Source organism: Aequorivita vladivostokensis (assembly GCF_000952855.1).
GTDB classification, from domain to species: domain Bacteria; phylum Bacteroidota; class Bacteroidia; order Flavobacteriales; family Flavobacteriaceae; genus Aequorivita; species Aequorivita vladivostokensis.
Map to the genome: position 1 here is coordinate 1 of NZ_JSVU01000004.1, position 230,686 is coordinate 230,686.

At 41.7% G+C, this 230,686-nt stretch carries 209 protein-coding genes, 3 tRNA genes and 1 pseudogene (1 of these 213 cut by a window edge); 99 read left to right on the forward strand and 114 right to left on the reverse strand.

Annotated elements, in window-relative coordinates:
* Positions 1-171 precede the first annotated feature (171 nt).
* On the forward strand, positions 172-939 hold the full coding sequence (locus tag MB09_RS06985) for an SOS response-associated peptidase (protein WP_045080198.1): 768 nt from the start codon (positions 172-174) through the stop codon (positions 937-939).
* A gap of 35 nt (positions 940-974) precedes the next feature.
* On the opposite strand, the gene MB09_RS16505 is transcribed toward MB09_RS06985, so the two are convergent.
* Positions 975-1,901 (reverse strand): DUF3471 domain-containing protein, encoded by a 927-nt coding sequence (locus MB09_RS16505; protein ID WP_262987122.1) that lies wholly within the window; start codon positions 1,899-1,901, stop codon positions 975-977.
* Positions 1,829-2,539, reverse strand: a complete 711-nt coding sequence (locus tag MB09_RS16510; RefSeq protein ID WP_262987123.1) for a serine hydrolase domain-containing protein — start codon at positions 2,537-2,539, stop codon at positions 1,829-1,831. The genes MB09_RS16505 and MB09_RS16510 overlap by 73 nt, the downstream gene beginning before the upstream one ends.
* A 184-nt stretch (positions 2,540-2,723) precedes the next feature.
* Here MB09_RS16510 and MB09_RS06995 point away from each other — a divergent pair, with 184 nt between their 5' ends.
* The 9 genes from MB09_RS06995 (at position 2,724) to MB09_RS07035 (ending at position 13,934) form a co-directional block, all read left to right on the forward strand.
* A complete protein-coding gene (locus MB09_RS06995; RefSeq protein WP_045080199.1) occupies positions 2,724-3,509 on the forward strand; it encodes a cation:proton antiporter regulatory subunit in 786 nt (261 codons plus the stop codon).
* Positions 3,510-3,675: 166 nt separating this feature from the next.
* The gene (locus MB09_RS07000; protein ID WP_084709053.1) at positions 3,676-4,173 is read left to right on the forward strand and encodes an META domain-containing protein; all 498 of its coding nucleotides are present in this window, start codon (positions 3,676-3,678) and stop codon (positions 4,171-4,173) included.
* A gap of 59 nt (positions 4,174-4,232) precedes the next feature.
* On the forward strand, positions 4,233-4,649 hold the full coding sequence (locus MB09_RS07005) for a DUF2141 domain-containing protein (RefSeq protein ID WP_052671313.1): 417 nt from the start codon (positions 4,233-4,235) through the stop codon (positions 4,647-4,649).
* A 152-nt stretch (positions 4,650-4,801) separates the two neighbouring features.
* The gene (locus MB09_RS07010) at positions 4,802-5,701 is read left to right on the forward strand and encodes a DMT family transporter (protein WP_045080200.1); all 900 of its coding nucleotides are present in this window, start codon (positions 4,802-4,804) and stop codon (positions 5,699-5,701) included.
* Between the two features lie 31 nt (positions 5,702-5,732).
* Positions 5,733-6,866, forward strand: a complete 1,134-nt coding sequence (locus MB09_RS07015; protein ID WP_045080201.1) for a mechanosensitive ion channel family protein — start codon at positions 5,733-5,735, stop codon at positions 6,864-6,866.
* On the forward strand, positions 6,863-7,804 hold the full coding sequence (locus MB09_RS07020) for a YeiH family protein (protein ID WP_045080202.1): 942 nt from the start codon (positions 6,863-6,865) through the stop codon (positions 7,802-7,804). Before MB09_RS07015 ends, MB09_RS07020 begins: the two co-directional genes overlap by 4 nt.
* Positions 7,805-8,020: 216 nt before the next feature.
* Positions 8,021-8,572 carry a peptidase associated/transthyretin-like domain-containing protein gene (locus tag MB09_RS07025; protein WP_045080203.1) on the forward strand — a complete coding sequence of 184 codons (552 nt, stop codon included), beginning with the start codon at positions 8,021-8,023 and terminating at the stop codon, positions 8,570-8,572.
* Positions 8,573-8,592: 20 nt separating this feature from the next.
* The gene (locus tag MB09_RS07030; RefSeq protein ID WP_205618093.1) at positions 8,593-9,099 is read left to right on the forward strand and encodes a phage tail protein; all 507 of its coding nucleotides are present in this window, start codon (positions 8,593-8,595) and stop codon (positions 9,097-9,099) included.
* A 50-nt stretch (positions 9,100-9,149) separates the two neighbouring features.
* Positions 9,150-13,934 carry an HYR domain-containing protein gene (locus MB09_RS07035; RefSeq protein ID WP_045080205.1) on the forward strand — a complete coding sequence of 1,595 codons (4,785 nt, stop codon included), beginning with the start codon at positions 9,150-9,152 and terminating at the stop codon, positions 13,932-13,934.
* A 165-nt stretch (positions 13,935-14,099) separates the two neighbouring features.
* On the opposite strand, the gene MB09_RS07040 is transcribed toward MB09_RS07035, so the two are convergent.
* The 5 genes from MB09_RS07040 to MB09_RS07060 form a co-directional block, all read right to left on the reverse strand.
* Positions 14,100-14,633 carry a lipid-binding SYLF domain-containing protein gene (locus MB09_RS07040; RefSeq protein ID WP_045080206.1) on the reverse strand — a complete coding sequence of 178 codons (534 nt, stop codon included), beginning with the start codon at positions 14,631-14,633 and terminating at the stop codon, positions 14,100-14,102.
* A 144-nt stretch (positions 14,634-14,777) separates the two neighbouring features.
* Complete coding sequence (locus MB09_RS07045) at positions 14,778-15,131, reverse strand: hypothetical protein (RefSeq protein ID WP_045080207.1); 354 nt, start codon at positions 15,129-15,131, stop codon at positions 14,778-14,780.
* A gap of 126 nt (positions 15,132-15,257) precedes the next feature.
* The gene (locus tag MB09_RS07050) at positions 15,258-16,181 is read right to left on the reverse strand and encodes a DUF6268 family outer membrane beta-barrel protein (protein ID WP_045080208.1); all 924 of its coding nucleotides are present in this window, start codon (positions 16,179-16,181) and stop codon (positions 15,258-15,260) included.
* Between the two features lie 15 nt (positions 16,182-16,196).
* Positions 16,197-17,687, reverse strand: a complete 1,491-nt coding sequence (locus MB09_RS07055; RefSeq protein WP_045080209.1) for an aminotransferase class V-fold PLP-dependent enzyme — start codon at positions 17,685-17,687, stop codon at positions 16,197-16,199.
* A gap of 63 nt (positions 17,688-17,750) precedes the next feature.
* Positions 17,751-19,817: a protein-disulfide reductase DsbD family protein gene (locus tag MB09_RS07060; protein ID WP_045080210.1), complete on the reverse strand. Its 2,067-nt coding sequence runs from the start codon at positions 19,815-19,817 to the stop codon at positions 17,751-17,753.
* Between the two features lie 301 nt (positions 19,818-20,118).
* Here MB09_RS07060 and MB09_RS07065 point away from each other — a divergent pair, with 301 nt between their 5' ends.
* The 5 genes from MB09_RS07065 to MB09_RS07085 all read left to right on the forward strand — a co-directional run bounded on the left by MB09_RS07065 (position 20,119) and on the right by MB09_RS07085 (position 26,095).
* Complete coding sequence (locus MB09_RS07065; RefSeq protein ID WP_045080211.1) at positions 20,119-20,631, forward strand: hypothetical protein; 513 nt, start codon at positions 20,119-20,121, stop codon at positions 20,629-20,631.
* Between the two features lie 254 nt (positions 20,632-20,885).
* Positions 20,886-24,290, forward strand: coding sequence for an isoleucine--tRNA ligase (gene ileS / locus MB09_RS07070; RefSeq protein ID WP_045080212.1), 3,405 nt, complete (start codon positions 20,886-20,888; stop codon positions 24,288-24,290).
* A 3-nt stretch (positions 24,291-24,293) separates the two neighbouring features.
* Positions 24,294-24,677, forward strand: a complete 384-nt coding sequence (locus tag MB09_RS07075; RefSeq protein WP_045080213.1) for a TraR/DksA family transcriptional regulator — start codon at positions 24,294-24,296, stop codon at positions 24,675-24,677.
* Between the two features lie 143 nt (positions 24,678-24,820).
* Positions 24,821-25,450: a DUF4097 family beta strand repeat-containing protein gene (locus MB09_RS07080; protein WP_045080214.1), complete on the forward strand. Its 630-nt coding sequence runs from the start codon at positions 24,821-24,823 to the stop codon at positions 25,448-25,450.
* A gap of 36 nt (positions 25,451-25,486) precedes the next feature.
* Positions 25,487-26,095: a lipoprotein signal peptidase gene (locus MB09_RS07085; RefSeq protein ID WP_045080215.1), complete on the forward strand. Its 609-nt coding sequence runs from the start codon at positions 25,487-25,489 to the stop codon at positions 26,093-26,095.
* A 94-nt stretch (positions 26,096-26,189) separates the two neighbouring features.
* On the opposite strand, the gene MB09_RS07090 is transcribed toward MB09_RS07085, so the two are convergent.
* The 7 genes from MB09_RS07090 to MB09_RS07120 all read right to left on the reverse strand — a co-directional run bounded on the left by MB09_RS07090 (position 26,190) and on the right by MB09_RS07120 (position 33,048).
* Complete coding sequence (locus MB09_RS07090; RefSeq protein WP_045080534.1) at positions 26,190-26,765, reverse strand: 5-formyltetrahydrofolate cyclo-ligase; 576 nt, start codon at positions 26,763-26,765, stop codon at positions 26,190-26,192.
* A 162-nt stretch (positions 26,766-26,927) separates the two neighbouring features.
* Positions 26,928-27,929, reverse strand: coding sequence for a succinylglutamate desuccinylase/aspartoacylase family protein (locus tag MB09_RS07095; protein WP_045080216.1), 1,002 nt, complete (start codon positions 27,927-27,929; stop codon positions 26,928-26,930).
* A 2-nt stretch (positions 27,930-27,931) separates the two neighbouring features.
* A complete protein-coding gene (gene rimK, locus MB09_RS07100) occupies positions 27,932-28,804 on the reverse strand; it encodes a 30S ribosomal protein S6--L-glutamate ligase (RefSeq protein WP_045080217.1) in 873 nt (290 codons plus the stop codon).
* A complete protein-coding gene (locus MB09_RS07105; RefSeq protein ID WP_045080218.1) occupies positions 28,801-29,226 on the reverse strand; it encodes an ATP-dependent zinc protease family protein in 426 nt (141 codons plus the stop codon). Before MB09_RS07105 ends, rimK begins: the two co-directional genes overlap by 4 nt.
* A 186-nt stretch (positions 29,227-29,412) precedes the next feature.
* Positions 29,413-30,285, reverse strand: coding sequence for an ATP-grasp domain-containing protein (locus MB09_RS07110; RefSeq protein ID WP_045080219.1), 873 nt, complete (start codon positions 30,283-30,285; stop codon positions 29,413-29,415).
* A 57-nt stretch (positions 30,286-30,342) separates the two neighbouring features.
* Positions 30,343-32,565, reverse strand: coding sequence for a TonB-dependent receptor (locus tag MB09_RS07115; protein WP_045080220.1), 2,223 nt, complete (start codon positions 32,563-32,565; stop codon positions 30,343-30,345).
* A gap of 66 nt (positions 32,566-32,631) precedes the next feature.
* The gene (locus tag MB09_RS07120; protein ID WP_045080221.1) at positions 32,632-33,048 is read right to left on the reverse strand and encodes a hypothetical protein; all 417 of its coding nucleotides are present in this window, start codon (positions 33,046-33,048) and stop codon (positions 32,632-32,634) included.
* A 137-nt stretch (positions 33,049-33,185) separates the two neighbouring features.
* On the opposite strand from MB09_RS07120, the gene uvrC reads away from it, so the two are divergent.
* The 9 genes from uvrC (at position 33,186) to MB09_RS07165 (ending at position 45,573) form a co-directional block, all read left to right on the forward strand.
* The gene (gene uvrC / locus MB09_RS07125) at positions 33,186-34,979 is read left to right on the forward strand and encodes an excinuclease ABC subunit UvrC (RefSeq protein ID WP_045080222.1); all 1,794 of its coding nucleotides are present in this window, start codon (positions 33,186-33,188) and stop codon (positions 34,977-34,979) included.
* Positions 34,980-35,022: 43 nt separating this feature from the next.
* Positions 35,023-37,257, forward strand: coding sequence for a patatin-like phospholipase family protein (locus tag MB09_RS07130; RefSeq protein ID WP_045080223.1), 2,235 nt, complete (start codon positions 35,023-35,025; stop codon positions 37,255-37,257).
* Positions 37,258-37,373: 116 nt separating this feature from the next.
* Positions 37,374-38,534: a homogentisate 1,2-dioxygenase gene (locus MB09_RS07135; RefSeq protein WP_045080224.1), complete on the forward strand. Its 1,161-nt coding sequence runs from the start codon at positions 37,374-37,376 to the stop codon at positions 38,532-38,534.
* Positions 38,535-38,616: 82 nt separating this feature from the next.
* Entirely contained in the window at positions 38,617-38,850 is a 234-nt protein-coding gene (locus MB09_RS07140; RefSeq protein ID WP_045080535.1) for a DUF2442 domain-containing protein, read from the forward strand.
* Positions 38,851-38,878: 28 nt separating this feature from the next.
* The gene (gene hppD / locus MB09_RS07145) at positions 38,879-40,039 is read left to right on the forward strand and encodes a 4-hydroxyphenylpyruvate dioxygenase (RefSeq protein WP_045080225.1); all 1,161 of its coding nucleotides are present in this window, start codon (positions 38,879-38,881) and stop codon (positions 40,037-40,039) included.
* A gap of 146 nt (positions 40,040-40,185) precedes the next feature.
* A complete protein-coding gene (locus MB09_RS07150) occupies positions 40,186-40,959 on the forward strand; it encodes a DUF3108 domain-containing protein (RefSeq protein WP_045080226.1) in 774 nt (257 codons plus the stop codon).
* A gap of 29 nt (positions 40,960-40,988) precedes the next feature.
* Positions 40,989-42,209, forward strand: a complete 1,221-nt coding sequence (locus MB09_RS07155) for a M23 family metallopeptidase (RefSeq protein ID WP_045080227.1) — start codon at positions 40,989-40,991, stop codon at positions 42,207-42,209.
* A gap of 186 nt (positions 42,210-42,395) precedes the next feature.
* A complete protein-coding gene (locus tag MB09_RS07160; protein WP_045080228.1) occupies positions 42,396-45,035 on the forward strand; it encodes a TonB-dependent receptor in 2,640 nt (879 codons plus the stop codon).
* 97 nt (positions 45,036-45,132) lie between these two features.
* On the forward strand, positions 45,133-45,573 hold the full coding sequence (locus tag MB09_RS07165) for a COX15/CtaA family protein (RefSeq protein WP_045080229.1): 441 nt from the start codon (positions 45,133-45,135) through the stop codon (positions 45,571-45,573).
* A 73-nt stretch (positions 45,574-45,646) separates the two neighbouring features.
* On the opposite strand, the gene MB09_RS07170 is transcribed toward MB09_RS07165, so the two are convergent.
* A complete protein-coding gene (locus MB09_RS07170) occupies positions 45,647-46,693 on the reverse strand; it encodes an endonuclease/exonuclease/phosphatase family protein (RefSeq protein WP_045080230.1) in 1,047 nt (348 codons plus the stop codon).
* 133 nt (positions 46,694-46,826) lie between these two features.
* Between MB09_RS07170 and MB09_RS07175 the strand changes: the two genes are divergently transcribed.
* Both MB09_RS07175 and MB09_RS07180 read left to right on the forward strand, forming a co-directional pair.
* Positions 46,827-49,613, forward strand: coding sequence for a TonB-dependent receptor (locus MB09_RS07175; protein WP_045080536.1), 2,787 nt, complete (start codon positions 46,827-46,829; stop codon positions 49,611-49,613).
* A gap of 31 nt (positions 49,614-49,644) precedes the next feature.
* Positions 49,645-51,042 carry a DUF5689 domain-containing protein gene (locus MB09_RS07180; RefSeq protein WP_045080231.1) on the forward strand — a complete coding sequence of 466 codons (1,398 nt, stop codon included), beginning with the start codon at positions 49,645-49,647 and terminating at the stop codon, positions 51,040-51,042.
* 539 nt (positions 51,043-51,581) lie between these two features.
* Here the strand turns inward: MB09_RS07180 and MB09_RS07185 are convergent.
* The 3 genes from MB09_RS07185 to MB09_RS07195 are packed head-to-tail and all read right to left on the reverse strand — an operon-like array spanning position 51,582 to position 56,943.
* Entirely contained in the window at positions 51,582-53,468 is a 1,887-nt protein-coding gene (locus MB09_RS07185; RefSeq protein WP_045080232.1) for an OmpA family protein, read from the reverse strand.
* A gap of 23 nt (positions 53,469-53,491) precedes the next feature.
* Entirely contained in the window at positions 53,492-54,409 is a 918-nt protein-coding gene (locus MB09_RS07190; protein ID WP_045080233.1) for a PorP/SprF family type IX secretion system membrane protein, read from the reverse strand.
* A gap of 38 nt (positions 54,410-54,447) precedes the next feature.
* Complete coding sequence (locus MB09_RS07195; protein ID WP_045080234.1) at positions 54,448-56,943, reverse strand: gliding motility-associated C-terminal domain-containing protein; 2,496 nt, start codon at positions 56,941-56,943, stop codon at positions 54,448-54,450.
* Positions 56,944-57,243: 300 nt separating this feature from the next.
* On the opposite strand from MB09_RS07195, the gene hflX reads away from it, so the two are divergent.
* The gene (gene hflX / locus MB09_RS07200) at positions 57,244-58,455 is read left to right on the forward strand and encodes a GTPase HflX (RefSeq protein WP_045080235.1); all 1,212 of its coding nucleotides are present in this window, start codon (positions 57,244-57,246) and stop codon (positions 58,453-58,455) included.
* Between the two features lie 94 nt (positions 58,456-58,549).
* Here the strand turns inward: hflX and MB09_RS07205 are convergent, their stop codons facing one another.
* The 16 genes from MB09_RS07205 to MB09_RS07280 all read right to left on the reverse strand — a co-directional run bounded on the left by MB09_RS07205 (position 58,550) and on the right by MB09_RS07280 (position 72,454).
* Positions 58,550-59,476 carry a DUF3078 domain-containing protein gene (locus tag MB09_RS07205; RefSeq protein ID WP_045080236.1) on the reverse strand — a complete coding sequence of 309 codons (927 nt, stop codon included), beginning with the start codon at positions 59,474-59,476 and terminating at the stop codon, positions 58,550-58,552.
* Between the two features lie 109 nt (positions 59,477-59,585).
* Positions 59,586-60,092 (reverse strand): DUF2480 family protein, encoded by a 507-nt coding sequence (locus MB09_RS07210; RefSeq protein WP_045080237.1) that lies wholly within the window; start codon positions 60,090-60,092, stop codon positions 59,586-59,588.
* Between the two features lie 60 nt (positions 60,093-60,152).
* Complete coding sequence (locus MB09_RS07215) at positions 60,153-60,476, reverse strand: SUF system Fe-S cluster assembly protein (RefSeq protein WP_045080537.1); 324 nt, start codon at positions 60,474-60,476, stop codon at positions 60,153-60,155.
* Between the two features lie 4 nt (positions 60,477-60,480).
* On the reverse strand, positions 60,481-60,906 hold the full coding sequence (locus tag MB09_RS07220; protein WP_045080238.1) for a SufE family protein: 426 nt from the start codon (positions 60,904-60,906) through the stop codon (positions 60,481-60,483).
* A gap of 11 nt (positions 60,907-60,917) precedes the next feature.
* Positions 60,918-61,355, reverse strand: a complete 438-nt coding sequence (locus MB09_RS07225; protein WP_045080239.1) for an META domain-containing protein — start codon at positions 61,353-61,355, stop codon at positions 60,918-60,920.
* A gap of 67 nt (positions 61,356-61,422) precedes the next feature.
* Positions 61,423-62,640: an aminotransferase class V-fold PLP-dependent enzyme gene (locus MB09_RS07230; protein ID WP_045080240.1), complete on the reverse strand. Its 1,218-nt coding sequence runs from the start codon at positions 62,638-62,640 to the stop codon at positions 61,423-61,425.
* Positions 62,641-62,734: 94 nt separating this feature from the next.
* Positions 62,735-64,048: a Fe-S cluster assembly protein SufD gene (gene sufD / locus MB09_RS07235; protein WP_045080241.1), complete on the reverse strand. Its 1,314-nt coding sequence runs from the start codon at positions 64,046-64,048 to the stop codon at positions 62,735-62,737.
* 38 nt (positions 64,049-64,086) lie between these two features.
* Positions 64,087-64,476, reverse strand: a complete 390-nt coding sequence (locus MB09_RS07240) for a four helix bundle protein (protein ID WP_045080242.1) — start codon at positions 64,474-64,476, stop codon at positions 64,087-64,089.
* Positions 64,477-64,532: 56 nt separating this feature from the next.
* Positions 64,533-65,282: a Fe-S cluster assembly ATPase SufC gene (sufC, locus tag MB09_RS07245; protein ID WP_045080243.1), complete on the reverse strand. Its 750-nt coding sequence runs from the start codon at positions 65,280-65,282 to the stop codon at positions 64,533-64,535.
* Position 65,283: 1 nt separating this feature from the next.
* On the reverse strand, positions 65,284-65,691 hold the full coding sequence (locus MB09_RS07250; RefSeq protein ID WP_045080244.1) for a hypothetical protein: 408 nt from the start codon (positions 65,689-65,691) through the stop codon (positions 65,284-65,286).
* 45 nt (positions 65,692-65,736) lie between these two features.
* Complete coding sequence (sufB, locus tag MB09_RS07255) at positions 65,737-67,185, reverse strand: Fe-S cluster assembly protein SufB (protein WP_045080245.1); 1,449 nt, start codon at positions 67,183-67,185, stop codon at positions 65,737-65,739.
* A 104-nt stretch (positions 67,186-67,289) separates the two neighbouring features.
* A complete protein-coding gene (locus MB09_RS07260; RefSeq protein WP_045080246.1) occupies positions 67,290-67,619 on the reverse strand; it encodes a HesB/IscA family protein in 330 nt (109 codons plus the stop codon).
* Between the two features lie 155 nt (positions 67,620-67,774).
* On the reverse strand, positions 67,775-68,863 hold the full coding sequence (locus MB09_RS07265; protein WP_084709054.1) for a cytochrome-c peroxidase: 1,089 nt from the start codon (positions 68,861-68,863) through the stop codon (positions 67,775-67,777).
* A gap of 20 nt (positions 68,864-68,883) precedes the next feature.
* A complete protein-coding gene (locus tag MB09_RS07270; protein ID WP_045080247.1) occupies positions 68,884-69,645 on the reverse strand; it encodes an MbnP family protein in 762 nt (253 codons plus the stop codon).
* Between the two features lie 27 nt (positions 69,646-69,672).
* Positions 69,673-71,025: a hypothetical protein gene (locus MB09_RS07275; RefSeq protein WP_045080248.1), complete on the reverse strand. Its 1,353-nt coding sequence runs from the start codon at positions 71,023-71,025 to the stop codon at positions 69,673-69,675.
* A gap of 19 nt (positions 71,026-71,044) precedes the next feature.
* A complete protein-coding gene (locus tag MB09_RS07280; RefSeq protein WP_045080249.1) occupies positions 71,045-72,454 on the reverse strand; it encodes a choice-of-anchor B family protein in 1,410 nt (469 codons plus the stop codon).
* A gap of 172 nt (positions 72,455-72,626) precedes the next feature.
* Between MB09_RS07280 and thiL the strand changes: the two genes are divergently transcribed.
* Positions 72,627-73,682, forward strand: coding sequence for a thiamine-phosphate kinase (gene thiL, locus MB09_RS07285; RefSeq protein WP_045080250.1), 1,056 nt, complete (start codon positions 72,627-72,629; stop codon positions 73,680-73,682).
* 380 nt (positions 73,683-74,062) lie between these two features.
* Here the strand turns inward: thiL and MB09_RS07295 are convergent, their stop codons facing one another.
* Positions 74,063-74,833 carry an alpha/beta fold hydrolase gene (locus MB09_RS07295; RefSeq protein WP_045080252.1) on the reverse strand — a complete coding sequence of 257 codons (771 nt, stop codon included), beginning with the start codon at positions 74,831-74,833 and terminating at the stop codon, positions 74,063-74,065.
* 136 nt (positions 74,834-74,969) lie between these two features.
* Positions 74,970-76,259 carry an aminopeptidase P family protein gene (locus MB09_RS07300; RefSeq protein ID WP_045080253.1) on the reverse strand — a complete coding sequence of 430 codons (1,290 nt, stop codon included), beginning with the start codon at positions 76,257-76,259 and terminating at the stop codon, positions 74,970-74,972.
* A gap of 222 nt (positions 76,260-76,481) precedes the next feature.
* Between MB09_RS07300 and MB09_RS07305 the strand changes: the two genes are divergently transcribed.
* The gene (locus MB09_RS07305; protein ID WP_045080254.1) at positions 76,482-78,755 is read left to right on the forward strand and encodes a T9SS type A sorting domain-containing protein; all 2,274 of its coding nucleotides are present in this window, start codon (positions 76,482-76,484) and stop codon (positions 78,753-78,755) included.
* Between the two features lie 115 nt (positions 78,756-78,870).
* Here the strand turns inward: MB09_RS07305 and MB09_RS07310 are convergent, their stop codons facing one another.
* Complete coding sequence (locus tag MB09_RS07310) at positions 78,871-79,518, reverse strand: hypothetical protein (protein WP_240484816.1); 648 nt, start codon at positions 79,516-79,518, stop codon at positions 78,871-78,873.
* A gap of 974 nt (positions 79,519-80,492) precedes the next feature.
* Here MB09_RS07310 and MB09_RS07315 point away from each other — a divergent pair.
* Both MB09_RS07315 and MB09_RS07320 read left to right on the forward strand, forming a co-directional pair.
* A complete protein-coding gene (locus MB09_RS07315) occupies positions 80,493-80,948 on the forward strand; it encodes a hypothetical protein (RefSeq protein WP_045080255.1) in 456 nt (151 codons plus the stop codon).
* Between the two features lie 21 nt (positions 80,949-80,969).
* Entirely contained in the window at positions 80,970-81,680 is a 711-nt protein-coding gene (locus MB09_RS07320; protein WP_045080256.1) for a TVP38/TMEM64 family protein, read from the forward strand.
* Between the two features lie 58 nt (positions 81,681-81,738).
* Here MB09_RS07320 and MB09_RS07325 read toward each other — a convergent pair whose 3' ends face one another.
* From MB09_RS07325 to MB09_RS07335, 3 genes are all read right to left on the reverse strand, one after another.
* On the reverse strand, positions 81,739-82,239 hold the full coding sequence (locus MB09_RS07325; protein WP_045080257.1) for a pyridoxamine 5'-phosphate oxidase family protein: 501 nt from the start codon (positions 82,237-82,239) through the stop codon (positions 81,739-81,741).
* A gap of 95 nt (positions 82,240-82,334) precedes the next feature.
* The gene (locus tag MB09_RS07330; protein ID WP_045080258.1) at positions 82,335-83,615 is read right to left on the reverse strand and encodes a PQQ-dependent sugar dehydrogenase; all 1,281 of its coding nucleotides are present in this window, start codon (positions 83,613-83,615) and stop codon (positions 82,335-82,337) included.
* Between the two features lie 24 nt (positions 83,616-83,639).
* The gene (locus MB09_RS07335; RefSeq protein WP_045080259.1) at positions 83,640-85,034 is read right to left on the reverse strand and encodes an NAD-dependent succinate-semialdehyde dehydrogenase; all 1,395 of its coding nucleotides are present in this window, start codon (positions 85,032-85,034) and stop codon (positions 83,640-83,642) included.
* A gap of 117 nt (positions 85,035-85,151) precedes the next feature.
* Here MB09_RS07335 and MB09_RS07340 point away from each other — a divergent pair, with 117 nt between their 5' ends.
* Positions 85,152-85,730 carry a GNAT family N-acetyltransferase gene (locus MB09_RS07340; RefSeq protein WP_045080260.1) on the forward strand — a complete coding sequence of 193 codons (579 nt, stop codon included), beginning with the start codon at positions 85,152-85,154 and terminating at the stop codon, positions 85,728-85,730.
* Between the two features lie 14 nt (positions 85,731-85,744).
* On the opposite strand, the gene recO is transcribed toward MB09_RS07340, so the two are convergent.
* From recO to gdhA, 3 genes are all read right to left on the reverse strand, one after another.
* Positions 85,745-86,464 carry a DNA repair protein RecO gene (recO, locus tag MB09_RS07345; RefSeq protein ID WP_045080261.1) on the reverse strand — a complete coding sequence of 240 codons (720 nt, stop codon included), beginning with the start codon at positions 86,462-86,464 and terminating at the stop codon, positions 85,745-85,747.
* Positions 86,464-88,776 (reverse strand): type IX secretion system anionic LPS delivery protein PorZ, encoded by a 2,313-nt coding sequence (porZ, locus tag MB09_RS07350; RefSeq protein ID WP_045080262.1) that lies wholly within the window; start codon positions 88,774-88,776, stop codon positions 86,464-86,466. Before porZ ends, recO begins: the two co-directional genes overlap by 1 nt.
* A 134-nt stretch (positions 88,777-88,910) precedes the next feature.
* Complete coding sequence (gdhA, locus tag MB09_RS07355; protein WP_045080263.1) at positions 88,911-90,254, reverse strand: NADP-specific glutamate dehydrogenase; 1,344 nt, start codon at positions 90,252-90,254, stop codon at positions 88,911-88,913.
* Between the two features lie 259 nt (positions 90,255-90,513).
* On the opposite strand from gdhA, the gene MB09_RS07360 reads away from it, so the two are divergent.
* On the forward strand, positions 90,514-91,314 hold the full coding sequence (locus MB09_RS07360) for a THC0290_0291 family protein (protein WP_045080539.1): 801 nt from the start codon (positions 90,514-90,516) through the stop codon (positions 91,312-91,314).
* 77 nt (positions 91,315-91,391) lie between these two features.
* Here the strand turns inward: MB09_RS07360 and MB09_RS07365 are convergent, their stop codons facing one another.
* Complete coding sequence (locus MB09_RS07365) at positions 91,392-92,534, reverse strand: cystathionine gamma-synthase (protein WP_045080264.1); 1,143 nt, start codon at positions 92,532-92,534, stop codon at positions 91,392-91,394.
* Between the two features lie 158 nt (positions 92,535-92,692).
* Here MB09_RS07365 and MB09_RS07370 point away from each other — a divergent pair, with 158 nt between their 5' ends.
* From MB09_RS07370 to MB09_RS07380, 3 genes are read left to right on the forward strand one after another with little or no spacing between them, the layout of a single operon-like run.
* Positions 92,693-93,451: a DUF3298 and DUF4163 domain-containing protein gene (locus MB09_RS07370; protein WP_052671315.1), complete on the forward strand. Its 759-nt coding sequence runs from the start codon at positions 92,693-92,695 to the stop codon at positions 93,449-93,451.
* A 9-nt stretch (positions 93,452-93,460) separates the two neighbouring features.
* Positions 93,461-93,817, forward strand: coding sequence for an arsenate reductase family protein (locus MB09_RS07375; RefSeq protein WP_045080265.1), 357 nt, complete (start codon positions 93,461-93,463; stop codon positions 93,815-93,817).
* Positions 93,814-94,716 (forward strand): DMT family transporter, encoded by a 903-nt coding sequence (locus tag MB09_RS07380; protein WP_045080266.1) that lies wholly within the window; start codon positions 93,814-93,816, stop codon positions 94,714-94,716. Before MB09_RS07375 ends, MB09_RS07380 begins: the two co-directional genes overlap by 4 nt.
* Here the strand turns inward: MB09_RS07380 and MB09_RS07385 are convergent.
* Positions 94,713-95,186, reverse strand: coding sequence for an acyl-CoA thioesterase (locus tag MB09_RS07385; RefSeq protein ID WP_045080267.1), 474 nt, complete (start codon positions 95,184-95,186; stop codon positions 94,713-94,715). The genes MB09_RS07380 and MB09_RS07385 overlap by 4 nt on opposite strands.
* A gap of 154 nt (positions 95,187-95,340) precedes the next feature.
* On the opposite strand from MB09_RS07385, the gene MB09_RS07390 reads away from it, so the two are divergent.
* From MB09_RS07390 to MB09_RS07410, 5 genes are all read left to right on the forward strand, one after another.
* Positions 95,341-96,297 carry a YheT family hydrolase gene (locus tag MB09_RS07390; protein WP_045080268.1) on the forward strand — a complete coding sequence of 319 codons (957 nt, stop codon included), beginning with the start codon at positions 95,341-95,343 and terminating at the stop codon, positions 96,295-96,297.
* Between the two features lie 81 nt (positions 96,298-96,378).
* Positions 96,379-97,236: a YicC/YloC family endoribonuclease gene (locus MB09_RS07395; RefSeq protein ID WP_045080269.1), complete on the forward strand. Its 858-nt coding sequence runs from the start codon at positions 96,379-96,381 to the stop codon at positions 97,234-97,236.
* The gene (gene gmk, locus MB09_RS07400; protein WP_045080270.1) at positions 97,237-97,809 is read left to right on the forward strand and encodes a guanylate kinase; all 573 of its coding nucleotides are present in this window, start codon (positions 97,237-97,239) and stop codon (positions 97,807-97,809) included.
* A 100-nt stretch (positions 97,810-97,909) separates the two neighbouring features.
* On the forward strand, positions 97,910-98,503 hold the full coding sequence (nadD, locus tag MB09_RS07405; RefSeq protein ID WP_045080271.1) for a nicotinate (nicotinamide) nucleotide adenylyltransferase: 594 nt from the start codon (positions 97,910-97,912) through the stop codon (positions 98,501-98,503).
* Positions 98,504-98,754: 251 nt separating this feature from the next.
* Positions 98,755-99,759 carry an NAD(P)H-dependent glycerol-3-phosphate dehydrogenase gene (locus MB09_RS07410; protein WP_045080272.1) on the forward strand — a complete coding sequence of 335 codons (1,005 nt, stop codon included), beginning with the start codon at positions 98,755-98,757 and terminating at the stop codon, positions 99,757-99,759.
* 33 nt (positions 99,760-99,792) lie between these two features.
* Here the strand turns inward: MB09_RS07410 and MB09_RS07415 are convergent, their stop codons facing one another.
* The 6 genes from MB09_RS07415 to MB09_RS07440 form a co-directional block, all read right to left on the reverse strand.
* Positions 99,793-101,955 (reverse strand): prolyl oligopeptidase family serine peptidase, encoded by a 2,163-nt coding sequence (locus MB09_RS07415; protein ID WP_045080273.1) that lies wholly within the window; start codon positions 101,953-101,955, stop codon positions 99,793-99,795.
* Between the two features lie 109 nt (positions 101,956-102,064).
* Positions 102,065-102,445 (reverse strand): DoxX family membrane protein, encoded by a 381-nt coding sequence (locus tag MB09_RS07420; RefSeq protein WP_045080274.1) that lies wholly within the window; start codon positions 102,443-102,445, stop codon positions 102,065-102,067.
* A 119-nt stretch (positions 102,446-102,564) separates the two neighbouring features.
* Positions 102,565-103,554, reverse strand: coding sequence for an aspartate-semialdehyde dehydrogenase (locus tag MB09_RS07425; protein WP_045080275.1), 990 nt, complete (start codon positions 103,552-103,554; stop codon positions 102,565-102,567).
* A 125-nt stretch (positions 103,555-103,679) separates the two neighbouring features.
* Positions 103,680-104,090: a large conductance mechanosensitive channel protein MscL gene (gene mscL / locus MB09_RS07430; RefSeq protein WP_045080276.1), complete on the reverse strand. Its 411-nt coding sequence runs from the start codon at positions 104,088-104,090 to the stop codon at positions 103,680-103,682.
* 78 nt (positions 104,091-104,168) lie between these two features.
* Positions 104,169-105,278 carry an alanine racemase gene (alr, locus tag MB09_RS07435; protein ID WP_045080277.1) on the reverse strand — a complete coding sequence of 370 codons (1,110 nt, stop codon included), beginning with the start codon at positions 105,276-105,278 and terminating at the stop codon, positions 104,169-104,171.
* A 1-nt stretch (position 105,279) separates the two neighbouring features.
* On the reverse strand, positions 105,280-105,957 hold the full coding sequence (locus MB09_RS07440) for a thymidine kinase (RefSeq protein ID WP_045080278.1): 678 nt from the start codon (positions 105,955-105,957) through the stop codon (positions 105,280-105,282).
* 185 nt (positions 105,958-106,142) lie between these two features.
* On the opposite strand from MB09_RS07440, the gene MB09_RS15450 reads away from it, so the two are divergent.
* The 3 genes from MB09_RS15450 to rsmI are packed head-to-tail and all read left to right on the forward strand — an operon-like array spanning position 106,143 to position 107,980.
* Positions 106,143-106,934: a hypothetical protein gene (locus tag MB09_RS15450; RefSeq protein WP_052671316.1), complete on the forward strand. Its 792-nt coding sequence runs from the start codon at positions 106,143-106,145 to the stop codon at positions 106,932-106,934.
* Positions 106,935-106,945: 11 nt separating this feature from the next.
* Complete coding sequence (locus MB09_RS07450) at positions 106,946-107,302, forward strand: DoxX family protein (RefSeq protein ID WP_045080279.1); 357 nt, start codon at positions 106,946-106,948, stop codon at positions 107,300-107,302.
* Positions 107,303-107,305: 3 nt separating this feature from the next.
* Positions 107,306-107,980, forward strand: a complete 675-nt coding sequence (gene rsmI, locus MB09_RS07455; RefSeq protein ID WP_045080280.1) for a 16S rRNA (cytidine(1402)-2'-O)-methyltransferase — start codon at positions 107,306-107,308, stop codon at positions 107,978-107,980.
* Positions 107,981-107,983: 3 nt separating this feature from the next.
* Here the strand turns inward: rsmI and MB09_RS16515 are convergent, their stop codons facing one another.
* From MB09_RS16515 to MB09_RS07470, 4 genes and pseudogenes are all read right to left on the reverse strand, one after another.
* Positions 107,984-108,118 (reverse strand): hypothetical protein, encoded by a 135-nt coding sequence (locus MB09_RS16515; RefSeq protein WP_262987124.1) that lies wholly within the window; start codon positions 108,116-108,118, stop codon positions 107,984-107,986.
* Between the two features lie 112 nt (positions 108,119-108,230).
* Positions 108,231-108,725, reverse strand: coding sequence for a toxin-antitoxin system YwqK family antitoxin (locus MB09_RS07460; protein WP_131459850.1), 495 nt, complete (start codon positions 108,723-108,725; stop codon positions 108,231-108,233).
* Between the two features lie 13 nt (positions 108,726-108,738).
* Positions 108,739-109,222, reverse strand: a pseudogene (locus MB09_RS07465) (carboxymuconolactone decarboxylase family protein).
* A gap of 85 nt (positions 109,223-109,307) precedes the next feature.
* Positions 109,308-110,795: a T9SS type A sorting domain-containing protein gene (locus tag MB09_RS07470; RefSeq protein WP_045080282.1), complete on the reverse strand. Its 1,488-nt coding sequence runs from the start codon at positions 110,793-110,795 to the stop codon at positions 109,308-109,310.
* A 181-nt stretch (positions 110,796-110,976) separates the two neighbouring features.
* Here MB09_RS07470 and recJ point away from each other — a divergent pair, with 181 nt between their 5' ends.
* Entirely contained in the window at positions 110,977-112,668 is a 1,692-nt protein-coding gene (recJ, locus tag MB09_RS07475; RefSeq protein ID WP_045080283.1) for a single-stranded-DNA-specific exonuclease RecJ, read from the forward strand.
* A gap of 67 nt (positions 112,669-112,735) precedes the next feature.
* Here recJ and MB09_RS07480 read toward each other — a convergent pair whose 3' ends face one another.
* Positions 112,736-113,497: a UDP-2,3-diacylglucosamine diphosphatase gene (locus MB09_RS07480; protein WP_045080284.1), complete on the reverse strand. Its 762-nt coding sequence runs from the start codon at positions 113,495-113,497 to the stop codon at positions 112,736-112,738.
* A 97-nt stretch (positions 113,498-113,594) separates the two neighbouring features.
* Here MB09_RS07480 and MB09_RS07485 point away from each other — a divergent pair, with 97 nt between their 5' ends.
* Positions 113,595-113,849, forward strand: a complete 255-nt coding sequence (locus MB09_RS07485) for an AbrB/MazE/SpoVT family DNA-binding domain-containing protein (protein ID WP_045080285.1) — start codon at positions 113,595-113,597, stop codon at positions 113,847-113,849.
* Positions 113,843-114,163 carry a type II toxin-antitoxin system PemK/MazF family toxin gene (locus tag MB09_RS07490; protein ID WP_045080286.1) on the forward strand — a complete coding sequence of 107 codons (321 nt, stop codon included), beginning with the start codon at positions 113,843-113,845 and terminating at the stop codon, positions 114,161-114,163. The genes MB09_RS07485 and MB09_RS07490 overlap by 7 nt, the downstream gene beginning before the upstream one ends.
* Before the next feature lie 3 nt (positions 114,164-114,166).
* Here MB09_RS07490 and MB09_RS07495 read toward each other — a convergent pair whose 3' ends face one another.
* Positions 114,167-114,616 carry a 6-pyruvoyl trahydropterin synthase family protein gene (locus MB09_RS07495; protein WP_045080542.1) on the reverse strand — a complete coding sequence of 150 codons (450 nt, stop codon included), beginning with the start codon at positions 114,614-114,616 and terminating at the stop codon, positions 114,167-114,169.
* A 214-nt stretch (positions 114,617-114,830) separates the two neighbouring features.
* Between MB09_RS07495 and MB09_RS07500 the strand changes: the two genes are divergently transcribed.
* A complete protein-coding gene (locus MB09_RS07500) occupies positions 114,831-115,466 on the forward strand; it encodes a 2OG-Fe(II) oxygenase (protein ID WP_045080287.1) in 636 nt (211 codons plus the stop codon).
* Positions 115,467-115,509: 43 nt separating this feature from the next.
* Here MB09_RS07500 and MB09_RS07505 read toward each other — a convergent pair whose 3' ends face one another.
* Together MB09_RS07505 and MB09_RS07510 are read right to left on the reverse strand one after the other, a co-directional pair.
* Complete coding sequence (locus MB09_RS07505; protein ID WP_131459852.1) at positions 115,510-115,821, reverse strand: hypothetical protein; 312 nt, start codon at positions 115,819-115,821, stop codon at positions 115,510-115,512.
* A gap of 238 nt (positions 115,822-116,059) precedes the next feature.
* A complete protein-coding gene (locus MB09_RS07510) occupies positions 116,060-117,394 on the reverse strand; it encodes an MATE family efflux transporter (protein ID WP_045080289.1) in 1,335 nt (444 codons plus the stop codon).
* 147 nt (positions 117,395-117,541) lie between these two features.
* On the opposite strand from MB09_RS07510, the gene MB09_RS07515 reads away from it, so the two are divergent.
* Positions 117,542-118,336 carry a universal stress protein gene (locus tag MB09_RS07515; RefSeq protein WP_045080290.1) on the forward strand — a complete coding sequence of 265 codons (795 nt, stop codon included), beginning with the start codon at positions 117,542-117,544 and terminating at the stop codon, positions 118,334-118,336.
* A gap of 50 nt (positions 118,337-118,386) precedes the next feature.
* Here the strand turns inward: MB09_RS07515 and MB09_RS07520 are convergent.
* From MB09_RS07520 to MB09_RS07545, 6 genes are all read right to left on the reverse strand, one after another.
* A tRNA-Ala gene (locus MB09_RS07520) sits at positions 118,387-118,460 on the reverse strand.
* A gap of 47 nt (positions 118,461-118,507) precedes the next feature.
* On the reverse strand, positions 118,508-119,347 hold the full coding sequence (locus tag MB09_RS07525; protein WP_045080291.1) for an alpha/beta hydrolase family protein: 840 nt from the start codon (positions 119,345-119,347) through the stop codon (positions 118,508-118,510).
* Positions 119,347-122,073: a PD-(D/E)XK nuclease family protein gene (locus tag MB09_RS07530; RefSeq protein WP_045080292.1), complete on the reverse strand. Its 2,727-nt coding sequence runs from the start codon at positions 122,071-122,073 to the stop codon at positions 119,347-119,349. The genes MB09_RS07525 and MB09_RS07530 overlap by 1 nt, the downstream gene beginning before the upstream one ends.
* A 73-nt stretch (positions 122,074-122,146) precedes the next feature.
* Entirely contained in the window at positions 122,147-123,529 is a 1,383-nt protein-coding gene (locus tag MB09_RS07535; protein ID WP_045080293.1) for an OmpA family protein, read from the reverse strand.
* A 125-nt stretch (positions 123,530-123,654) separates the two neighbouring features.
* On the reverse strand, positions 123,655-124,851 hold the full coding sequence (kbl, locus tag MB09_RS07540) for a glycine C-acetyltransferase (protein ID WP_045080294.1): 1,197 nt from the start codon (positions 124,849-124,851) through the stop codon (positions 123,655-123,657).
* Between the two features lie 25 nt (positions 124,852-124,876).
* Positions 124,877-128,038 carry a UvrD-helicase domain-containing protein gene (locus tag MB09_RS07545; RefSeq protein ID WP_045080295.1) on the reverse strand — a complete coding sequence of 1,054 codons (3,162 nt, stop codon included), beginning with the start codon at positions 128,036-128,038 and terminating at the stop codon, positions 124,877-124,879.
* 158 nt (positions 128,039-128,196) lie between these two features.
* Between MB09_RS07545 and MB09_RS07550 the strand changes: the two genes are divergently transcribed.
* On the forward strand, positions 128,197-128,805 hold the full coding sequence (locus MB09_RS07550) for a superoxide dismutase (protein ID WP_045080296.1): 609 nt from the start codon (positions 128,197-128,199) through the stop codon (positions 128,803-128,805).
* Between the two features lie 878 nt (positions 128,806-129,683).
* On the opposite strand, the gene MB09_RS07560 is transcribed toward MB09_RS07550, so the two are convergent.
* The 4 genes from MB09_RS07560 to purN form a co-directional block, all read right to left on the reverse strand.
* Positions 129,684-131,582 (reverse strand): amidophosphoribosyltransferase, encoded by a 1,899-nt coding sequence (locus tag MB09_RS07560; RefSeq protein WP_045080298.1) that lies wholly within the window; start codon positions 131,580-131,582, stop codon positions 129,684-129,686.
* A 112-nt stretch (positions 131,583-131,694) separates the two neighbouring features.
* Positions 131,695-132,618, reverse strand: coding sequence for a PfkB family carbohydrate kinase (locus MB09_RS07565; RefSeq protein WP_045080299.1), 924 nt, complete (start codon positions 132,616-132,618; stop codon positions 131,695-131,697).
* 90 nt (positions 132,619-132,708) lie between these two features.
* Complete coding sequence (locus tag MB09_RS07570; protein WP_045080300.1) at positions 132,709-133,341, reverse strand: ribonuclease H1 domain-containing protein; 633 nt, start codon at positions 133,339-133,341, stop codon at positions 132,709-132,711.
* Positions 133,334-133,906, reverse strand: a complete 573-nt coding sequence (purN, locus tag MB09_RS07575; RefSeq protein ID WP_045080301.1) for a phosphoribosylglycinamide formyltransferase — start codon at positions 133,904-133,906, stop codon at positions 133,334-133,336. Before purN ends, MB09_RS07570 begins: the two co-directional genes overlap by 8 nt.
* A gap of 312 nt (positions 133,907-134,218) precedes the next feature.
* On the opposite strand from purN, the gene MB09_RS07580 reads away from it, so the two are divergent.
* The 5 genes from MB09_RS07580 (at position 134,219) to pyk (ending at position 138,527) form a co-directional block, all read left to right on the forward strand.
* A complete protein-coding gene (locus tag MB09_RS07580; RefSeq protein ID WP_014781833.1) occupies positions 134,219-134,452 on the forward strand; it encodes an acyl carrier protein in 234 nt (77 codons plus the stop codon).
* A 10-nt stretch (positions 134,453-134,462) separates the two neighbouring features.
* Entirely contained in the window at positions 134,463-135,716 is a 1,254-nt protein-coding gene (gene fabF / locus MB09_RS07585; RefSeq protein WP_045080302.1) for a beta-ketoacyl-ACP synthase II, read from the forward strand.
* 8 nt (positions 135,717-135,724) lie between these two features.
* Positions 135,725-136,468 carry a ribonuclease III gene (gene rnc, locus MB09_RS07590; protein WP_045080303.1) on the forward strand — a complete coding sequence of 248 codons (744 nt, stop codon included), beginning with the start codon at positions 135,725-135,727 and terminating at the stop codon, positions 136,466-136,468.
* Between the two features lie 136 nt (positions 136,469-136,604).
* Positions 136,605-137,096 carry an IPExxxVDY family protein gene (locus MB09_RS07595; protein ID WP_045080304.1) on the forward strand — a complete coding sequence of 164 codons (492 nt, stop codon included), beginning with the start codon at positions 136,605-136,607 and terminating at the stop codon, positions 137,094-137,096.
* On the forward strand, positions 137,097-138,527 hold the full coding sequence (gene pyk / locus MB09_RS07600; protein WP_045080305.1) for a pyruvate kinase: 1,431 nt from the start codon (positions 137,097-137,099) through the stop codon (positions 138,525-138,527).
* An 81-nt stretch (positions 138,528-138,608) separates the two neighbouring features.
* Here pyk and MB09_RS07605 read toward each other — a convergent pair whose 3' ends face one another.
* Together MB09_RS07605 and MB09_RS07610 are read right to left on the reverse strand one after the other, a co-directional pair.
* Positions 138,609-139,832 (reverse strand): T9SS type A sorting domain-containing protein, encoded by a 1,224-nt coding sequence (locus MB09_RS07605; RefSeq protein ID WP_045080306.1) that lies wholly within the window; start codon positions 139,830-139,832, stop codon positions 138,609-138,611.
* 65 nt (positions 139,833-139,897) lie between these two features.
* Positions 139,898-140,380: a hypothetical protein gene (locus tag MB09_RS07610; RefSeq protein ID WP_131459854.1), complete on the reverse strand. Its 483-nt coding sequence runs from the start codon at positions 140,378-140,380 to the stop codon at positions 139,898-139,900.
* A 219-nt stretch (positions 140,381-140,599) separates the two neighbouring features.
* Between MB09_RS07610 and MB09_RS07615 the strand changes: the two genes are divergently transcribed.
* Together MB09_RS07615 and MB09_RS07625 are read left to right on the forward strand one after the other, a co-directional pair.
* Complete coding sequence (locus tag MB09_RS07615; RefSeq protein WP_131459856.1) at positions 140,600-141,250, forward strand: hypothetical protein; 651 nt, start codon at positions 140,600-140,602, stop codon at positions 141,248-141,250.
* Positions 141,251-141,476: 226 nt separating this feature from the next.
* Positions 141,477-141,851 carry a hypothetical protein gene (locus MB09_RS07625; protein WP_131459858.1) on the forward strand — a complete coding sequence of 125 codons (375 nt, stop codon included), beginning with the start codon at positions 141,477-141,479 and terminating at the stop codon, positions 141,849-141,851.
* Here the strand turns inward: MB09_RS07625 and MB09_RS07630 are convergent.
* A complete protein-coding gene (locus MB09_RS07630; RefSeq protein ID WP_045080311.1) occupies positions 141,848-142,609 on the reverse strand; it encodes an SH3 domain-containing protein in 762 nt (253 codons plus the stop codon). The genes MB09_RS07625 and MB09_RS07630 overlap by 4 nt on opposite strands.
* A gap of 132 nt (positions 142,610-142,741) precedes the next feature.
* Positions 142,742-143,845 carry a DNA polymerase IV gene (dinB, locus tag MB09_RS07635; RefSeq protein WP_045080312.1) on the reverse strand — a complete coding sequence of 368 codons (1,104 nt, stop codon included), beginning with the start codon at positions 143,843-143,845 and terminating at the stop codon, positions 142,742-142,744.
* A 73-nt stretch (positions 143,846-143,918) separates the two neighbouring features.
* Here dinB and MB09_RS07640 point away from each other — a divergent pair, with 73 nt between their 5' ends.
* From MB09_RS07640 to MB09_RS07650, 3 genes are read left to right on the forward strand one after another with little or no spacing between them, the layout of a single operon-like run.
* A complete protein-coding gene (locus MB09_RS07640; RefSeq protein ID WP_045080313.1) occupies positions 143,919-144,584 on the forward strand; it encodes an NAD(P)H-binding protein in 666 nt (221 codons plus the stop codon).
* Positions 144,565-145,044, forward strand: coding sequence for a CYTH domain-containing protein (locus tag MB09_RS07645; protein WP_045080314.1), 480 nt, complete (start codon positions 144,565-144,567; stop codon positions 145,042-145,044). Before MB09_RS07640 ends, MB09_RS07645 begins: the two co-directional genes overlap by 20 nt.
* On the forward strand, positions 145,034-145,528 hold the full coding sequence (locus MB09_RS07650) for a YciI family protein (protein WP_045080315.1): 495 nt from the start codon (positions 145,034-145,036) through the stop codon (positions 145,526-145,528). The genes MB09_RS07645 and MB09_RS07650 overlap by 11 nt, the downstream gene beginning before the upstream one ends.
* A 63-nt stretch (positions 145,529-145,591) precedes the next feature.
* Here the strand turns inward: MB09_RS07650 and MB09_RS07655 are convergent, their stop codons facing one another.
* The 8 genes from MB09_RS07655 to MB09_RS07690 all read right to left on the reverse strand — a co-directional run bounded on the left by MB09_RS07655 (position 145,592) and on the right by MB09_RS07690 (position 161,816).
* Positions 145,592-146,989 (reverse strand): efflux transporter outer membrane subunit, encoded by a 1,398-nt coding sequence (locus MB09_RS07655; RefSeq protein WP_045080316.1) that lies wholly within the window; start codon positions 146,987-146,989, stop codon positions 145,592-145,594.
* The gene (locus tag MB09_RS07660; RefSeq protein WP_045080317.1) at positions 146,979-150,140 is read right to left on the reverse strand and encodes an efflux RND transporter permease subunit; all 3,162 of its coding nucleotides are present in this window, start codon (positions 150,138-150,140) and stop codon (positions 146,979-146,981) included. The genes MB09_RS07655 and MB09_RS07660 overlap by 11 nt, the downstream gene beginning before the upstream one ends.
* A 20-nt stretch (positions 150,141-150,160) precedes the next feature.
* The gene (locus MB09_RS07665) at positions 150,161-151,297 is read right to left on the reverse strand and encodes an efflux RND transporter periplasmic adaptor subunit (protein ID WP_045080318.1); all 1,137 of its coding nucleotides are present in this window, start codon (positions 151,295-151,297) and stop codon (positions 150,161-150,163) included.
* 11 nt (positions 151,298-151,308) lie between these two features.
* Positions 151,309-151,797 (reverse strand): GbsR/MarR family transcriptional regulator, encoded by a 489-nt coding sequence (locus tag MB09_RS07670; RefSeq protein ID WP_045080319.1) that lies wholly within the window; start codon positions 151,795-151,797, stop codon positions 151,309-151,311.
* A gap of 91 nt (positions 151,798-151,888) precedes the next feature.
* Positions 151,889-154,255 carry a penicillin-binding protein 1C gene (gene pbpC / locus MB09_RS07675; protein WP_045080320.1) on the reverse strand — a complete coding sequence of 789 codons (2,367 nt, stop codon included), beginning with the start codon at positions 154,253-154,255 and terminating at the stop codon, positions 151,889-151,891.
* A 3-nt stretch (positions 154,256-154,258) separates the two neighbouring features.
* The gene (locus MB09_RS07680; RefSeq protein ID WP_045080321.1) at positions 154,259-154,828 is read right to left on the reverse strand and encodes a hypothetical protein; all 570 of its coding nucleotides are present in this window, start codon (positions 154,826-154,828) and stop codon (positions 154,259-154,261) included.
* A 210-nt stretch (positions 154,829-155,038) separates the two neighbouring features.
* Entirely contained in the window at positions 155,039-160,654 is a 5,616-nt protein-coding gene (locus MB09_RS07685; protein ID WP_045080322.1) for an alpha-2-macroglobulin family protein, read from the reverse strand.
* A gap of 94 nt (positions 160,655-160,748) precedes the next feature.
* A complete protein-coding gene (locus tag MB09_RS07690; RefSeq protein ID WP_045080323.1) occupies positions 160,749-161,816 on the reverse strand; it encodes an isoaspartyl peptidase/L-asparaginase family protein in 1,068 nt (355 codons plus the stop codon).
* Positions 161,817-162,018: 202 nt separating this feature from the next.
* On the opposite strand from MB09_RS07690, the gene MB09_RS07695 reads away from it, so the two are divergent.
* From MB09_RS07695 to amaB, 3 genes are all read left to right on the forward strand, one after another.
* Positions 162,019-162,528 carry a CAP domain-containing protein gene (locus tag MB09_RS07695; RefSeq protein WP_045080543.1) on the forward strand — a complete coding sequence of 170 codons (510 nt, stop codon included), beginning with the start codon at positions 162,019-162,021 and terminating at the stop codon, positions 162,526-162,528.
* Positions 162,529-162,593: 65 nt separating this feature from the next.
* A complete protein-coding gene (locus MB09_RS07700; protein ID WP_045080324.1) occupies positions 162,594-163,130 on the forward strand; it encodes a 3-hydroxyanthranilate 3,4-dioxygenase in 537 nt (178 codons plus the stop codon).
* 97 nt (positions 163,131-163,227) lie between these two features.
* Positions 163,228-164,781: an L-piperidine-6-carboxylate dehydrogenase gene (gene amaB, locus MB09_RS07705; RefSeq protein WP_045080325.1), complete on the forward strand. Its 1,554-nt coding sequence runs from the start codon at positions 163,228-163,230 to the stop codon at positions 164,779-164,781.
* Positions 164,782-164,834: 53 nt separating this feature from the next.
* Here amaB and MB09_RS07710 read toward each other — a convergent pair whose 3' ends face one another.
* The 7 genes from MB09_RS07710 to MB09_RS07740 form a co-directional block, all read right to left on the reverse strand.
* Positions 164,835-165,824, reverse strand: a complete 990-nt coding sequence (locus tag MB09_RS07710) for an acyl-ACP desaturase (RefSeq protein WP_045080326.1) — start codon at positions 165,822-165,824, stop codon at positions 164,835-164,837.
* Between the two features lie 63 nt (positions 165,825-165,887).
* The gene (locus MB09_RS07715; RefSeq protein ID WP_045080327.1) at positions 165,888-166,616 is read right to left on the reverse strand and encodes a metallophosphoesterase family protein; all 729 of its coding nucleotides are present in this window, start codon (positions 166,614-166,616) and stop codon (positions 165,888-165,890) included.
* Positions 166,613-167,701 carry a hypothetical protein gene (locus MB09_RS07720; protein ID WP_045080328.1) on the reverse strand — a complete coding sequence of 363 codons (1,089 nt, stop codon included), beginning with the start codon at positions 167,699-167,701 and terminating at the stop codon, positions 166,613-166,615. Before MB09_RS07720 ends, MB09_RS07715 begins: the two co-directional genes overlap by 4 nt.
* Before the next feature lie 52 nt (positions 167,702-167,753).
* Positions 167,754-168,890, reverse strand: coding sequence for an SPFH domain-containing protein (locus tag MB09_RS07725; protein ID WP_045080329.1), 1,137 nt, complete (start codon positions 168,888-168,890; stop codon positions 167,754-167,756).
* Between the two features lie 57 nt (positions 168,891-168,947).
* Positions 168,948-170,084 (reverse strand): ATP-binding protein, encoded by a 1,137-nt coding sequence (locus MB09_RS07730; protein ID WP_045080330.1) that lies wholly within the window; start codon positions 170,082-170,084, stop codon positions 168,948-168,950.
* A gap of 47 nt (positions 170,085-170,131) precedes the next feature.
* Positions 170,132-170,521, reverse strand: a complete 390-nt coding sequence (locus MB09_RS07735) for a four helix bundle protein (RefSeq protein WP_045080331.1) — start codon at positions 170,519-170,521, stop codon at positions 170,132-170,134.
* A 37-nt stretch (positions 170,522-170,558) separates the two neighbouring features.
* Positions 170,559-171,320, reverse strand: coding sequence for an SDR family NAD(P)-dependent oxidoreductase (locus tag MB09_RS07740; protein WP_045080332.1), 762 nt, complete (start codon positions 171,318-171,320; stop codon positions 170,559-170,561).
* A gap of 143 nt (positions 171,321-171,463) precedes the next feature.
* On the opposite strand from MB09_RS07740, the gene MB09_RS07745 reads away from it, so the two are divergent.
* The 11 genes from MB09_RS07745 to MB09_RS07800 all read left to right on the forward strand — a co-directional run bounded on the left by MB09_RS07745 (position 171,464) and on the right by MB09_RS07800 (position 184,609).
* Entirely contained in the window at positions 171,464-172,249 is a 786-nt protein-coding gene (locus MB09_RS07745) for a DUF4382 domain-containing protein (protein WP_045080333.1), read from the forward strand.
* A gap of 146 nt (positions 172,250-172,395) precedes the next feature.
* Entirely contained in the window at positions 172,396-173,400 is a 1,005-nt protein-coding gene (locus MB09_RS07750) for an AAA family ATPase (RefSeq protein WP_045080334.1), read from the forward strand.
* Between the two features lie 79 nt (positions 173,401-173,479).
* The gene (locus tag MB09_RS07755; RefSeq protein WP_045080335.1) at positions 173,480-174,343 is read left to right on the forward strand and encodes a DUF58 domain-containing protein; all 864 of its coding nucleotides are present in this window, start codon (positions 173,480-173,482) and stop codon (positions 174,341-174,343) included.
* A gap of 44 nt (positions 174,344-174,387) precedes the next feature.
* Positions 174,388-176,061, forward strand: coding sequence for a DUF4381 family protein (locus MB09_RS07760; protein WP_052671318.1), 1,674 nt, complete (start codon positions 174,388-174,390; stop codon positions 176,059-176,061).
* The gene (locus MB09_RS07765) at positions 176,051-177,055 is read left to right on the forward strand and encodes a vWA domain-containing protein (protein ID WP_045080336.1); all 1,005 of its coding nucleotides are present in this window, start codon (positions 176,051-176,053) and stop codon (positions 177,053-177,055) included. Before MB09_RS07760 ends, MB09_RS07765 begins: the two co-directional genes overlap by 11 nt.
* 2 nt (positions 177,056-177,057) lie before the next feature.
* Positions 177,058-178,107, forward strand: coding sequence for a VWA domain-containing protein (locus tag MB09_RS07770; RefSeq protein ID WP_045080337.1), 1,050 nt, complete (start codon positions 177,058-177,060; stop codon positions 178,105-178,107).
* The gene (locus MB09_RS07775) at positions 178,088-178,993 is read left to right on the forward strand and encodes a tetratricopeptide repeat protein (protein ID WP_240484817.1); all 906 of its coding nucleotides are present in this window, start codon (positions 178,088-178,090) and stop codon (positions 178,991-178,993) included. Before MB09_RS07770 ends, MB09_RS07775 begins: the two co-directional genes overlap by 20 nt.
* Positions 178,994-178,996: 3 nt before the next feature.
* Positions 178,997-180,769 (forward strand): BatD family protein, encoded by a 1,773-nt coding sequence (locus MB09_RS07780; RefSeq protein ID WP_045080338.1) that lies wholly within the window; start codon positions 178,997-178,999, stop codon positions 180,767-180,769.
* 12 nt (positions 180,770-180,781) lie between these two features.
* Positions 180,782-181,531, forward strand: a complete 750-nt coding sequence (locus tag MB09_RS07785) for a tetratricopeptide repeat protein (RefSeq protein ID WP_045080546.1) — start codon at positions 180,782-180,784, stop codon at positions 181,529-181,531.
* Positions 181,532-182,022: 491 nt separating this feature from the next.
* The gene (locus MB09_RS07795; protein ID WP_045080547.1) at positions 182,023-182,652 is read left to right on the forward strand and encodes a carbonic anhydrase family protein; all 630 of its coding nucleotides are present in this window, start codon (positions 182,023-182,025) and stop codon (positions 182,650-182,652) included.
* A 109-nt stretch (positions 182,653-182,761) separates the two neighbouring features.
* Positions 182,762-184,609: a SulP family inorganic anion transporter gene (locus MB09_RS07800; RefSeq protein ID WP_045080340.1), complete on the forward strand. Its 1,848-nt coding sequence runs from the start codon at positions 182,762-182,764 to the stop codon at positions 184,607-184,609.
* A 9-nt stretch (positions 184,610-184,618) separates the two neighbouring features.
* On the opposite strand, the gene MB09_RS07805 is transcribed toward MB09_RS07800, so the two are convergent.
* Positions 184,619-185,173, reverse strand: coding sequence for a CvpA family protein (locus MB09_RS07805; protein ID WP_045080548.1), 555 nt, complete (start codon positions 185,171-185,173; stop codon positions 184,619-184,621).
* Positions 185,174-185,353: 180 nt separating this feature from the next.
* On the opposite strand from MB09_RS07805, the gene MB09_RS07810 reads away from it, so the two are divergent.
* The 5 genes from MB09_RS07810 to MB09_RS07825 all read left to right on the forward strand — a co-directional run bounded on the left by MB09_RS07810 (position 185,354) and on the right by MB09_RS07825 (position 188,437).
* Positions 185,354-185,710, forward strand: coding sequence for a hypothetical protein (locus tag MB09_RS07810; RefSeq protein ID WP_045080341.1), 357 nt, complete (start codon positions 185,354-185,356; stop codon positions 185,708-185,710).
* 23 nt (positions 185,711-185,733) lie between these two features.
* A complete protein-coding gene (pheS, locus tag MB09_RS07815; RefSeq protein WP_045080342.1) occupies positions 185,734-186,753 on the forward strand; it encodes a phenylalanine--tRNA ligase subunit alpha in 1,020 nt (339 codons plus the stop codon).
* A 50-nt stretch (positions 186,754-186,803) separates the two neighbouring features.
* Positions 186,804-186,968, forward strand: a complete 165-nt coding sequence (locus MB09_RS16155; protein ID WP_165586686.1) for a hypothetical protein — start codon at positions 186,804-186,806, stop codon at positions 186,966-186,968.
* Positions 186,969-186,970: 2 nt separating this feature from the next.
* A complete protein-coding gene (locus MB09_RS07820; protein WP_045080343.1) occupies positions 186,971-187,366 on the forward strand; it encodes a hypothetical protein in 396 nt (131 codons plus the stop codon).
* Positions 187,367-187,483: 117 nt separating this feature from the next.
* Positions 187,484-188,437 carry an ABC transporter ATP-binding protein gene (locus MB09_RS07825; protein WP_045080344.1) on the forward strand — a complete coding sequence of 318 codons (954 nt, stop codon included), beginning with the start codon at positions 187,484-187,486 and terminating at the stop codon, positions 188,435-188,437.
* Here the strand turns inward: MB09_RS07825 and MB09_RS07830 are convergent.
* Positions 188,434-189,429, reverse strand: coding sequence for an NADP-dependent oxidoreductase (locus tag MB09_RS07830; RefSeq protein WP_045080345.1), 996 nt, complete (start codon positions 189,427-189,429; stop codon positions 188,434-188,436). The two genes, MB09_RS07825 and MB09_RS07830, sit on opposite strands and share 4 nt — an antisense overlap.
* A gap of 165 nt (positions 189,430-189,594) precedes the next feature.
* Between MB09_RS07830 and MB09_RS07835 the strand changes: the two genes are divergently transcribed.
* The gene (locus MB09_RS07835; RefSeq protein ID WP_045080346.1) at positions 189,595-191,829 is read left to right on the forward strand and encodes an FUSC family protein; all 2,235 of its coding nucleotides are present in this window, start codon (positions 189,595-189,597) and stop codon (positions 191,827-191,829) included.
* Positions 191,830-191,859: 30 nt separating this feature from the next.
* A complete protein-coding gene (locus tag MB09_RS07840; protein WP_045080347.1) occupies positions 191,860-192,357 on the forward strand; it encodes a hypothetical protein in 498 nt (165 codons plus the stop codon).
* Here the strand turns inward: MB09_RS07840 and MB09_RS07845 are convergent.
* The 9 genes from MB09_RS07845 to pdxA all read right to left on the reverse strand — a co-directional run bounded on the left by MB09_RS07845 (position 192,341) and on the right by pdxA (position 199,810).
* Positions 192,341-192,799, reverse strand: a complete 459-nt coding sequence (locus MB09_RS07845; RefSeq protein WP_045080348.1) for a hypothetical protein — start codon at positions 192,797-192,799, stop codon at positions 192,341-192,343. The two genes, MB09_RS07840 and MB09_RS07845, sit on opposite strands and share 17 nt — an antisense overlap.
* Positions 192,796-193,530 (reverse strand): monofunctional biosynthetic peptidoglycan transglycosylase, encoded by a 735-nt coding sequence (mtgA, locus tag MB09_RS07850; protein WP_045080349.1) that lies wholly within the window; start codon positions 193,528-193,530, stop codon positions 192,796-192,798. The genes MB09_RS07845 and mtgA overlap by 4 nt, the downstream gene beginning before the upstream one ends.
* A 53-nt stretch (positions 193,531-193,583) precedes the next feature.
* On the reverse strand, positions 193,584-194,702 hold the full coding sequence (locus MB09_RS07855) for an NAD(P)/FAD-dependent oxidoreductase (RefSeq protein WP_045080350.1): 1,119 nt from the start codon (positions 194,700-194,702) through the stop codon (positions 193,584-193,586).
* Between the two features lie 85 nt (positions 194,703-194,787).
* Positions 194,788-196,140 (reverse strand): acetyl-CoA carboxylase biotin carboxylase subunit, encoded by a 1,353-nt coding sequence (gene accC / locus MB09_RS07860; protein ID WP_045080351.1) that lies wholly within the window; start codon positions 196,138-196,140, stop codon positions 194,788-194,790.
* Positions 196,141-196,222: 82 nt separating this feature from the next.
* Positions 196,223-196,711: an acetyl-CoA carboxylase biotin carboxyl carrier protein gene (gene accB / locus MB09_RS07865; RefSeq protein ID WP_045080352.1), complete on the reverse strand. Its 489-nt coding sequence runs from the start codon at positions 196,709-196,711 to the stop codon at positions 196,223-196,225.
* A gap of 33 nt (positions 196,712-196,744) precedes the next feature.
* On the reverse strand, positions 196,745-197,743 hold the full coding sequence (locus tag MB09_RS07870) for a beta-ketoacyl-ACP synthase III (RefSeq protein ID WP_045080353.1): 999 nt from the start codon (positions 197,741-197,743) through the stop codon (positions 196,745-196,747).
* 171 nt (positions 197,744-197,914) lie between these two features.
* A complete protein-coding gene (gene rpmF / locus MB09_RS15730; RefSeq protein WP_062620449.1) occupies positions 197,915-198,112 on the reverse strand; it encodes a 50S ribosomal protein L32 in 198 nt (65 codons plus the stop codon).
* Between the two features lie 9 nt (positions 198,113-198,121).
* Positions 198,122-198,667 carry a YceD family protein gene (locus tag MB09_RS07875; protein WP_045080354.1) on the reverse strand — a complete coding sequence of 182 codons (546 nt, stop codon included), beginning with the start codon at positions 198,665-198,667 and terminating at the stop codon, positions 198,122-198,124.
* 81 nt (positions 198,668-198,748) lie between these two features.
* Complete coding sequence (gene pdxA, locus MB09_RS07880) at positions 198,749-199,810, reverse strand: 4-hydroxythreonine-4-phosphate dehydrogenase PdxA (RefSeq protein WP_045080355.1); 1,062 nt, start codon at positions 199,808-199,810, stop codon at positions 198,749-198,751.
* 56 nt (positions 199,811-199,866) lie between these two features.
* Between pdxA and MB09_RS07885 the strand changes: the two genes are divergently transcribed.
* The gene (locus tag MB09_RS07885; protein ID WP_045080356.1) at positions 199,867-200,454 is read left to right on the forward strand and encodes a riboflavin synthase; all 588 of its coding nucleotides are present in this window, start codon (positions 199,867-199,869) and stop codon (positions 200,452-200,454) included.
* Positions 200,455-200,801: 347 nt separating this feature from the next.
* Here MB09_RS07885 and MB09_RS07890 read toward each other — a convergent pair.
* Together MB09_RS07890 and mce are read right to left on the reverse strand one after the other, a co-directional pair.
* Positions 200,802-200,875: transfer RNA gene (locus MB09_RS07890), tRNA-Ile, on the reverse strand.
* 114 nt (positions 200,876-200,989) lie between these two features.
* Positions 200,990-201,397: a methylmalonyl-CoA epimerase gene (gene mce / locus MB09_RS07895; protein ID WP_045080357.1), complete on the reverse strand. Its 408-nt coding sequence runs from the start codon at positions 201,395-201,397 to the stop codon at positions 200,990-200,992.
* Positions 201,398-201,503: 106 nt separating this feature from the next.
* Here mce and rbfA point away from each other — a divergent pair, with 106 nt between their 5' ends.
* Both rbfA and MB09_RS07905 read left to right on the forward strand, forming a co-directional pair.
* A complete protein-coding gene (rbfA, locus tag MB09_RS07900) occupies positions 201,504-201,899 on the forward strand; it encodes a 30S ribosome-binding factor RbfA (protein ID WP_045080549.1) in 396 nt (131 codons plus the stop codon).
* A 1-nt stretch (position 201,900) separates the two neighbouring features.
* On the forward strand, positions 201,901-203,106 hold the full coding sequence (locus MB09_RS07905) for an ABC transporter permease (RefSeq protein WP_045080358.1): 1,206 nt from the start codon (positions 201,901-201,903) through the stop codon (positions 203,104-203,106).
* Positions 203,107-203,142: 36 nt separating this feature from the next.
* Here the strand turns inward: MB09_RS07905 and MB09_RS07910 are convergent, their stop codons facing one another.
* The 3 genes from MB09_RS07910 to MB09_RS07920 are packed head-to-tail and all read right to left on the reverse strand — an operon-like array spanning position 203,143 to position 207,328.
* Entirely contained in the window at positions 203,143-203,799 is a 657-nt protein-coding gene (locus tag MB09_RS07910; protein WP_045080359.1) for an FAD-binding oxidoreductase, read from the reverse strand.
* A gap of 58 nt (positions 203,800-203,857) precedes the next feature.
* On the reverse strand, positions 203,858-204,850 hold the full coding sequence (dusB, locus tag MB09_RS07915; protein WP_045080360.1) for a tRNA dihydrouridine synthase DusB: 993 nt from the start codon (positions 204,848-204,850) through the stop codon (positions 203,858-203,860).
* Positions 204,851-204,910: 60 nt separating this feature from the next.
* The gene (locus MB09_RS07920) at positions 204,911-207,328 is read right to left on the reverse strand and encodes an outer membrane beta-barrel family protein (protein WP_045080361.1); all 2,418 of its coding nucleotides are present in this window, start codon (positions 207,326-207,328) and stop codon (positions 204,911-204,913) included.
* A gap of 219 nt (positions 207,329-207,547) precedes the next feature.
* Between MB09_RS07920 and lepA the strand changes: the two genes are divergently transcribed.
* Positions 207,548-209,344: a translation elongation factor 4 gene (gene lepA / locus MB09_RS07925; RefSeq protein ID WP_045080362.1), complete on the forward strand. Its 1,797-nt coding sequence runs from the start codon at positions 207,548-207,550 to the stop codon at positions 209,342-209,344.
* A 47-nt stretch (positions 209,345-209,391) separates the two neighbouring features.
* Here lepA and MB09_RS07930 read toward each other — a convergent pair whose 3' ends face one another.
* The 3 genes from MB09_RS07930 to MB09_RS07940 all read right to left on the reverse strand — a co-directional run bounded on the left by MB09_RS07930 (position 209,392) and on the right by MB09_RS07940 (position 211,879).
* Positions 209,392-209,652, reverse strand: coding sequence for a hypothetical protein (locus MB09_RS07930; protein ID WP_045080363.1), 261 nt, complete (start codon positions 209,650-209,652; stop codon positions 209,392-209,394).
* A gap of 92 nt (positions 209,653-209,744) precedes the next feature.
* A complete protein-coding gene (locus tag MB09_RS07935) occupies positions 209,745-209,972 on the reverse strand; it encodes a hypothetical protein (protein WP_045080364.1) in 228 nt (75 codons plus the stop codon).
* A 38-nt stretch (positions 209,973-210,010) separates the two neighbouring features.
* Positions 210,011-211,879 carry a cation:proton antiporter gene (locus MB09_RS07940; RefSeq protein WP_045080365.1) on the reverse strand — a complete coding sequence of 623 codons (1,869 nt, stop codon included), beginning with the start codon at positions 211,877-211,879 and terminating at the stop codon, positions 210,011-210,013.
* A 138-nt stretch (positions 211,880-212,017) separates the two neighbouring features.
* On the opposite strand from MB09_RS07940, the gene MB09_RS07945 reads away from it, so the two are divergent.
* From MB09_RS07945 to MB09_RS07955, 3 genes are read left to right on the forward strand one after another with little or no spacing between them, the layout of a single operon-like run.
* On the forward strand, positions 212,018-212,878 hold the full coding sequence (locus MB09_RS07945; protein WP_045080366.1) for an MBL fold metallo-hydrolase: 861 nt from the start codon (positions 212,018-212,020) through the stop codon (positions 212,876-212,878).
* An 18-nt stretch (positions 212,879-212,896) separates the two neighbouring features.
* Positions 212,897-214,567: a S8 family peptidase gene (locus MB09_RS07950; RefSeq protein WP_045080367.1), complete on the forward strand. Its 1,671-nt coding sequence runs from the start codon at positions 212,897-212,899 to the stop codon at positions 214,565-214,567.
* On the forward strand, positions 214,564-216,399 hold the full coding sequence (locus MB09_RS07955; RefSeq protein ID WP_045080368.1) for a M1 family metallopeptidase: 1,836 nt from the start codon (positions 214,564-214,566) through the stop codon (positions 216,397-216,399). Before MB09_RS07950 ends, MB09_RS07955 begins: the two co-directional genes overlap by 4 nt.
* A gap of 41 nt (positions 216,400-216,440) precedes the next feature.
* Here MB09_RS07955 and MB09_RS07960 read toward each other — a convergent pair whose 3' ends face one another.
* Entirely contained in the window at positions 216,441-216,983 is a 543-nt protein-coding gene (locus tag MB09_RS07960; RefSeq protein WP_052671321.1) for a transposase, read from the reverse strand.
* Positions 216,984-217,116: 133 nt separating this feature from the next.
* Here MB09_RS07960 and rnpA point away from each other — a divergent pair, with 133 nt between their 5' ends.
* The 6 genes from rnpA (at position 217,117) to MB09_RS07990 (ending at position 221,733) form a co-directional block, all read left to right on the forward strand.
* Positions 217,117-217,482, forward strand: coding sequence for a ribonuclease P protein component (gene rnpA / locus MB09_RS07965; protein ID WP_045080370.1), 366 nt, complete (start codon positions 217,117-217,119; stop codon positions 217,480-217,482).
* Positions 217,469-218,284 (forward strand): DUF4349 domain-containing protein, encoded by an 816-nt coding sequence (locus MB09_RS07970; protein ID WP_045080371.1) that lies wholly within the window; start codon positions 217,469-217,471, stop codon positions 218,282-218,284. Before rnpA ends, MB09_RS07970 begins: the two co-directional genes overlap by 14 nt.
* Before the next feature lie 51 nt (positions 218,285-218,335).
* Entirely contained in the window at positions 218,336-219,958 is a 1,623-nt protein-coding gene (locus MB09_RS07975) for a S41 family peptidase (RefSeq protein ID WP_045080372.1), read from the forward strand.
* 10 nt (positions 219,959-219,968) lie between these two features.
* On the forward strand, positions 219,969-220,466 hold the full coding sequence (locus MB09_RS07980; RefSeq protein ID WP_045080373.1) for a hypothetical protein: 498 nt from the start codon (positions 219,969-219,971) through the stop codon (positions 220,464-220,466).
* 3 nt (positions 220,467-220,469) lie between these two features.
* The gene (locus MB09_RS07985) at positions 220,470-221,288 is read left to right on the forward strand and encodes a sterol desaturase family protein (RefSeq protein ID WP_045080374.1); all 819 of its coding nucleotides are present in this window, start codon (positions 220,470-220,472) and stop codon (positions 221,286-221,288) included.
* 73 nt (positions 221,289-221,361) lie between these two features.
* On the forward strand, positions 221,362-221,733 hold the full coding sequence (locus MB09_RS07990; RefSeq protein WP_045080375.1) for a hypothetical protein: 372 nt from the start codon (positions 221,362-221,364) through the stop codon (positions 221,731-221,733).
* 68 nt (positions 221,734-221,801) lie between these two features.
* On the opposite strand, the gene MB09_RS07995 is transcribed toward MB09_RS07990, so the two are convergent.
* From MB09_RS07995 to MB09_RS08010, 4 genes are all read right to left on the reverse strand, one after another.
* Positions 221,802-222,242, reverse strand: coding sequence for a GNAT family N-acetyltransferase (locus MB09_RS07995; RefSeq protein ID WP_045080376.1), 441 nt, complete (start codon positions 222,240-222,242; stop codon positions 221,802-221,804).
* A gap of 15 nt (positions 222,243-222,257) precedes the next feature.
* Positions 222,258-223,187: a cation diffusion facilitator family transporter gene (locus MB09_RS08000; RefSeq protein ID WP_045080377.1), complete on the reverse strand. Its 930-nt coding sequence runs from the start codon at positions 223,185-223,187 to the stop codon at positions 222,258-222,260.
* Positions 223,188-223,196: 9 nt separating this feature from the next.
* On the reverse strand, positions 223,197-223,628 hold the full coding sequence (rpiB, locus tag MB09_RS08005) for a ribose 5-phosphate isomerase B (RefSeq protein ID WP_045080378.1): 432 nt from the start codon (positions 223,626-223,628) through the stop codon (positions 223,197-223,199).
* A gap of 584 nt (positions 223,629-224,212) precedes the next feature.
* Entirely contained in the window at positions 224,213-224,452 is a 240-nt protein-coding gene (locus MB09_RS08010) for a hypothetical protein (RefSeq protein WP_045080379.1), read from the reverse strand.
* 223 nt (positions 224,453-224,675) lie between these two features.
* On the opposite strand from MB09_RS08010, the gene rnr reads away from it, so the two are divergent.
* Both rnr and MB09_RS08020 read left to right on the forward strand, forming a co-directional pair.
* Positions 224,676-226,883: a ribonuclease R gene (gene rnr / locus MB09_RS08015; protein WP_045080380.1), complete on the forward strand. Its 2,208-nt coding sequence runs from the start codon at positions 224,676-224,678 to the stop codon at positions 226,881-226,883.
* A 12-nt stretch (positions 226,884-226,895) separates the two neighbouring features.
* Positions 226,896-227,642, forward strand: coding sequence for a LysE family translocator (locus tag MB09_RS08020; protein WP_317619476.1), 747 nt, complete (start codon positions 226,896-226,898; stop codon positions 227,640-227,642).
* 115 nt (positions 227,643-227,757) lie between these two features.
* Here the strand turns inward: MB09_RS08020 and MB09_RS08025 are convergent.
* Together MB09_RS08025 and folB are read right to left on the reverse strand one after the other, a co-directional pair.
* Positions 227,758-227,828, reverse strand: a tRNA-Cys gene (locus MB09_RS08025).
* Between the two features lie 57 nt (positions 227,829-227,885).
* Entirely contained in the window at positions 227,886-228,242 is a 357-nt protein-coding gene (folB, locus tag MB09_RS08030) for a dihydroneopterin aldolase (protein WP_045080382.1), read from the reverse strand.
* 107 nt (positions 228,243-228,349) lie between these two features.
* Between folB and MB09_RS08035 the strand changes: the two genes are divergently transcribed.
* From MB09_RS08035 to MB09_RS08045, 3 genes are all read left to right on the forward strand, one after another.
* On the forward strand, positions 228,350-230,029 hold the full coding sequence (locus tag MB09_RS08035; RefSeq protein ID WP_045080383.1) for a glutamine--tRNA ligase/YqeY domain fusion protein: 1,680 nt from the start codon (positions 228,350-228,352) through the stop codon (positions 230,027-230,029).
* A 167-nt stretch (positions 230,030-230,196) separates the two neighbouring features.
* Complete coding sequence (locus tag MB09_RS08040) at positions 230,197-230,574, forward strand: YtxH domain-containing protein (RefSeq protein WP_045080384.1); 378 nt, start codon at positions 230,197-230,199, stop codon at positions 230,572-230,574.
* A 1-nt stretch (position 230,575) separates the two neighbouring features.
* Positions 230,576-230,686, forward strand: partial view of a phage holin family protein gene (locus MB09_RS08045; RefSeq protein ID WP_045080385.1) — the 5' end (the start) only. It continues 336 nt past the right edge of the window; the window shows 111 of its 447 coding nt (coding positions 1-111); it begins with the start codon at positions 230,576-230,578; the stop codon falls past the right edge of the window.

The following is a 230,686-nucleotide window of genomic DNA, read 5'->3' on the forward strand; positions in this document are numbered from 1 at the left end:
TCATGCAGGGCAATTTTTGTCGTATTTAAGAGCAATGAAAATTGATAGACCAAAATTATGGGATTAAAAAAAACGCTACAGCTAATGTGTGTGCTAAACCGAAAGTAAACGCTAATTTAACCGGTAATTGACGGTTACACGAGACCGTTTTATACCTTTAAAAATTAAATTTTGTGCTACGATATTAAAGCCAGTCTAGAAGCCCAACTGCACCGCGCAAGACGCCGTGCAGACGCGCAGGCCGTTGAAGAAATCATAGAAAAGCTCGCCCCCTTAACCGATTTGCCCATCTATCATACCTCTGGGTTCAGCCACCCAGACCTTTTAATCTATACAGACCGGTCCCCCCAATTTCCGGAGGTGGCCACTTGGGGCCTGGTTCCCCATTGGGTGCGGGACGAGGAGCAACTTAAAAAACAGTGGAACAACACCCTCAATGCCCGCGGGGAAACCATTTTTGAAAAACCTTCCTTTAGGACCGCGGCAAAAAACAACCGATGCATTGTGTATGTAGATGGTTTTTATGAACACCATCACTTTAATGGCAACACGTACCCATTTTTTGTATATCGGAAGGATGGCCAACCTATGGCCTTGGCAGGACTCTGGAGCGAATGGAGAAATCCCGAAAGCGGCGGGATACTCAACACGTTTTCGCTCGTAACAACCACCGGAAATGCGTTGATGGCAAAAATCCATAACAACCCGAAATTAAAAGGGCCCAGAATGCCGGTAATTCTACCCAGGGAATTGGAGGACAAATGGCTCGCTCCAATTGAGGATGAACTGGATATTAAGCAAATTCAAAACCTGATAAGGGAATATCCTCAAGACGAATTAACGGCCCATACGGTCGCAAAACTGAGAGGAAAGGAATATCCCGGAAACGTGGCAGAGATTTCAGACAAAGTAAATTACGAGGAACTCATGTTTGATTAACGGTACACAACTCCTAATTTGCAACCCTGCGACCTTCACTCCACCCGCACAAAGTCCAAATCCTGATAATCATAGCTAAAATCCGTTAAGGGCGAAATGGCGCTCATCGTAAAACCCTTGGCATTCCCCTCGGTATTTAGCCCAAAGTTCACAAAAGCATCTGCCTTCAGCGAGGCATCGTCCCAGCGCACCACATAGGTGGTCCCTTTATAAAAGGTAAGGGTTCCTATTAAATCCAATGATTTTTCAGCCTTAAACCGCAATTTTCCGTTTTGCTCGTTAATGGTTACTTTTCCAAACCACGGATCTTTATAAGTGCCGGTAACGGTTTCGGGCTTTGGTTTGGCATCCTTGCTCTTTAGCTGTTTTTCTATATCGGCCTCCACCTTTGCGGTAATGCTATCTTCAGCCCGTTCACCCGCCAAACGGCGCTCATTGTACTGCTGTATCCGGTCCTCGCCCTGTATGTTGAAATAGCCATCCTTTATGGAATTGGTAATGGCGTTAAAGGCGGCGCCACTCTGCTGATTGGTAAGCACGATAATACCAAGTTCAAGCTCGGGAATCAAGGTTACCTGGCTCACAATGCCCAGCAACCCGCCTGTATGAATTACCTGAAAATAGCCGTTTACATCGCTGAGAAACCAGCCCAGCCCATAGGCAGAAAAGTGGGTATTGTAGGGCCCGCGGCTTCGCAACAAGGTTTGGGGCGTCCACATTTCGCGGTGCATTTTTTTGCTGAAAAGACTATCCTGAAGTTTTTCGCCATACTTTCCCTTGTTCAATTGCGCCTGCACCCAAGTAGCCATATCGTTGATGGAGGCATAAATGCCCCCGGCAGGCGTGGCGAGCTGCGTAAAGGTATTGCCCGTAATTTCCAGTTTCCCGTTTACGGGCGCATGGCCGTCAATACGGTTGTTATCGGCCGTAATGGCCGGAAGGGAAAGCAGCGAACGGTCCATCCCAGAGGTTTGAAGAAATTGTCCGCAATATAATCGTCATAACTTTTGCCAGAAACCCGCGCCACGATTTCACCCGCCACAATATAGAGCAGGTTGTCATAATCAAACTGCGAGCGGAAGGACGACACAGGTTTTAGATAGCGCAGGTTGTGGATCATTTCAGCTTTGGTGGTAGTGTTGTTTGCCGGAAAAATCATTAAATCGCCTGCGCCAAGTCCCAAGCCGCTGCGGTGGGTTACCAAATCGCGGACGGTAAATTCCGCCGTTACATACGGATCGTATAGTTTAAATTCGGGAATAATATCGGTTACCTTGGTGTCCCAGCCCAACTTGCCCTGGTCAATCAACTGTGCCAGCGCCGCCGTGGTAAAGGCCTTGGTGTTTGAAGCCACGCCGAAAAGCGTATTTTCATCCACCGGCTCGTTGGTTTTTAGCGACCGTACCCCGTAGGTGTTTTTATGGTACACCTTGCCATCCTTCAAGACCGCCACCGCCATTCCGGGCACGTCAAAGGTTTTCATTGTTTTCTGCACCAGGCTGTCAATTTGCGAACTGCTCAAAACCTGCGCCTGTACGGAGAGGTTAAGAAATGAAAAAACAAGAATGAAGGATAGGGCTTTAAGTGAAATGGTTTTCATAAGAACAATTTTATTGGAAGAAGTATCGGCTTTTAATTTGAGACGTCAAGTTATAAATTTTTGCGATTGCAATTAATACCTAACCACAAAAACATTCCGTTTCAAAAGAATATTCAAAGGGAGACTTCATAAATTTTTAAAAACACGGCCCAGTCCCTTTCCGATTCTTAGTATTTTTGGGGAAATGATTGCAGCGATAACCTTATTTCTCGTGGTCTCCCTTTCGGCCCTGATCACAAAAATTGCCACCATCGCCTTGGTGCACACGGGGCTTTCTACCCAGAGCGCGCGTTTTCAGGCCCGGTCTGCATATACCGGCGCTGGTTTTACCACTTCCGAATCGGAAAAAATAATGAACCATCCCGTGCGGCGAAGAATTATCTTTACCCTCATGCTGGTTGGTAATGCCGGAATCGTAACGGTTATGTCGTCCCTCATCCTCACGTTCGTGCTGCCCGAGACCCTCGCTTCCAAACTTTATGGACTCTTGATTGTCATAGTGGGAATGACCTTGGTCTGGTTTGCCATTAAAAGCGAATGGCTGGATAAAATACTTTCAAAAATCATCAACAAAATGCTGAAGCGCTATACCGATCTGGATATTCAGGATTTTGCCGCGGTCCTACATTTTAAGGACAATTACAAGATAAGCGAACGAAAGATTGATGCGGAAAGCTGGATGGCCAATAAAACCCTCGAGGAATTGGATCTGCGGCACGAAGGCATAACCGTGCTGGGGATAGACAGGCAGGACTGTGAATACATTGGCTCGCCCACCGGCAGTTTTAAAATCCTGCCCAAGGATGTGATCACCATTTACGGCAAGGCTGAAGTAATCAAAAATCTATACAGTAGAAAGAAAGATTTTGTAGCTTCCCTCTCCCACCAGCAATATGTGGAAAAGGAAAAAGAACGCATTGAAAAACAGAAGGCAGATCGCGTTGACCAATCGGAGAATGGAGACAATTAAGTTTTTTATAATGTTATTTTCAAAAGAAACCGCACATTTCGCCGTATAATTTATGATTTCATTTCGTTTTATTTAGCGATTCCATAAGAGAAGGTTCTAAAATAGATATGTAGTTTGCACACAGGGAAACTTTAAACTTCCCAAAAAACCATTAAACCTCAAAATCATGATGAAATCTAAAGCATTGATCGTTCTATTTGCCGCCTTCGCAATGTATTCCTGCGGCACTACTAAAACCACTGACACAGCCGCAAAAACCACTCCGCCCACCGAAGAAGCCTTGGCAAACGGTTATTGGGAATTGGTAAGAATGGCTGGCGTGCCCGCCATAAAAACTCCCGCTGAGGGCGAACGTAAAATTGGCTTCGCTTTCAATTCCAACCAAAACCAAATCAACGGCTTTGCGGGCTGCAATAACTTTTTTGGCTCCTATGTTCGCAATGGTTCCGAGATTACCTTTTCGAAAATGGGCAGTACAAAAATGGCCTGCGTCCGCAATGTAATTAATGAACAGGAGTATTTCGAAAAATTTTCACAAGCCAATAAATTGAAGTTGGACGACAACCTCTTAACGCTACTCGATTCCACAAACAACGTGTTGGCAGTTTTTAAGCACGCTGCAAATGACGGCATGGCAAATGCCACTGAAACCACCGAGGAATAAGAAAGTTTCAAGCCTTTATATTAAGTGGGGTTATAATTTTTTAAAACTTTTAAACGCCTATGATCCATTGGATACTCTTTGCCTGGTTTGCAATAATGCCAGCGCAACCCGAAAATTTTACCCTTACCGTAACCGTTACCGATATTGAAACTCCCGAAGGCAGTTTGCGTATCGGTCTCTTTGACAAGGGCGATCGTTTTTTGGAGCGCGACCAGGCATTTCGCAGTGTGAACATTCCTGTGAAGTCTTCTTCGGAAACTTTCACTTTTAAAAATTTACCAAAGGGAAATTACGCCATCTCCCTCTACCACGACGTGAATGACAATGACACCTGCGACCGAAACATGTTCGGTATCCCGAAGGAGCCGTATGCCTTTTCCAACAATTTTAAACCCCTCTTTTCAGCTCCCGATTTTGAGGATTGCCGGTTTGAATTAAAAGATGATAAGCAGCTATCCATTAAACTGTTAAATTAAATGGAAGAAATTATTTTATGTTTTTAGCTTCAAATTAAATATCCCATTTATTGCTTTACACTTGCGGGTAGCGGGCGTTTGCAAAAAATAAAAACGAAAATTTTCACTAAAGAGCAATTGTCCCCACAATTGCTCTTTATCTTTGTGGCCGAATGGAAAGATTTTATGAAAACCGTTGGATTTTATTGTCGGTAATTGCCGTTACTTGGGGCAGTTCCTTCATTTTGATAAAAAAATCCCTATTCGTTTTTACTCCTTATGAAATTGGCGCCTTTAGGGTTGCGGTTTCAGGAATACTATTAGGCTATCTCGGCCTTTCCGCACTGAGGAAAATGGACAGAAAATCACTTTTTTGGGTAACCTTGACCGGGTTTTTCGGGAACTTTTTGCCGATGTATCTTTTCCCCATAGCACAAACGCGCGTTAGTAGTTCCATGGCGGGAATTTTAGATTCCCTGGTTCCGGTTTTCGTTTTAATCCTCGGCTATCTTTTCTTCGGAATTAAGAGTAAGGGCTTGCAATATTTTGGCGCGATCATCGGTTTTATGGGCGCCGTGTTGCTGATGTACTTTTCTGAAACTACTTCCCAGGAATCGCAATTGGGTTATGCCCTGCTGGTTGTTTTGGCCACCGCCTGTTACGGAATGTCCGGTTTGATTATTAAAGAAAAGCTATCGCATATTCCGTCGGTACAACTCTCGGGGGCGGTATTTGGAATTTGGATGGTGCCGTCGCTGTTCATTTTAATTTTTTCTGGATTCTTCGATCATAACTTTGCCAGTTCTGAAACTGTGGAGGCTCTGGGTTATTTGAGTATTTTAACCGTATTTGGAACAGCAATAGCGATGATTCTTTATTATAAATTGATACAAAAAACCTCGGCGGTCTTTGCGAGCACGGTTACTTATCTCTTGCCATTAGTGGCAGTCATTTGGGGCCTTTTGGATGGGGAGCGTTTCAGTCTTTGGTATGTGATTGGTGGATTGCTTATCTTGTGGGGAATTTATTTGATAAAGGAAAAGAGGATACGCATGCAAACTTCGGCCCCTTAAAATTAACTTTTAAAAAAAGTGACTGTTCACTATGACTGCATTTTTCGAAACTTATAAGGAGGATATTCTTTACGCTGCCATTATTATAGCGTCGGTATTTGTACTGCGGTTTTTGACCAATCTCTTGCATAAATGGCTATTAAAGCAGGAATTGAAGAAATATCCCGGCGAAAGCCCAAAAGCCGTAAACTGGGTAAAGCGGATATTGAATGCCCTGTGGCTGGTATTGGGAATAATTCTATTGGTTTCCCTATTTGTGGGCGAGGAAAGGGAGGACGCCCTGCAGCAGAATTTTAAGCTGATACTTTATCTGGCAGTGGTTGCCATCATTACCATAGTAGCGGCAGCTTCAACCAATATGTGGTTCCGAATGCGGATTAACTTAAAAATAGAAAACCGGGAAGATCCCACCAGTTTTAAATTTTTAAGATACGTTGCCATCATCGGTATTTATAGCGTCGGGGTCCTTTTTGCGCTCTTGGCCTTTCCGTCCTTAAAAGGCGTGGCGCAGACCGCCCTAGGTGGGGCGGGGGTTATTGCCCTTATTGCAGGTGTGGCCTCACAGGAGGCTTTGGCCAACCTTGTGGGCGGGGTCTTTATAATTTCCTTTAAACCATTCAGAATTGGCGATATTATCAAGGTTACCGATACCATGGTGGGAACGGTTACCGATATAACCCTTCGGCATACCGTAATCCGAAATTTCGAGAACAAAATGATTGTAATCCCAAACGCCATTATAAACAAGGAGAAGCTGATAAACTACGATCTGGGCGAACTTAAAATCTGCGACCGTATTGAAATAGGGATCTCCTATGATAGCGATATTGATCTGGCAAAAAAAATCATGCAGGAAGAATGCATGCGCCATCCGCTTATTCTTGACAATCGCTCGGAAATCGAAATACTGGACGGCCAGCCCATTGTGCGGGTGGCACTCACTTCGCTTAACGATTTCTCAGTTACTATAAGGGCTTGGGTTTGGGCCCGCGATTATTCCGATTCCTTTAACATGCGCTGTGATTTATTGGAAAGCATAAAAAAACGTTTTGACAGGGAGGGAATAGAAATACCCTTTCCCTATAGAACAGTGGTTTTTAAAAATACAGCCTCGGAGCCTGAGCGCACCGAAGATAATCCTGAAAAAAAAGAAACTGAAGCATGAAATCCTGGGCCCGGCAGAATGAAACACTCGTAAAGGTACTGTTTATAATCTGTATGGTACTTTGCATTTTAGGTTATGTGAGCAGCCCCGTGGCCTTGGTGGGCGGGTTTCTCTTTTCCTATTTCTTGGGCCACCCCTTTCTTACGCTTAACAGCAAAGCGGTAAACTGGCTGTTGAAGATAGCTGTGGTAGGTTTGGGTTTCGGAATGAACTTAAAGGAAACCTTGGCCGCCGGACAAGATGGTTTTTTGCTTACCGTTTTTTCAATCTCCGCAACTTTGATTCTGGGCTATTTTTTGGGAAGACTTCTAAAAATGAACAAAAAGAGCAGCCATCTCATCTCATCCGGAACGGCTATTTGTGGTGGGAGTGCAATTGCTGCCGTTTCTCCCGTTATCAATGCTTCGGAAAAGGATATTTCCATTTCGCTTGGGGTAATATTTCTTTTGAATTCCATAGCCTTGATCGTTTTTCCGCCGCTGGGACATCTGCTGGATTTGAACCAGCATCAATTTGGACTTTGGTGTGCCATTGCCATTCACGATACCAGCTCGGTAGTGGGCGCTGCCTATACTTTTGGCGAAGAAGCACTAAAAGTGGCAACCACCGTAAAATTGGCAAGGGCCCTGTGGATAATTCCCCTCTCCCTGCTTTCGGTATTTCTCTTTAAGGGAAAAGGGAAAAGCGTGAAGATTCCTTATTTTATCTTTCTTTTTATCTTGGCAATAATCCTGAACAGCTACTTGCCCATTCCCGAAATATTGACCACTGGCATCACGAGCATTTCCAAGTCATTACTGGTCCTCACGTTATTTTTGATAGGCGCGGGGCTATCGATGGATAAAATTAAATCTGCGGGCTGGAAGCCTATGATTCTTGGCTTCTCTTTATGGGTTTTTATTTCCGTAAGTGCTATTTTGGTAATCCTTGTGCTTTAAATTTTTCGAAATAAACAGTACCTAAGTTTGGATCCATAACTTCAATTATAACATACCTCAAAATTTAGAATTCAATTTACGTAGTACTACGTATAGTGATTAGAAAAAAAACCAATAACTTGCGTTAACAAATTTTTAAGGATTTAAAATTTATTCAACGGCCTTTAAGGTCTTGCTTTTTATGTGAATAACTCCTCAAAAACCAACTAATCACTTATGAAAAACACTACCTCGCGAAGACTTTTTCTGCGCAATTCTGCTTTTGCCATAACTGGGATAGCGGTTATTTCACCTACAATTACAACGGCCTTCAATAGTGATGCCAGTCCATATTTAGGCTATAATCCCTATGCTGAAAGAAAGACCGATTTACGCTCAGGTATTTTAAGTTTAAATCCGGTTACCGTTAGGGGAACCATTTATCAAAGCGATGGGGTCACACCTGTTACCAATGCGACCGTGGAGGTTTGGCATCTTTCCCCAAATTCTGCGAAATATCGGCATCGTGCAAAAATCATCGCTAATGAACAGGGCAATTATGAATTCATAACCGATTTTCCAAATAGGGAAAAAGGAAAAAATGCACGTATCTATTTTAAGATTTCAAGTACTGAAAAGACCAGTTTTACAGAATTGCTCCTTAATAATTCTGGAGCACATATAACCAGTGAACATTGGGAAAGAAACCAAAAATTGGGAACAAAACTATTTCCCGAGAGAACAGTTAGTATGGATCAAACACACATTCAATTCAATATTTCAATTTAACCAATTCAAAACTATCTATTATGGAACCATTTATCGGACAAATTCAAGCTTTCGGATTCAATTTTGCGCCAAGGGGCTGGGCCATGTGCAACGGCCAATTATTGGCAATATCCCAAAATACGGCACTATTTTCTTTGCTGGGCACCCAATTTGGCGGTGACGGCAGAACCACCTTTGGTCTTCCTGACCTTCGTGGAAGATTCCCTCTGCATATGGGCCAAGGGCCGGGGTTGCCGAACTATGTTATGGGTCAAACAGGAGGTACGGATAGCGTTACGCTTTTAAGCACAAACATGCCCTCCCATACGCACCCCCTTTTGGCAGCTGAGGAAGGAAGTTCCGATAATCCTTCGGGAACATTTATTGCCGGAGATGGGACAAATGCCTTTGCTTCTTCCCAAAATACATCCATGGCGCCCAACGCCATCGGATTAGCAGGTAACAATCAACCTTTTCCCGTAAAAAATCCATTCTTGTGTATTAATTACTGTATTGCTTTAGTGGGTATTTTTCCATCTAGAAATTAAAATTTTCCAAATTTAATGTTCCCCCAAATAAACTAGTAAAATTAAAAACCATGAAAAAAATTACCCTACTGCTTATTGCGTTATTGATATCCACCGTAGGTTTTAGCCAAACCGTTCTGACTGCAGGTGATATTGCTTTCGTAGGAAGTAATTCAGATGGAGCCACAAATGCCGATGATACTGTGGCTTTTGTTCTCCTAAAGGATATTGACGCCGCAACCACTATCATTTTTACTGATATGGGCTGGAATGACGGCACCGGCTTTTTTGCTGTTAATGGCGATGGTGAATTCACCTGGACCTCTGGTATAGCCAGAACTGCCGGCGAAGTTGTTACAATAGATATGAGCCCTCTATTTCCGGCTGCTTATAGCGCCATTGGCGATCAGCTTTTTGCTATCCAAGGCTCCACGGCAGCTCCGATATTTATTGCTGGATTACAGTATAATGATAGCTCTGGAGATGATGCAAACTGGGATGGTGCGGCAATCTCCAATTCAACATCGGCCCTTCCAAATGCTTTGGTGACCGGCGTAACCGCCGTTCGTTTGGTTCCCGAACAGGACAACTGGCAGTTCAGCTGTGTTGCCGCAGGAGGCCCCGTTGCGGGAACACCCGCACAAATTCGCGCAATTGTAAACAATCGTGCGAATTGGGGAAGCAATAACGATACACCTTATAATCCCGCACTCGAAAGCGGATGTACTTTTACGGTTAGCGGAGGTGGAGATACCACTCCTCCTGAAATATTTTGCGCGCCAACTCCTCCACCCATTACCGCTGGCGTAGATGGAATGGCTGCAATTCCAGATTTGGTAAGCGGAACCAGCGCCACAGATAATGTTTCGATACCAGCAAACATTACTATTACACAATCACCAACGGCCGGAACAATGGTGGGCGTTGGTGTTTTTTCTGTTGTGCTTACTGCTACGGACGAGGCAGGGAACAGTGCTTCCTGTACTATATCCGTGACCGTAAATGAACCGCCCTCAACAACATTGAACCCAGGGGATATCGCTTTCGTAGGGTTTAATCTTGACGGGAATGATTCATTTGCATTTATTATTTTAAAAGATATAATTGCAGGAACCAATATAAAATTTACTGATTGCGGGGTTTCAAATCCGAATACAATAACCTGTGTAGGAGGAGGGGATGGTAGTGCAACTTGGTATGCCTCCTCTGCAATGAGCGCGGGCGATATTGTAACCTTGCCGGGAAGTTTTATGACTGGAAGTATTTTATCCTCCATTGGCGATCAACTTTTCGCATATCAGGGTACAGCTGCTTCACCTACTTTTATTACAGGAATACATAGTAACGTAGATCCAGGCGGCACTACCGATGCCGATTGGGATGGCGATAATACGTCAAGCACAACATCGTCCTTGCCAGATCAATTGACAAATGGTGTAAATGCAATAAGACTTTATGTGGCCGGAACGCCAGACACCGAAGTCGATAATTGGCAATTTGATTGTACCTCAGTCCCGGGTGGTCTTCCGCTTACGGGAACCGCTGCTGAATTATCAGCAATTATTAATGACATTCAATACTGGACAAGTAACGATATAAATGAATTCGTGCCTACTGCAAAATCGGGTTGTAGTTATAATGTATTGCCTCCGGATACAACACCTCCGGTAGCCGTATGTACCGATGTAACCATACAATTGGACGGGACCGGTAATGTTACTCTCGCCGCGTCCGATGTAGATGGGGGCTCAAGTGATGATTCAGGCTCATTCACCTTAAGTGTTTCTCCAAATACCTTTACGTGTGCAAATGTGGGCGCCAATACTGTAACATTAACAGTAACAGACGCTGCGGGCAACAGTAGTACTTGCACGGCGACAGTTACAGTGGAAGACATTGTTGCACCCGTTGCCACTTGTCAAGCGTTTACCGCCCAGCTGGATGCTACTGGAAACGTAACAATTGCGGCCTCAGATATAGACAATGGATCAACCGATAATTGTGGAATTGCTTCATTAAGCGTTTCTCCAGCGGCTTTCACCTGTGCAAATATTGGTGCAAATACCGTAACCTTAACCGTAACCGATGTAAACGGGAATAGTTCAACTTGTACCTCAACCGTAACTGTGGAAGATAATATTGCGCCCACAGCTTCTTGCCAAGATATTACAATATTATTGGATGCTGCCGGTAACGCAAGTATTACTGCCGCTGATGTGGATAATGGTTCTACAGATAATTGTGCAGTTGCATCACTCTCGGTATCACCCAGCAGTTTCACCTGTGCAGATGTCGGGCCGAATACCGTTACACTTACAGTTACGGATACCAATGGAAATTCTTCTACCTGTACTTCAACGGTAACAGTTCAAGATAGTACTGCCCCTACTGCGGTATGTCAGGATACAACAATAGCATTGGATGCCTCTGGGAATGCAACCATAACTGCAGTTGATATAGATAATGGATCGATGGATGTCTGTGGAATTGCTTCCTTAAGTGTTTCCCCGACGGCATTTACGTGTTCAGATATTGGTCCAAATACCGTAACCTTGACCGTAACCGACGTGAACGGCAATAGTTCGACCTGTACTTCGATAGTTACCATTACCGATCCTTTAAGTGCTTGTAATCAACCTCCAGTAGCGGTATGCCAACCCGTAACAGTAAATGCTGATGGCAGCTGTCAAGGTAATGCAGTTGCTTCCGACTTTGATGGAGGCTCCAGCGATCCCGATGGCGACCCACTTACTTTTACTGTTAGCCCCGTTGGTCCGTATCCGCTTGGGATTACGAATGTAACCCTTACGGTAAGTGATGGAATGCTTACTGATACCTGTACTACTACTATTACTGTAGTTGATACAACACCGCCAGTAATTAGTTGTCCTGCAAATATCACCCAAGACAACGACTTAGGAATTTGTGGGGCTGTAGTAACATATACTGCTCCCGTAGGTACCGATAATTGCTCAGGAGCTACTACAGTACAAACGGCAGGTCTTCCCTCTGGGGCTACTTTCCCAGTTGGAACCACAACAAACACCTTTGTGGTAACCGACGGGGCAGGCACTACTACCACTTGTAGTTTTGACGTAATTATTAATGATATTGAAGCTCCAATAGCCAACTGTGCCGCTCCCTTTAGCATTCAATTAGATACAAATGGAGAAGCAACAATCGCGGTAGCCGACATTGAAAACGGCAGTACGGATAATTGTGGAATAGCAACTACAATGATAGATGTGACCAACTTTGACTGTACTGATGTAGGTCCAAATACGGTAACCCTAACGGTAACCGATGTAAATGGAAACACATCCACCTGCTCCACCGTAGTAACGGTTGAAGATAGCATTGCCCCTATTATAGTATGTCCCGCAGACCTTACTGCTAATACGGAGGCCGGCAATTGCTTTGCCACAGTAAGCTATCCAATGCCTATTGCCTTGGACAATTGTGGTGTGGACACGGTAGTGCAAACTGCTGGACTACCAAGTGGAAGCCAATTTCCAGTAGGAATAAGCACTGTAGAATTTACCGCTACCGATGTAAATGGAAATCTAAGTACTTGTAGTTTTAATATTACAGTAATTGACAATGAGGCTCCCGTAGCCGTATGCCAGAATATTACAATTCAACTTGATGCCAGCGGAAATGCGAGTATTGTCGCGGCAGATGTGGATGGAGGTAGTACAGACCAATGTGGAATTGCATCTACCACCATAAACATAAATTCCTTTGATTGCAGCAATGTTGGAAACAACGATGTAATATTGACGGTAACAGATGTAAACGGAAATGTAAGCACCTGCACGGCAATAGTAACTGTAGAAGACGTTAGCGCACCCATTGTGGCCTGTCAAGATATTACTGTAGAACTTGATCCTGTAACTGGTACTGTTACCATTGCTGGAACTGATATAGACAACGGCAGTTCCGATGCTTGCGGAATTGTAAGCTATGATCTTGATATCGATACCTTTAATTGCTCTAACATTGGAGCAAACCAAGTGATACTAACCGTAACCGATGTTAATGGAAATACCGCTACGTGCTCCGCTACGGTAACGGTAGAGGACAACACAAGTCCGATGCTCGTTTGTCAAGATTTTACTATTGAGATTGGCGCAAATGGCACCGCAACTCTGGATCCTTCCGATGTAATCGCCTCCAATGATGATGCCTGCGGGATATTTACTGTAGCCGTGGACATAACAGAATTCAGTTGTGCTGATATCGGTAATCCCATAACTGTTCAGGTTTTTAGCCAAGATAATAACGGCAACCTTTCCACCTGTACAGCTACGGTAACTGCAGTTGATGTTATGGCTCCTATTGTAACTTGTCCTGCAGACCAGACAGTAGATCCTGGAGCCGGAAATCTTTTCTATAGCGTTCCGGATTATTTTGCAACAGGAGAAGCCACAGCAATGGATAACTGTACCGATCCTGTAACAATAACCAGTCAAGATCCTGCAGCGGGCTCCTTATTGCCAGACGGTGTTTATACCATCACCTTAACTGCAACTGACGAATACGGAAACGTTGGCACCTGTGAATTTGAACTTACAGTAGAAAGTGTATTGGGCAATCCAAATAATAATCCAGAACTCGGAAGTGTTGCCCTATACCCTATTCCAGCCAAAAATGTGCTCAATCTAAGTAATCCACAGAGCAAGGAATTGGAGAGATTGGAGATTTACGACCTACGAGGTAGATTGGTGCTGGCCGAAGACCTTCGCGGAATGGGAGCTTCGAAAACAATCGATGTCCATCTACTTGCAGCGGCCTCGTACTACGTAAAGATAAAAGGCAAGGACGGAAATATAGTGAGACGTTTATTAAAAGAATAAATTTTCATAATTGTTGATTGTTAAATTGAAGTCGCCCGGAAAATTCCCGGGCGACTTTTTTAATTAATCTACCATTCAAAATAAAAAACCGTTTTAAGATAAAATTTCTTAAAACGGTTTTTAAAAGTCTATTTAGAAAGAGACCTTTTAATTCTGAAATTAGGTTTAATCGAAATCCTCAAAATCAAATTTTTGGCCACCCACAGACACTTCTGCCATTAATCCCTCTTTTGGTAAGGTAAATACGGCTACTCCGTCTGTATAAGTTATGTTTAGAGATGGTGGCGCTTGATTAGCGGCAATTGCGGAAACATTTGATCCAAAGCTGAAATCATCATCCATGAATTCCTGCACGGCTTTATCTGTTTTAAAGAATATAACCTCGCTATACGCTTTTCCACCTATTTGTGCCCCTACGTCAAGTTGCTTTAAATTTGCCATCCCTACTAGCACGCCCCGTTCGTAAACGGCGCCATTACCGGATGCCGCACCTACAATTAATGCACCCTTCCCCACATTTGGGAAAATGGCGTATGCCTTTGCATCATCAAAATAGCCTTGCAGTTTTGGGTTGGCCTCAAGAAAGGCAGCTTTTGCCTTTTGGGCATCGCTAATTACTTTTTTGTCGTCCGCATTTTGTGCGAATAGAGTAACGCCGAAAAACAGCATCACCATCATAAATAGATTTTTCGTTTTCATAATAAAGTAGTTTTTTTGTTTGAAGTTTAAAGATACCTTATATCCGAAATCGGGCTGGTTAAAAGAGTGTTACATTATATATAATGATTTGCCAAATCAAAACCCAGAGAGGGCTAAGCCGTTAATATTCTTAAAGTTTCGGAATTATTTAAGATCCTTTTTCACCAAAAGATAAAAATCATTATCAAGGGGAAGATAGCCTTGATCGTATAAATAATAATAAGTGGAACCTGTTTTTGTGGTATAAATGCTGGTGAAGTAATCAAAACTGAACCCCATTCGCAGCAATTTATCTTTGGTAGTTTTCGTCTTGTCATCGGTGTTCAGTTTCTCGAGAATGCGATAATTTTTCCGAAGGCGATTGTTTATGTTGCGGACCAGGTTTTTATTGTCCTTGTTGAGCTGATTGTTGTGGGCATTACGGCAGGAGTCGCTACAGAATTTTTTATCTGCGCGCCCCATGATTTTATGGCCACATTCCGGACAGGATCTTTCCATATTTTAAAGATAGAATTTTTTTGTGAATGAAAAAAGACGGAATATCGAAGCCGGATAATCCCAATTCAGGGAAATTAAAAACAATTTTTTTCCGTTGTGGGAATAGGGAATTTTATGTATTAAAGTTTATTTGGAATCTTCTTTTCGGGCTTTGGAATCGCTCTCTAAGTGAAACCGATAAATCGCTTCAAATTTCAGAAAAAAGCCGCCATTTAGTGAAGGATTCAACTGGGTGCGATCGTCGCCAAAACTGAAAGCCGAAATGCCCAAATCCATCTTTTCCTCTTCGGCATACATTTCATAGTTATTACTGGAATAGCCCAATTTTGCCCGTAATAGCACACTTTCTTCCAAAGCATTGAACTGGAGATAGCCCGCAAATTCCAACGAGCTGAGGTCGGCGTACAGGGTGGAGGAATTTTCGTAGTGCACGTTATAGCTTCGTCCGATGCCGAAATAATCCATCCCGACGGTCGTAATCCCCAATTTGTAACTTACATCTGCCGAAATGGGCAGGCTCATATCCATTTCAAACCGCTTATTGGGGCTTAAATAATACCAGCCCAAAATGGGGGTGGTAAATAGGCCGAAAGCCTCCTGCGAAGCATATACGCCGAAGCGATATTTCAAATTTTCATTCCGCTTTAATTTCAGCAGGGCGAAACCGCCAAAGAAAAAATCGTCGCCCGAAATGTTTTTATAATCGGAAGCAATCTTCGGAAGCAGCACCACGGTCGTACTCCATTTTTCCGACCAAGTGGAAGCCAATCCCAATTTCAGGTTCGTACTGTACAGGCTTGTATACTCGGCCTCGGGAAAAAGCTGAAGATTATTTCTGCTGAAATCCGCGCCGGTAATCAGGGCGTGATTTTCATTGATAACCAGAGGAAATGTAAACCCTGCATCAAAAAACTTGACATACGTACTGCTGTCAGTCCCTTCAAAATTATTGTTGAACGTTTGCCCATAACCCATTCGAAAAAGGTCAACATATTCCTGCGCGGAAAGGCCAAACGAAAAAAGAAAGGTAAAAAGTAGCAGTTTTTTCAAGTGTTTGAAAGGGTATTAAAAAGCGAACCACGCTTCCATCGTGTTGTTGGGCTTTTCGTTTTGGTAAAAAAATTCGTTGCTTTTGGAGTTGTATTTATAGTCCTGGCTCCACTCGTTAAAGTTTTCGGCCAGTTCCTTTATGGAATTACACACGTAATCCACTTCGGCGGTGGTGGTTGTGGGGTGCAGGGACATCCGTATCCAGCCAGGCTTGTGCGTTAAGTCGCCTTCGTCTATTTCGCAAGTAATGTTGTTTGAGGTTTCCTGATCTACGTGGAGCAAGTAATGCCCATAGGTTCCAGCGCAGGAACAGCCGCCGCGCGTTTGTATTCCGAAACGGTCGTTGAGCAATTTTACGCCTAAATTGAAATGCAATTCATCAATATAAAAACTGATTACGGCCAGCCTGTCGTGCGTTTGCGGCGCAAGTATCTTTAGGTTTGGAATATTGCCGAGTTTGTCGAAAACTATTTCCAAAAGCTCATGTTCACGCCGTAGGATATTTTCAACCCCCATTTTTTCCTTCAATTTAATGGAAAGCGCCGTGCGGATTGTTTGCAGAAATCCGGGCGTACCGCCGTCTTCACGGGTTTCAATATCGTCAATATATTTGTGGTTTCCCCACGGGTTAGTCCACGAAACGGTACCGCCTCCGGGATTATCGGGAATGGTATTTTTATAGAGATTATTGTTGAAAATAAGCACACCACTGGATCCCGGTCCGCCTAAAAATTTATGGGGCGAAAAGAAAATCGCGTCCAAATGCGCGCCTTCCTCCTCGGGGTGCATATCTATTGGAACATAGGGTGCGGAACAGGCAAAATCAACAAAGCACAGGCCGTCGTTTTGGTGCATCAGTTTGGCTATTTCGTGATAGGGCGTTCGGATACCCGTAACATTGGAGCAACTGGTTACGGCTGCAATTTTTATGGGATGGTCCTTATATTGTTCTACGGTTGCCGCAAAGGTTTCCAAGCATACCAAAACCTCATCGTTCGGGGGAACCACCACCACGTTCCCAATGGTCTCCAACCAAGAGGTCTGATTGCTGTGGTGCTCCATATGGGTAACAAATATAATGGGTCTAATTTCGTCCGGAATATTGGTATAGGGTTTAATATTCTCTGGAATTTTCAGGCCCAAAATGCGCTGGAACTTATTGATGGCACCCGTCATTCCGCTTTCGCAGGTAATGAGCACATCATTTTCATTTGCGTTTACATGTTTTTTTATGATTTTCCGCGCTATGTGGTAGGCCTTGGTCATCGCGGTTCCCGTCACCGAAGTTTCGGTGTGGGTATTCGCCACAAACGGGCCGAAATCCTTCAACATTTTTTCCTCAATGGGAGCGTACAATCGGCCACTGGCGGTCCAGTCGGTATAGATTATTTTTTTTCTTCCGAAGGGGGAATCAAACTCTTGGTCGATGCCCACGATGTTCTTCCGGAAAGGTTCAAAATACTTTTCCAGCGCTGTAATTCTTACTTTTTCTTCCGAAGAAATCATGATTCCGGGTTTTAAAAATTACTTAAAGTTAAGCAATACTACTTAAAACAAGCCATTACAGCTTTATTTTTTGAAAGCGTCCACCCCTTTTTGGAGCCACGCATAATATTCGTCAATATCGGGAGTGTAGCCTACGGGCTCAATAAGATTTTCCTCATTGTGATCCATTAAAACATAAAACGGTTGGGCGTTTGCCTCATAGCGTAATATCTGGAACTCGCTCCATTTTTGGCCGATGTAGCGAAGCTTTTTTCCCGATATTTCAGAAATTACCTCCTCGCCCTCGGGCAATGGCCGTTTATCGTCCACATAAAGCGAAATTAGAACTATGTCCTCCTTGAGCAGATTCAGTATTTTCGGTTCGCTCCACACGCGTTCCTCCATTTTACGGCAGTTTACGCAAGCGTGGCCTGTAAAATCAATCAGTACGGGCTTGCCTATTTTTTTGGCGTAGGCCAGACCGGTTTCGTAATCGTGAAACGAAATAATATCATGCGGCCCTAAGTAGGCGCCTTCGGGGAATTCATTTGCCGAAGCGCTTCCGCCACCGCCCAATTTTGTAAAGCCCACCCCGTATGGAGATTCGCTGTAATTCATCGCCGGAGGGAAACCGCTTATCAATTTCAAGGGTGCGCCCCAAAGCCCCGGAATCATATAAATCGTGAACGATAGGACCAAAAGACCAAGGCTCAATCTACCTACAGAAATATGCGTCAATGGCGAATCGTGCGGCAATTGGATTTTTCCGAAAAGATAAAGCGCCAAGGCACCAAAGATGGCAATCCAAATGGCGATGAAAACCTCTCTTTCCAACCAATGGAGTTGAAGCACGAGATCTGCGTTTGACAAAAATTTGAAAGCGAGCGCCAATTCCAAAAACCCTAAAAATACCTTTACGGTATTAAGCCATCCGCCAGATTTAGGCAGGGAATTCATCCATCCCGGAAAGGCGGCGAAAAGCGCAAAGGGCAATGCCAGGGCGAGTGAAAAACCGAACATTCCCACAAAGGGAGCGATTCCGCCCTTGGATGCTGCCTCTACCAAAAGATACCCGATAATAGGCCCAGTACAGGAGAACGATACAATGGCCAAGGCAAGGGCCATAAAAAAGATCCCTATCATTCCGCCACGGTCTGCCTGCTTATCTGCCTTGGTTGCCCACGAACTTGGAAGTGTAATTTCATAAGCTCCCAAAAACGAAAAGGCGAAAAACAAGATGAGCAGGAAGAATATTACATTAAACCAAACATTGGTTGAGAACGCATTGAGCGCGTCGGCGCCAAAAATACCGGTAACAATTGCACCCAGAAAAACGTAGATTACAATGATGGCAATGCCGTAAATTATGGCATTTTTTATACCCTTTGCCCGCGACTTGCTTTGTTTGGTAAAAAAGCTCACCGTCATAGGTATCATGGGGAATACACAGGGCGTAAGCAGCGCAGTAAAACCGAACAGGAAGGCAACGATAAAAATAGTCCAGAGCCCCTTTTTCTCCTGTTTCTTATTTTGCTCCAGGGCAGTTTTTGATGCATCCGATACACTTTGGACGGAGTCCTTTACCACCTCCGTAGTTTCGGTTAAAACAGTATCTGCTTTGGCAAGCCCAAGGGTTTCTTCCGTGATTTCGGTATTGTCGCCATTTTCAGGTGTTACGGCCGCTTCCGTTTTTTGGGGAGCGGGTATTTGGAAAACCAAATCTACGTAAGAAGGTGGCAAACAGCGCGTATCATCGCACACCATAAACTCAACCTCGCCTTTTACCGTGGTTCCTTTATCGCCAGTTAATTTAATTCGTTTTGTAAAAGTGGCGGTGTTAGCAAAAAAGGTAATCACCATATCAAACACAGGGTCGTGTTCCGTGATTCCCTGACTTTCCTGTACTTTACCTATTCCTTTGTATGCCGCATTTTCCTCAAAAGTGAAAAGCGTCGGCAACGGCCCATCCGGCGGAACCTCTTGCGAATAGAGGTGCCATTTATCTTCAATGGTGGCCTTGGCAATTAGATCGTATTCAGTTTCCGATATTTTTTTAACGCTCGTGGACCAGGTTACGGGATCAAGAATCTGCGCTTGGACGGAAGCAAGTGAAACCGTGGCGAGAAGCAGGAAAAGAAATATTTTTTTCATTAGTTCAATGGTATTATAGAGAAAGCCTTAATAAAGACATCAAATTTGGGGGAAAAATTGGAGTATACAAAATCATGACCCGCTTTTGGCAAAAAACCCTTAAAAAAAACATGAAATTTTAAAGCCTCGACATTTGTTTGCATCGACAATCCATTTGCCTAAGCTTCGGTGCTGGGCACATTTCACCCAAAATAATTGAGGGCGCTCACAAAATTCTCCATTCCACAAAATAAACACAAGCATTTGCTGTTAATATTTGAAATGATGCTATATTCGCCGAAAATTTAAAAATCTTTGAATTATGAAATTAAATAAATTAATGTTTCTTTTTGTTCTCGCTGCCGTGGCTATGGGGTGCAGTAAAGATGATGATGGTACACCGCCCTATAACTATAACAAAGAAAACCTTACCGGTACCTACAACCTCATATATCTGGAAAGTAAAGAAGTGGAAACGGTAAATGTAAATGGGTTTGATGTAGTTACAACCACGACCCAAGTTGGCGATACCTTTAACGTGCCTGTAGTGTTTGCATCAGACAATACGGTAACTGCCAATGGTACTTACAGGGTTACTGAGACCACCTCGCAGGGCAACCAGTCCAATACTGAAACCTATATAATAGATCTGGACAACGAGGTAAGCGGCTATTCGGTAAATACTGCAACCACGCAACTCACTATTGACGGCTCTACTTATATGGTCCATGATTTTAACCCCACAGGCTTTAGGATAACCTTATCCGAAACAACCACCGAGCCCAATGGCGACCATACCGTATATACCGAGGAAATGCGCTTTAGCAAGCAATAGTCAGGTATTTTGATATTTTTATTCGAGGCCGTCTTACTTATTAAGGCGGTCTTTTTAATTTCCAGCCTATTCCATTTGTTGCAATGGTTTTAAGCGGTTATTTTTTTTTGAAAATTGCATTTCACAGCAGCCATTCGTTTTTTTCAAAAAAACCTTACTTTTGCACACTTATTTCCAGAGATTACTCTCTAAGGAATTTTAATTAATAAAAAAAGTTCAACTTCCCACTTGCGGTTGTTGCGCGTACCCGAGATATGAGCAAAAAATTTAAAGAATACAAAGGGCTGGACCTCCCTAAACTGGCGGAAGAAGTACTCAATTTTTGGAAAGAAGAAAACATCTTTGAGCAGAGTATTTCCATTCGCGAGGGAGCGGAGCCATTTGTGTTTTTTGAAGGGCCGCCATCTGCCAACGGTCTTCCGGGAATCCATCACGTTATGGCGCGCGCCATAAAAGATATTTTCTGCCGTTACAAAACCCAAAAAGGCTTTAAAGTTGACCGGAAGGCAGGCTGGGACACGCACGGCTTGCCCATAGAATTGGGCGTTGAAAAAGAACTCGGCATCACCAAGGAAGACATCGGGACAAAGATTTCAGTGGAAGAATACAACGCAGCCTGCAAAAAAGCGGTAATGCGCTACACAGACGTTTGGAACAACCTTACCGAGCGCGCCGGGTATTGGGTTGATATGGAAGACCCCTACGTTACCTACGAGCCAAAATATATGGAAACCGTTTGGTGGCTCTTGAAAGAAATCTACAACAAAGACTTAATTTATAAAGGCTACACCATTCAGCCCTACTCCCCAAAAGCGGGAACGGGCTTGAGCTCGCACGAACTCAACCAGCCGGGAACCTATCAGGATATTACCGATACTACGGTGGTGGCCCAATTTAAGGCAATGGCCGAAACCTTGCCCGATTTCCTTGGCGAAGAGTCAAACAACATTTGGTTTTTGGCGTGGACTACCACACCGTGGACGCTTCCCAGCAATACCGCGTTGACCGTGGGTCCCAAGATTGATTATGTTTTGGTGAAAACTTTTAACCAATATACTTTCCAGCCCATAAATGTAATTCTCGCAAAGAATTTGGTCGCAAGCCAGTTTGCGAAGAATTATGAGGAAAAACCAAACGAGGAAATCCTCGAATCATACAAACAGGGCGATAAGGTAATCCCCTATTTTATTGCGAAAGAATTTAAAGGTGCCGATTTAGTCGGAATTCGATACGAACAGCTTTTGGATTATTCAAAGCCGCACGACAATCCTGAAAACGCTTTCAGGGTAATTGCGGGCGATTTCGTTACTACGGAAGACGGAACGGGAATCGTACACACCGCGCCAACCTTTGGCGCCGATGATGCCAAGGTTGCAAAAGAAGCGACGCCGGAAGTGCCGCCAATGCTGGTAAAAGACGAAAATGGAAATCTGGTTCCACTTGTGGATTTGCAAGGGAAATTCCGTCCCGAAATGAAGGAACTTGCAGGCAAATATGTAAAGAACGAATATTACGATGATGCCGAAGTGCCCGAAAAATCGGTTGATGTTGAAATCGCAATAAAACTGAAGACCGAAAACAAAGCCTTTAAAGTTGAAAAATATTTGCACAGCTATCCAAACTGCTGGCGTACCGATAAGCCTATTCTATATTATCCGCTGGATTCGTGGTTTATAAAAGTTACCGAGTTCCGCGATAGAATGTTCGAGCTGAACAAAAAAATAAACTGGAAGCCAAAAGCCACCGGCGAAGGCCGTTTTGGCAACTGGCTTGCAAACGCAAACGATTGGAACCTTTCCCGCTCCCGCTATTGGGGAATTCCGTTGCCCATTTGGCGAACGGAGGATGGCAAGGAAGAAATAATCATCGGTTCGGTGGAAGAATTAATGACGGAAATGGACAAATCCGTAGGCGCGGGATTGATGCCGAAAAACATTTTCGAAAATTTCAAGCCCGGCGATTTTTCCGAGGAAAACTATGCAAAGGTTGACCTACATAAAAATATTGTTGACGAAATAATCCTCGTTTCCCCAAGCGGAAAACCAATGAAGCGCGAAGCCGATTTGATAGATGTATGGTTCGACAGCGGAAGCATGCCCTATGCACAATGGCATTATCCTTTCGAAAATAAGGAAAAGGTTGAAAAAACATGGAGAAAAGCTGATTTTATTGCGGAAGGCGTGGACCAGACCCGTGGCTGGTTTTACACCCTGCATGCAATCGCGACCATGATTTTTGACGATGTTGCCTATAAAAACGTAGTTTCAAACGGACTTGTTTTGGATAAAAACGGCCAGAAAATGAGCAAGCGTCTGGGCAATGCCGTAGATCCTTTTGAAACCTTGGACGTTTTCGGTCCCGATGCCACGCGTTGGTATATGATCAGCAACGCAAATCCTTGGGACAACTTAAAGTTTGACCAGGACGGCATTTCGGAAGTGCGCAATAAATTCTTCGGAACACTTTACAATACGTACAGTTTCTTCAGTCTTTACGCCAATCTCGATAATTTTGAGTATATTGAAAAGGATCTTTCGCTGGAAAAACGCCCGGAGATTGACCGCTGGATACTATCAGAATTGCACACGCTCATCCAAAAAGTGGACGAGTATTACGCAGATTACGAGCCAACCAAGGCTACACGTGCCATTTCAGAATTTGTACAGGAAAACTTGAGCAACTGGTTTGTGCGATTGAGCCGAAGAAGATATTGGAAAGGCAGCTATAATGACGATAAAATTTCAGCCTACCAAACCCTTTACACCTGTTTGGAAACTGTTGCAAAATTGGGCGCTCCCGTGGCTCCCTTCTTTATGGATAGACTCTATAAGGATTTGAGGGTCGGCACTTCAAAAGAAGGTATGGAATCGGTACATTTAACCGACTTCCCAAAGGCAGACGCGTCATTCATTGATAAAAAGCTGGAGCACAAGATGCAGAAGGCGCAGACAATATCGTCGCTGGTGCTTTCGTTACGACAGAAAGAGAAAATAAAAGTACGCCAACCGCTCCAAAAAATAATGATTCCGGTTTTGGAAGATTCTGAAAAGGAAGAAATTTTAGCGGTTTCAGAATTGATTAAAAGCGAGGTAAACGTAAAGGAAATAGAACTGATAGACGAAGGTTCGGGCATGCTGGTGAAACAGATAAAGCCAGATTTTAAGGCTTTGGGGCCACGTTTTGGAAAAGACATGAAAGCCGTGGCGGCTGCCATTTCAGCCTTTGACCAACAGCAAATTGCAACTTTGGAAAAAGACGGGCAAATATCAGTTTTTATTAACGAAAAAAGTACTATTTTGGCGCTCGCTGACGTAATCATCAGTTCGCAGGATATTGAGGGCTGGTTGGTTGCAAACACAAACGGAGTTACTGTGGCACTGGATGTTACCATAACCCCCGAGTTGCGGAATGAAGGAATAGCCAGGGAATTGGTAAACAGAATTCAAAACCTCAGAAAAGACAGTGGTTTTGAAGTGACCGACAGAATTGAGGTCGCCCTTGAGGAGAACGAAAAACTAACGGATGCGGTAACCCAAAACCTGAAGTATATAAAAGAAGAGACATTAACCGAGGTTTTGCAATTTCAGCCTAAAATTGAAGAGGGAACGGAAATTGCATTTGACGATATTGAAACACGTATAAGCATTAAAAAACATTAGATTATGACAGAGACAGAAAGAACCAGATATTCAGATGCCGAACTGGAAGAATTTAGAGCAATTTTGAACGAAAAAATAAAGAAGGCAACGGAACAATTGGAGCTAATCCAAAGTTCCTACAAGAATGATAGTAACAATGGCACCGATGATACATCGCCCACGTTTAAGGCTTTCGACGAAGGCAGCGAGGTGATGAGCAAGGAAGCGAACTCCCAACTGGCCATCCGTCAGGAAAAGTTTATCCGCGACCTGAAGAACGCCTTGGTGCGTATTGAAAACAAAACTTACGGCGTTTGCCGCGTGACTGGCAAATTGATAAACAAAGAGCGCCTAAAGCTTGTACCGCACGCTACCTTGAGTATTGAGGCGAAGAATTTGCAGAAATAGGCCTAACTCTTCCCAAAGGGGAGCAAGTTGAGTCCGTAAAATTATAGCCCTGAATTTTTTCGGGGCTTTTTTATTGAAATATTTCCTTTGCGTCCCCTGCGAATCCCAATAGCTAACGGGATTGCGTACTTTGTAGTTAATTTATGCGCCAAATATTCTTCATTATCGCTCTAATCTGCTTCGGAATCAATTCGTCCGTGGCGCAAAAAACCATTCAAAAGGAATTTTCCTCGGAAGGAATAAAAACGCTTTCCATAAAAGACGACGCTATTTTTAAAATAACGGTACACGCTTCCGAAGAAAAATCCATCAAGCTCTCCGTGCATATTTCCGGAGAGCATTCCGAGAATGTGATTGTCGAGGAAAATATTACTGAAAATACGCTTTCCTTAAAAACCGACTTTTCTCCCTTCTTTTTGCCCGAAGACGATAAATTGGCCGCCCATAAAGTGATGGCCGTAGAAGTAGATTTGACTATTCCCCAAACCATTTCATTGGAAATTAAATCGAAGCTTGCCGCCGTTACTGCCGAAGGAAGGATTTATGAGCTTGCGGTATCCATAGAAAACGGCGCTTGCGTTTTAACCAATTTTATGGGAAATGCACATCTTAAAACTACCGACGGCAACATATGGGTAAGGGCTACCTCAACGGTTTCCGGCCAAGCAACTTCAACCCACGGAACGGTAGAGAACAAACTTTGGGGCAACGGAAAGTTTTTCGTTGAAGCCGAAAGTATTAACGGTGACATTTCGCTCCTACAAACCGAATAATATTGCTATTTTTGCCCGCGTTATCTATTTGCCTTTATGAGCCTAAAAAAAGCTACTTTTATTATTATCCTGATTTTGTTGATTGATCAGGTTTCAAAGTTTTACATAAAAACACATTTTGTTTTAGGCGAAGAAATCCGCGTGTTTGATTGGTTCCGGATTTTGTTTGTTGAGAATGAAGGCATGGCCTGGGGCGCAAAAATTCCCGGGGAATACGGCAAGCTGTTTTTAACGCTTTTTAGAATTGTTGCAATCGGCGGAATTGGCTATTGGCTTTGGGATTCGGTGAGAAAGAACATGCCCACCATTCTTATTTTCTGCGTGGCCTTGATTTTTGCGGGTGCTTTGGGCAATATTATCGATTCGGTTTTTTACGGAATTATCTTTAACGATAGCCATCACCAAGTGGCTACCTTGTTTCCCGAAGGCGGCGGCTACGGCACGCTTTTCCACGGAAAGGTGGTCGATATGCTCTACTTTCCCTTGTACGGCGGCACTTTGCCCGAATGGGTTCCCTTTTGGGGCGGGGAGTATTTTACCTTCTTCGACCCAGTTTTCAATGTGGCGGATTCCTCCATCAGCATTGGGGTTATTTTGTTGCTTCTTTTCAATAAAAAGGCATTTCCGAAGAAAGAAACTGAATAAAAGCTACTTGGGGTAAAAAGAAAATAATCGCACTTCCAAAATCTGTTTCCATAATTTTTTTTGATTCGGTTATCGCTGTCTTAACTTATGAAGATCATCGGCAATTTTGGAAATCAAATATCTCTTTTGGAATAACGCAAAAATTTAGGGGAACATCCAAAGCTTCAAAGAAAATCTCGGGTTCGGGGTCAAAAAAGGATAGCCCGACAAATATAGCTTCAGAATTGCACCGTTTTAAAAATCGATCGTAAAACCCTTTTCCGTAGCCGATGCGATGGCCTCTTTTATCGTATGCGAGCAAAGGAACGAAGACAACCTCAATCATTTCCGGGGAAATTTCTATACCCGAAACGGGCTCGGGAATTCCATATTCCGAAGTTTTTAAAACCGTGTTTTCCTGCAAAAGAAAATTTTTCATTTCCCCAGTATTAAAATCGGCCTTTGAAACAACGATACTCTTATCCTTTCCCTGTAAAATATGCAGCAGATATTCCGTATTCACTTCTTTTTTTGCCAAAATGGGAAGAAAAATATGGTAATACGTTTTATCCCAAATAGGAAGTTTCAAAGCCTGGTTGGCAATCTGAAGGCTCATTGCCTCAATGGATTCCTCGGAAAGCTCTTCCCGAAGTTTTTTATATTTCAAACGAAGTGTTTTTTTATCAGCCATAATAATATAGAAACTCCAAATTTTAAATCCCAAATCCCAAATCCCAAATTCCAAATCCCAATAGTGTCACCCTGAACGCTCCCGAGTTATCGGCACGAAGAGCCAAATCTAAAATCATCAATCGTTAATCGTAAATCGTAAATCGTCAATCCAAAATCCTTTTCAATCTTCCATTTCCTCGTCTTCCGTATTTGCGGTATTTACGGTTGAAATATGAAAAATGGCATCCCCTTGGTTTACAATCGGCGATTGGTTTACGTTAATTATATAGCCTTCATTGGGCGAAGTAACCTTAAACCGCATTTTTCCGTATGGGTCGGTGATCGTGGCTAAAAATTCGCCTTTTTCAACGTGTTTGTTGCAATCAATTTTTACGTGTAGCAAACCACTTCGGTATGCGCGTATCCATTTACTTTTTTCAATAATAACCGTTTTGGCATTTGGTTCGGGAGCTACGTGTCTTTTGCCCAACATGTCCAAATGAGCCAGTACCCGCAAGATGCCATCAACGCCTTCCTTTGCAATATGTTTGTTGCTTTCCCGGCTTTTTCCGCCTTCAAAAAGCAAAACTGGAATGCCCATCTTTTGACAGGTATTCCGATATGATTTTTCGATGGTATTTGAATAAACCGTAAAGGGAGCATTGAAAACCTTTGCGAGTTCCAATAATTTTTCATCACCCGGTTTTATGCGAATCTGTGCCGCGTTGAAACGGCTTGCGCCGCCGGTGTGAAAATCGAGACAATAATCGGCGTGCGGCAAAACCTTTTTGGTAAAATGATAAGCAACACGACTAGCCAACGAACCCGTTTTGGTTCCGGGAAAAACCCTGTTGAGGTCCCGCCCATCGGGGAAAGAACGGTCGCCATTCAAAAAACCAAAAACGTTCAGAATTGGGATGCAAATAATTGTACCGCGTTTGGGCTTGTTCAATTTTCTGGCAATGAGTTGGCGTACAATTTCCACACCATTTATTTCATCGCCGTGGATGGCGGCAGTTATCAAAACTGTGGGTCCGGGAATTTTCGAACGTTCAATAATAATAGGAATTTCAATTTTGGTGGAAGTGTAAAGTTTCGCAATGCTGAAATCCACGGTTCGACTTTCGCCCAGCGCAATCCGTTCGTTTAAAATTACAATATCACGTTCTTCCTTTTTGGCCATAGTTATACGTTGCGTTCTATATATTTTATGATTGAATTTGCAATATCCTTACCCGTGGCTTGCTCAATTCCTTCCAAACCGGGAGATGAATTTACTTCCAAAATCAATGGCCCACGTGCCGATTGCAACATATCAACCCCAGCAATTCCAAGGCCCATGGCTTTTGCTGCCTTCAGGGCGGCGGTTTCTTCCTCGTCGGTAAGTTTTATTACGGAAGCTGTTCCACCGCGGTGCAGATTGCTTCGGAATTCGCCTTCCTTTCCCTGCCGTTTCATTGCGCCAACTACCTGTCCGTCCACTATAAACGCACGTATGTCTGCACCTCCGGCCTCTTTTATAAATTCCTGAACGATAACCCGCGCCTGTAAATTGTTAAAAGCTTCAATTACAGATTCCGCGGCTTTTCTGGTTTCAACCAAAATAACACCAATGCCCTGTGTGCCTTCCAGCAACTTAATGATTACGGGTGCACCGCCGGCTTGGTTCACGATTTCTTTTACGTTTTTAGAATAATTGGTAAAAACGGTTTTCGGCAACCCCAATCCCGCGCGGGAAAGAATTTGAAGGCTTCTCAATTTATCACGGGAACGAACCAAGGCCTGGGATTCGGTGGTGGTAAAAACGCGCAGCATTTCAAACTGTCGCACTACCGCGGTTCCATAAAAAGTTACAGACGCCCCAATCCTTGGAATGATGGCATCGGTGTGGTCTAATTTGTGACCTTTGTAAATAATTACCGGATTTTTCTTTTCGATAACAATATCACACTTTGCGTGATTTATAACCTCTACGTCATGTTTTCTGGCTTTTGCCGCTTCCACAAGACGTTTGGTGGAATATAAATTTGCGTTTGCCGATAATATCTTTATGTTCATTTTTTGGTTTTTAGTTTGTAGGAAAGGTTGGTTTTGTTAATATCAACCATATATTTCTTGCTTAGGAAATTTCGCCCCAAAAGTACGGGAAAACGCATCTCTTCGCGGTCGCTCAATGTTAAATAAATGGGATGTGTCTTTCCAAAAAGAACAATTTCCGTTTTAATTCTATATCGCGCTTCAGACTGGCCGTTGCTGCTTCTTACCACTTTTACGTCATATTCGTCAAAAATGATTTCCTTTTCATGGTAGCTGGGGTGCTCTTCGTCCAAAAAGTTGCATTTCAGGTAGTTATCTTCAACTTTCATGTTTTTGCAATGTATGGAAGAAGTGTAGGCGCCCGTGTCAATTTTCACTTCAATATCATATAGATTCAGCAATGGAAAGTCTGCCTTGTCTATTCTGCCTATGTTTCTTTTCAATGTTATAGAAATTTTGTAATTGCAAGTTAACTAATATAAATTCCAATTGGCAAATAACAAATTCCAAATAAATCCCAAAAAACAAAAAAATTCAAAATTTTGAAGCCTGCAAACTGCGACTTTCTACTTTCCATTAAATTATTTGATTAAGATGCGCGCGATGAATCGCGCGCCTACTGGCTACTGCTACTTTTTATTCCGCTCAATAAACCCAATTACGCTTTTTGAAACATTCTTTCCCGAGGTATTTTCGATACCCTCCAATCCCGGCGTACTGTTGATTTCCAAAACCAAAGGCCCGTTTTTCGATTGCAGAATATCCACCCCACAAAACCCCAAATTCATTGCCTTTGCCGCTTTTATGGCAATTTTTTCCTCTGTGGAAGAGAGGGAAATCATTTCCGAAGTGCCGCCACGGTGCAGATTACTGCGGAAATCGCCAAGCTTACATTTGCGTTTCATCGCCGCAACCACAACGCCGTCCACCACTATGGCACGAACGTCGGCGCCATTCGCTTCTTCAATATATTCCTGTAGCAAAAATTTCACGCCGGCGGCATTTAAGGTTTCAATCGTTGCTAAGGCATTCTGCGGACTTTCGGTAAGAATAACACCTTCGCCGTGCGTGCCTTCCAAAAGTTTGATAATTATTGGCTTGCCGTTAAAGGTTTTTAGTTGTTCCTCAAATTCAAAAAACGAAGCGTAAACAGTTCGTGGCACGGGAATTTGATGTTTTGCCAAAATTTGAAAGCAGGTCCATTTGTCGCGGCTGTTTGTAATTCCTTCGGAAGAAACCACGCTAAACACGCCCATCGATTCAAAATGGCGGACCACGTTCGTACCAAAATAAGTATTTGAGGCACCAATTCTGGGAATTACCGCGTGCAGGTCATCCACCAATTCATTTTGAAAATAGAGGACGGCTTTTCCGTTTTCCACGGCGAGGTTGCAATAGGAAGGATCCAAAACCTCCATGGTGTGGTTGCGCGCTTCGCCAGCTTTTAAAAGACTTTGGGTGGAATAAAGCGCTTCCCCACGCGATAAAATGGCAATGTTCATAGTTGGTTATTGTGCGTGCAATTTAACCAAAAAGAACATTGCCCATAAAATCATTAGTTAAAAATTAACGGTTACCTTTCCCCTTAGGAAAAAAGGCGTGCCGGGCGTAAAATGTATTTCTTCCACAGCTTCCGGCTCGTCAAACAATCTGCTTTCGGTTGCAAACTGGGTTTCGTTCCATTCGGTATCGAAGAGATTTTCAACGGCAATCCCGAAAACAAAGTTTCTGAAAGTATAATTTATGTTGAAATCGGTCACAAAATAACCTTCGGCAATAATACTTTTGTCTTCGTTTGCGGCTCTATCCTTAATAAAACGATAATTCAATCCGCCCGAAAAGTTTGCGAGATTTTCAAATGCAATTCCACCGGTTAAGGTAAAATCCGGTGCCAACGGAATGTAATCCTCACCATTGGGTTCCTCGGTGCTTCGCGCGTAGGTATAGTTTGCATCGCCGTAAAAATACAGCCAGTCCAAGGCTTCGTAACGCAGGCCAAAATCAACGCCCAATCGGCGGGTTTTTCCGCTGGGCTCCACAATTCCGGCATCGCCCACGTACACAAACTCCTGTTCCAAAAAGAGCGCCCACAGGGCTGTATTAAAAATTAGATTGTCCGTCAGTTTGTAAATTCCGCCCAAATCTGCACCGTAAGCTGCGGGCAAAATATCCTCGCCGCCATTGGCAACAACTACTCGTGTATCGTTGGAATGGAACCCGATTCCCGTTTTCAAAAACAATTGGAAATCGCGGTTGGGGCTGTAAATGAAATTCAACTTGGGACTGGCGAAAACCTTGCTTTTACTTCGGTTATCGTAGGTTGGCGAAAGTTTGTTTTCGTAATCAAATTTGAAATAATCCAATCTCACGGCAGGGTTTATTTTGAAATCGCCCAAACCAAATTCCGTATTCAAAAACGCAAAACTGTTAATTTGATCCACATTTCCGAAGGCAATCCGATCCAAAATTTCATAACGGTTTTTGGTGTGCGAGAGTTCCACGTCGTTCACATCGTCGTAACGAACGCCAATTCCTGCGGTGTACTTAAAATCGAGTGTTTCAGAATTTATTTTATCTGAAAACTCGGTTTGGAAACCCAAAATATTTCGGTCTTCGCGTTGCGCAATTTGGTCGCCGTTTACTGGGTCTTTCAAAAAGAAAGTGAAGTTTGAAAACAGCTCAAAATCATAATGCGAATAATACGCACGGGTTTCCAACTTTTTGTTTTCTGAAAGCAATTTGGAATGGTTTATCAGCAAATTGGTGCGGCTGGTGTTTCCGCCTTCGGTATCGTCAATGGCGCCAAAACGACCGATGGAACCATCGTCAATGGCGCGCTGCGGAATTTGCCCCGAAGCATCCCACTTGCTTTGGAAATGCGAAGCGGTAAGTTGCAGTTTTTGGTTGTCGGGCAATTTCAGGTTGTATTTCGCCATCATATTAAAGCGGTTAAAATTCTGCGGCGAATCAAACGGACCGTTAAAGGTGTTGAGAGAGGCCGCCACATAAGCATTGCTGTTTTTGGTATCCAAAAGATTGAAAAGTCCAACGGTCCTAAAAGCGTCAAACTGCCCGTATTCCACGGAAACGGAGCTTTTGTCGAGTTTGTCCAAGGTTTTAAAGGCCACGTAACCCGCAGTGGCAAAATCGCCGTATTCCGCGTTGTACGGACCTTTTCCGAAGGAAATTTCACCAATCGTTTCGGGAATTACAAAGTGCAAATCACTGTACCCTTGCCCGTGCGCGTGCGACACCATATTTACGGGCATTCCGTCCACCGAAAGATTGATGTCCGTTCCGTGGTCAATGTCGAAACCGCGCAGAAATATTTGTTCCGCTTTTCCACCGCCGGCGTGCTGGCCGATAATCAATCCCGGAACTTTCCGAAGAATTTCCTGCGACGATTTTACGGGCGCGGTCTTTAAATCTACCGCCACAATTTGGCTAAGCGTGTTTACTTCGGGCGTGATGGTTACCTGTTCCAAAGAAACGGCGGCTTCGTTTAAAGTGATGTTTATGGGTTCCGCAAAACTTTCAGCGGTAACTGAATATTCATAGGTTGCGAAACCTAAAATGGAGAAGCTGATGATGTCGTTTTCCTCCACATTTTCAAGTGAAAATTTTCCCGAGGTATCGGTGTGGGTATGGTTGCCGGAGGTTCGGTCAAAAACCGCCACATTTTCCAGCGGGTTGTTATTTGGGCCTACCACTTTTCCTTTTAGCGATTGCGATTGCGCAATACCAAAGCATAGCATCAGCCCCATTAAGAGTATTCTTTTCATGGGTGATTGGTTTAAAAAATTTAAATAAATGAATAGTCTGAATCAAGATTTCATTCAGATAAAAAACTATGAAAAGAATGTTTCGGGAGGCGGGCTGGGGATGGTTTTTACGCTTTTCGGAATATGAAAAGCATAAAAGAAATTGTGTTTGGTACTAGTTTCATTTTTGAAATCGATTGGGGGATATTCCTGTGCAAAATGTTTATCCAACGTATAATTGAAATACACGCCTTCGTGATCACTGGTTTTTTCTTCCGAAGAAAATATTTTGGAGAAAAAAGTTATCAGTTTGTGTTCGTGCGTGTGCTCCCGACCCAATAAATGATCTTCTTCGTGATGCCCATAATCGGTATGCGTCATTACGTGCGAAAAAATGTGCATTCCCTCCGAAAGCTGTTTCTGCATCGGGTTGAGCAGATAAAAAATCGACAGGGAAAGCACAAAATACTTTTTAAAGGAAATATGTAATTTGCTTTTAAGCATTATTTTGGGTTGGTTGTAAATAGATACGCAAGATTGGGGAATTTGGATTTTGAATAAGCTTCATTTAACCGTTTCTTAACTATTTTTGATAGCGGAAAAATTCCTTAAAAAACAAAATAGCAAGTATCTTTGAGCCTATGGCCAATGCTTCGGTAACTCTTCAAATTGCAACCCTTCCCGATTCGCCCGGCGTTTATCAATATTACGATAAGGACGGGAAACTGCTGTATGTGGGCAAGGCAAAAAACCTGAAAAAACGCGTTTCGTCCTATTTCACAAAAAATTTTGACAATAATCGTACGCGGCTTTTGGTGAAGAAAATCGTGACCATTAAGCACATTGTCGTAAAGACCGAGACCGATGCGCTTTTGTTGGAAAACAATTTAATTAAAAACTATCAGCCGCGCTACAATGTGATGCTGAAGGACGACAAAAGCTATCCGTGGATTTGTATTAAAAACGAACGCTTTCCGCGGGTTTTCCCCACACGAAGAATGATAAAGGACGGCAGTGAATATTACGGGCCATATACGAGTATGAAAACCGTACACACGCTGCTTGATTTGATAAAAGGCCTGTATCCGTTGCGCACCTGCAACTACGACCTTTCCGAAGAAAAAATTAGGGCGGGCAAGTATAAAGTATGTCTGGAATATCACTTGGGAAACTGTTTGGGGCCTTGCGAGGGGCTTTATTCCGAAAAGGAATACCACGATAATATTGAGGCCATCCGGAATATTGTGAAGGGAAATTTTAAGGATTCGCTACATAAATTTAAAACCCAGATGAAAACCTTGGCGGCCGATCTGAAGTTTGAGCAGGCACAGCGGGTAAAGGAAAAGATTGATATTTTGGAGAATTACCAAAGCAAAAGCACGGTGGTAAATCCGAAGATTAATAACGTGGATGTGTTTTCGATAATTTCTGATGAAAGCTATGCCTACGTGAATTTTCTGCAGCTTTCGCACGGCGCGATTATCCGTTCGCATACGTTGGAAATAAAGAAGAAATTGGACGAGACGGATGAAGAATTGCTTCAGCTTGCGATTGTGGAAATCCGGCAACGGTTCAATTCGCTTTCAAAGGAAATTTACTTGCCTTTTGAGGTGGAACTGGGCGAGGACATAAAAACGCATGTTCCCAAACTGGGCGATAAAAAAGCAATCCTCGACCTTTCCGAAAGAAATGCGAAATATTACCGCATGGAGCGGTTTAAACAGGCAAAGATTGTGGACCCCGACCGTCATGAAAAGCGCATTATGGCGCAGATGAAAAAAGATTTAAGGTTAAGCGAGGAACCGCGACATATAGAGTGTTTTGACAACAGTAATATTCAGGGCACAAACCCCGTGGCGGCCTGTGTGGTTTTCAAAAACGGGAAACCGAGTAAAAAGGACTATCGCAAATTCAACATAAAAACCGTGGAGGGTCCCGATGATTTCGCCTCGATGGAAGAAGTGGTTTATCGCCGCTACAAAAGATTGCTGGAAGAAGAGCAACCCTTGCCACAACTCATCATCATAGATGGGGGAAAGGGCCAGTTGTCTTCTTCTCTAAAAAGTCTGGACAAACTGGGATTACGCGGGAAAATTGCTATTATAGGCATTGCAAAACGTTTGGAGGAATTGTTTTATCCCGATGATCCCATCCCGCTGTATTTAGACAAGAAGAGCGAGACTTTAAAAATAATACAACAATTGCGCAACGAAGCGCACCGTTTTGGCCTTACCTTTCACCGGAGCAAACGCAGCAAGCAGGCTTTAAATACTGAACTGGAAACCATTCCCGGCATTGGCGAAAAAACGGTCGTGGAATTGTTGAAACACTTTAAAAGCACGAAGCGGATTGCCTCGGCAAGTTTTGAGGAGCTTTCAAAAGTGATCGGTCCGAGCAGGGCGAAGAAGTTGGTAGAACATTTCAGCAATAAATAATAATAATAATAATAAAAAATAGCAATAAACTATAACCCCATTGATGAAGCACTTGCCCCTTATAATATTATTAATAATTTCATCCTTCTCCTTTTCACAAGAAAAAGCTGAGAAAGACCTAAAAGTAGGTCTGGTTTTGAGCGGTGGCGGGGCAAAAGGTTTGGCGCATATTGGCGCGCTGAAAGTTATTGAGGAGTCGGGCGTGCGGATAGACTACATTGGCGGCACGAGTATGGGCGCAATTATCGGGGCACTGTATGCTTCGGGATATTCGGCAACGCAACTTGACAGTATTTTTCGGGAAACGGATTTCAGCAGTTTGATACAGGACAATATTCCGCGGAGCGCAAAGACTTTTTACGAAAAGCAGGAGTCGGAAAAATATGCCTTGGTGCTGCCTTTTGATAAATTTAAGGTAGGTTTCCCTTCGGGACTATCAAAGGGGCAGAATGTGTATAACCTGCTTTCCAAATTAACGAACCATGTGAGCACCGTTTCAGATTTCAGCAAACTTCCCATCCCCTTTTTCTGTGTGGCTACCGATGTAGAAACGGGGAAAGAGGTAATCTTGGACCGTGGGTATCTTCCGCGCGCGGTAACTGCCAGTGGGGCGTTGCCGTCGCTTTTCAGTCCTGTGGTGATTGACGATAAGGTCTTGATTGATGGCGGGGTGGTGAACAACTATCCCGTGAAGGAGGTGCGCGCCAAAGGGATGGATATAATCATAGGGGTTGATGTACAGGATAGCTTAAAAAATAGGGACAATTTGAGATCTGCTTTTGATGTATTGGTCCAGATAAATAACTATCGAACCATTAACGAAATGATTAAGAAGCGTGAAAAAACAGATGTCTATATTCATCCGAACATTCAGGATTTCTCGGTAGTTTCTTTTGATGAGGGGAAAAATATTGTAGAATCTGGAATTGTTGCAGCAGAATCATATAGGGAGGAGCTTGAAAATATCGCTTCGAGGCAAAAGCCTGTAAACCGTGAAGAAGTAAAGTTCGATGCCAATGACTTTATTTATATAAAAGAAGTTAAAATAGAGGGGAACGAAAAATATACCCGAAGCTATGTTTTGGGGAAATTGAAATTGCGCACGCCCGATGAAATAACCTATGAAGATTTTAGTGAGGGGATAAACAACCTTTCGGCAACTGGGAATTTCCAGGACATTAATTATAGGTTGATTGAGGATGAAAACAATGAAAATACACTCCTGCTACAACTGCGCGAGAGCCGGTCTTCCATGATGCTGCGTTTTGCGGCACATTATGACGACCTTTTCCGAACGGCCGCATTGGTAAATATTACCAAAAAGCGGCTTCTTACCAATAACGATATTGCCTCGCTGGATTTAATTGCTGGCGACAACTTGCGGTACAATTTTGAATATTATATAGACAAGGGATTTTACTGGAGTGTGGGCTTCAATTCCAAGTATCATTTTTTTGAAACCGATGTGCCGTTGGATTTTATCAATCCCGATTTTGATGCGGAGATATCGGTGCCTGTCAATAAACTTTCCATTAAGTATAGCGATTTTACCAACCAGCTTTATTTTGAGACCCTTTTCCGCAGGACCTTGATTTTCGGTTTGGGAGGAGAGCATAAATACCTTCGTTATCTTTCGGAAACTATAGGTACAGATGAAAACAACCTTCCCCGAACGGTTTTTGAAAGCACCAATTATTACAGTGCGTTTGGTTTTTTGAAGTATGACACTTATGATAATAGTTTTTTTCCAAAAAAAGGAGCTTATTTTTCAGGTGATTTTCATTGGTATTTATTGGCCCACGGGCGAAACAAGAGTTTTGAGCCATTCTCTTTGGCAAAAGCAAAAATGGGTTATGCCCATACATTTTTTAACACAATTTCGGCTCATTTAACAACCGAGGGTGGTTTTAAATGGGGCGGTCCCGAAACCACTTCCTTGGATTTTGCATTGGGGGGCTATGGATTTAAGGAGATGAACAATATTATTCCGTTTATGGGTTACGAGGCCATCTCGCTCCGCGGAAATACCTATCTTAAGTCAACGCTTACTTTTGATTATGAAATTTTCAGAAAGAACCACGTCAATATTTCGGTGAATATTGCCAATGTGGGGAATGATCTTTTTGAAAACGGCCAGTGGATTGACGGGGTAGACTATTCGGGATTTTCAGCAGGGTATGGGCTGGAAACCGTTCTAGGACCGATGGAGATTAAATATTCCTATTCGCCTGAGCTTAATGAAAGCGAATGGTATGTGACATTGGGGTATCGGTTTTAGTAAAAACTTAGCGGCTTAGCTCTATTATTTTTCCGATATTTGTAGGAAGCTTGATTTTAACGTATCTTATTCTTCAGAATCAATAAAAAATAAAAATAAGTAATAAACAATAACAGATGCCTTTCTACCACAAACTGGGCAAAATACCGCCCAAACGCCATACGCAGTTCCGCAAACCGGACGGGAGCCTTTATTCTGAACAACTTTTCGGAACCGTGGGTTTTGATGGAATGTACAGCAATATTTATCACGAACACAGACCCACGCAGGTCAAGGAAATAAAAGCGCAATACAACGTAGCCCCGAAGATTGCACGTGCCAATAATTTGGAATCGCTTCGGCTAAAAGGTTTCGATGTAAAACCGGAAAAAGATTATCTCAACAGTCGTAAAACGGTACTCACCAATAGCGATTGTAGCATAATACTTGCCGCGCCGCAAGAATCGCAAAAAGATTATTTTTATAAAAACACTGACGCCGATGAGTTGATTTTCATCCACAAAGGCAGCGGAAAACTGCGAACTTTTTTAGGCAATCTCGATTTTAAATACGGCGATTATTTATTGATTCCCCGCGGAATTATCTATAAAATAGATTTCGACACCGAAGACAACCGACTTTTTATTGTTGAATCGCGCCGCCCCATTTACACCCCAAAAAGATATAGAAACTGGTTTGGCCAGTTGCTGGAGCATTCGCCCTATTGTGAACGCGACATCCGCAAGCCGCAAGAGTTGGAAACTCACGATGAAAAAGGTGAGTTTTTGGTAAAGGTGAAAAAACAGGACGATATTTTTGAAATGGTTTACGCCACACACCCTTTTGATGTTGTGGGTTATGACGGGTACAACTTTCCGTACGCCTTTTCAATCCACGATTTTGAACCTATCACCGGAAGAATCCACCAACCGCCGCCAGTGCACCAAACTTTTGAAACAGATGCCATGGTTATCTGTAGTTTTGTGCCTAGGCTATATGATTATCACCCGCTAAGTATTCCGGCGCCTTACAACCACAGCAATATAGATAGCGATGAGGTGTTATATTACGTAGATGGCGATTTTATGAGCCGAAACGATATTGAAGCAGGACAAATCACGCTTCACCCTGCCGGTATTGTCCATGGCCCACATCCCGGCGCCGCGGAAAGAAGTATTGGTAAAACGGAAACAGAAGAACTGGCCGTTATGGTAGATACTTTTAAACCGTTACAAGTTACCGAAGATGGTTTAAAACTCTCGGATGGTACCTATTACCAGAGTTGGTTGGAGGGATGAGTTGGCAGTCGCAGTTGCAGTAAGCAGTAGATTGTGGTCTTTGCGTTCTCTGCGCCTTTGCGGTTAATTGAAAATAAATGGAATGAGTATTTCAATAATTAAATCGAATAATGCCGTTAGCTTAAGCTTTGAAAACCACAAGATGAAGATATTTTTGGAAGATGGGAGGGAACTTTCAATTCCTATGGAATGGTTTCCGAAGTTAAGAGATGCTACGGAAAATGAATTGAACAACTGGCGCTTTATTGGAGATGGTGAAGGTATCCATTGGAAAGATTTGGATGAAGATATTCTAATTGAGAATCTTCTGAATTAAATTAATAAAATATTTGAAAACTTAAATTATGAGCAAAGAAGTAAAATCAGTCGATTACGGACTGGAAAAAATATTTGAGGGCGCAGAAGATTTTCTGCCCTTATTGGGCACCGATTATGTAGAATTCTACGTGGGCAATGCAAAACAGTCCGCACATTTCTATAAAACCGCCTTTGGTTTTCAATCATACGCCTATAAAGGTTTGGAAACCTTCTCGCGCGATTCGGTAAGTTATGTGCTAAAGCAGGATAAAATAAAGCTTGTTTTAACAACGCCCTTAAACAGCAAATCGCCAATAAACGACCATATAGTAAAACACGGCGATGGCGTTAAAGTAATTGCCCTTTGGGTGGACGATGCCACAAGTGCTTTTGAAGAAACCACCAAACGCGGCGCAAAACCCTATATGGAACCCACCGTTGAAAAAGACGAACACGGCGAAGTGGTGCGCAGCGGGATATACACCTACGGCGAAACAGTACATATGTTTGTGGAACGCAAAAACTACAAAGGAACATTTTTACCAGGTTTCCGCGAATGGAAAAGCGATTATAACCCAACCCCTACAGGCTTGAAATATATAGACCACATGGTAGGCAACGTAGGCTGGGGCCAAATGAACAAATGGGTAAAATGGTACGAGGATGTAATGGGCTTTGTAAATTTCCTTTCGTTTGACGATAAGCAGATCCACACAGAGTATTCGGCGCTGATGAGCAAGGTGATGAGCAATGGCAATGGGCGAATAAAATTTCCTATAAACGAACCTGCCAAAGGAATAAAGAAATCACAGATAGAGGAATATTTGGATTTTTATGAAGACTCCGGTGTACAGCATTTAGCAGTGGCTACGGATGATATCATTAAAACAGTTAGCCAGCTGAAGGAGCGCGGCGTAGAATTTTTACCACCCCCGCCCCAAGCTTACTACGATGATATTCCGCGCAGGTTGGGAGACCATATGAAAATGATGAAAGAAGACATTAATGAGCTGAAAAAACTTTCCATCATGATAGATGCCGATGAGGAGGGCTATCTGCTCCAAATATTTACCAAACCCGTGGAAGATAGGCCCACACTTTTCTTCGAAATCATACAGCGTATGGGCGCTAAAGGTTTTGGGGCCGGAAACTTTAAGGCACTCTTTGAATCTATCGAGCGCGAACAGGCCCAAAGAGGAACACTTTGAGAAGATAGAGGACAGTAGATGGTAGATGGATGGCAGCAGTTTAGACTTTCTGTCATCCGTTTTCTGTCATCCGTCAAAAACCCCCATTTGCTTTTTGGAACAATAGTTGTTATTTCCGAACCGTTAAAACCCCTAAGTCTGTATCTATGAAAAAGCTATTTGCGCTTTTAATTCTTTTTGGAAACATCCTTTTTCTCCCTGCACAAGAACGGGCTTACGGCGATGGCGAATATTTCAAATTCCGTGTCCATTACGGTTTTGTTACCGCAGGGTATGCAACTTTAAAAGTGAAAAGCGCCACGATAAAAGGCAAGGATGTCTTCCACGTACGGGGTTATGGCGAAACGGTCGGGGTCTCAAAATGGTTTTTTAAGGTTGAGGACGACTATCAATCCTACATTGACAAGGAGAAAGACATTCCCTACAAGTTTATTCGAAAAATTGACGAAGGCGGCTACACCAAGGATATTGAAATAGACTTTAACCACAACACCAAAAAAGCAACTGTAAACGATAAAAAACACAATGAAACCACGGTCTTTTCGTTCCCAGAAGATACGCAGGACATGATTTCTGCTTTTTATTACCTTCGGAACCAATTGGACACCGAAAATATAAAAACAGGCGACGTGGTAGAGATGAACATGTTCTTCGACAAAGAAAATTACAAATTCAGGTTAAAATTCCTTGGAAAAGAAGTTTTAGATACTAATTTTGGGCGCGTCCGAACTCTGATTTTTAGGCCTTATGTACAATCGGGCCGTGTTTTTAAGGAAAAGGAAAGCCTAACAGTCTGGATAAGTGATGATAACAACAAAATTCCACTGCTTGTGAAGGCAGATTTGGCGGTGGGGTCGCTTAAGGCAACCCTAACCGAATTCAAAGGACTGCAACATTCTTTTAAAATATTAGTTGACTAAGAATAAATAATACCGAAAATTCCCCAGCATTGAAGAAACTAATTTTAGCCGTATTCACCCTTACCCTGCTCACTACTGCCTGCGAAAAACCCAAAGATGAAATAACCGAACCCGAGACGGTAGCAGATCCAATAATCGAGCAATATGGTTACATTCTCAATGATTTTAACGTAATACGAGATACCATTCGAAAAGGCGATACTTTTGGCGACATACTTTTCGCCAATGGTGTATCACAGGAAAAAATCATGGAGGTGGCCACAAAATTCCGAGACAGTTTTGATGTTAGAAAAATCGTGGTGGGTAAACCTTATGTGCTGTTAAATTCAAAAGACTCTCTTAATCAAACCCAGGTTTTCATTTATGAAACCAATAAAGTGGATTATGCAGTTGTGGATTTTAGGGACACGCTTTCTATCTATAACAGCCAAAAACCCGTGCGCTATGAAGACCGTGAGGCCTCTGGGGTAATCACCAGTTCCCTTTCCGCAACCATGGAGGAACAGAACCTGAGTCCTTTTATGGCGGACCAACTCGCAAATATATATGCCTGGACCATCAATTTCTTTAAACTGCAACCTGGCGATCGCTTTAAAGTTATTTATACCGAAAAGTTTATAGACGATACCATTCCGGGTGGACTTAAGGAAATAAAGGCAGCTTATTTTGAGCACAGGGGCAAGCCATTGTACGCCTTTAAATTTTCATCAGATTCTCTGGGAAAGCTCTCAGGATATTATGACGAAAACGCAAACAATTTAAAACGTGCCTTTCTTAAAGCGCCGGTAAAATTCAGCAGAATATCGTCTAGGTATAATTTAAACCGAAGAATAAAGTATTACGGATTTAAACTACGCCCGCACCGGGGAACAGACTTTGCGGCAGCCATCGGCACACCCATTCTAGCTACTGCAGATGGTGTAGTTACTAAATCTGAGCGTCGCGGTGGTAACGGAAATTATGTAAAAATAAGGCATAACGGGACCTATGAAACCCAGTACCTGCATATGAAAGCCCGGAATGTAAAGGTTGGTCAGCACGTGAGCCAGGGCGACGTAATCGGCTGGATTGGCATGACCGGAAATACCAGCGGACCGCACGTATGCTACCGTTTTTGGAAAAACGGGAAAGAAGTTGACCCTTTCAAGGAGGATACACCATTTTCACAACCCCTTCCGAAAGAATTGCACGAGCAATATTTCGCCAATCTGCGGCCAATGAAGGAGGCATTGGATTGCATCGCATTTTAATTTTTCTTCCAAAATTATATGTTAATAAGATTGTTATTAACTAACTTTCAATTTATCAGGCTTTTAGGTTCAAAATTTTAACTTTATTCTTGGGTATTTTTCTTAATGATTTCTTAATCGTTTTTATTAGTTTGAAATTATATAAGATTGTACTTTTGCCGAAATTTTAAACCTAAATTCAAATTCATGAGAAAGTTTCTATTTCTTGTTTTTTTATTGGGCGGTTTCGCCGCTTTTGCACAAACTACGGTTACCGGTACGGTGATCGATTCTGAATCAAACGACCCCTTGGCAGGTGCCAATGTTGTTGAAACTGGCACTACAAATGGTGCCATTACCGACTTCGACGGAAATTTCACTTTGCAAACTTCCGCTACAACAGGTACATTGACCATCTCGTATATTGGCTACACTATTGAGAAAGTTCCCTTTAAAACCATAAATGGAACTGCAAACTTGGGCACTGTTAAAATTACAGTGGATTCTGATGCGCTAGAAGAGGTAGTAATTGTAGGAAGAGGTATTATAGATATGGCAAAGGACCGTCAAACGCCTATTGCCGTTTCCACTATTTCAGCTGCCGAAATTCAAGCTAAGGCAGTTGGTAACGTTGAGTTTCCAGAAGTGGTTAAGAGTACTCCAAGTGTTTACGTTTCCAACCAAGCCGGAGGTTTTGGCGACTCGCAAATGTTCTTGCGTGGTTTTGACCAAACAAATACTGCCTTCCTTTTGAATGGACAGCCTATCAATGGTATGGAAGACGGAAAAATGTACTGGTCTAACTGGTCTGGTATGTCTGATGTGGCTAATGCAGTTCAAGTTCAACGTGGTCTGGGTTCTTCAAAATTGGCCATCTCATCTGTTGGAGGAACTGTAAACATCGTGTCTCGTGCCGCTGGAAGAAAAGAAGGTGGCTTTGCACGTTTTATGACAGGTAACGATAGTTATTTCAAAGGAACATTAAGCTACGATTCTGGTCTAAAAGGCAAATGGGCGTATTCCTTTTTGTTTGACCACTGGCAAGCACATAGAAAATATTCTGATGGAACCGCGGGTCAGGGACAGAACTATTTCATTGGCATCGGTTATGTGCCAAATGACACCCACTCCTTCAATTTCTTGTTGACCGGTGCCCCACAATGGCACGACCAAAACTTCTCTGACTCTTTGGAGGATTATGAGCGCTACGGAAAACGATATAACAGCAACTCAGGCTTCTATAACGGTGAAAGATTTACCTTTAGAAGAAACTACTACCACAAACCTATCGTTAACCTTAACTGGGATTGGAACTTAAGCGAAAACACCAACCTATCTTCGGTGGCATACGCTTCCTTCGGTCGTGGTGGTGGAACAGGTCCTGCCGGTAGCTCACGTAACATTGATGCGGTGCGAAACAGCAATGGCGAAATAGATTTTGACCAACTCGAAGAAAACAACATCGCAAGTGCCGAAAACGGCATCGGCAGTTTCGGACAAGGTTCTGTTGTGCGAAGAATGTCTGTTAACAATCACAACTGGTTCGGTTTTCTTACAAACCTAAAAAGTGCCGTAAGTGATAATTTCACCTTTAATCTTGGTGTGGATACCCGTTTCTACAAAGGAAGCCACTGGTATCAAATGAACGATCTTTTGGGTCTTCAAGGCTATGCGGATAACCGTGGTTATGGTGATGCCAGAAACAGTGATTATGTAATAAGTGAAACTTTTGAGGCAAACCCTTGGGCAGCGTTGTTCAATTCTGCAGATGAAGCCCAGCGTTTTAACTATGACTATTCCGAAAATATAAACTATATAGGTGGTTTCGGTCAAGCCGAATACAAAGTCGATAATTTCTCAGCATTCGTTCAAGGAGCAGTTTCTACCCAAAGCTACCAGCGAGAAGGCCGTGCCGAAGGCAGGGAAGTTGAAGGCGTTAATGGTCTTGGTGAGTCTGAAAAAGTAAATAAGATGGGTTATAACATTAAAGGAGGTATGGGCTATACCTTTATTGAAAACAATACAATCTTTGCCAATGCGGGATACTATTCAAGACAGCCTTTCCTAGACAATATCTTCTCTGATATTAGAAACTCAAATTACATCCTTGAAGGTGATAAGGAAGTAGAAAATGAGGAAATTTTGGGTGTGGAAGCAGGATATAGGCTGCGTGCTGGAAATTTCAGCTTAGATTTAAACGGATACTATACTACTTGGGGTAACAGATACCTACAGGGCGGCATTATTGATGCAGATCCATCTGATCCAAATCCTACAAACCAAGTGGATCGCTACCAAAGATTTACCGATATTACCCAAGTTCATAAAGGTTTTGAATTTGAAGGGAAATATCGCTACTCTAGCACTTTTATGCTTAGAGCTTTCGGAAGCATCGGTAACTGGAAATATGACGGAACCACTCCTTTCCAAACGAGAGACAATGAGACCAACGTGATATTGGAAGAGGGAACAGTGGATTTGACCGGTACTAAAATCGGAAACGCTCCTCAAACTTCTTTTGGATTTGGTTTTAAATACAACATTTTTGGTGGTCTTAGTGTAGATGCAGATTACAATATCTATACAGACCTGTACGGTTTTGTGGATGCCGAAGATGTGGTAATAGCTGCCCAAAGAGGTGAAGTTTACCAAGCAGAGCGTCTTTCGCCCTACAGTGTACTAGATACCGGAATTACCTACAAGTTTGATTTCGGCGGTCAAGACATTACGCTTAGAGCAAATTGCTACAACGCTACAAACGAGATGTATTTGAGCCAAAAAGATTCCTTCGGTTACTATTACGGCAACGGAAGAACTTGGAACGCTAGCATCCGTTACGACTTCTAAGAAATAAGTAAATTATTATAAAAATGCCCCGAACTTTTGGGGCATTTTTTTATAGATAAAACCTTATATTTGGGACACTTCAAAAAAATAATGATCTATGTACACAACTATTCAATTTATTCATTCCTATTGGGCCTATTTAGTGCTGCTTATCGTGTTGCTCGCAACGTTCAATGCACTGGCGGGATTTTTCTCAAAAAGAGAATACGGGGCAAAGGATTTTAGAATTTCGCTTTTTGCACTTATCGTAACCCATATCCAATTGCTCATTGGGCTCGTGCTTTATTTTGTATCACCTTTAGGTTTACAGAATATCACCAACTCGGGAATGGGCGTTGTAATGAAAGATTCCACCGCACGTCTGTATGCCGTAGAACATCCATTGATTATGATTTTGACCGTGGTATTTATAACTATTGGCTATTCAAAACACAAAAAGAAGCTGCTCTCCAGCGGCAAGTTTAAAACCCTTGCAATTTTCTATACCATTGCTTTGGTTTTAATGCTAAGCAGAATACCGTGGAACGATTGGTTTTAAGAAAGACTTGTATTCGTAAATAAAAAAGGAGGCGCGCAATTAATTGCGCGCCTCCTTTTTTTGAAATGGCAGTCTATTTTTCTTTTATCAAATAAATAAACACCGGAAAGTGATCACTATAACCACCGGTGTATCCATTCACAAAACTTCGAAACGGATAGCCTTTGTACTGTCCACGTGGGGTGGCAAGATAGTTTTTATTGAAAATGCCTGCCTTGTAAAAACGATAGCTGGAGTACTCCTTTTTTGTCAGTTCGGTAGAGATAATAATTTGATCAAAAAGGTTCCAGCCATCCCTATACGCCAAGGTGCCCAATCCTTTTTTGAACATATCCTCCATAGGATTGTACAACTCTTTCAGTTTCATATCCTCACGTTCACTTTTGGCCTTTAAAATGTCCTTAACGCTTTGGTTTGTGGGGTCATCATTCAAATCGCCCATGGTAATTATTTTGGCGTACGGGTCCTCACTGAACAACGAATCCATGATATGCCTATTGAGTTCTGCAGCCTTTATGCGCTTTGGCCTGCTCCGGGCTTCGCCGCCACTGCGCGAAGGCCAGTGGTTCACGATTACATGTATCTTTTCGCCATCCAGCATGCCGCTTACCAAGAGTTGGTCTCTGGTATAAATTCGCTTGCTGCGATCCTCGTCATCATAAAGCAACAGCTCGTAGGCTTTATAATTGGTGGGAGTAAATAATTTTTTCTGATATAGTAGCGCCACATCGATCCCGCGGCGGTCGGGACTGTCAAAATGTACAATGCCGTAATCTTTGGATACCAAGGGGGCCTGGTTTAAAAGGTCCTCGAGCACACGGCGGTTTTCAATTTCGCTGAGGCCAATAATCGTAGGGGAAGTTCCAGTAACGTCCTCACCAATCTCTGAAATAACTTTGGCCATATTGGCCAATTTTGCTTCGTAAATTTCTTGGGTCCAATGATCCTTTCCCTCTGGGGTACGGTCATCGTCAAAAATTAGTGGATCGTCTTCGTAGTCAAAAAGGTTCTCAACGTTGTAAAAGGCTATTGTTGTTACTTTGTACTGCTTCTCGTTCTGGCCAAAAGAGACCGCACATATAAGCAGGGTAAAAGAGAAAAACCAATGGGGTAATTTCATAATGTTATTTAAAAGTTACGTGTTTATAAAGTTTTATTCATTAATAGGGCCAAAAGTAGTTATTTCATTTAAAAAATTTATTTTTGCACCCTATTTTAAAGCTATTCTTAATATTCAAACTTTAAATCTTAGAATGAACAAATTCATTTTTACTTTATTGGTTTTTTCAGGCTTTTCATTATTTGCCCAAGAAGCCGTAATTACTGGTAGTGTGCTCGACACCAATTCCAGCGAACCGATCCCGGACGTGCAGGTTAACCTCGTAAACAGTATTTTCAGCACCGCCACCAATGCTGAAGGAACTTTTTCTTTTTCGCAGAAAAATCTTCCACAGGGTGAGCAGGTCTTGGAGCTGTCTAAACCAGGCTACCTTACGCTAAGGATTCCTGTTACCATACAGAACACTGCTCCCGTAACCCTGGAGTCTATCTTGATGGAAGTTGATCTTACAGAGGTAGAAGCGCAAATAGGCGTAATCAGTCTTTCCGATGACCAATTGGACGAAGACGATGGCACCGCCTATAACGTTTCGGGCCTATTGCAAGCTTCTAAGGATGTTTTTCTTAATGCGGCGTCGTATGACTTTAGCGCTACTTTTTTCCGACCAAGAGGCTACGATTCCGAAGATGGAAAAGTACTTATCAACGGTCTGGAGATGAACAAACTCTACAACGGAAGACCACAATGGTCCAACTGGGGCGGTCTAAATGATGTGCAGCGAAACCAGATGTTCTCTATGGGTACTTCGGCAAACGAGTTCAACTTCGGGCATCTTGCTGGAACTACAAACATTATAATGAGAGCCTCCCAATATCGCAAAGGTGGGCGTCTTTCTTATGCCACCAGCAACCGAAGCTATCGCGGCCGGGTTATGGGCTCCTATAACAGTGGTTTGCTTCCCAGCGGATGGGCATATTCGGTTTTGCTGGCCAGACGTTTTGGGGAAGAAGGATATAACGACGGAAGTCTTTATGACGCCAATTCGTTTTTTGCCTCGGTTGAAAAAAAGCTTAACGATGCGCACAGTTTAAACCTTACCGCATTCTACACGCCTAACCGTAGAGGAAAATCATCACCCAATACGCAAGAAGTTTACGATTTAAAGGGAACACGCTACAATGCCTATTGGGGAGAGCAGGATGGTGAAATTCGCAACTCGCGTATTAAAGAGGTTGAAGAGCCCGTAATTATGCTAAACCATTTCTGGGATATTTCAGAAAAAACGCAGCTTAATACCAATGTAGGTTATCAATTCGGAAAAACAGGAAACAGCCGTTTGGGATATGACAATGCTCCTAACCCAGACCCTACTTACTATCAAAAACTGCCCAGTTTCTTTTTGGCAGATCCCAACGGACCAAATTACGGCGGGGCCTACCAAGCCTATTCAGAATTTGTGAATGATGGGCAAATAGACTGGCAGAATATTTATGAAACAAACATTTTCTATGGCGGTACATCGCGTTACTATTTATACGAAGATAGAAATGACGACAAGCAACTTTCCGCGAACACTATTTTGAATTCGCAGATTACTGACCATATAGATATTACCGCTTCCTTGAATTACCGAAACCTTAAATCCGACAATTTTGCAAATATGATTGATTTGTTGGGTGGTAACGGATACCTGGATGTGGATAGTTTTTCTCTTGGCGATGCGGCACAAAACGACTTGAACAACCCAAACCGTGTTGTGGGCGAGGACGATATGTTCAAATATCATTATGAATTGGATGCGAGTGACTATAGCGGTTTCGCCCAAGCCCAGTTTTCATATTCAAAAGTAGATTTTTATTTAGCAGGTAAAGTGGGCCAAACTTCTTATCAACGAAATGGTCTATACCGAAATGGTAATTTCCCGGATAATTCTTTCGGAGAAAGTGAGAAACTGGACTTTACAACCTACGGAGGTAAGGCAGGAGCTACGTACAAGTTAACAGGTAGACACGCTTTTGAGGTTAATACAGCATACTTTACCGATGCCCCTACCCTGCGCAATTCATTTTCAAACTCACGCCAGAACAACGCCACAGTTAACGATCTTAGCTTGGAAAGAGACATCCTAAACACTGAGAAGAATATAAGCGTGGACGGAAGCTATATTTTCCGCTCACCAATTGTTAAGGCACGTTTAACCGGATATTACACCTTAATGCAGGATGCTACTGAAATTTCCTTCTATTATTTAGATGGGGTTTACGCGCGTGGTGGTACTCAAAACGATGGAAGCGATAACGCATTCGTACAGGAAATACTCACTGGAATAGATAAGAAGAATATTGGTGCCGAATTGGGGATAGAAGCTCAAATTACTCCAACCATCAAGTTAAAGGGAGCCGCCGCTTATGGACAGAACACTTATGACAATAATCCGGAGCTGTATTTAACCTCAGACGATTTCAAAAGTGCTTATGAATACTACGGGCCATCGTCATTAAAGGATTATAAAATTGCCGGAGGTCCGCAACAGGCGTACCAGATAGGTTTTGAGTATCGCGATCCAGATTTCTGGTGGGTAGGCGCAACTACCAATTATTTTAACAATGCCTATATTGATATTTCGCCAATTACCCGAACTGCTAATTTCTACACAGACCCTAGTGATGGTATGCCCTTTAACGATTACGATCCGGCCGTAGCAAGGGAGTTGCTGAAACAAGAGAAATTCGATGACTATATGCTGGTAAACGTTGTAGGCGGGAAATCATGGAAAATTAAGGATTACTATGTAGGCTTCTTTGCAACGGTAAACAACATTTTGGACAAGCAGTATAAAACCGGCGGGTTTGAACAGGGTAGAAACGGAAACTTTAGGGCGCTTCGTGATGACGCACAAAATGACACTCCCGTATTTGGTTCAAAATACTGGTATGGCTATGGAACAACCTATTATTTAAACCTTTACGTTAGATTTTAATTAAGAAAAAAAGCATTAAATTTATATACAGATGAAAAATTTAAAGAACATAAAACTTTTACCATTCCTATTCTTCTTAGGAATAATTGCTACTTCCTGTGTGCAGGATGATGATTATAACATTCCTGAAATTAACCTGGAAGAACCCAACATAAACGTAAATTCAAGCATAGGCGCGGTTAAGGCTATCTACGGAGGCTTTGAGCCTAAGATTGTTGAAGCGGGCGATGGTTCACAGACAGAGATGTTTATTGAGGGCTATGTAGTTTCAAGCGATGAGTCTGGCAATTACTACAAGCAACTTATCATTCAGGATAAGCCGGAAAATCCCACTGCTGGAATTTCCATTTCTACCAACGCCACAGACCTTTATACCAAATATGAGCCAGGCCGTAAGATCTACTTCCGTGTAGATGGTTTGTACATTGGGCTATACGCAGGCTTGCCCACCTTGGGAACACAAAATGGTGACGAGATTGGCCGTATGGAAATTGAAGATTTTGAGTCGCGCATTTATCGTTCCCTTGAAAGCGTAGACTTAGTGCCTAAAGTTATCTCTATTACTGAAGCCCAGATTGCGCCAGATAATGATCCATACTTAAATCCATATTTGAGTACATTAATCCAGTTTCAGGATGTTCAATTCCCCAATGGCGTGGCCGGTGTGGAATCCTACGGAAATTTGAATAATACATTCGGGGTGAACAGAAATGTGGAGAACTGTGAAGGCAACTCAATCATTCTTAGAACAAGTGGATTTGCAGATTTCAAAAACCTTACCCTTCCCGAGGGCAATGGTAGCTTAACAGCTATTTTAAGTGTTTTCAACGACGATTTCCAAGTGTTTATCCGTGATACTAATGATGTGGATATGACCGGCGAACGTTGCGGCAATGGCGGGCCCATAGATGCACTTGAGCTTCCTTTTACCCAGGATTTTGAATCTCAAAATTCAGGTACTGGCGCCAGCGTTAATATTGCGGGATGGACTAACGTAAACGTAAATGGCGGAACCAGACAATGGGAAGTAAGAGCGTTCGACAACAATCAATACGCCCAGACTTCTGCCTACAACTCAAACGAGAATCCGTATGAAGTGTGGTTGGTTACCCCCGGGCTTATTTTGCCAAGTGGCTCTAGCCCAACCCTTTCTTTTGAAACCAACGACGGGTTTAACAACGGCGCGGCACTTACCGTAAAGGTCTCAACAGATTTTACCGGCGATGTTACCACCGCTACCTGGACCAACCTTAGCGCTACCATTTCCAGCGGAAACTCCAGTGGTTATGGCGACGAGTTTACCCCTTCAGGCGACGTGGACCTTTCGGCATACGCCGGCCAAGTGGTTTATATTGCTTACCAATATGAAGGCGCGTCCAACGGTACTACCACAACCTACCAAATAGATAATGTTTCTGTAGTGGAATAGGGATTAATAATAAAATTATATAGAGCTGCAAGTAAACTTTTACTTGCAGCTTTTTTTTGAGATATATTGGAACTGATTTATAAGCTATAATCCTCCCCTAGGACGGTCGTTAAAACTTGTATAACTATATCAGGATTTATTCTTTAACCTGTATAGTTATTTTAGGACGGGTCAAGGACGGGTCACAAAAATAACCAAGCCAAGGATACTCCATAGCAAAGCCATAGCAAAGCCATAGCAAAGTCATTAAAACGTAAGAAAATAGCCCTTTTTTCCTACAAAATTAATTCATTCGAATTTCGCCTATCAATCCGACCAAAAAATTTAAATAGTAGCAGCTCTGAAATCTCTAAAAAGGCATTTAATATTCAAGTTCTTCGCTATCGATCGATTGCCTCATTACACTGTTAAAGTAGAAATTTTACACAACTCACAGCTTTCAATTTACCCAAAAGAAAACCCCCGCCACATTCCATAACGGAAATGGCAGGGGCTCTTTTTCTGGTTGGCTACCAGTTAATATCAATATAAAGTTTTGTTTATTTCTTCACCACAATAAAGTCTGAACGTCTGTTCTGTTGATGTTGAGCTTCGGTACAGGTTGATCCGCAATCCGCAGCGGGACGGCTTTCGCCAAATCCTTGGCCGCTTATACGGTCCTTGGCAATTCCTTTGGAGATGACGTATTGTACCGTACTTTTGGCACGTCTATCTGAAAGGTCCATATTGTAGGCATCGCTACCACGGTTGTCGGTATGGCCCTCTACCTTAATTACCATATCCGGGTTTTTCTTCATTAATTCTACCAGCTTGTCAAGTTCAAAAGCAGCCTGTGGCTTGATGTTGTGCTTGTCAAAGTCGAAGAGGATCGGGTTCAGTTTTACCATTTCGCCTTCCACGATCTGGTCAATGGGTCGCAGGGCAATACGTACGTTTTTCTCGCCACTGCGCTGTGCAGCAATAGTTTCGGCATTGCTTTCATACCCATCCATAAAAGCCTGTAGTACGTGCGCTTGGTTGCAGGCCACTGCAATGGTGGCTTTTCCATTGGTATCGGTGGTTTGGCTTTTCAGCTTATTCTCCTTGCTGTCAAAAAGATCCACTCTGGCGCCAGAAAGCGCTGCGCCAGTCTCGGCATCGACTACCAGGGCTAGCAATTCGCAGGATTGCATTTTCTGTATTTTGTAGATATCGTCGCTACCCTTCCCCCCCTTTCTGTTAGATGATACGTAACCTTCCTCGGTTGCTGGATAATAAACAAATGCGAAATCGTCGTCGCTACTGTTTACGCCCAGACCCAAATTTCTTACTTCTCCAAAACCATCGCCGTTGGCCGCTGCGGCAAAAACGTCCAGTCCGCCCATACCCAAGTGCGCATCGCTACTAAAGTATAGGGTACCATTGGAATCTACAAAGGGGAAACCTTCCTTGCCTTCCGTGTTGATATTGTCACCAAGGTTTACGGGCGTGCCGAAAGTACCGTCTTTTGAAATGGATACTTTATAAATGTCTGCCTGGCCTTTGCCGCCGGGGCGGTCGCTTGTAAAGTAAAGCGTGCTGCCGTCTGGGCTAAGAGCCGGGTGGCTGGTGGAATATTCGCGGTCGTTAAATGGCACTGGCTTAACGTCCTTCCACTCGCCGTTAACGTTTTCGGCGTAGTAAATGTTCAGCTCGTTGATGCCCTCTTCGCTCTTTTTATACTTGCCGTTGTAGTAATCGTTTCGGTCAAAATACATGCGCTTACCGTCTGCGGTAATGGCTAGGGTACTCTCGTGGTATTTGGTGTTTACGTCTCCCTTCAAAAGCGATTCGCCTTTAACCGTTCCACCTACCACGGAAGCCATGTAAATATCCAAAAAAGGTTCTTCGTTCCAGCCGTACTTTTTGCGGGAAGTATTTCTCGCAGAAGTAAAATAGAAATCGCTGCCCACTACGGTACCCCCAAAATCGGAGTACTTTGAGTTAAGGGCGTCGAGGTTTGTGGCCGCATATTTCTGGGCGTTTTCGTCAATAATTTCCGGTAGATAGTCAGGGTTTTTCATAAACGCTACCGCTCTGGAATCGTTCGGTTTCATTTCGGCAAACTGCTTCATATAGGTATTGTAATCGGCAAACTTGCCGTTTGCCTTTAACGATTGGGCATAGTTATAAACCGTTTCGGCAGCTACATCTTTGCGTTTTACCACGCGTTTGTAATAGGTTTCGGCCTTTTTGGTATCGTTAATAAAGTAATAGCTGTTGCCCAGACGGGTAAACACGTAGGTGCTGCCCTCGCCCTTATTCAGCAATTTCTGATAGGCTTCAGCGGCATCGGTATATTGCAGGCGGTCGTAATACTGATCGGCCTTTTTTGTTTTACTGTTTTGTGCGAAAGCCATTGTGCTGCTTACCGCTATGAGTAAAAGGATTGTATATATCTTGTTCATCTTAAATGAAATTTGTTTGGTTATTAGAAGAATCTTGGTGAACGTAAAACGCGCGGCTTAAAGAACAGATCGAAGGTCAGCACCACTTCGTGTGAGGCCGGGCCTACTGTTTTAAGGTCGGAGGTTACGTGGTCATAAGCATAGCCTACGCGGATGTTTGGGGTAATCTGGAACCCAACCAAGCCGCTAAAGGAATCGTCCAATCTGTAGGATGCTCCAAGTTCAAATTTATCATAGAACAGCGCGTTCAGGTTTCCATCGTAGGAAACGGGAGCGTCAAAGGCAGATTTCACCATCACGGAAGGCTTCAACTTAAAGTTATCCGAAACTTGGAAGACATATCCTGCGGTGGCGAAGTAATGGTTGGTCTCGGAACCGTACTTGATTCCGTTTTCATCAAGATGAACGGATTTCAGCATATTAGGAACCGAAAATCCTACGTAAAACTTATCGCCGTACAGAAAAGCACCTGCCCCGATATTTGGGTAGGTGTTATTTATATCTTCTGAAAAGAAAGGGTCATTTGGATCCTGGAGTTCCAGACCGCTTAGGCCCACCTCGTGAAAGGTGGCCCCGGCTTTTAGACCCAAGGCAAGTTTTACGGTGCTGCCCAATTGCAGGGTGTAGGAGAAGTCTGCATATACATTCGTCTCACTTACGGGACCCAACTCGTCTTTTATGGCGGAAAGGCCCAGACCTATTTTATCGCTAATGGGCGAATGTGCCGAAAAGGTGAAGGTAACTGGGTTATCGTCCATTCCCGACCATTGGTTTCTGTAAAGTGCGGTGAGTGAAAGACTTTCCTTGGAGCCCGCATAGGCTGGGTTCACCACGTTCATATTGTACATGTACTGGGTGTATTGGGGGTCCTGCTGCGCTTGTGTTTTCTGAAAGAGCAACCCTGCCATCAATACAATTAGGATATATATATGTTTTTTCATTTTTATCTATTTGGTAGTTAAAAAGTATTTAATGGTTTTTAGTTAGCCTCTTGGTTAAGATAGATCCAGCCTGTGGCCTGTGAGCCATAAACCGCATCATTTCCGGCAAGGTCAATTACGTAGAAATACGTCCCGGTAGGAAGGTCTTCACCATCATTGGTTTGGCCTCTCCACTCGTTGGTATAATTGTTCTGTTCAAAAACCATAGTTCCCAATCTATTGAAGATTTGAAGTTTATTGATTCCCGATCTATCCTTAAGGAAGGTAAGGTCCAATGTGTCATTAAAACCATCGCCATTTGGAGAAAGTCCTTGACTAATTACGCAATTTCCGATTGGGTAGAGTGAAACGTCAACGGACTCGGTTCCGGAACAGCCGCCTACGGTTATCACTACGCTATATGTCTGTATTCCCATTGTTCCAGGCTCCAGATTAATTTCCAGTGTGTTTGCAGTTTCGTCAGTTAAAATAGAACCATTCAAGAACCATTGGAAGGAAGCTCCTTCCTCGGCCGTAGCGGCGGTAAGTATTCTTGGCTCATTAGCGCATATCTGGAAGTCTTCTTCCAAATTCACTTCAAGATCATCCCGGAAGGATACGGTAACTTCGTCTGTTGAGGAACAACTTCCTATTGAGACGGTTACGCTATAGGTTCCTATTTCAGTGATGGTTAAAGTAGCACTTTCTTCGGCCAAGATTGTGCCGTTCAAACTCCACTGATAGGTGGCATCTTCTGGATTGTAATTACTAGGAGATGCATCCAATATTACAGGCTGATCAAAGCAGGTTTGGAAATCGTCGCCAAGATCGATTGCAACATTGCCTAAGGACACAACTATAGTGTCTGTAGCCATACACTCTCCAATAAAAGCGGTAACCGTATAGGTTCCAGTTTCAGTAATGGTTAGCGTAGACTGTGTTTCTCCAGCAATTGTAGTTCCATTTAGAGCCCATTCGTATGTAGCTAAGGTAGGATCAAAATCAATAGCTTCGGAAACAAGAATTACTTCCTCGTTAAAACAACTCGTAAAGTCATCACCTAAAGTAATTTGTAAGGTTTGTGGCCCTACTACTACAGTATCGGTAGCTTCACAACCATTTTTGGATACCGTTACACTATAGGTGCCGTATTGTGTGACCGTAAGTGTTGCATTTGTTTCGTTTGTCAAAATGGTTCCATCAAGGCTCCAAATAAAAGTAACTTCGGTAGTGTCGTAGTTAGACGGACTAGCATCGAGAATTACAGGTTCAAAGAAACAGGTGGAAATATCTTGGCCCAAATCAATCAACGGTCGATCGTTAAAGTTTATGGTTACAGATTGGGTTACGGTACAACTACCAACAGTAACCTCCACGGTATAGGTTCCAGAGGCGCTAACGGTTATTGACTGGGTAGTCTCGCCCGTGTTCCAGAGGAAGGTTGCATCTGCAGGATCTGCACCAGTAAGTACGGCTGTAATCTCATAATTAGATTGCTCGCACAGTTCTTGGTCTTCACCAAGATCCACTAGAAATGAACCGATTGAGGTAACGGTTACCTCATCTATTTCCGTAATTACATCACCATTGCAATTGGTGTAAACTGCCTGGGCGGTGTAGGTTGTGGACGGGTCAGTAGGGCAAACGGTTATGGTTGGGTCGTTGCTTATAACAGTTCCTGTATCATCAAGCCACGAAAACACAACATTAGATGTGCCGTTTGGTGTGAAACGCCATGCTTCTTCTGTAGCGCTCCAATTGCCGGTGTTTCTATTTGGGGGAGTATATCCTTGGGTTCCATCCTGATTTTGAATTCCAATAACGGCATTTCCGTCGTTCCAATTAGAACAAGCATCTGTGCGCTCTTCAACATAAATTTCCACCACATTTGTGGTTTCATAAATTACTATTTGAGAAGTTAACTCATATTGATTGCAAGAACTGGAAAAATACGGAATTCCAGGAAAGTTAACCACCATAGTCCGGCAGGGAGCTTCCCCGAATACGGCCCAGTTTATCTGTCCGGAGCCACTTACGGATGGATCCACGTCCATATAGGGACCGAAAATAGCAGTAAAAAAGAGGTTGGGGTCTGGTACGGACTCATCAAAAGACCAACTGCAATAGCCGTTTGGCGGATTATTTACTAAGTCGAAGGAAACTACGGCGTTCGATCCAATAACCATTTCGGTATAGGTTTCTCCAAAAAAGCAGAAGTCAAAAGGCAACTGAATTGCTGGCGACCACACATCATCTGTATTTACGGAAACGGATGTTCCGCCCGTAAAAGGGAAAGGAGGATCGTAAGGTATTGACGATACATCATAACTAGTCGTCTCACCTGTATTCAAAAAACTTGCAGTAAGATCGGTACAAGGCGTGCCGCAATCCAGTTCCACATCTTCCCCCGCATATACGTTAGGGCAGCCTGGCCCCTGCGCAACGGCAGTAAAGGAAAGTGTTATGAAACTAATGAATAGGAGGGCATTTCGATTAAAGTTGACTCGAAAATAATGGCGGCAACTTTGTAAATAGAGAGGTAATTTTTTATTCATAAAGTTTTATATTGGTGGTTATTAAATACGTAATTATGGTTAACTTTTTTTAACAGCGAAATATATGAATTTTCTAAGGAATAACCTTTCCATTTTAATCGCGTTTTTTTTAATGGTGCATGAGAAGAAAATTGAATCTTAAATTGCTCATAAGGTACACAGAAGTCTAGCCTTGTGTTTTGTACCTTTGTGCTCAATCGGAAAAAGAAATTTCTGGCCCAAAATAAATTCAGTAATTCAGAATTTTCCTTTCGATTGCCAATTATCTAAACTATAAACTACGCAGACCAATAAAAATATATGATAGAACCAACGGACATATCTTATGAAAAAGCAGTATTGATCGGCCTGATAACTCAATTTCAGGACGAAGAAAAATCCAATGAATATTTGGACGAGCTCGAATTTCTGGCCTACACAGCCGGAGGCGAAGTATTAAAACGCTTCACCCAAAAAATGGAAGTGCCCAACCCTAAGACCTTTATAGGCACAGGAAAGCTGGAAGAGGTAAAAAACTTTGTGGACGAGCATGAAGTGGGCGTAGCTATTTTTGACGATGAACTTTCACCGGCTCAGCAAAAAAATATTGAAAAAATACTTCAGTGTAAAATTATAGATCGCACCAATTTAATCCTGGACATATTTGCCCAGCGTGCACAGACCAGTTATGCCCGCACCCAGGTAGAACTCGCCCAATATCAATATCTGCTACCCAGACTTGCCGGAATGTGGACCCACTTAGAGCGCCAGCGTGGAGGTATAGGAATGCGCGGGCCAGGGGAAACGGAAATTGAGACCGATAGAAGGATTGTGCGCGACCGTATTGCTCTGCTGAAGGATAAGTTGAAGAAAATTGACCGGCAGATGGAGGTACAGCGCGGCAACAGAGGCTCTCTTGTGCGGGTAGCGCTCATTGGCTATACGAATGTGGGAAAATCTACCTTGATGAACGTGATAAGCAAAAGCGATGTCTTTGCGGAAGACAAACTTTTTGCAACCCTCGACACCACTGTCAGGAAAGTGGTTATTGGCAATTTACCGTTCTTGCTTACGGACACCGTTGGGTTTATCAGAAAATTGCCCACCCAGCTCGTGGAATCCTTTAAAAGCACGTTGGACGAGGTTCGCGAAGCAGATTTACTGTTACACGTGGTAGATATAAGCCATCCCTCCTTTGAGCACCACATAGATTCCGTCGATAAAATTTTGGAAGAAATAGGCAGTGCAGACAAGCCTACGATTATGGTTTTCAATAAAATTGATGTCTATGATCCTGAGAAAATCCAGGAAGACGATTTAATGACCGAAAAGACCAAGGCCCATTACACCTTGGAGGAGTGGAAACAAACCTGGATGTCCAAGGTAAACGGCGATGCCATATTTATTTCGGCCCTTAATAAGGAAAACTTCGGCGAATTCCGAAAGCTGGTTTATGAAAAGGTAAAGGAAATCCACACCACCCGTTTTCCGTACAACAATTTTCTGTATGAAAAATATACCGAGGAAGATTAAAAATAGTTGAAGAAAGCAAAAAAAAAGCTGCCAAGCAAAAACTTGACAGCTTTTTTATTTTGACTACCGACTACCGACTACCGTCTATTGACTATTAAAATCCATAAGTCAGACCAACACCCAAAGCTTCGCGAATTTGAAAACCCTGTACGGCATTATCATCATAAATAGCTTGAAATGTCACGTTTGAAGAGATATATTTGTTCACCTTCATCACGAGATTTAGGGTATAGTCAATATCCACGTTCTGCGGATCCTCGAGGTAATTTGAATAAAGATTTAAAATATTTTCTGCGGAAACATTCGCCATAATATCAAATTTCGCATAAGCCGAAACAGACGCACCAAATTCAAAGCGGCTGCCTTCATTGGCATCCACGCCAAAATATTTGTTTTCATTATAGGCGTCCAAAGCTCCGGGAACCGACTCATCTACAGCAGTAAAATCTTTGTCAACCATAATAAGTTTGGCAGTGGCAGGTGAAATATTTACGTACAGATTATCACTTTTTTTCCAAAGCAAACCGGGCCCAAACTGAATGTAAGCCGGCGATAAAAAATGTGTAGTTTCGGTACGATACCCTTCATCTTCTGGATTGAGGTCGTTGTTAAACTCGTATCCTTTTGCAAATTGTGTCTTAAAATTTAAAAATAGGGAATAGTACCAATTGCTTTCCTTTATCTGCTGGCCCAATATAGAATTGAATTCCAAGCGGTCATTGGTCTTTCTGGAATATTTATCGTCCTTGTTTTTGGTAATCCCATATTCGCCAATAAAGCGGTTATTCCAGCTAAGTTTGTCGTGCTTATAGTTGAAATCGTATGTAAGCGAAAGGTTTCCCGAATAATTGGAAGTTCCCCCGCCGGTCCATTCGTGGTTAAAAGCCGCTTGGTTGAACAATAGCGAAAGGTTTCCCGCGCGTGTCCATCCGTTAGGGATAGTATCTTTTGGTTTTTCTTCTTGGGCTGTTATAGCGATGGGAGCAGCGAAGAGGACTGCAAGAAGTAAAAGTTTTTTCATTTTATTGATGTTATGTTTTGGCAAAAGTACTCACTCTTTTTAATAGTTAAAAAGAAATGGGCCAATTCAGTGAAGTTTTACAAAGTCAATCAATCAAAAAAAGAGAATATTATTTCCGCTTAAATAGTGGTACCGAAGAACAGGCCTCTCCATACATAATACTCTTTGCCACTGGTTGCAGTTTCTGCGCCAAGAGCACATAAGCATTCTGCGGGATGGGCTTGTGGGCGCAGCCTTTGATTATTAAGGGCTTATCTGTGTATTCTGAAACATCCAAATTTTGAAGCAATTCGGCAAAAAGAATGCTCTCCAATTCGTCCAAGCTTCCAACGGTGACTTTTTTTACAAAGGGAGCCAAATGCAGCGACAATAGCAAATACGCCCAACCCGGAACAATGGCATCGGTACTGCAGAAAAGAGCCACAAATTTATCTTGGTACCGGCTCCAATCGTGCTGTTTTGCCTGCTCCCGGAAATCACTTTCGCGCAACACAATACCTTCCAGCAACCATTGTGAAATATCAAAAGCGACCCTTTCGCCTTTTGGATAAATATCCTCAAGGTTGAAGGTTACAATCTTGCTGTTCGCTACACGGTTTATTATTTCTTCGGACAAAGGAAAAAAGTTATTGGGTTAATAAGTTACTTAATTGTCCCCTTTAGGGGATTTAGGGGGCTAAAGCATTCCGAGCTCCAGTTTTGCCTCATCGCTCATAAGCTCTTGCGACCACGGTGGGTCGAAGGTTATTTCTACTTCGGCATCCTTCACCATTTTCATGGATTTTACTTTTTCCTCCACTTCCATCGGTAGGCTTTCGGCTACGGGGCAGTTCGGGGTGGTGAGCGTCATCAGTATTTTTACCTCGCGATCTTCGTTTATAAAAACATCATAAATAAGTCCAAGTTCATAAATATCAACGGGTATTTCGGGATCGTAGATGGTTTTTATAACTGCTATTATTTTTTCGCCAAGTTCGGCCATGTTTATATCTGTTTCCATTGTATTAATTTTTAAGTTGTGTTTGGTATGCCAAGGCATACATTTTCATCTGTTTTATCATAGATACCAACCCATTTGCGCGGGTAGGTGAAAGATGTTCCTTTAAGCCTATTTCGTCAATAAAGTCGGTGTTCGCATCCAGAATTGCCTGTGGCTTTTGGTTTGAAAAAACCCGTACCAAAACCGCGATTATTCCCTTGGTGATGATGGCGTCGCTATCTGCGGTGAAAATTATTTTTCCATCCTTCATTTCTGAATTGAGCCACACCTTGCTCTGGCAGCCCTTTATCAGCTTGTCGTCGGTCTTTAAATTTTCGTCAATCAACGGAAGGGATTTGCCGAGTTCTATCATATATTCATAACGCTGCATCCAGTCTTCAAACATGGAAAACTCATCGATCAATTCTTCCTGTATTGCTTCAATCGTCATAGTTTGTTCAATTATTTTTCGTCCTTCTTAGCACTCAATAGTACGCTGCGGTCCGTTTTTGAATAAAGGGTAAGTATGCCATTCTCCAAGGCATACGAACCTGCATTGTTGAGCGCATCCAGAAAGTCGCGTTCTGTTTTCATAATTTCCTTCTCTGTACAAAATTTTTCGCTTACGGCCAGATCACCGAAGTTTATGGCATACAGGTCTATGGTATAATTGCCAAACACCGAATTGCAACCCGTTGTGCCACGGAAGGAATTGTCCAAAGCCGACATTGTAAAGGTAGGATTTGTGGTGTTTACCAATTTCTTTCCGTTAAGTGCGGTTACCGTATAACTGCCCGTAAGCTGGACACTTCCGGCAACGTCGATTACTTTTTTTGTTTCGTCGCAACCCGTAAAGATTACGGCAAACAGGATTAGTGATAATGTGGCGAGTGTTTTCATATTATTTTTGTTTCAAGTTTCAAGTTTCAAGTTTCACAAAAATCTGCAATCGGTACAGCATTGCCTATCAGCTCAACATCATTTTTGCCTTTTTCACGGCGTTTACCAAAGCGTCCACTTCTTCCAGTGTATTGTAAAATGCGAAGGAAGCGCGCACTGTTCCGGGTATTTTATAAAAATCCATAATGGGCTGCGCACAGTGGTGGCCGGTGCGCACGGCAATGCCCAATTTGTCTACAATCGTTCCAATATCGTACGGATGGATGCCTTCAATATTGAAAGAAACAACTGAGGTTTTATCAGGCCCCGTGCCGTAGATTTTTAAACCTTCAATTTCCAAGAGTTTCTCAGTGGCGTATTTCAAGAGCTCGGTTTCGTGGGCTTCGATCGCTTCGAAACCTATCCGGTTCAAATAATCTATTGCGGCTCCAAAAGCAATGCCGCCGCAGATATTGGGGGTTCCCGCCTCAAATTTATGCGGCAGCCCCGCATAGGTGGTTTTTTCAAAAGTAACTTCGGCAATCATCTCGCCGCCGCCTTGGTAGGGTGCGAGTTTGTTGCCCCATTCCTCTTTCATATAAAGAATCCCCACGCCCGTGGGTCCGCACATTTTGTGAGCCGAGGTTACGTAGAAATCCACATTGAGTTTTTGAAGATCGGGCTTTATATGCGAACAGGATTGTGCGCCGTCGATAAGTACGGAAGCTCCATATTCGTGCGCTTTTTCAATAATTATTTCGATGGGGTTGATGGTACCCAAGGCGTTGGAAATATGGTTTACGAAAACCAGTTTCGTTTTTTGGGAAAGCAATTTTTCATATTCCGAAAAAACCAAAACGCCTTCCTCGTTCATTGGAATCACTTTCAAAATGGCACCCGTTTTTTCGCAGAGCATTTGCCACGGCACGATATTGCTGTGGTGTTCCATTGCGGAAACGATTATTTCATCGCCTTTTTTTAGAATTTCAGAAAAACCATTTGCCACCAGATTTATTCCGTGGGTGGTACCCGCCGTAAAAATGATTTCGTAGGCTTCCTTCGCATTAAAATGGGTTTGTATTTTTTTCCGAGCCGCCTCATAGGCATCGGTAGCTTCCTGCGAAAGGGTGTGCACGCCGCGATGAATGTTTGCGTTGTAACGGCTGTAATAATCCACAATGGCATCAATTACCTGTTGCGGCTTTTGCGAGGTGGCCGCATTGTCCAAATACACCAGCGGATAGCCGTTTACCTTTCGGGAAAGGATGGGGAAATCATTGCGGATTTTCTGAAGGTTGAAGGACATTTAGTTATTTATAAATTTGAAATTTTAGGAAGCGGTTTTACCACGAATAAACGAACAGTTAAGTTTAATTTTTCGTGCATTCGTGGTGATACTTTTACAACTCAAACCCCAAACTAACTCCAATTTTGTTGGCGATGAGTTTGTTAATTCGGCTTTTCAACTCTGGAATTTTTACGCTTTCCAAAACGGTGTTGGCAAAGGCGTACATCAATAATGCACGTGATTCTTTTAACCCAATGCCGCGGCTCCGCAAGTAAAATAAGGCGTCCTCATCAAACTGGCCAATGGTGCACCCGTGCGAGCATTTTACGTCGTCGGCAAAAATTTCCAATTGCGGCTTGGCATTTATCGTGGCTTTGTCGTCAATCAATATGTTGTTGTTCTGCTGAAAGGCGTCAATCTTTTGGGCATCTTTTTCAACGATGATTTTTCCGTTAAAAACCCCTGTGGACGATTCGGCGAAGAGCCCTTTGTAATCCTGGTGGCTTTCGCAGTTTGGCGCAATGTGGTGGACGAGGGTGTTATGGTCTGCGTGTTGTTTTCCTTCCAAAATGGTAATTCCCTTTAATGTGGAATCACAATTTTCTCCTTTTTGGTAAAAGTTGAGGTTGTTGCGGACCAAATTGCCGCCAAAGGCAAATGTATGCACGCGGCAAACCGTATCACGCTGTTGCGAAATATAGGTATTGTCAATCAGCGAAGCGGTAATTTCGTCATTCTGAATTTTATAATAATCCACATAAGCGCGCTTTTCAGCAAAAATCTCCGTAACCGAATTGGTAAGCACCTGGTTGCTGGAAAGACTTTGGTGGCGCTCGATAATTTGGACATGTGCATTTTCACCAACCACAATTAAATTTCTTGGTTGCAGGAAAATGGCAGCTTCATTTCCAGTGGAAAAATTGATGATTTCAATAGGTTTCTCCACCTCTTTATGCGCCGGAATATGAATATATGCGCCTTCCTTCGTGAAAGCCGTATTGAGCGCAGTCAGGCTGTCGCTTTTTGCGGCCTTATTGAAGTAGGCTTCAATCACGGGCTTGTATTTGCCCTTGTTCAGCGCTGCCGACATCAAGCAGACATCCAATGAGTCGTGCGTGGTTTCCGAAAGGAAAGAGCTGTAAACGCCGTCTACAAAAACCAATTTATAGGTATCAATTTCGTGCAGAAAATACTTGCGTACATTTTTAAGCTCTACGTTCCGTTCTTTATGTGAATAGACGCTATAATCAGGTTTCAACAGTGAATTGAGGGAGGTATATTTCCAAGCCTCTTCTTTTTTTGTTGGGAATCCTTTTTCCTCAAAGATTTTAATGGCGCTATTCCGCACATCGTGCAATGGCGAATCAAACTCCAAATAATCTTCGAGGGCGATGTATGATGATAATAATTTGTCTTTAAAACTCATGAAAATATTGTTTCAAGTTTCTTGTTTCAGGTTTCAAGTTATTTGAACTTGTTGCCCTTAAATTCATTTTTGTTCAGATATATGATAAAGTTCGCTATTCGTTTACTTAAGTTCAAATATCTATTAACCAGAGAAGATAATTCTTCTTCTGAAATATATTCAGAATCATAAATCCTATATAATTGCGAGCGAGATTCTCCCGCGGAACCTTTTGCAATTGATAGAAATTGTCTGAATTCTAAATTTCCGTCTCTTTCAAACCCTTCGGCTATATTGTCCATTACGGAGCCAGATGCGTTTTTTATCTGGTCTCTTAGTTTGTAATCGGTTTTCAGTTCAGTATTTTTTGATAACTGGATTATTTCTTTGGAAAGAAGTCTTGCTTCTTTCCAAATATCTAAATCTTCGAACCGTTCAATTGTGGCCATAAATTTTTAGTTTTTTTATCCAACCAGAAACTTGAAACCAGAAACCAGAAACTATTTTAAACCAATTCCTCCTTAATCCAATCGTATCCTTTTTCCTCAAGCTCGTAAGCCAGTTCCTTGGTGCCGGATTTTACAATTCTTCCGTTCATTAAAACGTGTACGAAATCTGGAACTATATAGTCCAAAAGCCGCTGATAGTGTGTAATTACAACTACAGCGTTGTCTTTGCTCTTCAATTTGTTAACGCCGTTGGCCACAACCTTCAAGGCGTCGATATCCAAGCCGGAATCGGTTTCGTCGAGGATGGCCAGTTTGGGCTCCAGCATTGCCATTTGGAAAATTTCGTTCCGTTTCTTTTCACCTCCGGAGAAGCCCTCGTTCAATGAACGGGAAAGGAATTTGCGGTCAATTTCCAGCATGTCTGCCTTTTCCTTAATCATTTTTAGCATTTCGGATGCGGGCATATCGTCCATCTTTTTCGACTTGCGGGTTTCGTTGATGGCCGTTTTTATAAAATTGGTCACCGAAACCCCAGGAATTTCCACAGGATATTGGAACGAAAGAAAGATGCCCTTGTGTGCTCTTTCCTCGGGATCCAATTCTGAAATATCCTCATTCTCAAAAGTGATGTACCCGCGGCTTACCTCATATTCTTCCTTGCCGGCCACCACCGAGGCCAAGGTACTTTTTCCTGAGCCGTTGGGGCCCATTATGGCGTGAACTTCACCGGCTTTTACTTCAAGGTTGATGCCTTGTAGTATGTCTTTTCCTTCAAATCCGGCGTATAAATCTTTTATTTTTAACATATTAATTATTCTTTGCTGATTCTTCAAATTTTATATCTGCTTCTGAAGGTTTATCGTTAACCCTCATAATTTCGGTTATTGTTATCACTTCATCCCACTCGCTGTCGCTATCGGTATTTTTTGAAATAGTTCCTCTTACCACTACGCCCACCATGTCGAAATCATTCTTTTTCACCTTGGCTACCTGTTGCGAGAGTTGGTTGGCCCTATCGTTGCGTTTTACGCCGTAAATAAAATTCGTTCCCATAAGTACCAAGGCACCATCGGAGTCAATAAAATCTCCTTTATAGGCTTTGATATTTTCAGGGGTTTCGGCAGCTATCTCAGTAGTTTCGGTGGTTTTTTCTTCGGAATTTTTACAGGAAAATACCACTGTGGTAAGCATTAACAACAAAACGATTTTTTTCATAGGTTGTCTTATTTAGTTTTACTTGGTTCTTCAGATAATTAGGATTTAACCCACAGAACCTTCGAGGCTGATTTCTAACAACTTTTGGGCCTCTACGGCAAATTCCATAGGCAGCTTGTTCAACACTTCCTTACTAAAACCATTTACGATCAGTGCAATGGCCTTTTCGGTATCAATTCCCCGCTGGTTGCAATAGAAAATTTGGTCTTCGCCAATTTTACTGGTCGTGGCCTCGTGTTCTATTTGGGCGGTTTTGTTTTTTGCTTCAATATAGGGGAAGGTGTGCGCGCCACAACTGTTGCCCATCAACAAGGAATCGCACTGCGAAAAATTCCGCGCATTATCGGCATTGGGCATAATCTTTACCAGCCCGCGGTAACTGTTTTGTGATTTCCCTGCCGAGATTCCTTTGGAAATAATAGTGCTGCGCGTGTTTTTACCAATATGGATCATCTTTGTACCCGTATCTGCCTGCTGATAATCGTTGATCACGGCAATGGAGTAAAACTCGCCGATGGAATTGTCGCCTTTCAGAATACAACTTGGATATTTCCAGGTTACGGCACTTCCCGTTTCTACTTGGGTCCAGGAAATTTTTGCATTTTTCTCGCAAAGGCCTCTTTTGGTCACAAAATTGTAAACCCCGCCTTTTCCTTCCTTATCGCCAGGAAACCAGTTTTGGACCGTTGAGTATTTTATCTCGGCACCGTCCAGGGCAATAAGTTCCACCACGGCGGCGTGCAACTGGTTTTCGTCGCGGCTTGGGGCGGTACAGCCTTCCAAATAGCTTACGTAGCTGCCTTCATCGGCAATTACGAGGGTTCTTTCAAACTGTCCGGTTCCGGCCTGGTTAATTCTGAAATAGGTAGAAAGCTCCATCGGGCAGCGAACGCCTTTTGGGATGTAACAAAAGGAACCATCACTAAACACGGCACTGTTAAGGGCGGCGTAAAAATTATCGCGCTGCGGCACTACGGTTCCCAGATATTTTTTTACCAGTTCGGGATATTTACGAATGGCTTCGGAAATAGAACAGAAAATAATCCCCTTTTCCGCCAAGGTCTTTTGGAAGGTGGTTGCCACGGAAACGGAATCCATCACAATATCCACGGCAACCCCGGCAAGTTTTTTTTGTTCGTCCAGCGAAATGCCAAGCCGTTTGAAGGTGTCCAAAAGTTCGGGATCTACTTCGTCTATACTGTCGTATTTCGGCTTTTTATTTGGGGCGGAATAGTAGGAAATATTTTGAAAATCCGGCTTTTCATAGTGCACATTGGCCCAATCGGGTTCAATCATTTGCTTCCAATGGCGGAACGATTCCAATCGCCATTCGGTCATCCATTCCGGCTCTTCCTTCTTTTTTGAAATGGCGCGCACAACGTCTTCATTGATGCCAACGGGAAAGGTATCGGACTCTATGTCGGTATAGAAACCATATTCGTATTCCTTGGTTTCCAGTTCTTTTTTTAAATCGTCTTCAGTGTATTTAGTCATCAGTTTTCAGTGTTCAGTGTTCAGTAAATCAGTTGTCGACTTTTTTTCAGTCGTTAGTAAAAAGCACGTCTGAGTTCCCCCTTGGGGGGATAGGGGGCTTTTTTTTAAAGTGAAAAAGATTCTCCACAGCCACAAGTTCTATTTGCATTGGGATTGTTGAAAACAAAACCCTTTCCGTTTAGCCCGCCACTGTATTCCAGCGTGGTGCCTACCAAGTATAAAAAGCTTTTTTTATCTACGGCTATTTTTACGTCTTCTTCTTCAAAAAGTTTATCGTTTTCGCCCAGACTGTGGTCAAATTTCAATTCATAGCTCAAGCCCGAACATCCGCCGCTTTTAACCCCAACACGCACAAAATCATTTGCAATGTTGAAGCCTTCCTCGGCCATCAACTGGGCAATCTTGGTTTTAGCGCTTTCACTTACCTTAATCATATATAGATTAATTCTAAATTAGACGGCAAATATACATCAATTCGCACTTTTAACCATACGGAAGTGGGATTTTAAAACTATAGAGCCATAGTTTTAAACAATAATTAACACCCCAAGTTTTTTGGGATTTTAGAAATTGAAAATTACTTCAGGAATCAATTGGGATCCTGAAAATCGGGATTATTGATAAATGAAGAATCGGAAAGTGAAAGTAGAAATGCCTTTAGGTCTGCTTTGTCAGATTCCGTTAAATGCACTCCGCCGCGGGAAACGGCTTTCATAAGCGGATCAATGGTCCTTGAATACACAAGCCCCTCGCTGTAATGGTTTATCACCTCATCCAAGGTTGCGAAACGGCCATCGTGCATATAGGGTGCGGTAAAAGCAAGGTTGCGCAGCGATGGCGATTTAAAAAGCCCATCGTGATTGGGGTCTCCCGTCACCTCTCCCAAGCCTTTATCGGTAATTATCGCGTCCAGGCCATTATTGTGAAAAGCGTTATCGGTCCACAGGGGGCTATTGTCGTTGCCATGGCAATGGAAACAGTCGCCTCGGGACTCGTCCATAAATATTTGGAAGCCGTTCAATTCCTGGGGTGTAAGACTGCCTTCACCCAACAGATATTTGTCAAAAGGTGAGTTGGCAGAAATGAGCGTCCTCTCAAACTGGGCAATTGCCTTGGCGGTCAATTCTTTGGTAATATTGCTGGTGCCAAAGGCTTTGTTGAACATTTCTGGATAGGCCGCATGGCTTTGTAAACTGGCGACTGCATTTTCCCAGGTGTTGTGCATTTCAACTGGGTTTTCCACGGGTCCGAGGGCTTGCTCCTCAATACTGTTGGCGCGTCCATCCCAGAAAAACTTATCTGTGGTGCTCCAGGCCATATTGTAGATGGGCATAGAATTTCGGGTGCCCTCCAGACCGTCTATTCCAACGCTGAAACGATTGGTATCGGAAAATGAATTACTTGGTTGGTGGCAGGAGGCACAAGCCTGTGTGCCATCGCCCGAAAGTATCGGGTCGAAGAAAAGTTTTCGGCCTAAGGCCACTCCCTCGACGGTTTGGGGATTGTCCGCAGGAATATTGGGTGGCGGCAAAAGGCGTTTAAAAATAGGGGGAACGGCCAGGGGTTTTGGTGTTGGCACGTAATCTTCGTTGGGATCTATGGGATCCGGATCGCTGGATGAACAAGCGATAAATAGGCTTAAGATTAACACGCCGAAGAAATATTTAAGAATTTTCATGGCAGTTCCTTCATTTTAAATTATTGTGAAATAGCACCAATGCTAAAAACGCTTGCACCGTTATCGTGCATATATTTTTGTGCTGCATAGTTCATCATTAGATCGGTATCATATACGTTTAAATCCCAAGTATAGGGGTTTTTGTACCATTCTGAAACATCCATTTTAATCTCGATGGAAGTATCGCCAGAAATAGTGACGTTTCTCTCGAAATCAAAACTCAAATAGTTCTGTTCAAAAACGCCTTCGCTCACACGGGCGGTTCCGTGATGGTAGGCATAGGACTGTAACGCACCATTGGCATCTTCATACTTCCCTTCCATTTGCATAAAATGGTATCCCCCGCCCAGCATGTCGGGCCAGTTCCAACTTGCGGCATTCAGGTCTGGATAGGCGCCGCTCACGTTATCGGCTTCATTAAAACCATAGATAAAGGAAATTCCAGTATACTCGCCCGTGGGCACCCTTAAAGTTGGATTAAGTTTCAGGGAATTTACGTCCGTAACATCTATTAATTGATAATCATCAAACTTAATGGTTGAACCGTCTGCCTTATGAAGTTCAATACCGGAGATAAGATATCGCAATTTGGAAATGGTCAAGGTAGTGCCGAGGGCATTTGTGTATGAAGATGCTCCATTGAAATTGGATGCGGTAACAGGATCACCATCCCAATTCTGGGTAAATTCAAAGGTAACGGCGGCATCTACGGCTACATCATCGTCGTTGTTACAACCAATTATGGCAAAAGCCAGGGCAAATAGGAAAGCAATTTTTTTCATAAAGATATGAGATGTGGTTTATATGGTTTACTTTATTTTAATCACTAAAAAATCTTTCGAGCCTTTGTTTGAAGGAATGTCCAAATCATCGCTCTCGCTATTGCCTACAACCAAAATTTTATTGTCGGTCGTTTCAATTGCTTCTGAAGCAAAATCAAGGCTCGAGCCACCTATGGTGTTTTGGAATTTTAAGTTTCCGCTTTGGTCTATAACAAAAACCCACACATCGTTTACACCGTTGTTAGTTTTCAGATCGCCATCAGAACTACGGCTGTGTCCCGAAAGAATGTAATCTCCATTGCTGCGCTGTACGATGCTGTGTGCGGTATCAAACTGGGAACCGCCAAAGGATTTTTGCCAAATTTTACTTCCGTTGTCATCAAATTTTACCAACCAAGCATCTGCGTTGCCGCGTGGTGCGGTTACATCTTGATCAGCACTTCTGGAATCGCCAACCATAATATAGTTGCCATCTTGGGTTTTAATGCTGGCGTATGAATTATCGATCTCATCTCCACCAAAGGATTTGGTCCACAGCAAATCGCCATTGGCTTTAAGGCGTACTGCCCAATAATCGTAGCTTCCTTTTGGGTCGGTTTTATCGAAATCCTCACTTTCGGAGGTGCCAGTCATCAAAAAGCCGCCGTCATCGGTTTCCAAGGCGTCGTAGCTTCGGTCATTATTGGTTCCGCCAAAATAACGTCTCCATTGGATAGTGCCAGTTGCATTCAACTTAATTCCCCAAAATTCACCAACCCCGTGCAGTACCCCCTTTTGTAAATCATTCCCGGCACCCCCACTGGCAGATACATCAAAATACCCAGTGACGAAATAGCCGCCATCTGAGGTTTGAAAAGCTTTAAAAGCCTGATCGCTACCGGAAAATCCAAATGTTTTTTCCCAAAGGATGGTACCACCGTTATCTACTTTAACCACCCAATAATCCTGGAATCCTGCATTTTCATAAATATCGCCATCGCTGCTAGTGGTGTAACCGGTCAATAAATAACCCCCGTCATTGGTTTTAGTTATTCTGGAGGCGTTTTCGTCATCGCTTCCGCCATAGGTCTTGCTCCAGATGATTTCTCCGGTTTTCGAAAGTTTCAATAACCAAAAATCGCTATCGTTTCCGGCTCTGTCCGTAATATCGCCATCGGAACTTCGGGTGGTACCCAGAACCATATAATTACCGTCCCCAGTTTCAACTACGGAAACTGCTTCGTCAATGCCGCTTCCACCATAGGTTTTTATCAGCTCTATTTCACCATTTATCTCGGATTCGGGTCCTGGGCCATCATCCTTTCCGCAGGAAAATAATACTAGCGCTATTGCAAGCAAAAGTGGAACGGCTTTGTAATTGGGGCTTTTAGTAATTAGCATAATGGGGATATCTGGATTTTTAGTCTATTAATAATCCTTTTGTCGTAGTTGAATTTATCTTCATTACATACATTCCCGATTGAAGGTTAGAAATATTGATCTTTTCCGAAAGACTGTCGCCAAAGTTAAGAGCCATTACCTTTTGGCCCAAGACGTTGAAGATTTCAATGGTTGAAATTGGGTCCACTTTTGAAAACACCTCCACTACATCCGTTGCCGGATTTGGAGTGATGGCAAAGTTTGAAATTGTGTTTTCATTTACACCCAAAAGCGGATCCCTAACTATAAATAGACCGCTATTGATATCGCTTATCACGATATTACCACTGGCAAAGAATGGATAAACGCTCCAGGCGCCATCAAAGCGGGCAGAGTTACTAGAAGGATAGGTGTCAAAAAATTTGGTCTCCACCATGTTTTCCCCTTCTACATCACTAATATCAAAAACTCTTAGGCCGGCACGATAACTGGCAAGATAGAATTCATTTCCTTTTACGTAGCCATTATGGTCAATGGCGGCAACAGTTGCTTCGTATTCAAAATGGACCACAGGATTGTCAAGGTCGGTTACGTCAAAAATGATGGTACGCGTATTAAAACCGGAGTTGGCCTCGTCCAGTTCGTCGCCAATAATAAAGTAGCGCTTGTCCTCGGTTAACCAACCTTGGTGCGTATAATCAACACTTCCGTAAAAACCGTTTGAGATACCTATTGGGTTGTTTTTGTCGGTTACGTCAACAATTGAAATTCTATCCTCATTGCTTCCGAAAAAGATCTCACGGCCCGTGTAATCTGAATCGGGACCATCGTAAATAACCACCTGTGCATCGTGGCAGTAATAATCATTGCTGAAACCCCCTTCACCCACTGGGTTTATAGGGTCTTGGATATTTACAAAATGCGGCCCGCCATTGAAAGACACCGTTCCCACGGCATAGGCATATCCAGTCTCTTCGTTTATCACAATGTTGTGGGCATTACCAAAACCGTTATAGTGGGCATCTTCGGTAAAAGTTTCTGGCGCATTGGATACACTTCGCAAGCGCGTTAAATCGAATACCTGCATGCCATGTCCTCCAGCTTCACTAACAATAAAGGCATGGTCATTGTAAACTTTTATGTCTCTCCAAGAACTAGGATCGGTATGGGTAGGAAGTTTACCCAGATACACAGGGTTTACTGGGTCTGTAATATCCACGAAGGCTGTACCGTTGCCCAGACCCATCAAAGCGTATTCCTTTCCATCCAAAGGGTCTGTCCACCCCCAGGAATCATTGCCCCTGTCTGAGCCGAAAGTGCCCAGGCTGATTCGCGATAATAAATCTAAGCCACTGCAGGGATATTGACCCGCCATTCCATTAACACAAGGTGTCTGTGCGAAGGAAAAAGTTGCTAAAAAAAGTGCTAAAACTGGTAATATTTTTTTCATTTATTGATATTATATGGTTTAAAAAACGGCTAAATGTAAACATATTATAACCTCTTCTACAAACGCAAAAGGTTAAATATTAGTATTGTGATTTTTTAAGCAATGTTTTATTTGACTTTTATATTGGTTTTCGAAGATGTACTTTTGCCAAAATTCCTAAGAAATCTGAACCATGTTTGAAAATAAGGACAGCTCCCATACAAGTATTGAAAATTTAGGTGAATTTGGCCTGATTGATCATTTAACCAAAAATTTCAAAATAAAACAAAAATCGACTGTTAAGGGAATAGGCGATGATGCTGCCGTTATAGCCTGCGACCCTAAGGAGGAATTGGTAATAACAACCGATTTATTGGTGGAAGGCGTCCATTTTGATTTGAGTTACGTACCATTGAAGCATTTGGGATATAAGGCAGTGATCGTTAATCTATCCGATGTGTACGCCATGAATGCTGAACCCACCCAAATTACGGTAAGCGTGGCCGTATCAAACAGATTTCCAGTGGAAGCTTTGGAAGAACTATATGCTGGCATCCAGGCCGCGGCCCAATTGTACAATGTGGATGTAGTAGGAGGCGACACCACCTCATCCACCACAGGCTTGTTAATAAGCATTACTGCCTTGGGAACCGTAAAGAAAGGTGCCGCCGTATATAGAAGTGGCGCTAAGGAAAACGATCTGCTTGTTGTAACTGGGGATCTTGGTGCGGCATATATGGGACTTCAGGTTTTGGAGCGCGAAAAGGAGGTTTTTAAAGTGAACCCAAATTCACAGCCCGATCTGGAACCGTATTCGTATTTGGTGGAAAGACAATTGAAACCCGAGGCCCGTAAGGATATTACTAATTTATTAAAAGAATTGGAGGTGAGACCAACAGCGATGATTGACATTAGCGATGGCCTGTCTTCCGAAATTATCCATATCTGCAAAAATTCCGAAGTGGGTTGTAATTTATATGAAGATAAAATCCCGCTGGATCCGCAGGTTATTGCTACCTGTGAGGAGTTTAATTTGGATAGCACCACCATCGCCTTAAGTGGTGGTGAGGATTATGAGTTGCTTTTCACCATTAGTACCGAAGATTTCCCAAAAATAAAGGGTAATCCCCATTTAACGGTCATTGGTCATATAACCGACGAAAAAGAAGGTGTGCATTTAATAAGCCGTGCGGGAACTAAAATACCTCTGATTGCACGCGGGTGGAATGCGCTGAAGAATGAGGAATAACCTTTTTACAAGGCAATACAAATCTGCTTTCCTTTGAAAGGAAACAGAATTATCAAAAATAGTGTGGGCTTTTTAATGAATTGAAAGCTTTTTCTTTTTCATAAAAAACGTAGAAAGGCATTCATTTATCTCACGTTGCCTGCGGGTAAGCAGTTCAAATTTACCTGAATAACTGTTTGAGACTTCCTTGCCGCAACAAGCACATTTATATTCATTAATGTGATCGGTAATTTTACGGGTAACAATGTAATCATGGCCAAACGCACTGCATACAAGGCTCAAGATTGGAGGTCGGCTTTGGGGCGTAACTTTATCCATCTTAACAAATAATTTGGGGTTAATGATTCAATATTAACGTTTTTTTAGATAAAGTGCAAATTTTATCCGATTAAATGCAAATATTCCGCAACGGTTTCTTCATTTTCTATCATGCTCATATGGCCGCCCTCAATTATTTTTACTGAAGCATCGCATTGGTCGAATATCCGTTTTGTATCCCAAACCGGTAAAATGGGATCTTCCTTTGCCAATATCGCGTTTTTTGGTTTAGTGAAATTTTTTAAAACTGCCGATCTGTCCTTTCGGTCCCGCATACCTTTAATGGCGGCGGTTACTCCTTCTACGGGGAATGCGAATGCTTCCTTTTTTAAAATTGCGATCCTCTTGTCAAATCTTTCGCGAGAGGATTCGGCAAACAGATTGCCAATGGCCATGCTGATATAGGCTTGCGGATTTTGGCGGATAACCTTTAAGGCGCGATTGCGGTTTTCCCTTCGCTCCTCGGAATCGGCTTCGGGTGTTGAATTAAGAAGTATTAATTTTTCAACTTTTTCTGAAAACATTTCAGCATAAGCCAAAGCAACATAACCACCCATAGAATGGCCGATGAACGTTGCTGACGAAATTTTCAATTGTTGAAGTAATTCTTGCACTACTTCGGCCATAAGCTCCATAGTATGTATTTCTGCAATAACCCCGCTTTTCCCGTGGCCGGGAAAATCCATCGTTATTAAGGTATTCTTTTTTGAAAACTCTGGGATTAGGGGATTCCACATATTGGAACTTTCCAAAAACCCGTGGAGAAGAACCTTTGCTGGCCCTTTTCCGAAGGTTTCAAAATGAATTGGAGTATTTTTGAATTGAAACATCATATTTTGCAAAAGACCCCAAAGATCTTAAAAGAACTGTGGGGTCTGAACTTTTTATTATTTCTTCAAATGAAGTTTATATTATTAATTTCACCTTCGTACCTGCCTGCTGTAGACACGTCGGTAGGGTTAGAAGGGCTTAATTCATCAAGTCCTCTATTTCCTCTGCCTCAATAGGAATGTTACGCATCAAATTAAATGGCTCGCCCTTTTTTTGGATAACTACATCGTCTTCCAATCGGATGCCGAAACCTTCCTCCGGAATATAGATTCCCGGCTCAACGGTGAAAACCATATCTTCGGTCATCTTTTCCCACAGGATACCATAGTCGTGCGTATCCAGCCCAATGTGGTGGCTGGTGCCGTGCATAAAGTATTTTTTGTAGGCAGGCCAGTTTGGATCTTCGTTTTTCACATCAGCCTTGTCCAAAAGTTTTAAATCCAAAAGGGCTTTCGTCATTAGTTTGCCCACTTCTTCGTGATATTCCTTCCAATAATTTCCGGGAACGAGCATTTTTGTAGCATTGTCTTTTACCTTTTTTACGGCATCGTACACCTCGCGCTGCCGCTTGCTGAATTTTCCGCTTACGGGAATGGTGCGCGTCATATCGCTGGAATAGTTGGCATACTCAGCACCTACATCCAAAAGAAGCAAATCACCTTTCTTACATTGTTGGTTATTCTCTATATAGTGTAGCACGTTCGCGTTATTTCCACTGGCAATGATGGGGGTATAGGCAAAACCACGGGAACGGTTTCTTAAAAATTCATGCATGAATTCAGCTTCGATCTCGTATTCCCAAACGCCGGGTTCTACGAAATTAAGGATTCTTCTGAACCCTTTTTCCGTGATATCACAGGCTTGCTGTAGGATGTCTATTTCAATTTTATCCTTTACGCTACGCAGGCGTTGCAAGATAGGATTGCTTCGCTCCCAACTGTGCGCCGGAAATTTTTCCTTTGTTTTCTGGATAAAGCGATCTTCGCGGGTTTCGGTTTCCACACTTTGGCGATAATGCTCATTGGTGTTGAAATAAATACGCTCTGCCTGCGTCATTACTTCAAAGAAAATTTTATCAAATTCCTTTAGCCAATAAATAGATTTAATGCCGCTTACCTCGGTAGCCTTTTCCTTAGTGAGTTTTTCGCCTTCCCAAACGGCAATGTGGTCGTTGGTCTCGCGCACGAACAGCATTTCGCGGTGTTCCTTGTTTGGTGCATCGGGAAAAAGAACCAGAATGGTTTCTTCTTGGTCGGCACCGGTTAGGTAAAAAATATCGCGTGCCTGCTGGAATGGCATGGTGCTATCTGCGCCAATGGGATAAATATCATTACTGTTAAAGACCGCCACACTCTTTGGCTTCATTTGGGCCATAAAGTTTTTGCGGTTTTTTATAAAGAGTTTGCTGGGTATTTGATCGTATTTCATAATGTAGTTTTCTGAATTTTTTCAAAATTAATTATTATAAAGTTATCCTGTAGCGAGAATGGGTTAAAAGTGTGCCAATGTATTTTTAAATGTTGTTTATTTCATTAAAATTCAATACTTTACATAGTATTTTTGAAAGAATGGAGATTTATTGCACGCAATACGCAAAAGTTTAGGTAGGGTTTTTCTCGATAGTCTTGTTTAAATAAAAAACCAAAAGTCATGAAAATAAAGCTACTCATCAATTTGATTTTAATTTCTCTTAGTGCGCAACTGTTCGCCCAAGATCCCAACTGGAGCTACATCCGTAGGGAAAATACGGGTATTGGTGGAGCACTTCATTTTGTTGTGCAAGGGGATGCCTTTGGAAATATCTGGACCGGGGGCTACGAGTCTTCCGACGAAGGCAGTTTGGTGCGCATTGCTACTACAGACACTGTTTATACCAATTGGTCCACCTATTCAGATGAATATTTACCGAATGGATTGATTTATGACATTGCCTTTGACAGTATAGGTATTATATGGGTCGGGTCTGAAGCCGGTATAACTACTTCCGGCGATGGACTCATTTGGACCCATTATGACACTAGCAACACACCTTTTTTAAGCACCAATGTTGAAGGTATAGCCATAGGCGCCGGCAATACCGTCTGGACCGTAAATACCGATACCGACCCGGACTTGGGTGGTGTGGGTTATTTTGACGGTACGGATTGGAGCTATTACACCTCCACAAATTCGGGCCTTCCCCCGGGAATCAATTTAAGGGATATAGCCATTGATGACAACGATGTAAAGTGGATAGCCTCAAACAATGGTCTTATATCTTATGATGGCACTACTTGGCAACATTATACCTCAGCAAATAGCGGCCTTTCGGCAGATAATGTTTGGGAAGTTGCCATTGATGACCAAAACAGGGTTTGGGCCTTGGTGGGCAGTGCGGTCGATATTTTTGATGGCACAGACTGGACGCAGATCAACGAGAGCGATTGGCCCATTACAAATGTGCAAGGACGTTCGCTAGCCCTTCACGGCGACCAGGTTATCATAGCCGAAGGTTCCAGCTCTCGCGTTTTATTGTTTGACGGCACTACTTGGACTTCCGAATATATGAATTTAAGCATGTTCGATTCATACATAGACAATGATGGCACATACTGGGTATCGGGTTACGGCGTGGTGGCAAAGAATGACGGTACGGGCTGGATTCAATATACAGCTTACAATACTGGACTGCCAACCAATTTCAACGAAGATATTTTTATTGATAGTCAAGGTCGCAGATGGTTTGCCAATGGCAACGGTGGGATCCAGGTTTTTGATTGCCCAAATTGGGAAGTATATGGCCCTGAGAACGGGGGTTTATTCCCAAATCCGCAGACATTATATTCCACTACCATCGGAACCTCAATTACTGAAGATGCCGATGGCGATATTTGGTTTTCATACACTGGCACCTCGGGCTATATCATTCATGTTCCGGACGGTAATTATTGGGACTATGCCGCCTGGACTACTTATGACAATACCAATTCCACCCCGGCACTTCAATTTATTGAAGAATTAAATGCCACAGATGACGGTAAATTGTTTGCTCTTACTGACAATAATGCTATTATGTTTGATAAGGTTGCCGACACTTGGACTGTCTGGAATATGTCTAACGGATTGTCCGGTCCTCCATATAGTCTGGGGTCTCGTGGTAATACCATGTATGTGGGTAGTTACCAAGGGATAGATGTATTTGAAAACGGATCGTGGACCAATATAGACTTATCTCCTCAAGGTATCGAGCACGTACTTCACGTTGCTTTTGATGCCAATGACCATATGTGGTTGGGTACCACCACGGGATTGTGGAAATATGACGGCACCATCTGGACCAATTGGAACGAAAGTAACAGCAACATAGCCGCAGACTATGTGACCGCCATCGATTTTGATGCAGACAACAATATTTACTTAAGTGCCCACAATACACAAATATTTCCCTATTACGGCGGAATCTCATATTTTGATGGCACGGGAAATACCTTTACTACATTGTTGGACGGAAGCTCCCCACTTGCGCACAAACAGGTGGAAGATATAGCCGTAGATTCCTTCGGAAATATTTGGACACTTACACAAAGCGAAGGTTTTAGTATTTATAATCCAAACGGGATTGATGGGTTTGATTGTATAGACCGAACCCTACAAAGAACCCTGGGCGTGAATGACGCGGATTTTAATGAACAAATGGATGGTTTAAATTACCCAAATCCTTTTTCTGAAACTACTACCATAGTTTTCTATTCAACGGATGCCAGTCCCGTTTCTATTGAGGTGTTTGATATAATGGGAAGAAATATAAAAACTTTGAATTTAAAACAGGTTTCCTTAGGAAAAAACAGCTTCTTGCTTGATTTGGCCTCACAGGCAAACGGTGTTTATTTTTGTAAAATTACATCTAACAAGAAAAGCCATACCATCAAGCTCTTAAAGAATTGATTGAAAATATTGGTCTTTTATTCGCTTTATAATTGTTTTTGTAGTTTCTATATCAACCCATTTTTCGAATTGCTTTCAACGGCTACTGAATGGTGCGTATCCCCCATAGTATATACTATACAGAATGTTGTAGGGAGCATTTCATTCTTTCACTAAATTTTTTAGGCTCGTCCACATGGAATCCAAGTATAATAAATTTCTTTTTGATGCCATAAAGACCCATTAATTCATTCTCCTTTTTCAAGTGAAGTATTACATTGTGACTTTCAAGTTCTCCAAGTGGCGAGAGTGTTTTGGTCAATTTGTCTTTTGCTAGTGATTTTTGGGAAAGTTCAATTTTGTCAACATCAGAAAAGGGGATTTCAACTTCATTTAAAATACCATATTTTAAAGTAATACTCTCTTGATTGATAGTAATAGGTCTTTGTGTCAGCGATTTCGCGAATCCAAAAACTTGGATAGCTGAGTAAATACTTAATGCTGTTAAAATCCAAGCGGCAATTAAACTCCAGCGTGTAAGTAAAAAATGAATAGCAATTGTCTCGATACCAATAATTAGAATGAAGGCATAAAAAAGAGCTGGTGTTCCACTTCTTTTGTGATAAGAAAATTCATTATCATTAAGTTTTTTGGTTTTCCAATTTATGAAACCATAATAGAAAACCGCAACTTCAGTTGCAAAAGGCAATACAAGTTTTTTTGGAAGAATATCATAACAAGTACTTTTAAGGGCGTTAAAGAAGTCCGGTGTAGAACCTTGCAATCTTTATTACGAAAGTCAATATTGAAATTTCAATTATTGGCAAGGCCCAAGTTTTGAAAATTGACAAATAGGTTTGACTTTCTGGGGGCAGAAAATATGAACCAATTATAAGCCCGATTATCATCACAGGAATAACCGTAGTATTCGGAATTTTGGATTTTCGTATTAGCAGAAAGTAAACAAGTGGAACTGTCAAAAGTAAGTCAGTCGTTATTGCAAAGCTTAAAGTATCATTCCCGTTTAGAAAGGAAGATTTCATTAGCAAAATTAGCGTCCCTAAAAGAACAAGCGGAACACCAAATTTGATAAGATTCCGATTGATATTTATTGTTCTGATCATCTCGGTTTTTTTAATGAGAAAAAACCATAAGATGATTTTTCCCATAATACAGTTATACTGTTTATCTTCAAATATAATACAAAACCCTTATTTACAGATAGCCGCCTGCAACGTTTCCACCTTGGTTTGCAGTATTTTATTCTCCTCTTCCATCGCGGCTCCAGTGGGTCTTTGGCGTTGGTGTAACTTCGTTTTCATCTGTATGGTTTTTTATTAGATCGTTATGCTATTTAATTAGTCTGTTGTGGCGTTTAATTAGTCAAACTAATAATTTTATTAGTCAAACTGATAATTTTATTAGTTAAACAGATAATTTTATTAGTCAAACGTATACTTTAATTAGTCTTATATACCATTTAATTAGTCTGTTATGGCATTTAATTAGTCTTCCGTATAATTTTATTAGACTGTTATAGTGTTTTATTAGTCCGTTATACTATTTTATTAAACAACAGTGATATTAGACGAAAAATAGACTCTTTTAAAAAAGTTCTGGAAGCAGATATCGGTTTCTAAAAAATAGTCGCTTCGGAAATAGGACGGTATGTTTCCATTTCGCTAAAAATTTCAAAAAAAGGGAGGCGTTCTTCTCAGGTTTTAGTAATTTCATAGGAAGTAAAAAAAATCAGTTCCCATGAAAACTTCAAAAAGACTGGACCAGGCCCTTCAAAAACTTTATACCGCTTTTCATAACAACACCTTAAACCCCGAGTGCTGCAAGCAATGCGCCGTGGGCAATATTTGTGACGGTACCGATAGCTGGAAGCACCTGAGCAATGGGCACGGGATGTTTCAACTCAGTTATGTGGGGCGCGTGCACCAAAGCCTGGGACGGCGGTTCAACGGATATACGCCCTTGGAACTTCTAAACATAGAGGCCGAATTTTTAAAAGGCTGCGGCTACACCTTGCCCCTGCACCACAAAAATGCCAAGCCCAAAAACCCCACCGACAAGGAAACACTTTTTGGAGGGCTCGCCGCAGCCATTGCCTACCTGTGTAAGCTGGAAGGCATCTCCAACGTAATGGATCCCGCCGATTTGCTGCGCAAGGCGAAAGCGGTAAACCCACAAGTGGAGGCCGAAGTCTAAAAAACAAATTCCCACCCCTGTATGCAGCAAAAAGACGTTGCGGATCTTTCCGTAAAAAAGAGCAAGGCGCCCTTATATGCCTCCGTGGCGATTCTTGCCGTCTTGTTGTTTTCCTATTTTGCGATTCCGCAGGTAAACCAGTTTCTTAATGAAGCGTGGCAAGTGCTTACCAGCAACGATGAAACCCGCATAAAAAATTGGGTGAGCGATTTTGGGTGGATGGGCCCGGTGGTAATTATCCTCGCGATGATTGTCCAAATGTTTCTCTTGGTAATCCCCTCCGTCCTGCTCATGATAGTTTCCATCTTGGCCTACGGACCGGTTTGGGGGAGTGTTATCATTCTTATTGCGGTGTTTTGCGCCTCGTCCGTTGGATATTTTATAGGAAAATTTTTGAGTGCCGAATTGACCGCGCGCCTTTTGGGGAAAGGAACCACCGAAAAAATGACCGATTTCCTGAACAACTATGGCTTTTGGGCAGTTTTTATCACACGCCTAAACCCGTTCCTCTCCAACGATGCCATCAGTTTTGTGGGCGGCTTGTTGCGCATGCGATATTGGAAATTTATTTCGGCAACGCTATTGGGCATTGCGCCCCTCACCTTCCTAATAGCGATAACGGGCCAAAACACCGAATCCCTAAAATCCGGCCTGCTGTGGGGGTCGCTGGCCAGTCTGGTATTATTTGGAATTTACATTTGGTGGGACAAAAAACAGAAGAAGAAAAACTAAAAAATCCCTCCAAAGACAAAACCACCTTTGGAGGGATATAATTAGGAAGGAAGTATAATTATACTTTTAAATCGCCCTGTACGCCTAAGTCTGGCTCGTTGCCGGTAACGGCGCCCTTTGCCATTTTTAATAGGGAAAGTACTTTTCCATTTTTGGTGTCCCAATAATGGGCGTCTTCGGGCACCACCTTAATTGCCGTAATCATAGGGTCATCCTCGCCATCAAACCATGCATCGTCACCACTACCGTATAATTCCTTAATTCTGTTGCGGTCCGTACTTATGTGTGCACGACCGTAAATACTCAGAAACTCAAAGTTGCCCTTATCGGCATAGATAAGTTGGGTCTTGTTTTCCTTTTCAAGGTTCTGGTTGTGCTCACTGGTTTTATTGCTTAAAAACCAAATGTTGCCTTCGTCATCCACTTCTTTCGTGCTCATAGGGATAACGTGGAACGGCTGATTTTTTAAGTTGGTAGCCATCATAGTAAAATCTATGGACTCGGCCATTTCCTTAATTTTCTTTTTGGCTTCGGTACTGTAAAGATTTTTTGTGCTCATAGTTTTTTATTTTGAAGATACTAAACAATGTGGGGACAGCCTTTTAAGGAAATCATAAAGTTTAGATTTTTTGGAAAAAGAATAAACAAAATGAATTATTCAGCAGTATATGCAATACGCCAAATATGGTTGGTAGTATCATCGGTAATCAACATGGACCCATCGGGAAGCAGCGCTGCCCCTACCGGCCTGCCACGCACCTCGTCCTTTTGTGGGTCAACTATAAACCCAGTAAGAAAATCTTCTGGTTTACCGGCAGGTTCCCCATTTTTGAACGGAACGTACACTACTTTGTAACCAGAAAGAATATCCCTATTCCAAGAGCCGTGCTGTACCACAAATGCCCCATTTCTATATTTCTGCGGAAAAGCGTCTGCCGTGTAAAATAGCAATCCTAAGGAAGCGGTATGCGAGCCGAGATCAACCTCGGGCACAATGGGCTGCTGTAATTTTATATTGGGTGGAATAGGCACTCGAGGATCTAGATGATTTCCCCAATACATATAAGGCCATCCATAGAAACCACCTTCCTGCACGGAGGTTAAGTAATCGGGCACTAGATTATCGCCCAGGCCGTCCCGTTCATTAACGGTAGTCCAGAGTATTTGTGTAGTTGGCTCCCAATCCATTCCCACTGGGTTTCTTAAGCCAGTGGCATATACTTTTAGGCCACTGCCATCGGGATCCATTACAAGAATGTTTGCTTTCAGTAGCTCGTGCTCCATTCCCTTTTCGCCTATATTATCACCGCTGCCCACGGCTATATAAATTTTGGAATTATCGGCATTGGCAAGTATGTTCCGCGTCCAGTGCTGGTTTACCTTTCCTGCGGGCAAATCTGCAATCTTTTTGCCCTTTGCCGTAATATTGGTCTGTCCCGGCACATATGGATAGCGCAAAATGGCATCGGTATTTGCTACATACAGCCAATTATCAATAACCAACATTCCAAAAGGTTGGTTGAGGCCATCCTCTTTAGTAAGCAAAGTTTGCCGTAAATCAGGCATACCATCATTATCGGTATCCCGAAGGAGCGTAATTACGTCAGCGCTTTTTGCGAGATTATTGGAGCCCCCTGCCCCTATTATTGTAGCACCAATTTGCTTCAGAATGCTGTAATTGCTATTACTTTCTGCAACCAGCACATCGCCATTGGGAGTTACGTACATCCACCTGGGGTTTTGAAAACCATCTGCGTATTTCGTAACGGTGAAACCCGCGGGAGCTTTAGGTGTTTGGCCATCTTCCCAACCTATAACATTGGAATAATTGGAAACGGGCTTGGTTGCATAAGGATCGGGCAATTTCTTTTGTGTTTCAACCTGTGAAAAAATTGAAAGCGGCAACAGCAACACAATTAAGAGAAACCTTTTCATACTTTGAATATTTATAATTAGTCATTAGTTTTTAAGACGCATTATGGCTTTCTCATTTACAAACTCCTTCATCCCGAAACCACCGTGCTCACGGCCATATCCAGAATTCTTCACGCCGCCAAAGGGCATATTTGGCTGTGCAAGGCCAAAGCTGTTGATAAAAACCATTCCTGTATCGAAATATTTACTGGCCAGGTCTATGGCTTTCTTCTCGTCTTTAGAGAATATTCCCCCGCCCAGACCATATCTGCTGTCGTTGGCAATGCGCATGGCATCATCCTCATCTTTAGCACGGATAAGCGACGCCACGGGACCAAATAGTTCATCATCATAGGCAGGCTGTCCCGGTTTTACATTATCGAGGATCGTAGCCGGATAAAAGAATCCGTTGCCTTTGGGCATTTCGCCACCACAAAGAATTTTGGCTCCTTTCTTCACACTCTTTTCCACTTGCTCATGAAGCGTCTCGCGAAGATCCTTCCGCGCCATCGGACCAATTTTTGAATCTTTGTCGGTTGGGTCGCCGTGAGTTATTTTTTTCATCTGCTCCACATAAGCATCGCGGAATTCATCATAAATTTTATCTACCACAACAAAACGTTTTGCGGCCACGCAAGTCTCACCGTTGTTATAAATTCTTCCTCTCACACACATCTTTACCGCCAGTTCCAGATCTGCATCTTCCAGAACAATATAGGCATCGTTACTGCCCAGTTCCATAACGGTCTTTTTTAGCGCGGCCCCAGCCTTTTTGGCAATGGTACGCCCTGCATCGGGACTTCCAGTAAGGGTAACACCCCGCACCAATTCATGCTTTATAATCTTATCGCTCTGATCGTGGGTTATTTTTAAAACTGTAAATAGGTGTTTGGGCAAGCCGGCATCTTCGTAAATTTTCTGAAGCATAAGGCTTGTACCGGTAACGTTTTCGGCATGTTTCAACAAAATACCGTTTCCGGCCATAAGGTTTGCTATGGAATATCGAATTACCTGATACACGGGAAAGTTCCACGGCTGGATGCCATAAATTACACCAATGGGAGAATAGGTAATCAACCCTTTGCCACCGTCGGGCAGTTCGCGCTCCTCATCCTTCAGGGTTTCAGGACCGTTGGCCGCCGTCCAGTCGCAGATACCTGCACAAAGCTCAACTTCTTGTTTGCTTTGTTTTAGGAGTTTCCCCATTTCGGTAGTCATCAATTCTGAGAGTTCCTCTGCATTTTCCTTTAGGCCCTTCCCGATGGCCTTTATTATCTTTCCACGCTCCTTGTGGGAAACTAAACGCCAATCCATAAAGGCGTCGTGGCATTTTTTCACCGCATCGTCCGCCTGCTTATCGGTCATCAAAGAATATTTCTTGATTGTCTTCCCTGTTGAGGGATTAATAGTTTTCAGGTCTTTTTGTTGTTCTTTTTCCATAATTTTTTTCTTTTTGATGAATATATTGTTTTGGGCAATAATTGTGTCTTAAGAAACTGTTATACTTTTGTTGCCCTTTGCTGAATTTCATTTTTTTACATTTTTACCAATGCCATTATGAAAAACCTCAACACAGAAGCTATCCGCCCAGCCAAAAAAACCGATTATACCCAAGTGGCGCCCTTAATCGTGCAGGCCATGGAGGATCTGGCCTGTACTTTTGCCAATACTGAAGAAGCTGCGGAAGCTATTCCTTTGTTTGAATATTTCTTTCAGAAAAAAGCCAACCAGTATAGCTTTGAACACACTTTGGTTTATGAGGAAGAGGGAGAAATCCTGGGATCGATCACCTTTTATGATGGTAAGTTATTGCCGGAATATCGCGCTCCATTTCTAAAATATATTGCTGAAGAGTACAACGCCACCAATATTACTATTGAAGACGAAACCATTCCCGGGGAGGTGTATATTGATACCGTGAGCGTCGCGCCAAACCATCAGGGAAAGGGGATTGGCAAGAAATTATTGGCTACCGCGATTGCCCAATCCAGAGTGGAAGGCCATGAAAAGATTGGTCTATTGGTAGATTTTAAAAATCCCAATGCCAAAAAATTATACCTCGCCCTAGGTTTTGAGGCCATTGGCCAAAAGCAACTGGGCAAAGAACGTTATGAGCACTTACAGCTTAAACTTTAGCACCTTCCATTAAGTTATGAAAATAATTGGTTGAGAACCGCCAGCGATTTCGGTTTTTGATAGCCCTGCACGTGAAAGCTGTAATATGCAAGCATAAGTTCAAGCAATTCCTTTCGCTCATGTTTGCTGATTTTAACGGTGCTTAGTGTCTCAAAGTCTATTTTGAAGAAATATTTAAAGTTTTCAACCCGCTCGCCATCTACACAATAATTGGAAGTATTTGTTTCCTGAAAATTTCCTTCCACAATATTGAAATAGTTTTTCTCAATAGCCGTGGCGTCTGGGTAAAAACCCAAATACATACTTAGTTGCAATAAAAAGAAAATATGGAAATTAGCGACCTCATCATGACCGTCCAGCCACTGGAACGCATTTTCCAAAAAAACAAAGAGTTCATTATTGGTTTCTTCCTCACGGATACAGTTTTTCAGCATTTCAGCCAAGAACATAACCAATCCTGATTTTACAATATCGGTATGCAGGGTTTTATATGGAAAGGAAATTTTGGCTTCCTTAATATATTCCAAAGTGCCTTTGTTTTTGTGCTCGGCGATAAGTTCCAACTGGGTGAGCGGCTGAAAGAAGGATGCCTTCAGTTTGCCTTTCCTGGTCTTCATTATATTGCGGAGCAAATAGCTCTTAATACCCGCCGTTTCCGTAAAACAACTTACAATAAGATGTGCTTCGGAATACTTAATTGCTGAAAAAACAATGGCTTTGGTGGCAACGACCATTAACGGATTATCATTATTTTTGAAACCTTCGTTTCAACGTTATCTTCAGTGGTAACGAGCACCAGATACACGCCCGATCGCACTTTATATCTTCCAAAAGCAGTGGTGTCCCAAAGCACGCTTCCGCCTTGAGAGGTTTCCTCAAAAACCAGGCTACCGGTGATGTCGGTAATTTTAACATTGGCCTGCGCCGTGAGGCCGTCAATAGTTACGTTTCCATTAAATCCGGGCCGTACAGGGTTGGGAAAAGCGTGAACGTTCTCCAAATTGTCTCCGGGTGCGGTAGCGGTTCCCCGATAGGCCACCAAGCCTTGCGTGGTCGCAAAATATACTACCCCGGTAAATGGATCTATCGCTATATCCTGTACGTTATTGGTAGGTAAGGGCGAATTATCTTTTGTAAAGCGCAGCAAGGTTTCCTGTCCGTTTGGCGATAGATAGAAGGCACCCGAGGTGGCTGTTGCAATCCACTTATTGTTTGACCCATCTACTTCAATATCGGTAATTGATTGTTCAAAAAGTAGTTCTTGTGGCACTCCATCTTCCAATATAATAATTGATTGTGAATCTGGAGTGGTGCCCTCATCAAAAAAACTTCCGGGACTATACAACACCCGTAATCCTTTCAGGGTGCCGATCCATAATCTGTTCTGCGCATCAAAAGCTAGGGCCCTGACGTTATTTGTAGGCAAATTACCCGCCCCGGGATTATCGGAAATCTTATTGAACTTGTTGAGCGTTGGGCTATAACCAATTAACCCGTTGCTGTATGTGCCAATAAAAATGTTTCCTTCCCTACTTATCGCCAACTTATTTAAAGCGAGCTCTGAAAGGGGACTGGGCAAGATATCCGTGATATCGGTTTTCTGGAATTGTCCATTTGGCGTTAACTTAATAATGCCTTCATCGGCTTTGGTCTGAACAAACCAGAGATTGCCCTGACGATCGAATTCGGAACCAAATATTCTTATACCATTGTCAATATTGCCGTTCGGGGCGGTTACAATAATTCTATCAAGTGGACTATTGGTTTCGTTGTAAAGTATGGTGGGCTCTTCATTTACAATTTTAAGGAGTCCTTTTTCAAATGAACTTATAAAAACTTCCTCGGGTTTTTCGGGGTTGATAGTAACCTTCACCAGATCGGTAGGCTCTCCACCTACCGCAGCACTCAGTTCCTCATAACGTATGTTGTTCCAAAGTGTATCCTTTAAATGACTTATACCAAATCTAGAAAGTGGATACGGATTGAAATCTATGTCCACCTCGCCGAAAGCGACCCAAAGTTGACCGGGTGATGCATCCAAAGCATAAGGCCTATTTCTAATAGGCCCATTGGGAAGAATTTGGGTAGCCTGCATACCTCCAAAAGGCACTATTAAAAGCCCATCCTCCTTGGTGCCGATGTAAAAATTGTTACCAAAACCATAACCGGAAAGTAAATCGAGGTCGAAGTCCAGAACGGTACTTGCCGCCGCCTCCTGTACAAAACCATCAGAATAAGCCTGAATGGAGGATTTTGTAGTAATGGTCAATAAATTATCTGCTAATCGAAATTTAAGTACTTCAGAATTGAAATTCTGGACTGCGCTGGTAATTCCATCTGGCGTAAAGCGCAAAATGGTGTTTGATCTATTGGAAGCGAAAAGCTCGTTTCCTAATTTTTCCGCAGCCCTAAATCCGCCGCCTATTATGGTAGTCCAGTTTTGATAATCTATCAAATTATCATCGGCCACAAGAGCCCTGCGCATTCCACTGGTAGAACTGGCAGCAAAAATATAAGGTTCCTGCACGACAGTCTGGACAATATCAATTTGGCTACCGCCGTCGCCGATAAAATAGGTATCACCAAATTCAAGTCGGGCCAAATCAAAAACCGATATTCCGTACTGGGTGGCAATGTAAACCTTATCGTTGTATTCGGTAAAGTTGTTGATGCGTTTTTTATCTGGGGGAATGGTTTGTTTTTCTAAAATATCAACTACTTTTAAAACGTTTTCTTCACCTTCTTTAATAATCTCCATCAGCCCATTTTCGTAGCCGATTACCAATAAATTGAAAGTATCGCTATAGTGTATGGTTGTAATGGCATTACCAGAAAGCCCATTAATGGTTGAGTACGTTTTTATCTGCTGCGTGGCAAGATCGTAGGTGAATACGGCATTTTCAGCCCCCACAAAAATTTTATTGTCACCTTGTGAAATATCTTTTATGGAAACATAGGAGAAATGACCCGTCCAGCGGTCCTCAAAATTCTGGGCGCCTGCCAGAAAGGGAAGTATAATTAGCAAAGCAATTGCCCACTGCTTCATAATATATATGGTTTTGAATATTAACACGCTAAAATACTATTTATTGCGGTACTGGAATGAAAAAGCCTTTCCATATCTTTTATTGCTAAAAAAGATCAACGGAAAGGCTTTATCCTTATTTTGATTTGTGATATTTAAACTACTCCTTGGGCGAGCATGGCATCGGCAACTTTTACGAAACCGGCAATGTTTGCGCCTTTTACGTAATCTACATATCCATCCCCATCTTTTCCATACTGTACGCAGGCTGCGTGTATATCGTTCATTATGCCGTGAAGTTTTTCGTCCACTTCCTCTGCAGTCCAGCTTAAACGCAAGGAATTCTGCGACATTTCCAGACCAGAGGTTGCCACTCCCCCTGCATTGGATGCTTTACCGGGCGAAAACAGAATTTTCGCTTTTTGGAAGGCTTCAATCGCCTCTGGGGTACAGGGCATATTGGCGCCTTCGCCCACGCAGATACAACCGTTGTCCAAAAGCACTTTAGCTTCTTCGCCGTTCAATTCGTTTTGGGTGGCACAGGGAAGGGCAATATCGCATTTTACCTCCCACGGGCGCTTTCCTTCTACAAAATTGGCTCCTGTGTATTTATTTGTGTATTCGGAAATTCGGCCGCGTTTTTCGTTTTTCAACTCCATAACGAAAGCTAACTTTTCCTCATCGATACCTTCGGGATCGTAAATATACCCCGCAGAATCTGAAAAGGTGACCACTTTTCCACCAAACTGGATCGCTTTTTCGGCGGCATATTGGGCAACATTCCCCGAACCGGAAATAACCACCGTTTTACCTTTAAAACTCTCTCCTCGTGTGGCTAGCATATCTTTGGCAAAATATACGTTGCCATACCCCGTGGCTTCGGGACGGATGAGCGAACCTCCATAAGAGCGCCCCTTTCCGGTGAGTACACCTGTAAATTCGTTGCGAATACGCTTGTATTGACCGAACATATATCCTATTTCACGTCCGCCCACGCCTATGTCGCCTGCGGGAACGTCGGTATCCGGGCCAATATGACGGAACAGTTCTGTCATAAAACTTTGGCAGAACCGCATAATTTCGGCATCGCTTTTTCCTTTCGGATCAAAGTTTGAGCCTCCTTTTCCGCCGCCCATAGGCAAGGTAGTCAAGCTATTTTTAAACGTTTGCTCAAACCCCAGGAATTTGAGAATACTAAGGTTGACCGAAGGGTGAAAACGCAAACCGCCCTTATATGGGCCGATTGCCGAGTTAAACTCAACTCTGTACCCTTTGTTTACGTGTATTTTGCCATCATCATCCGTCCAAGGCACTCGAAAAAGAATAGTGCGCTCCGGCTCTACCATGCGCTCCAGCAATTGCCTGTTTGCATATTTTTCATTTTCTTCAATAAAGGGGATTACTGTTTCAGCGACTTCGGTCACTGCCTGAAGAAATTCAGGTTCATTGGGATTGAGTTTTTCAACTTCAGAAATGAAATCTCTTATACTTTGCTTCATTGGTTAAAATTTTATTTTACTTTTAGCGAATTTCCGTCGGCAATGGTTTGTAACAATGGGTTTTATCTAAAATAGCGATTAGGAATTTGAAGAAAAACGTACTTTAAAAAACCATTTACATAAGGAAGGAGCAAATATAAGCGTTATGATAAAAACTGGGCGCCAAATTTTTACAAATTAGCTAAATAGCTTCATTAAATTTCCCTGTTAAATATGTTTTTATATATTTGTTGTGTCTCAATCTAAACCTATATATATGATGAATACCAGATTTTTGCTATTGGTATTTTTCTTGTTGGTTTTTTCTAAACAAGAAGCTTACAGCCAGTTTGGCTTTTCACACGAAGTGGGTTTAATTACAGGACCTGTAGTTTTTTATTCAGATTTTGGCCAACGGAACAATTTTGAGACTAATGCAAAGAATACTGGGTTCGGGGTAGGACTTATCCATTACCTCAACTTCTCTTACCGCGCCGATTGTAACTGCTATACCCGGGATACGTATTTTAACGATCATTTTAAAATACGCAATGAAATTGATTACCACAAAACAAATTTGGAGCATTTTGGGCGGTGGGTAGAGCCGGACCAAACATCACTCTTTGCAGATCAGCTACGTGCAATGAGCGGTTCAGTTACCGTTATTGAGGTGGGTTCGCAACTTGAATATTTTCCTTTAAGCATTCGTGATTTTGCAGCAGGAGGCTACAAGATTGCACCATTTATCAGCTTGGGGGTTCATTGGGTAAATTTTGATCCTGAAATTAAATCTTCTCTCGGGCCATTAAACAGCCCCATCTCCACCCCTGATAAATATTTCAACGCGTTCCAGCAAGATCCGGCTTCAACTTGGGCAGTAGTAGGGAGTGTGGGAATCAGATATAAACTTACGGATTTGAGCGACCTAATGCTTGACGGCCGTTGGCATTATTACTTCTCTGATTGGGTAGACGGTCTTAACCCGACTTTTGAAAATAACGGAACTACGCCAGTTCCCGAAAACAAAGCCAATGAATGGATCTATTGGTTAAATGTGGGCTATATCTATTACATAAATTAAATTATTTCAAATTATATTAAAAAGGCTCGGATTAATAACTCCGAGCCTTTTTCTTTATTTAATATTTAAGGGAATCGTTACCCGATTGCCTGCTTTAAATCTGCAATCAAATCTTCAACGTCCTCAATGCCTACGGAAAGACGTATCAACGAATCAACTACACCAATTTTTTCGCGCTCTTCCTTCGGGATGCTGGCGTGCGTCATACTTGCGGGATGTCCCGCAAGGCTTTCCACGCCGCCAAGACTTTCCGCCAAGGTGAAAATCTTCAACTTTTCAACTATTTTGATGGCTTCTTCGTAATTATTCCCTTTAGTAACGAAGGAAATCATTCCGCCGAAATCCTTCATCTGTGCCTTTGGGATGGCGTGGTTCGGATGGTTTTCAAAACCGGGCCAATATACTTTTTCGATTTTAGGGTGGTTCGCCAAAAATTCAGCCACTGCTTTTCCATTCTCGCAATGGCGCTGCATTCGGATGTGAAGCGTTTTCAACCCTCGCAAAACCAAAAAACAATCCTGTGGCCCGCAAATGGCGCCACTGGCGTTTTGGATAAAGTATAACCTTTCCGCAAGTGTTTTGTCCTTTACTACCAGAGCGCCCATAACCACATCGCTATGGCCGCCGAGGTATTTTGTGGCACTGTGCATCACAATATCGGCACCCATATCCAATGGCTGTTGTAAATAGGGCGTAGCAAAAGTGTTGTCCACGGCAAGCAAAACATTGTGCTTTTTTGCAATGGAAGCCGCTTTTTTAATATCGATTATGTTCATCATCGGGTTGGTTGGTGTTTCTACCCAAATGAGTTTTGTTTTATCATTTACATATTCCTCAATTTTATCGGCGTTTTCCATTCCTACAAAGTGAAACTTTATGCCAAAGCCTTCAAAAATCTTGGTAAACAACCGATAGCTTCCGCCATAAAGATCATTCGTAGAAATTACCTCATCGCCGGGTTTTAATAGTTTCATCACCGCATCAATTGCTGCAAGACCGCTTCCAAAAGCTAGGCCAAACTCTCCGTTTTCAATACTTGCAACAGCACGTTCCAAAGCCGCACGCGTGGGGTTTCCGCTGCGCGAATATTGAAATCCCTTGTGCCCACCAGGCGTAGTCTGTGAATAGGTGGAAGTTTGATAAATGGGCGGCATAACCGAACCATAGGCCGGATCTACATTGTGCTGCCCGCCGTGTATTGTTTTTGTGTTGAATTTCATAAGAAAATGGTCTTTTTTAAAGTAAGAATCCCAAACGCCAAAACTATATTTCAGGTTTTAATATAACTTTTGCAATCGCTGATTTTAAAGTTATTACTTTTGAATAGCAAATGTAAGGGTTTCGTTTGCTAAAGCTAACCATCTATTCCTTTTAACGTATGAACAGCAAAATTACGGTTGTGGCATTGATTGCACTAATTGTCGTGGGATGCGACCGAGAGAAAAATATTGAGATCTCTTCTGAAAGTTTTACGGAAAAGGAACTTGCAATATGCAAAAACAGCAAATGTCCCGAAGTTACCATAAACTATGTGGAGGTTTTTGGCGATGATGAAATTTCCGAAAGAATTAATACGAAAATAAAAAACTTTATCTTTTCGTCTTTATTGATGGGGGAAGACACCATTCCCACAGCCAAAACCATTCAAGAAGCGGCAACAAATTTTATTGAAACCTATAATGCTGATAAAGCCCAGTTTCCAGATATGGCCGGGGAATATTTTGCGGAAATCTCGGTCAATGAAATTTATTCCTCAAAAAAACATATCTGTTTCGAAATGCGCCAATACCTTTTTACCGGCGGGGCCCACGGCTATGGCACCACTTCATTTTTGAACATTGACCCAAAAACCGGAGAGGAGCTTACTTCAGAAGAGCTTTTTAAAAACAACAAGGAATTTACGGCTTTCGCAGAAAAGAAGTTTCGCGAAGAACAAAAAATAGCAAAAGACCAATCCATTAATGAAAACGGCTTCTGGTTTGAAAATGATGAATTTTATCTACCGGAAAGTGTCGGTTTTACGCAGGATAGCTTAATATTCGTTTACAATCAATACGACATTGCAAGTTATGCAGACGGCCCCATTGAATTGAAAATTGCGATGAAAGAAGCCGAACCTTTCCTCAGTATTGATTAATTTTGAACTATGCAAAAAGTATATTATTTATCAAGTTGTGATACCTGCAAAAGGGTAATGGACGAAATAAAAATTCCCTCGTCATTTATAAAACAGGACATCAAAGTGCAGGGCATCACCGAGGAAGAATTGGACGAACTTTTTAATCTTACCGATAGTTATGAGGAGCTATTCAGCCGAAGGGCGAAATTGTACCAAGAGCGCAATTTAAAAGAAGAGAATTTGCTCGAGGAAGATTACAAAGGGCTTATTTTGGAACATTACACTTTTCTGAAACGCCCGGTAATCGTAAACAATGATGAAATCTTCATAGGCAGCAGCCCAAAAACTGTTGCAGCCGCAAAAAAATCTATTCATAACAATTGACCAACCCACGCATTTTTGCACTTTTGGCCGCAACCACGGCGAGTACCATCTATGGTATAAACCACACTATCGCCAAAGGATTGATGCCAGATGTAATCCAGCCCTTTGGATTTATTTTGTTGCGGGTTTCGGGCGCAGCATTAGTCTTTTGGGTCATTAGCCTTTTCTTCCCTTCGGAAAAAGTTGAGCGCCGCGATTGGTTTCGTTTTATAATCTGCGCTTTCTTCGGAATGGTTTTGAATATGCTCGCCTTCTTTAAAGGATTGAGTCTTTCCACGCCCATCAACAGTTCGGTAATAATCACAATTTCCCCAGTTTTGCTATTGGTGCTTTCCGCTTTTATTTTAAGGGAAAGAATTACTTGGGTAAAAAGCCTCGGGATATTTTTGGGACTTGGCGGGGCTTTGGTTTTAATTCTTTTTGGGTTGAAAGCGCAGCCGAACGCTCCAAATATCCCGCTCGGCAATTTGCTTTTTATCATAAACGCTACTTCCTATTCCGTTTATTTGATTTTGGTGAAACCATTGGTTCCAAAGTACAGTTCCATTACTTTGATGAAATTTCTATTTCTCTTTGCGTTTTTAATAAACCTGCCAATCGGCATTTCAGAATTCTCGGAAGTAAATTGGACCAACCTGCCTTTTGAAGCTATTTGGAAACTTGCTTTTGTGGTTATCTGCACCACGGTTATGACCTATCTTTTGAATATTTACGCCCTAAAACAATTGAGCCCTTCCACCATTGGCGCGTTTATTTATTTGCAACCTGTAATAGCGGTACTTTTCGCAGTAATAGTTGGCGCCGATAGTCTAACCGCTTTGCGAATAGGCGCCGCAGCATTAATCTTTTTGGGCGTTTATCTTTCCACTATAAAGCGCGCCCGTAAAATTTCCGACTAAAGATCCTTTGGCCGCTGGCTGTACTTTCGGGTGTTTTCTTTGGTAAGAATTCTGAAATCGTCTGTCTTTTCCAACGCATTGAATATTTCGTAAAATTTCTTCGGAAGACCTACCAGTTTTCTTTCCGTAAGATCAATCCAAGCTCCCATCATTTCGCAACGGGCATAGTTTTTACCGTTTTCATCATAAAAATTGTGCAGGAATTCAAAATACATTCCATCTTCCGAAAGACCTTTCAACTGCAATGAAACCGTAACAGGCTTCCCGGGAAAAAACTCTCGGAAATAATACATATGCTCATAAAATGCCACGGGGCCCAAGTTGTATTCGGCCAAATGCCGCTGATCCATGCCTCTCTCCAGCATAAAGCTCATCCGGGTGTGGCTCATGTAGTCTATATAGGCACTGTTGCGCAGGTGGCGGTTGGCATCCACATCGCTCCAGCGTATTTCAAATTGTTTTGTGTACATCTTCAAACTTTTATGCAAATTTAAAGTACTTTTGTTATGCAAGCATAGTAAATATGTTTAGTTTCTGTTAAATGTTTTAAAGCGACACTTTGGATTCTGTAGTTGCTATTGATGCTATTGTTTTTGGTATTTTGCTTGTAATTTTTAAATAACTATGCCTTTAGTTTCCAGTAAGTTTGAGCCTCCCATAATTTTTAGAAACGCACACTTCGCTACAATTTATTCCGCGAAGCTCCGTCCGTCGCCAAATTTGATGCAACAGCGCGAACGCCTGCAATTGCCCGATGTCGATTTTATGGATATCGATTGGTCTTTTTCCGAAGAAAATTCACGGAAAGTTGCAATCCTGCTCCACGGTTTGGAAGGAAACGCCCAGCGAACCTATATGAAAGGGCAGGCAAAAATCCTGAACCAAAACGGGTGGGACGTTGCGGCCATAAATTTTCGCGGTTGCAGTGGGGAGGCCAATCTTTCGTATCAATCGTACAACGCAGGAAAAACGGACGATTTGGAAGTCGTCATCAATTCTATTTTGATAAAAGATACATACAGTGAAATAGCGCTCGTAGGTTTCAGTTTGGGCGGGAATCTGCTTTTGAAATATTTAGGCGAGCGGGAATCTTTTCCGAAGGAAATAAAAAAAGCCGTCGCCATTTCCACGCCCTTGAGTTTAAAAGGTTCTTTGGAATCTTTGAATGAATTCTCAAACTGGGTTTACCGCAACTCCTTTTTGACAAATCTTCGGAAAAAGTACAAAACGAAAATGAAGGAGTTCCCCGAAAAAATGACGGCTTCAGATTACAAAAAAATCACCTCCCTTTTGGAATTTGACAACGTTTATACGGCGCCGGCTCACGGTTTTAAGGATGCGTTTGATTATTACGAAAAGAACAGTAGCTTGCAATTTCTTCCGAAAATTCAAATTCCGGTCCTTGTTTTAAATGCCGAAAATGATAGCTTTCTTTCTTCGGAATGCTACCCCAAAGATTTGGCTTCAAAAATGAAAAACCTTTTTCTCGAAACGCCAAAATACGGCGGGCACGTAGGTTTTCACCAAACCAATAAATTGTATTACAGTGAAAAACGCACCATGCAATTCTTGAATGAATAATTGGGTTTGAAAACCCTCACCCCTGAGACCCACAACCTACCACCTAATTTTATTACCTTTGCCCTTCATTAAAACAGGAATATGATCCAATCCATGACGGGCTACGGCAAAGAAGTTGTTCAGTTGCCTTCCAAAACCATTACCATTGAAATCAAATCTTTAAACAGCAAGGGGCTCGACCTCAACACGCGTGTACCTTCGGCTTACCGGGAAAAGGAGCTTGAAATCCGCGATTTGCTCGCAAGATCATTACAACGTGGAAAAGTGGATTTTTCACTTTATATTGAAGTGACGGGTGAGGAGGTAACCACGCAGCTGAATGAAGGCGTTGTAAAGCAATATATAAAGCAATTGGCAAACGTGGTAAACGGTGATCCCGTTGAACTTTTAAAAATGGCAGTGCGCATGCCCGATGCCTTAAAAACCGAACGCGAGGAAATTGACGAGAAGGAATATAAAGCTATTTTAAAAGGAATTGACAAAGCGCTGGAAGCCATAAACGAATACAGGACCGATGAAGGTTTGGTTTTGGAAAACGACTTTTTTGAGCGTTCCAAAACTATTTCAAAATTGTTGGAAGAAGTGATTGCTTTGGATCCCGAAAGAATTGACGGCGTAAAGGAAAGATTGCGCAAGGCGGTTGCGGATTTAAAGGAAAAAGTGGACGAAAACCGCTTTGAGCAGGAATTGATCTACTACCTTGAAAAATACGACATCACCGAGGAAAAGGTTCGCCTTAAAAACCATTTGGAATATTTTGAGGAATCCTTAAAATCGCACGATTCCAACGGAAAAAAATTGGGTTTCATTACACAGGAAATTGGCCGTGAAATCAACACCATTGGCAGCAAGGCAAATTATGCGCCTATGCAGCAAGTAGTGGTGCAGATGAAGGACGAACTTGAAAAAATTAAGGAACAATCGCTAAACGTTTTATAGATGGAAGGAGGGAAATTGATTGTTTTTTCGGCCCCTTCCGGCAGTGGGAAAACCACTATCGTACAACATTTGCTGAAACAGGAGGACCTCAACTTGGAATTTTCGGTTTCGTGTACAAGTCGCGAGCCCCGTGGCGATGAAAAGCACGGCGAGAACTATTATTTCATCTCGTTGAAGGAATTTAAGCAGCACATTAAAAATGGCGATTTTTTGGAGTGGGAAGAAGTGTACCGTGACAATTTTTACGGGACGCTGAAAAGTGAAGTGGAACGCATTTGGAGCCACGGAAAAAATGTGATTTTTGATATTGACGTTGCTGGCGGACTTCGGATTAAGAAGAAATATCCGGAAAAAACGCTGGCAGTTTTCGTAAAACCGCCCAGTATCGACGAGCTGAAAATTCGACTTAAAAAACGCAAAACCGAGAGCGATGAACGCATCAATATGCGTATTGCAAAGGCTTCGGTGGAATTGGCGACCGCGCCGCAATTCGACAAAATCATTAAAAACCACGATTTGGAAACGGCCTTCAAGGAAGCGCATGATTTGGTGGAAGATTTTATAAAATCATAAAAATAATCCCGTACAGACGCGCGGCCGTGCGTCTCAGATGCGGGAACGTATCCCAAATATAAACGTGCAGACGCACGGCGGTGCGTCTCTACAGATAAAAATGGCAAAAAAAACAGGACTCTACTTCGGCACTTTCAACCCCATTCACGTGGGGCATTTGATCATTGCCAACCACATGGTGGAGTTCAGTGATTTGGATGAGGTTTGGTTTGTGGTTACGCCACACAATCCACATAAAAAGAAAAAAACGCTTTTGGAAGACCATCATCGGTTAGCGATGGTGCGGATTGCCGTGGAGGAGTATCCGAAGCTACAGGCCAGCAATGTGGAGTTTGACCTGCCACAGCCCAATTATACAGTGAATACTTTGGTGCATTTGGAAGAAAAATATCCCGAAAAAAATTTCAGTTTGATTATGGGCGAAGACAATCTGAAAAGTCTTCACAAGTGGAAAAATTATGAGGTAATTTTAGAACGCTATTCAATTTATGTTTATCCGAGAATTTCGGAAGGAAACACCCCCCTGCACCCCTCAAGGGGGGAAAAACTCCCGCAAATTAAAATAGTTGATGCGCCAATAATTGAGCTTTCTTCAACATTTATTCGCAAGGGCATAAAAGCTGGGAAAAATATTCGGCCTATGCTTCCGGCGGAAGTTTGGACGTATTTGGATGAGATGAATTTTTATAAATAATTCCGTTTTACTTTTAAAAATCCAGTTTTACGGAAATGAAAAACCGCCCCACCAAACTAACACTTGTGGGGCGGCCTCAACTAAATAACCAACCAAAATCATTGAAACTACTTTCGAAATGATTTGAAGTTTCATCTCAATAATCAAAAGCCATAACGCCGACTACCTTGAAAACATTGTGCCGCCAATCTTAAGCTACTGTTAAATGTTTTGGAACTATTTGTGTACTTTTGAAATAAGAAATTAAATCAATGTCAGAAAAACTAAAATTTGCAGTCTTTGGCGGTGGAAGTTGGGCCACAGCCATCGTGAAAATGCTTTGTGAAAACCTTGAGGAGGTTTGTTGGTATATGCGGAGTAAGGAAGCTGTAGATTTCATAAAGAAGCATCGCCATAACCCCAATTATTTAAGCTCTGTTGAATTCAATCTAAGTCAACTTAAGTTGAGCAATGATATTAATGAAACCGTGCGGTGTGCCGATTGCCTGATCTTTGTTATTCCATCCGCCTTCCTTCATAAGGAATTGGAAAAGCTAACCGTTTCCTTGGAAGACAAAATTGTATTTTCAGCCATAAAAGGAATTGTTCCAGAAACCAGCCTTATTGTGGGCGATCATTTCAATACGCATTTTAAAGTTCCGTTCAATAATATTGGGGTCATCTCTGGACCCTGCCATGCCGAGGAAGTAGCATTGGAAAGATTGTCCTATTTAACCATTGCCAGTGCGGATGATGAAAAGGCTAAGCTGGTGGCCAATGTACTGGGTAGCGATTACATAAAATGCACTACCAGTGACGATGTATTGGGGATAGAATATGCCGCAATGCTCAAAAATATTTACGCGGTGGCAGCTGGAATTGCACACGGGCTCGGGTATGGTGACAACTTTCAAAGTGTATTGATGAGCAATGCCATCCGCGAGATGAAAAAATACGTGAAAAAGGTTCACAAAATGAAGCGTGACATCAACGATTCTGCTTATTTAGGCGATTTATTGGTTACCGGATATTCTGTTTTTAGCCGAAACCGTTTATTCGGAACAATGATTGGGAAAGGCTATACCGTTAAAAGCGCACAATTGGAGATGAGTATGATTGCCGAAGGGTATTATGCTACCAAGAGCGCCTATAAACTGAACCAACAAAAAGGCAAGAAAAAAGCCAAGACCCCCATAATAAATGCAGTTTACGAAGTGCTCTACGAAAATAAAGACCCTAGAAAAACATTTAATAAACTAACTGAAAAGCTAGATTAAAAAAAGAGCTCCTCAAATTGAGGAGCTTTTCTTTTATTGCTTTATTTCCTTATTGATATTTTCAGGCAATTCTTCATAACCCATATTAAACAGGGTAAATCCAAATATATCCGCATACTGCTCGATAGTCTTGCTCACGGGTGTTCCCGCTCCGTGACCGGCATCGGTTTCAATTCTAATTAAAACGGGGTTACTGCCCGTTTGTTTAGACTGAAGTTCTGCAGCAAATTTAAAACTGTGCGCTGGCACTACCCTATCATCGTGATCGCCAGTAGTAATTAAAGTTGCGGGGTATTCCACACCTTCCTTTACATTATGCAATGGCGAATAGCCTTTTAAATATTCAAACATTTCTTTGCTGTCTTCCGCGGTTCCGTAGTCGTACGCCCAACCTGCACCTGCGGTGAAGGTGTGGTAACGAAGCATATCCAATACACCCACTGCCGGAAGAGCCACTTTCATCAATTCGGGGCGTTGCGTCATGATAGCGCCCACAAGCAAGCCTCCATTTGAGCCGCCACGAACCGCGAGATAATCACTGGAAGTATAATTGTTTTCTATTAAATATTCAGCGGCAGCTATAAAATCGTCAAACACGTTTTGCTTTTTCATCTTAGTGCCGGCATCGTGCCATTTTTTTCCATATTCCCCGCCTCCGCGAAGGTTGGGTACGGCATAAATACCGCCCTGCTCCATCCAAACCGCGTTTGCTATGCTGAAACTTGGCGTCAAACTTATGTTGAAACCACCGTAGCCATATAGAATAGTTGGATTTTTGCCGTCCATTTTCAATCCTTTTTTGTGAGTAATGATCATCGGGATTTTGGTACCATCTTTTGAATTATAAAAAACTTGGTGGCTTTCAAAATTTTCAGGGTTGAAGTCAATTTCAGGTTTTATGAACAACTCAGAATTTCCGCTTGCAATATCATATTTATAGATGCTGCCGGGAGTAACATAATTTGTGAAGGAATAGTACAGTTCCTTTTCTTCCTTCTTTGTATCAAAACCACCTGCCGAACCAACGCCAGGAAGTTTTACCTCTCGGATCAATTTTCCATCATAGTCATATTGTAATACCTTTGAAACGGCATCTACCATGTAATTTGCAAAGATGTTTCCACCTCCGGTACTAGGCGAAAGTACATTTTCTGTTTCAGGAATAAAATCTACCCAATTATCTGGAGTAGGATTATTGGCATCTACGGTAACTATCTTCCTATTTGGTGCATTTCTATTGGTAACTATATATAATTTTGAACCTACGTTTTCCAAAATAGAGGTATCAGAGTCGGTATCATCCAAAATAGTTACGAACGCAGCGCCGGGCTTTGTTAGATCCTTTATAAATAGTTTATTCCCCGAAGTTGAAGTACTTGCTCTAATTATAAGATAATTGTTGTCCTCGGTAACACTCGCATTTATGTACCGGTGCTTTTCCTCTGGGGTGGCACCAAAAATTACCTTATCCTCGCTTTGAGGTGTTCCCATTTTGTGATAATACACTTTATGCTGATCTGTTTTTGCGGAAAGCTCACTACCTTTTGGCTTGTCATAACTGGAATAGTAGAATCCATCCTCACCCTTCCACGAAAGGCCACTGAACTTGATATCCTTTAGCGTATCGCCTACCAATTCCTTGGTTTCGGTATTCATTACAAGTACCTTTCGCCAATCGCTTCCACCTTCGGAAATGCTATAGGCCAGTTTGCTACCGTCTTTGGAAAAACTTGTTTCGCCCAATGAAATGGTGCCATCTTCCTTAAAAGTATTGGGATCTAAGAATACTTCGGCAGTACTTGGGTCTTCCCCAGTTTTGTAGCGATATAGCACATATTGGTTCTGAAGACCGTCATTTTTGTAGAAATAAGTATAGTCGCCTTCTTTAAACGGGGGCCCCACTTTTTCATAGTTCCATAAATCGGAAAGCCGTTCCTTTAATTCTTCCCGAAACGGAATTTTATTCAAATAATCAAAAGTCACCTCGTTTTCGGCCTTTACCCATTCAGCGGTCTCGGCACTTCGGTCGTCTTCCAACCAACGATAGGGATCCTTTACTTCTTCACCGAAGTAGGTATCAACGGTATCAACTTTTTTTGTTTGAGGATAGGTCACGGAAATAACTTCTTTTTTTGGTTCTTCCTTACAGCCCACAAAGGCAAGTACAAGGATTGCTGGAACAATTGTAAATTTCATATTATTGATTTTTTCGAAATGTAAATGTAATGTTTTTACTTAAAAGGAAATATTGCAATATGTAAAAGGCTTCCGCAAAGAAGCCCTTAAATACTGCGTACAGTTGAATTTAATGAAATAAGGGTTTATAAACTTTCCAATGCTTATAAATCAAAATAACATTCAATATAGTTATTACCAAGGCCACAAGAAGACCTGGTGTATCCAAAAATAAATGAAATAATAAGATATTAACCGTAATGGGGGCCAACAAAAGCAATGCAAACGAAACCCACTTGTTAATAAGCAAAAGCAAACCGATAAAGATTTCCAAAATTCCAATGACTTTTAGAATGTAGCCTGTGCTGCTAAGCGAATCGATAAAAATTGCCGCATCTCCCGTATAAATATGTGTAGGCATAATGTGAAGATTAATCAATTTGCTTAGTCCAAAAAAAAGTAATCCCAAGCCTAAAATGATTCTCAGGATTTTAGTAAATGTTGAATTCATAGGCTTTACGTTTAAGGGTTAATCCTTTAAAGGTACTGAAAAATAAAAAACGCACCTTTAAATAAAGTTCGTTTTTTTAACAAATTTTTAAAAAAATTCTTAGTTTTTCTCTTAAATGCTTAAACGAGCTTATTGTTTACCAAGTATTCTGCAATTTGAACGGCATTGGTAGCAGCGCCTTTCCGAAGGTTATCGCTCACAATCCACATATTCAACGTATTGGGTTGTGACTCGTCCCGACGAATTCTTCCCACAAACACTTCGTCTTTGTCGTGCGCGTACATAGGCATCGGGTAAGTGTTGGTATCTGGATTGTCCTGAACGGTTATGCCCGGAGTTTCGTGCAATATTTTTCGAACATCGCCCAATTCAAAATCGTTTTCAAACTGCACGTTTACCGCTTCGCTGTGGCCACCGGCCGTAGGAATTCTCACCGCCGTGGCAGTAACTGAAAATGTACGGTCATCCAATATTTTTTGGGGTTCGCGGGCCAGTTTCATTTCTTCCTTTGTGTAACCATTTGCTTCAAAAACATCACAATGCGGAAGCGCGTTTTTATGGATTGGGTACGGATAGGCCATTTCACCTTTTACTCCCGCCATTTCATTCTCCATTTGCTGTACAGCCTTTAGGCCCGTTCCCGAAACAGATTGATAGGTAGAAACCACCACCCTTTTCATTTTATACTTTTTATGAAGTGGCGCCAAAGCCATCACCAGCTGTATGGTGGAGCAATTGGGGTTCGCGATTATTTTATCTTCTTTTGTAAGTAAGTGGGCATTGATCTCCGGAACGATAAGCTTTTTATCGGCTTCCATGCGCCACGCTGAAGAGTTATCTATTACGGTAGTGCCAACCTCAGCAAATTTGGGTGCCCATTCCAAGGAAGTGTTTCCGCCAGCCGAAAATAGGGCGATATTGGGTCTTGCCGCAACAGCCTCCTCTAAACCGATTACTTTATGGTTTTTTCTTTTAAAGGAAATTTCCTTTCCTACAGATTTTTCCGAAGCTACCAAAAGCAGTTCATCAATGGGGAAATTGCGTTCGTCCAACACTTTCATCATTACTTCGCCAACCATCCCGGTGGCACCTACCAAAGCTAATTTCATTGTTTTATAATTTTAGGCAAAAGTAATTTATAGTAAGCTATTATTTCTGAATAAAAAGCAAAAAAAACCCTCTCCATTTTGAAGAGGGGTTAGGTTAGAATATGTAATGCAGCGGTGGCTGTAAATTATTTTTTTCTGAGTTCGTCGCGAATCTGCATCAGTAAATCCTTTTCAGAGGGCCCTGGATCTGGCGCAGGAGCTTCTTCTTTTTTCTTGCGTACTTTTCCGTAGGCTTTCACTATCAAGAACAATACAAAACCAACGATAATTAAATTGATGATAGAGTTTATCCATTTTCCGTACATAATGGCATTCTCCGGCTTGGTAATCTCTCCATCGGGAGCAACCACGGCCTCTGAAAGCACTACTTTTAAATCGGCGAAGTCAACACCTCCGGTAAAATTACCTACTATGGGCATCATCACATCATTGGTGAAACTTGATACAACAGTGCCTACTGCAGCGGCAAGTAGAACAGCTACGGCAAGGTCTACCACATTGCCGGTCATAATAAAATCCCTAAATTCTTTTAGCATGTTGATTGGTTTTAGAAGTTAATAGCCACTAATTTACTTAAAAAGAATTCATTTTCTCAAATAATTTCCCAAAAGGGATTAATTCCTACAAACAACCCGTTTCACTCTTTGTGAAACTGCGGTAATCAATTCATAGGAAATAGAATTTATCGCGGCCGATAATTCCTCAGCAGTGGAAGAAGGTCCAAATACAATGGCCTCATCACCTTCCTGACATTCAATACCGGTAACATCAACCATAATCATATCCATGCAAACATTGCCGAGAATATGGGCTTTTTTCTCATGTATAGTTACCCATCCCTTGCCTTTTCCGTAGGAACGCGGAATTCCGTCCGCATGCCCAATGGGAAGCGTTGCCGAACGCGTAGTTTTCCCTGCAACAAAGCCACGGTTGTAGCCTACGCTTTCATCCTTCTGCACGGTATGTATTTGCGAAATAACCGTTTTCAGCGTGCCTACGGGTTTTAAATGTTTGTTTTCCGCCGGGTCATTGCCATAGCCATAAAGACCTATTCCCGTGCGTACCATATCAAAATGGGCTTGGGGATAGTTGATGATGCCCGAAGTGTTTGCGCAATGCAACAAAGGTTTATATCCCAATTTTGCGATAATTTCTTCTGAAATTTTTCTGAAATCGTCAATCTGCCCCGTTGTAAATTCCTTCAGCTTTAAATCTTCACTTGCAGCAAGATGCGAAAAGACCGATTTCACCTTCACACTTTGAGATTTTGAAAGTGTTTCCACGATAAAATCCAAATCCTTTTCCACGAAACCCAAGCGGTTCAAGCCCGTATTGAATTTTAAGTGAATTGGATACTCCTTCTGCTTTTTTCCTTCCGCGAAAGCGATAAATTCCTCCAGCATTTTTCTGGAATAGATACTGGGTTCCAAACAGCGGTCCACAATGATTTCAAAATTTACCGGAAGCGGGTGCAACACCAAAATGGGGGTTTCAATGGAAGCATTCCGTAGCGTTTCGCCCTCATTGGCATAGGCCACGGCAAAATAATCAGCGCCCAAAGCGGCAAGTTCCTTGGCAATTACAACGGAGTCACTTCCGTAGCCAAACGCCTTTACAACTGCCAAAACTTTGGTTTCGGGCTTTAATTTTGAAGTAAGATATTTATAGTTATTGTCGAGCGCATTGAGGTCAATCTCCAACAAGGTTTCGGTGGCTTTGGGCATATTAGGCTTGTTTACCGGTTTCTTCGGCCTGTCCGTCGTGGCGGGAAGCTTTGTTATCAATAATTTGCTGGGCATCCTTCACTTCCAGTTTTACCACTTTGTCGCGCAGTTGTGCCTTATAAAATGCGGCGCGGCTCAAAGGTTCATATTCCTCTGTTTCACCGAGCAGGACTAGGGCCTCGCTCTTTGCCTTTCGGTAGCTGTAATGGGCAAGATTTCCCGTTCGGGTACAGATGGCGTGTACTTTGGTAACATATTCGGCCGTTGCCATTAAGGCGGGCATGGGACCAAAGGGATTGCCTTTATAATCCATATCCAAGCCTGCGACTATCACGCGCACGCCGCGATTGGCGAGGTCGTTACAAACTTTTACGATTTCGTCATCAAAAAACTGGGCCTCGTCAATGCCCACCACATCGCAGTTATCTGCCAAGATTGGAATGTTTGCGGCAGCGGGAACGGGCGTGGAGCGAATTTGGTTACTGTCGTGGCTGGTCACCGCATCCTCGGCATAGCGCGTGTCTATGGAAGGGGTAAAAATCTCTACCTTTTGGCGGGCAAACTGGGCGCGTTTCAGCCTTCGGATAAGCTCTTCGGTCTTTCCTGAAAACATGGAACCGCAGATTACCTCAATCCAGCCAAATTGTTCTTTCTGATTTACGGTATTTTCAAGAAACATAGTTTAATTTTACGCGAAACATTGGGTACTAATTAAATTTCCAAACGATTTGTCCAACTTGAAGATTGTTTGAAATCTCCATAAAATGGTAGATTTGAACAAGAAAACAAAAATAGTTGACGTTTACATAAAGGATGCGTAAATTTATAAAAACAAAATAGAAATTCCGGTTAATTTAAAAAGATATGAAGAAGAAACTCCGCGAGCAAATATCAGGTCTCGCAAAGCAACTTATTGAGGAAGAGAAAACATTTAATGCCGCTTCGGTAAAGGGATTGGTGATCGAGCTGCATGAAAAATTGGCCGTTTTGGAATATCTTGAAAATCAAATTGGGGAACCTTCAGAAGAACCGCTTGCCGAATCGCTCGATTCCAAAAGTTTCCGGGAAGAAAACTGGTTTACCGAGCCCGAGCCCGTGCCACAGCCAGAGCACAAAGAAGACCTCATTGAGCCTTTGATGGAAAAAATAAAGGACATCGTAGCCCAGATGCCCGAGGAAAGCGAGCGCATTGATGAGCTTTTGGATGAAATGCTTCCGAAAAATCACGAACATTCAACTGCCGAAGTAAGGGCAAAGCCATCTGTAAAATACACTAAGAACGATTTGGAGGAATTTGCTTCAAATTATCAGCAGATGCCGGAATTTGAAAGAAAAGCACCCGAGCTTTTTCCAAAATCAGTTGAAGGAACCCCGGCGAGTAAAACCATGACCGAATCGCGCGCAAAATCGCTCAATGACACCATAAACAAAGGATTGAATATTGGCTTGAACGACCGTTTGGCATTTATAAAGCACCTTTTTGAAGGCCAGTCCGAGGATTATACCCGCGTGCTTTCCCAGATAAATACGATGGAGAGTTTTGAGGAAGCGCAAAATTTCATTAATGAAAAAGTGCGGCCCGATTACAACCATTGGCTCAATAAAGATGAATATTCCGAAAGATTTTTGAATATCATTGAAAAGCGTTTCAACTAAATTTTCAAAATATGACAGCCCAAAAAACCATCTACTGGATAGCCACAGGGCTGCTCAGTGCACTTTTTCTCTATTCGGCATTTCTATTTTTAACAGACACGCTCGTCATTCAAGGCCATTATCAGGATTATCAATACCCTTCCTACTTGGTGGTGCCTATGGCCATTGCAAAAATTTTCGCAATTTTGGTTATTCTTTTCCGAAAGCCAAAATGGGTTATGGAATGGGCGTATGCCGGTCTGTTCTTCGACCTTGTATTGGCCTCCTTTGCGCATTATCGCTTGGGCGATCCAAACCTTACGTTAACGCTGTTGGGGATTTTATTTTTATTGATTTCCTATTTCTTCGGAAAAATTGTACGTCCATAAATTATGTCGGGAAAACTTTACTTAGTGCCCACGCCCATTGGCAATTTAAAGGATATGACCTTGCGCGCCATTGAAGTGCTGAAGGAAGTAGATTTAATTCTTGCAGAAGATACTCGCAACAGTGGAAAACTGCTGAAACATTTTGAAATCGACACCCAGATGCACTCCCACCACATGCACAACGAGCACAAAACGGTGGAAGGCATTGTAAAGCGAATTCAAGGTGGTGAAAACATCGCGCTCATTAGCGATGCGGGCACCCCGGCCATTAGCGACCCCGGATTTTTATTGACCCGAGCCTGCGTGGAAGCTGGCATTGAAGTGGATTGTCTGCCCGGTGCCACCGCTTTCGTTCCGGCGCTTGTAAATAGCGGTTTCCCGAACGATCGATTTGTTTTTGAAGGTTTCCTTCCGGTGAAAAAAGGAAGGCAAACCCGGCTCGAACTTTTAGCCGAAGAGACCCGAACCATCATTTTTTACGAATCACCGCACAAGCTGCTGAAAACGCTTGCACAGTTTGTGGAATATTTCGGCGCCGAAAGACAAGTTTCCGTTTCACGCGAACTCACGAAACTGCACGAAGAAACCGTTCGCGGCACTGCCGAAGAAGTTTTAAAACACTTTGAAAACAAGCCGCCTAGGGGGGAGATCGTGGTGGTAGTTTCGGGAAAAAAATAAAACCTATTCCATAACCAGACTAGTGGATTGCTGGATCAAATTTAAATAATAAGATGCTTTTTGTGGATCTATCGTCACGTCAACGGTATCGGAAAGTTCCATATTGGCATCAAAAACATAAAAAAATATTTTTCTCATTCGGATGATTGCGTTTTCCAAAGGAAAATTGGATATTTTCAAAAGCATCATAAAAAACCATCATTTCGAGTTCCTTTCCTTCCCAATTCTTTTTAAATTCGGCAATTGCCACCTATCCTTCTTTATAATAGCGTTTATATTCTACTCCGTTTTCCATTTTGAGTTTTGCCTTAACATCGCCAAACTTGTCATAAATTACTTTTTCACCAACCATTTTTCCCTTTTCGTAACCAACTTCAGAGAGTAATTCACCTGATTCATAAAACTCCCTTTGGATTCCATCCTGTCTGCCGTTTTTATAGTTGTATCCCTTGGTAAGTTGTCCATTTGCATTGTAGGAAGCATAAACGCCATTTAAGAAACCGCGCTTGGTTTGGAACTCTTCGGAAGGTTTTCCTTGATGAACCACAACAAAATGCCCAGTCATTAATTCCTTGTCATTATCATAATATAATTTTATATCATAGTTGTTGCGAACAGCCTCAAAATCATCGTAAGTTATTGTCTGTTTAGAATTCATCCGAACTTCATCAACAGCGTCTATCACTTTATTACAGGAAAATAGAAGTACTGAAAATGATGAAAATAGTATTAATTTTTTAACCATTTTTATGCTATTATTAAATATGTTTCCCTTTATTCCACCCATGCTTGCCAAGATACTGCTCCCCACTTTCCACAGCGCCCTCTTCAATAGCAGTTCCCATAGAGTCGTTCCAGCGGTTTAAATAACCAAAAAGCGAAATAACGCCAAGCATTTCCACAATTTCGCCTTCGTTCCAATATTTGTAAAGTCTTTCTTTAATTTCATCATTCACAGCATTTGGCACTTGGCTGGCAGCCAAAGAAAAGTCCAAAGCGGCACGTTCCGCTTCCGAAAAGGCGGGATGGGTTCTGTATTCCCAAATGTTGTCAAGCTGTTCCTGCTCCGCTCCGTAGCGTTCCGCAGCGCGGATGGCGTGCGCTTGGCAATAGCGGCAACCTGTGGCATTGCTGCTTATCCAAGCAATCATTCTTTTTAAAGCCGAGGGTTTCGTTGAAAAATTCAGCCAATTGTTTGGTTTCGGCGTCGTGGTTTGGGGAAAGCGGTGTTACTAATGGCATCGGTAATTTTTAGAATATTTTATCCGAAGATAGGAATTGCCGATGGCAAATTCCAAATCACAAACTCCAAATTTCAAAAAAGCGTTTAATTCTTCAGCAGTCTAAAAACGCCGTTCTGGGTTTTCAGAAAATAAACCCCACTTTGGGCGGAAGAAAGATTTATCAGTGATTTCTTTCCAGTCAATTCACCCGTTGTAATAATTTTTCCGGTTATATCTGTTATTTGATAAGCTGAATTTTCAGAAAAAGATTTCTGTTCAATATTGAAAATTCCGTTTGATGGATTTGGGTAAACATCTGTTATTTGGTTTTTAAACTCAGGGACAGACAAAGGATTGTTGTTGTGACGGAGCATTACAATGTCTTCTTCACCATTGTACCACAATGTATAACCAATAGTCACAATCTTTCCGTCTTCCTGCATCATACTTTTTGAGTTGTAAAATTCTACAGATGGTGATGCCCCGGTAAAAGAATTATCCAGGGTTCCTCCCGAAAAAAATCGTGATAGCACATAAACACCCCCTCCTTCAAAACAATCGGGAAGCCTGCCTCCAATGAGCATTCTTTGATTTTGCTGAACTATCAAGTCAGAAATATAAAGTCCTGAAATTGGAAGTAAAACCGTTCCATTGTTTCCAAAGTTAGTGTCTGGTGTACCATCATTTAAATATTTTAAAAAGAAAGGCTGCATAACTGGCTCGAAAAGATCTACACATGCCCCACAACTTCCGGCAATAATTATTTTATTATCATTTGTAAAATCAAGACTTGCCGTACTAAAATTCATGGGATTTAAAGCATCAATATTTTTAACTGTAACCCCAGCATTTCCAAAATTTGTGTCCAAATAGCCGTCTGGCAGCAATTTCATCAAAAAAACATCAGTATCTGCATTATTATCAAGAGTCCCTAAAACAAAAATATTTCCCTGATTATCCACTTTTGTTTCCCGAATTGTAAAACTTTCTCCAGTATAATCTGAGACCGCTGTACCGTTTACACCAAATAATAGATTTAACGTGCCATCGCTAAGATAATGTGAAATAGAAACTTCATCGTTAGCAGAAAATCGGAATAATAAAAAAGAATCATCCTCTAAGTGCATCATACTATAATTCCCTGGAATGGAAACCGTACCATTGGTGCCAAAACTATTGTCCAATTCACCACTATTCAAATATCTCGCAACAATAAAAACTGTATTTGATCCTTGATCTTGGTTTCCTGCGGCTACAATTTTATCTTGATTATCAACAAATAAAAAATCATATCCGTAAAAACCACTCCCAAAATTCGCTGAAACTATACCATCAATTCCAAAAGAAGAGTCGACAGAACCATCTTCCAGAAACCTAACAAGTATTTTGTCATTTACATTATTTATATTTTTGGATCCCGATAAGATTAATTTTCCATCGTTTTGTTCCACAATTGTATATGCAAGGTCTTGACTATTATCTAAGTCTATCACTATAACTCCCCCATCCCCAAAAGAAGTATCAAAACTCCCATCCTGCGCAAAAGATACAAGAGAAGCCATTCCAGCCAAAAAAAGTAAAAGTGTTTTCATAATTCCAAAATTTAAAGGTTAGTAGGGGAGAATATTCCCACAAGATAATAAATTATTGAATACAAAAAACTCTTAAACAGTTATCGTAATTTTGTAATTTTATAGCTCTCCCCTTTATTCTAAATACAGCATACGCAAGAGTTGGAATTTAGAATCTTTAAACTTGGAATTTACAAAGTATATGCGCTGGACCCTAAAACCAAAACCCGATCCCGAAAAAGTAAAGTCTCTTTCAAAAGCATTAAAGGTGGAGCCCATAATCGCTTCGCTTTTGGTACAGCGCGGCGTGGAAACTTTTGAGGAAGCCGAGAAATTTTTTCGTCCAAGTTTGGGAGATCTGCATGATCCTTTTCTGATGAAGGATATGTACAAAGCCGTTTCAAGAATTGAAAAAGCAATCGAAAACGAGGAAAACATTTTAATCTACGGCGATTACGATGTGGATGGAACAACAAGTGTTGCCTTGCTTTCGTCCTATTTAAAAAGCTATTACCCCAACGTTTCAACCTATATTCCCGATAGATATGACGAAGGTTACGGCATTTCGTATAAAGGAATTGACTTTGCCGAAGACAATGATTTTTCACTAATAATTGCTTTGGATTGCGGCATAAAAGCTATCGATAAAGTGGCGTATGCTTCTGAAAAATATATCGATTTTATAATCTGCGATCACCACCGTCCGGGGAAGGAAATTCCTAAAGCCGTTGCCGTGCTCGACCCAAAACGCGAGGATTGCGAATATCCTTACAAAGAACTCTGCGGATGCGGCGTTGGTTTTAAATTGATCCAGGCATTAGCCGCAAGGCGAGGCTTGCAAATTGACGATTTACTGCTGTATTTAGATTTGGTTGCGACCGCAATTGCGGCAGACATTGTACCAATCACTGGCGAAAACAGAATCCTCGCGCACTACGGACTTAAAGTAATAAACAGCAATCCGCGCACGGGAATGCAAGCAATTCTTAAACAAATAAAAAAACAAACTCTCACCATTACCGATGTGGTTTTCATAATCGCCCCACGCATAAACGCTGCAGGAAGAATGAAACACGGCAATCACGCCGTTACTTTACTCACTGAAACCGATTTAGAAAAAGCGGAAAATTATGCCGCCGAAATTGAAAGTTTTAATACAGATCGCAGGGATGCTGACAAACAAATTACCGAGGAAGCCCTTCAGCAAATAATCCAAAATAAGGAAGAAGAACGAAAAACCACGGTTGTGTATCAAGAAAATTGGCATAAAGGCGTTATTGGTATCGTGGCTTCCCGCTTGACGGAAACGTATTACCGGCCCACGTTAGTCTTTACCAAAAGTGGCGAAAAGCTCGCCGCCTCGGCCCGTTCTGTTAAAGGTTTTGACGTTTACAACGCTTTGGAAAGCTGTGCCGAACACATTGAACAGTTCGGCGGGCATATGTATGCCGCAGGTTTAACGCTGTTTGAAAAAGATTTTGAAAATTTTAAAAATGAATTTGAACGCGTGGTTTCAGAAACCATCGATCCGCATTTACTCACGCCCGAAATTAAAATAGATGCTGAAATAGATTTGGAAGACATCACCCCAAAATTCTATAGAATTTTAAAACAGTTCGCCCCTTTCGGTCCGGGAAATATGACACCAACATTTATGACCCAAAACCTAAAAGACACTGGCTGGGGAAAATGTGTGGGTGTAGACAAAACGCATCTTCGCGTTGTTGTGAAACAGGGAAATTCAAATCAATTTACGGGAATCGGTTTCGGGCTGGCAGATAAACAGGATATTGCCTGTAACGGAAAACCCTTTAACGCAGTCTATTGCATTGATGAAAATGAATGGCAGGGGAATGTTAGTCTGCAATTACGGTTAAAGGATATTCGGGAATAACATTTATTTCATTTTTGGTTGTTGTAGGGACAGAGCATGCCCGGTCCCTACAACCTAAACAATTTAATTATTTTGAATTGAATTGTTTTAATTCAAATTTTTCGCCATCAAAAACCCCGTAGGTATAATGGTTTATCCAATCGCCAAGATTATAATAGGTTGAATTTTCGCCTACCTTAATTTCCATCGGCAAATGGCGGTGGCCAAAAACAAAGTAATCAAAATGTTTGTTTTCCAGTTTTCGTTTTGAGTATTGGGCAAGCCATTCTTTTTCCTCGCCCAAAAATTCTTTGTCCTCATCACCAGAAATCAACTTGTTTTTTACTGAAAGATGCTGCGCCACGCGAACGCCAATATCTGGATGCAACCACCTAAAAAGCCATTTTGAAAACGGATTGATAAAAACTTTTTTCATCCGCTTGTACCCTTTGTCTCCCGGACCTTTTCCGTCGCCGTGGCCAATGAAGAAATGTTTATTATTGAAAATAAATTCTTTCGGGTCGTGATAAACGGGAATATTGAGTTCTTTTTCAAAATAATCGTGCATCCACAGATCGTGGTTTCCCACAAAAAAGTGAATTTGGATGCCGCTGTCGCGAAGCTCCGCCAATTTTCCCAAAACGCGTACAAAACCTTTTGGCACCACGGTCTTGTATTCAAACCAAAAATCGAAAAGATCGCCAAGTAGGAAGATTGCTTCGGCATCGTGTTTTATGGTGTCGAGCCATTTCACAAAAATCTTTTCGCGCGGCAAGCTTTCGGCCTGTGTGGGCGCGCCAAGATGGTTATCGCTAGAAAAGTATATTTTTTTGCCTTGCGGGATTTGCATGGAGCAAAGATAGTGAAAGTGAATTGTCGGAGTACTTTTTTATTAAGTTGTATGTTTTGTTATAACAATGTAGTAACTTTGTGTAAATTATTCAAAAATGGAAGCGAAAATAATAAAGGTTGGTAATTCAAAAGGAATCATTATACCAGCCAAATTTCTGAAGCTCATCGGCCTCGAGGAAAAAGTTGCCATCGAAATTGAAGATGACAAAATGATCATTACCGCAGCAAAATCAAAACCTCGTGAAGGATGGGAAGAAATGCTGGCAGAAGATGTGGCAAAATATGGGCAGCCCGAAAGATTGATGCCGGATTTTTTTGAGGAAGAAAATAATACGGATTGGGAATGGTAAAACAGTATGATATCTATTGGGCAAATCTGGATCCAACCTTGGGAAGCGAAATAAAGAAAAGTCGTCCGTGCGTTATCATTTCCCCCAATTTTTCAAATAATATTTTGAACACAGTTCTTGTAGCGCCCATCACATCTACCCTTAGAAATTTTCCGATGCGAATTGAGATTACTTTAAAAGGAAAAAGAGGGCAAATCGCATTAGATCAAATAAGATGCATAGATAAGTTGCGATTAGGCAACAACATGGATAGTTTAAACAAAAGATCCATCAAGGAATTAAAAGCAATTCTTTCGGAATATTTGATTGAATAATTGTTAATTATCCCCCGCAAACCACTCCGCATAACTGCTATCGGTTTCCTGTAGTCGTAAGGAGTGAAGCATTATATTTTTAGGAAGACGCTTTTTTATTTTTTCAGAAAAATCAATCACCATCATTTCGCTGGTGGGCTGATAATCTACCAAAAGCACGCTGTGGCCGCGGTCGCTCAGTTCCTTTGCCAATTCTACGTGGGGTGTATTTTTATTGAAAACGGTAGCGTGGTCAAAAACATCGACGATTTCTTCCTTTACAATTTTTTTTAGGTCGCCAAAATCGATTACCATCCCGAATTTTACGTTATCGTTATCAGAAATCGGGGTGCCGATAACAGTTACCGAAAGCTTATAACTATGCCCGTGCACATTTCTGCATTTGCCGTCGTAGCCGTAAAGCGCGTGGCCGGTTTCAAAAGAAAAAATCTTGGTAATGCGTATCTGTTTCATTGTATAAAGTTGGGGCAACAAAGATACAATTTTATACGCCCACGATTTAAAATGTAGCTTTTGAAAAAAGCAGGCGTTGTTTTCACTAAAACCACACGTGGTTTTGAGTAAAAGCACACGTGGTTTCTCCCTGGAGAAGCTTATCTTTATAATTAATGAAAAAACCAATCGGTTTCTGCACTATATTTGCCCACTTTTTTAAAGATATATAAAAATGACCGAAGAACTTTTTGAGCAACTGCAATTTGTTGAAAACCCGCTGTTTGAAACTATCATTGACGATCTTCTCCAGCAGCAATACAGCATTGTGAACGATTTTTTTTCTTCGGAAGAAGTGGAGATTTTGCGCGGTTCATTGCTCGCAAAATACGAAGCGGACCGTTTCAAAAAATCTGCCATCGGCAACCGAACCAATGAGGAAATCGACAAAAGCATCCGCGGCGATTTTATTCTTTGGATGGACGAAAAGAATGCCAACGAAGCCGAAATTCTCTTTTTCAAAAAAATAAACGAGTTGGTCAATTACCTAAACAAAACCTGCTTCTTGGGAATTCTGCACAAAGAGTTTCACTACGCGGTATATCCAACCGGCACTTTTTACAAGCGGCATTTGGACACGTTTCAAAACGACGACCGCCGAAAGCTTTCCATAGTTTGCTATCTGAACGAAGACAATTGGCTGCGCGAAAATGGTGGCGAGCTCACCATCTATACAGATAAGGAAGATCTGGATATTTTACCGCTTCCGGGGCGAGTGGTAATTTTTGAAAGCCAAGTTTTAGAACACGAAGTGAAGGTGGTAAAAGCTTCGGAACGTATGAGCATTACGGGCTGGCTAAAAACGCGGTAGTTTTTGGAATCTCACCCTGAAGTCTAAAAGCTTAAATCAATCATCAGAGATATATCTTATGTTCGCGGCAATAGTCCGCAATATAACTCTGTAGATTTTCTACCGCATTTTTAAAATTTACACGTTCACTTTCCCCAAAACGTTCCGCTTCCAAATCCCTTTTTAATTCCATCGAAATGCTTTCACGAATTTCGCGCACGAGAATTTTTAGGTATTTCTCTTTGCTCATTTCTGAAACCTGCTGCAGATCAATCAAGGCTTCGCAGACTTCTTCATATTCGGAAACCAGCTCTTTTACCGAATTATTTTCAAGTAATTCGGGATTGTTTCTAAATATTTCGGAAGGGGTTTTCAATTCAAAATAATTATTTATTTCTGATTTTTTTATAGACCACAGCTGCAATTACCAATACTGCCAATATCAAAAAGAGCCCAGGCCCGCCAAAGAATTTTAACCAATCCATTTTTTGTGATTCGTGTCCCGATAGTCATCGGGATGTGATTTGTTAATCGTTAATTGTTAATTCGAAATCCATCGCTTCCTATTTCCTGTTTCCTGTTTCTTGTTTCTTGTTTCTTGTTTCGTAAAAGTATTAATTTTCTATCAGCGGAATATATTTTCTTCGGAATTTAACCATCAAAGCAACCGCGCGGTATGCCACCCAAACAATAAGTGCCGTCCAAATACCTATCAGGCCCCAATCCATATATTTCGAAAAATAAAGCACAGGAATGAAGCCGAAAAGAGTTGCTCCCAAAAGTACATTTCGCAGGTAGCCCATTTCACCCAACCCCTTAAAGATAGAGTCGAGCGTAAACGCCATAGCATTGAATGGTAAACAGATGAGCACCATAAAAAACATACCGTAAAATATGGAAAGTACCTTTTCATCTTTGTTGAAGAGTAAGCCCAGTGGTTCGTAAAGCAGCAATCCAAATAATACTAGGCCAGCAGCTACGGCGAGGTTGTAGCCGTTCACTTTTTTAGTTAGCTTCCAAAGCGAACTGTAATTGCGTTCCCCCAACAATTTGCCGCTGAGAATATTACCCGCTGCGCCATACCCGTCAATGAAAAACGCAGTGAAAATCCAAATATTAAAAGCGATGGTGTGGGCGGCAATATATTCCTTCCCCAAGGCGGCGGCTTCACGGGTAGCCAAGATTAAGGCCGTATTTAATGCCACCGAGCGTAAAAAGAGGTTGAAGCTCATGCTCACCAATCGTTTTATTTCTGGATGCAGGGGAAATTTCAGCTTTAGGGAAATTTCGGTTTTCTTTAAAAGTAGCACAAAGGCAATGACCGCCATTACCGTTTGAGAGATGAGGCTGGCCCAGGCAGCGCCCTTTATGGCCATTGGCATTATAAATCCCTCAATGCCATAGACTAAGGCGAAATCCAACCCGATGTTCAGTACAGCGCCTATGGTGGCAATTATCATAGGCCAAAATGTATTCTGTAGCCCGCGAAACAATCCAAAGACCGCGAATGTAAAAAGCGTGAGCGGAAACCCCCAAACCCGAATGTTGTAATAATCAATACTAGAGGTGAGCACCAGCCCTTCGGCATTTAGGAGTTTAAAGATTTCTTCCACAAAAAAATAAGTAGAAAAAAGTACGATAACACTGAGGGCAATATTGAAATAAATAGCCTGCGCTGGAAAGTTGTGAAGTTCATTTAATTTGCCGGCGCCCAGATTTTGTGATACAATTGCAGAAATAGCGCTTCGGGTTTGCGCCAAAATCCAGATTAAAGCAGACAAAAACGAACCCACGATACCCACTGCGGCCAAGGATTCAATTCCAAACTCGTTAATATTTCCCACCACGGCAGCATCTGTTGCCGAGAGGACCGGCTCGGCGATTCCAGAAATGATTGCCGGAATGGCGAGTTCTTGGATACGTTTGAAGGAAATATCTGTTTGTAGCATCGTGAAACGGCAAAACTAAGCAAAATGAAAAAAGGCAATGGAAGGGTTTTGGGATAAAATATATAAATTTGGTTGAAATGTTAAAGCGTTATATATTCAATGGCAATTAATATTAATTTTACACTTAATTAAATCAAGTTTCAAAATATGAAAAATATCTTGGTGCCCGTAGGTTCTTCGGCAAACGCAATCAGCAACTTGCAGTATGCCATCGACTTGGCAGAATCAATACAAGCTAATGTGTATGTGGTTTCTGTTTTTCAGGAGCTTTCCAAGGTTGGTGGTCTTTCAAAAGTGAATACTATTTTAAAGGAAGAGTCGGAAAACCGTTTGGATGAAGTGGTTTCACAAGTAAATAAAAAAGGCGTACAAGTGATTGCACACCCCGTAAAAGGTGATGTGTTGGAAGGCATTGGGCGTATAAGCAAGCAAGTGCCCATTGATTTAATGGTGCTGTCTCCACGAAGCAATTCAATAAAGGAGGAAGTGTATTTGGGAAAAACTTCTGGCAAATTGCTAAAACAGACAAACATTCCAATCTTGGTAGTACCCGAAGGAGCAAAATTCCAACCGCCAAAGACGATGTTGATGGCTTTTAAAAATGGCACTTTTGAAAACGACAATCTATTGGAGGCCGTCCGACAGTTTAAACAGAGTTTTGGAACCGAAGTAAACGTACTTCACGTGGAAACGCCTGAAACTACTGAGGAAATGAAAAATGTAACTCCTAATTTAAAGACTATCCAAAATTCATATACACAGGTTGAGGCGGCAACTACCTTTCAGGCCGTAATAGAATACTTTCAGCAGTTTAACCCAGATATGCTCTGCGTAATACGCAGAAAACGTGGTTTCTTTAAGAAGCTTTGGGAAAAGAACGAAATCCATAAACGGGAGTTTCACACGAGCAAACCTTTGCTAGTACTGCCGGTACAGGATTAGGTAGAGGTTTTCACAATAAAAAAGCCACCGCGGAAACGGTGGCTTTTTTGTGGAGAATATCGGAGTCGAACCGATGACCTCTTGCATGCCATGCAAGCGCTCTAGCCAGCTGAGCTAATCCCCCAATTGCTGTTTAGGATGCCAAAAATAGTAATTTTTTTAATACAAGCTTCATTTTAAAAAAGCAATTGTAGTTTTAACTGCAGAATTTAATTCATTTGGCAACATCTCTTCTTGCCAAGGATGTTTTGAATTGAAAACATGGTCTGCCCCCTCAATTACGGCCAACTCACTTTGTGGATTCCAGGAATGTATTGCTTTTGCCTCCTTCGTCGAAACCGTGGGATCCTCACTCCCGTGGACAATAAGAAGTGGGACCTTTAACGATTTTACCGCTCTACGAATGGAAAACCGCTCCTCGTTCTCTTTAAAATCCCGATAGAATTGAAATTTATGTGGCAACATTTGTTTGGTCCGGCTGTTTTCTACATAGGTAACGCCAGTTTCTTTCCATTGTTTAAAAGACTCAGACTCTTCTTGAAATCGAGCTTTAAAATCGCTTACACTTGCCCAGGTAACCACTTTATTTATTCGGTCATCCGCTTCTGCTTTAATCAGCGCTATTCCGCCGCCACGGCTATGGCCAATTAGAGAAATTGATGAACTTTCACTTGGGATATCTTCGTTGCCTTTTTCAATATAATTTAGAACCCTGTCCAGATCTTCGAGTTCCAAACTGAAATTATTTGCAGCAAAAGCCTCCAAATCTGGAAAATCAATCGGGTTTTCCACGGTACCGCCGTTGTGCGAAAAATTGAATTTCACGAAGCAGAAACCTGCATCTACAAAGGCTTCAGCCACCAAATGCCAAGCGCCCCAATCCTTAAATCCTTTGTAACCGTGACAGAAAATTACCAATGGCTGTGGCTTTTCCGTTTTATTGTAATAAACATCGTAAAGGATTGGCTTTTTATTTTCTGAAGTGAGCACTCTGTTTTTTCTAATTATCATCAATCTATTTCTTTTTCAGTGAAAGGAAGTTGTGGATCACAAATTTCCAGAATAAGTTTTTTTAATTCAATAGTAAAAGTCTCTAAAGTTTCGGCCGTTATTTGTTGGTCCCGTTTGCTGTATGCGGATGTTTTGGTTCCAAATTTCAGAAATCCACTTGCCAGGTTCTTGAATGAAATTATTCCCGCTTCAGCCCCGTGAATCGGCAGGTCTTTGTTCATCATTAAAGCGTATGTCAGCACTTGAAAGGCCTTGCTGAATTTATAATCTTTGCTCAACTCTTCCCAATCCATTATTTCCACATCGCCTTGGTTTACCAGACCTGTTTTATAATCAATGATTCGCAATTGTCCGTTGTACTCGTCCACCCTATCAACCTTGCCGTGGATTTTTACGGGAAAATCCAACTCCGGGATTGGAATTTCCAAAGTTAAATCGGTTTCAATTTTACGTATTTTTATAGTGTTTCCCGCTTCCACCTCGGCAATTTCTCGATCTATAAAGTTTGAAATATAGCGCTTTGCAACTTCAAAAATGATGAGGTTTTTTCCTTTTGAGAACGTTCCTCCCCGAAATGTTTTTTTAAATTGTGCAGTTACTTCGTCGTGTACACGATTTTTCATCCCCACGAGATCGTCAACCGCAAGCAGTGAATTTTCCAGGGGTTGATAGAATTTTTCCAAAGTGTCGTGTATTATGGTTCCCAAGGTGTTGGCAGCCACGGTTTCTTCAACTTCTTCAAATTCACTCAACCTTAAAATCTTTTGAAAATAGAATTCCAATGGATTTCGGATATAGCTAGTAAGGGCAGAGGGCGAAAATCCCTTGGCGGCAATCTCGCGCAGCCTTTGCATTACACTTTCCGTTTTTTGGATCTGCTTTAGTGATTGCGGCGCTATTTGAACTTTTGGTGCCAGCACTTTCTTTTCGATGGTGTGGTTTGGATGCTTTTCTATTTCCAACTGCCGAATAAATCGGCTCTTTTCACCTGTATTTATTCCTTCGGAATGGTTGTTATACAGCAAGGTTATATTTTTTGCGCGATGCAGCAATCGATAGAAGTGATAGGTATAAATAGCATCTTTTTCGGGGAAAAGCGGCAGATTAAATTGTTGTTTCAGATCGTACGTGATGAAAGAGGCATTTGATTTACCAGAAGGAAAAATTCCTTCGTTTACCGAGGTGATTATAACATTTTCAAAATCGAGCACCCGCGTTTCCAAAACCCCCATTACTTGCAGTCCCCCATACGCGTCGCCCTCAAAATCTAACGATGTGGTTGCGGTTAGTTCTGAAAAAAGGGTGAGAACGCTCTTAACGGATTTCAGATGTGTATATTTTTGATTAAGCGCGTCAATTTTGCCAAAAATATCATAGAGATGATGTAGCACTATCCTATCAATGGAGGCCGTTTCGTATTTGTTTTGCAGTTTTTCGATAATTCGTAAGGAAGATTTTATTGCCATTTCACTCTTCTCTCTCCAATTATTAAAAAGTAGTTCTAACCCGTCGGCATTGGAAGGTTCTGACATTTCCAACAAATCCTGAAAGGAAATATGCGTAATGTTATTTTGAACTAATTTTTGAGCGAGCTCACCGGCATCGGGCAAAAGATTTCTACCGAGCGGATGATTAACAATTGAAAGAATATCTTTATAATACAGCGTTTCGGTATTGCGCTGATGAATTGCGAAAAGTCTTTCGAAAAATCCCACAGCAGGAAAATTGCCAACGGAAACGCCCATTGTAAGATTAAGGGCCTTTACATTTGAAGGCAGCGAATAAAGTAAGGGAACTAACAGATTTTCGTCACCTAACACAATGGCCGTCTTATTTATTTCTTCGGGAGAAAGCGTGGCTAGCACTTCACCCACATACTTAGCCTGTCCGATATTTTTCTGAACTTCTATAAATTTAAAGTGCTTTGCCTTTTCGAAGTTTTGGGCGACAATGATAGGGGCGTTGTCCTTAAAGAATTTCCAATTTTTTATATATTTTCTAATGAAATACGAAGCACTGTGTTTTGAATCTTCATAAAAAGTACGGTCTGCATCCCAATAAATCTTGGTGTGGCCAGTTTCCAATAGTTCTTGGATAATGTGCTGTTCCGCCGTGTTTAGTGCATTAAATCCAAGGAAGATATGTGGCTTTCTTCGATTGTGGTTAATATAATGTTCAATATTTGAAGAGGCCTCTCGATAAACCATTCCCTGATAACCTAAATGCTCCTTTAAAAGTAAGGATTGGATATTGCTATAGAAGAGTGGGAGACTTTCCCAAAACTGTATATAGTTATTAATAAGTTCGGTCTTTTCATCCTTTACACCCCATCTTTCCATGGTTTTAATGCTGGCCAAATAACTAAAAAAGGAGGCGGGTTCTACTAGGTGTCGATCAATCTCGTTGAAATCGTTTAACAGCGTTCCTGCCCAAGTGGAATAGGTTTCAAAATCGTCCTTTTCAGGAATGCTTTCCGTATTGAGATAGGCTTCATAACTCTTAAACAAAAGCTCTGTATTGTCTATAATTTCAAGATTTGACATTTCCGTAACGAATTCCTCTATGCTGCAGATTCTGGGCGCGAAGAAAGTTTTATGGGAATTCTTTTTCAATTCATTTAATAGAAACCCGCCTGCCCTTTTACTTGGCAATACAAAGGTTATTTCGGATATATCGGCAGAAGTAGATTGAATGTGGGCCAGGGCTTCTTGAAGAAATGTTATCATAGCCTAAAAATAAGAAACGCCCCCGAAATTCGGAGGCGTTTCCACATTATTTATTATAATCTATCTGTTGAAATTATTTTTCCAAAGAAATTTCAACACGACGGTTTTGTTGTCTTCCAGCTGCAGTGTTGTTAGTTGCAATTGGTCTTTCTTCACCAAAACCTTCAGATCTTAGACGATCATCATCCATTCCGATATTCACAAGATAATCGTGAACAGAAGCAGCTCTTTCTTTAGAAAGCTTCATGTTGTAGGCATCGCTACCACGGCTATCAGTGTGTCCTTCGATTAGGAACTTAGCGTTTGGATATTCTTTCATAATATCGGCTATGCTCTGAAGCGCAGAATAAGATTCTTTTCTGATGGTTGCTTTGTCATAGTCAAACAAGATAGTTTTAGAGTAGTCGTTCAATTGCTTGATAACTTCTACAGAAACTTCTGGACAACCTTTGTTGGCAACTGTACCAGGTACATCTGGACACTGATCATCTTTGTCAAGAACGCCATCGCCATCTCTATCTGGCCAAGGGCAACCGTTGTTAGCTTTTGGACCTGCTTCGTTAGGACAAGCATCGTCTTTATCAGCGATACCGTCACCGTCAGCATCAGGACATCCGTTAAGAGCAGCTAAACCAGCTACAGTAGGACATTCATCAAGATGATCTGGCACTCCGTCACCGTCAGTATCAGGACATCCGTTAAACTCAGCTAAACCAGGAGTGTTTGGACATTCATCAAGTCTATCTTCAATTCCGTCACCGTCAGTGTCAGGACATCCGTTAAATTCAGGAAGACCTGGAGTTTCTGGACATTCATCATCTTTGTCGTAGATACCATCACCGTCAGTATCTTTTCCACCAAATTGGAATACAATACCAGCAGAGTGCTGGAAGTGAGTGATTCCATAAGTATCTTCAAATGCGTGCTTATAAGTTGACTGCAAGTTAAGTGCTAGGTAATCGTTGAACCAGAATTTAACACCCGCAAGTGCATTACCAGTACCAAATCCGATATCATCTACCCAGGTATAACCACCACCAATACCGATAGATGGATCAAACCAGCCACCGCCAAAAGCGTTTCTGAAGCTGTATTTAATCTCCCCATCTGCTGAATAGTAGCTAAGATCAGCTGCAGGGGCATCTCCTATTTTATCAATACGGTTGATAGAACCCGCTGCTGTAAAAACAAAACCACCACCCATATAGCGGCTGATAGCAAGTCTTGATACTGAAGGCAGGATGTTCCAGTGATCGTTCGCATTAAAGTATTCATCAAAATAGTCTCCTCGTAGGGAAGGATCAATACGTCCTTTATCGCTTGTTCCGACTGGATAAACGTCAACAGCGTTTACACCAACCTCAACAGCCCAAGGATTGTTTTCGTCTTGTGCGTTCGCCACCCCGATTCCCATAAAAAGGACAGCAGCAACTAATAATCTGTTAAGATGTTTCATATTCGATTGTTTAATTTTTAAGTGTTAATTAAGAGCAAAAGTAAGTTGTTAAATATTATAAACAAAAGCAAATCTAATAAAATTTTCCTAAAGTCGTTGCTATTGATACGCAAATAAAGGATTTGCTAATCAATAACTCCCAATTTTTTTCCAATCTTGGTAAAGGCCGTTATTGCTTTGTCCAAATGCTCTTTCGTGTGCGCTGCCGAAAGCTGAACGCGGATTCGGGCTTTTCCTTTCGGAACCACAGGAAAGAAAAAACCAATTACATAAATACCTTCCTCCAAAAGCAAGTCGGCCATTTGCTGTGAAAGCTTGGCATCGTAGAGCATTACTGGCACAATTGCACTTTCACCATCTATTATATCAAATCCCGCAGCTTTCATTCCCTTTTTGAAGTAGGCGGTATTCTCCCAAAGTTTATCCCGTAGCGATGTATCGTTGGAAAGCAGATCAAATACCTTTATTGAGGCCCCAACGATTGCAGGAGCTAATGAATTTGAAAATAGATACGGCCGCGAACGCTGGCGAAGCATTTCAATAATTTCTTTCTTCCCAGTAGTATAACCACCCATAGCCCCACCCAAGGCTTTTCCAAGTGTTCCCGTAATTATATCTATACGGTCCATAACTCCTTTTTCTTCTAAGGTGCCTCGGCCCGTTTCCCCGATGAAGCCGGTAGCATGGCATTCGTCAATCATTACCAGGGCATCATATTTATCAGCAAGGTCGCATATCTTGTCTAATGGAGCTACCAAGCCATCCATTGAAAACACTCCGTCCGTAACAATAATTTTGAAGCGAGCCCCTTTTTCATTTGCAGCAATAAGTTGATTTTCCAAATCTTCCATATTGCTATTTTCATAACGATAGCGTGCTGCCTTGCAAAGACGAACTCCATCTATAATGGAGGCGTGGTTCAAAGAATCTGAGATAATGGCATCCTCTTCGCCAAGCAACGGCTCAAATACTCCTCCGTTAGCGTCGAAACAAGCCGCGTAAAGTATGGTATCTTCGGCGCCATAGAATTCTGCAATCTTTCGCTCCAACTCTTTATGGATGTCCTGTGTACCACAAATAAAACGAACGGATGACATTCCAAATCCATGGGTGTCCATCGCATCTTTTGCAGCTTGAATTACCGCCTTGTGGGAAGACAGTCCCAAATAATTATTGGCACAAAAATTTATAACCTTTTGGCCGGTTGAAATAGTTATTTCCGCATCTTGGGGTGATGTAATAATGCGTTCCCTTTTGAAAAGACCGTTCTCTTTAATTTCTTCTAATTCGTTCTGTAAGTGTTCCTTTATTTTTCCGTACATAATTGCGCTTTTTAATGTTTCAAAATTAAGCTTTATTTATTACTATTCCATCCGAGAGGCTATATATAAGCATTTTTTCTGAAACCGTGATTCCCATATCCTGTAAGGCATTGGCATAATCCCTCAATTGATCATTATGGTGAATTTTTGGGCTACCTGTTTTATAATCAATTAAAATTGCATTGTTTTCAGTGCTTATATTTATTCTATCCGGTCTCAAAACCAGACCTTCTTTGGTGATTATGCTGCGCTCGTTATGCACACTACCTGTGCCATCAAACAGGTTTTTAAGATCGGGATGTTGGACGATTTGACACACCGTATTTTGCAGATTTTCAAATGTCTCCTTCGGCACTATGGCTCGCTCTTTCAATTCCATTAAAACCCGTTCTGCATCTTCTTGGGTGAATATTTGCGCCATAGTTTCGTGAAGCAGATTTCCGGTAGTGATTGCAGCCATTGTATGTGTTTCCAAGGAAATTTCTTCCGAAGAAACCATTTTTAAACCATGATTCGCTGGACTGCTTGACAGATATAGTGGCTCAATTTGGGAAACAGTTTTTTTCTTCTTTGAAATTTTCTCAGAATCTTTTCCAAATTCATAGATCATTTGGTCGCCATTCCATCTATTTTTATGCTTCAAAAACTCCATGAAAAGATGGTTGTAGGTGGAAGGAACCCCATCCTTCGGCTCTTTGGGCATTTCAGCAAAAACATACAGTTTCTCAACCGCACGGGTTAAGGTCACGTAAAGTAAATTTATATTGTCAAGTTCCAGTTGGCTTCTGTGGCCAAGGTATAGTTGTTCCCCAATCGGGCCGTAGTTTGCTATTTCAGTTTTATAATTTATCTGTCCTTTTTTAAAACCAAAGTCATCATTTTGCAAAGGATACCAGAGCTTGTCATACTTACCATCAAACAACTGAATGTCCGCAAACGGAAAAATAACTACTGGAAATTCGAGCCCCTTGGCTTTGTGGATTGTCATCAATTGCACTGCATTGGTACCTTCCCCGGCAGGAATGGAAGCACTTTCCTTTTTCGTTTCCCAATAGTCCAAAAACGAAATTTTATCTGCTTGGGGCTGCTGCTCAAATTCATAAACCAAATCCATAAACCCAAAAAGATATGCGTCTGCAAGTTCGGCTATTTTGAACTTTTCTATGCAATACTCGAAAGCCTCGTAAAGCGAAACCGAACGCATTGCCGAAAAGTTAAAATCAATGCCATGCTCTTTTAACACTTCGGTAAATTTCTCTTCGGAAATGTTCAAAAATTTCATGAAAAAGGTATGTTTTTCAAGTCGCTCACCCGAAATAGCTTCAGCTAATTGCAAATGATCGTAAAGTAAATCAAGCAATTGAATTTTGGCCTCGTCATTACCAGGGTTTAAACAAAGCTGCAAGGCCGATACAAGCATTTGCACCAAAGTAGAGAACTGCAGGAGCAAGGTTTCCGACGATATTACTGGCACGCCCTGCTCCATTAAAAATGCGCCCAGTGCTATGCCCTCTGCCTTTCTTCTGGTTAAAATGCAAACATCGCCTTCCGTGAAACCTTTCTCCTTTACACTTTGGATGGTTTCTAAAACAAGATTTGCATAAGCAATTTCCTTTTCTGATTTATTCTGTTTCTCAATGAATTCAAACTTAACGTACCCGTCTTTTTTGTCGTTACATTGCTGTTGGTTTCCTTCTTTGTAAAGTTTACTGTGGCTTCCATCGGCAAAATAGGAAGATATAAAGGTGAAAAATTCATTATTGAAATTTATTATCTCGTCGCAGCTACGATAATTGGTTCCCAAAGAGAGCACCTCTTTCTGTCGCTGAAAGGGATTATCAGCGCCGTACAATCCTATAAATTGCTCGGGCAGACCGCCTCGCCACCTATAGATGGACTGCTTGGCATCGCCCACCAACAGGAGACTGCCAGCGCTCGGATTTAATTCCTGCGACAAGGCGTTGTCAATTAGCGGTATCAAATTTTCCCACTGAAGTTTTGAGGTATCCTGAAATTCATCGATAAAAAAATGGCGGTATTTCTCCCCCATCCGCTCATATATGAAGGGGGCCGGCTGGTTTTTAATTTCCTTATTTATAAGCGAATTGAATTCTGAAATTGGAAAAATATTGCGTTCCTGCTTTATCGCCTCTATTTCTTGGCTTACCAGATTTATTACCGAAAGAGGCGTGATATTTCTTAACAAATTTTCAATCAAAAGCATTTCAAATACTAATTCTTTCGTGTGCTGAAAGTTTGTAATGAAATGGGGCGTTAATTCATCAATAATGTCACCAATACCTTTCGAGACCCTTCCCGGATAAAGCGGCTTTTCGCCCATTGTTTCCTGCCACTTTGCACTGAAGTTCAAATCTAACCTTCCACTGGCAAGATTCTGAAAATGTTTGGGCAAATAGCTGCCGCTGAAATCGTCAAACTGCAAACCGCTCTCTTCAATGAGCTGAAGAGTTTGGGAAGCGATCCTTTCAATTTCCGAAATAAGTTTCTTCTTTTGAAGTACTAATTGCTTTTTGAATTGAAGAAAATCTTCCAACGATTTCTGCTTCAGAATCGAAACATGGTCTGAGTCATTCTCGCTGTAGAGCAATTTTGCGGCATTGGTGATATCGCGCGAAATGTCCCATGATTTATCGTCATCGGTTTTTTCCAAAGCAAAATCGAGCAACACCCTTGTAATTTCCTTGTTTTCGCCCGCCTTGCTCAGTAAAAGATCCACAGCTTCGGCCAATAGTTCGGCGGTATCAAGGGTTACCTCAAAGTTTGTGGCCAGTTTTAAATCGCGTGCAAAGGTGCGGATAAGGCGGTGGTTGAATCTATCTATAGTCTCCACACTCAAGGCGGCGTAATTATGGAGTAGATTTTTCAGGATACGTTTGGAGCGCACCTGTATCTCCTTTAGGTCCAGTGCCGTTTCTTCCGAAATATTCAGCATCATAGGCGATGGATCGTGAAGGCTATTTTCCTCTGAAAAATTCACTAAACTCTGCACTATACGCTGCTTCATTTCGGCAACGGCTTTATTGGTAAATGTAATGGCTAGCAAATGCTTGAAATAGTCATCACTATTGGCAGAAATTATCTGCTTAAGATATTCCTTAACGAGGGTAAAGGTTTTTCCGCTTCCGGCCGCGGCATCATAAATTAAAAAGGAGGGTTCGGTTTTCAATTAATTCACATTTTGCACTAAAATAGTGTTTTTGAAGCTTTCAAATCAAATTAATCTATGGTGAAATAGAAATCTTATAAAAGCTATAACACTTTCGGCCCACTATTATGTTTAAATTTGAGGGAATTTAGTAATAACCAATAAAAAACAATATAATTATGTCTTTTGAACTACCGAAATTACCGTATGCATTTGATGCCCTGGAACCGCACATAGACGCAAAAACCATGGAGATACACCACGACAAGCACCACCAAGGTTATACCGATAAATTGAACGATGCCATCAAGGGCACCGATAAGGAAGGAAAAACAATTGAAAATATTTTGACCAATCTGGATATGGATAATAAAGCCGTCCGTAATAATGGAGGCGGATTTTACAACCACAGCCTTTTTTGGAAGGTAATGTCGCCAAACGGCGGTGGCAAACCTTCTGGAGATCTGGCAAAAGCGATTGATGATGCTTTTGGAAGTTTCGATGCATTTAAAGAGAAATTTTCTGAAGCAGCAAAAACACAATTTGGTTCCGGTTGGGCCTGGCTTTGCGTACACAAGGGAGGTAAACTGGAAATCTGCTCTACACCAAACCAGGACAACCCATTAATGCCAGGCGTAGGCTGCGGCGGAACGCCAATCTTAGGATTGGATGTTTGGGAACACGCCTATTACCTAAAGTATCAAAATAAGCGTCCTGATTATGTTGGTGCGTTTTGGAATGTAATTAACTGGGAAGAAGTTTCTTCTAATTATGCGAAGAATAAGTAAATTCAAGTAATAAATTATATCGAATCCGCAGTTTCATTTTTGAACTGCGGATTTTTTTATGCGAAATAATTGACCTTGGGTAAAAAAGGAAACGAAGACCGCTCGACACAAGTTGAGATTTGGGTACAAAAAAGGCAAACTAGCGTCCGGAAAAAGAAAAACGGCTCGCAATAAAATTCTGAACTTAAGAAACTGCAAGCTGATGGCTCGCCACCCCGTTGAGATTTGGGTATAAAAAAAGGCAAACGAGTGTCTCGGGGGGAAGGGGAAACGGCTCGCTTTGAATTTCCGAAACATAGAATGAAAATACGGAACTGCTCGCCACCCCGAAGATTTGGGACATAAAAAAAGGCAAACAAGTGTCTGCCTTTTTTTGCCCCAAATCTACCATGAACTTAACCTACTTATGCTAATGGTATGTTCAAATATAGGTCAATAATACATTCAGAATTATGCTTTTAGATGAATTGCCAATATTTTCGTTAAAAAACATATTTTGACATATTCCAGCTAAAATTACCTCATTAAAACTAAGATTTTAACAACCCCATCGCTTCGGCTAAGCGAGAAATTTTCGATGTACAGATGTCCTTGTTTAAGAAATTGAATTATTTTTCCAAAAGTCGGGGGAAGAAATTATTAGTTAGAATTGGTATAGAGAAAATTATGAAGACATGTAAAGGGCTTATATGAAAATAGGCAGACCTAAGCCTGCCTATTTTGCCCCAAATCTTACCATAGACCTAACCTACTTACGCCTTATGGTAAGTTCAAATATAATTCAAGTTTAAGCAGTAAAACAGTGTTAATCAACAATTTCGATTAAGTGAATTAGCTTTCCGATAAACGGCAATGGGCCTATTAAATTTTGGGAAATTTTAATATGCCCGTTCGGGATTGCCCTCGTAAAAGTTAATGTATGCCCTATTCACAACCCTATTCCCACCTGCTGTTGGGTAATTTCCGGTAAAATACCAATCGCCCAGATTTTTTGGACATGCCTTATGAAGATCATCAACAGACTGAAAAATCAGTTTTACTTTAGCCTTAATATCCTCATCGCTTATTATTTCGGCAATTTTATCAGAAATCTCCTCGTCGGTGAAAGGTGCATATAATTTCTTGACATGATTGATAACTGAAACGTCCTCCATTTCAACTTGCTCTTTACATTTATGGTAAATCTCCTCCACAATTGCGTAAGTGCCGCGATCTTTATGAAGTTCCAAAGCCGCTTGGAAAGCAACCAAATGTTCCAACCGTGCCATATCGATTCCATAACAGTCCGGATAACGAATTTGGGGCGCCGAAGAAACCACGACAATCTGCTTCGGGTGTAGCCTGTCCAGCATTTTTAAGATACTCTTTTTTAGCGTTGTTCCGCGAACGATGCTATCGTCTATAATTACCAAGTTATCATCTGGTTTTACTACGCCGTAGGTAACGTCATAAACGTGGGCCACCAAATCGTCGCGGCTGCTATCGTCCGTAATGAAGGTTCTTAATTTTACGTCCTTTATCGCAATTTTCTCGGTGCGTATTTTGTGCGCCTGTATCTGCTGAAGGCGTTCGGGAGTCAAACTTTCCTTTTCTTTCAGGATAGCCTCGTTCTTCTGTTTGTTAAGCTCGTCCTGTGCGGCTTCCAGCATTCCGTAGAAGGAAGTTTCTGCCGTATTCGGTATAAAGGAAAATACTGAGTTTTCGGTATCGTATTTTATGGCTTCCAAAATTTTCGGCATTATCAGTTTTCCGAGCATTTTACGTTCCTGATAGATTTCTGCATCGCTTCCGCGGGAAAAATAAATGCGTTCAAAAGAACAGGATCTGCGCTCCAAAGGTGCAAGTATTTCAGAAAGTTTCATGCTTCCATCCTTTTCAATGATGATGGCATTGCCAGGTTCCAGTTCTTTCACTTCTTCAAAGGGAACATTAAAGACAGTCTGGATTGCCGGCCGTTCGGAAGCTACCACGATAACCTCTTCATCCTGATAATAATACGCAGGACGGATTCCCGCAGGATCGCGAAGCACAAAGGCGTCTCCATGCCCCAAAAGACCTGCCATGGCGTATCCTCCATCCCAATTGGAAGCAGACTTCCGAAGAATTTTGGCGACGTTTAAGTTTTCGGCAATATAGGGCGAAGCCTCCTGCTTGTTCATTCCCTTGGCTTTCGCCTTTTTATATAATTTTCTTACGGCATCATCCAGAAAATGACCTATACGTTCCATTACCGTAACGGTATCTGCCTTTTCCTTTGGGTGCATCCCGAGCTTTATGAGGTTGTCAAAAAGCTCGTTGGTATTGGTCATGTTGAAATTTCCCGCAATAATTAAATTTCGGTGCATCCAATTGTTCTGGCGCAGAAAGGGATGGACATTTTCCACACTATTTATTCCGAAGGTACCGTACCGCACGTGGCCGAGGAACAATTCACCTATATATGGAATATTTTTTTTCTGGGCGGCAACATCATCTTTATATTCGGGATGGTTCTTAAATTCAAGATTTATACGCTCGTTAATCTGTGCAAAAATATCCTGAATGGGCTGCGCGGCATTGGACCGAACACGACTTATGTAGCGCTCTCCGGGGTTTACGTCCAGTTTAATGCTGGCAAAACCTGCACCGTCCTGTCCGCGGTTGTGCTGTTTCTCCATCATCAAATACATTTTGTTTACCCCGTAAAAAGCCGTTCCGTATTTTTCCTTGTAATATTCCAAGGGTTTCAACAGTCTTACCAGTGCAATTCCACATTCGTGTTTTAACGCGTCGCTCATTTGTGAAGTTAATAGTTAATGGTTAAAAGTTATTAAGTCTGTGTTTATTTGGATGCTAACTTTTTCTCAAAATAAAATTACAAAAAACGCCCTGTAATTTCAGGGCGCGTATTTAGGTTAATTTGATGTCAAACTGTGTTAAGCTCTTAAATTGCTGTATGCGTTGATGCACTTCGGAATTTGTTAGATTCAGCAACCTTTCGGGGCCAAATTTTTCAACACAAAACGAAGCCAAGGCCGAGCCGTTGATAACCGCATTTTTCATATTATCATAACTATAATCGCCTGTTCTTGCCAAATAACCGGTAAACCCGCCTGCAAAGGTATCGCCGGCGCCCGTTGGGTCAAAAACTTCCCGCAATGGCATGGCAGGAGCGAAGAATACATCGTCATCATCAAAAAGTAACGCCCCGTGTTCGCCCTTTTTTATCACTACATAATTGGGGCCCATTTCCCTAATTTTCTGAGCTGCCTTTACCAATGAATATTCGCCAGAAAGTTGTCTTGCTTCTTCGTCGTTGATAGTAACTACATCTACTTTGGCGATAACCTGCATTAATTCGTTTAAGGCACTGTCCATCCAAAAATTCATCGTGTCCAGCACAATTAACTTCGGTGCATCCATCTGCTCAATAACTCCCAATTGGACGAGCGGATGTAGGTTTCCTAACATAACCACCTCTGCGTCGCGATATTTCTGGGGAACTTGTGGGTTGAAATCGGCAAGCACGTTCAAATCGGTTATCAAGGTGTCGCGGGTATTCATATCGTTGTGATATTTTCCACTCCAGAAGAAGGTTTTTCCATCCTCCACGACCTCAAGGCCTGTAATATCCATCCCGTTTTCTTCGAGCATTTTAAGGTCTTCCTTTGGAAAGTCGCCACCAACGATTGAAACTATTGCTCCATCAACTTTAAATTGGGAAGCTGCCAAACCTATATAGGTAGCGGCGCCGCCAAGGATTTTATCGGTTTTTCCGAAGGGAGTTTCAATAGCATCAAAAGCTACGGTACCAACGATTACGAGTTTGCTCATAAAGGGATTTTTAAAGAGGGTGCAAATTTAATCAAATTAATTATAAAAGGATGAGCTTTTAACAGCTTTGAAAGAATCTTATTGCAGGTTTCACTTCCGTCCAAAATCCGCAGGAATCTCTCCCCAGGCCTTGGTTTCCCATTTTATGATTTTAGTACCGTATTTGTTGGTTTTTAGCCAGTTTTCGGCGCGGGCAACCAATTCAAATAATGCTTTATTTTTCGCGGTACGCTTTAGCTTTGTGTTGCATTTTTTCTTTTTTACCCAGCCCATCGCAATGCGCGAATCGCTGTAAATAATTCGGTCGCTGTTGTTTTTCTTTAAAAAAGCCAAACCGTGTACAAGTGCCAAAAACTCCCCGATATTATTGGTACCCTGCTGAAATGGCCCTTGGTGGAAAAGTTGTTTTCGGGTTTGCGTATCCACGCCGCGGTATTCCATTTTTCCGGGGTTGCCGCTAGATGCTGCATCAACGGCGATGGAATACAGGTTGGGTTCGCCTATTTTTTCAAGCTGTTCCTTTGAGAGTGTTTTCTTTACCGTCTTTCCCTTATAGTCGGCGTATTCTTTATTGAAGGCTTTTTTGGCTTCCTCAAAGGTTTCAAAACTTTTGTATTGCGCGCCCTTTACGCCTTGAATGCTGCGTTTGCACTCCTCCCAACTGCCAAAAATACCAGCGGGATTCCCGAACCACACTACATAAAATTTCTGCTTTTTAGCCATTGCGAAGTACTTCTTCAATTATTTTCGGAAACCATTCGTATTCCAAAATATGCACCTTTTCAGCAACCGTTTCGGGGGTTTCATTTTTTGAAAGGGTCACTTTTTTCTGTGAAATAATTGCGCCTTCATCATAATTTTCATTCACATAATGAATGGTTATACCGGTTTCAGCTTCTTTATTATTGATAACTGCTTCGTGCACATAATTGCCGTACATTCCCTTACCGCCGTATTTTGGAAGCAATGCCGGGTGAATATTGATTACCTTATTCGGAAATTCCTTCAGAATAATTTCAGGAAATTTTAGCAGAAAACCAGCTAATACTATTATATCTGGCTCCACTTCTTTCAAAATTTCTAAAACGCCGTTTTCAAAAAACAATTCTTCCTTTGTAAAAGAAACTGTATTTACGCCAAGCCTTTCGGCACGTTCCAAAACCTTGGCATCCTTCTTGTTTGAAAGCACGCGAACGACTTCGGCAAACTGGGTTCGTTGAAAGTATTTAATAATGTTCTCGGCATTGGTACCGCTGCCCGACGCAAAAATTACAATCCGCTTCTTCATTCCCGTTTCCAAAAGTTTTTCCCGAAGTAAAAATTAACAAATAAAACACAAAAGTACAGTAATAGGGTTTTACTTCGCCCAAAATTGTTTAAATTGGTTTAATCTTTCGATTATATTTTATAATATTGGGAAGATTGAATGCGCCAAGTAATTTTTAGAAATTAAGAAAAATTAAACCAACGCGCATTTCTCCATTTTGGTTACAATGTGAAAATTCAAAAATATCAAATCCACATTTTTAACATTAAATGGTGTTTTCAATTAAAATATTTTATTTTTGCCACTTATAATTAAATTTAAAAATCAAGAATTATGTCAGACATTGCATCACGAGTAAAAGCGATTATCGTAGACAAATTAGGTGTAGACGAAAACGAAGTTGTAAACGAAGCGAGCTTCACTAACGACTTAGGAGCAGACTCCCTAGATACGGTAGAGCTTATCATGGAATTCGAAAAAGAATTTGATATCCAGATTCCAGACGACCAGGCCGAGAACATTGCCACTGTTGGTCAAGCAATTTCCTATATAGAAGCAGCAAAATAAGAATTCTTCTATGGAATTAAAGCGAGTTGTAGTTACAGGCCTTGGTGCCCTTACCCCTATTGGCAACAATATTGAAGAATATTGGGATGGCCTCGTTAATGGGAAAAGCGGCTGTGCGCCCATAACTTATTTTGATACCGAAAAGTTCAAAACAAAATTCGCTTGCGAATTGAAGAATTTCAACGCAGAAGATCATTTTGATAGGAAAGAGGCCCGAAAACTGGACCGTTTTGCCCAATACGCTCTTGTATCTTCAGACGAAGCTATAATTGACGCAGGAATAAACCTCGATGAGATAGACAAATTCCGCGTGGGTGTAATCTGGGGTGCCGGAATAGGTGGGCTGGAGACCTTTCAGGATGAAGTAATAAACTTTGCAGAAGGGGATGGAACGCCACGTTTCAACCCCTTCTTTATTCCAAAAATGATTGCGGATATTGCGCCCGGAAATATATCCATAAAGCACGGTTTTATGGGGCCCAACTATACCACGGTCTCTGCCTGTGCCTCCTCTGCCAATGCAATGATAGATGCGCTAAACTACATACGTTTGGGCCATTGCGATATTATTGTAACCGGTGGAAGTGAAGCGGCTGTAACCATAGCAGGTATGGGCGGTTTTAACGCTATGCACGCCCTATCAACCCGCAACGATAGTCCAGAAACGGCTTCGCGTCCTTTTGACGCTACCCGCGATGGTTTTGTTTTGGGCGAGGGAGCAGGAGCACTTATCCTTGAGGAATACGAACATGCAAAAAAGCGTGGCGCAAAAATTTATGCCGAAGTTGTGGGCGGTGGCATGAGCAGCGATGCTTACCATATGACGGCGCCGCATCCTGACGGAATTGGCGTAGAGCGTGTAATGTTGAACACCCTGCGCGATGCCAATATGAGCCCGAACGAAGTGGATGCCATAAACACCCACGGAACCTCAACCCCACTTGGCGATGTTGCCGAACTGAAAGCGATTGTAAATGTTTTTGGCGAACATGCCAAGGATATAAATATCAATTCAACAAAATCCATGACCGGACACCTTTTGGGCGCTGCCGGTGCTATTGAAGCCATTGCCTCTATTTTGGCAATGAAACACGGGATTGTTCCACCTACCATTAACCATACTACGGTAGATGAAAACATAGATCCTTCCTTAAACCTTACCCTTAACAAAGCTCAAAAACGCGACATCAAAGTGGCCATGAGCAATACCTTTGGATTTGGCGGGCACAATGCTTGTGTGCTCTTTAAAAAACTTGATGCCTAAAACAATTAATGGCCTCCATTAAAAACATATTTTCTTCCCGTGCAGATAAAAACGGGGAATTTTTCAATTCCCTAAAAAAAATATTGGGGTTCAAGCCTAAAGACCTATCCATTTACGAAACCGCTTTTACCCACCGCTCCACCAACGAAAAAAACAACAGCGGCCAGCCCCAGAATTACGAAAGACTCGAATTTTTGGGCGATGCCATGCTCGGTGCCGTGATTGCAGCACATTTGTTTAAAAAAGTACCGGGAGGCAACGAAGGCTATCTAACCAAAATGCGCAGCAAAGTGGTGAGCAGAGAGCATTTGAATGAATTGGGGCGCGATCTAAACCTAATCAAATTTCTAAAAACCACCATTCCCATGCAGCAATTCAGCGGCAATATTTATGGGAATGTTTTTGAGGCCTTGGTGGGAGCCATTTATTTGGACCGCGGTTTTAAGTATTGTGAAAAGTTCATTCAAAAAAGGGTCATAAAACCGTATGTGGACATCAAAAAACTGGAAGGAAAGGTAATCAGCTACAAAAGCCTTTTTATTGAATGGTGCCAAAAACACAAAAAACAATTCAATTTTGAAGTTTATGAAGACAATGGCAAAGACGAATTGAAACATTTTGCGGTGCGCCTTAAACTGGAAGACGAAACAATCACAAAAGCTCGCGCAACCTCCAAAAAGAAAGCCGAGGAACGCGCCGCCAAAAGAGCTTTTTACAAACTTCAGATAAAGGTTGATTCAGAGAAGCCTTGAAACCAAAGTTATTTTTCTATCAAATTTTCCAATACTGCCTAAGTTAGTTAGCTAATACATCCAAAGTTGCCTATTTTTGTAAGGAATCCAAAAATAGCTTCCATAGCATCAACAGCATCAACAGCATCAAAAAAATATGGCAACCCACAAATTAATTTTTGATGAAGATTTTGAGGAGCCCTTTACTCTAATTGCAATCCATTGCAGCGAGGAGGCCTATAAATTGGCCTATTTAATGAACCGGCACCTCAACTTCCGGTTAAAAAGGCGCCATATAGATTTAGATTTTTCAACAGAGGGCCTGCTTATCACCTTTCCGCTGTATGATTTTGATGACGTGCATAAATACACCCGATTCTCATTAGTGGCCAATAAATGCAAGTCGGTAGATGCAGGGCTGCAAAGTTCGGGAGGATTATTTGCTGAAATGTTTTCGGAAAAGGCAACCGTTCATTACCTGCTGCCCGAATTAAAAAAAGTAGATTACTTTCTGAAAATTTATTCCGACTTTGCCAGTGTGCCGCTGCGCAAATTCCTTTCAGAAATTAACGATATAAAACAGGTCATTTCTGCCTATACCATAGAAATGGACGCCATAAAATCAAAAAACAATTTAATTTTCGATTAAATGTCAAATCAAAAAAGAACAAAAATAGTAGCCACTCTTGGCCCCGCGACTTCCGATATCGAAACGCTAAAGCATATGATCCTGGAAGGCGTAGACGTTTTTAGGGTAAATTTTTCGCACGCAGATTACGACACGGTTAAAAAAAACATCCAGAACATAAGGAAGCTTTCTGAAGAGCTGGATATACACGTAGCCATTCTTGGCGATTTGCAAGGGCCCAAACTAAGGGTGGGAATGATGAAGGAAGAAGTTATAGTGCAACCCGGCGACCAGCTACTGTTCTGCACAGGCGAAGAATTTCTCGGAAACCGCGAACGCGTCTATATGAACTATGACAACTTTCCGCGCGATGTAAATCCCGGCGAACGGGTGCTTTTGGACGACGGCAAGCTTATTTTTGAAGTGCTGGAAACCAATAGGGAAAACGAGGTAAAAGTAATGGTTATACAGGGCGGGCCGCTGCGCTCCAAAAAAGGTGTAAACCTTCCCAACACCAATATCTCCCTTCCCGCGCTTACCGCAAAAGATAAAGAGGATGCCATTTTTGCCATTGAGCAGCAAGTAGATTGGATGGCGCTCTCCTTCGTACGCCACGCCGAGGATTTAAAGGAACTACAGGCCCTGATTGAAGCCCATTCCGAATATAAAATCCCAATTATCGCAAAGATTGAAAAGCCCGAGGCGGTCGAAAATATCGATAGGATCATAGCCTACTGCGACGGTCTGATGGTAGCCCGTGGCGACCTGGGCGTAGAAGTGCCCGCCGAGGAAGTGCCCCTCATTCAAAAAGAATTGGTGCTTACCGCAAAGCGCGCCCGCATTCCCGTAATCATCGCCACCCAAATGATGGAGACGATGATAACTTCGCTTACGCCCACCCGCGCCGAGGTTAATGATGTAGCAAACAGTGTTATGGACGGCGCCGATGCCGTTATGCTCTCCGGCGAAACTTCCGTGGGCAATTATCCCGTGGCCGTGATTAAAACAATGGCGAAAATCTTAAAAAGCGTGGAAAATTCTGAATTGATACGCGTGCCCCAAGAGCCACCGCAAATTAAGACCAACCGTTACATTACCAAATCCATCTGCTATCACGCCGCCCATATGGCAAACGAAATTGAGGCACAGGCCATCTGCACCCTTACCAACAGTGGTTATACCGCTTTCCAGATTTCGGCCTGGCGGCCTTCCGCTTTTATTCTGGCCTTTACCAGCAACAAGCGCATTCTGGCCCGCTTAAACTTATTATGGGGTGTAAAAGCCTTCTATTACGATAAATATGTAAGTACAGATGAAACCGTGGACGATGTAAACCGCATTGCCTGTGAAAAAGGTTATGTGCACAAAGGCGACTATCTAATCAACTTAGCGGCTATGCCCATTGTGGACAAGGGAATGGTAAATACTTTAAGGGTGTCGCAGGTGAAATAAATTACTTTAAATTACTTTGACAAAGTTTTAAACTTTGTCAAAGTTGTTTCAAAGTTGTTTCAAAGTTGTTCCTAAAGCAGTCTATTCCTTTATAAGTTTCTGTACGGTTTCCCCGCTGTCGGTTGCCACCCATAAAAAGTATATCCCACTTTCAAGGCCGGAAACATCCACCTCCCTAATATCCCCAAGTAGTTTAATAACCTCCTTCCCCAATACATCAAATAGTGTGGCACCCACAAGGGTTTCAGTAGTTGTTTCTATATAGACCGTAGCTTTTGTGGGGTTTGGATAGATAGAGACCATTGCCTTTGCGTTTTCCGCTATCCCCATAATCGTCTGGTTCTCATACCAAGCAATTTTATCATCGTTCTGTGAAGAGCCAACTACGTCCATATCGCCGTCATTATCTATATCTGCCGCCAGTACCGATCTGGGCGATTGTACCTCCGTGCTAATAGTTTGCTTATCACTATAAGTACCTGCTCCATCTAGATTCTCAAACCATACCACTTCCCCACCAAACGTCTCAACCCCCGTAGCCAACACGTCCATATCACCATCATTATCCAGATCAGCTGCATACACTGCAAAAGCATGGGGCAGAGAAACGGTTATTACGTTTTTAGGGCCAAAATTTCCCAATCCATCTATATTTTCCTGCCATGCCACTTCATTATCCCCGTTAGACGCTGAAAAAACATCCATATCGCCATCCCCATCGGCATCGGCAACAAAAATCATATTGGCATATACCGTAAAATCACGAATTATTTTAAGAGCGCTAAAAGTACCCAGACCATCAAGATTTTCATACCACGCAAGTCCCGAAACGTCAGAGGCCGAGATAACGTCATTATCACCATCCCCATCCACATCTACAGCTATCGCAGAAAATGCGCCATCAGCATTTCCGGTAATTATCCTTTGTGTACCAAAACTTCCCAGCCCATCCAGATTCTCGTACCAAAGAACTCTATCAGCAGACGCGGCGGTCGTAATAACATCAAAATCTCCATCACCGTCTAAATCCGCTGCGGTTATTGAATAACTCTGGTCAAATAAATTCGTCGCAATAATATTCGGAATTCCAAAATTGCCTTCTCCATCCAAATTCTCAAACCAAGCAATATTAAAATTTCCTGTTCTACACGCAACTACGATGTCCTTGTCTCCGTCTCCATCAATATCCACGGCATCCGCATCTCTTGCCGTTTCGGCTTCAGTACTTATTATTTGTTGGGGGCCAAATTGTGAGTAAGAATTTGAAAATAGAGAAATGAATAGAATAAAAAGTATAATTTTCATTGTAAATTGTTTATCTAAAAAAACAGCTCCCGAAAAATTCAGAAGCTGTCTTGAAGAAATATGAGTTAATTTTCCTTAAATATTACGTTTTCTTCCGTAGATCCATCATAATAATCCTTTTTAATATTATAAAGACCCGGATTTAGCTCATCAATTAACACGGGATTGTTTATCCCTATCGAATCTTTGGGCGTTATGGTTACGTTCCCATTAATAACCCCGTCGTTAAATCTTATTACACTTCCGCTTTTAGGGTTAATATTATCGTTGTCATAACACCGGCGCACACGCGTCGCTTCGCACATAGGAATATCTATATAGATAGCAGTGTGATTGGGATGGGTAATAAGATTATAATTGGTTTCGTACTTATCAATGGATAATACTACATGGTTAGTATAGGAAAATGAAATGTCGTTATAATCAGAGGGCAACGGACAATCGCAACTACATTCATAAAATTTATAGTTAAACCCGGGTTGAAATAGAGGGAGCGTAGGCATTGAAGGGCCTCCTCGGAATGCACAAAATAGAAGTAGGCTATTCATAATTTCAAAGATTTGGGTTAATAAATTAGTTATATGAAAATATAGTAGATTAAATGTAGGCGAATTATTTGTAGGAAACAAAAATTATTTTACCATCCATCCTAAAACCATTTATAATAATATAATTTATTTTTTATCTTTATCAAAAGCAACCAAAAACCCATTCACAAACCCTTAAATCCCAACACCATGACAGACAAACAGGAAAACAAAAGGAGCATGTACATAGCAGTACAAAACGTATGCAATGAAAATAGCGATGTATGGAGCGCTATGCCTGCCTTTACCACGGCGTTTAATGAATTTGAAACCATCCTCGCACAAATAGATGCCCAAAGCCAGATACAAAAAGGGAGCACCACCGGGATTACCCAAAACAAACAAAAGGAAGAAGACGAAATGATCCAGGCCACCGTAGAGATAGCCGCAGCCGTCTATGCCTATGCCTCACAAAGTGGCGACAATGAGTTAAGAAACAAAGTAAACTACAGCCCAAGCGCCCTTGGCGAATTGCGCGACACTGTTTTAAAAGACGTTTGCCAGAGCATCCACGACCAGGCAAATAACATAATTACACAACTGGCAGATTACGGCAAAACCCCACAAGACCTCACCCAGCTTCAAAGCGAAATAGACGACTTTACCGCCATCATTGCCAAACCCCGCACCGCCATAGGCACCCGCGCAACCGCCACCACCCGCCTTGTGGAGCTGTTCAGCCAGGCAGACGCCATCCTCAAAAACCAAATAGACAAGCTAATGGTAACCTATCAAAACTCCCGCGCCGAGTTCTATAATAAATATCAAAACTCCCGCACCATCGTCGATCTCGGCACAAGAAAAAACCCAGAAACACCCCCACAACCATAGCCCCTCCATAAAACTCCCCACCACCTTTAACAAAGTTCAAAATAAAACTCCCCACCACTTTGACAAAGTTCAAAACTTTGTCAAAGTTGATTTTAAAGTTGGTCCTAAAAAAATACATTCGTGAATTCGTGGTAAAAACCCACCCCAAGAAAAAACAATCATAAACCACCGCCAAAAATCCTCCTTAGCGCCCTCCGTCCCCACCACTTTTACAAAGTTCAAAACTTTGTCAAAGTTGGTTCTAAAAAAATACATTCGTGAATTCGTGGTAAAAACCCACCCTAAAAAACATCCGTTGATAGGCAATAAAAAGCCACAGCCAGTAACCTTCCAACACCCACCAGCCCCATTCCAGAAACCACAAGAACCAATTCGGAAACAAGAAGATTCAATTCCGAAACCGCCAACCCCAATTCCGAGACCGCCAGACCCTATTTGGAAGAAAAAAGACCCAATTATTCCACCGCAGCCTGTAATTCTGGCAGATGAAGATACAATTCCGAACCAAAAACCTGTAATTCTGTCATTGAAAGATGCATTTCGGAGACCGCCACACCCAATTCAGGGACCGCCCAACTCTCTTTCAAAAAATCCAGCCTAATCCGCCACCTCCACCTTCTCAAGTTTCATCCCCTCCGCGGCCTCGGTAATGGTTACGGTATAGCCGAACCCAGTGGTTTTATAATTATACACAATTTTCTGAAGCTCATTGTCGGTGCGCGCAATCTGTAGCTCGCTTAAAAAAACCCCCTGCTTTTTATCATTGTTCTGCTGCGTCTCGCTATTGGCTCCCTTCTGGTTGGGGAATGCAAATGTCTTCGGAATATCAAAAAGCTGTTGCGCCGTAAAAAACGCCTCATGCCATTTATCCGTGGGCAGCACCAAGGTTTCGGTCTTGCTAGGCTTGCTCGCCGTCCCGCCCGTAGCTTCAGAATAATCCACCTTCGGAAAATCCTTCTTCAATTCCTCGGCATAATGCTTTGCCGAAGCATTTTCCCCGGGAGGAAAAAACTTCGAAAGAAAACCGTTAAACGCAAACCCTTTTTGGTTGTTGAATTCCACCTCGTCCATCGCGCCGTCAATCCCGCCCACGTTCATCGTGGTTTTTCCCTCGGCATTCACGATTTTCACTTTTGTCCCCAAGGGCATTACGGCAAGTTTCGCGCTTTGCAGATTGGGGAATTCGCGCAATGTCAGCCCGCTAACGGCTGTAACGTACATAGCATCCGGCGCAGTTTCCGCAGGAATGCTATCGGTGGCAACAGTCTGGGTTTCTTCGTTGGTTTTGGCATCGTTCTTACAGGAAAAAAGAAAAGTGAACCCTGCAAGGGCAAGAAGGGAAAAAGCTACGGTTTTCATAAGCTGAAGTTTAAAATTAGTTTAAAGATACGTAGCTTTCTATCATATTTAAAATTTTGGTTTAGGGTCCTACCTAAATCCCAATTTAAAAGGGGTTTAGCTCCCTCCCTTTGGGAGGGGTTAGGCGTGGGCTTAAAACTCAAGTTTCAATTGCACATCTATGGATTCCGTAGCCACCTCCATTTTCTTTGGGGTACCGTTGTTTAGGTGCGAAATGGAAATTCCCAACAACCGTACCGATTCCTTCATCCGTTCTTGAAATAACAATTCTTTAACCACTTCCATAATCCCTTCCTTGGAATTTATAAAATTAGCAAGGGTCTTGCTGCGGGTCTGTATGGTAAAATCGCGGTACTTTATTTTAAGCGTTACCGTTTTTCCCGCAAGCCGTTTCGATTTTAATCGATTTTCCACTTCCACGGCTATTTCCTCAAGCCTTTCGAGCATAAATATTTCAGAGGAAATATTTTCTGAAAAGGTATGTTCTGCAGCAAGCGATTTTTGCGTACGTGTCGGCTTCACTTTGCTTTTATGGATTCCGCGAACCACGTTGTAATAGAAACTACCGCTTTTCCCGAAATGTTCCTCCAAAAATTCCAGCGACTTCCCCTTCAAATCCCTTCCCGTAAAAATGCCCAAACGGTACATTTTCTCCTTGGTAACCTTTCCCACCCCGTAAAATTTCTTTACGTCAAGCGTTTCCAGAAACGGCTCCACCTCCTCGGGGCCGAGCGTCTTTTGTCCATTGGGTTTGTTGATGTCGCTGGCAATTTTCGCTACAAATTTATTGATAGAAATTCCCGCAGAGGCATTCAGGCCCGTAACTTCCTTTATTCTCTTTCGAATCTCTTCCGCAATCATCGTCGCGCTGGGGTTGCCCTTTTTGTTTTCGGTTACGTCCAGATAAGCCTCGTCCAGCGAAAGCGGCTCCACCAAATCTGTATATTCATAAAATATCTTCCGTATTTGTTTTGAAACTTCCCGGTATCTGTCAAAATTGGTCCGCACAAAAATAAGTTCGGGGCAAAGCTTGCGTGCCATCGCCCCGCTCATGGCGCTGCGCACCCCAAACTTGCGCGCCTCATAACTTGCCGCCGCCACCACCCCACGTTTTTCGCTACCCCCAACCGCTAAAGGCTTTCCGCGCAATTCGGGATGGTCCAACTGCTCCACGGAGGCGTAAAATGCGTCCATGTCTATGTGTATTATTTTGCGGATTGGCATTTCGGTCAGCATTCGGTAAATTTAATATCTTTAGGGTAACCAAAACCCAACAGGTTTAAAAAACCTGTTAGGTTTATACTTTCTTATGAAAAAAACAGCAATAATTTTAGGCGCCACGGGCTTGACGGGAAGTATCCTGCTCAAAAAACTTTTAAAAGACCCCGCTTTTGAAAAGATAATACTTTTCTCGCGCAGGTCCGCAGAAGAAAATTCCCCAAAAATCAAGGAACATTTGATAGATATGTTCCAACTGGAAAAACATTCCGAAGCCTTTAAGGCAAATGTAGTTCTCTGTTGTATCGGCACCACAAAAGCCAAAACGCCCGATAAAGAAACTTATAAAAAGATAGATTACGGCATACCCATTACCGCCGCAAGGCTTACAAAACAAAACGGGATTGAAACGTTTATCGTAATTTCAGCAATGGGCGCAGACGAAAACAGCAGTATTTTTTACAATAAGACAAAGGGCGAAATGCAGCGCGATGTTTTAAAACAGCAAATCAAAAACACCTACATTTTGCAACCGTCCCTCATTGCGGGCGATAGGGATGAAAACCGTTTGGGTGAAAAAATAGCAACCTTTTTTATGAAAATCTTCGGGTTTTTGATGCCGAAAAAATACAAAATGATAAAGGCCGACACTATTGCCGAAGCGATGCAAGTTTTGGAAAAACAAGGGTTTTCAAAAAAACAAATCACATCTAACGAAATCAAACAAATAGCCCAAAATGCAGGAAATAGAACGTAAATTTTTGGTCACTTCCGGAGCTTTTAAAAATGAGGCGCACAAACGTACGCGTATCGTTCAAGGGTTTTTAAACACAAATCCGGAACGCACCGTGCGCATCCGCATTCAGGGAAACGATGGGTTTTTAACTGTTAAGGGGAAATCGAACCAATCCGGCCTTTCCCGCTTTGAGTGGGAAAAACAAATTTCACTCGCAGAAGCAGAAGAACTGCTTCACCTTTGCGAACCGGGCATTATTGAAAAAACGCGCTACGAAATAGCCAACGGTGACCATACTTTTGAAGTGGATGATTTTAAAGGGGAAAACGAAGGATTGATCATTGCAGAAATAGAACTCGGTTCCGAAACCGAACCCTTTTCAAAGCCCGAATGGCTGGGAAAGGAAGTTACAGGCGATGTGAAATATTACAATTCAAATTTGAGTAAAAATCCTTTTAAAACTTGGAAAAATGAAAACTAAACTACTATTGATAATTTTAGGAATCACACTTTTTAGCTGTGAAACCAAAATTGAGAAAGAATACATCACCGAGCCTTGCCCAGAGGAAGAGAAAATTCCAATGGCGCAGCTGAAAGAGGAACTTACTCAAAAAGGCTTTCAAACCTTCGATTATGTTGATGAAAAATCGGGCGACACTATTTTGATGCAACAATATTTCATCGCATTCTTGAAAAAAGGATCAACGCGTTCGCAAACCAAAGAAGAAGCAGATAGCCTTCAAAAGTTACATTTGGCGCATTTGGGTAGGATGTATGAAGAAGGTTTTGCAGATATTTCGGGCCCGTTTGGCGATGATGGCGATATTCGCGGTATCACCATTTATAACGTTCCCACCCAAAAAATGGCGGACAGTTTGGCCAATATGGACCCGATGGTAAAAGCGGGCAGATTGGAAATTGAAATCCACCCGTGGTGGGCGGCAAAGGGGTTTCCGTTGCGATAAAAAAAATCTGCCTTGAAAAAAAGTTTCAAGACAGATTTACAATCAACAAAAAAATATAAAAAATTATCTCCAACCGCCGCCCAAGGCTTCGTATAAATCCACGATGGCCTGAAGCTGGTTATTCTTTGTGTTTATAAGATTTAAGCTTGAGTTAAGCGCATTTTCCCGGGCATTCAAAACTTCCAAATAGTTTGCAAAACCGTTGTCCAAAAGCTCTTCGGAATAATTTGTTGCCAAATTATAAGCTTCAAATTCCTTTTGGTTTACCTCAATTTTTTCGGTTGCTGCCTCATAATTATAAAGTGCATCCGAAACTTCTTTACTGGCAGTGATAATGGTCAATCTAAAATCCAAATAAGCCTGTTCCTGCTGTGCCTGCGAGACTTCGTACTGCGTACGGATTTGACGTTTGTTGAAAATAGGCTGCGTCAACCCTCCAATAATAGTTGCAAATAGCGAATTGGCATTGAAAAGTTTATCAATCTCAATATTCTGAAAACCTCCCGTTGCCGAAAGCGTCAATGAGGGATAGAAACTTGCGCGCGCAGCATTTGTAAGTTCAAAAGCATTCATCAAACTGTATTCTGCGGCCATAACATCGGGTCGATTTCGCAGTAATTGCGCGGGAATTCCAGTATTTAACGGTATATCTATGTTTTGATTTTCCAAACTTCCACGTGTAATCTCATGCGGAGCGCTTCCCAATAAAATAGACATTGTATTTTCCAACAGGCGGGCTTGGTTTTTTAAATCGATTAAAATTCCCTGGGCGGTATAAAGCTGTGCTTCCGTTTGCTTTACGCCTACTTCGGTAACGTTTCCGGCCTCCTTTAAAGCTTGGGTTGTTTCCAAACCTTTTGAACGCGTTTCGATGGTTTCCTCGGTAACACGAATTTGTTCATCCAACGCCAACAATTGGTAATAAACCGAAGCAATATTGGCAATCAACCTACTTTTTACGGCTTGGTGCGCCGCAACAGTTTGAAGATATGAAGCTTGAAAAGCCCTTTCATTACTGCGTACTTTCCCCCAGATATCTGCTTCCCAAGAAAGGTTGGCGCTCAATTCATATTGATCAAGTGATGAAAATTGACTTCCAAACTGACCTCCGGCAGAAAATTCCTGATGAGTATATCTTGCATTTCCATTCAAGGAAGGAAAATATCCTGCCTTACCCTGTTTTACATACGCTTCGGCTATACGTATTTGCTGAAGCGCCACCCGGATGTCCATATTGTTTTTCAGGCCTTCTTCAATGTAACCTTGCAACAAAGGATCCGTGAACAATTCCTTCCACGAAAGGGTCGCGATGCTTAATGTATCCTGCGGAAGATTTTCAGTTCTGTAATTTGCTTCATTTACCACTTGGGGCCGTTCATAATCTTTCGCGGCAAAGCAAGAAACCAGCAGAAACGGCAAACTTGCCAATATCAAAATTTTATATATGCTATTATTTTTCATGAGAAGTGTTTTCTTCAATAGTTTCTAATTTTTCAGTCGGTGCGCCCGTAATTTTTTCCTGTAACCACTGGAAAAGGATGAACAAAATTGGAATTACAAAAACCCCTAAAATTGTTCCTATCAATAAACCACCAACGGCTCCGGTACCAATGGAACGGTTACCTGCGGCACCAACCCCGTTTGAAAGTACCAACGGCATCAATCCAAATATAAAGGCGAAGGAAGTCATCAAAATGGGTCGCAATCGCGCTTCGGCACCGTCAATGGCAGCATCCAAAATAGATTCGCCGTGTTTTCTTCGCTGAAGCGCAAATTCAACAATAAGAATTGCATTTTTCGCGAGCAACCCTATAAGCATTATGAGCGCAATCTGAAAGTAGATATTGTTTTGCAATCCCATAAACTGTGTTGAAATATAGGCTCCAAAAACCCCAACTGGCAATGAAAACAGAACCGAAAACGGCAATAAATAGCTTTCATATTGAGCTGCGAGCAAAAAGTAAACGAATACCAATGACAAAATGAAAATCATCGTTGTTTGGTTGCCTGCGCTTTTTTCTTCCAAGGTTAAACCTGAGTAAGCGATATCAAAATTGCTTGGTAAGGTTTGGCTAACGTCTTCAACAGCGGCAATAACATCACCCGAGCTATAGCCCGGCGCCGGCGCAGCAGTAACTTTTGTGGAATTGAACAAATTGAAACGTGTAACCGATTGTGGCCCATAAACCCGTTTCAGCGTAACGAATTGGGTAATTGGCGTCATTTCACCACTGGCAGTACGTACATAAATATTGTTCAAATCGCTTTCACTTGCCCTGTCTTCCGGCAATGCTTGAACATACACGCGATATTGTTTTCCGAAGCGGGAAAAATCTGCTGCGAAAATACTTCCTATATAACCTTGTAAAGTGTTGAAAATGGTTTGCACCGAAACCCCAACTTCTTTTGCCAATGGCACGTTCAGTATCATTTCATATTGCGGGTAACGCGTGTTGAAAGAGGATTGTGCATATTGAATTTCAGGCCGTTGGCTCAATTTTGCAATAAACTCCTGATTGGTTTGGTCCAAATCTGTAAAGCTTCCACCGGAGCGATCCAAAAGATTCACTTCGGCTCCAGCGGAGTTTCCAAAACCGGGAATACTTGGTGGCGAGAAAAATATAATTTGCGCCTCTGGAATTTGCGCAGCAATTCCGAAAAGTTGGCCAGTTATTGCCTGCACCGAAAGCGATTCGTCTTCTCTGTCTTTCCAATCGTCAAGCCTAATAAAGCCAAGTCCGTAATTGCTTCCCGCACCGCTGATCAAACTTCGACCGTCAATAACCGACGCACCTTGTACGCCAGGAAGGTCTTTTATTTTATTGTATAGTTTTAGGTTTACCTCACGCGTACGATCAATTGAAGAACCCGCGGGAAGTTCTACGTTCATAAAGATAATTCCACGATCTTCATCGGGCACAAAGCCTGTTTTCAAAGTTGCAGATGACCACCAAATTCCCAAAACTGCCAAAAGCAAAATAACTCCAGTAATCCATTTATGCCTGTATAGGAAATGGACAGATCTTCCATAACGGTTTACAGTAGCTTTAAAACCTCTGTTGAAACCGTTAAAGAATTTCTGAATAAAACCTGGTTTATTGCTGTTTTGTTTTTCATCGTGACCTTTTAAGAAAAGTGCACTCAGCGCGGGTGTTAAAGTCAAAGCGTTTATTGCAGAAATAATAATTGCAACAATAAGCGTTACTCCAAACTGCTCATAAAATACTCCCGTAGGGCCTTTTATAAAAGTTACGGGGATAAACACTGCAGACATCACCAAGGTAATGGAAACAATAGCTCCGGAAATTTCGTGCATGGCTTTAAGCGATGCCTTTTTCGGGCTTTTCTCTCCTTCGTCAATCTTTGAATGGACTGCCTCGACGACTACAATAGCGTCATCTACCACAATACCAATTGCCAATACCAAAGCGAAAAGCGTCAGAAGGTTGATGGAATATCCAAATAAATTTAGGAAGAAAAATGTTCCAATAATCGAAACTGGTACCGCAATTGCCGGTATTAAAGTGGAACGAAAATCCTGCAAGAATATAAATACCACAAGAAAAACTAGCAGGAACGCTTCTACCAAAGTCATTACCACCTTTTCAATTGAGGCATTCAAAAAGTTGTTAGTATCATACGGAATATAATACGTGATGCCTTCGGGAAGATTGGCTTCCACTTGAGCCAATTCTACTTTTATAGCATCAATAATTTCCTGTGCATTTGAACCTTTCGTTTGAAAAATACCCATATTTACCGCAGGATTTCCATTGGTAACAGATCCACCTGCATAAGATTGTGCGCCAAGTTCTATTTGTGCAACATCGCTCAATCTCAAAAATTCGCCATTGCCCAAAGCTTTAATCACAATGTCGCTGTATTGCTGCTCAGTTTTGTAACGTCCCGGATATTTAATGGTATATGAAAAGGCTTCGCCATTATTTTCACCCAAAGAACCTGCCGCGGCTTCCAAACTCTGTTCTTTTAAAGCTGCAACAACATCGGAAGGCATCAAACTATAGGCTGCAAGTTTTTGAGGATTTAGCCAAATGCGCATGGAGTAATCTTTTCCTCCGAATACACTCACGTCTCCCACACCATTTACCCTTTGTAATTCGGGAATTACGTTTATCTTTAAATAATTCTGAAGAAACGTATCGTCATAATCTTTGTTGGTGCTGTAAAAGGAAAGAAACATCAACGCACTGGTTTGTTGTTTTGAAGTTGTAACCCCAGTTTGAATTACAGCTTGAGGCAACAATGAATTTGCACGTGCCACACGGTTTTGAACGTTTACAGCGGCAATATCGGGATCTACATCCTGATCAAAAAACACGCTGATGGAAGCCGTTCCGTTGTTGGTGGCGGTAGAAGTTAAATAGGTCATTCCTTCCACTCCGTTTATTTGCTCTTCCAACGGAATAATAACGCTTTCAAGAATGGTTTCGGCGTTCGCCCCTGGATACGTTGCATTCACCTGAATGGTCGGTGGGGCAATATCGGGGTATTGGGTAATGGGCAAATTGGAAAGTCCCAAAATTCCCAAAATCACAATAATTATCGAGATAACCGTAGAGAGTACGGGTCTGTCTATAAATGTTTTTAACATGATTGGTTTTTCTTAAACGGTTATCTAAAAACTTTTTCAATAGGTTTGGCAATGCTGTCAAAAGGCATTTCCTGTGGATTTATTTTGGAATTTCCACGTAGTTTGTTTGCACCTTTTGCAACAATTTTATCACCTTTCTGCAAGCCGAAAGCTACCACGTAAAGGTTTCCAACTTCTGCCGTTGTCTCAATTTTGGTTGAAGTGGCCATGCCATCTTCGCCCACTTTATACACATAAATACTGCCTTGTTGTTCGTAAGTGGCTTCCTGCGGAACAACTACAGCGTCGGTATAAACTTTCGGAATTTTAATTTTTCCGCTGTTACCGTTTGTTAAAATTCTTGAAGGATTATCAAAAACAGCCCTGAAAGAAATAGAACCCGTATTCGCATTTACTTGTGAGTTAATAGTTTCAATGGTTCCTTCTTCTTCGTAAAGGCTTCCGTTTGCCAATAACAATTGCACTTTCGGAAGTTTTTTTATTTTTTCCTCAAGATCCTTTCCTTCCGCATTTTGAATAAAATCCAAATATTCCTTTTCATTCATTGAGAAATAAGCATACACTTTGCTGATGTCTGAAACAGTAGTCATAGGGACTTGTGAAGATGGACTCACCAAAGCACCTTTCCGAAGATTTATGGAACCCACATAACCATCAACTGGGCTTTTTATGTTTCCGTAATCTATGTTTGCCGCAATGCTGTTATAGCCACTTTTTGCTTGTTGGAGTTTTGCTTTGGCAGTTTCAAGTTGCACATTGCTGATAATATTTTTTTCAACCAAAGGCTTCAGTTTATCAACCTCAACCTGTGCAGCATTCACGTTAGCGCGAGCGGCAGCGGCGTCTTGGCTCAAAGTTTGGGTCTCCAGTCTAAATAACGTTTGTCCTTTTCTTACTTTTTGACCCTCATCAACCAAAACATCCGTAATATATCCTGAAATTTTTGCATTTACCTGACTGTTCACAATCCCTTCAATACTTGCAGGATAGGTTGTAAATGCTGTAACAGTTTTCGTTGGAATTGATACAACCGGTAAAGTTGGGGCTTGTTGTGCCATTTGGGCCTGTTGTGCACTTTTGTCATCGCCACAAGAAGAAAACAATAGCAGAATGCCTAAAGCTATGGGAAGTGAATGAATAAAATTTTTCTTTTTCATTGTTGATTTAATTAGTCGTTTTTATGTTTTTCAGTAAGCTTTTTTTGAATTTTTTCCATGGAAGCACTTGCTTGTGCAAGGAATTCCAAATAATCTTTATGTAATTCCAAGTCGAAGATTTCTGAACAATCCTCAGGAAGTTCTGCATTTATTTCCTTTTTATATTCCATTATTTCAAGATGCAGATCGCGTTCGCTTTTCCAGTTTTTGAGCATTTCATTCATGGAATTTATCATCACATCTGGAACAAGTGTGAAATACTTTTTTCTATCGCCACATTTTGTGTGATAGGTAATTCGGTTTGCGGCCTGCAAAGTGGTTAAATGTGTTGAAATTGTACTTTTACTGGCATTAAGCTCACAAACCAAAGATTCAAATGTGGCTCCTTTTTTGCCCGTTAAAATCAAGGTAGAAAGAATTCGCGCTGCCAGAGGAGCAAGTTGATCCTTGCTCTCAATGTGAACTCCCAATTTCTCAATTAAGTTTTCTTTTTTAGTCAAAATATGTGTATGATTTAAAATGAAGATGCAAAAGTACGTTTGGTTCGTAATATTCCGAACCAATCAGTATTAATGTTTTGTTAAATAATTTTTAAGGGTTTTCTGAAGCAGATTTTATTTCAATCTGCTCACGAAGTTCATTGCCGTCCTGATCTACCGTAGTCAATAAATATGCTCCCGGTTTTGGTGAAATGGCCAATTCGTGAAAGGTTTCGGTCTTTCCGATATATTTTGAATTCAAATACCAAAAAACGGTAGTTTCGGGCGAACGATGGGCCAACTTGAAAATGACTTCGTTTACATTTTCATCAAAATTCTTCGGAAGAAGCACGGTTTCATTTTTCTTCGGATAAATAAACGCCATCAACTTTTCGCCTTCCTGCAAACAATTCGGCGCAAAGGGCGGCAAGATTTGGTATTCGGGGTGAAGTTGTGCGTAATAATATTCCATTACCGGCGGCAGAACGAACCAGTTCTTTTGAACCATTGCTGAAAGTGGATAACACGAAGAATTCACCCGAAAATTTTCCGAATCCTTTAGAAATACAGTTTGATGATACAGGCAAGCTTCCGTTCTTGTTCCGTTTTTTGGAATCCATTCCATTTTTGTTTCCTCGCAAAAAAGTCCAGCAAGATGGCCGCTTTTGGTACAGATTTCAACCTCAACCAATTCATCATACGGAATTTTAAACCACCCACTTTGTGGCAAAACATTTAATACATCAAACAAAACTGGTGCGGCAGCTTGAATCCCTGTTAAGCCCGGACGACCTTCACCATCAGCGTTTCCAACCCATACACCGATTGCGTATTTCGGTGTAACCCCAACGGCCCACGCATCTTTAAAACCATAACTCGTTCCGGTTTTCCAAGCAAGCGGTTGACTGCTCGTGAAAAATTCCCAGTTTTCCTCGCCACTTGGGCGATTCACTTTTTCCATTGCTTCGAAAGCTTCGTAAATCGCACCGGCATTCCAAACAGAGGGTTTTTGCTGAATTTCCCCGAAGGATATTTCCTCGTGATCTTTCATATAAACGGGTTCCACAAATTCATTTTTTCGGTATTCGCTGGAAGAATTGTTGAAGAAATTTAAGGTGGAAGCCATTCCGGCATAGGCTTTTGTGATATCCCACAAACTGCTCTCCGCGCCACCGAGAATTAACGATAAGCCGTAATAATCCGCAGGTTTATCGATTGCTTTTTGATTGGTCTTTTTTAAAACATTATAAAACCGCTGAAACCCAAAATCCCGCAACATCCGCACCGCGGGAATATTTAACGAACGGGAAAGTGCCACACTCGCTGGCACCGCGCCATTAAATTTTTTATCGAAATTTTCAGGCGTGTAACCATTTACGGTCGTTGGAATATCCGCCACCAACGTATTCGGAAGAATTTCGCCAGCATCCAATAATGAAGTGAATAAAAATGGTTTCAAAATACTCCCCGTGCTTCGTGGTTTTTCAATGATATCCACAAAATTATTGTGTTCCCGAGTTGTTGGAGAATTGCCTACATACGCCAAAACCTCGCGGGTGTTTACATCCAAAACCAACACCGCAAGATTATTGATTTGGTTTTGCGCCAGCATATAATTTTGCTCTTTTACAATATTGTTCACTTTCTGTTGAAGCGAAAAATCAATCGTGGTTTCAATACTTTTTCCGAGATGTTCCCTTCTTATTTTTTCGGTTAAATGCGGCGCAAACTCTGGCAATGGCAAAGGTTTTCCGGGAAGAATTTCGTCCAAAGCCAATTGATAGGTGGTTTCATCAATTACTTCATTTTGAAAAAGCTTCAATAAAAGAGCATCTCGTTTTCTCTTTAAAATTTCTTCGTTTTTCCCGGGAAAAATAAGCGCCGGCGCATTCGGAAGAACCGCTAACGCCGCCGATTGCCCCCAACTCAATTCGCTGGCAGGAATGCCAAAATACCGCCACGAAGCGGTTTCCAACCCAACCACATTTCCACCGAAAGGCGCGTATGAAGCATATAAATTCAAAATAGATTTCTTTTTATAACCTGCTTCCAATCGCGTGGCTTGAAAAATCTCTATAATTTTTTCGAAATACGTTCTTCCTTTATTTTTTCGGGAAAGACGGATTACTTGCTGTGTGATCGTACTCCCACCTCGGCGGGAATCGCTGGTAAGATTATTCCAAAGTGCTTTTGAAATGGAAATTGGATTGAAACCGGGATGCCAGTAAAAATGCTCGTCCTCAAAATAAAGAATACATTTTTCAAATCTTTTTGGCACGGAATCCATTTGCGGGAACCGCCACTGCCCATCATCGGCAATTCGTGCGCCGAGCATTTGCCCGCTGTTGCTTTCGGCGACGGTTGCGGTGGGAACGTTAAATAATGGCGAGGGTAGGCAGAAGAGCCAGGTTACAAATAAAATGAGCAGGAGGCTTAGTTTTATTTTGTGGGTTTTTAGGATGGGGAGAATTCTTTTCATTAATTAATTCCTATCATATTCCCAAACTCCTTGAATATTTTTAACTTTTGGCGGAGGCGTCCATAGATCGGATGTTTCATAATGGATATCAAATAATGCATTTTTAAAATCTCTATCAAAAATTGGTTTTGTGAAATAGCATAAATTGGGATAGGTTTCATTAAGAACTTCTCTTGCATCTTCAAAGTCATATTTGTTATATATGGAATCATATTCTTTCTGCGTAACAAATTTTATTCCTCCAGTAATTAAATCTGGATTCAAAATCAACTTTTCATTAATCCCATATAAACTATCAATGCCTGCGGTCGTTTCAAGTTTAAATTTTTCAATAATATAATTTTCAAATTCAAAAGCTGGTACTTCACTTTTGTAAATTTGTGCCATTGATTGGTTATTAGGTTCTAAAATGCAATCACAAATTTGGTTTTCTTCTTCTTTTAATAAATCATTGATTAGTTCAGCAGTTTTTTCAGAATAAATTTCTGAACGCGTTTTTTGCTTTGTTTCACCGCAACCAAAAATCAAGTTGAATAATAACAATAAGCTCAGTATTCTGAAATCCATTTTCATAAACTCATAATAATTTGATTTCTATAAAATATGCCGGTTGAGTAGCAAAATTCATATAAAATTTACGGTTATAGCAAAAACCCCTTCCGTCATTCCAAATCGCTTTTGGGCGATTTGAAATGCCACCTTCCCCTGAAAAAGGGGAAGGAGCTTTTTCGTTCATTTGATGGACACCAAACCTTCCCTCCTTTGGAGGGACGGGAGGGAGGCCTATTGCTCCACCGTAATCCACATCCCCTTATTCCGTGCATAATAATTGTTGTCATACATAGCCTCCACCTGCGTTCCGGGTAAATAATAAGTTCCAAGATAAGAAGCGTTTAATTTTACACTGAAAGTTTTGGTCTCACCCGCGTTTAAATCGAAGAAGAAATTTACCCTATCGTCGCGAATGTCCGTATAACGTGCGTTTCCGCTTGCGCCACCGCCCAATTCTGAAAAACTGGTGTTTACGATTTCCCAACCGCTTGGAAAGATTTTTGCCAAAGCCACGTGGTTTATCCAATTGTTGGAAGTGTTGGTAACACTTACTTTCGCGATGATTTCCGTGCCCTGTCGCAATTTTGTTACATCAATTGGTTTTCCATCGCCTCCCAAATATTCAGATTTTATGGAGAGATTGCGTCTTTCGGCAAGTTCTTTTCCGAGCGGAAGTTTCCCGCGTTGCGATAGCGTAACGTAAACCACATTCCCTTTTTTGTTTGTTACCGAAACGGAATTGCTTCCCATTACAAACGAAAGGTCGCGCTGCGCAATGGCGCGGTCGGTTTTCACCTCAACCGATTTTCCGGCATTTGTAAAGGTAAGCTCCATCGCCTTTCCGCCGTTTTTGGCAACCATTTTCGCCATCGCCATTAAAGCATACGAAGTTTCCTGAGTGCTGTACCAATTTCTGGATGAAAGATCTTTCGCTACTGAAATAGCTAAATCACGTTGTTTCGGATCGCCCAATAAAACCAAGGTTTCCAAAGCCATTGCGCTATTTCTAAAAGGCGAACCGTAGGTGTAATAATCATATTTCTGCGAAACAAAATTAATGTTTGCGGTTTGTGCAATCTGTTGCGCGACTTCCTCTTTGCCGGCCAAAGCATACGCCGCAGCCAGTCGCCATTTGGCATCATTGCTCAGTTCCTTGCTTTCGCGAAGGCGGTTCATTGCAGCGAGCTCCGGTTTTCCGGCCAATGCCAAGGTATAAAGTCTGTAAGCCTGCGTTAAACTTGAGTTGTACACCGCATAACTATTTCGCCATTGGCGCGCCGTGTTTTGTTGGTACAGCAACCAATTGCTCATAAAACTTATAGGCAAAGCGTAGCCTTTTTGCTTCGCTTCTAACATGAAATGTCCCGCATAAGTTGTGCTCCACTCATCTGCTTCGCGTTCGCCGGGCCAATAGGAAAGTCCGCCGTTAGAAAGTTGAAATCTACCCAAACGCGCAATAGTTGCCTTTACATTTTTTTCAATTACTTGCTTTTTGTCGAAAGTAATATCGAAAACATCTGCCAAATACAGCTGCGGAAATGCCGAAGAAGTAGTCTGTTCCAAACATCCGTAGGGATAGTGGATTAAAAATTCCATCCGTTTTCCGAAATCCATCGGCGGCAAGGTTGAAAATTCCAGCATTGCGGCATTGCTTCCCGGAACGCCAAAAGTTTCGAAATTTATGTTTTGCGAAGCGTTTCCGTCCAAGGTATAATTTGTGGATTTTTGCGAAATGGGGTTCGGGTTTTCTACGTCAATTTCCACTTTGTAGTTCGCTTTTTCGCCATTACCGGAAGCGGTTACTTCAATGGTTTGAAATTCCTTCGTCGGTAAAACTTCAAAATCGAAATTCACAATCTGCTCGCCCGGTCCGCTGAACGAAACAGTTTTGGAAGCACCGTTTTTCGGTTTCAGCGCATCGCCTGTTTTTACGGTAATCGTGGCGGTTTTCACTTTATTCTCCATCGCAAAAACGGTAACCGGGAGCGTAACGGTTTCACCCGGTGATAATTTCCGCGGAAGCGAAGCCAGCACCATCAGCGGAGTACGGACGGGCGTAGTTTTTTCGACACTGCCGTATGCACTTTTGGTTTTATCGCCCGCAATTACCATCGTCCGCACCGAACCGATGTAATTTGGCATCATAATATTATGACTTGCAATTTTTCCGGCGGCGAGTTCGAATGGTCCCAGATATTTCACAACAGGTTTAAATCTGTCGGCTTTTCGGTTTTTTGCACCCAAAGCCGCATCGCCACCACCGATTGCGTAAATATTGTCCACACTGCCGGAATAGGCGCCAATTACGTAATCAAACATATCAAAAGTCTTAACCCCCAAAGCCTCGCGACTGTAAAAAGCTTCGTGAATATCTGGCGTTGCGAAGCGTGTTAAATCCAGCAAGCCTTCATCAACAACCGCCAAAGTATAAGTCATTGGTTTGCCTTTTTCCTCGGAAACTTTTACGGTGAATTGTTTCTCAGGTTTTAAAACTTCAGGCATCGAAATTTTCGGATGAAGCACCGTTGAAGGATCTTCTACCGAAAGCGGAATAACGCCGTAAAGCCGTATCGGCAAATCGTTTTTGGTCTGGCTATGGGGTTGAAGTAAAGAAATATTCACATAAATATTCGGCGCCATTTCCTTTGTGATTTTTATAGCCGCTTTGGTTTCGCCTTTTTTGGTTTCAATCCAATGCGTTGCCAAAACTTCGGTACCGTTTTCAACGCTAATCAGCGCATGGCCGTCACTTCCCGAAGGAAAGGTTATAAACGCTTCTTCGCCAACATTGTATTTTTCTTTGTCTGCAGAAAAAAGTAACATTCGAGCACTTTCCGAATCACCGTCACTTGGGCGCTGCCACCAGTTTCTGTAGAAATAAGTGATTCGCCCTGTTGCGTGGCCAGATTGTTTATCGATTACGCGAATTAAATATCTGCCGCCTTCTTCTTCGGGAATATTTACAGTGAATTTTCCTTTTCCGCTACCATCGGTTTTTACCGTGAATTCTTTCACAGGACGATGCACGGTTGAATTTTCATAGGTTGAAAGATTGTCCGAACCACGATTCCACCACCAACGCCATTCAATCTGGAAAACTTTTACTTCAAGTTCGCGATTTGCCGCAGCTTTGCCCTGCGCATCCACGGAAACTACGTCAAAAGTTGTGTTTTCATCCGTAAAATAGGAACCGTAACGCCCAGCTTCGGGCGATTTTAAACCTACAAAATGTGAGAACGGCGCCAAATCCTTCGAAAAAATATCCATTGAAAAATCGCCGCCGCCTTCATACACTTTCGTTAAAAAAGTTGCTTTCAACATTCCGGGTGCGTTCTTTCCAACCTCCAGATTTTGGCTGAAAGAAGTGCTTCCTTCAGAAGAAAGTTGCGCATCCAAAACGGGAATTTCCACTTCGGAAAAAGTTCGGATTGGATCGATAAAATTGTATTTTGGAAATTTTGGAAAAGCTGAATTGCTGGCTCGAAGCGTGGCTGTCATATCAATTTTCAAATTGCGCGCAGGCGAACCGTGAAGCCACATGGCGCTTGCCGTTCCTTTTACGGGTTTTGTGGCGTCGAGAATTTCATCGTCAAAATCCAGCTTAATTTTTAACCGGTTTGGTTTAATGGTCGCCACTTTCAACGTATGCGAAAATTGCGCGCCTCCAACGGTAATGGTTGCGTTCCAATTTCCTGTTGGGGCGGATGGGTCGGTGGCTATTGGGAAATAGTAAAAACTCTCCAGCCCCCTAGCCCCCGAAGGGGGAACTCCTGATGCGGAATTACTTGTGTTCAAAACACTTCTTTGAACCAATTTTCCGCGGGCATCGGTCACTGAAAGGGTTACGGGGTGGTTTTTGGGCAAGGGATTTGCGTTGTCGTTGAGCACGAAAGTCAAGTGAATGCTGTCGCCGGGGCGGTACACGCCGCGTTCGGTGTAGCTAAAACCTTTCAGTCCCTTTTGCAGTTCCTTCCCTGAAATGTCGAAATTGCTCATGGAAAGGGCATTTCCGTCTTCCAGTTTTACATAGGCAAAATTGTTTCCCTTTTGTGCTACGGCGAAGGCTGCATTTTTATCGCTATCATATAAAGTAGTACCGTCGCCATCGGTGGTTACGGTTTCAATCAACTGTTGCTGATAGTTGAAAAGTTTGATTTTTACACCACTTTCCGGTTTGGCGGAAATAAGATTGGTGGCAAAAAAATGGTAGCTTTTGTTGTTACCTTTTTTTACGATCAAGCCCAAATCGGACCCCAATATATTGGCCGTAACTATGCGATCCTCATTGTAATACGCCGGATGGCAGGGGTTGTCGCGCTGTTCCCAATTGTAATTGTAGTTGCGCCAACTGTAAATTTCATTATCCCAATAACGCTGCTCGCGAATTTCCTCATCTTCGGAGGAATCAGTGGCATAATAGGGGTCTTCTTCGTAATAATCATCGTAGTATTCATCTTCGCTTTCCTCCGTATTTTCTTCTTCGGAATTAGATTCGGCACAATCATAAATTATATAATCCTTTTTAAAACTGAATTCTAATTGATAGATAGCGCCCGGTTCGGCCTTGAAATATTCCGAAAGGTTGATGCCGTAAGCCTTCCAACTGCCGTTGTTTCCCAGACCGTCGTTTTTTAGCTCGATGGTTTTTTTAGCGATTCTTCGGCCAACACGCTTGATGTCGTAGGTGTTCGGATCGTTCAGATTATAACTTTGGAGAAATTGCAGCACATTGCTCTCGTAAATTTTGATGACGCGCACATCCACTTTTGAAAGATTTACCGCTTCAAAATAAACCGGCGTTGCAGCGGAATTTGGAAGAATTACGCCTTTTGAAACCATTCGCACCGCGGGTTTCAATTGTTCAAAGGAAACGAGTTCCGAAAATTCCTTTTTCAGCCCGAAACCTTCGGTGTTTTTGATTCCCGTGAAGACGGTGACCTTTACATCACCCACTACACGGTTTGGGGGATACACATTCAAAACGTTTCCGTTTACCTCATAGCGAAGATCCGTAGTGTTTTCAATGGCCACCAGGCCCGCAAAATCCTGGTTTTCCTGCAACGGGTCCGAAAAATTGATGCTCAAAAGGGCATTGGGCGAGGCGGTGCTGCGGATATCCACAATGGTAAAATCGTTTTGCCCCGGGATTTTAAATGTGTTTTCGCCCTTGTTTTCGGCACCGATCGGTTTGCCGTCCCATTGAATAAGAATTTCAGAATCGGTGGTTTTTCGGGCAATGCTGTCTATGGTAAAATTGAAATAATTTGCATCGGCAGCTTCGGCGGGCCATTTTAACTTTAGTTTTTTTTCCCCTTGGGAAGCGGAAACCAATTGTTTGGCCTTTTCCAACGAAATAACATCGGATGTTTCAATGGAGGCTTCCACATACTGCCATTGCTTGCTGTAGCTCTGCAAATTCCCGAGATCTACTTTAAAATTGGGCGTAATGGTGTGAAAGCTGAAAGTATAGGTTTTGAACTCCTTGGCAATGTCTTCGTAAAATTTATCCAGTTTTACCGTTACCGTATATTCCGTGTCCGGTTTTAGGTATTCCGCAGGTTGAAAGATTAGGGTTTTGCCGTTTTCGACAACCAACTTCCCTTTCGTTGATGGCGAAATTTTTAAATATTCATCGGCGGAAAGTTTCTGCGTTAGCTCGAATTGCTCCAGAGGTTTCATCAATTCAACCCGAATATCCGTCGTGATGGATTGGTTTCCGTAGGTGTTATAGGAAATGTATTCCTTGAATTTAAAGAGGTTGTCGGTTTCGGAATGTTTGTCTTTGTCTTTGCAGGAAGAAATTGTAGCGAGAAAAACAAAAAAAAGCAAGCGGTGGAAGGGCTTCATAAGGATGTTTTTGGAAAATTAAATGTATGGGAAAAAGGGGGATCCTGCAAGAATGATAACATAGCAAAACAAACCAGAGGTGCTTTAGCCCAAATCACTCCTGTTCTTTATATATCCCAATTGTCAATTCGCCTTTTGAATTCATCGTGGCGCGATACATTCCTGCGGTGTTGAATTCCATCGCCACATTTCCATCCTTATCAATTGCAACAATGCCACCATCGCCGCCAAGGGCAGGTACTTTTTTCTGGATAACTTCATAAGCGGCTTCCTGTAACGTCATTCCTTTATATTCCATCAAGGCAGAAATATCATAGGCAACAACAGAGCGGATAAAATACTCGCCCCAACCCGTTGAAGAAACGGCGCAAGTTGCATTATTTGCATAGGTTCCAGCGCCAATAATTGGCGCATCGCCAATTCGGTTCCAGCGTTTATTGGTCATTCCTCCAGTTGAAGTTCCAGCGGCGAGGTTGCCGTGTTTGTCCAAGGCCGCACAGCCCACGGTCCCAAATTTTGAATTTTTTATATAAGAATCTTCAAAGGAAACCTTCTTTTCATTTTTGCTTTTTTCCTTTTCCAAAACCCGTTGTAAAGACTCGTATCTGTTTTGGGTGTAGAAATAGGACGTATCCATCATTTTATAACCCATACCTTTTGCAAATTCTTCCGCACCGGCGCCATAAAGCATTACGTGTTCGCTTTTCTGCATGACATCCCGCGCCAAATCGATTGGGTTTTTAATGTGCTTCACGCCCGCCACTGCTCCCGCATTCAGCGTAGCGCCGTCCATTATGGATGCATCAAGCTCGTTGGAGCCTTTGTGCGTAAAAACGGCACCTTTTCCGGCATTGAAAAGTGGTGAATCTTCCATTACATTAATAGTATGCGTAACGGCATCCAAAGAGCTGCCACCATTTTTCAAAATTTCATACCCTACGGAAATTGCTTCTTTCAGCTTAGCTTTATAGGCGGCTTCCAAGGAATCGCTCATATTTTCCTTCAAAATAGTTCCGGCGCCTCCGTGGATGACAATTCCAAAGTTTTCTTCCTTTTGAGTTGCATTTTCTGAAATCTTTTCCCTCTCAGAAGTAGATTTTTCTTCGTTTTTACATCCGAAAAGAAGAAAAATAGCAATAAAATATGTTAAAATTTTAACCATACCATTAATTTTAAATTCATCTCTAATATACGTGAAATATACTATTTACGGTGCATCACGTAATTGCAATTGTATTTGAGATGCTAAAAATCTGTCGATAATCCGATAAAGTGCGCAATTTATTCGTTAAAGTGCATTTTTTAAATATTTTTTTATATATTTGAATCGACATCAAGCCCCAAATCTGGTGTCCCCCCAAATTATGCACCTACTAAAAAGCAACCTACTTGCAATGGCATTGCTATGCCTAGTGATTACCTCCTGTTCAAAAGAGGATTCTGTTGAAGTTGAAGCCGCCAAGTACGACATCGATTTGGCTTTGGCCCAAAGAAACGACAGCCAAATGTCTTCTGAAATTTTAAATCTGGTTAATGACCATCGCGCGTCATTGGGCCTTTCCATACTAAAAATTGATACCCAATACGCTTCCGCCTTTGCTGTGGACCACACTGAATATATGATTGAAAAGGAGCAGATAAACCACGATAATTTTGGCTATCGTTCCGAAGGAATAAAATATCACGACAACGCCGAAGTAGTAGGCGAAAACGTTGCCTATGGCTATGAAACCGCCGAGGCCGTTGTAAATGCTTGGCTGAACAGCCCCGGACACAAAGCCATTATTGAAGGAAATTACACACACACCGGGTTTGGTGTAATGAAATGCGACAAAGGCCGAAGCTATTTCACACAACTCTTTTATAGAAAGTAACCTCACATCCCTTTTTCTATTAGTCTAAATTGCCGTATTTTTACGTAACAGTTAAAAATACGGCAATGGCTATTAAAAAACCTTTCAATTTAAATAAGTGGGTTGAGGAAAATCGAGATCTTCTGAAACCCCCGGTGGGCAACAAGAATTTATATGTTGAATCTGACGATTATATAGTTATGATAGTCGCCGGTCCCAATGCCCGAAAGGACTATCACTACAACGAAACCGAGGAGCTTTTCTATCAACTTGAAGGAAATATTCAGGTTGCAATCCAAGAAAATGGCGAGAAAAAAGTGATGGAACTGGGCCCTGGCGATATGTATCTTCATCCCGCAAAGGTGCCGCATTCTCCCGGCAGGAGTGCTGGTTCAATAGGCTTGGTTATTGAAAGAAAACGAACCGACCTTGAGGGAAAAGACGGCCTACTCTGGTTTTGCGACAATTGCAACAACAAATTATATGAAGTTTACTTCCCGCTAAGCGATATTGAAACTGATTTTCTAAAACACTTCAAACATTTCTACGGAAGCAAAGACCTGCGAACTTGTAACAAATGCGGAACGGTGATGGAAGCCGACCCACGTTTCACACAAGATTAACGGCGTATTCCCAAACAGATACCGTTTCGTTTTACTTTCTTCAGCGCATTGTGTACCTTTGCGCTTCATAAATTTCAGAATAAAAAATCATAACTATATGCAAGCAACAACCACTAGCTTCGGTATCGAGGAAGCATTGGAACAATTAGGAATTAAGGACGTAAACCAAGGAACTTCCACTGGAAATGAATGGTTTTCAAACGGGGAGGAAATTTCATCTTTTTCGCCCGTTGACGGCCAACTCATCGCAAAAGTGAGCACCACTTCCAAAGAAGATTACGAAAAAGTAATGCAAAGCGCCACTTCAGCATTTAAAGACTGGCGATTGAAACCAGCTCCACAACGTGGGGAAATCGTGCGCCAATTTGGGGAAGAGTTGCGAAGATTGAAAGAGCCGCTCGGAAAATTGGTTTCCTATGAAATGGGAAAAAGCTATCAGGAAGGTCTTGGCGAAGTACAGGAAATGATTGACATCTGCGATTTTGCAGTCGGTCTTTCCCGTCAGCTTCACGGCTTGACGATGCACAGTGAGCGTCCCGGTCACAGAATGTACGAGCAATATCACCCGCTTGGGGTTGTCGGGATTATCTCAGCATTTAACTTTCCGGTAGCCGTTTGGGCTTGGAACACGGCATTGGCATGGATTTGCGGCGATGTTTGCGTTTGGAAGCCTTCGGAAAAAACACCGCTTTGTGGAATAGCTTGCCAAAAAATAGCTGCGAAAGTTTTTGCAGACAACAATTTGCCGGAAGGGATTTCTTGCCTAATCAACGGCGATTATAAAGTTGGTGAAATGATGACCAACGATAAGCGCGTACCTTTGGTGTCAGCTACCGGTTCCATTAGAATGGGGAAAATTGTTGCACAGGCTGTTGCTGCCCGTCTCGGAAAATCATTACTGGAACTTGGTGGAAACAACGCCATTATCGTAACTCCGGATGCAGATATAAAAATGACCGTTATCGGCGCTGTGTTTGGCGCTGTGGGAACTGCTGGACAACGTTGCACCTCAACCCGAAGATTGATTATTCACGATAGTATTTATGACAAAGTGAAGGATGCCGTAGTTGCTGCATACAAACAACTTCGCATTGGGAATCCTTTAGATGAAAAAAATCACGTTGGGCCTCTTATCGACAAGGATGCCGTGAAAATGTACAACCAAGCACTTGAAAAAGTGGTTGCGGAAGGTGGAAACATTATTGTTGAAGGCGGCGTTTTGGAGGGTGAAGGCTACGAAAGCGGATGCTACGTAAAACCAGCCATTGCCGAAGCCAAAAATAGTTTCGAAATCGTGCAGCACGAAACCTTTGCCCCCGTATTGTATTTAATGAAATACAGCGGCGATGTTGAAAACGCCATCGAACTTCAAAATGGCGTTGTGCAGGGACTTTCATCAGCAATCATGACAAACAATCTTCGCGAGGCGGAACGTTTTCTTTCGCACGCTGGAAGCGATTGCGGGATAGCAAACGTAAACATCGGTACCAGCGGTGCCGAGATTGGCGGTGCATTTGGTGGTGAAAAGGAAACCGGCGGCGGCCGCGAAAGCGGAAGCGATGCCTGGAAAATCTATATGCGCAGACAGACAAATACAATCAACTATACCACTGAGCTTCCTTTAGCACAGGGAATTAAGTTTGACTTGTAGTAATATATTTTAAAAGAAAAAAAAGCCGCTTCAATTGAAGCGGCTTTTAGATTTTATATTATTCCGTTCGGCTCAACCCATTTAAAACGGTTGGCATCCTGCGGAATTTTTATACGTTCGGCAATACGAAGCATTCGCGAAGGTAATTTCAAAAGATAATCCCGTGCCTTTTCAGCTTCATCGGTCAAGCCGCTGATTTTTGAAATTTCCCAATGGGCATTTAATTTTTCAAGAATATCAATATAATCAAATGTGGTATAAACGCCCAAACGCTGTGCCGCGTTGCTGAAATCGTCAAACGCCGAAGCCATTTTTCCGCCGCTCTGGCGAAGGTTTTGGGCCGGCATAATGATTTTTTTCTGCATCATATCCTGAAAGGCAATCATCATTTCGCTGGCGTCGTATTCAAAAATAGTCTTTACAAATTCGCGATATGCCAAGTGGTGGCGCATTTCATCGCCTGCAATTATATTGCACATTTTCGCGAGCATTTTGTTGCCTTTTTTCTTTGCAATCTTTCCCACGCGGTTGTGGGAAACATTCGTTGCCAATTCTTGAAAACTTGTATAAATAAAATTTCGGTAGGGATCGCGGCCGGTTCCCACTTCAAAACCGTCGTTGATTAAATGTTGGGTGGTTTTTTCAACTTCCTTCATATTTACCCTTCCGGATAAATAAAGATATTTGTTCAAGGTATCACCGTGGCGGTTCTCTTCTCCCGTCCAGTGGCGTATCCATTTGCTCCAGCCGTTTCGGCCGTGCTGATCCACGCCTTCCATATCCATCAACCAACTTTCGTAGGTCGGCAGTGCTTCTTCCGTAACCATATCGCCCACCAAAACGATCCAAAAATCATAGCCCAATTCTTTGGCCTCTTCGCGGATTTGGATAACCTCATCCATATAATTTTCCTTTTGGAAATTGGGCAATAGATCGGTGGGTTGCCAAATTTCATCAACGGGAATCAAATATTGGTCAATATAACTGTCGATTTTCTTTTCAACAGTCTGCATTACTTCCAAACGGATATTTTTAAGCGCCATGGTGTTATTTTAGAGGAATTACAAAGATAGCAAGTGAAAGATGGAATTTGTAATAAAGAAGTCTTAATTCCTGCCTTTTTCTTCGGGATATAATTTATAAACAGGTTCGCTCTGCCAAATTTCCATCGAATCTACATCGAGCATGGAGATTTTTCCTTTGAAAGCCGCGCCCGTATCCACATTCCAAACATTGGCAAAATTTGCGGGTTTGTCAAACCCAACACGGGTTACAGGTGTATGGCCGATATAAATTTCTTTAAAAAGTTTTAGCCGTTTTGGGTATTTATCGTCTTCTTCGGAAATGGAGGAATCTATCGCGCAGACCATTTCCCAAAGGGTTCGGTCCCAATAGACCATATTTGGATAATACTCACTTTGCGGCCCATGCTGATTGGTAAAACCCGCATGCAGAAAAAGGCGGTTTTGAGAATCTATGTGATAATTCACCAAATTTTCAAAAAATTGAAGATGCTTTTGCTTTTCTTCTTCGGAAATTTTCGAATAGCTTTCCACGCTACTCTCCCCACCCTGACTGAGCCACATGGGGTTCTTTTCCCCGAATTTCAAATATTTATAAAGCAATTCGTCGTGATTTCCGCGGATGAAGATGCAATCATTTTTTTTCGAAAAATCTATCAAATACGAAACCACTTCGGCAGATTCACTCCAGCCATCCACGTAATCGCCCACAAAAATATATTGTGTGCCTTTCGGAAGAGTTACCGTTTCCAATACTTGCTTCAATGCCCTAAACCCTCCGTGAATATCGCCGATTACAACTGTTTTCATCATTTAGAAAATAAATAAATCAATCCAATTACGCAAAGAATCGCGAGGACAAAAAAGAATATTTTCCAAAACGAATACGGCCGTTGTCCAGAAATTATTCCGCTCTGCCCGTTCACAAAAAAGTTATAGCGTTTTCCTTTAAACTTATAAGTGCTTATGTAAACCGGAAGCAGAATATGCTTGAAAGTTTCTTCGGAAAGTTTCATATTCATTGATGAAACTTGCTGGGTGTCGCCACCAATATCGCTCCGAATCCAACTGTCTGCGATGCTTTCGGCTATTTTATTACTTTCCAGATGTCCTTCCAAAAGCGGAATAGTATATTTTTCAGTAACAAAACCCGCGAGATAGGAACTGTCAAAAGGTTTCAGCATTTTTAAATTCCACCGAGCTATTTTCTGTGGAATAACCCCTGTTTTTTGATTGGAAGCTTTAATCAAAGTGTCGTCAACAAATCCCGAAACACTTCCCGAAGCAGGATACCAGCGCGTTCTTCTTTCTTGTACGGTTCTTTTATTTTTTCCGCTGCCCACTGTTTTGGTCACGTAATAATATTCGCCACGCTGGCCTGTATAATCTGCATAAAGTTGGGCGTCAAACGTCCAATACGGCGCATAAAGCCCTCGCGTCTTTTCGGGATCGATGGCTGCCTTTTTTAGATTGTTCGGCGCAAACCAAAGTCCGTCGACCCATTTTTTAAAAATTTGAAATGCCTTTTTTTGATCAATTTGAAAGGGCAAAACCGCACCCGGAAGTATCCATTCTTCTTTATAGGCATCTTCAATAATCAAGGGAGAACCGCAATAAATGCAGGAAAGCGATTTATAATTTTCTTCAATGTGTTGGTTGGCACCGCAATTTTTACAGTGGAGCATCGTGATTTCCTCGCTATGTTTTTGCGAGCCCATCTTTTCGAGATAAGGTTTCAATTCCAATTCCTCAAAACCATTTTCGGAAGGGGCAATCGTTTCGGTATGGCCGCAATAATCACATTTTAGCTCAGTTGTCCCAGGCGCATAGGTAAGCTCTGCGCCACAGTTGACACAAGATTTTTTGAGTTCGGATTTTTTTGGTGAAATTTCTTCCATTGAAAATATAAACCTCCCGGTTTAGAATTTGGGATTGCTTCGTGCCTCGCAATTATTGCGGTGGAAGCGGCGGTGGGGTATTTCCGCCCAAAAACGATTTCAATTCCTCAATTTGCTGAAGCGGTGTCCATTCTGCCAAACCGGCTTTCCAAACTAAAGTGTCTTTGTTCACCGTTCTGCTTGCAAACAAAGATTGCAACTGCTCAAAACTCACCGGACCGGCTTGTGTGCCATTGGCGGCGTAAAAATATTGGACTGCGGCAGGCATTGGCGGCGGCATCATTCCACCCTGTGGCTGCTGTTGCATTTGCTGTTGGCCCATTTGTGGATTCATCATGCCGCCCATTTGTTGCGCGAGCACGAAGCCCATGCCCATTCCCATTCCGGCTCCAGCTGTTCCACCTTCGTTCGCAGCAGCTGCTTCAATGGCTTTTGCAGTTTTGAATTTGGTGAGCTTATCCAAATCCAACTTGTCAATCCTGCTGTATTCGAAGATTTCCTTTTTAAGGTCTTCGGGCATGGAAACGTTTTCAATAAAGAATTTTTCCAAGGAAATTCCCACGCTGTTAAACTCCGGCTGCATCACTTCCTTGCAGGTTTCGGAAAGCTCGGTAGTGTTTGCCGCGTACAGTTCTATGGGAAGTTTTGCTTCGCCAACAGTATCTGTAAATCGGGTGGCGATAAGGCTTTTTAAATGTTCGTTTATTTCGAAATTTGTAAAGTTATTGTCCGTTCCAACTATGTCAACAATAAATTTTCCGGCATCATTAATCCGGTATGCATAGGTTCCGAAAGCACGGATTTCAACCAAACCAAAACGGTCATCGCTCAACGTAATCGGGTTTTTGGTGCCCCATTTTTCATCGGTAAAAAGATGGGTGTTCACAAAATAAACCTCAGCTTTGAAAGGACTATCGAAACCGTATTTCCAACCTTTCAACGTGGTTAAAATAGGAAGGTTTTGGGTGTTCAACGTGTAGGTTCCCGGCTTAAAAACGTCTGCCAATTGGCCTTCGTTTATAAAAACTGCGGTCTGCCCTTCGCGCACGATGAGTTTTGCGTTGTTTTTTATTTCGTTTTGGTAGCGCTCAAAACGGTGACAAATAGTGTCTGGCGTATAATCCAGCCACTCGATGATGTCAATAAATTCATTGCTTAGTTTTTCTTTTATTGTGTCGAAAATGCCCATAGTTCCAAAATTTTAAAAATTGAAGTTTAAAGATATAAAAATAGGTTTAACATTGGATTAATTATAACTCACCTTCCGCAAAATACGCAACGACTCCTTTAAAAGTTGGTATGCTTCGGCGTCGTATTCCCTTAAAAATTCCTTGGCTTCCTGCAATTTTTCCTTGGCTTCCTCAAAATCGTTCAAATAGCAAATAAGGTAAGTTGACGGCAGGTTGCGCAAATCTTTTACTTCGGAAGCGGTGAGCGGAATGTTCTTTTTCAGCTTTTCCAAAACTGCATTGTTGGCATTATAGATGTGAAAAAGCGTTTTTCTGTTGAACTGTGGCGGTTCAAAAATCAATTTTGAATCCATATTATAGGAACCATTTTCTTTAAAGTGAATGGTTACTTCTTCCAACGGATAGTATTTAAATTGTTCGTTCAATCCCAAATGCACATATTCCACAGTTTTGAAATAATCCTCTGTATAGGCAATGCTGATTTCATCCAAAGCCGAATAAAATAGCCGAACCTGTTCGTTTATCAATTCAATATCAACCCGCGAATAATATAAATTTTCCTTTACCCTTTTTGGATTTCCCGCCCAACATACCACAAATTGTTCCTTAAAAACCTTGTAATGGCTTTCCAAATCTTTGTGGCGATGGTTGATAAAATCAATCACCCCGTCCAGCGTGAGCTCAATATTGTTTTTGGCGGCGTTTTCAATGGATTTTACTATTTCGGAATTCACATCTTTTATCTCAATATCAAAATCCTTCGGCATTGAAATACTGCCATCGCGCAGAAAAATGGAGCCGCCCCAATATTTCCAAATATTTTTGCGCAACGAAGTGATCTTTCCATTCGGACGGATCGTTACCAAGCCCACCACCTTATCTGAAGGCAGATTTGGAAATGCGACGTTTTCATAAATTATCAGCGGCGCATTGGTAAGATAGGCGTTTACGAGGTTTTGGATCTTGCTGTCGTCAAAAAAATCGACACCCCGAATCTCGTTGGTTTCATCCTCAACGCCAATTACGATAAAGGAATTATTTGCTGGATTGCTATTGCTGAGCGCGCATATGTGTTTCAGAAATTTCGCCTTTCCTTCTTTGGTGCCGAGGTCTATTTTTCGCTTTTTATCATAGAAACTGCTCTCGTCGTTATGGGCGAGCAGGTTTTTGATAAGTAGGCGTTTGTTGATCATCGCTCAAGGTTGCAGGTTGCAAGTTGCAGGTTAAAAGTTATTTTTTTCTAATCATATTTTGAACCTTTTTTGTCTGAGTTTTTCAGATATATCATAAATGATTTTATTTTTCTACTATTTAAAATGGCTTTTTCAGAAATTCTTTTGAAAGTTTCCTCATCAATATGGTTTCTATCCAAACAACGATATAATTGTGATCTTGTTTCGCCACAGGAAGCCTTAGCAATACTTAAAAAATTAATAAATTCCCGATTTCCATCTCTTTCAAAACCTTCAGAAATATTATCCATTATGGATCCCGATGCACCATTTATTTGTTCCCGAAGCTTATAATCCCTTTGCAAAGAAGTATTTTGAATTATGTTCCAAACATCTTTACAAATTTCTCTGGCCAACTGCCAAATCTCTAAATCCTCAAATCTTTCTATTTTAGCCATAAGGTAAAATTTTAGGTAAACTTGCAACCTGCAACTTTCAACTTGTAACTTTATTCACAATAGTAGAAGAAGCCTGATCCAAACACATCACCGTCAAATCCGCGATATTCACGTGCGGCGGTCGCGTTACGGCGAACCAGATAATATCGGCAACATCCTCAGGTTTTAAGGGGGTGTAGCCTTGATATACTTTTTCGGCTTTTTCAGAGTCGCCTTTAAACCGCACCTCACTGAATTCCGTTTGCACCAATCCGGGGTTTATGGCTCCCACTTTTATTCCCTTTCCGTTCAAATCCAATCGCATTCCTTGATTTATGGCGTCCACAGCATGTTTACTTGCGCAATACACGTTGCCTTTTGGATAGACTTCCTTGCCTGCAGTGCTGCCAATATTTATTATGTGACCGCTTTTGCGCTCCATCATTTTTGGAAGAATTGCTTTGCTAACGTAAAGTAGGCCTTTCACATTAATATCCAACATCGCGTCCCAATCGTCGATATTCCCCTCGTCAATGGTATCCATTCCGTGGGCGTTGCCAGCATCGTTAATTAAAATATCAATTGTGGAGAACTCCCCCGGAAGGGATTGTACCGCAGCAAATACCGCTTCCTTGTTGCGTACATCAAACTTTAAAGTGTGCACTTCCGTTATCTTCGAAAGCTCTTCGGAAAGACTTTTTAGCCGTTCCTCTCTTCTTCCGCAGAGAATTAATTTCAAGCCATTTTCTGCAAAAAGTCTTGCCGTTGCCATTCCGATGCCAGAGGTAGCTCCGGTTATAAATGCTGTCTTGTTTTTCATATTCAATCTTTTTCTAAAAATACTATTTCTATAATTTCCGTAATGGTTAAAATTAGTTAACCCAAAAGTTAATAGTTCTTAACACTCATAAAACTATAAATCTCGGTTTATATGTTTGTAAAACTAATTCTAAAAAAAAAACCATGAAATCCCTATTAAAATTTAGCTTAATTGCTTTGCTCATTTTCGGCTTTACCGCCTGTAGTAGTGATGATGATGCCACCAATCCTGATGGAAAGGCAAAATTGTCCCTTAGATTAACTGATGCTCCAGGCGACTATGATGCCGTCTTTATCGATGTTGAAGAAGTAGTCATTAAATATAATGGCGGGCAGGATGATGTTGTTTTAGGCATTAACGCGGGTGTTTACAACCTTTTAGAACTAACTGCCGGAGTAAATGTATTATTGTTTAATGACGAAGTACCCGCAGGAAACATCAGTCAAATACGTTTGGTTTTGGGAGAGGACAACACTATAGTTGTTGATGGACAAACATTGCCATTAGATACTCCCAGCGCACAACAATCGGGTTTAAAAATTCAGGTAAATGAAAATCTCCAACCTGGAATTTTATATGAATTTATGCTCGATTTTGATGTAGACAAATCCATCGTTGCACAAGGCAATGGAGGTTATAGTCTCAAGCCCGTTATTAGAGCAACAACTGTAGCGGAAAGTGGTGCAATTTCAGGAGTTATTATACCCCCAGGAATTATTACAATGATTACGGCAGATAATGGCAGCGCTCAAATTTCTACATACGCAAACCCTGCAGGCGAATTTTTAGTAAGCGGTGTTCCAGATGGAACTTATACCGTAACCGTTCAGGCTGATATTGCTTTGGGCATTCCACCTATTGTAATTAATAATGTAATTGTTGTTCAAGGTGAAATTACCAATATGGGACAAATTGAATTACAGCTTTAAAAAAGCATAAACAAAAATTTTAAAAAGAGGAAAACTTAAAGTATTCCTCTTTTTTAATTTAACCAATCATTAACAGGGTTTTCTACAATAAATTTTCAATTTGCACCGTCTTTTTATAAAGGCTTTAAATTGAATCTAAATACGGTATGGAAAATACAAATTCGACCTTTGACATTGGGGCATTAAACGAAAAAATTGAAAGGGAAAGTGCATTTGTGGATGTACTTTCTATGGAAATGAACAAAGTAATCGTAGGCCAGAAACATATGGTGGAACGGCTTATGATTGGACTTTTGGGCCAAGGCCACATCCTTTTGGAAGGTGTGCCCGGACTTGCGAAAACCCTTGCAATCAACACACTTGCAAAAGCGGTGCACGGTACTTTCAGCCGTATACAGTTTACCCCAGATTTGCTTCCCGCGGATGTTGTGGGAACGCTCATTTACAATATGAAAGTAAATGACTTCAGCATAAAAAAAGGTCCCATCTTTGCCAATTTCGTACTTGCGGATGAAATTAACCGGGCTCCCGCAAAAGTACAATCAGCGCTTTTGGAGGCGATGCAGGAAAAGCAGGTAACCATTGGCGAAACCACTTTTACCCTCGACAAGCCATTTTTGGTAATGGCAACCCAAAACCCAATCGAGCAGGAAGGAACCTATCCGCTGCCAGAAGCGCAGGTGGACCGTTTTATGCTGAAAACGGTAATAAAATATCCACAGATTGCCGAAGAGCAACTCATTATCCGTCAAAACTTAAAAGGCGCTTACGAGCAAATCAATCCAGTGGCGACCATAGACCAAATTCTTCGGGCACAGGCTGCCGTTCGGGAAGTTTATATGGATGAAAAGATTGAAAAATACATTCTCGATATCATTTTCGCTACACGAACTCCCGAGAATTTTGGGCTTGCAGACTTGAAACCACTTATCAATTTTGGCGCATCACCACGTGGAAGTATCAACCTTGCCATTGCCGCTAAATGTTATGCCTTCATCCGCCGTCGCGGGTATGTAGTGCCAGAAGATGTTCGCGCGGTAGTGCACGATGTGCTTCGCCATCGTATCGGCATAACTTACGAAGCGGAGGCCGAAAACATTACTTCCGAAGACATCATCAACAAGATTGTTAATGTAATTGAAGTACCGTAAAAGTTCAAAGTTGCAAGTTGAAGGTTGCAAGTTAAAAAACTTGGAACCTGAAACTTGAAACCTGAAACCTGAAACTATCGTGGATACAAAGGAACTTCTTAAAAAAGTACGTAAAATCGAAATCAAAACGCGTCGGTTGAGCGACCACGTGTTTGGTGGCGAGTATCACAGTACGTTTAAGGGTCGGGGGATGACGTTCAGTGAAGTGCGCCAGTACCAATTTGGCGACGACGTCCGGAATATCGATTGGAACGTTACGGCCCGCTACAACGAGCCTTTTGTAAAAGTTTTTGAGGAAGAGCGCGAGCTTACGTTGATGTTGATGGTTGATATTAGCGGTTCCGAATTTTTTGGAACGCAGGAACAATTCAAAAATGAAATCATTACCGAAATTGCCGCAACGCTCGCTTTTTCAGCAATGCAGAACAACGACAAAACGGGACTGATCCTTTTTTCAGATGAAATTGAACTTTATATTCCCCCGAAAAAAGGCAAGTCGCACGTGCTGCGAATTATTCGTGAATTGATTGAGTTCAAGCCAAAAAGTAACAAGACCGATATTGCCAACGCCTTGAAATTTTTAAGCAGCGTAATGAAGAAGAAAGCCATCGTTTTTGTGCTTTCAGATTTTATTGCGGACGGTTACCGCGACACTTTAAAAATCGCCGCCAAAAAGCACGATGTAACGGGAATCAGAATTTACGATAAAGCCGAGGAAAATATACCAAATCTGGGAATGGTGCAGATGGAAGACCAGGAAACAGGGGAACTTTTATTGGTAAACACAGGGTCTAAAAATGTGCGCAACCAATATTACAGTTATCATCGCGAAAGGGTGGATTATTTCAATGAATCGTTTACAAAAAGTGGCGCAGGCACTATAAGTACACGGGTTGACGAAAGTTATGTGAAAAAATTGTTGGGATATTTCAAACGCAGGTAGGCGCGCGATTCATCGCGCGCATTTAAAAGAAATCAAAATTTGAATTGAAAAAAAATAAAATCCATATTACAAAATTTGAAAGATTGAAGCCATTTGGTTTTCAAAAGAACCGCTCGTTTCTTTTTTCTCTGTTCCTTTTTCTTTGCTCTTTCCTCTCCTTTTCGCAAGTAACCTCCTCCATCGATTCCACAAAAATCAAGATTGGCGAGGAAATACTTTACACCATCAATGTACAAGCAGACTCAACGGATGTTGTGGTATTTCCCGAGGAGCAAACTTTTGCGCCTTTGGAAATGATTGAGTCCTATAAAACCGATACCACTTTTGAAGCTTCCAAATATCGGCTCGTAAAAAAATATGGATTGACGCAGTTTGATAGCGGCCATTACACCATTCCGCCGCAGCGCATTTTCATCAACAACAAACCATTTTTGACCGATTCCATAAAGGTTGAAGTGGCCGACGTTCCCGTTGATACGACCAAACAAAAAATGTTCGACATAAAACCTGCGGTGGAAGTTAAAAGCCCGCCGTTTGATTGGTTGTCGCTTCTGTATTGGTTGGTTCCGATACTTTTAATTATTGCGATTGCGATTTATCTCTTCCGAAGAAAAAAACGAAAAGAAGCCGCCGAAAAGCAATTGCCGCCCTACGAAGAAGCAATCGTTGCCTTAAAACAGCTCGACAATTCGCAATTGCTGAAGGAAAATAAAAGCAAGGAATATTACAGCAGCCTTACCGAAATCGTAAAAAGATATTTGGACCGCGAAGTGGACGAAGCCGCTTTGGAGAGCACCAGTGACGAGCTAATCACGCGGCTGATGATGCACAAAGACGCGGGGAATTTCGACTTTGATTTGGAAACCATCCGCAAGCTGGATGCAATTTTCAAACGTGCCGATTTGGTAAAATTTGCCAAAATGAACCAAGAGTCCGGACAGGCGGAAGTTGACCGAAAAACCATTGAGGAAATCATCAACGAAACCCACGAAGCCGTTCCCGAACCCACCGAGGAAGAGCTTTTGGCCAATCAGGAATACATTGAAAAACTTCAGAAAAAACGCCAGCGCAGAAAATGGATTTTGGGAATTTCGGGTGTACTTGCGGCGATTGTTTTGGCAGGAATTATCTACGGCGCCGCTACCGGATTCGACAACTTAAAGGATAAAGTTTTGGGCAATGACCTCCGCGAGCTCGCCGAAGGCCGATGGATAAAGAGCGAATACGGCAACCCGGCGGTAATTTTGGAAACCCCCGAAGTGCTTGTCCGAGCGGAAGCTCCCACCACAAATGCCGATAAAAGTGCGGTGATGGGAAGGGATTTCTTCACCTATGGCGAAATGAATTCCCCGCTTTACATTATGGTTTCAACCACACAGTTCAGCCAAAAACAGGACATTGCCCTGGAAACGGCACTTGATGCGGTTTTGGACGATTTAGAGCAAAGTGGCGCGAAAAATCTAATAGTGAAACGCGACGATTTTGAAACAGATAAGGGCATAAAAGGATTGAAAGCCTACGGCGAATTCAACGTGCAGGTTTCAGACACTAAAATGTTGAAACAAAAAAGCACCTATGAATTATTGCTTTTCGCGCAGCAGAACGGCTTGCAGGAAGTTTTGATAGTGTATCAGGACGATGGCAAATACGCCGAAGAAATATTAAAAAGAATCGAAGCTTCCATAGAGCTTGAAATTTCAGAGAAAGATGGGCAGTAATTTCGAATTTGTAAATCCGCAGTTTTTCTGGTTGTTCCTCCTACTTCCGGTACTCGTGCTATGGTATTTATGGAAGCGGAAACAGCAAACGGCTTCATTAAAAATATCCAGTGTCAGCGGTTTCAAATCTGGCAAAAACTGGTTGGCGCGATTAAAACCGTTGCTTTTCGCGCTTCGTCTTTTGGCACTTTCAGCTTTGATTATTGCAATGGCGCGACCACGCACCGTTGACGAATCCACAAAAACAAAAACCACCCGCGGAATCGATATCGTGATGGCAATAGACGTTTCGGCAAGTATGCTGGCGCGCGATTTAAAACCAAACCGTTTGGAAGCATTGAAAACAGTAGCTGCGCGTTTCATAAATGGTCGCCCGAATGACAGAATCGGCTTGGTGGAATACGCAGGCGAAAGTTACACCCGCACGCCGTTGACGAGCGATAAAACTATTGTGCTTTCGTCCCTAAAAAACATAACCTACAACACGACCATTGAAGGTGGAACAGCAATCGGTTCCGGTTTGGCAACGGCGGTAATCCGTTTAAAGGAAAGCCGCGCCAAAAGCAAAGTGATTATTTTGTTGACCGATGGGGTAAACAACACAGGATTCATCGACCCAAAAATTGCGAGCGAGCTTGCCGTGGAGTTTGGGATAAAAGTATATACAATCGGTTTGGGAAGCAACGGAATGGCGATGTCGCCCATTGGCATTCGTCCCGACGGTGGTTTTCAATACGGAAATGTGCAAGTGGAAATTGACGAGGTGTTGCTGAAAGAAATTGCGGCAAAAACCGGCGGACAATATTTCCGGGCAACGAGCACCACCAAACTGGAGCAGATTTACGAAGAAATAAACAAACTGGAAAAAACCGATATCGAAGAGTTCAAATACACCCATTATGATGAAATGTTCCGCCCGTGGGCCATTTTCGCATTAATATTGATTGGGTTTGAGTTTTTGTTGCGAACTACAATATTTAAAGGATTTTTATAGAAATGGATCAAATAGTTTTAGATCAACCCATATACTTCTACATTCTCTTCGCCATTCCGGTGATAGTGGTGGTTTTTCTATTGCTTTTGGTTTGGAAAAGAACGGTTCAGAAACGATTTGTTGATAAAGAACTTCTGAAAAAATTGAGCCCAAACCGTTCGCTCTTTAAATCTGTTTTAAAAGTTTTGGTGCTTTGTTTGGCCATTGCTTGCTTAAGTTTTGCATTGGTAAATCCTAAAATAGGCACCAAGCTCGAAACGGTAAAGCGCGAAGGCGTTGACATTGTTTTTGCGTTGGACGTTTCAAAAAGTATGTTGGCGGAAGACATTGCGCCCAACCGTTTGGAAAAGGCAAAACAGCTCATTACCCAAATAATCAACGGTCTTGCAGGGGATAGAATTGGAATCATCGGTTATGCTGGGAGCGCTTTTCCGCAGGTTCCCATCACTTCCGATTTTTCATCTGCAAAATTATTTTTAAGTGGAATGAATACCGATATGGTTTCTTCACAAGGAACAGCCATTACCCAAGCCATTGAACTGGCGCAAACTTTTTATGACGACGAAGACCAGACCAATCGCGTGCTTTTCATCATTTCAGACGGGGAAGACCACGAGGGCAATGTTTCGACAATTGCCGAGGAAGCTGCGGAAAAAGGCATCCGCATTTTTACCATTGGCGTGGGAACTTTGGAGGGCGGCCCAATTCCTATCAAAGAAAATGGCGTGCTTCAATATTACAAACGCGACCAAAATAACGAGCAGGTAATCACCCGTTTAAGTGAAGAAACTCTTAAAGAGATTGCCAAAACCGCCAATGGTGAGTATATTGACGGCTCAAATACCAAAGTAGTTGTTGATCAAGTTAAAGCCATTTTAAACGGAATGGACAAAAAGGAATTTGAGGCCAAGCAATTTACCGATTTTAAGGACCAATTCCAGTGGTTTTTGGCTGGGGCATTATTTTTGCTGGTTTTGGATGTGTTCCTTTTGGAACGTCAAACAGCTTGGGTCAAAAAGTTGAATTTGTTTAATGAAAAGGAAAAACAATAAAATGATGTTTGTGGATAGAATGTTTTTTCAGAAAAATGCTACGCGGAAAATTGCGATAATTCTGTGCGCTGCCTTTTTCTCGTTGAATTCATTTGCCCAACCACAACCTACCAAGGAGCAAAAAAAGGAGCTGAAAGCTGCACGGAATTATTTGAGTGAAGCCCAGCAAGCACTTCAAAAGGATAAATTCCCCGAAGCAGAAGCAGATTACCGAAAAGCGATTTCCCTCAACCCAAAAAGCGAAACTGCAAAGTACAATCTCGGCACCGCTTACTACGGAAAAGAAAAAAATGCCGAGGCCATGCTTCGCTTTAAACAAGCAGCAACCACCGCAACCAGCAAAGCCGAAAAGCACAAAGCCTTTCACAATCTCGGGAATACGTATATGAACGAAAAAAAATATGCCGAAGCGGTGGAAGCGTATAAAAATGCACTTCGCAACAATCCAAATGACGACGAAACGCGGTATAATTTAGCATTGGCGAAGGATATGTTAGAAAAAAATCCGCCACCGCCCCAAGACGATAATAAGGACGATAAAGACCAAAACAAGGATAACCAGGATCAGGATAAAAAAGACCAACAAAACCAAGACAATAAAAATAACGAGGGCGACAAAGGCGACGATAAAGACCAAAAGGACAAGGGTGACCAAAACGAGGATAAGAAAGAAGGCGATAAAGACAAGGACCAAGGCAAGCCCGACAAGCCAAAAGATGAGGAGGGCGACAGGCCACAACAGCAGCAACCAGTCCCCGGACAACTTTCACCACAGCAAGTGAAAAGTCTGTTGGAAGCAATGAACAACGAAGAGAAAAAAACGCAGGAAAAGATAAATGCCGAAAAACAAAAAGGCGCAAAAGTGAGAACGGATAAAGATTGGTAGATTATGAAGACGAAGAGTTTTTTATTCCTTTTAGGATTTGTGCTATGCAGTATAGCTGCCACTGCGCAGGTTCAGTTTGATGCCAAGGTTAGCAAAAAAAGACTTGGAATAAACGAGCGTTTACGGATAGATTTTGAAATGAACCAAGATGGCGACAATTTTAGACCACCGAGTTTTGATGGTTTCCGCGTTGTGGGCGGTCCCAACCAATCCATCAGCAATTCGTGGATAAACGGCAAACGAAGTTTTTCAAAAACATATTCCTATTTTTTAGCGCCGCAAACCCGCGGAAAAATTACCATTGCACAAGCCACGATTGAAATAGAAGGCGAAACTTATAAAACCCTTCCCGTTGAGGTGGAAGTAACCGCCGCAGTCGATGTGCCAAAAGACGGCAACAATGCCGATTACGTAGCCAGTGAAAATGTTCATTTGGTTGCTGAAGTTTCAAAAGCCAATCCATACCTAAACGAAGCAATTACGGTTACCTACAAACTTTATGTTTCGCACGACGTGAGCATTACCAGCCAATGGCGCGAGATTGACACTCCAAAATACGCCGATTTTTGGAGCCAGAATATTGACAATCAAAACAATTTTAAGGTTTACGAAGGCAAATACAATGGCCAGGATTATCGATACGTGGTGTTAAGAACCACCGTACTTTATCCGCAAAAAACAGGCGAATTGGAAATAGAACCGCTCACGCTGGATATTCCCATAGACGTGCAGGGCAACCGCCGCGATATATTTGGCAGAAGAGTGATGGAGCGTGTGAACAAAACCATTTCGGCAGGAAAGCGTACCATTAACGTGAAACCGCTTCCCTTGGAAGGCAAGCCGGATGGTTTTAACGGTGCCGTGGGCGATTTCACTTTTGATGTAAACACCAATAAAACCCAACTAAACGCCAACGAATCACTTCAATTGGACGTGAAAGTTTCTGGGAAAGGGAATTTAAAATTGTTCACCCTTCCCACCGTAAAACTTCCAAATACTTTAGAAGTTTATGAGCCCGAACACAGCGAAAGCGTAAACACCACCATCGGCGGAATGTCAGGCAGCATAACGGATTCCTATACTGTTGTTCCGCAGTTCAAGGGAACCTATCCGGTGAACCCGATTACCTTTTCGTTCTTCGACCCGAAAACTGAAAAATACAGAACTATTACTTCAAAAGAATTCACTATTGAAGTTGGAAATGGGCCCATAAGTTCGGCAAATCCTATTGCAAATTCCAACGATGCGAAAAAGCAAGTTGTACTTTCAAAAGATAATTTCAAATACATAAAATTGGACGCCAACCTAAAACCCATTGCACAGGAAAGTTTTTTTAAATCGCCATTGTTTTGGTCGCTTTTGGGCGGGCCATTCTTGTTGATTCCCCTATTCATCCTTGCAGGAAAAAAACGCAAAGAGCGCTTGAACGATGTGGAAGGAAACAAGTTGCGCCGCGCAAACAAACTCGCCAAAAAATACCTTTCGGAAGCCAAGCGGAACATTCAAAACCCAACTGCTTTTTATGAGTCGTTAGAGCGAGCACTTCACAATTATTTAAAAGCGAAGCTGAATATTGAAACTTCGGAAATGGAAAAGGGTCTTATTTCCAAAATGCTGCTCGAACGAAATGTGGAAGCCCCAACAGTAGAAAGCTTTATCAGCCTTTTGAAAAGCTGCGAATTTGCGCGATATGCTTCATCTTCAACAGCATCGGTACAGCAGGATTACAGCAAGGCGGTGGAAGTAATTTCAAACATTGACAAACAAATACAGTAAAAATTGATGACGATGAAAAAGCTACTGTACATACTTATTTTATTGGTTTCTACATCCGGAATTGCACAAAATGAAACGCTTTTTGAGCAAGGAAAGGAATTATACAAAAACGGAAAATACCAACAGGCCATCAATTCCTGGATGAAAATTTTGGACAACGGCGAACATTCTGCCGAGCTGTATTTCAATCTGGGAAATGCGCAGTATAAGCTGAACCACATAGGCCCGAGTATTTATTATTACGAAAAAGCGCTGCAGCTTTCCCCGAACGACCAGGACATTAAAAACAACCTTGCCTTTGCCGAAAACGCACGCATTGATTCGATAGAGCCCTTGCCGCAGACGGTCTTTTCAAAATGGTATAATAGTATTTCCAGCATTTTTACTTTTGAAGGATGGGCGGTTTTAGCAGTTGCTTTTTCATTATTTTTTGTAGCGTTGTTTCTTTTTTACTATTTCGCTTTTTCTGAAAAAAGAAAACGCTTGCTTTTTGTGAGCTCCATGTTTGCAGGGTTTTTATTGGTCGCGTCATTGACAATGGCATTTTTGACTTACGGTGATTATTCAAAAAATCAACCCGCAGTTATTTTTGCAAGTGAAATAGAGGTAAAGACCGAGCCTTCCATGGGTAGCAACATAGCCTTCACGCTCCACGAAGGAACAAAAGTCCAGATTTTGGCACAGGACGGCAACTGGTTTCGAATCAGTTTGGCCGATGGAAAAGACGGCTGGATTCCTGCTTCAGATTTAAAACAACTTTAGAATTAATATTTAGTTAACAGGATTTAAGCCAAATTCTGCTATTTTTGCTTTTCTTAAAAAAACACGCTTGCGGTTAACCAGTATTTTATTGTTGCTCGTCTTTACAAGTTTTCTTGTAACACCTGCTATTATAAGTCTTTCTGGTAATCAGGCTGATGTTTCGACATTTTTTTCGATGAACGAGGAAGAAAATTCGAACAAAATGCCCAAACCCAATTTTGTCTTCGATATTGAAAAAATACAATCAAACTGCAATAGTTTAGAATTTCTGAAAAAACAGCAAAACCGAGATGGTTTTCAAATTGACAGTTATTCCAACGTATTTTTAGACGTAGTGTCACCTCCTCCCCGAAAAGCTTAATCTTTTCTAAAAACAAATTTTTAATTTATTTCCCAAAAAAATTCCATTGCATTTGCAATCTGGAAATTTTTGTCAATTTATTGGCTTTGGGGACAATTCATATAATTTCAAAAAAACAAATAATCATATTATGAAAGCACATACTAGAGAAACTCAAGCAACGATGACGCCACAAAAGGCGCTGCAATTCTTAAAAGAAGGAAATTTAAGATTCCAAAATAATTTAAAGGCAAATAGAAACCTATTGGAGCAGGTAAACGATACCAGCGAAGGGCAATTTCCCTTTGCCACAATTTTAAGCTGTATAGACTCTCGGGTTTCGGCAGAACTAGTTTTCGATCAAGGCTTGGGCGATATTTTTAGCGTACGTATTGCAGGTAATTTTGTTAATGAAGATATTTTGGGAAGCATGGAATTTGCCTCAAAACTTGCTGGAACAAAACTGATCGTGGTTTTGGGCCACACCAGTTGTGGTGCGGTAAAAGGGGCTTGCGATGATGCAAAAATGGGTAATCTAACAGGGATGCTTGCAAAGATAAAACCAGCAGTTGAAAGCGTTTCAGAACCTAAAGATGAAGGCCAGCGCAATTCAAAAAATCTAGATTTCGTAGATGCGGTAGCAGAAAAGAATGTGACGCTAACCGTTGATAATATTAGGAATATGAGCCCAATTCTAAAAGAAATGGAAGACAATAACGAAATAGATATTGTGGGTGCTATGTATGACATTAACACAGGCGCCGTCTCATTTTTTGAATAAGTAATTGGACCTGATTCAGTATGCTTTTGAAAAAAGATTTTTAACAGTGTGACAAATCACATTCTTAAAATCGATTAGCATATTATATCCAAAACCTAAAAAACTAATTATGACAAACATATTTACAAATTTAAGAGGAAATCTATTTGGCGGAATTACCGCTGGAATCGTTGCCTTGCCCCTTGCATTAGCTTTCGGGGTTCAGTCGGGCCTTGGTCCCGATGCCGGATTGTACGGTGCTATTTTCATAGGTTTCTTTGCTTCGCTTTTTGGCGGAACAAATACACAGATTTCTGGACCAACAGCACCTATGACAGCAGTTTCCATGGTTGTTATCGCTGGAATCATAGCTTCGCACAATGGTAGCGTAGAACAAGCCTTACCGTATATTTTATTGGTCTTTTTATTGGCCGGACTTATGCAAATTTTGTTGGGTGTTACTGGTGTGGGGAAATATATAAAATACATTCCCTACCCCGTGGTCTCAGGCTTTATGACGGCTATTGGTGTAATTATTTTAATTACCCAATTGTTGCCAGTATTGGGTTATTATACCGAAGATGACACTGCTTTTATTGAAACTTTTAAACCACAGGCTGAAGAGGCAATAATGACCAATATTTTGCACGACGAAGCTGGTGAAGGGATTTTGGTCCTCGAGGATTTTAAGGAAACCATTAACCGTTCCGAACAAATTTCACAAGAAGAGATTCTTCAGGAGGCAAAAGTGCTTGCAAAGGCTGAGAACTCTGGTGTTGCAGGTGCAATTAAAGCCTTGCCCAGAGCTATCGCAAATATTAATTGGTTAGAATTTATTTTGGCTTCATTGACCATTTTAATCATTTACGGCTTTAAGCGCATTACAACTGTGGTTCCGAGCACATTGGTAGCATTGCTTGTAGTTTCGGTGGGGGCCTATGTGTTAAAATTGAATTATCAGCCCATTGATCAGATTCCGGGAGGTTTTCCAATTCCGAATTTGAACATATTCACTGAATTTGAATTTGGACAGATTTCACCTTACATATTTACTGCATTAACGCTAGCGTTTTTAGGAGCAATTGACTCCTTGCTTACCTCCGTTGTAGCAGATAATATGACCAAAACCAAACACAACCCCAACAAAGAATTGATGGGCCAAGGTATTGGTAACAGTGTAGCCGCAATTTTTGGTGGTATCCCCGGAGCTGGTGCAACTATCCGTACGGTGGTAAACATAAAATCAGGGGGAACAACAAGACTTTCGGGTATGATTGCCGCAGTCTTATTGCTCGTAATATTATTGGCCTTAGGGCCCGTTGCATCACAAATTCCTGCAGCCGTTCTTGCAGGAATTTTGATAACCGTGGGTATTGGAGTAATGGATTACAAAGGCTTGAAGGCAATCCCAAAAATGCAAAAGGCCGAAGTTACTATTATGATTGTGGTTTTATTACTTTCCGTTTTTTGGAATTTGGTTTATGCAGTAGGTATAGGACTGGTTTTGGCCTCCATCATTTTTATGAAGAAAATTGGAGACCTTACCGCCGACCAATCAAAAGTAGTTCCGCTTAAAAATGCCGATGAGCTTACGTTAGCTTGGAGTGACGAAGTTAATTTTCCCGAAAGGTTAAAAGAAGAAGTATTTATAAAACGTTTGGAAGGACCCCTGTTTTTTGGTTATACTTCAGATTTTCAACAGTTGGCAAACCAAATTCCTGATACCGCTACACACGTAATTATACGAATGGGAAAGACGCCGTATATAGACCAATCGGGACTTTATGCAATGGAAGAAGTATTGATGAACATCACCAAAAAAGGCGTTACGCCTATTTTTGAAGATCTTCAGGCACAACCACGTGTAATGATGGAAAAGATTGATATTATTCCAGATTTAGTACCGAAGGAGCTTATTTTCAACGACTTTAAGGAAGCCGTGAAATACGCACGTAGCAATATAAAAGATGTAGTGTAAATTATTTTATTATTCCTCAGGAAGCCCCGTTTCATCGGGGCTTTCTTTTGGAGTAATTTCAGGATCGTCAATATTTAAATTATCAACCTCCTCCATTATTGTAGGCAATACTGCCGGTGCAATTGCCGCAACGGGCGTGTATAAAAGCGACGATTCCCGTTTTTCCTCAGTAAGAATTCTATAGTTCTCTGAAGCGTTTACAAACATAAAAATCACACTTATTAAAAACGCCAATTTCAACAAGTTGAAAATACCTCCCAAAAGTTTGTTGAAAACTCCCAACATCGCAAAATCGGCAACTTTCGTCAACAGCCTTCCCAATAAGCTAAAAAGGAACATTACGAGAAAGAAAGTAATTAAAAATGAGGCAATTCTATTTAAATCTGCACTCCAATCAAACCATCTTTCAATATAAACCCTCACGTAATCAGAAAAAAACATAGCGCAGTAAACGCCAACTACGAGCCCGATTAAAGAAGCGAGCGAACGGAGCAATCCCTTTTTAAAACCCACAAAAAAAGCGATTATGAAAATAATTCCAAGTACAATATCGATAGTGTTCATACTTTTTAATTTTTCATAAATATAGCAATTTAAAAATTCCAAGTCCCAAATCGCAAATCCCAAATTTGGAGTGCCTAGTATTTAAAAATTTTATGAAAATTTGAAATTTATCATTTTGGATTTTGGCGCTTGACATTTGGAATTTTAAACTTGTATCTTTGCAGACTAATTTATTTAGAAATGGCACGCGACGAACAATTAAAGGAACGGTGGGAAGCAGTGGTAAAAATGCTCAGCGACCGTTTTGCTGATGGCGAGGTTTTGGACCTTGACGCGATTATCTACATAATTGGCCTGCAGGAGCTTGGCCAACTGCACCGAAAGTTCAAAAAAGACGAAAAACTAAACCTAATGCACATTGCCATCTGCCGTCTTTTGGAGCCCTACGGATACTACGAATTTGACTACTACGACGAAGACAGCTGGCCGCACTATAAGGTTTTGGAACAACTCCCCCCGCTTAAGGCTGGCGAGCAAAGTGTTCTGATGAAGGAGGCTATTGTGCAGTATTTTTTGGAGAAAAAAGTGATAAATTAAAATATTTTAGAGAAGATTTTGTAATGATAGAAACCATAAAAAAACACATAGCCGAAGTACAGGCTTTTTCTTCCACCAATAAAGAAGAAATTGAAAACTTCCGCATAAAATACCTGGGTAAAAAAGGATTACTGAACGACTTTTTCGCCGAATTCAAAAATGTGCCGAACGAGCAGAAAAAAGAGTTTGGACAGGTTATAAACACACTTAAAAACGCAGCGCAGGAAAAAGTAGATTCGCTTAAGGATGCTATTGAAAGCAACTCAGAATCCAAAGGCGTTTACGGCGATCTTTCCCGTCCGGGCGAAGTGGTTCCGTTGGGCTCGCGCCATCCTATTTCCATCGTAAAAAATAAAATCATCGACATCTTTTTGCGTATTGGCTTCAACGTTTCCGAAGGGCCCGAAATTGAGGACGACTGGCACAACTTTACCGCCTTGAACCTTCCCGAGTATCACCCGGCGCGCGATATGCAGGACACGTTTTTCATCCAAACCAATCCTGATGTTTTGTTGCGTACGCACACCTCGTCCGTACAGGTGCGTTATATGGAAGACAACAAACCGCCCATCCGTACCATTTCACCGGGTCGGGTTTACAGAAACGAAGCCATTTCAGCGCGCTCACATTGCTTTTTTCACCAAGTGGAAGGTTTGTATGTGGACAAAGGTGTAAGCTTCGCAGATTTGAAACAAACACTGCAATATTTCACTACGGAAATGTTCGGAAAGTCCAAAATCCGTTTGCGTCCCTCGTATTTCCCGTTCACGGAACCGAGCGCCGAAGTTGATGTATATTGGGGGCTGGAAACCGAAGCGGACTACCGAATTACCAAAGGAACCGGTTGGCTGGAAATTGGCGGCTGCGGAATGGTGGATCCGAACGTACTTAAAAACTGTGGCATCGACGCCGAGGAATATTCTGGCTTCGCCTTTGGCGTAGGTATCGATAGAATTGCGATGCTTTTGCACCAAATTCCTGATATTAGAATGTTCAGCGAAAACGACGTGCGCTTTTTGGAACAGTTTAAAAGCGTGTTGTAAAAACCTAAGACCGCTGCGCTATTAAACATAAGATTTAAGACAAAAATGCTATGAAAAAATATCTTGTTATCGCCCTTTTGGTAATCGTTGCCATTGTAGTTGCCTACCTTACTTTCGTAATTGCGGCCATTAAAATTATAATTGGCGCCATATTGCTAGGCGTATCGGCCATTGCGCTTTTGGCGGTTTGGATTATGTGGAAAATTGACGATTGATTATGCGAAAGGATATAGAAATCCCAAAAGCCGAAAACGTGCATATCGTGGCCGTAAAGGAATGGGACAAGGATTTTACCGAACAACAGTGGTACATTTATCTGGTGAATAACCGAGAAGATGAAATTGAAACGGTTTTGGTACTATCCCGCGGAAAAAGTGAAGATAAAAAAACCTCAACCCTGCGTCATGGTCTGGGAAAAATAAAACCAAAAACTTCGGTTAAAGTGGAATTTATCCCAACAGAGGTTTTGGGTTTTACCAATGAATATTTGGTTACTTTTTTCGCCGAAAGCAAACTCTTTGAACGAAAGTTCATTTTCAAGCCCAATAGTATTTCAGAAGAAAAAGTGACCGCGCTTCCCGTTTTGGAAAGTGATGGGATTTTGGCGAAATAAATTCATATTGAAATTTTTATCCCACAGCCCGAAAGGGTAAAATTTCAAATTAAACGAGGCTTCAAAAATTCTGATCCCTTTAGGGCTGGGGTAACAGAATTTTAATAATTTTTTGCGATGCTAAAAGTTGAAATCCATTCCTTCGCCTATTCCGAAAAAACCATTTTAAAAGATGTTTCTTTTACACTAAAACCAGGAGAACACCTCAGTATTTTAGGTGAAAGCGGTTGTGGAAAATCAACACTTTTACATTTGATATATGGTTTACTTCATTTAGAAAACGGCTCCATTTTTTACAACGAAAAAAAATTGCTCGGTCCTACCAAAGCGCTCATTCCTGGCGAGCCATTTATGAAACTCGTGGCGCAGGAATTCAACATTATGCCGTTTACGACCGTTGCTGAAAATCTTGGTTCATATCTTTCCGGTTTGGATGAAGAAGAAGATAAAAAAAGAATTGAGCAGCTGCTGGAAGTTGTTGAAATGGAAAGTTTCAAAAACACATTGGTAAAAAACCTAAGCGGTGGCCAAAAACAGCGCGTGGCTTTGGCAAAGGCATTGGCAAACGAACCTGAAATCCTTTTGCTGGACGAACCTTTTAGCAATATTGATGTTTTCAGAAAAAATAAATTACGACGAAAAATTTTCAATTATCTAAAAGAGAAAAATATCAGTTGCATCACCGCAACCCACGACAACGATGAGGCATTGTCATTTTCCGACCAGATTTTAATGCTGAAAAACGGTTCTAAAGAAATGTTCGGAACGCCGCAATTTATTTACGAAAACGTTTCCACTGAATATCAGGCAGGATTTTTTGGCGAAGCGAATCTACTTTCGAAAAGTCTTATTTCTTCGGAAGTTTCTTCAGAAGAAATCATCATTTTTCCACACCAACTAAAAATTTCCGAAGAAAAAACAAAGCTTGAAGTAACCGTAAAAAAGAGCTATTTCAAAGGAAGCCATTATTTAATTGAAGCGGATTTTAAAGGAAAAATCCTATTTTTCAACAACGCCTTTTCATTAAAGAAAGACGAGTCGTGCTATTTGAAAATTTCAGAAACGCCTTAAACCACAACAATCATTTTTCCTTTATTTTTCCCATCAAACAAGTCGATAAAAGCCTGCGGAATATTTTTAAAACCTTCCACCACCGTTTCCAAATAGCTCAATTTATCCTGCTCCATCCACTTGGCCAATTGGTTTTGCGCAGGGCCAAAATCCTTTACAAAATCGCGGACTGTAAAGCCCTGCATTAAAATACTGTTTTTTATGAGCGTTGTTTCAACCCGTGGTCCCGTTGGGGATTCGGTTTTGTTGTAAAGTGAAATGGCGCCGCAGTTTACCACCCGGCCGTATTTATTCATATTTGCCAAAGCGGCATCTAGTATCTCGCCGCCCACGTTGTCAAAATACACATCCACTCCGTCGGGACAGGCTTCTGCGATAGCTTTTTTCATATTGTCGGTGGCTTTGTAATTGATTGCTGCATCAAAGCCGAACTTTTCTTGAATACGGTCTATTTTTTCCTCCGTTCCCGCAATTCCCACAACGCGGCAGCCCTTTATTTTTCCTATTTGCCCGGCAACGCTCCCCACAGCGCCGGCGGCGCCGGAAACCAAAAGCGTTTCGCCTTTTTGGGGTTTTCCTATTTTGTCGAGACCTAAATACGCCGTAATTCCAGTTAATCCCAAAATTCCCAGATAGGCTTTTAATGGAGCTTTTTCGCCATCTACCTTATTCAATCCGTTCCCGTTGGAAGTTTGAAATTGCTTCCATTGAAGCATTCCATTTACAAAATCGCCTTTTTGGAAATTTTTATTGTTGCTTTCCAAAACTTCAGCAATAATGCCAGACTCCAAAGGTTTACCTACTTCAAAAGGTTCTATATATGATTTTTCATCGCGCATCCGTCCACGCAAATACGGATCTACTGAAACATATTTAGTTTTTAACAGTATCTCGCCTTCTTTTGGTTTTGGTTTTTCTTCTTCGGTAAATTCAAAATCCTTTAATGAGGGCTTCCCTTTTGGACGGTCTTTCAGTAAAATTACTTGGTTCATTGCTGCAAATTTTTTAAGAATATGTATAAATTTAAGATTTTAAAGAGCGTTCGCCATACGGCCGCCGTACATTTAATAAAAGTATAACACACTTACATTTCTGAAAAGATTAACGAACTTCGCTTTTGGGCGCAATATCTTTGCAGCTTTTGAAACCAACTGCTTTTGAAATTTCCAAAAAACATAGTAGCCACCTCACTAAAAGACCTTTCGGAGTTTGTAAACAGTACAGATTTCTCCAAGGCCATTCTTTTGGGAATTGCACTTACCCTTCCCATTGTGGCCGGTGTAAAACTGGATGCGCTGGATATAGGAATAGCCGTAACCGTGGGAGCCATGCTTGCATCGCCAAGCGATGTCAGCGGCAGTATTCGGCATAAAATTACTGGAATCTTGCTGGCTACGCTGCTGGCCATGATCGTAAGCTTAATTGGCGGCTATCTGCACCTATCGCTGTGGTTGGTCTTTCCAATTTTGGGCATTTTGATGTTCGGCATTTCCTATCTTTCCATTTATGGATTTCGGGCCTCGCTTATTAGTTTTTCGGGGCTTTTTGCCCTGGTTCTGAGTTTTTCAAATTTTTCAGACGTTATACAACCCTACGAGCGGATGCTGTTAATCGGTATCGGAGGGCTTTGGTATGCGGCTCTTGCGTTGCTTCGGCATTTTATTTTTCCGAAGGCACCCACTGAATATTATCTCTCAAAAACCATTAAACTAACGGCAGACTATTTAAGGACACGTGGGGAATTGGTTGCCGAAACCGCTGACCGGACACCGCTTTTAAAGAAATTATTAAATACGAAAACCGAGCTAACCAACACCCACGAAACCCTGCGCGATATTTTAATTTCGAGTAGGACCGGCTCGGGAAAATCTGATTACGAGGGAAAGCGCCTGCTCATTTTTGTCCAGTTGGTAGATATGCTGGAACTGGCGATGGCAAACCCCGTGAATTATGCAAAAACGGATGAATTTTTTAGGAAGAAACCCGCGCAATTGGCAAATTTCCAGGAGTTGCTTTTTGCCATGAGCCAGAGGCTGAACATTATTGCCGACAATATTGCTACGCCGAAAAAACTTCGGAAAAGTTCCAAAATAGAAATGTTCGCAAAAAGAATCAAGGACGATATTTCTGAATATGCAGCGGCTTCCAATGAAATTTACGATGAAAATCTATTGTTGCTCAGAAATCTTTTCAAATATCAAAAAGAGCAAATAAAGAAATTAGAAAAAATAGAATGGTTGCTCTTAAACCCCGCAAAACGCGAAATTTCAACCCTCAAAAAAGAAGATTCCCGCAGGTTTTTGACCAAAGAGAATTATGACCTTGAGGTACTGATAGAAAATTTCAATCTGCGCTCCCCTATTTTCAAGCATTCGCTTAGGTTGGCGGTGATGACAATGATTGGCTATGGGGTGGGAATCCTGTTTTCCCTCCAAAATCCGTATTGGATTTTACTTACCTTGATTGTAATTATGCGCCCCACTTTTGGCCTGACAAAAACACGTTCCAAAGAACGAACCATCGGAACCTTGATTGGCGGCGCGCTGGCCGTGGGCATCGTTTTGATTACTCAAAACCAAACGGTTTACGGTATTTTGGCAATCGCTTCGCTCGTTATTGCCTTTTCCATGGTGCAGCGCAACTATAAAGCCGGAGCAACTTTTATTACGCTGAGTGTGGTTTTTATTTATGCGTTGATGCGGCCCGATATTTTTAACGTTATCCAGTATCGGGTAACAGATACCATTATTGGCGCAGGGTTGGCCACCTTGGGAAATCTGCTGCTCTGGCCCGCGTGGGAAATACAAAGTATGCAAAAAACCTTACTGGAAACGGTTAAGGCCTACCGGGTCTATTTGGAAGAAATTATCGGCTATTACAACACCAAAGGCACCGTTCCCGACCAATACAAAGTGGCCCGCAAGAAGTCCTTTTTGGAAATGTCAGACCTCAGCGCAGCCTTTCAGAGAATGACGCAGGAGCCCAAATCGAGACAGAAAAGTCTGGACAAGGTTTATGAAATCGTGGTTTTAAACCACACTTTCCTTTCGTCCTTGGCGTCGTTGAGCACCTATATTCTCAACAATCCCACCACGCCTGCTTCAAAAAATTTCAATTTGGTTTCCGAGAGAATTGTTCAGAATCTCAAGAGGGCCGAGTCTATTTTAAAGGAAGAAATTCCTTCCCAACAGATACCCGAAACGGAGAGCACGGAAGATATTTTTGAGGCCACTTTTGGGAAAAGCATTCCGTTTTCCGAAGATGAAAAAAACTCAACATCTGATAGTTTTCATTCAAAAATGGAAGAAGCCCATTTGGTGCGGGAACAGTTGAAATGGCTTTTGGCAATGAGCGAAAAAATGCCGAAACTATTGAGGGAAATTGAGTTTTAATAATTTATATTTAAAATTTCAAAATTGCCTATGCATAAAAATATCCGTCATCTTCAGCCAGTTGCTAACATAAAAATAATTTTTGCCATAATTCTCTCATTGTTCTCTGTTTACCTATTTTTTGCAGGAACCTTATTTGGCCTTATTCTGCTAGGCGCAGCATTAAAACTATCTTTAAGGGAGGGTTTTGAACTGAATTTAGAGGAAAGAAAATATCGAAACGTTTATTCCATTTTCGCAATTAACTTTGGGTTCTGGAAAAAATTGCCGGAAATAGAATACATTTCCGTTTTCAAAACAATTAAAAATAGTAGAAGTCGAGTAATCACTGCAGAAGCAACGTTAGGTTTTGAGGTTTTTAAAGTGAATATGTTTTACAACAGGAATCAACATATTGAAGCGTATATTAGTGATGAAATGGAAGATGCTTTTTCTGTGGCCAAACATATAGCAACTGTCTTGGAGCTGGATATTCTGGACGCAACGAAGCCAGAAAAAGAATGGATAACTGTTACTTCACGCTCATAATTTTATAACCATTTCCATTGAAGCTGAATTCATCACCTTTCTTCTTGCCCGAAAGAAGCAACCCCACGGGAGAATTTAGCGCCACACAAAGGTAGTGCGACCTTCCAATGGTAACATTGCCTATGGAGATACTGAGGAAATAGGTAAATTTATCCGTATAGACCAAGCTTCCCAAGCGGGCATAGTCTGACGTTGCGTTCACATCGATTTTCTTTAGAAGCTGCACGATTTTTTCAATTTCCTGTAACTGTTTTCCGGCATTTTCACGGTCAATCTGGAGCATTGCGCGCCCCGTTTCGTGTTTGTCGCCACTGCTGCTTTTGGATTCCTCAAGCAAGGATTCCTCGATATCGGCAATGGTCTGTTTTATTTTGGAATAACGGTTGTCAACCTGTTTTTGGCAGTGTTGCAGCAATTCGGTCTTAATTTCTACTGCGGTCATTTTTTCTTTTTGGAATTTGGTATTTGGGATTTGTTGCTTTTCCCCTTGGGTTCCTGTTTTTCCAACACAAAAGGGCCGTAATACCGCATTTGGCGAACTATCCACTGTGTGCGCCGTGCCACGTATGGACCCGGCGGATTGGCTCTATAGCGCTGCGGGCTGGGTAAAATTGCGGCAATCGCGGCGGCATTTTCAACCCGAAGATTTTTTGCCGACTTTTTAAACCAATATTGCGAAGCAGCCTCGGCCCCAAAAACTCCGGGACCCATTTCGATGCTGTTGAGATATACTTCCAAAATACGCTCCTTGCTCCAAAGCGTTTCAATCAAAAGGGTGAAATAAGCCTCCATTCCTTTTCGGAACCACGTCCGTCCCGGCCATAAAAACGCATTTTTTGCGGTTTGCTGCGAGATGGTGCTGCCACCGCGGAGCTTCTTTCCTTTTTCGTTGTTTTCCAATGCTTTTTCAATCGCTTCCCGGTCAAAACCGCTGTGACTTAAAAATGTCTGGTCTTCGGCGCAAATTACCGCCAGTTGCAGATATGGGGAAATTTCCTCAATCGGCACCCAATCGTGGCGGGTTTCGTAATTTTTATCTCCTTCCATCGAGCGGATTGCCATCAAAGGCGTGTAAGGTACCGGGACGAACTTGTAAATAAGTACCCACAAAACCGTAAGCCCGATAAACCAAAGAATGAGTTTAAAAATAAATTTGAATAGTTTTTTTATCATAAGCCCTCTCCCGCTCCCTCCCCCGAAAGAGGGGGAGGGAGCGGGAAATGTATTTAATTAGTTAATTCTGCCAATTGTTTCCCGATTGAACTGCCAATGGCGACGCCCATTCCGCCGAGACGCACGCCGCAGAATACGTTTTCAGAAACTGCCTTTACAATCGGTTTTTTCTGTTTTCCCATTCCCATAATGCCGCTCCACCGTCTTTCAATCTCGAAGGTTCGCCGTGGTAAAATTACGGTTTTAAGCAATTCCTCCAACTTGTTTTGCACCAATTCCGTCAATTGCATTTCGGTGGTTTCCTCAGCTTTAAAATCGAGGTTTCTGCCCCCACCAAAAAGGATTCTGTTGTCAATATTTCTAAAGTAATAATAGCCTTTGTCCAAATGAAACGTTCCTTCTATTTGAAGATTTTCAATGGGTTTGGTAACCAAAACCTGCGCCCTTGCTGGCTTCACATCTTCATCCAAAAACTGTTTCGCGAAACCGTTTGTGGCGATAAAGACTTTTTTCACTGAAATGTCGATGGAAGAATTTAGTTGAAATGAAACAGATTCGCCATTATCTGAAATTTCTGTGATTTCTGAAGAATTCAGTATCAAAATGTTTTCTTCCGAGGCCTTTTTTATGAGCCCGAGCATCATTTTTCCGGTGTCAATCTGTCCTTCAAACGCACTGTAAATAAGTTTTGGCTGAATATGTTTAAAGCCGAAATGGTTTTCTTTTTCTGAAAAAACTTCGGCTTTGAAGATTGGTTTCAGCAATTGGTTTACGTAGCCAATCTTTGATTTGCAAGTTTCAAAAAGCTCGGTGTCTTCCTTTGTAAAAAGTTCGTAGCCGCCGTATTCTTGGTAATCCAACTGTCGGTCACCCAAAGTATTCCGAAGCAATTTTAACCCTTCTACCCTGTTTTTAACAAGTTGTACAACCTCTTCCTCGGAATGGTTTTTTAAATCCTCCAATATTTCAGAAATACTTCCGAAGCAGGCAAAACCAGCATTTTTGGTACTTGCACCGCTCGGTAAAGTTCCTCTTTCAAAAACTACAACTTTACTTTTGGGAAATCTCCTCCGAAGCGAAAGCGCGCAGCTTAAGCCCACAATTCCGCTTCCGATTATGGCGTAATCAATGTTTGAAAGCCAGGTTTTATTTTCCCAGAAAGACAGATTCATTTTATAATAAACTCCAAATTAAAAAGCACCAAATTCCAAAGGTACGTTTTTTGGAATTTGATGCTTTATTTTTGGAATTTGAAATTTATTCTTCTTCGGGCTCGTTCATTTTAAACGTATTCATAAACGCCGTGGTGTAATTTCCAGCCACATAATCGGGTTCATCCATCAATTGGCGGTGGAATGGGATTGTGGTCTTTATGCCTTCAATTACAAACTCATCCAAAGCGCGTTTCATTTTATTTATGGCCTCCTCACGGGTTTGTGCGGTGGTGATAAGCTTTGCGATCATGGAATCGTAATTGGGCACAATGGTATAACCTGCATACACGTGGGTGTCCAAGCGCACGCCGTGCCCGCCTGGTGCGTGTAGCACGGTAATCTTACCCGGCGAGGGTCGGAAGTCGTTGTACGGATCCTCAGCGTTGATTCTACATTCTATGGAATGCAGCTGCGGGGTATAATTTTTTCCCGAAATCGGTACGCCAGCTGCAACCAATATCTGCTCGCGGATTAAGTCGTAATCGATTACCTGTTCGGTTATTGGGTGCTCTACTTGAATACGGGTGTTCATTTCCATAAAGTAGAAATTTCGGTGTTTATCTACCAAAAACTCTATGGTTCCAGCTCCTTCATATTTTATGTATTCAGCGGCCTTTACGGCGGCATTCCCCATATCGGTACGCAGCTTTTTAGTCATAAACGGACTGGGCGTTTCCTCTGTAAGTTTTTGGTGGCGACGCTGAATGGAGCAGTCTCGCTCACTTAAATGGCAGGCTTTTCCGGTACTGTCGCCCACAATTTGGATTTCAATATGGCGCGGCTCCTCGATGAGCTTTTCCATATACATACCATCGTTTCCAAAGGCGGCGGAAGCCTCTTGTCTTGCGCTTTCCCATGCTTTTTTAAGCTCTTCCTTTTTCCAAACGGCGCGCATTCCCTTTCCGCCTCCTCCGGCAGTAGCTTTCAGCATAACAGGATAACCAACTTCTTCGGCAAGTTTCTCACACTTTTCGTATGATTCGATAATGCCGTCACTCCCGGGAACGGTGGGAACTCCGGCCGCTTTCATCGTAGCTTTGGCCGAAGCCTTGTCGCCCATGCGCTCAATCATTTCTGGAGAAGCACCTATGAATTTTATGCCGTGCTCTTGACAGATTTTTGAAAACTTGGCATTTTCGGAAAGAAATCCGTAGCCAGGATGAATGGCATCTGCATTGGTTATTTCTGCGGCAGCGATAATATTGGACATTTTGAGATAGCTCAAATTGCTAGGCGGTGGGCCAATGCAAACTGCTTCATCAGCAAAGCGAACGTGTAGGCTCTCCGCATCTGCGGTTGAATAAACGGCAACCGTTTTTATTCCCATCTCCTTACAAGTACGAATAATTCGCAGTGCGATTTCGCCTCTATTTGCAATTAATATCTTTTTAAACATACTGTTTTGAAATTACAAATTACAAGCACCAAATTCCAAAGTTAAAATTTGGAATTTGGAATTTGGAATTTGAGATTTATATTTACGACGGATCTACTAAAAACAATGGTTGGTCAAATTCTACCGGAGAGGAATCGTCCACCAAGACTTTTACGATTTTACCGGAAACCTCACTTTCAATTTCGTTGAAAAGCTTCATTGCCTCTATCACGCAAAGTACATCGCCTGCGCTGATGGTGCTTCCAACTTCCACAAAAACGGGCTTATCTGGCGCGGGTTTTCTGTAGAAAGTACCAATTATGGGTGACTTTATAGTGATGAATTTAGAATCTTCCGCGGCAGCCGGAGCATCTGTAGCCGGAGCCGATTGCGGAGCTGCAGGAGTCTGGGGCTGCATCTGCATCTGCGGCTGCGACATTGCAGGTATTTGCTGAATATAGGTGGTTTCACCTCTATCATTTTCAGATCCTGTTTTAATCGTGATCTTTATGTCTTCCGTTTCAAGTTTTACTTCGCTGGCACCGCTCTTTGCCACAAACTTGATCAAGTTTTGTATGTCCTTTAAATCCATATTTAGAAATTTTAGTCTTTTGGGTTGTTAAAATTATTTTGAATCGTAGGCCCATTTCACATAAACGGCGCCCCAAGTAAAGCCTCCACCGAAGGAAGCGAATATCAAATTATCTCCTTTTTTTAATTGTTTTTCGTAATCAGCCAAACAGAGCGGCAAGGTTGCAGAAGTGGTATTGCCGTATTTGTGGATGTTCATCATTACCTTCTCATCAGGCAATTTCATTCGTGAAGCTGCAGCATCGATGATTCGCTTATTGGCTTGGTGCGGCACCAGCCAGTCCACATCTTCACCGGTAAGGTTATTGTTTTTCATCACTTTTTCGCATACGTCGGCCATATTTGATACGGCAAATTTGAAAACCGTCTTACCTTCCTGAAAAACGTAATGCTGTTTATTGTTTACCGTTTCAATTGAAGCAGGCAGCAGAGAACCTCCAGCATCAATCTTTAAGTATGGTCTTCCTACGCCATCGGTTCGAAGGTATTCGTCTTTCACGCCGAGTCCCTCGGTATTTGGTTCAAATAGAACGGCCCCGCCTCCATCACCAAAAATGATACAGGTGGTTCTATCTGTATAATCAATGATAGACGACATTTTATCGGCACCAATTAGGAGTACTTTTTTATATTTTCCGGACTCGATATATCGTGCCGCTGTTGACATTCCGAAGAGAAAGCTGGAACAGGCCGCAACCAGATCATAGGAAAAGGCGTTAACGGCACCAATTTGTGTTGCGACGTAAACCCCGGTAGCCGCGACAGGCATATCTGGCGTTGCGGTTGCCATGATAACCATATCAATATCGGCAGGATCTGTATTGCTTTTTTGAAGAAGGTCTTTTGCGGCTTGGATAGCAAGATAGGAGGTGCCTTTGTCTTTATCCTTTAATATTCTCCGCTCTTTGATTCCGGTTCTGGTAGTAATCCACTCATCGTTGGTATCTACCATTGTTTCCAAAATTTTGTTTGAGAGAACGTAATCTGGCACGTAACTCCCTACAGCGGTGATAGCTGCCGTGATAGTATTCATAAAGCTGAATTAAAATTCACAAAAAAGACCAAAAATCTTTTAAAAAGAGTGAAAATTACTAAATTTTACTTGAAATTCGGCACTAATTAAGTTGTTTTTGACTTTTTGCGAAGTAAAAAAACAAAAAAACCCTCACGTTGCTGTGAGAGTTTTAAAATAAAGTATATAAAATTATGCCTCTACTTGCTCAGTTGCATCAATTACAACTTGACCACGGTAGTACATTTTTCCTTCGTGCCAGTGGGCTCTGTGGAAAAGGTGCGACTCACCAGTTGTTGGGTCTGTTGCAAGTGTAGGGGCAGTAGCTTTGTAATGCGTTCTTCTCTTATCTCTTCTTGTTTTCGAGATTTTTCTCTTAGGATGTGCCATTGCTATTTATTATTTATCCGTTAATAGTTTTTTTAATGAATCCCATCGGGGATCGGTATTTTCATCCTCGGGCGCAGCTTCTTCATCTATCGCTTTTGGACTCAATTCTTCAAGTTTGTCGAGTATATCACTTTTTAATGTGCCGTCTTTTACCCCGGGATGAATTCTTCGTGAAGGCATAGCCAGCACAATGGATTCATAGATGTATTGCTGGATGTTCACTTCGTAACTTCCGTGCGGCAGAATGAGTAAATCTTCATTTTCATCATTATACTCCTCACCAAATTTCACAACAAATTTATACGCCCCTGAAATCTCTTGATCAAAGGGCTCGTTTGTCATATCACAAGCAACGTTTACGGTTCCATTAAATGTTAATGTGAACTCCAGCAACGTGCTCATTTTTTCCAGCAGTACGTCGAGATTAATGGCAGCGTCATTAAATTCGTCATACTCAAAATGCTCAAAGAACGCTTTTTTTAATTCAAAGTTAAACTGGTGTTTTCCTAATTTCAGCCCTACGAAAGGGATGGTAAACTCTTTCAAATCCTTCATTTTCACACCTATTTAAGACCTTAACCTTACGGATAAGGCGGGTGCAAAGATAAAAAATTATTTGAATAGCAATTAGTTTTTTTATTTCTTTTTTGAATACCCTCTTTTCCGGTTAATTTGAAGTGGATTTTTGGAGATTTCGAGATATTCCTCCCGTGTCTCAAAAATGGAGATCGCGCTGAATACAGCTTCGCGAAAAGACTCAAAGTTTGCCTCGTTTTTTCCCGCCAAATCAAAAGCCGTTCCGTGGTCTGGCGAGGTGCGGATGCGATTAAGACCTGCAGTGAAGTTTACGCCCTTTCCAAATGCCAAGGTTTTAAAGGGTATCAAACCTTGATCGTGATAGGAAGCTATTATTGCATCAAAATTTTTGTAATTGCCAGACCCAAAAAAGCTGTCGGCGGCGTAAGGGCCGAAAACCATTTTTCCATTTTTGCGGATATTGTCGAGCGCAGGACGTAAAATAGTATCATCTTCGTCACCAATTACGCCATTGTCGCCCGTATGTGGATTAATCCCTAAAACCGCTATTTTGGGTTTTTCAATACCGAAGTCTTCAATCAACGTGCGATATATGGTTTTAATTTTTTTATCGATTCGTTCCCCAGTGATGTTTTTTACAACATCCTTAACGGCAACATGGTCTGTTAAGAGTCCCACCCGCAAAGTTTCAGAAATTAAAAGCATTAAACTTTCCCCTTCGAATTCCTGCGCCAAATAATCCGTATGGCCCGGAAAATTAAAACTTTCCGATTGAATATTACTCTTGTTTATAGGCGCTGTAACCAATACATCAATTTTTTTCTCTTTTAATGCAGAAACAGCAGCCTTTAAAGATTTAATGGCATATTCACCCCCGGTCTGGTTCTCCTCACCAAAAGAAACATCAACGTGTTCCTTCCACACATTGAAAACATTTATCTTTTTCGGCACAACATCTTCTATCTTATCAATTCCGTGAAAATTAATGTCCGTGTCAAAATGTTTTTTGACGAAAGACATCAACTTCACCGAAGCAAAAATAACAGGCGTACAAAATTCCAGCATACGTGAATCCTCAAACGTTTTTAGAATTATTTCGCTTCCAATCCCGTTAATATCGCCGATGGAAACACCGACAACAATTTTATCCTCTCTGCTCATTATTATTGGCTTTTATAATTGTTACTTTTGCAGTACAAATGTAACCAAATACAACGATGTTTACAGGAATTATTGAAACCATTGGCGAAATAGTCCAACTTACCAAGGAAGGTGAAAATCTTCATATAGAAATTAAGAGCCCATTGGCTCAGGAATTGAAAATAGATCAAAGCGTATCGCACAATGGGGTTTGTTTAACTGTAGTTGAAGTAAAAGATGCGTCTTATGTGGTTACCGCTATTCAAGAGACTTTAGATAAAACAAATCTAAAAACGCTAACAAAAGGTTCTTTGGTGAATTTGGAAAGAGCCATGAAGCTGGGTGACAGGCTGGACGGCCATATAGTCCAGGGTCATGTGGACGGGACTGCTATTTGTAAAAAAGTGGAAAATTCAAATGGCAGTTGGGTTTTTACTTTTGAATATAAAAATTCAGAATTCAGTACTGTTGAAAAAGGCTCTATTACGGTAAATGGTGTAAGTCTTACGGTAGTTGATTCTAAAAACGGGGCATTTAGTGTTGCAATTATCCCCTACACTTTTGAGAACACAAATTTTAATAAAATAGAACAAGGAACCGAAGTAAATCTTGAATTTGACATTATTGGGAAATATGTCAAAAGTATTATGAAGCCTTATTTATAGAACGGTTTCTTTTAAAAAGTATATAAGCTCCAAATAGAATACCCAAAACAATCAAAATCCATAAATTATCGTCTATTGGAAAATGGGGCGGACGATTTTGGGAAGGCGGCGGCGGTCCCTGCCCAGCAGAAGCCGACTGAATAGCAAGCATTATAAAACTATAAATAAATGTTACCATGGTTGTTCATTAACGATTTGGGGATCGTGTTTATGCGCCTAAAGTAATAATTTTTTTTTATCCTCAAATAAAAAATGAGTTATCGGATGATTAATAACTCATTTTTAATGTGAAAATTGCCTTTTATTTAGGTTTTAATGTGGCTCGTTATAAGCCTTTTGAAAAAAAGTGGTCCCACATGGGCTCGAACCATGGACCCCCTGATTATGAGTCAGGTGCTCTAACCAGCTGAGCTATGGGACCGTTATATTTTCAATATTTCAATTATCAGTCCAATCGAAAGTCGAAAACTTCTTTGGAAGGATAAATATTGGGTCTGCAAATGTAAAACACTTTGCAAATACTGCAAAACTATTTTTACTTATTCTCAATTTCTTGGCAAAGCTCTACCAATACGCCATTTGCCGATTTAGGATGTACAAACGCCACCAATTTATTGTCGGCACCTTTCTTGGGCTTTTCGCTAAGCAATGTGAACCCTTCATTTTTTAGGCGTTCCATTTCTGCCCATATATCAGTAACCGCAAAGGCAATATGGTGGATTCCCTCGCCTCTTTTTTCAATAAATTTCGCGATGGGACTATCCGGATCTGTAGCTTCCAAAAGCTCTATTTTACTTTCGCCGCATCGGAAAAAAGAAGTTTCCACGCCTTCACTTTCCACTTTTTCGCTTTTGTAGGGGGCGCTCCCCAACAAGGCTTCATAAGTTTTATTGGCTTCGGAAATATTCTTCACCGCAATACCTATATGTTCAATTTTCTCCATAATTTCTTCTTGAATGGTTCAAAAATACAAACTTAATTCCATTGAAATTCAACAAGCTTGTGGCTTCCTTAACAATCCGTACACTTTTATGTTCTATTTTTGCAATATGGAAGAAACCAACAGACAAAAGAAAATAGCCGGCGTGCTACAGAGCGACCTCGCAAATGTGCTGCAAGCGATGCTTCGTGAGGCAGGACAAATGGGCATTATTATTTCGGTAAGCAAGGTGGGCGTTACAACAGACCTTTCCATTGCCAAGGTTTATGTAAGCGTGTTTCCTGCTGACAAAGCAGAAACGATCGTTAAGGAACTCAACAAACTAAAGCCGAACATAAAACATCAAATTGCCCAGCTTACGAAACATCAGCTACGCAAAATGCCCGATCTTTCATTTTATAATGATGATTCTTTGGAATATATAGAAAAGATTGACAAAGCAGTAAAAGGAGAAGAAAACCCCTTGAAAAATCCCGATTTGCTTCCGAAACGAAAAAAATCATAGCTTGAATTTTTCGCTCTACATCGCCAAGCGTTATTTATTTTCCAAAAGCAGCAACAACGCCATCAATATTATAACCGGCATTGCGGCAGTGGGCGTTGTGGTGGGTGCTATGTCTTTGTTTATAGTGCTTTCCGGTTTTTCGGGACTAAAGGACTTTAGTTTGCAATTTACCAACGTTTTTGACAGCGATTTAAAAATTTTTCCAAAAAGCGGAAAGACCATCACCTTTTCCAAATCCCAAAAAGAAGGTCTAAAAAAAATTGTGGGCATTGAGGATTATTCTGAAATAATCGAGGAGCGCATCTTTCTTCATTACAAAGGAAAAAACCACATTGCTTACATAAAAGGGGTGGACCCGCGCTACGGAAAAGTTACGCAACTGGACAGCATAATGTATTATGGCGAGTGGTTTGTACCCCACCAAAACGAAGTAGTGGTAGGCCTTTCTACGATTGCCAAACTCTCGATGGGCGTTCGCGATTACGGAGCTCCGCTGGAAATTTATGTCCCAAAGCCGGGAACGGGCCAACTGAATGCGCTGGATCCTTCCGATGCCTTTGGCAAGGAAAATGTAGTGGTTTCAGGTGTGTATCAGGTAAACGAGGATTTGGATGCAAAATATGTTTTTACCGATTTGGCCTTTGCCAGAAACTTACTTTCCTTGGACAGTACGAAAATCTCTTCCATTGAAATGAAATTGACGCCTTCAGCTTCCGAAGAAATGGTGCGAAAGGAAATTGAGAAAGTCTTTCCCGAAGGGATCATCGTCAAAAATAGAATCCAGCAGAACGATGCCCTCTACAAAATGCTGAATACCGAAAACATTGCGGTTTACTTAATCTTCACTTTGGTATTGATCATTGCGCTCTTCAACGTAATCGGCTCCATAATTATGATGGTTTTGGACAAGCGGAAAAATATAAAGACCCTCTACAATCTGGGCGCTTCCCTACCCGAAATACGCCGCATCTTTTTCCTACAGGGTACGCTAATGACCGTGCTTGGGGGTGTGCTGGGTATTTTTTTGGGAATCCTGGCAGTACTTGCGCAACTGAAGTTTGAATTTGTGGCCATAACCAGCACTTTGGCCTATCCGGTAAAGATGGAGTTTTTAAATATTGTAATTGTATTCGTTACCATCACGGTATTAGGAATTATCGCTTCAAAAATTGCTGCCAGTAGGGTTCGGGAAAAACTTTTGGTGTAACCCCAAAAAATAAAATTTCTATATTTTTATAAGAATTTAAACGATCAGGTATTCTGGATCGGCGCCCAGGCTTACCAAAGCACTACATATTTCTTTTGTGAAAATTTCTGGTCCACAAACATAAAAACGGGAACTAAAGTCGCCAATGGTCTCAATAAGAAATTTACGATCAATCCTGCGTTCGCGAAACCCGATAACTCCCTCTTGGGTAAATACATTTCTATAAGCCGGACCAAGCATTTTAGTCAACTCATCGTGCAAAATAATATCCTCCTTAGTTTTATTTGAATACAAAAGCGCAATTTTTCGCAGGTTGCCACTTTCAAAAAGTGCCCGAAAAATCGCAATAAAAGGAGTTATACCCGTTCCGCCGGCAATGAATATACCGGGCCCCTTATATTCAATAGTTCCATATATTTTGTGAAGTAACAATTCATCACCGGTATTCAATTTGCCCATTTGGAAAGTAACGCCTTCATGGTCGTCATAAATTTTGATAATAAATTCCAAATAGTCCCAATGCTGAAGCGAAGTAAACGTAAACGGCCTAATTTGATCCTCCCATCCTGGCTGATTGACAGATATGAGTGCGGATTGCCCGGGAGTATATTTAACGTCTTTAGGCTTCTCCAATACAAAGCGTTTCACGTTATGGGTAATATAATGGGTGGTGCGTATCTTGAGCTTGTGCATTGTAAAAGTTGAGATTCAAAGATAACAAGGATTTGCTTATCTAGAATACAATTTCTCCTTAAGCAAATTCGTAATCCCCAAACGTTTCGAGAACTTCATCAAAGGCTTCAAAAACCGAGGCAGAATCATCGCTGGTTACCATTTTCATGCGGTATTCCTTAAAGTTGGGAATGCCTTTAAAATAGTTTGTGTAGTGGCGACGTGTTTCAAAAACGCCCAGGGTTTCACCTTTCCATTCTATGGCCATTTGTAAGTGCCTCTTGGCTGCATCAACCCGTTCAAGCATGGAAGGAGGCGGTAAATGTTCACCAGTTTTAAAATAGTGTTTCACTTCCTTAAAAAACCATGGATACCCAATACTGGCGCGGCCTATCATTGCACCGTCCAAGCCATATTTGTCGCGCATTTCCATCGCTTTTTCGGGCGAGTCCACATCACCATTTCCAAAGATGGGGATGTGCATTCGTGGATTGTTTTTTACTTCGGCAATGGGTTTCCAATCAGCATCGCCTTTATACATCTGTGCCCGGGTACGACCGTGAATGGAAAGGGCTTGACAACCCACATCCTGTAAACGTTCGGCCACCTCAACAATCTTTATTGAATCATGGTCCCAGCCCAAGCGGGTTTTTACGGTCACGGGAAGTTTTGTGTGCTTTACCATCGCCTCGGTTAGGCTTACCATTAAATCGATATCTTTCAAGATACCCGCGCCGGCTCCTTTTGAAACTACTTTTTTAACGGGACAGCCAAAATTGATGTCGATCATATCTGGACCACTGGCCTCAACTATTTCAACACTGCGCAGCATCGACTCTAACACGGCGCCAAATATTTGAATTCCCACGGGGCGTTCCTTTTCGTAGATATCCAGTTTCATCACGCTTTTGGCTGCATCGCGAATGAGGCCTTCCGAAGAGATGAATTCCGTAAAAACCACATCGGCACCCTGCTCCTTGCAAAGCGCGCGAAAAGGTGGGTCGCTCACATCTTCCATCGGAGCGAGCAGCAACGGGAAGTCTGGCAATTGTATGTTTCCTATTTTTGGCAATTCGTAAGTTTTGGAACTGCAAAAGTAGTAAATATCAGTAATATGAAATTTTAAAAGAATTTATTTGCCCTCTAGCCTGTCGCCCTCGTCGGTTTCTATTTTTTTGCTGTTATCACGAAGTCGGGCATTTCCGAAGTTGTATTTGAAACCTAAACGAAACAATCTGCTTTCAATATTTGTGTAGAAATAATTGTCTTGATTGTAATAATCTGAAACCGACGCAGTGTTATTGAGGGTATTAAAAATATCATCGAGGCCAATGGTCACGCTGGCGCGCTTATCCCACAAATCCTTTCTGACAGATAGATTCACGTAGTTTTGGTTTTTGAAAAAGCGATTTCCAAAAACAAAATTCGAAATGTACACTCCGGTTAAATCTGCAGTGAAAGAACGGTCTTTGGATAGCGTGAAATGATTGGTAAGATAAATATATTGTCCAAAAGTATCGTTTGTATATTTTTCTTGGCTGCTTTGGAGAGCGTAAAATTCATTCGCCAAATAAAAAGTAGAAGTGTTTATATGCATCCACCACCAAGTGTTGAGCGAACCAAAATAGGTTATGTCGAAAGCATATTGATAATTTCTAATCATATTGGCATCGATACTGCTTAAGGTACTGTTGTCATTATTCTGTAAAATCAATATGTCCAAGCTGTTTTTTACATTTTCATAATAAATTTCAAAGAATAACTTTCCTTTATGGTCAAAAGCAAGTGTAATTTTATCTTGAATTGCAGGAACCAAATTGGGATTACCTCCAATTGAATTGCGTTCAGTAATAAAATATTTAAACGGATTTAAGCTCTGATAGCGCGGGCGTTCGACGCTGCGGCTGTAACTTAGGCCTATGCCATTATTGTCGTTTATGTTGTGATGGAAGGACGCTGATGGAAAAAGATCGAAATAGGTTTGGTTATTAATCTGGCCCAAAGAACGGGAAAGGGCATCTACATCAGTAAGCTCTCCCCGAAGACCAGCCGTAATGCTCCACTTTTCCCATTGCCTTTCAAAATTGATATAGGCCGCATAAATATTCTCTTTATAATTGAAATTGTCGGAAAGGGAAGTGTTAAACGTGGAAGTGCTGTTTACGGTGTTAAAAAAATCCAATTTACTTTCCGTATCGATGCTGCTAAACTTACCACCTGCCTCAAAAGCACCGGTCCACAATTCAGAAGATACATCGGCTTGTGCGGTGAATATCTGGCTATTTTGTTTTGAATCTGTATAAAAACTATTGTTTCTCAAAAAATCACCATTCGGCAATAAATAGTCAGAGCTTACACTTTGATTTTGAATATTATCATAATAAATATAATTGGCCGAAGTATTGAAGGTAGCGCCTTTTTCATTCAAAATTCGGTTGTAGTCCATCGCAAAAGTAAGATTCTGGGTTTCATAACCTACATAACTGAGCGTAGTAATTGTAGAATCCAACTGCCGCTGCGAATTACGGATTAAGGAATTGCCGTGATTCACATAATCCACTTTGGGCGTAACCGAAACATTTGAAGTAAGGCTGATTGTATTTTTAGAATCCAATGTAAAATCCAGTACGGTATTTCCATTGTGGCTCTCACTGTGCGTTGTACGGTCAAATTTGGTTTCCCAAAAAGATTTTGTAGATACTTCATCGGGCTGAAAATAACGGATATTATTATCATCCTCCTTATAATTTTTTTTATTTCCATAGGAATAACTCGCGTAAACATTTAACCAATTATTCTTATAAAAATGGGAAGTTCCAAAATTATACTTCGGGAATATTCCTTGCTCATAAGTTGCATTTACCGAACCTTTATAACCTATAGAAATAGACTTTGAAGTTACAATATTCAGTACCGTACCGGCTTCGGCGTCATATTTGGAAGATGGATTTGTAATAACCTCAACCGATTTTATATTTGCGGCGTCGGTATTTTCAAGCAGCGCTATTATTTCCGAAGAAGATAGATACACTCTTTTCCCATTGATATAAATGATCGGTGATGAAAACTTAATTTGAATATTTTCACCTATCACCGTAACTCCCGGGGTTTTTTTAAGAAGATCCATCGTATTGCCCACGGAAAAAGAAGTGTTTTCCACTTCAAAAGTAAGTTTTCCGGCAGATTTGCGTATCGTGGGCAGCTTGGCTACGACCACTGTTTCATCCAGAATGTTCTGGCTTTCCTCCATAACCACATTTCCAAAATCGTGGTTTGATGAAAGCTGGATGGTATGCTGTATTTCCTTAAATCCGATATAGCTAAAGTTGATATTGTACGTTCCCGAAGCCAAGTTCTTTAAGGCAAAAGAACCGTCTTCGTCAGTTGTGGTTCCCTCCCTCGGGGTTTCGTCCGCATTTTCGTACACCAGTACGTTCACGAAAGAAAGGGGGTTGCTATTTTCGTCCATTACCTTCCCAGTCACAGAAAAGTCCTGTGCCATCAAAATTCCACCGCTCAGGCAGAAAAAGTACATAATAAATCTTGTCATAACATAAGTAGATATCTGGGGCGACACCCGTTACTATGATTCTTTTCTGGGGAGATAATACAGTGCATCGTTGTATTACAACTTTGCCCTACAAATATGTTAAAAATTTATTAATTAAAAGCTATCGAAAATCAATTATTTTAACAGAGCCAATCAAAATACATATAATCACTCTTTTAATCTATATTTGCAACTTGTAGCACGAAGAAGGAATTATTTATGAAGAACATTCGCAATTTTTGCATTATCGCCCATATCGACCACGGAAAAAGCACCTTGGCAGACCGTCTATTGGATGCCACTGGTACCGTAACCGATCGCGAAAAACAGGCACAGTTGCTTGACAATATGGATCTGGAGCGTGAGCGGGGCATTACCATTAAGAGCCACGCCATTCAAATGGATTACGTTTACAAAGGTGAAAAATATATACTAAATTTAATTGACACCCCAGGCCACGTCGATTTTTCGTATGAGGTTTCCCGTTCCATCGCGGCTTGCGAAGGAGCCTTGCTGATTGTAGATGCGGCGCAGAGTATTCAGGCACAGACCATTTCCAATCTCTATTTGGCTTTGGAAAATGATCTGGAAATAATACCCGTGTTAAACAAAGTCGATCTTCCCTCTGCCAATGTAGAGGAAGTAACCGATGACATCGTGGATCTGTTAGGCTGTAAACCCGAGGAAGTTATTCCCGCAAGTGCAAAAACCGGGATTGGCATTGATGAGATTTTAGCCGCAATTATTGAACGCATACCGCCACCCAAAGGAAATCCGGATGAGTCTTTACAGGCTTTGATCTTTGATTCGGTTTACAATCCCTTTCGTGGGGTGGAAACGTATTTTAGAGTGCTAAATGGCGAAATTCGAAAAGGACAGCACATAAAATTTATGGCTACCGGGAAAAGCTATTTTGCCGATGAAGTGGGCACCCTAAAATTGAAACAACAACCCAAGGAAGTTGTAAAAACCGGCGACGTGGGCTATCTTATTACGGGCATAAAGGAAGCAAAAGAAGTAAAGGTGGGCGATACCATTACCGATTCAAAAAACCCAACCGTCAATATGATTGAAGGCTTTGAGGATGTAAAGCCCATGGTTTTTGCAGGAATTTATCCCGTAGATACCGAAGACTATGAAGAGCTACGCAACTCCATGGAAAAATTGCAATTGAACGACGCTTCCCTAGTTTTTATACCGGAAAGTTCTGCTGCTCTTGGTTTTGGTTTCCGTTGTGGGTTTTTGGGAATGCTACATCTCGAAATCATTCAGGAAAGACTGGAGCGTGAATTTGATATGACGGTTATTACTACCGTCCCCAACGTATCCTATCACGCCTTTAGCAATAAGGAACCAGATGTTCCAATTTTGGTGAACAATCCATCCGATCTGCCAGACCCATCTAAATTGAACCGGGTAGAAGAGCCCTACATTAAGGCTACAATCATTACCAAATCAGACTTTGTGGGTTCTGTAATGTCGCTTTGTATTGAGAAAAGAGGAGAAATTACAAATCAAACCTATTTAACCACCGAACGTGTAGAACTTACTTTTGACATGCCTTTGGCCGAAATTGTTTTTGACTTTTACGATAGATTGAAAACCGTTTCCAAGGGTTATGCTTCCTTTGACTATTCTCCTATCGGGATGCGCCAGTCGCACCTAGTCAAGGTAGATGTTCTGTTAAATGGAAACATTGTGGATGCACTTTCTGCATTGCTTCATCGCGATAATGCGTATGATATTGGGAAGAAAATCTGCGAAAAATTACGCCAACTCATCCCACGCCAACAATTTGATATTCCAATCCAGGCGGCCATTGGTGCAAAAATAATTGCTCGTGAAACGGTTAAAGCCTTGAGAAAGGACGTTACCGCAAAATGTTATGGTGGAGACATTTCCCGAAAGCGAAAACTGTTGGAAAAGCAGAAGAAAGGAAAGAAACGCATGCGCCAAGTAGGAAATGTAGAAATCCCGCAGGAAGCGTTTATGGCGGTCTTAAAATTAAACGATTAAAAAAAGCCCTGCATCTTCAGGGCTTTTATGTAATTCAACGATAGTATTTAGTTGCAAGACCCGCCTGCTTGTTCGAAAGCAGCGATATATTGCGCATAAGTTACACCATTTAAATCTGTAGTCTGCGTTTGTCCATCTTGTGTTACAGAAATAGTACCATCTCCATTGTCACAGATTTCGGTAATTGTTGCCGTACCTAAAATTTCTAATTGACATGTATTACAGGTTCTGTCATCACCATCATCATCTTTCTTACAGGATGAAACAGCTAATGCTAAGACCAAGGCACTAAATAATAATTTCTTCATAATTGATAATTTTTTAAGTTAAAACGCCAAATATGGAAAAATCAAAAAATACCCACAAACATTTTTTAAGAAAATTTTAAGAAAATTTTAAGTTATCCGCCACAGTTTGCGCCAGCAGACTCTAAACCAGAAACATAGGTGTCATAAGGCGTTCCTGTGTTTTGGCCATTTACGGAGGCGTTGCCATCCTTTTCCTCGCAGACCTGAAAATCTGAAGTTTCGGCAGAGGAACAGGTAGTACAGCTAACACCATCATCATTTTTACATGAAATGACCGCTAGACCCAGGAACAAGGCTATTATAAGAACAGATTTTTTCATTTAAATCGAATTTATTAAAAAACGTTTCTTTTTCAGGATTATTTCTTCTCTTTCGCTTCATTTTCAGAGCGGGTAGCATTCACTACATCCTCAAAATCCATTGGTTTCCCGAGATAGACCAAACTACATCCTTCTTCCACTTCCAGTTCCGTGGGTGCGGTAATGAGTTCAAGAAAACCATTGGGACGTTTTAGAAATAAAGGTATGGCATTTTCATTCTCGCTTATTATATTCAGCACGCGCAAAAACTGATTGTGGCTTTCCACAGGAATTTCCTGAATAGAGGGGAAATCCTGCGCAACTTCAGTGAAACGACTGTAGTCGTGCGTGTATGAAAATAATTCTTTTGCAGATAGACTCTGCCGTTTCCGCATTTCTTCAGAGGTCATCAATCTAAACGTTCCATTTTCACCAAAATAGCGTCCAAAACGGCTTATGGCCTGCTTGTTGATTTCGTCGCTACCGGTCATTGCCAATAAGTAGCCCACATCGTTCAATTCTATATTATCCGTAAGATCATCGGCATAAATGTTTGCGGTAAAGGCCTCTAAGCCCAATTCTTTTGCCCTGTTGATATTTAATTGGTTGGAATCTATTAAAACTACATGGCGGTTATTTTTATGCAAATACGTGGCGATCAAGCGGGAAACCTTGGACGCTCCCACCATAAGTATTCCTTCAGATTTTTTCAGAAATACACCCATCCAGCCTGCCATAACCCGTGCGGTTGTAGCGTTTATAATTACAGTTATCAAAACAACGGCAAAAACCAAGGGCGTAATATACTCGGCTCCCACTACGCCTTTTGAAACCAATTGCGTTCCAAAAAGGGAAGAAATACCCGCAGCAACAATACCCCGCGGGCCTACCCAACTTATAAAAAGTTTTTCGTTGGTTTTGAGCGAAGAGCCCACTGTACTTGCAAACACCGTTAAAGGCCGCAGTATGAATATTATGATAGCCAAAAGAATAGCCGTTTTCCAATTATAGACCAGCAACAGATCTTCGATACTTATATTTGCGGCAAGCAGAATAAAAAGTATGGAAACCAGTAACACACTGAGCGATTCCTTAAAGTAAAGAAGTTCCTTAAGGCTTGGCAAATCACTGTTACCAAGAAACATACCCATTACCACCACTGCCAAAAGTCCCGATTCGTGCGCGAAAAGATCACTGATCACAAAAACGGCCATAACTAGGGATAGTGATACCACGTTTGATAGATAGTGCGGCACAAATTTCTTTTTAATGGAAAAATAGAGAGCATAACCTGCTGAAATTCCAAAAGCCATTCCAATCAAAACAATTTTTCCAAAATCCAGCAACGCCTGCTTTGTATAGCCTGAATCACCTTCAACGCTAATAAATTCATAAACCAATACGGCTACCAAAGCGCCAATGGGGTCAATCAAAATTCCTTCCCATCTGAGAACAGCGGCTACATCCTTTTTCAGCGGAATGTTTCGCAAAATGGGGGTAATTACCGTAGGCCCAGTGACGATTATCAAGGCAGAAAAAAGAAATGATATGCGCCAGTTAAGTCCAAATACATAATGTGCCGCAATACCGGCCCCAATAAATGTAATGGCGGCCCCAATGCTTATGAGCTTTCCAATGGCGGGACCTACTTTTGAAATTTCGTCCCTTTTTAGCGTCAATCCGCCTTCGAACAGAATTATTCCCACGGCCAGCGAGACAAAATAAAAAAGATTCTCTCCGGGAAAGAGTCCTTTCTCGCCGTTCCATATTGGTTGGAGCCATTGTGTGCCATCGGCAGACATTAATGTGGACAGCGGACCCACCAATAGTCCTATTAAAATTAAGGGTAAGATAGCAGGAATTTTAAACTTCCATGCGACCCATTGGGCCAAGATTCCGAGAATTATAATTCCAGCAAGTTCTACCATTCAATTGGGTTTTCGGTAAATTAAACATTTTTCGTTTCCACGAAATATTAATGAATTGTTAAAAATAGTATAATTAATTTACACTACGCCCGTGCGAGTGTAACGCTTTTATTAATTTGCGACTCATTTCTCCTGACTATGAATTTATTCCCTATTGAAGCTGGAAATTTTAAACTCGATGGCGGCGCCATGTTTGGGGTCGTTCCAAAAACCCTTTGGAACAAAACCAATCCCGCCGATGCCAACAATATGATAGATATTGCCGCGCGCTGTCTTCTCATTGAAAACGGCAATCGACTTACTTTGATCGACACGGGAATGGGCAACAAGCAAAGCGAGAAATTTTTTGGATATTACTACCGATGGGGTGATTTCAATATAGACGATTCGCTCAAAAAACACGGTTTTCACCGCGATGATATTACCGATGTATTTATGACGCATCTCCACTTCGACCATTGTGGCGGCAGCGTGCAGTGGAACAAGGACCGTACAGGCTATGAACCGGCTTTTAAAAACGCGACCTTTTGGAGCAACAAAGACCATTGGCAATGGGCAACTGAGCCAAACCGAAGGGAACAAGCTTCCTTTTTAAAAGAAAATATTTTGCCGATGCAGGAAAGCGGGCAGTTGAAATTTGTATCGCAGCCCAAATCAGATTTTGCAGAGCCCGATGAAATGGACTTTGGAATTCTTTTTGTGGATGGACATACCGACAAACAAATGATTCCACACATCAACTATAAAGGAAAAACGCTGGTTTTTATGGCAGATTTGCTTCCTACGGCAGGCCATTTGCCGCTTCCCTTTGTGATGGGTTATGATACGCGACCTTTACTTACACTTCCCGAAAAGGAAAAATTTCTGAACAAAGCTGCCAAAAATAACTTCTATCTTTTTTTGGAGCACGATGCCCACAACCCGATAATAACGGTTAAAAATACCGATAAGGGCGTTCGATTAGACGAAACCTTATCACTTAACGAATTTTTTAATTAACACCTATTTCAAAAGAAAATGAACATTTTTAAGACTACACTATTCGCAGTTGCCATCTCAACTGTCTTGGCAGGCTGCGGAAGCGGAGCAGCCATCGTCGCCACTCCCATTCAGAATATTGATTCCAATCCTTTAAAAATTACGCCGCTAACCGAGGAACAGTTAAAACACTGGCCGGCAATGGACCTTGTAACCGATACCGTGCCCGGAATGAGCGTTGACAAAGCCTACAGCGAAATAATCAAAAAGCGAAAAGGCGAAACCGTAATTGTAGGAGTTATTGACAGCGGAGTCGACATAGACCACGAAGATCTAAAAAACGTAATCTGGACCAATCCGGGGGAAATTGCTGGAAATGGTATTGATGATGACAACAACGGATTTGTTGATGATATCCATGGTTGGAATTTCTTAGGAAATATTACAGGTGAAAACATGGAATATGTTCGTATTATAAGAAAACTAAAGCCGAAATATGAAGGCAAAAGCGAAGCTTCCATAAGTGCTGCCGATAGAGAAGAATTTGCGCTCTACCAAAAAGCACAAGCCGAATATGAAAAGGAGTTAAGGGAGATTACGATGAATAAAGCCCAGTACGAACAAATCCTTGCACAGTTGCAACCTACGCACGAAGCAATGGCAAAAAGACTGGGAAAGGAAGATTATACCAAAGAAGATCTTTCGGCCATACAGAATCCTTCCGCGCAGGAACAACAACAAATTGCGATGCTCTCCCAAATGCTGAATTTCGCCGATTCTGTGCCCGAAGTTTTAAAAGATCTTAAAAACGGGTTGGATTACTTTGACGACAGAATAGAGAACAATTTCAATATGACCAAAGATTTCCGCAGCGTTTTGGGCGATAACCCCGAAGATATTGCGGACAATGTGTATGGAGACAATAATGTAGCCGGGCCAGACCCAACACGTGAAAATGTAAAGCACGGTACGCACGTTGCGGGCATTATTGCAGCCCAGCGCAACAACGGAATTGGTATGGATGGCGTTGCAAACAATGTAAAAATTATGGCGGTTCGTGCAGTGCCGGATGGGGATGAGTACGACAAAGACATCGCTTTGGCCATTCGTTATGCAGTGGACAATGGCGCGAAAGTGCTAAATACCAGCTTTGGAAAATACTATTCCCCACAAGCAGATTGGGTTTATGATGCTATTAAATATGCAGCTTCCAAAGATGTTTTGATTGTAAATGCAGCCGGTAATGACGGCTTGGATTTGGATACCGTAAATGTGTACCCTAACGATCAAATAGACAACGGTACGGAAATGGCAAATTCCTTTTTGACTGTTGGCGCGCTTAACTACAAATACGGCAGTGAAATGGTTGCAAATTTTTCAAATTACGGAAAAACCAACGTCGATGTTTTTGCGCCCGGTGTAAAAATCTGGGCAACCACACCTTTAAATACCTACGAATTTTTACAGGGAACTTCAATGGCTGCACCTGAAGTAGCAGGTGTTGCAGCAATGATCCGTTCCTATTACCCAAGCCTCTCCGCAGCACAAGTAAAGCAAATTTTGATGGATAGCGGCCTTTCAATCAACACTCAGGTAGTTTTGGGCGGCGAACCTTCAAATACAGATTCCTTCGCAAATATTTCAAAATCGGGGAAAATGGTAAATATGTACAACGCCCTAATTATGGCAGATAAAATGGCTAACTTATGAAGCAGCTTCTAACCGGTTTCTTTTTTATAGCGGTATTCTTTTCGGCATTTGCACAGAACAATAATAGCTATTGGCAGCAGGAAGTAGATTATAAAATGACCGTCGATATGGACGTGAAGACCTTTCAATATAAAGGCACGCAGGAGTTGAAATATACGAACCACTCTCCCGATACCTTGACAAAGGTTTTCTATCATCTTTACTTCAATGCATTCCAGCCAGGGAGTGAAATGGACGTGCGCTCGCGTACCATCGCAGATCCGGATGGCCGCGTGATGGATCGTATTTCTAAATTATCACCTTCGGAAATTGGATACATTAAACCAACGCTTTTCACACAAAATGGTGTTGCTGCAGATTATACCATTAAAGGCACGGTGATGCAGGTATTGCTGAACAAACCTATTCTGCCGGGCGAAAGCACCGTTTTCAATATGAACTGGGATGCGCAAGTGCCGTTGCAGATCCGACGTTCGGGGCGTGACAGTTCTGAGGGCGTTGCCTTAACTATGACCCAATGGTACCCAAAAATAGCCGAATACGATTTTGAAGGCTGGCACGCCGACCCATACATAGCCCGCGAATTTTACAGCGTTTGGGGCGATTATGACGTGACCATAACCATAGACGCCGATTATACAATCGGCGGAACCGGTTATCTTCAAAATCCCGCCGAAGTAGGTCACGGTTATACTTTACCCGGCCAAAAGTGGATGAAACCAAAAAAAGGAAAATATACTTGGCATTTTTTAGCGCCTGACGTGCACGACTTTGCTTGGGCTGCAGATGATGAGTATATACACGATACCTATCCCGGGCCCAATGGTGTGACGCTTCATTTCTTCTACAAGAACGATCCTGAAATTGCCGAGAATTGGAAAAACCTGCAACCGAAAACGGCTGCATTGATGGAATTTTTCAACGAGCAGATTGGGGAATATCCCTATGAGCAATATTCCGTAATTCAAGGTGGTGACGGCGGAATGGAATATGCCATGAGCACAATGATTACAGGACAACGTGAGTTTGGAAGTTTAGTTGGCGTAACCGCCCACGAGCTTGCACATTCCTGGTTTCAGTTTGTTTTGGCTACCAACGAAAGCAAACACGAGTGGATGGACGAAGGCTTTACTTCTTACATTTCAGATGAAGCCATGAATTATGTAATGGAGGAAAACAAACCAAATCCGCACGCCGGTTCCTACAGAAGTTATTTCTATATGGCCACAAGCGGCGCGGAACAGCCTCTCAGTACCCACGCAGACAGATACGCTACCAATCGTTCCTACGGTATAAATGCCTATAGCAAGGGTTCGGTATTTTTAACGCAGTTGGGATACGTTATCGGACCAGAAAACCTTTCAAAAACACTGAAGCGGTATTATTCCGATTTCAAATTTAAGCACCCCACACCAAACGATTTTATCCGCACCGCGGAAAAGGTTTCGGGCTTTGAGTTGGATTGGTACCTAACAGATTGGACGCAAACCACAAACACCATCGATTACGGAATAAAAGCTGTGGAAAGCGAAGGTGAAAGCACGAAGATAACTCTGGAAAGAATTGGCTTGATGCCAATGCCCATAGATCTTTACGTGACCTATGAAGACGGTTCGCAGGAATTGTTTTACATTCCGTTGCGGATGATGTGGGGCGAAAAACCAAACCCATTTACTGAACTGAAGCGCACCGTTTTGGAAGATTGGCCGTGGGCATACCCGACCTATACTTTTGAAATAAAGAACGGAAAAAAAGTAAAAAATATGATGATAGATGCCACGCGAAGAATGGCAGATATTAATCCTGAAAATAATCTTTGGGAAGTAAAATAATTTAAACCAATAATCTTGTAGGCGCGCGATTAATCGCGCGCCTACATTTTTAAACCTGCTTCATTATTCCGGTCTCTATACCACATTTTCGGGTTGTTTTGAATATAATCCTGAATTTTTAAAAATGATGTTTGGTTTCGGATGATATGATCGTAAAATCTTGGCTGCCAACCAAATTTTGTATTTATTTTTCTACAGTCAAACGTTGTTTTTCCTTTAAACCAACGAACCGCAGTTGAAATATTCTGATGCAACATGGGGTTTTTATTTCCTGTAATTCCTCCTGTTTTTTCATCAATGGCGAAATCATTGGTTTTTAAATGTTTTAAACCATCTATTATCAAAATACCATGCAAATGATTCGGCATAATCACAAAATCGGCAATTTCAATATTTGAATATTGTGTTTCAATATTACGCCAATTTGATTCCACAATTAAGCCCACTTCATTTAAAACCATTATATCATTTTCAATATTTCCAAAAAAATGTTCTTTCTTCTTGGTACAAATTGTCAAAAAATATAATCCAATATTGGAATAATCCCAATTTTTTAATCTGAATGAACCATCTTTGTGTTTCACAATAAATGTTTTATTTAACTAAATGTAACCCATTTTCTTAAATTTATCACTACAATTGAGGATTGACGATGCGCAGAAATGTCGTGCGATTATACGGAAAGGTGCGCGATAAATCGCGCGCCTACAAATAATTATGGCCCAAAAATTTCCCAAAAATGAAAAATTAAAAAGCGCCAAGACAATTGAAAATTTGTTTTTGGAAGGGATAACACATTCCAAATTTCCCATAAAAATATTTTTTCTTCCGAAGGAAAACTTGGAAAACCATCTCGCTGCTTTCGCCGTTCCTAAACGGAATTTTAAATCGGCAGTGGAGCGAAACCGTATAAAGAGGCAGCTTCGCGAAGCCTATCGTCTTAACAAACACTGGCTTGACGAAATTCACGGCAAGAAATTTGTGATGCTATTTCTCTTTTTGGGAAAAGTCAAACCGCAGTACGCCGAACTTGACAAAGCAATGGTAAAGCTGCTTAAAAAATTACGGGATGAAAACAATTAGCACTTTACTTTTATTGTTTGTTTTAGGTTGCTCTGGCGGAGGGGCAAATAAAGATTTTGAAACTTTGGAAGCTCCATCGGCATCTTATGAAATGAGTCCGGAGATGGAGGATATTTCTCAAAATACCCAGATCCAGGAACAAAAAATCATCAAAACTGCCCATCTCGCTTTTGAAACCAAAGATGTGGAGGCGACGCACAAAAAAATCCTGCAACTGGCCACGCAGTACAAGGGATTGGTTCAGAATGACAACAGCGGCAAAAACTATAACCGCATTTATAAAAATATGACCGTTCGCATTCCCACGGAAAATTTTCAGCAATTTATCGACGGCATTTCAGAAGGTGTAGCCTATTTTGACCAAAAAGACATTTCAAGGCAGGACGTTTCCGAAGAATTTGTGGATTTGGAAGCGCGGTTAAAAGCAAAGCGCGTGCTTGAGGAACGCTATCTTGAGCTGCTTAAAAAAGCGAATAAAGTTGAGGAAATGTTGCAAATTGAGCGCGAACTTTCCAACATTCGTGAGGAAATTGAAGCCAAACAAGGACGATTGCAATATCTGCAGAGCCAGGTTTCAATGAGCACCGTAAACATTGAATTTTATAAAACCACTGCGGAAACTGGTATCACACAATCCTACGGCCAAAAAATGAAAAACGCGCTGCAAGGCGGTTGGAACGGCATTTCGGTATTTTTCTTGGGCATTTTATACCTTTGGCCTTTATTCCTCGTTGCAATAATAGTTGTTATCATTCTTCGTATATTTCTGAAGAAGAGAAAACCAAAAAATCCCAAAAACTAAAACTCCAAATTCCAAGTTTTGGAGATTCCTTTTAAATTAAATTTTCAGAAAATGAAAAAAAGAATAATAGTTCCCATCATCGCTGTCGGTATATTTTTTACTACCGTAAGTTTCAAAAGTGACTTTTTTGAAATTGCCAAACAGATTGAAATCTTCACCACACTTTTCAAGGAATTGAACATGAATTACGTGGACGAAGTAACGCCCGCAACGCTTATGGACAAAGCCATTAAAGGCATGTTGGAAGATTTGGACCCATACACCGTTTATTGGAACGAACAGCAAGTAGAGGACGCCAAAATCAACAATTCCGGCATTTACACGGGCATTGGCGCAACCGCGCAGAGCAGAAAGGATAAAATTATAATTGTGGAGCCCTACAAGGACTATCCTGCCGATAAAGCGGGTTTGAAGGCTGGGGACGAAATCGTAAAAATAGGCAACGTTAATATTGCCGATTTGGAAGACGACGCCGGCGAATTATTAAAAGGCGCACCCGGCTCAACCGTTGAGGTAACCTACAAAAGACAAGGAAAAACCGCCACTGCAACCATTACAAGAGGGGCGGTAGATTTAAAAGCGGTTCCCTTTTACAAATTGATAAATAACGACATTGGATATATTGTGCTTTCACAATTCAACCGAAAGACTACTATTGAGACCAAAGCTGCGCTGGTTGATTTGAAGTCGCAGGGCGCAAAAAAAATCATTCTGGATTTACGTGGAAACCCGGGCGGCTTGCTGAATGAAGCCATAAACGTGGTAAACCTATTTGTGGATAAAGGCGAAGTAATTACCACGACCAAATCGGCTATTGAAAAATACAACCAAACCTATAAAACCAAAAGCGACCCCGTAGATACTGAAATTCCACTTGTGGTTTTGGTAAACGGAAGAAGCGCTTCGGCCAGTGAAATTGTTTCCGGCGGATTGCAGGATTTGGACCGTGCGGTAATTGTGGGCGCCCGAAGTTTCGGAAAGGGACTCGTGCAGCGTCCAAAAAAATTGACTTACGGAACACAGCTGAAAGTTACCATTTCGCGCTATTATACGCCAAGCGGCCGCTGCATACAGGCCCTTGACTACTGGCACCGTGACGAAAACGGCGACCCTATCCGAAAAGATGCCAAGGAATATAACGCCTTTAAGACCAAAGGTGGCAGAACGGTTTACGACGGCGGCGGAATCTTGCCCGATGTGGAATTGAAATCTGCGGTATTTAGTCCGATAACCACGGCTTTGCTGAAGGACAACGCCATTTTCGATTTTGCAACAAAATATTACTACAGCCATCAAATGACCGATTGGAAAAACTTCAAATTTACCGAAGCCGATTTTCAGGATTTTCTGAAATTTTTAAAAGACAACAATTTTGAATACGAAACCGATACCGAAAAGAAGTTTGCCGAAGGTTTAAAAATCTCGGAAGATGACGATATGAGTAAGGATATTTCAGCAAGTTATAACCAACTTATGACCGCAATTGACAAAGCCAAGGACAAAGCTATTATTGATAAAAAAGTGGAAATAGAATCGTTGTTGACCGATGAAATTTTAAAACGTTATTTCTACCGTGAAGGTTTATATAATTATCAAATTGAGCATAATCCCGAGATTTTGGAGGCGGTCGCTGTTTTGAATGATGCTGGGCGGTATGGGAAGATTTTGAAGTAAAATTAGAGAAATGAATAAATTTATTCTTCTTATCGGACTTTGTGTTTGTTCAAATATTTTCTCACAAGAAATACCAAGTTATAAGGATATTACATCTGAATTAATTAATCCGGAAAACTCTTTAAATATTACACTAAATATATTTAAATCAGATTTTTATATAATCATAGAAAATGATATAAAGCTGTCAAGATATTATGATGTTGCACCTTGTATGGAATTTAAATCCAATTCTGAAACTAATAAAGCTATTCAGGATATTTTACTTAAAAATAAATTACTGGAAATTATTTATGTTCATAAGGAAGAGCAATTAGTGAGAATTGATTCAAAAGAAAAAATTATATATCCTTTATATTGGATTACGATAGAATACAAAACCGAGAAACATTCGAGATCGGTTATCTTACCTGTTTTTGAAAAAAACATTTCTGAACAAATCCTTAATGATTTTAGCAAGGTTTTTCCAAATCAAAATTGTTTTTCAATTTTACAGAATAAATTATAGAAAATGCACTCCTTCCTAACCTTCTTCGAAACCATGCCCGTTTGGATGAAAGCTGGTTGGGTGTTCTTTGTACTTACTATTTTCTGGATTCTTGAAGGGTATTACAAACTCGTTTTTACCAAATACAACAAATGGCGGCACGCAAAAACCAATTTAATCTTGCTGGCCTTTGTGATGCTGATAAACGTGGTTTTCGGGATTGCGACCGTTGGTATTTTTCTGTGGTTAAACGATTCCAACTTCGGGTTGCTACAACTTTTTGATGGGCCTGTTTGGTTGGAATTGCTGCTTTCCATCCTGGTTTTGGATTTGATTGCGCAATATTTTGTGCATTATCTGCTTCACAAAGTAAAGTGGATGTGGCGGTTGCATACCGTGCACCACAGTGATAAAAATGTGGACGTGACGACGGGAACGCGCCACCATCCTTTCGATTTTATTATTCGGGAAACTTTCGCCTTGATTGCCGTTGTAATTATGGGAATGCCAATTGCTTTCTATCTTTTTTATCGGATTTTAAGTGTGTTTTTTACCTATTTCACCCACGCCAATATTTCACTTCCAAAGCAACTGGACAAATCGCTGAGCTACATTATCGTAACCCCGAATATGCACAAATTCCACCATCATTATCAAATGCCGTGGACAGATAGCAACTTTGGAAATATGTTCTCAATTTGGGACCGCGTGTTTGGCACGTTTGTGTACGGAAAAACTTTGGATATTAAATACGGATTGGACATTGCCGACCATCGCGATGATGAAAATATTTTGCAACAATTGAAACTTCCATTTGACAAATCCATTCGCTATAAAAATTAATTTAACAGCTAAATTTTTTCGCTTAACATAACCTTAACTGACTGTTTATCAATGATATTGTATCTTAGCAGTTATGGTACAATCAGAAAGAGACGAAAACAAGGAGATTCTAAAGGAATCTGTGGCCTATTTAGAGAACCGGGGTTTTGAACACATCCAGGCCGATGTGGACGGTTATGAAACTCCAAAATCCTATCACAAAAAAGATAGCGATGTGGTAATTACTCCAGACATAGTAGCAGATCGCGCGGGAATTAAGCATTATTTTGAAATCAGTCTAAAATCTGAAAAACCGCGATTGCTAAAATCCAAATGGCAGTTTTTGGATACGTTGACTCGTATGCGGAACCAGCGTTTTAAAATCATTACCCGCCGAGGGCATTACAAGTTTACGGACGAAATGCTGAAAGACCTTAATCTGGAGAAAAATCTTATTAAACTGTAATCAGTTTATACTTGAAAATTTCCTCCTTTTTTACCCTAATCCTAAAGGGAAAAGAAGAGGAAATTTTTTTAAACTCTAAGCATGGCAATGTGCGGAATACCATCTTCCATATAACGATCGCCGATGGTTTTAAACCCGTGGCTTTCGTAAAAAATAACCAAATACACTTGAGCCGATATCTTTATCTTATCGGCTTTATAATTTGTTTTAATGGCTTCTATTGATGCTTTGGTAATCGCGTGGCCATAGCCCATTTTTCGGTAGTTTTCGCGTACCAAAACCCTTCCTATGGACGCTTCGTCAAAATAATCACCCGCTTGGAAACAGCGCGCATAAGCAACTAAATTACCGTCTTCCCAACCCATAATGTGCAAGGCGCGTTCGTCCTTTCCATCAATATCTTGATAAACACAATCTTGCTCCACCACAAAAACCTCGCTTCGCAATTGTAAAACGTCATACAATTCCTTTGTGCTCAATTCATCAAAATTCTTTACTTCAATTTTCATAGCATTTTAAATAAATCAATCCTGAACAATAATATCCTTTGGATCATCCTTTTGGTGTTCGGGCTGGATGGTTACGTGGTTTATTCCGAAATCGTGATACAGCATTTCCTCTACCTTGGTCAAAGCAGCATCAAATTGGGTTAGCGTTATGTCCTCGTGAAATTCCACATGCGCCTCCAAATGGGTTTCCTGTTCATTCAATTGCCAAATATGGATATGGTGCATATTCTTTATCTCAGGAATTTTGCACACCGCCTTGTTAATTACTTCCAAATTTAAGTCATCGGGGGTGAAAAGCATCAAAACCTTAAAAGAGCTTTTCAACAAATCGTAACCCATTATCAATAAATACAGCGCAATCAAAACGGTCAAAAGGCTATCCACCCAAAACCATTCAAAATATTTCATCAACAGACCACCAATCAAAACGGCAACGGAAGCTGCCATATCGGTTAACAAATGCAGATAGGCAGAGCGCATGTTCATATTGCTTTTTGAATCCTTAAAAAGCAACAAAACGCTGAAGCCATTGAAAACGATACCTAAAATTGCGAGCCAAATAACCAGACCGCTTTCTATAGCTTGGGGATTGAAAAAACGAAGGACAGCTTCGTAAATAAGATAGATTGCTACCACAATTAAAGTGGCGGAATTTACAAACGCAGCAATAATTTCCGCACGTTTGTAGCCGAAGGTTTTGGTTACCGAAGCATCTTTTTTGGAATACCTATCGGCAATGTAACTCACAACCAGTGAAAGCACATCGCTAAAATTGTGAAGGGCGTCCGAAAGCAACGACAAACTCCCGGAAATTACCCCACCGATTGCTTGTGCCACGGTAATTCCTATGTTCAAAAGAATGGAAAGCAACAGCTTCCTTCCCTTTAAATCGGGATGTGAATGCCCATGCGAATCGTTAGGGGAATGTGCGTGGTTATGCGCCATTTTAATAGGTTATGAACAGGCTATTTTTTCAACGCGATTTTTGTGACGGCCGCCTTCAAATTCGGTTTTAAGAAAAGTTTTTACCATTTCAACTGCTTGTGGTTTGCTTGTGAAACGTGCGGGAATGCTCAAAATATTGGCATCGTTGTGCTGACGGGCGAGCTCGGTAATTTCTTTGGTCCAACAAAGGGCGGAACGCACTTTTTGGTGTTTATTGGCGGTCATATTTGCACCGTTTCCGCTTCCGCAGATTATGATTCCTAAATCCACTTTTCCGTTTTCAACATCCGCAGCGACGGGATGTATAAAATCAGGGTAATCCACACTTGCTTCGCTATCGGTTCCGTGGTTGATAACGGTGTGTCCTTCTTTTTCCAAATAGGAAATGATTTCAAATTTATACTCTGTGCCTGCGTGGTCGTTGCCGATGGAGATTTTCATGATGCTAATTTTTTTTCAAAGATAAAACATCACGTATTTATTTAAGCAGAAATACATTTATAATTATACCAACAACTGTGTTCAATACCTATTGATTTTCAATTGATAACGATTTCTTAACGCTATCGACATCATTCGGTTAACAACATTGTTGATATTTGTTAATGGAATTACGACAAGTAAAATTGCAAGTGTGGGGATTATTTACAATAGGTTTAAAATATGCACAACACCAAAAATTTAATTCGTTTTTTGCGTGCAATTTATGAGCAGCATTTCTATCGTTTCAAACAGGATTTCCATAAAAACTTATAAGATTTTAGTTGTCAAAATACGTTATCCACCGTTGTTAACTACTTCTGCTATTTCGTTATTTCCAAGGCTTTTAAATCTTAAATATATGTTAACAACGTTTTATTAAATGGCAATAAATTCATTTCAAAACAAAACCTTAAAAAGTTATTGTATATATTAACACCCTATCATCATCACCATTTTTTATTTTAAAAATTTCAAAAAAAGAAATGATGTATAAATATATGTTGATAACAATAAAAATTACTGAAATGGATTTTAGAAAAGTACTATACTATTTTTAAATTGGAAGGATGGTCCAGGTTTTTGATGATTTCCTCCGCCTCGGCAATATCTTCTATATGAACCTGTAGCCGAATCCCGCCAATGGCATTGGAATAAAACGGAAAAACGCTGATCATGGTTTCATTTTGAAATATGTACCGAATCTCCGCCTGGTCAAACAAAAGTTGAAGCACCGCATATTCCGCGGGGTATGAAAAAATAGCTATGGTTTTAAAGTGCTTCATTGTGTTTGTTTCTATGTTTTGGAATGATATGAAGTTACATTAAACAATGTATTTTTTTAGAAATGAACTCACAGTTATTGAGTTACTGAGTTATTAATACGTAACCTTCAAATAACTAATAACTTAATAACCCAATAACTATTACCAAGGTACTAAATCTTTCCTAATGTAAACACGTCATTCTTTGAGAAGTAGTACTTTTACGCGAATTACAAAAACAACTATGCCAAAACACAAACGAAAAAAGAAAAACAATAAAATTGAAAATCTTTCCCAAACCATACTGAACATTCTTCGGAAAGATCATTCACAAGCATTCAATTACAAACAAATTGCCGCAAAACTGCAACTTGACGACCCCAGCAGCAGAAACCAAATAGTGAAAAAACTAAAGGATCTGCAGGGCAAGGGAAGCATACAGGAAATTGAGCGCGGCAAATACATACTTACCCCTTCGCAAAATTATTACACCGGAAAAGTGGATATAGCAGGCCGTGGCCAAGGTTATATTATCGTCGAGGATTTGGAGGACGATATTTATGTGAAAAGCAAAAACCTGAACAAAGCCTTAAACGGCGATATTGTTGAAGTGTATGTTTTTAAGCGTAAAAAAGGCGGAAAGACCGAAGGAGAAGTAACCAAAATTTTAGAGAGAAAACGAACCGAATTCGTTGGTACCATCCAAGTGCAGGAAAACTTTGCCTTTGTTGATGTTACCGATTATAAAATGTACACCGATATTTTTGTTCCGAAGAATAAAATAAACGGTGCAAAAAATGGTGAAAAAGTATTGGTTGCAATGGAGGAATGGCCCGAAAAGGCCGATTCTCCTTATGGAAAGGTAATCAAAGTACTCGGAATGCCGGGCGAGCACAATACCGAAATCCATTCTATTTTGGCGCAGTACGGTCTTCCGTATGAATTTCCAAAGGAAGTGGAGGATTTTGCCAATAAAATTGATACTTCCATAAAGGCTTCAGAAATAAAAAAGCGTCGCGATATGCGCGACGTGCTCACATTTACGATAGATCCAAAGGACGCAAAGGATTTTGACGATGCGCTTTCCTTTGAAAAATTGGAGAATGGAAATTTCGAGATAGGAATTCACATTGCAGATGTTTCGCATTACGTAACCCCTGGTAACGAACTGGATGACGAAGCATACGAACGCGCAACTTCGGTCTATTTGGTTGATAGGGTAGTGCCGATGCTTCCGGAAATTCTTTCAAATAACGCATGTTCGCTTCGGCCCAATGAGGAAAAATATACGTTCTCTGCGGTTTTTGAAATAACGCCCAAAGCGGAAGTAAAAAAGCAGTGGTTTGGAAGAACGGTAACATACAGTGACGCCCGTTTTGCGTATGAAGAAGCGCAGCACATAATTGAAAATCCGAAGGATGAAATACATACAATTCCCTCAAAAATTTCAATCACTGATAAGGAATATACAGTAAAAGCGGAAATTGCCGAGGCCATTCTGGAAATGGACCGTCTTGCAAAAATGTTGCGGACAAAACGTATGCGTGCCGGTGCCATTTCTTTTGATAAAGTGGAAGTGAAATTCATTCTCGATGAGAATAACAATCCCGAAGGAGTTTATTTCAAGGAAAGCAAGGATGCTAATAAACTTATTGAGGAATTTATGCTTTTGGCAAACAGAAGCGTTGCCGAATTCATAGGAAAACAGGAACCTAAAAAGACTTTTGTTTACAGAGTTCACGACGAACCGGACGATGAAAAAATTGCCGCTTTGGAAAATATAATCAAACGTTTCGGCTATAAACTGAACACCAAAGACCGCCATTCCACCGCCCAATCCATGAATAAACTTTTAAAGGATGTACAGGGCAAAAAAGAGCAGAATTTAATTGATACACTCGCCATCCGAAGTATGAGCAAGGCAATGTACACCACGCACAACATCGGCCATTACGGTCTTGCTTTTGATTATTACACACATTTCACTTCGCCGATCCGTCGTTACCCCGATGTAATGGTGCATCGATTGCTTCAACATTATTTGGACGGCGGAAAATCTGCCAAGGAAGAGGAATACGAAGAAAAATGCGGGCACAGCAGCGATATGGAAAATCTCGCCACCAATGCAGAGCGCGATAGCATCAAGTATATGCAGGTGAAGTATATGCAGGATCACCAAGACCAGGAATTTTTGGGAGTAATTTCAGGAGTTACCGAGTGGGGAATCTATGTTGAAATTATATCGAACAAATGCGAGGGGATGGTCCGTTTACAGGATTTGAACGATGACCGCTACGAATTTGACAGAGATGAATATGCCGTCATTGGCCAACGTACGAAAAATGTGTACCAACTTGGCGATGAAGTTTATGTGAAAGTGAAGAATGCAGATTTAGTGAAAAAGCATTTGGATTTTACGATGTTGGGCCACCGAAAGGATTATAAAAATTAAAATTTTACCATTGTGGGTAAAAGTAATTTGTATTTTTACCCTACTATGTTTGACGGTTTACTCTACGCAGCTTTCTACGGATTTTTGTTGGCCTTCGCCGTCGGTCCGGTTTTTTTCACATTGATTGAAACGGCGATTACCAAAGGAATTAAAGCAGCCATCTTTTTTGATCTGGGGGCAATTTTCGCCGATATTATTTTTATTATAATTGCCTTTTTCAGCACCAGTAGAATTCTTGAAAAGGTAAAGCACGATCCGGGCCTGCTGATTTTTGGAGGTGCCATTCTCATTGCTTACGGAATCATTTCGTACATCCGCACCAACAAATCAATTTTTAAAATTGTAAGGGAGCATTACGCGGTAAAAGTGAAAAAGAACCTCGGCGGATTATTCCTGAAAGGTTTCCTTTTAAATTTCGTAAACTTCGGCGTTTTGGCGGGTTGGATTGGCACATTGATTATGGCAAACGCGCTCACTACTTCAGATAATGGCGTGTTTCTTTTTATTTCCACGGTATTGGCCACTTTTTTCCTCACAGATCTGTTAAAAATGCTCTTGGCGAAGAAACTTAAAAACAAAATGACCCCACGATTTATTTTCAGGACCAAGAAGTGGGTAAGCATTTTAATATTGGCCTTTGGTGTTTTATTGCTGATCCAAGGTATTTTCCCGAAAGGCGTGGAAGCGGGGCTGGAGAAAATTCCCGGGCAAAAACATCCGGTAGAAAGGCCGATTCCGCCGGTTGAGGAACCTTTATAAAAGTACTGTAAAATTTGGAAGCCTTTGAATCACTATTTAATATGAAAGCTTCGGAAGAACCGTTTTGAATTTTTTTAAAATAAAAAACCCTCAACATAAAGTTGAAGGTTTTAAGAGGCATCGAGCGGATTCGAACCGCTGTAGCAGCTTTTGCAGAGCTGAGCCTAGCCACTCGGCCACGATGCCCTATTAGGCTTGCAAATGTAAAAAAATTAAACTTAAAAATCCTATTTAAAAAGCAAATTACCTTTTCCTTTTCATCGTCACGCTCACTTCTGCCACATCGCCCCCAATGGGTGGATTGCGTTTGGCTACGGTAACTTTCACTTCGTTCACCATTTCAACCTTTAATAAAATTGAATCTATAATACGCTTTGCCACGTGTTCCAAAAGCTTGGCTCGCACCGCCATTTCTTCCCTCACAATTTTTTGAAGCATTACATAATCCACGGTATCGGCCAGTTCGTCGGTTTCGGAAGCGTTCTTTAAATCTGCCTTTACAGAAAGATTTACCAAATAATCGGAGCCTATCTGTCCTTCTTCAATTAAACAGCCGTGATAGGCGTAAATCTTTATATTTTTTAAACGAATGGTTCCCATAAGAATAATTTTGGCAAAGATATAAGAGAATGTTGGGTTGGGCTCAGTGGAAACCTGTTTCTTTTTCAGTTAATTGGTTACCTTTGCACTTCATAAAAATTAAGTATATGAGTAACGAAGCCGCGCCGCTGAATTTTATAGAACACATTATTGAAGAAGACCTTACCAAGGGCTATACAAAGGAACAATTGTGTTTCCGTTTTCCGCCGGAACCGAACGGCTATCTTCACATTGGCCACGCCTCTTCAATCTGTTTGAATTTCGGTTTGGGCGAGCGTTACAACGCCCCGGTAAACCTTCGTTTTGATGATACCAACCCCGCGAAGGAAGAGCAGGAATTTGTGGACGCCATAAAGCGCGACATTTCCTGGCTGGGCTATGAATGGGCTACGGAATGCTATGCCTCTGATTATTTTCAGCAGTTGTACGATTGGGCGGTCCAAATGGTGAAGGATGGAAAAGCCTATGTAGATTCCCAAACTTCGGAAGCCATTGCGGAACAAAAGGGAACGCCGAACACGCCGGGAAAGCCAAGCCCGTTCAGAAACCGTTCCGTTGAAGAGAATCTCGATTTGTTCGAAAAAATGAAAAACGGCGAAACCAAGGAAGGCGAGCACGTGCTCCGTGCCAAAATAAATATGGAATCGCCGAACATGTTGATGCGCGACCCAGTGATGTACCGAACCATCAACAAACACCACCACCGCACTGGAACGGATTGGAAAATCTTCCCCATGTACGATTGGACCCACGGCGAAAGCGATTATATTGAGCAAGTATCTCATTCTTTCTGTACGCTTGAATTTCTGCCGCACAGAGAGCTTTACGATTGGTTTTTGGACCAAGTGGTCGATCCCAAGAAATTGCGCCCAAAACAGCGCGAATTTGCCCGTAGAAATTTAAGTCACACGGTTGTCAGCAAACGAAAACTTGCACAGCTGGTAAGCAGTGGTGTTGTTACGGGCTGGGACGATCCGCGAATGCCCACCATTTCCGGGCTGCGCCGAAGAGGTTATACGCCAGAATCGATTAAAAATTTTGCCGACAGCATTGGCGTGGGGAAGCGTGAGAACCTGATTGACGTGTCACATCTTGAATTCAACGTTCGTGAGGATCTGAACAAGATTGCACCGCGAATCATGGTGGTTTTGGATCCCGTGAAGTTGATAATAGACAATTATCCCGAAGGAAAAACAGAATGGCTTGAAGCCGAAAACAATCCAGAGGATGAAACTGCCGGAAGTCGCCAAGTACCCTTTGCAAAAGAACTTTTAATTGAAAGGGATGATTTTCTTGAGGAAGCAAACCGTAAGTTTTTTAGATTGACTCTTGGAAAAGAGGTGCGTTTAAAGAATGCCTATATCATTAAGGGCGAAAGTGTAGTAAAAGATTCCGAAGGAAACATTATCCAAATACACTGCACCTACGATCCCGAAAGTAAGAGTGGCAGCGGTTCCGAAGCCTCCTTACGAAAAGTAAAGGGAACACTCCACTGGGTTTCTGCCGAACACGCCTTGCCAGTTGAAGTGCGTTTGTACGATCGCCTTTTCACCGAAGCCTCGCCCGATACCCACAAAGAGAAAGATTTTATGGAATTCATAAATCCAGACTCTTTGCAGGTTATTACCGGGTATGCAGAGCCAAGTGTGAAAGACTCCAACCCCGAAGATAAATTCCAGTTTCAACGTTTGGGATATTTTGTGGTTGATAGGGATTCGACTGAGGAAAAAATTGTCTTTAACCGAACGGTTCCCTTGCGTGATTCTTGGGCCAAATTGGCTGAATAATTAACATTCCCATTAAAAATTATTTTCGTTTTTAAGAGAAATTGGCTAAAATTTTCACTTTTTAAGACAATTTTATAGAATGAAAAATAACTATTAACCGGTTGTTAACAGCAATGCGGGAAGTCTCTATGTACCTTTGGAATTATTAACCAATAAAACATAGAATAATGGCATCAAATACAGGTCAAACACTACTTGCATTATTAACTGGAGCAGCGATAGGAGCTGGCATCGGAATTCTTTATGCACCGGACAAAGGTTCAAAAACAAGGGACAAGCTTAACAAGGAAGCTAGAAAAGCACAAAAACAATTAAACAAACAAATTCAAGAAACAAGTAGCACGCTGAGCGAAAAAGCGCAGCGGGCTAGATATAGTTTTGAGCAGAAACTAAACGAAACCTTATCTTCAGCTAGCTATAAGGCAGACGATATTCTTCTGGCAATGGAAGATAAATTGGAGGCCCTAAGAAAGCAAAATGCAAAATTACAGATAGATTCAACAGTTGATAAAGCGAAAGCAACAGCCAAAAAAGTAACTTCATAATATGGCGTTCAGTAGCCTTAAAGAAAGTCTTCATCGCGTAACCGAAAGAATAGAGGATTATAGTGTAAGTACGGCGGAGTATTACAAACTCCGCCTATTTAAGGCCTCCATG

Coding starts and splice junctions, on each gene's coding strand:
- MB09_RS07975 (WP_045080372.1), top strand. CDS start 218,336: ATGAAAAAAAGAATAATAGTTCCCATCATCGCTGTCGGTATATTTTTT.
- mce (WP_045080357.1), bottom strand. CDS start 201,397: ATGGAGAAAATTGAACATATAGGTATTGCGGTGAAGAATATTTCCGAA.
- mtgA (WP_045080349.1), bottom strand. CDS start 193,530: ATGATAAAAAAACTATTCAAATTTATTTTTAAACTCATTCTTTGGTTT.
- MB09_RS07750 (WP_045080334.1), top strand. CDS start 172,396: ATGGAAAATACAAATTCGACCTTTGACATTGGGGCATTAAACGAAAAA.
- MB09_RS07090 (WP_045080534.1), bottom strand. CDS start 26,765: ATGGCTGATAAAAAAACACTTCGTTTGAAATATAAAAAACTTCGGGAA.
- gdhA (WP_045080263.1), bottom strand. CDS start 90,254: ATGAAGCAAAGTATAAGAGATTTCATTTCTGAAGTTGAAAAACTCAAT.
- MB09_RS07085 (WP_045080215.1), top strand. CDS start 25,487: ATGAGCCTAAAAAAAGCTACTTTTATTATTATCCTGATTTTGTTGATT.
- MB09_RS16515 (WP_262987124.1), bottom strand. CDS start 108,118: ATGAGAAAAATATTTTTTTATGTTTTTGATGCCAATATGGAACTTTCC.
- MB09_RS07055 (WP_045080209.1), bottom strand. CDS start 17,687: ATGATTTCTTCGGAAGAAAAAGTAAGAATTACAGCGCTGGAAAAGTAT.
- MB09_RS07870 (WP_045080353.1), bottom strand. CDS start 197,743: ATGAATACTATCACGGCAGCTATCACCGCTGTAGGGAGTTACGTGCCA.
- MB09_RS07295 (WP_045080252.1), bottom strand. CDS start 74,833: ATGATGTTTCAATTCAAAAATACTCCAATTCATTTTGAAACCTTCGGA.
- MB09_RS07720 (WP_045080328.1), bottom strand. CDS start 167,701: ATGGAAGAAATTTCACCAAAAAAATCCGAACTCAAAAAATCTTGTGTC.
- MB09_RS07375 (WP_045080265.1), top strand. CDS start 93,461: ATGCAAAAAGTATATTATTTATCAAGTTGTGATACCTGCAAAAGGGTA.
- MB09_RS07695 (WP_045080543.1), top strand. CDS start 162,019: ATGCACCTACTAAAAAGCAACCTACTTGCAATGGCATTGCTATGCCTA.
- kbl (WP_045080294.1), bottom strand. CDS start 124,851: ATGTACGGAAAAATAAAGGAACACTTACAGAACGAATTAGAAGAAATT.
- MB09_RS07170 (WP_045080230.1), bottom strand. CDS start 46,693: ATGAAATTACCCCATTGGTTTTTCTCTTTTACCCTGCTTATATGTGCG.
- MB09_RS07550 (WP_045080296.1), top strand. CDS start 128,197: ATGTCTTTTGAACTACCGAAATTACCGTATGCATTTGATGCCCTGGAA.
- MB09_RS07415 (WP_045080273.1), bottom strand. CDS start 101,955: ATGAAATTTACAATTGTTCCAGCAATCCTTGTACTTGCCTTTGTGGGC.
- MB09_RS08035 (WP_045080383.1), top strand. CDS start 228,350: ATGAGTAACGAAGCCGCGCCGCTGAATTTTATAGAACACATTATTGAA.
- MB09_RS07565 (WP_045080299.1), bottom strand. CDS start 132,618: ATGAGCAAACTCGTAATCGTTGGTACCGTAGCTTTTGATGCTATTGAA.
- MB09_RS06995 (WP_045080199.1), top strand. CDS start 2,724: ATGATTGCAGCGATAACCTTATTTCTCGTGGTCTCCCTTTCGGCCCTG.
- purN (WP_045080301.1), bottom strand. CDS start 133,906: ATGAAGAAGCGGATTGTAATTTTTGCGTCGGGCAGCGGTACCAATGCC.
- MB09_RS08000 (WP_045080377.1), bottom strand. CDS start 223,187: ATGGCGCATAACCACGCACATTCCCCTAACGATTCGCATGGGCATTCA.
- rimK (WP_045080217.1), bottom strand. CDS start 28,804: ATGAACATAAAGATATTATCGGCAAACGCAAATTTATATTCCACCAAA.
- MB09_RS07390 (WP_045080268.1), top strand. CDS start 95,341: ATGCCTTTAGTTTCCAGTAAGTTTGAGCCTCCCATAATTTTTAGAAAC.
- MB09_RS07845 (WP_045080348.1), bottom strand. CDS start 192,799: ATGACCGCAGTAGAAATTAAGACCGAATTGCTGCAACACTGCCAAAAA.
- MB09_RS07525 (WP_045080291.1), bottom strand. CDS start 119,347: ATGATAATTAGAAAAAACAGAGTGCTCACTTCAGAAAATAAAAAGCCA.
- MB09_RS07195 (WP_045080234.1), bottom strand. CDS start 56,943: ATGAATAAAAAATTACCTCTCTATTTACAAAGTTGCCGCCATTATTTT.
- MB09_RS07745 (WP_045080333.1), top strand. CDS start 171,464: ATGAAATCCCTATTAAAATTTAGCTTAATTGCTTTGCTCATTTTCGGC.
- MB09_RS07610 (WP_131459854.1), bottom strand. CDS start 140,380: ATGAATAGCCTACTTCTATTTTGTGCATTCCGAGGAGGCCCTTCAATG.
- MB09_RS07215 (WP_045080537.1), bottom strand. CDS start 60,476: ATGGAAACAGATATAAACATGGCCGAACTTGGCGAAAAAATAATAGCA.
- MB09_RS07020 (WP_045080202.1), top strand. CDS start 6,863: ATGAAATCCTGGGCCCGGCAGAATGAAACACTCGTAAAGGTACTGTTT.
- rsmI (WP_045080280.1), top strand. CDS start 107,306: ATGTCGGGAAAACTTTACTTAGTGCCCACGCCCATTGGCAATTTAAAG.
- MB09_RS07320 (WP_045080256.1), top strand. CDS start 80,970: ATGCAGCAAAAAGACGTTGCGGATCTTTCCGTAAAAAAGAGCAAGGCG.
- MB09_RS07270 (WP_045080247.1), bottom strand. CDS start 69,645: ATGAAAAAAATTGCTTTCCTATTTGCCCTGGCTTTTGCCATAATTGGT.
- MB09_RS07425 (WP_045080275.1), bottom strand. CDS start 103,554: ATGAAATTAGCTTTGGTAGGTGCCACCGGGATGGTTGGCGAAGTAATG.
- MB09_RS07910 (WP_045080359.1), bottom strand. CDS start 203,799: ATGCACAAGCTCAAGATACGCACCACCCATTATATTACCCATAACGTG.
- MB09_RS16155 (WP_165586686.1), top strand. CDS start 186,804: ATGAAAAAATATCTTGTTATCGCCCTTTTGGTAATCGTTGCCATTGTA.
- MB09_RS07995 (WP_045080376.1), bottom strand. CDS start 222,242: ATGAAAATTGAAGTAAAGAATTTTGATGAATTGAGCACAAAGGAATTG.
- MB09_RS07810 (WP_045080341.1), top strand. CDS start 185,354: ATGGCACGCGACGAACAATTAAAGGAACGGTGGGAAGCAGTGGTAAAA.
- MB09_RS07795 (WP_045080547.1), top strand. CDS start 182,023: ATGAAAGCACATACTAGAGAAACTCAAGCAACGATGACGCCACAAAAG.
- MB09_RS07325 (WP_045080257.1), bottom strand. CDS start 82,239: ATGAGCACAAAAAATCTTTACAGTACCGAAGCCAAAAAGAAAATTAAG.
- MB09_RS07175 (WP_045080536.1), top strand. CDS start 46,827: ATGAACAAATTCATTTTTACTTTATTGGTTTTTTCAGGCTTTTCATTA.
- MB09_RS07280 (WP_045080249.1), bottom strand. CDS start 72,454: ATGAAAAAAATATTACCAGTTTTAGCACTTTTTTTAGCAACTTTTTCC.
- MB09_RS07460 (WP_131459850.1), bottom strand. CDS start 108,725: ATGGTTAAAAAATTAATACTATTTTCATCATTTTCAGTACTTCTATTT.
- MB09_RS08010 (WP_045080379.1), bottom strand. CDS start 224,452: ATGAAGCACTTTAAAACCATAGCTATTTTTTCATACCCCGCGGAATAT.
- pyk (WP_045080305.1), top strand. CDS start 137,097: ATGTCAAATCAAAAAAGAACAAAAATAGTAGCCACTCTTGGCCCCGCG.
- pdxA (WP_045080355.1), bottom strand. CDS start 199,810: ATGAGCAGAGAGGATAAAATTGTTGTCGGTGTTTCCATCGGCGATATT.
- MB09_RS07855 (WP_045080350.1), bottom strand. CDS start 194,702: ATGAATCTGTCTTTCTGGGAAAATAAAACCTGGCTTTCAAACATTGAT.
- MB09_RS07980 (WP_045080373.1), top strand. CDS start 219,969: ATGAATAAATTTATTCTTCTTATCGGACTTTGTGTTTGTTCAAATATT.
- MB09_RS07095 (WP_045080216.1), bottom strand. CDS start 27,929: ATGGCCAAAAAGGAAGAACGTGATATTGTAATTTTAAACGAACGGATT.
- MB09_RS07765 (WP_045080336.1), top strand. CDS start 176,051: ATGGGCAGTAATTTCGAATTTGTAAATCCGCAGTTTTTCTGGTTGTTC.
- MB09_RS07785 (WP_045080546.1), top strand. CDS start 180,782: ATGAAAAAGCTACTGTACATACTTATTTTATTGGTTTCTACATCCGGA.
- MB09_RS07360 (WP_045080539.1), top strand. CDS start 90,514: ATGAATACCAGATTTTTGCTATTGGTATTTTTCTTGTTGGTTTTTTCT.
- MB09_RS07650 (WP_045080315.1), top strand. CDS start 145,034: ATGAAAACTAAACTACTATTGATAATTTTAGGAATCACACTTTTTAGC.
- MB09_RS07185 (WP_045080232.1), bottom strand. CDS start 53,468: ATGAACAAGATATATACAATCCTTTTACTCATAGCGGTAAGCAGCACA.
- MB09_RS07225 (WP_045080239.1), bottom strand. CDS start 61,355: ATGAAAACACTCGCCACATTATCACTAATCCTGTTTGCCGTAATCTTT.
- rpiB (WP_045080378.1), bottom strand. CDS start 223,628: ATGAAAATCTCCATCGGCAACGACCACGCAGGCACAGAGTATAAATTT.
- MB09_RS07130 (WP_045080223.1), top strand. CDS start 35,023: ATGAAGCACTTGCCCCTTATAATATTATTAATAATTTCATCCTTCTCC.
- MB09_RS07560 (WP_045080298.1), bottom strand. CDS start 131,582: ATGAGCGACGCGTTAAAACACGAATGTGGAATTGCACTGGTAAGACTG.
- MB09_RS07220 (WP_045080238.1), bottom strand. CDS start 60,906: ATGACGATTGAAGCAATACAGGAAGAATTGATCGATGAGTTTTCCATG.
- MB09_RS07970 (WP_045080371.1), top strand. CDS start 217,469: ATGAAAACAATTAGCACTTTACTTTTATTGTTTGTTTTAGGTTGCTCT.
- MB09_RS07830 (WP_045080345.1), bottom strand. CDS start 189,429: ATGAACCAAGTAATTTTACTGAAAGACCGTCCAAAAGGGAAGCCCTCA.
- MB09_RS07010 (WP_045080200.1), top strand. CDS start 4,802: ATGGAAAGATTTTATGAAAACCGTTGGATTTTATTGTCGGTAATTGCC.
- MB09_RS07165 (WP_045080229.1), top strand. CDS start 45,133: ATGTACACAACTATTCAATTTATTCATTCCTATTGGGCCTATTTAGTG.
- MB09_RS07530 (WP_045080292.1), bottom strand. CDS start 122,073: ATGATAACATTTCTTCAAGAAGCCCTGGCCCACATTCAATCTACTTCT.
- rbfA (WP_045080549.1), top strand. CDS start 201,504: ATGGAAGAAACCAACAGACAAAAGAAAATAGCCGGCGTGCTACAGAGC.
- lepA (WP_045080362.1), top strand. CDS start 207,548: ATGAAGAACATTCGCAATTTTTGCATTATCGCCCATATCGACCACGGA.
- amaB (WP_045080325.1), top strand. CDS start 163,228: ATGCAAGCAACAACCACTAGCTTCGGTATCGAGGAAGCATTGGAACAA.
- sufB (WP_045080245.1), bottom strand. CDS start 67,185: ATGACTAAATACACTGAAGACGATTTAAAAAAAGAACTGGAAACCAAG.
- MB09_RS07780 (WP_045080338.1), top strand. CDS start 178,997: ATGAAGACGAAGAGTTTTTTATTCCTTTTAGGATTTGTGCTATGCAGT.
- MB09_RS07930 (WP_045080363.1), bottom strand. CDS start 209,652: ATGAAGAAATTATTATTTAGTGCCTTGGTCTTAGCATTAGCTGTTTCA.
- MB09_RS07510 (WP_045080289.1), bottom strand. CDS start 117,394: ATGCTACAAACAGATATTTCCTTCAAACGTATCCAAGAACTCGCCATT.
- MB09_RS07630 (WP_045080311.1), bottom strand. CDS start 142,609: ATGAAAACCGTAGCTTTTTCCCTTCTTGCCCTTGCAGGGTTCACTTTT.
- MB09_RS07820 (WP_045080343.1), top strand. CDS start 186,971: ATGCGAAAGGATATAGAAATCCCAAAAGCCGAAAACGTGCATATCGTG.
- MB09_RS07075 (WP_045080213.1), top strand. CDS start 24,294: ATGACAGAGACAGAAAGAACCAGATATTCAGATGCCGAACTGGAAGAA.
- MB09_RS07805 (WP_045080548.1), bottom strand. CDS start 185,173: ATGAACACTATCGATATTGTACTTGGAATTATTTTCATAATCGCTTTT.
- MB09_RS07485 (WP_045080285.1), top strand. CDS start 113,595: ATGGAAGCGAAAATAATAAAGGTTGGTAATTCAAAAGGAATCATTATA.
- MB09_RS07885 (WP_045080356.1), top strand. CDS start 199,867: ATGTTTACAGGAATTATTGAAACCATTGGCGAAATAGTCCAACTTACC.
- accB (WP_045080352.1), bottom strand. CDS start 196,711: ATGGATTTAAAGGACATACAAAACTTGATCAAGTTTGTGGCAAAGAGC.
- MB09_RS07490 (WP_045080286.1), top strand. CDS start 113,843: ATGGTAAAACAGTATGATATCTATTGGGCAAATCTGGATCCAACCTTG.
- MB09_RS07515 (WP_045080290.1), top strand. CDS start 117,542: ATGAAAAATATCTTGGTGCCCGTAGGTTCTTCGGCAAACGCAATCAGC.
- MB09_RS07150 (WP_045080226.1), top strand. CDS start 40,186: ATGAAAAAGCTATTTGCGCTTTTAATTCTTTTTGGAAACATCCTTTTT.
- MB09_RS07275 (WP_045080248.1), bottom strand. CDS start 71,025: ATGCTAATTACTAAAAGCCCCAATTACAAAGCCGTTCCACTTTTGCTT.
- thiL (WP_045080250.1), top strand. CDS start 72,627: ATGTTTGAAAATAAGGACAGCTCCCATACAAGTATTGAAAATTTAGGT.
- pbpC (WP_045080320.1), bottom strand. CDS start 154,255: ATGAAAAGAATTCTCCCCATCCTAAAAACCCACAAAATAAAACTAAGC.
- MB09_RS07205 (WP_045080236.1), bottom strand. CDS start 59,476: ATGAAAAAACTTTTACTTCTTGCAGTCCTCTTCGCTGCTCCCATCGCT.
- MB09_RS07365 (WP_045080264.1), bottom strand. CDS start 92,534: ATGAAATTCAACACAAAAACAATACACGGCGGGCAGCACAATGTAGAT.
- MB09_RS07570 (WP_045080300.1), bottom strand. CDS start 133,341: ATGGCTAAAAAGCAGAAATTTTATGTAGTGTGGTTCGGGAATCCCGCT.
- MB09_RS07730 (WP_045080330.1), bottom strand. CDS start 170,084: ATGATCAACAAACGCCTACTTATCAAAAACCTGCTCGCCCATAACGAC.
- MB09_RS07335 (WP_045080259.1), bottom strand. CDS start 85,034: ATGGAAAAAGAACAACAAAAAGACCTGAAAACTATTAATCCCTCAACA.
- MB09_RS07935 (WP_045080364.1), bottom strand. CDS start 209,972: ATGAAAAAATCTGTTCTTATAATAGCCTTGTTCCTGGGTCTAGCGGTC.
- MB09_RS07060 (WP_045080210.1), bottom strand. CDS start 19,817: ATGAAAAAAATATTTCTTTTCCTGCTTCTCGCCACGGTTTCACTTGCT.
- MB09_RS07685 (WP_045080322.1), bottom strand. CDS start 160,654: ATGAAGCCCTTCCACCGCTTGCTTTTTTTTGTTTTTCTCGCTACAATT.
- MB09_RS07945 (WP_045080366.1), top strand. CDS start 212,018: ATGAATTTATTCCCTATTGAAGCTGGAAATTTTAAACTCGATGGCGGC.
- MB09_RS07395 (WP_045080269.1), top strand. CDS start 96,379: ATGATCCAATCCATGACGGGCTACGGCAAAGAAGTTGTTCAGTTGCCT.
- MB09_RS07115 (WP_045080220.1), bottom strand. CDS start 32,565: ATGAAAAGAATACTCTTAATGGGGCTGATGCTATGCTTTGGTATTGCG.
- ileS (WP_045080212.1), top strand. CDS start 20,886: ATGAGCAAAAAATTTAAAGAATACAAAGGGCTGGACCTCCCTAAACTG.
- MB09_RS07035 (WP_045080205.1), top strand. CDS start 9,150: ATGAAAAAAATTACCCTACTGCTTATTGCGTTATTGATATCCACCGTA.
- MB09_RS07180 (WP_045080231.1), top strand. CDS start 49,645: ATGAAAAATTTAAAGAACATAAAACTTTTACCATTCCTATTCTTCTTA.
- rnr (WP_045080380.1), top strand. CDS start 224,676: ATGCCAAAACACAAACGAAAAAAGAAAAACAATAAAATTGAAAATCTT.
- MB09_RS07015 (WP_045080201.1), top strand. CDS start 5,733: ATGACTGCATTTTTCGAAACTTATAAGGAGGATATTCTTTACGCTGCC.
- MB09_RS07265 (WP_084709054.1), bottom strand. CDS start 68,863: ATGAAAATTCTTAAATATTTCTTCGGCGTGTTAATCTTAAGCCTATTT.
- MB09_RS07240 (WP_045080242.1), bottom strand. CDS start 64,476: ATGGCCACAATTGAACGGTTCGAAGATTTAGATATTTGGAAAGAAGCA.
- MB09_RS07985 (WP_045080374.1), top strand. CDS start 220,470: ATGCACTCCTTCCTAACCTTCTTCGAAACCATGCCCGTTTGGATGAAA.
- MB09_RS07030 (WP_205618093.1), top strand. CDS start 8,593: ATGGAACCATTTATCGGACAAATTCAAGCTTTCGGATTCAATTTTGCG.
- MB09_RS07065 (WP_045080211.1), top strand. CDS start 20,119: ATGAAATTAAATAAATTAATGTTTCTTTTTGTTCTCGCTGCCGTGGCT.
- MB09_RS07250 (WP_045080244.1), bottom strand. CDS start 65,691: ATGAAAAAAATCGTTTTGTTGTTAATGCTTACCACAGTGGTATTTTCC.
- MB09_RS07260 (WP_045080246.1), bottom strand. CDS start 67,619: ATGATTAAGGTAAGTGAAAGCGCTAAAACCAAGATTGCCCAGTTGATG.
- sufD (WP_045080241.1), bottom strand. CDS start 64,048: ATGAGTTTTAAAGACAAATTATTATCATCATACATCGCCCTCGAAGAT.
- hflX (WP_045080235.1), top strand. CDS start 57,244: ATGATAGAACCAACGGACATATCTTATGAAAAAGCAGTATTGATCGGC.
- rnpA (WP_045080370.1), top strand. CDS start 217,117: ATGGCCCAAAAATTTCCCAAAAATGAAAAATTAAAAAGCGCCAAGACA.
- MB09_RS07340 (WP_045080260.1), top strand. CDS start 85,152: ATGAAAAACCTCAACACAGAAGCTATCCGCCCAGCCAAAAAAACCGAT.
- MB09_RS07480 (WP_045080284.1), bottom strand. CDS start 113,497: ATGCAAATCCCGCAAGGCAAAAAAATATACTTTTCTAGCGATAACCAT.
- MB09_RS07580 (WP_014781833.1), top strand. CDS start 134,219: ATGTCAGACATTGCATCACGAGTAAAAGCGATTATCGTAGACAAATTA.
- dinB (WP_045080312.1), bottom strand. CDS start 143,845: ATGCTGACCGAAATGCCAATCCGCAAAATAATACACATAGACATGGAC.
- MB09_RS07940 (WP_045080365.1), bottom strand. CDS start 211,879: ATGGTAGAACTTGCTGGAATTATAATTCTCGGAATCTTGGCCCAATGG.
- MB09_RS07120 (WP_045080221.1), bottom strand. CDS start 33,048: ATGCTTAAAAGCAAATTACATATTTCCTTTAAAAAGTATTTTGTGCTT.
- MB09_RS07665 (WP_045080318.1), bottom strand. CDS start 151,297: ATGAAAAAGAAAAATTTTATTCATTCACTTCCCATAGCTTTAGGCATT.
- MB09_RS07595 (WP_045080304.1), top strand. CDS start 136,605: ATGGCAACCCACAAATTAATTTTTGATGAAGATTTTGAGGAGCCCTTT.
- MB09_RS07300 (WP_045080253.1), bottom strand. CDS start 76,259: ATGAAATACGATCAAATACCCAGCAAACTCTTTATAAAAAACCGCAAA.
- sufC (WP_045080243.1), bottom strand. CDS start 65,282: ATGTTAAAAATAAAAGATTTATACGCCGGATTTGAAGGAAAAGACATA.
- MB09_RS07645 (WP_045080314.1), top strand. CDS start 144,565: ATGCAGGAAATAGAACGTAAATTTTTGGTCACTTCCGGAGCTTTTAAA.
- recO (WP_045080261.1), bottom strand. CDS start 86,464: ATGGTCGTTGCCACCAAAGCCATTGTTTTTTCAGCAATTAAGTATTCC.
- MB09_RS07825 (WP_045080344.1), top strand. CDS start 187,484: ATGCTAAAAGTTGAAATCCATTCCTTCGCCTATTCCGAAAAAACCATT.
- MB09_RS07500 (WP_045080287.1), top strand. CDS start 114,831: ATGACCGAAGAACTTTTTGAGCAACTGCAATTTGTTGAAAACCCGCTG.
- MB09_RS07690 (WP_045080323.1), bottom strand. CDS start 161,816: ATGGTTAAAATTTTAACATATTTTATTGCTATTTTTCTTCTTTTCGGA.
- MB09_RS07775 (WP_240484817.1), top strand. CDS start 178,088: ATGAAAAGGAAAAACAATAAAATGATGTTTGTGGATAGAATGTTTTTT.
- MB09_RS07740 (WP_045080332.1), bottom strand. CDS start 171,320: ATGAAAAACAAGACAGCATTTATAACCGGAGCTACCTCTGGCATCGGA.
- MB09_RS07140 (WP_045080535.1), top strand. CDS start 38,617: ATGAGTATTTCAATAATTAAATCGAATAATGCCGTTAGCTTAAGCTTT.
- nadD (WP_045080271.1), top strand. CDS start 97,910: ATGGCAAAAAAAACAGGACTCTACTTCGGCACTTTCAACCCCATTCAC.
- gmk (WP_045080270.1), top strand. CDS start 97,237: ATGGAAGGAGGGAAATTGATTGTTTTTTCGGCCCCTTCCGGCAGTGGG.
- MB09_RS07450 (WP_045080279.1), top strand. CDS start 106,946: ATGACAGCCCAAAAAACCATCTACTGGATAGCCACAGGGCTGCTCAGT.
- MB09_RS07305 (WP_045080254.1), top strand. CDS start 76,482: ATGAAAATAAAGCTACTCATCAATTTGATTTTAATTTCTCTTAGTGCG.
- MB09_RS07040 (WP_045080206.1), bottom strand. CDS start 14,633: ATGAAAACGAAAAATCTATTTATGATGGTGATGCTGTTTTTCGGCGTT.
- MB09_RS07190 (WP_045080233.1), bottom strand. CDS start 54,409: ATGAAAAAACATATATATATCCTAATTGTATTGATGGCAGGGTTGCTC.
- MB09_RS08040 (WP_045080384.1), top strand. CDS start 230,197: ATGGCATCAAATACAGGTCAAACACTACTTGCATTATTAACTGGAGCA.
- MB09_RS07470 (WP_045080282.1), bottom strand. CDS start 110,795: ATGAAAACACTTTTACTTTTTTTGGCTGGAATGGCTTCTCTTGTATCT.
- MB09_RS07420 (WP_045080274.1), bottom strand. CDS start 102,445: ATGAATTCAACATTTACTAAAATCCTGAGAATCATTTTAGGCTTGGGA.
- mscL (WP_045080276.1), bottom strand. CDS start 104,090: ATGCTAAAAGAATTTAGGGATTTTATTATGACCGGCAATGTGGTAGAC.
- recJ (WP_045080283.1), top strand. CDS start 110,977: ATGCGCTGGACCCTAAAACCAAAACCCGATCCCGAAAAAGTAAAGTCT.
- pheS (WP_045080342.1), top strand. CDS start 185,734: ATGATAGAAACCATAAAAAAACACATAGCCGAAGTACAGGCTTTTTCT.
- MB09_RS07005 (WP_052671313.1), top strand. CDS start 4,233: ATGATCCATTGGATACTCTTTGCCTGGTTTGCAATAATGCCAGCGCAA.
- MB09_RS07715 (WP_045080327.1), bottom strand. CDS start 166,616: ATGATGAAAACAGTTGTAATCGGCGATATTCACGGAGGGTTTAGGGCA.
- MB09_RS07800 (WP_045080340.1), top strand. CDS start 182,762: ATGACAAACATATTTACAAATTTAAGAGGAAATCTATTTGGCGGAATT.
- MB09_RS07535 (WP_045080293.1), bottom strand. CDS start 123,529: ATGAAACATCTTAACAGATTATTAGTTGCTGCTGTCCTTTTTATGGGA.
- MB09_RS07920 (WP_045080361.1), bottom strand. CDS start 207,328: ATGACAAGATTTATTATGTACTTTTTCTGCCTGAGCGGTGGAATTTTG.
- MB09_RS07410 (WP_045080272.1), top strand. CDS start 98,755: ATGTCAGAAAAACTAAAATTTGCAGTCTTTGGCGGTGGAAGTTGGGCC.
- MB09_RS07440 (WP_045080278.1), bottom strand. CDS start 105,957: ATGTTTCTTGAAAATACCGTAAATCAGAAAGAACAATTTGGCTGGATT.
- MB09_RS07990 (WP_045080375.1), top strand. CDS start 221,362: ATGGTACAATCAGAAAGAGACGAAAACAAGGAGATTCTAAAGGAATCT.
- fabF (WP_045080302.1), top strand. CDS start 134,463: ATGGAATTAAAGCGAGTTGTAGTTACAGGCCTTGGTGCCCTTACCCCT.
- MB09_RS07615 (WP_131459856.1), top strand. CDS start 140,600: ATGTACATAGCAGTACAAAACGTATGCAATGAAAATAGCGATGTATGG.
- folB (WP_045080382.1), bottom strand. CDS start 228,242: ATGGGAACCATTCGTTTAAAAAATATAAAGATTTACGCCTATCACGGC.
- MB09_RS07000 (WP_084709053.1), top strand. CDS start 3,676: ATGATGAAATCTAAAGCATTGATCGTTCTATTTGCCGCCTTCGCAATG.
- MB09_RS07135 (WP_045080224.1), top strand. CDS start 37,374: ATGCCTTTCTACCACAAACTGGGCAAAATACCGCCCAAACGCCATACG.
- rpmF (WP_062620449.1), bottom strand. CDS start 198,112: ATGGCACATCCTAAGAGAAAAATCTCGAAAACAAGAAGAGATAAGAGA.
- MB09_RS07110 (WP_045080219.1), bottom strand. CDS start 30,285: ATGAACATTGCCATTTTATCGCGTGGGGAAGCGCTTTATTCCACCCAA.
- MB09_RS07700 (WP_045080324.1), top strand. CDS start 162,594: ATGGCTATTAAAAAACCTTTCAATTTAAATAAGTGGGTTGAGGAAAAT.
- uvrC (WP_045080222.1), top strand. CDS start 33,186: ATGGCCAATGCTTCGGTAACTCTTCAAATTGCAACCCTTCCCGATTCG.
- MB09_RS07710 (WP_045080326.1), bottom strand. CDS start 165,824: ATGGCGCTTAAAAATATCCGTTTGGAAGTAATGCAGACTGTTGAAAAG.
- MB09_RS07955 (WP_045080368.1), top strand. CDS start 214,564: ATGAAGCAGCTTCTAACCGGTTTCTTTTTTATAGCGGTATTCTTTTCG.
- MB09_RS07080 (WP_045080214.1), top strand. CDS start 24,821: ATGCGCCAAATATTCTTCATTATCGCTCTAATCTGCTTCGGAATCAAT.
- MB09_RS07330 (WP_045080258.1), bottom strand. CDS start 83,615: ATGAAAAGGTTTCTCTTAATTGTGTTGCTGTTGCCGCTTTCAATTTTT.
- MB09_RS07045 (WP_045080207.1), bottom strand. CDS start 15,131: ATGGAAAGATCCTGTCCGGAATGTGGCCATAAAATCATGGGGCGCGCA.
- MB09_RS07950 (WP_045080367.1), top strand. CDS start 212,897: ATGAACATTTTTAAGACTACACTATTCGCAGTTGCCATCTCAACTGTC.
- MB09_RS07680 (WP_045080321.1), bottom strand. CDS start 154,828: ATGAAAATGGATTTCAGAATACTGAGCTTATTGTTATTATTCAACTTG.
- MB09_RS07770 (WP_045080337.1), top strand. CDS start 177,058: ATGGATCAAATAGTTTTAGATCAACCCATATACTTCTACATTCTCTTC.
- MB09_RS07315 (WP_045080255.1), top strand. CDS start 80,493: ATGAAAACTTCAAAAAGACTGGACCAGGCCCTTCAAAAACTTTATACC.
- MB09_RS15450 (WP_052671316.1), top strand. CDS start 106,143: ATGAAGAAGAAACTCCGCGAGCAAATATCAGGTCTCGCAAAGCAACTT.
- MB09_RS07230 (WP_045080240.1), bottom strand. CDS start 62,640: ATGTCCTTCAACCTTCAGAAAATCCGCAATGATTTCCCCATCCTTTCC.
- MB09_RS07495 (WP_045080542.1), bottom strand. CDS start 114,616: ATGAAACAGATACGCATTACCAAGATTTTTTCTTTTGAAACCGGCCAC.
- MB09_RS07370 (WP_052671315.1), top strand. CDS start 92,693: ATGAACAGCAAAATTACGGTTGTGGCATTGATTGCACTAATTGTCGTG.
- MB09_RS07025 (WP_045080203.1), top strand. CDS start 8,021: ATGAAAAACACTACCTCGCGAAGACTTTTTCTGCGCAATTCTGCTTTT.
- porZ (WP_045080262.1), bottom strand. CDS start 88,776: ATGAAGCAGTGGGCAATTGCTTTGCTAATTATACTTCCCTTTCTGGCA.
- MB09_RS07605 (WP_045080306.1), bottom strand. CDS start 139,832: ATGAAAATTATACTTTTTATTCTATTCATTTCTCTATTTTCAAATTCT.
- MB09_RS07875 (WP_045080354.1), bottom strand. CDS start 198,667: ATGAAGGATTTGAAAGAGTTTACCATCCCTTTCGTAGGGCTGAAATTA.
- hppD (WP_045080225.1), top strand. CDS start 38,879: ATGAGCAAAGAAGTAAAATCAGTCGATTACGGACTGGAAAAAATATTT.
- MB09_RS07640 (WP_045080313.1), top strand. CDS start 143,919: ATGAAAAAAACAGCAATAATTTTAGGCGCCACGGGCTTGACGGGAAGT.
- MB09_RS07840 (WP_045080347.1), top strand. CDS start 191,860: ATGCATAAAAATATCCGTCATCTTCAGCCAGTTGCTAACATAAAAATA.
- MB09_RS07385 (WP_045080267.1), bottom strand. CDS start 95,186: ATGTACACAAAACAATTTGAAATACGCTGGAGCGATGTGGATGCCAAC.
- MB09_RS07160 (WP_045080228.1), top strand. CDS start 42,396: ATGAGAAAGTTTCTATTTCTTGTTTTTTTATTGGGCGGTTTCGCCGCT.
- accC (WP_045080351.1), bottom strand. CDS start 196,140: ATGTTTAAAAAGATATTAATTGCAAATAGAGGCGAAATCGCACTGCGA.
- MB09_RS07655 (WP_045080316.1), bottom strand. CDS start 146,989: ATGAAAAATAATAGCATATATAAAATTTTGATATTGGCAAGTTTGCCG.
- MB09_RS07735 (WP_045080331.1), bottom strand. CDS start 170,521: ATGGCTAAAATAGAAAGATTTGAGGATTTAGAGATTTGGCAGTTGGCC.
- MB09_RS07725 (WP_045080329.1), bottom strand. CDS start 168,890: ATGGGCATTTTCGACACAATAAAAGAAAAACTAAGCAATGAATTTATT.
- rnc (WP_045080303.1), top strand. CDS start 135,725: ATGGCCTCCATTAAAAACATATTTTCTTCCCGTGCAGATAAAAACGGG.
- MB09_RS16505 (WP_262987122.1), bottom strand. CDS start 1,901: ATGGACCGTTCGCTGCTTTCCCTTCCGGCCATTACGGCCGATAACAAC.
- MB09_RS16510 (WP_262987123.1), bottom strand. CDS start 2,539: ATGAAAACCATTTCACTTAAAGCCCTATCCTTCATTCTTGTTTTTTCA.
- alr (WP_045080277.1), bottom strand. CDS start 105,278: ATGCCCAAAGCCACCGAAACCTTGTTGGAGATTGACCTCAATGCGCTC.
- MB09_RS07660 (WP_045080317.1), bottom strand. CDS start 150,140: ATGTTAAAAACATTTATAGACAGACCCGTACTCTCTACGGTTATCTCG.